Source organism: Xanthomonas sp. LF07-6, assembly GCF_034105445.1.
Classification (GTDB): Bacteria; Pseudomonadota; Gammaproteobacteria; order Xanthomonadales; family Xanthomonadaceae; genus Xanthomonas_A; species Xanthomonas_A sontii.
The window spans coordinates 1-230,686 of record NZ_JAXGGI010000006.1; the positions used below are offsets into that span (position 1 = coordinate 1).

Consider the following 230,686-nt stretch of genomic DNA (forward strand, 5'->3'; position numbering starts at 1 on the left):
GTGTTCGAGGCCCCGGTGTCACGGGCCCCGGCGCCTCAGCGCCCGGTCATGCTCGGCAGGCCCTCGGCCGCCAAGCGGTCGATCAGCCGGTTCAGCAGCCGCTGCTCGTCCTCGCTGAAGGGCGCCAGCAGGCGCCGTTCGCATTCCAGCACCATCGGCGCCACCACCTGGTACACCTCCACCCCGGCCGCGGTCAGGTGCAGCACCGAGCGGCGGCGGTCGTCGCCGTGGGTCTCGCGCTGGATGAAGCCACGCTCCAGCTGCCGCGCCACCGCCCGGCTCACCGCCACCTTGTCCATCGCGGTGCGCTCGGAGACCTCGCCGGCCGACAGCCCCGGATACAGCGCCAGCACCGCCATCACCCGCCACTCGGTCACCGCCATGCCGTAGCGCTCGCCGTAGACGCGGGCGATGTTGCTGCTGATGCGGTTGGACAGCACGCTGATCCGGTACGGCAGGAACCGTTCCAGATCCAGGGAGGGCGAGTCGGGCGTCGGGGCGGGCGTGGCGATCGTCATGCTGCATTGCACCTTGCTGGTGGTTTCACTTGTAACTATAACGGAGGATACTACGGTCCATTCTCGCGAGTCTGGCGCCCGTCCGCATCCGAAATTTCGGCCCGGCCGCCGCGACTCCCCCCTCCAGGAGACGCGTCATGAATGCACAAGCGCAGCATCCGTCGCAGCCGACCAACCTCGGCATGCAGGTCACCACCTTCGAGAACCCGATGGGCATCGACGGTTTCGAGTTCGTGGAATTCGCCGCGCCGGCCGGGCAGGGCGAGCAGTTGCACGCGTACTTCCGCAGCATGGGCTTCACCGCGGTGCTGCGCCATCGCCAGCGCGCGATCACCGTGTACCGCCAGGGCGGGGTCAACTTCCTGGTCAACGAGGAACCGGATTCCTTCGCCGCCGACTTCGCGGCCGCACATGGTCCCTGCGCCTGCGGCTTCGCGATCCGCTTCCGGCACCCGGCCGACGACGTGTTCGCCAAGGTGCTGGAGAACGGCGGCGAAGCGATCGCCGACAAGGCCGACACCCGCGCGGTGCCGGCACCGGTGGTCAAGGGCATCGGCGACTGCATGCTGTATCTGGTCGACCAGTACGGCGAGAAGGGCTCGGTGTACACCGAGTTCGAGCCGGTGCCCGGTGCCGAGCAGCATCCGGCCGGTTTCGGCCTGACCTTCATCGACCACCTGACCCACAACCTGTACTTCGGCAATATGCAGCGCTGGTCGGACTACTACGAGCGCCTGTTCAACTTCCGCGAGATCCGCTACTTCGACATCAAGGGCGCCAAGACCGGGCTGGTGTCCAAGGCGATGACCGCGCCGGACGGCGTGGTGCGCATCCCGCTCAACGAATCGTCCGATCCGAAGAGCCAGATCAACGAGTACCTGGACGCCTACCGCGGCGAAGGCATCCAGCACATCGCCTGCTTCACCGACGACATCTACGAGACCGTCGAGCGCATGCGCGCGGCCGGTGTCGAGTTCCTGGACACGCCGGACACCTACTTCGAGGTGATCGACCAGCGCATCCCCAATCACGGCGAGGACGTGGCGCGGCTGGCGCGCAACAAGATCCTGATCGACGCCGACCTGGAGACCAAGCAGCGCAAGCTGCTGCAGATCTTCACCCAGAACTGCATCGGCCCGATCTTCTTCGAGATCATCCAGCGCAAGGGCAACGAGGGCTTCGGCGAAGGCAACTTCCAGGCGCTGTTCGAGAGCATCGAGCGCGACCAGATGAAGCGCGGCGTGCTCTGAGGGCAGATGCTGACAGCGCAGCGCGGAGAGTTCGGACAGCGGCATTAGCCCCTCTCCCATCGGGAGAGGGGTTGGGGTGAGGGTACGGTGGGGTCATGACGATCAAACCGCCACTACCCACATCGACACTGGCACACGCACGCCACCTACGTCGCACCATGACCGACGCCGAGCGCGCACTATGGCGTTGTCTGAGAAGCGGACAGTTGCAAGGTGCCAAGTTCCGGCGTCAGTACCCGATCCCACCGTATGTCGCAGATTTCTGTTGTGTGGCGGCAAAGCTGATTGTCGAAATCGACGGCGCGCAACATACCGAACCATGCGATGCCACAAGAACGCGTTGGCTGGCATCGCAAGGCTGGCGGGTCATGCGCTTCTGGAACAATGACGTACTGCTTTCGATCGATGCCGTGATCCAGGTGATTTGCGACGCCACTGGGTCGCCGTACCCTCACCCCAACCCCTCTCCCGGTGGGAGAGGGGCTTGATATCCAAGGCTCAAGCATATGCATGACCATCATCGCTACATGTCCGGCTTCGGCAACGAATTCGCCACCGAGGCGGTGCCCGGCGCGTTGCCGGTCGGGCAGAACTCGCCGCAGCGCGTGGCCCACGGCCTGTACGCCGAGCAGTTGTCGGGCACCGCGTTCACCGCGCCGCGCGGCGCCAACCGGCGCAGCTGGCTGTATCGCATTCGGCCGGCGGTGATGCACGGCGGCTTCGTCGCTTACGACCGTGCCGGCGCGTTCCACAACGACTTCCAGCGCGGTCAGGTGCCGCCGGACCAGTTGCGCTGGAGCCCGTTGCCGCTGCCGGAGACGCCGGTGGACTTCGTCGACGGCCTGTACACCATGGCCGGCAACGGCTCGGCCGAGGCGCAGCATGGCGTGGCGGTGCACCTGTATGCGGCCAACGCGTCGATGCAGGGCCGGTTCTTCTACAACGCCGATGCGGAACTGCTGTTGGTCCCGCAGCTCGGCCGACTGCGCCTGTGCACCGAACTGGGCACGCTGGAAGTGGCGCCGCAGGAAATCGCGGTGATCCCGCGCGGCGTGCGCTTCCGCGTGGAACTGCCCGACGGCCCCGCGCGCGGCTACGTGTGCGAGAACTTCGGCGGCCTGCTGCGGCTGCCCGACCTGGGGCCGATCGGCGCCAACGGCCTGGCCAACCCACGCGATTTCCTCACGCCGGTCGCCGCCTACCAGGAAGACGAGGGCGACTTCGCACTGATCGCCAAGTTCCAGGGCCATCTGTGGCGCGCGCCGATCGGGCATTCGCCGCTGGACGTGGTTGCCTGGCACGGCAACTACGCGCCGTACAAGTACGACCTGCGCCGCTTCAACACCATCGGCTCGATCAGTTTCGACCATCCCGATCCCAGCATCTTCACCGTGCTGACCGCGCCCAGTGACACGCCCGGCACCGCCAACATGGATTTCGCGATCTTCCCGCCGCGCTGGTTGGTGGCGCAGCACACCTTCCGGCCGCCGTGGTTCCACCGCAACGTGGCCAGCGAGTTCATGGGCCTGGTGCACGGCGTCTACGATGCCAAGGCCGACGGCTTCGCCCCGGGCGGCGCGTCGCTGCACAACTGCATGAGCGGGCACGGCCCGGATGCGGCCACCTTCGACAAGGCCTCGCAGGCCGACCTGTCGCGGCCGGACGTCATCGCCGACACCATGGCCTTCATGTTCGAGACCCGTGCGGTGCTGCGCCCGACCGCACAGGCGCTGGACGCCGCGCATCGCCAGCGCGACTACCAGCAGTGCTGGCAGGGCCTGCGCCGGCACTTCCGCGCGCCCTGAGCGGGCGCCGGCGCGGCCGCGTCGCTCAGGCTGCTGCCGGGACTGCCGCTGCGACGCACGGCGGCGCTGCCCGTCAGGCGGCCTCCGCCGCGGCCGTCAGCGCGCCGTGCAGCGATGCCGGCAGGATCTCCAGCACGCGCTCGCGGATGCGCTGCGCGTAGCGCTCGGAGGTCATCTCCGGCATGGTGCGCAGCGCCAGCGCGATCGCGCGCAGGGTGTCCTGCTCCTCGCGCGCGGCGCGCAACTGCAGCTGCAGGGCAGGCGAGGCCGGATGCCGCTGCAGTTGCAGCAGGTCCAGCAGATACATGCGTGCATTGAGCAGGGCGCGACGCGGGTCGGCCGGTGGTGGTGGCGCGCTCGCGACCACCGTTGCGGCGGCGACGCTGCGCCCATCGTCCAGGTAGCCCTGCTCCAGCAGCCCCTGCACGATCGCATCGGCGCCGCGGCCGCCCAGCGTGGCCAGTTCCTCGACGCTGCGCTGGCCGTCGGCCAGGATCAGCACGCGTCGCTGGCGCATGTCCAGCGGCGCATCGTGCGATTGCAGTGCCGCAAGGGCGAGGGCGGTCTTGCGCGGGTGCATGGCGGCGGGGTCGGTAGGCGCGCAGCGTGGCGCAGCGCGGTGAAATGCCGATGACAGGGGCGATGCGTCGGCGTGTCAGTGCCGGCAAGCGGCACGCCGTCGACGTGGTCGAACGCCTGGTCCGGGACGCGGCATGCCTGGCAGTGGGTCGCCGCTGCCGTGCAGGGCGAGGGCATGCACGCTAGCCTATGCGCTGGTCCAGCGAGGAAGTGCGATGAAGCCGATTCAACCAGGCGTGGCGGTGTTGCTGCTCGCGCTCGCCGCCTGCGACCGGCAGCCGCCCGCGCCGCCAGCCGCGCCTCCCGCACCGTCTGCGCCGGCGCAGGCGCCGACCGCGGCACCCGCCACGGCCGACGACGGCGCCTTGCCGCCGCCGGACATCGACCAGCCCGATAGCGACGTGCCGCCGGCACAGGCGCCGGCCTCGGCGCTGCCGCCGGAACTGGCCGCGGACGACCGGCAACTGGCCCGCATCGATGGCTATGGCGACCTGCGCCTGGGCATGTCGGCGGCGCAGGCACGCGCCGCCTGGGGCGGCGAGCTCGACGGCCAGCCCAGCGCCGGCAGCAGCTGCTACGTGCTGCGTCCGCGCTGGGCCAAGGGCAACAACCGGTTCGGCCTGATGGTCGAAGACGACAAGTTGGTGCGCTACGACGTGCGCACCCCCAAGGAGACCGCGCCCGGCGGCGGCAAGGTCGGCATGGACCTGGCGCAACTGCGCGCGCTGTACGCCGGTCGCGTGGAAGAGCAGCCGCACAAGTACGTCGAAGGCGCCAAGATGCTGCGCGTGCGCGGCGAGTCCGGCCAGCCTGGCGTGCTGGTGTTCGAGACCGACGCAGCCGGCAAGGCCGTCGCCTGGCGCGTGGGCCTGCCGCCGCAGGTGGATTATGTGGAAGGGTGTGGCTGAGAAGCCGGGAATAGGGAATCGGGAGTGGGGAATGGGAAGAGCATGAGGGTCGAGTGACTGAGGCAGCTGGTGCCGCTTTCGCCTCAGTGGCGCATGACCGCTCTTTGCTCCTCGCTTTTCCGATTCCCCATTCTCTATTCCCGATTCCCGGCCTTCAGGCCACCCGCAGCTGCCGCCGCTCGCGCCGCCGCGCGCGCCAGGCGTACCAACGTTCGCGCAGGCAGGAGAAGATCACGTACAGCGCCGGGGTGCTGAGCAGGGTCAGGCTCTGCGAGATCAACAGGCCGCCGATCATCGCGATGCCGAGCGGGCGGCGCAGCTCCGAGCCTTCGCCCAGGCCCACCGCCAGCGGCACCGCGGCCAGGATCGCCACCATCGTGGTCATCATGATCGGGCGGAAGCGCACGATGCAGGCTTCGCGCGCGGCCTCCAGCGGGGTCTTGCCGTGTTCGCGCTCGGCGACCAGGGCGAAGTCGATCATCATGATCGCGTTCTTCTTGACGATGCCGATCAGCAGCACCAGCGCGATCATCGAGATCACCGACAGCTCGGTGCCGGTGACCCACAGCGCCAGCAGCGCGCCCATGCCGGCGGCCGGCAGCGTGGAGAGAATGGTCACCGGGTGCACCAGGCTCTCGTAGAGCATGCCCAGCACGATGTAGACCACCACGATCGCGGCCAGCACCAGTACCAGCATCGAGTTCGGCTGCAGCTGCACGCCGAAGCCGCCGCCGTCGGCGATACGGATGTCGCCGGGCATGCGCAGCCCGGCCACGGTGGCGGCGATGATCGCATCGCCCTCGCCGGTGCTCACGCCTGGCGCCAGGTTGTAGCTCAGGTCCATCGTCGTGTACTGGTTCATGTGCGTGATCTGCGACGGCGCCAGCCCCGGCACCTGATGCGCCACCGCGGTCAGCGGGATCATCGTGCCGTTGCGGGTGGGCACGTAGATGCGGTTCAGCGCCGCCGGCGTGGCGGTCTGGTCCGGCAGCGCGTTGACCACCACGCTGTACTGGTTGAGGTCGGAGTAGATGGTGGAGATCTGGCGCTGGCCGAACGCGCCGTACAGCGCGCCGTCGATGGCGCCGATCGACACGCCCAGGCGCGCGGCCAGGGCGCGGTCGATCACGATGTTCTGGCGCAGGCCGGCGTTGTCCACGTCGGTGCCGACGTCGCGCAGCTTGGGGTTCTGCTTCAGGGCGGCCTGCAGCTTGGGCAGCCACTCCTGCAACTGCGCGTTGTCGTTGCCCTGCAGCGAGACGCGGTACTGCGCGCCCTGGCTGGTGCCGCCGCCACCGTCGCTGGGCAGGTCCTGGATCGCGCGCAGGCGCAACTGCAGGTCGGGGTAGCGGTCGGCCTTGGCGCTGAGCCGCGCCAGCACCTGCGCGGTGGTATCGGTGCGGCCTTCGTCGCGGCGCTTGAGCTCGATGTTGAAGCTGGCGCTGGAGCCCTGGCGGCTGCTGCCCAGGCGCGCACCGACGATCTTCACCGCAGGGTCGGACATCAGCATGTCGGTGATGCGGCGCTGGCGGTTGACCATGTCGGCGAAGGACACGGTGGCGCTGGAGGTGGCGCGGCCCCAGATCAGGCCGGTGTCCTGCGCCGGGAACGAGCCCTTCTTGACCGCGCCGGCCAGGAACACCGTGGCCGCGATCAGCAGCAGCGGGGTCAGCGCCAGCAACAGCGCGTGGCGCAGCGAGAAGTCCAGGGCCACGGTGTACACGCGCAGCATGCGATCGTGCATGCGCTCCAGCCAGGCGCCGAAGCGGCCGGGTTGCTCCGGCTCGGCGTGCGCGGACAGAAAGCGGCTGCACAGCGCCGGGGTCAGCGTCAGCGAGACCACCGCCGAGACGCAGATCGCCGCGACCAGGGTGACGGTGAACTCGCGGAAGAACACCCCGATCATGCCGCTGGCGAACAGGATCGGAATGAACACCGCCACCAGCGAGGCGGTGATCGAGACGATGGTGAAGCCGATCTCGCGCGCGCCGGCCAGCGCCGCGTCCAGCCGCGACATGCCCTCGTCGAGGTGGCGCATGATGTTCTCGATGACCACGATCGCATCGTCGACGACGAAGCCGATCGCGATCACCAGCGCCAGCAGGCTCAGGTTGTTGAGGGTGAAGCCCATGACGTACATCGCCAGCGCCGCGCCGGCCAGCGACAGCGGCACGGTGGCCGCGGCGATCAGCGTGGGCGCCAGCCGGCGCAGGAACAGCGCCATGGTCAGCACCACCATCGCCAGGCTGATCATCAGCGTGGCCTGCACCTCGTTGAGCGAGGCGCGGATGGTCGGCGTGCGGTCGAAGTACGCCGTCATCCTGGTGCCCGGCTGCAGGTAGGTGCGCAGCATCGGGATCTCGGCCTTGACCCGGTCCACCGTCTCCACGATGTTGGCGCCGGCGCGGGTGAACACATACATCACCACCGCCGGCTTGCCGCCGAACCAGGCCGCCTGGTAAGCGTCCTGCTGGCCGTCGTAGACGTTGGCGATGTCGCGCAGGCGCACCGCGCGGCCCTGTTGCTGGCTGATCACCACCTGGCCGAAGTCGGCGGCCTTGGCCACCGCGTCGTTGGCGACGATGGCCGTGGTGGTGGCGCCGTCGCTGAGGAAGCCGGTGGGCGAGGTGACGTTGGCCGCGCGCACCGCGTTGCGCAGGTCGTCCGGGGTCAGGCCCATGGCATTGAGCGCGCGCAGGTTCACGTCCACCCGCACCGCCGGCGTGGAGGCGCCGCCGATGTCCACCGAGGCCACGCCGGTGATCTGGCGCAGGCGCTGCGCCAGCAGCGAATCGGCGACGTTGTACAGCTCGTCGGCCGACTGCGTGTCCGAGGTCAGGGCGATGGCGATGACCGGGTCGTCGTTGGGATTGGCCTTCTGGTAGCGCGGCGTGGCCAGGCCGGAGGGCAGGTCGGCCTGCGCGGCGTTGATCGCGGTCTGCACGTCCTGCGCGGCCGAATCGATGTTGCGGCTGCTCTGGAACACCATGAACACCTGGCTGTTCCCCTCCGAGCTGGAGGAGCGCATGGTGTCGATGCCGGGCACCTGGCCCAGGTGCCGCTCCAGCGGCGCGGTGACCGTGGCGGCCATGGTCGAGGCATCGGCGCCGGCCTGGCTGGCCTGCACGAAGATCACCGGGATCGAGATGTTCGGCAGCGCCGCCACGCCCAGGCGCAGGTAGCACATCATGCCGATCACGAACAGGCCGATGGCCAGCAGCGCGGTGCCGATGGGGCGGCGGATGAAGGGCGCGGAGATGTTCATGGGGCAGGGAATGGGGAATGGGGAATCGGGAATCGCAGTACGCGCCCGGTGTCAGTCTTTCGAGGATCCGGCATGGAGTGAACGAGTCGGCAGCGCGCGGACTCGGCGCTTTCCGATTCCCGATTCCCGATTCCCGATTCCCGGCCTCTCACGCCCTTCCCTCCGCCGCCGTCGCCTGCCGCGCCGCACGCCGCTCGCGCCAGCGACGCACGCGCTCGGAGGCGCGTTCCATGTACAGGTAGATCACCGGGGTGGTGTACAGGGTGACCAGCTGCGACAGCAGCAGGCCGCCGACGATGGAGATGCCCAGCGGGCGGCGCAGTTCCGAGCCGATGCCGTCGCCCAGCGCCAGCGGCAGTGCGCCCAGCATCGCCGCGGCGGTGGTCATCATGATCGGGCGGAAGCGCAGCAGGCAGGCGCGGCGGATCGCGTCGTGTGCGTTGGCGCCCTCGCGGCGTGCGTCGATCGCGAAGTCGATCATCATGATCGCGTTCTTCTTGACGATGCCGATGAGCAGCACGATGCCGACGATGCCGTCCACCGACAGGCTCAGCCCGCACAGCATCAGCGCCAGCAGCGCGCCGACGCCGGCCGGCGGCAGCGTGGAGATGATCGTCAGCGGGTGGATGTAGCTCTCGTACAGCACGCCCAGCACGATGTAGATCAGCACCACCGAGGCCAGCAGCAGCCACACCACGTCGGTCTGGCTGCCGGTGAACTCGGCGGCCTTGCCGATGAACTCGGCATGCAGCTGCGGCGGCAGCTGCAGCTGCGCGCGGGTTTCCTCGATCGCCGCCACCGCCTGCGACAGCGAGTAGCCCTGCGCCAGGTTGAACGACACGGTGACCGCCGGCAGCTGCTGCTGGTGGCTGACCACCAGCGGCGTGGTCGACTGCTTGGCCTCGGCCACCGCCGCCAGCGGCACGGTGCCGCCGCTGCCGACGGTGATGCCGGTGTTCTGCGCGCCGATGCCGGTGGCGGTGGAGGAGTTGCTGGAGGTGGTCTGGCCGAAGCTGGTGGCATTGCTGGCGGTCAGCGCGCCGCTGCCGTTGCTGGCCACCGCCAGCTGGTTGAGCAGCGCGGTGCTGGTGCGGAACTCCGGCGCCACTTCCAGCACCACGCGGTACTGGTTGAGCTGGGTGAAGATGGTGGAGATCTGGCGCTGGCCGAAGGCGTCGTACAGCGTGTCGTCGATGGTCTGCATCGGCACGCCGAGGGTGCTGGCCTTCTCGCGGTCCACGTGCAGTTCCAGCGCACGGCCCTGGTTGGCCAGGTTGTTGTCCACGTCGGTCAGTTCCGGGCGCTTGCGCAGCGCCTCGGTCAGGCGCGTGGCCTGGGTCGCCAGCTCGGCGCTGTCCACGTCCGAGAGCGAGTACTGGTATTCGGTGGCGGCCACGCGGGTGTCCAGGGTCACGTCCTGCACCGGCTTCAGATACAGGGCGACGCCGGGCAGCCCGGCCACCGCCTTCTGCAGCCGCGGCAGCAGGTCTTCCAGGCTGTCGCGGTCGCTGCGCGGCTTCAGCACGATGCTGAGCTGGCCCTGGTTGAGGGTGGGGTTCATCGAGCCGGCGCCGATGAAGGCGGCCACGCCGGTCACCGCCGGGTCGCGCCGCAGCGCCTCGGCCACCGCCTGGGTGCGCTGCTCCATCTGCGGGAACGCCACGTTCTGGTCGGCCTGGACCACACCGGTGATCAGCCCGGTGTCCTGCTCGGGAAGCAGACCCTTGGGGATCACCACGTACAGCAGCACGGTCAGCACCATGGTCGCCAGCGCCACCAGCAGGGTGAGCTTCTGGTGGCCCAGCACCCAGTCCAGGCTGCGCTCGTACACGCCCACGGTGCGCGACCACAGCGTGGTCTTGCCGGCCGCCGCGGTGCGCTCGTGCGCGTCCTCGCCCTCGGGCAGGGCGTCGGGCTTGAGCAGGTAGGCGCACATCATCGGCGTCAGCGTCAGCGACACCAGCATCGAGATCACCACCGCGATGCTCAGCACCCAGGCGAACTCGTGGAACAGGCGGCCGGTGACGCCGGGCATCAGGATCAGCGGCAGGAACACCGCCACCAGCGACACGGTCAGCGACAGCACGGTGAAGCCGATCTGGCGCGCGCCGACCTCCGCGGCCTCGCGGCCGCTCTTGCCCTGTTCGATGTAGCGCACGATGTTCTCGATCATCACGATCGCATCGTCGACCACGAAGCCGGTGGCCACCACCAGCGCCATCAGCGACAGGTTGTCCAGCGACATGCCGGCGAAGGCCATCACCGCGAAGGTGCCGGCCAGCGACAGCGGCACCGCCACCGACGGGATCACGGTGGCCCACAGCCTGCGCAGGAACACGAAGATCACCGCCACCACCAGGCCGATGGTCAGGATCAGGGTGAACTTGACCTCGTGCACCGAGGCGCGGATGGTCTCGGTGCGGTCGGAGAATACGTCCAGGTGCACGCCGGCCGGCAGCACGCCCTGCAGCTGCGGCAGGATCGCGCGGATCTGCTCCACCGTCTGCACGATGTTGGCGCCGGGCTGGCGGCGCACTTCCAGCAGCACCGCCGGCTTGCCGTCGGCCCAGGCGGCGAGCTGGTCGTTCTCCACCCCGTCCACCACCTTGGCCACGTCCGACAGCCGCACCGGCGCGCCGTTGCGGTAGCTGATCACGGTGTCGCGGTACTCGGCGGCGCTGGACAGCTGGTCGTTGGTGCCGATGCTGTAGGACTGGGTCTTGCCGTTGAGCGAGCCCTTCGGCGCGTTGACGTTGGTCTGGGTCAGCGCGCTGCGCAGCGCCTCCAGGGTCAGGCCCATGTTCGACAGCTGCGCCGGATTGACCTGGATGCGCACCGCCGGGCGCACGTTGCCGGCGATCGACACCAGGCCCACGCCCGGCACCTGCGACAGGCGCTGGGCCAGGATCGAGTCGGCGTAGTTGTTGACCTCGCGCAGCGGCAGCGTGTCGGAGCTGAGCTTGAGGGTGAGGATCGCCGCGTCGGCCGGGTTCACCCGGTTGTAGACCGGCTGGTAGGGCAGCGAGGAGGGCAGGGTGGACTGGCGGATCGCCGCCTGCACGTCCTGCGCGGCGATGTCGATGTCGCGGTCCATCGCGAACTGCAACACGATCGTGGACAGGCCGGCCGACGAGTCGGAGGTCATCATCTGCAGCCCGGAGATCTGCCCGAGCTGGCGCTCCAGCGGCGTGGTCACCAGCGAGGCCATGGTGCTGGCGTTGGCGCCGGGATACTGCGTGGTCACCACCAGGCTGGGCGCGTCGATTTCCGGCAGCGCCGACACCGGCAACTGCCGGTAGCCGAGGATGCCGAGCAGCAGCACGCCTGCCATCAGCAAGGTGGTGGCGATCGGGCGGCGGATGAAGATCGTCGAAAAGCCCACGGGGAAGATCCTTGCTGGTGAGAGTCCGGCGCGGCCAGGCCGGCGCCGGGAAAGACGGCGGAATCAGCGGGGGCCGTGGCCCCGTGCCGCGATCGCGACGCAGGGCGGGAACGCCGCCGCCTGCGCGCGATCCGGCCGACGCCCGCCACGCAGGCGCGGCAGGGCCGTTGCCGCAGCGCGCCGCGTGCGCGGCACGCTCAGCGCGGCCCGCCGCCGCGGCGTCCGCCGCCGCGCTGCTGCTGCTTGCCCTCGGCCGCCTTCAGTTCGGCCTCGGTCGGCTCCGGCGGCGCTTCGCCCGGCTTCAGCGCGTTCACCTTGGTGCCGGGCTTGAGCCGGAACTGGCCCTCGGTGACCACCCGCTCACCGGCCTTCAGGCCTTCGGTCAGCTGCACGTGGCTGTCGCCCACTTCCGCGCCCTGCTTCACCGTCTGCATCTTGACCGTGTTGTCGGCCTGCACCACGTACACGTAGTCGCCGTTGGGCCCGCGCTGCACCGCCTGGGTCGGTACCACCACGCCGTCGGCCACGGTGCGCAGGGTCAGGCGCACGTTGACGAACTGGCCCGGCCACAGCGCGCGGTCGTCGTTCGGGAACACCGCGCGGACCTTGAAGGTGCCGGTGTCGGCGCTGATCTGGTTGTCGATCACGTCGACCTGGCCGTCGCTGGCGATCGGATGCGCATCGGTGCGGTCCAGCGCGGTCACCGGCAGCGGCGCGGCGGCCTGCGCCTGGCGCACGTCCTGCAGCTGGATCTCCGGCAGGTTGAAGGTCACGTAGATCGGGTGCACCTGGGTGATGGTGACGATGGTGCTGCTGGTGCTGACGATGTTGCCCACGTCCACGCCGCGGATGCCGGCGATGCCGTCGCTGGGGGCGAGGATGCGGGTGTACTGCAACTGCACCTGCGCCGCACGCATCTGCGCGTCGTTGGCGGCGACCGCCGCTTCGTACTGCGCCACCTGGTTGCGCTGGGTGTCCAGGTCGGTCTTGGCCACGTACTGGCGGTAGGCCGGCGAGTCGGAGCGCTGGAGGGTGGAACGCGCAGTGGCCAGCAGCGCCTGGTTCTGGCGCTTGCTCGCCGCGGCCTGGTCGTAGCTGGCCTGCAGCGAGCGCGGGTCGATCTGCGCCAGCAGCTCGCCCTTCTTCACTTCCTGGCCTTCGCGGAAATTCAGGCTCATCAGCTGGCCGCCGACCTGCGGGCTGACGGTGACGGTGCTCAGCGCGGTCACCGTGCCGGTGGCGGTGGCGTAGATCGGCACCGCCTGGTGGGTGGCGGCGACGACCGTCACCGGGACCGGCGTGTTGTCGCTGTCGTCGCCCATGCCGTCACCGGGGCCGCCGCCCTTGTGATGTCCGCCGCGCATGACGCGCATGCCCACCACCACCACGGCCACCGCTGCGAGGATCAGCAGCGCAATCTTCCAGAAACGCGACATCCGGGGAAACTCCTGTGGCGAGGCGGGGTGGAGGGCCCTCCCGCAGTGGCTGGTGACGAGCGAGAAAGCATATCGCCGGCGCGTTGCGATTGGACCATGACTGAAGGGACAGACCCTGCGGGCGGGCAAGGCCGGTCGTCCGCTCTCGCAACGCGCAGGCGGCGCATCGGTTGACACGGATTCGCAAGGGTTTTTTGTCCGCAGCGGGATCCGTGGCCGCCCCTCGCCGGCGGCCGATGCACTACAGTGACTGAACGCCCGTTGCGTCCCGATCTGGAGCCCTGCCATGCCGCGCCTGTCCCGCCTGCTGTCCGCGATGCTGTTCGCCGTCCCCGCCCTGGCCTGGGCGCAGAGCGCCGAGCGCCCGGAGGTGACGGCCGCCGCGGCCAGGCTGCAGGCCAAGGTGGTGGAGTGGCGGCGCGACTTCCACCAGCACCCGGAGCTGTCCAACCGCGAGGAGCGCACCGCCGCCAAGGTCGCCGAGCGGTTGCGCGCGCTGGGCCTGAAGCCGCAGACCGGCATCGCCCACCACGGCGTGGTGGCGATCGTCAAAGGCGCGCTGCCGGGGCCGAAGATCGCCCTGCGCGCGGACATGGACGCGCTGCCGGTGACCGAGCAGACCGGCCTGCCGTTCGCCTCCAAGGCCACCAGCGAGTACCGCGGCGAGACCGTGGGGGTGATGCACGCCTGTGGCCACGACGCGCACACCGCGATCCTGCTCGGCGTCGCCGAGGCGCTGGTGGCGATGCGCGCGCAGCTGCCGGGCGAGGTCATGCTGGTGTTCCAGCCCTCGGAGGAGGGCGCGCCGGGCAACGAGGAGGGCGGCGCCTCGCTGATGCTCAAGGAAGGCCTGTTCCGCGACTTCAAGCCGCAGGCGATGTTCGGCCTGCACGTGTTCTCCAGCGTCCAGGCCGGCAAGATCGCGGTGCGCGGCGGCCCGCTGATGGCCGCCTCGGACCGTTTCAGCATCAAGGTGATCGGCCGCCAGACCCACGGCTCGGCGCCGTGGAACGGCATCGACCCGATCGTGACCAGCGCCGACCTGATCGGCGCGGCGCAGACGGTGATCAGCCGCCGCGCCAACCTGTCCAGGCAGCCGGCGGTGCTCAGCTTCGGCGCGATCAAGGGCGGCATCCGCTACAACATCATCCCCGACGACGTGGAGATGGTCGGCACCATCCGCACCTTCGACGAGGACATGCGCCAGCAGATCTTCGCCGACCTCAGGACCGTGGCCGAGCACACCGCCGCCGCGCACGGCGCCAAGGCCGAAGCGCACGTGCCCGACCAGGACGGCAACCCGGCCACGGTCAACGACCCGGCGCTGACTGCGCGCATGCTGCCCAGCCTGCAGGCGGTGGTCGGCGCCGGCAACGTCTACGAACCGCCGCTGCAGATGGGCGCGGAGGATTTCTCGTTCTACGCGCAGCAGGTGCCGTCGATGTTCTTCTTCGTCGGCGCCACCGGCCCCGGCATCGACCCGGCGACTGCGCCCAGCAACCACTCGCCGCAGTTCCTGCTCGACGAGACCGCCCTGGACGTCGGCCTGCGCGCGATGCTGCAGGTGGCGTTGGATTACTTGAAGCAGTGATTGGGGAGTCGGGATTGGGGATTCGTAAGCGCATGGGTGCGGCGGCTTAGGGAATCGTCATCGGTGCTGCCCCATCGCATATCCGTTGGAGCGGCGCTCGATCGTCCCGGGGAGTCAACCGTCATGCAGGCGCGAGGCGCGAGTGGCGCGCTTGCCGATGGCGCAATGCGTCGGGACTGAAGTCCCTCCCACAGTGCATCCGGCGGGCTCGCGGTGAGCCTTTGTGGAAGCGACCTCGGTCGCGACGTGCAACGCCTCGCATCGACGCAAGCACGTCGATCCAGGTGAGCCAGATTTTGCTTTTGCCAATCCCGAATCCCAAATCCCGAATCCCCGCCCCATACACCTCCCAGCCAGAACGCGCCCGCTACACTGCACGGCATGAACACCCCCAAGGATTCCAGTCTCGGCCGCGAGGTCGCCTACCCGTCGCAGTACGATCCCGCGCTGCTGTTTCCCATCCCGCGCGCTGCGGCGCGCACCGAGATCGGTCTCGACCCCGCGGCGCTGCCGTTCTTCGGCGTGGACCGCTGGCACGCCTACGAACTGAGCTGGCTCGATGCGCAGGGCAAGCCCTGTGTCGCCACCGCGACCCTGCACGTGCCGTGCGCCTCGCCCAACCTGATCGAATCCAAATCGCTCAAGCTCTATCTCAACTCGCTCAACGCGATGCGCTTCAACAGCGCTGAAGCGCTGCGCAGTTGCATCGTCACCGACCTGTCGGCGCGCGCCGGTGCCGACGTGGCGATGGAGTTCGGCCTGCCGCCGATGGACACGCTGGGCGAGGGCGAGTCGCTCGATGCGTTGGACATCGCCATCGACTGCTACGGTCCGCCGCGTCCGGACTTCCTGTCCGCTGCCGACGGCGACGTGGTCGAGGAAATCCTCACCAGCGAATTGCTCAAGTCCAACTGCCCGGTCACCGGCCAGCCGGACTGGGCCTCGCTGCATGTGCGCTATCGCGGCGGCCGCATCGACCGCGAAGGCCTGCTGCGCTACCTGATCAGTTTCCGCGAGCACGCCGGCTTCCACGAGCAGTGCGTGGAGCGCATCTTCCACGACCTGATGACCCGCTGCCGGCCGCAGTCGCTGCAGGTGGAGGCGCGCTACACCCGCCGCGGCGGGCTGGACATCAATCCCTGGCGCGCCACCGCGGACGTGGCCGAGCCGCTGAGCTTCCTGCGCGATCTGCGTCAGTAGAGCGGCGCTGACACCGCGATTGCGCCATCGGCCGCGACGCGCGACTTCATCGACGCGGCCGAGCGTGCTGCAGTCGGGACTGAAGTCCCTCCCACAAGAAGCGCCCTGCGGGGAGCGCTGTCGTCAGCTTCTCTGCGGCAGACCGTGGTTCGCGCAGTCGTCGCCTGGACGATGCGCCCACATGGCGATGGTGGCGTGTGTTCGCGGTTCTGCCGGCATGCACGGTCCCGAGCATGCGAGCGACACATTTCGCCGCGTTGGCATACGCGCGGCGCGCCTGAACCGCAGCCGCGCGGTTCACGGTCGCGCGATCCTTTTTTAACAAATCCTGTGACACCGTGGCAGCGTCCCATCACGCAGGAAGCCACGCGATGAACAGCGACAAGCGCGCCGATTTCTCGGCGGTCACCGCCAAGGTGGACACCACCGCCGACGTCGTACAGAAAGCGGATTTTTCCGCCGTGCAGAGCAAGGTCGACAGCACCGCCGAGCAGGTGCAGCAGGTGTACGTGGTCAAGCCTGGCGATTCGTTATCCAAGATCGCCAAGCTGCATTACGGCGATGGCAACGCCTGGACGCGCATCTTCGAGGCCAACCGCGACGTGCTGGCCGACCCCGACAAGATCTATCCCGGCCAGACCCTCAAGCTGCCCGCCGGCGCCTGAGGCGTCGCCACCACCACCTTTCGTTATTCCGACAGGAGTCCCCACCGATGAAGACCCGCTCGATCTCCGCATTTTCGCCCCTGATGATCGCCCTGGTCGGCGCGTTGGCGCTGGCCGGCTGCAAGAAGCAGGAGCAGCAACAGACCGTGTCGCCCGATCCCACCTCGTCCGCGCCGACTGAGCAGATGCCGGGTCCGGCCGCAGCCCCGGCGGAGCAGCCGGCGCCGGCCGCCGCAGGCGCCAATGCGGTGAACGTGGCCGCCGTCGCTGTCGGCAACACGGCCGCGGCGGACAAGTCCGTCGCGCCGATGACCACGCTCGCCAGCAAGGACAAGATCATCGTTTCGGTGAAGACCGAGGGCTCGGCGACCAACGCCAACGTCGGCGCCAAGCTGGTGTTCCAGGACGGCCAGACCGCCGGCGAGCGCACCGAGACGCTCAATACCAGCGGTGCCGACACCACCAACTTCGAGTTCACCAATCCCAAGGGCTGGCCGGCCGGCCAGTACAAGGCCGAGGTCACCGTGAACGGTCAGGCGGCGGGCACGCCGCAGACGTTCGAGGTGAAGTGATCCAGGGCTGAGGCCCGGTCACGGGTCGCACGCGCCGCCTCTCTCCCGGCACGTGCGACACGCTGGCGCAGCCGCGAGGCTGCGCCTTTTTTATGCGTGGCCCGATGCGCCGACAGCACTGCCGATGCGCTGGAGGAAGAAGGTGTGTGGGGACTTCAGGACACTCCCATAGCCCGGAAACCCGTCATAGGAGCGGCTTCGGCCGCGACCGGCCTTAGCGGGTGCACCCGTCGCGGCTGACGCCGCTCCTGCCACGGAGGCGCAAGTTGCATCCGGGGGATCAGCGGCGCTCTTCCATCCCGACGCACGTCCTGGACGATGCCTTGCCGTCCACTCGGCGGCGTCTGCGCGCACCACCGCTGGCCAGCACCGCGCAGCCGCGCACGGCGATCAGTGATGCGCGTGCAGATCCAGCATGCGCCCACCCACCACCACCTGGCGCAGGCGCAGGTCGCTGTCCAGCACCGCCAGGTCGGCGCAGGCGTCGGGGGCGATGCGGCCGCGGTCGCCCAGGCCCAGGTAGTCGGCCGGGAAGGTGGACACGCGCTGTGCGGCATCGGCCAGTTCCAGGCCCGCCTGCACCAGGTTGCGCAACGCCTGATCCATGGTCAGTGCGCTGCCGGCCAGCGAGCCGCTGGCCAGGCGCACGCAGCCGCCGCACTTGTGCACGCGCTGCTCGCCCAGTGCGTATTCGCCGTCGGGCATGCCGGTGGCGGCGGTGGCGTCGGTCACCGCGTACAGGCGCGGGATCGCGCGCGCGGCGAGGCGAATCACGCCGGGATGCACATGCTGCAGGTCGGGAATGAGTTCGGCGTACTGCGCATGCGCCAGCGCCGCGGCGGCGATGCCGGGGCGGTAGTGGTCCACGCCGGTCATGCCGTTGAACAGGTGGGTGAAGCCGGCCGCGCCGGCCTGCAGCGCCGCCACGCCGTCCTCGTAGCTGCCGGCGCTGTGGCCGAGCTGCACGCGGATGCCCAGCGCGGTCAGCGCCGGAATCAGCGCGGTGTGCGCACCGATTTCCGGCGCCAGGGTCAGCACCCGGATTGGCGCCAGCGCGTGCCATTGCTGGACCTGGGCGAGGCTGGCCTCGATCGTGCGGTCGGGCTGCGCGCCCAGCCGCTGCGGGCTGATGAAGGGGCCTTCCAGGTGCACGCCGGCGATGCAGGCGGCGTCGGCATCGGGCGCGGCCATGGCCGCGGCGACGCCGCGCAGTGCGTGCGCGATCTCCTCGACGCCGGCGGTCATGGTGGTCGCCAGCAGGGTGGTGGTACCGAAGCGCAGGTGGGTGCGGGCGATGCGCCGCGCCGCGTCGCCGCCCTGCATCAGGTCCACGCCGGCGGCGCCATGCACATGCAGGTCGACGAAGCCCGGCAGGATCAGCGGCAGCTGCGGATCGTCGCCGCCACTGTGGTCGTCCACCTGCAGCCGGCGCACGTGGGTGTCGAAGTGGACGTGGCCGCGGCGCCAGCCCAGCGGGGTGAGCAGGCGGCCATGCAGGGAACGCGTGTCGGTCATGGCGCGGGCTCGGCGACGATCACCTCGATGCCCAGCCGCTGCAGCCCCTCGCGGGTGGCCTCGTCGATGCCGGCGTCGGTGATGATGGCGTGGATCTGGTCCAGGCGGGCGATGCGGTGCAGGCTGACCCGGCCGAACTTGGAGGCGTCGGTCAGCACCACGATGCGCCGCGCGCGCTCGACCATGCGGTGGTTGAGCCGCGCTTCGGCCTCGTCGTGGGTGGTCAGGCCGAACTGCAGGTCCAGGCCGTCCACGCCCAGGAACAGCGTGTCGAAACCGTAGGCGTTGAGGCTGGCCTCGGCCTGGCTGCCCTGCAGCGACAGCGACTGTTGGCGCAACTGGCCGCCGGTGAGCAGCACGTTGATGCCCGGCGCGTTGGCCAGTTCCCAGGCGATGTTGAGGCCGTTGGTCATCACCGTGACGTCGCGGTGCGCGCGAAGGTGCCGGGCCAGGGTCATCGTGGTCGAACCGGAGTCGATGATGATGTTGGCGCCGGGCTGCACCATGCGCGCGGCGCAGGCGCCGATCGATTCCTTCAGCGGCAGGTTCAGCGCGTCCTTTTCATGGATGTCCTGCTCCTGCGGCGGCGTGCGCACCAGCGTGGCGCCGCCGTGGGTGCGGGTGGCCAGGCCCTGCGCCTCGAAATGGTTGAGATCGGCGCGAATGGTCACCGCCGACACGTCGAAGCGTTCCACCAGGTCGGCAACCTGCACCGTGCCGTGTTCGAGCAGCGACTGCAGGATCTGCTGGCGGCGGGAGCGGGTGTTGCGCATGGCCATTCTCGGATTCGCGGGCGACCGGGAAGATTAGCCGTTCGCCGCGACGCCGGCAGCCGCTTCGGCGCGTGGCTGGCGCGCGCCGGCGCGGTTGGCGCTGCAGGCGCGGGCGTATTCGCCCAGGCACAGGCCGATGCGGTGCTGGACTAGGGCCGCCGGGGTATTGGCGAGCTGGCCGGCGCGCACCGCGCGGTACTGCTCGGGCAGGAACTGGCTGAGCAGCACCAGCGGCGGCGCATGCGCTTCCAGGTTGGCGAACAAGGTGTCCACCGCCGCGCGCACCGCCGGCGCGCCCCAGTAGTAGCGGCAGCGGTCGCTGAAGGAATGGCGGCGCAGCAGGCGTTGCGCGGCGGCGTCGCCCGGATAGTAGGACTGCCAATATCCGGGTTGCGCAAGCATCGCCGCGTCCAGCACCTGCGGCAGTTGCGAGCACTGCGCCGCGGGGAGCAGTTCGGCTTCGATCGCGGCCAGCGCGCACAGCGCTTCGCGGTAGGCGAAGGTGGCGGCCGGGCCGACCTTGAGGATGGCGAAGTGGTCGCGCACCAGCGCGTGCAGCGCGTCCTCGCGCTGGTAGTCGGTGGAGTGCGCCTCGAACACGATGCGCGGTTGCTGCTCGAGGAAATCGGCCAGCGCGGCGGCGGCGGCCGGGTCGTAGTCGTGCACGCTACTGTGGTCGAAATCCACGCCCGGCTGCACCACCAGCGCGATCACCCGCTGCCACGCGGCGCGCAGCGACGGCGTGTCGAAGGCCCGCCGGTGGATGGCCAGGGTCTGCGCGGCCGCGGCCGGCGTGGTCACCTGCAGGCCGCCGGCCAGCGAGGCTTCGCCACCGGGAATCGGCACCTCGGTGCCGATCACGTACACCGGCGGCGGCAGCCCATGTGCGGCGGCGGTGCGCTCGGCGATCTCGGCCAGTTCGGCCGACCGCGCGGCGACGATGGCATCGGGCAGCGGCACCGGGTCGTCGGCGCAGGCCATGCTGCAGTCCAGGTGGATCTTGTGGAAGCCCGCGGCGACGTACTGTTCGATCAGCACGCGCGCATGCGCCATGGCCTCGGCGGCCGGCCCCTTCTGCCAGGCGTTCGGGCCCAGGTGATCGCCGCCCAGGATCAGCCGCGCGCGCGGGAAGCCTTCCGTGTCGGCCAGTGCGCCGACGTAGTCGCGGTATTGCGCCGGGGTCATGCCGGTGTAGCCGCCGAACTGGTCGACCTGGTTGGAGGTGGCCTCCACCAGCAGCAGCGTGTCGTGGGCCAGCGCGACCTGCATCGCCGCGCGCAGCACCTGTTCGTTGCTGCAGCAGACGCTGTACAGGCCGACGTTGGCGCCGGCGCGGTGGGAGGCGAGCAGGGTCTGCAAGGGCGACATGGACACTCCGGCGGATCAGGAATAAGCGGGATGGCAGGCCAGCAGCGCGGCACCGCGGGCGCCGCCGGCATCGCCGAAGCGCGGCGGCACGATCGGCGGCACCTGCACGCCGGCGAACAGGTGCGCGGCGATGGCGTCGGGCAGTTGCCGGTACAGCGGCGGGTATTGCGACAGCCCGCCGCCGAGCACGATCACGTGCGGGTCCAGTGCCAGCACCACGGCGGCCAGGCTGTGGCCGAGCAGGTCGCGGTGGATGTCCAGCGCCTGATGCGCGCGCGCATCGCCGGCCTCGGCCAGGGCGATCACCGCGCTGGCGTCGGCGGCGTCGCTGCCGAGATGGCGCGCGATCGCCGCCACGCCGCTGCCGGACACGTAGCGCTCCACGCAGCCCTGCAGGCCGCAGCCGCAGTCCAGCAGCGGCAGGCGATGGCGCTGCAGCAGGTGCCCGGGCACGCTCCAGTGGCCCCATTCGCCGGCGATACCGTTGCAGCCCGCGAGCAGGCGGCCTTGCACGCAGAAGCCGCCGCCGGCGCCGGTGCCGAGGATGGCGCCGAACATGCTGGGGTAGCCGTCGGCGGCACCGCCGTGCGCCTCGGACAGTGCGAAACATTGCAGGTCGTTGCCGATGCGCAGCGGACGCGGCAGCCGCGCCTGCAGGTCATGCGCCACGCACTGGCCGGTCAGCGCCGGCACGTTCGCGCTCAACTGGCGGCCGTTGCGGCGGTCGCGTACACCGGGCAGGGCGATGCCGAGCGGGCTGTCGTGGTGGCCGAGCGCGGCATCGGCCGCGGCCACCAGCGCCACCACCGCCTGCAGGAAGCCGGCGTAATCGCCCTGCGGCGTGGCCACGCGGCGCCGCCACAGCACCTGCAGCGCGGCGTCGCAGGCCACCAGCTCGATCTTGGTGCCGCCGACGTCGAGGCCGTAGCAGGTGGGCGCGCCGGTCTCAGCCATGGTGGATGGTGACGCCCTGGACCACGCGGTTGACGGTGCCGTCGGGGAACGGATTGTCCGGGGTCAGGCCGAGCGCGGCCGAGCGCTGCAGCGCGAACAGTTGCGCGAAGCCCAGCCACAGCGGCGCCAGCCACGGATCGTCCAGGCCGGCGACGGCGAGCGTGTGGTCGTCGCCGGCCCCGATGTCCGCATGCGGGCCGATCGCCAGCACCTGGCCGGCCACGCCATCGCGACGCAGTTCGTCGAGCAGGTCCTGCTCGTAGCGGCGCGCCAGCGGCTGCACGCTGCGCAGCATCACCACCAGGGTGCTGCGGTCGAGCGTGGACTTGGGGCCGTGGCGGAAGCCCAGCGGCGTGTTGGCCAGCGCCAGCACGCGGCCGGCGGTGAGTTCCAGCACCTTCAGTGCGGCCTCGCGCGCCAGCGCTTCCAGCGGGCCGCTGCCGAGATAGATCACCCGCGCGAACGGGCGCTGCGCCAGCGCCGCCACCGCGCCATCCCATTGCGCCAGGCCGCGGTCGGCCAGTTCGGCCAGCCGCTGCAGGCGCGCGCTGCGCGTTTCCCACGGCGCACGCTCGAACACGCTCAGCGCCGCCAGCAGCATGCAGGTCAGGCTGCTGGTCATGGCGAAGGCGCGATCGCAACTGGCCGGCGGCATCAGCAGCGTGCAGGTGTCGGCGCGGCCGGCGCCGCGGCGGGCCAGTTCGCCGTCGGCATTGCAGGTGATGTCGAGGAAGCGCGCCTCGTCCACGTCGCTGCGCACGCGCTCCACCGCGGCCACGCTTTCCGGGCTGGAGCCGCTGCGCCCGAACGACACCAGCAGGGTTGGCCGCGCGCGCTGCAGGTACAGCGCCGGATGGGTCAGCAGGCTGGTGGTGTGCACCGCGCGCACCTCGGCCGGCCACTGCGCATTGATCGCGTCGGCCACCATCTCGGCGATGAAGCCGGAACTGCCGGCGCCGGTGAACAGCACGCGCTGGTTCGGATCGGCGAGGCGGTCGCCGAGGAAGGCCTGCAGGCGGTCGCCGGCCTGCGCCAGATCCTGCGCCAGGGTCCGCCACAGCGCCGGCTGCTGGGCGATCTCGCGGGCGGTATCGGCCCCACCCAGGCGCTGCCAGGCGGATGCATCGGAAAGCGGAAGGAGGTCCATGCGGTGGTTCCTGTTGGGCCAGCGCACCATCCGGCTTTTCTTTCGAAATGTCAAACATCGAAAGAAAAAAGAAAGTATTTTTTGTGCCAAGCGTGCCTGCGGATCGCCCGCCCTAAAACGAAAGGCGCAAGTGGATGCCGCTATCGCAAGCAGAATCAGCCGATTCTGCCGAGATGAAAGCAAAGTCATGCGGGACAATATCTTTCGTTTTGCCAAAATAAATCTTGTTTTTTGCTTTCAATTTATTGACATCTTTCAAATCCCTGGCCTAGAGTCGGTGCAACGCTTTCGAAACGCCCGGGGAAACGGGTTTGGGGGTCGTGTGGAGAACCGCGTTCGTCGTTCGCCGCTGTTGCCGGCGATCGCGCTGCCGGCCCTGCTGCTGGTGGCGGCCACCGTCGTCGCCGAGCCGGTCGGCAACCTGCGCACGGTCGCCGCCGGCACCAGCCGCGACGGCCTGCAGGGCTGGGACCTGCAGACCGACCGCGGCGTGCGCCTGCGCATCGAACTGCCGGCGGCCGACATCGTGCGCGTGCAGGCCGGGCGCCACGGCACGCTCACCGGCGCCGGCGACAAGGCCACGCCGATCGTGCTGCCGCAACCCAAGGCCGCGGTGCAGGCGCAACTGGAAGACGATGCGCAGGAGCTGCGCGTGCGTACCGACGCGCTGGTGCTGCACGTGCAGCGGCAACCGCTGCGGCTGCGCCTGGAGCGCCTGGAACAGGGCCGCGCGGTCGCGCTGTGGCAGGAACTGCAGCCGCTGGACCTGGATGCCGCGCAGAGCGTGCAGGTGCTGTCCTCGCAGGCCGACGAAGCCTATTACGGCGGCGGCCAGCAGAACGGGCGCTATCAGTTCAAGGGCCGCGAACTGGAGGTGTCGTATTCCGGCGGCTGGGAGGAGGGCGATCGCCCGAGCCCGGCGCCGATGCTGCTCAGCAGCCGCGGCTGGGGCATGCTGCGCAATACCTGGAGCGACGGCAGCTACGACCTGCGCCAGCCCGACCAGGCCACGCTGCTGCACCGCGAAGACCGCTTCGACGCCTACTACTTCGTCGGCGCCGACCTGCCGGCCCTGATCGAGCGCTATACCCGGCTGACCGGCCGCCCGAGCATGCTGGCGCGCTGGTCGCTGTCCTACGGCGATGCCGATTGCTACAACGACGGCGACAACGCCAAGAAGCCCGGCACCGTGCCCGGCGGCTGGCACGACGGCCCCACCGGCACCACCCCGGACGTGGTCGACAGCGTGGCGCGGCAATACCGCGAGCACGACATGCCCGGCGGCTGGATCCTGCCCAACGACGGCTACGGCTGCGGCTACACCAGGCTGCCGGAGACCGTGCAGGGCCTGGCCCGCTATGGCTTCCGCACCGGCCTGTGGACCGAGAACGGCGTGGACAAGATCGCCTGGGAAGTTGGCAAGGCCGGCAGCCGCGTGCAGAAGCTCGACGTGGCCTGGACCGGCAAGGGCTACCAGTTCGCGATGGACGCCAACCACCAGGCCTACGACGGCATCCTCGCCAACTCCGACGCGCGCCCGTTCCTGTGGACGGTCATGGGCTGGGCAGGCATCCAGCGCTACGCGGTGGCCTGGACCGGCGACCAGAGCAGCAGTTGGGACTACATCCGCTGGCATGTGCCGACCCTGATCGGCTCCGGCCTGTCGGGCATGGCCTACGCCGCCGGCGACGTCGATGCGATCTTCGGCGGCAGCGCCGAGACCTTCACCCGCGACCTGCAGTGGAAGGCCTTCACCCCGGTGCTGATGGGCATGAGCGGCTGGTCGTCGAACGCGCGCAAGCATCCGTGGTGGTACGACGAGCCGTACCGCAGCATCAACCGCGATTACCTGAAGCTGAAAATGCGCCTGACCCCGTACATGTACGGCCTGGTGCACGACGCCGCGCAGACCGGCGCGCCGCCGGTGCGCGGATTGATGTGGGAGGACCCACGCGATCCGCACGCACAGGACGAGACCTACAAGACCCAGTTCCTGCTCGGCCGCGACCTGCTGGTGGCGCCGGTATACCGCAGCCAGGCGGCCAGCCACGGCTGGCGGCGCGACATCCATCTGCCGGCCGGCGGCTGGATCGACTACTGGGACGGCCGCCGCGTGCAGGCCGGCGCCGATGGCCGTCAGCTCGATCGCCAGGTCGACCTGGCCACGCTGCCGCTGTTCGTGCGTGCCGGCGCGATCCTGCCGATGTACCCGGCGATGCTGTACGACGGCGAGAAGCCGCTGGACGAGGTGACCTTCGACCTGTATCCGCAGGGGACCTCGCAGTACACGCTGTACGAGGACGACGGCAACACCCGCCGCTACCAGCAGGGCGAGTCCAGCACGCAGGTGGTGCGCATGCAGGCGCCGGCGCAGGGCAGCGGCCCGGTGCAGGTGTGGATCGATCCGGTGCAAGGCCGTTACGCCGGACAGCTGTCGCAGCGCCGCTATGCCTTGCGCGTGCTCGCGCGGCAGGCGCCGCGGTCGGTGCAGGTCGGCGAACGCGCGCTGCCCGCGCTCGCCGACGCCGCGGCCCTCGCCCAGGCCAGCGAAGGCTGGTACTTCGACGCCAAGGAGCGCCGCGGCACCGTGCACGTGCGCACCGCCGTGCAGGACATCCGTCAGCCGTTGCAACTGCGGCTGGACTTCCCGGTCGCCGCCGCTGCGGCCGACGACGCCTATCCGCCGGCGCCGGAGCTGGGCCGCGCGCTGCCCGCCGACAGCCTGCTGGTGGTCAACCGCCCGGCCGAGGAGCCCGGGCACCCGCTGGAGAACGCCTTCGACGACGACCCGGGCACCTGGTTCCGCAGCGTGCGCAACCAGGCCGTGCGTACCGGTGCGCACGAATGGGTGATCGGTTTCGGCGAGCGCAAGATGATCGACGGCATCGAGTTGGCGCCGCGCAACGACAAGAACTGGAAGCACGGCCAGGTGCGCGACTACGAGGTCTACCTGGGCGACAGCAACGGCGAGTGGGGCGAGCCGGTGGCGCGCGGTCACCTGCGCCTGCAGGAAGGCGTGCAGCGCATCGACTTCCCCGCGCATGCCGGCCGCCTGCTGCGCTTCCGCGTGCTGAGCGTGCAGAACCCCGAGGGCGACGGCGCCGACAGCAACGATCCGATGGTCGTCGCCGCGCAGCGCCGCCCGCGCGCCTTCGACGCGCTGCAGCCGCGCGACGTCGGCCCGATCGCGCTGTCCACCTTCCACATCCTCGAGCACCCGGCGCCGGAACGGCCGGCGCAGCAGCGTTACTTGTCCGAACTGGCGTTGCCGGCGGCGCTGGCCGGTCGCGTGCGTGCCGACCAGGCCTTGCGCGGCGATGCCGGCATGCGCATGAACGGCCTGCAGTTCCGCCGCGGCCTGGGCGTGGGCGCCGACAGCCGCCTCGACCTGCGCCTGCACGGCGACTGGCGCCTGCTGCGCGCCGACCTGGGCATCGACGACGCCTGCCGCAGCGCCGGCGGCCTGCAGTTCCAGGTCTGGGGCGATGGCCGCCTGCTCTACGACAGCGGTCTGGTCAGCGCGCCGGGCGTGGTCAAGCCGGAACTGGACATCCGCGGCCTGTCCACGCTGAGCCTGCGCACGCTCGGCGCGCAGGGTCCGCAGCCTGCCCAGGTCTGCGCCAATTGGGCCAACGCCGTACTGATCGGCCAGGAGGGCGACACCGCCAGCTTCGTCGCCCCATGACCGCCCCGTAACACCGCTCCTCCCCCGCCTTTCCCGACTGCGGCCGCCTGGCCGTGGCCCGGGAGCGCTTTGCCCGCCGATTCCGCGTTCGCGCCGCACCCTGCCAGGAGAGAACCCCGATGTTGCCCGCCCGTCACCGCCATCCCCGCTGTCGCCCGCTCGCTCCGTTGACCCTGGCCATCGCCGGTGTCCTGCTCGCCGCCCTGCAACCCGCCGCCGCACAGGACAGTCAGGCCGCCACCGACCTGGCCCGGGTCGAAGTCACCGGCTCCAACATCCGCCGCACCGACGTGGAGACCGCCTCGCCGGTGCAGGTGATCAGCAAGCAGGACATCCAGGCGATGGGCGCGCGCACCCTGCTGCAGGTGCTCGACAACCTGCCCGCGGCGCGGCCGGCGCAACAGGACGCGCGCTCGCTGTTCACCGGTTCCGATGGCGCCTCGCAGGCCAATCTGCGCGGCCTCGGCGCGCAGGGCACGCTGGTGCTGTTGAACGGCCGCCGCCTGTCGTACTACGGCGCGCCGGCCGGCTTCCAGACCCAGTTCGTCAACATCGATGCGATCCCGGCCGCGGCGATCGAGCGCATGGAAGTGCTGACCGACGGCGCCTCGGCGGTGTACGGCACTGACGCGGTGGCCGGCGTCATCAACGTGATCACCAAGCGCAACTTCCAGGGTGCGGAGATCAATTTCAGCAACGACACCTCCAGCCGCATCGACTCCTACGGCGAGCACCAGGCCAGCATCACCGCCGGCTTCGGCGACCTCACCGAGAACCGCTTCAATGTCTATGGCGCGGTCAACGTTTACAGGCGCGATGCGATCCCGCTGCGCGACTTCTACGACAAGCGCCCGGCGCAGTACTACGTCAACAATCCCAACTACCTGACCAACCTGCGCCTGGGCGTGGGCAGCAAGCCGGGCCAGTTCAATCCGGGCAGCTACTTCGCCTTCGACCCGGTCACCGGGCGCCGCGTGCAGGAAGCCGCACCGGGCTGCCAGAACGTGCTGGCCAGCGAGGCCGCCGGCCCGCGCTGCGTGTGGGAAACCTGGTTGAACAACGAGATCGACGCCGGCGCCAAGTCCGAACGCAACACCGCCTACCTCAACGGCACCTTCCTGGTCGGCGCCAGCACCGAACTGTTCGCCGAGGCCACCTACACCGACATCGACCTGCGCGCCAACGGCGGCACCCCGCGCGCGTTCAACACCACCACCGGCAACCCCACCAGCTGGTTCTCGCGCAACACCGGCAACACCGTCAACCAGTTCCTGTATCCGTTCCTCGGGCCCAATAACGAGTACAACCATGCCAGCCCGCAGTTGAAGGCGATGATGGGCGGGGTGGTCGGCCTGCAGTACCTGCTGCAGGACGCCGGCCCCGACTACTTCGGCCAGCGCAACACCGACAAGAGCTACCGCGTGCTCGGTGGCGCGCGCGGCAGCTTCGGCGACTGGAACTGGGAAACCGCCTTCGCCACCGCCGGCACCCACTCGGTCACCTACCAGACCGTCAACGTCAACGTGAAAGGCTTCGAGAAGGCGTTCGGCCCGTTCACCATCGACCCGGGCACCGGCCGGGTGATCATCTCCGACCACCCGGCGTACAGGTTCGGCGAGATCAGCGCCGCCAACGCCGCGCTGATCCGCGAAGCATTCCCCACCTTCGACATCGAATCGTGGACGCGCCTGCACACCCTCGACGGCAAGATCGAAGGCCCGCTGTTCCAGTTGCCGGCCGGCGAGATGCGCGCCGCGTTCGGCTTCAACGCCAGCCGCGAGACGTTTTACACCCCCGGCAACCCGGACGCGGCCAACGGCCTGATCACCCAGCAGGGCGGCTCCTGGTTCGATGGCAAGCGCAACACCTATGCGTTGTTCGCCGAGACCGTCGCGCCGATCACCGACAAGCTGGAACTCGACGCCGCGTTGCGCGCCGACAAGTACCCGAACTTCAGCACCAACCTCGCGCCCAAGGTCGGCTTCAAGTACCAGGCCTTCGAGCAACTGCTGCTGCGCGGCACCTATTCCACCGGCTTCCGCGCGCCGAGCCTGGCCGAGTCCGGCAGCGGCGGCGTCTATGCGCAGCTGGGCGGCTATCGCGACGAGGTGCGCTGCGGCGAGACCAACGCCATCGCCAACCTGCTGCTGCAGTCGCGCCGCAGCGGCGACGTGGATCTGGGCAAGAGCCTGCTCAATGCCGACTGCAGCCGCACCGTGGCGCGCATGACCCAGCCGAACCCGGACCTGAAGCCGGAGAAGGCCAAGATCGCCACGCTCGGCTTCGTCTACGAGCCGGCCAACTGGCTGTCGGTCTCGGCCGACTACTGGTTCATCTATCGCGACAACGAGATCGTCGCCCCGGACTACCGCCGCGCCGGCGACATCACCGCGATGACCCGCTCGCCGATCACCGACAGCGACCGCGCCAACCTCGCCCAGCTGGCGGCGATGTGCGCCGATCCGGCCAGCGGCGTGGCCTGCCCGGGCACGCTCCCAGGCTACAGCGTGGGCAATGTCGCCAGTGTGGTCGGGCAGTACCGCAACCGCGGCAAGACCCTGGTCGACGGCTTCGACATCGACGCGCGCAGCCGCTTCTCGCTCGGCCAGTGGGGCGGGCTGAACATCGGCCTGGCCGCCACCATCGCCAACCGCAACCGCTTCTACATGGACCAGGACAGCGGCTGGTACTACGGCGACGTGGTCGGCTACTACAACAACCCGCGCCTGCGCGCCACGCTCAACGCCGACTGGACCTACCGCCAGGTCACCACCAGCATGTTCGTCAACTACGTCGGCGGCACCAAGTGGGCCACCGACCGGATCGACGCCGAGGACAACAACCCGCAGACCTGCACCGCCGGCTACCTCAAGCTGCAGCCGAGCAAGTGCGATGGCGCGCCGTCGTGGTGGACCGCCAACCTCAGCGTCACCTGGCGCCCGGACGACGCCTGGAACCTGAGCTTCACCGTCAAGAACCTGTTCGACCGCCTGCCGTTCTACGATCCGAACAGCTTCCTGGGCGATTCCAGCGACTACGCCACCATCTTCGGCCGCGGCTACAGCGTGACCATCGGCTACCGCTTCAAGTGAGCGCACCTGCAGCAGCATGCGTGCCGGCCGACGCCGGCGCGCATCCAAGAGGAGACCGCACCACATGAAACGACGCGACTTCATCGCCGCCGGCGCTGCCATCGCCGCCAGCAGCCTGCTGCCGCAGACACCGGCCTGGGCGCGCAAGCGCACCCTGCGCCTGGCCATGATCGGCACCGGCATGCGCGGCCAGGTGCTGCTGACCGAACTGCTGCGCCGCGACGACGTGGAACTGGTCGCCCTGTGCGACAGCGAGCCGATCATGCTCGGCCGCGCCATGGCCATGGTCGCCAAGGCCGGCAAGCCCGCACCCACCGCCTACGGCCAGGACCGCGATGCCAGCGCCTGGAAGCGCGTGCTGGCGCACAAAGGCCTGGATGGCGTAATCGTGGCCACGCCCTGGGAGTGGCACGCGCCGATGGCGATCGCGGCGATGCAGGCCGGTGTGGCGGTCGGCTGCGAAGTGGTGGCCGGCATCACCCTGCAGGACCACTGGGACGTGCTCAACGCCCAACTCGCCACCGGCACCCCGTACATGCTGCTGGAGAACGTCTGCTACCGCCGCGACGTGATGGCCGCGCTGCAGATGGTGCGGCAGGGCCTGTTCGGCGAACTGGTGCATCTGCAGGCCGGCTACCAGCACGATCTGCGCGGGGTGAAGTTCAACTCCGGCGACCCGGACCAGCCCTACGACAGCGGCGTGGAGTTCGGCGCCAAGGGCTGGAGCGAAGCGCGCTGGCGCACCGCGCATTCGGTGCAGCGCAACGGCGAGCTGTACCCCAGCCACGGCATCGGCCCGTGCGCGATGTACGCCGGCATCAACCGCGGCAACCGCATCACCCACCTCAACGCGTTCGCCAGCAAGGCCCGCGGCCTGCACGACTACACCGTGGCCAAGAGCGGCGGCAACACCCATCCCAGCACCAAAGTGGCGTTCAAGCTGGGCGACGTCGTCACCACCACCCTGGCCTGCGCCAATGGCCAGACCATCCTGCTGCAGCACGACACCTCGCTGCCGCGTCCCTACTCGATGGGCTTCCGCGTGCAGGGCACCAAGGGCCTGTGGATGGATCTCAACCAGTCGATCCACCTCGAAGGCCGCAGCCCGCCGCACCAATGGGAAGCCTTCAAGCCCTACCAGGACCAATACGAGCATCCGCTGTGGACGCGCTACGCCGCCACCGCGGCCGGCGCCGGCCACGGCGGCATGGACTGGTTCGTCATCCACTCCTTCGTCGAAGCACTGAAGGCGAGGGCACCGATGCCGATCGACATCTACGACGCCGTGACCTGGAGCGCGATCACCCCGCTCTCCGAACAGTCGATCGCCAGCGGCTTCCAGACCGTCGCATTCCCGGATTTCACCGCGGGCGCGTGGCGCCAGCGCACGCCGATCTTTGCGTTCGACGGCACGTACTGAGCGCGGTCGCCCCGGTACTCCACGCCTTGCATCCGTGCCGGGTGGCGGCCGGGTGTTTCGCTCCACGGACACTTGCATGTCAAACACCAGCGGCTATAGTGCCGCGCGTGGTGCGCTCCGGCGCGCTTTTTTCTGCGTGTCCAGTGTTGCGGTCGGGCCGATTCGCCTTGGGTGGATGGCCGGCCTGGGCTGGGCGTCGATCATCCTTTAGCCGTCAGTGAGCGCAATGAACGCACCCCTCTTGGAACTCGTCGAGCTTCTTTCTTCCGGCAGCACCGAACCCGACGAACGAAGCGAGATCGTTCGGGACATCGAAGCCTTCCTGCCGGAGCTGGAGTGGACAGAGTGCGAGGAACAGGCGTATGCAATCGCGATCACCGCGGCGATGGAGCGTTACTCCGCCAACGGCGACAAGATGATCGATGTCCACCACGAGCTCTGCCAGATGATGGGCGACGCATTCCCTGCCTTTCCCAAGAACGTGGGGACGCAGACCGAGTACTTCACCTGGCTGGATCGCCACCTTGCCGAGTGGACGGACGAAGGCGACGGCTACGACGTGGTGGACATCGACGATATGACCACCGAAGACCAGCACCTGTTTGTGGTCTACCGGCGCGACGTGCCGCGCATTCTCGAGATTGCGGCGTCGTTGGGCGTGCCCGCCAGGCGTCCGCTGGACTACTGGCGCGGGCTCGGGTACGTCTGAGGTCTGGCACCTTGTCAGGGGGATGCCGCAAAGCGGAGAGTCGAGCTTCCGGCTTGAAGTGCGGATTCAAAGATGGCAGGTAGAGGATTCAATCCGCGCACCCGTGAGGGTGCGATCGGCGAACTCCGCCATGCCGAACAGCATGGACTCGTTTCAACCCACGCACTGGTTAGGGTGCGACGGGGCCACGGTCTATCGCCGGGCAGCCGTATTCGGTGTTTCAACCCACACACCCGTGAGGGTGCGACTCGGCGCTGTATTCTTCGCGCAGTTCGTCGATGTCGTTTCAATCCATGCACCCGTGAGAGTGCGACAGGTGCTGCACCAGCATGCCCAATGGGAACGACTTTTTTCAATCCACACACCCGTGAAGGTGCGACACCGCGGCGCGGCGCATCAAGGTCGCCTGGGGCGAGTTTCAATCCACGCACCCGTGAGGGTGCGACAAGAGCGTAAGGCGCGCAGCAGTCGCAACGCCTGGTTTTAACCCACTCACCCGAGAGGGTGCGACTTATCCCAACGAAGTGGGCAAGATCCAGTGCGTGTTTCAACCCGCACACCCATGAGGGTGCGACGTTGATCTCATCATCGGCAGAACCTACGCGGACATTTTTCAATCCACGCACCCGTGAAGGTGCGACGTGTTCACTGACCGGAAAGGGCCGCGCTTGAACGCGTTTCAACCCACGCACCCGTGAGGGTGCGACGTGCTGCCTTCAGCACTTCGTCCAGGGCACCATGGTTTCAATCCACGCACCCGTGAGGGTGCGACGACAACCCGGTAGCGGTTGCTTACTACCTCGCAAAGTTTCAATCCACGCACCCGTGGGGGTGCGACGGTCGAACCGCGGTGGGCGACGCGCCAGCAGTTCGGTTTCAATCCACGCACCCGTGAGGGTGCGACCATCGAAATGGAGGCGTACAGCTTGCAGGGCATGTTTCAATCCACGCACCCGTGAGGGTGCGACAGTTGCGAGATTTGCCATCGGTCAGTCCCAGAGCGTTTCAATCCACGCACCCGTGAGGGTGCGACTGAAGGCGACGAACTGGCCCGCCACAACTACGATGGTTTCAATCCACGCACCCGTGAGGGTGCGACCTCCATTCGGCGGGCCATCCTGTTCGTCTCGGCTTGTTTCAATCCACGCACCCGTGAGGGTGCGACGCGATTCCCGGCCGCCGGCGAGCTGCTGAAGCGGTTTCAATCCACGCACCCGTGAGGGTGCGACTTCGGCGAGCATTCGGCGACTTGTTCGCTAGTGAAGTTTCAATCCACGCACCCGTGAGGGTGCGACCTTACGGCGCCAGTAAAGCCGCCGACGTTGTTACCGTTTCAATCCACGCACCCGTGAGGGTGCGACAAGTAGCCGCGAAGATGTCGGGCTTGCAGGGGTAGTTTCAATCCACGCACCCGTGAGGGTGCGACCTGCATCACGGCTAGGCCTGCATCAGCGACGAAGGGTTTCAATCCACGCACCCGTGAGGGTGCGACAGTGCCGATTTCGCCACCGATCATTGCCTTGACCGTTTCAATCCACGCACCCGTGAGGGTGCGACGAGCAACCGGCTCAGGCCGTCCAGAATCTCGTTGTGTTTCAATCCACGCACCCGTGAGGGTGCGACCAGATCCAAGCTCTGCAGGGGCGCTGTTAAGCACGTTTCAATCCACGCACCCGTGAGGGTGCGACGCCCTGGCGCAGCGCCCTGCGCGCGACCCGCGCAAGTTTCAATCCACGCACCCGTGAGGGTGCGACGCGCACGTTGCCTTCCGCGTCGATGCTGTCTAGCGAGTTTCAATCCACGCACCCGTGAGGGTGCGACCGGATAGCGACTTCCGGCTTTCCCCCCTCGCTGAAGTTTCAATCCACGCACCCGTGAGGGTGCGACAACGGACCACCGCACGTTTGGCTTTGCAGTCGCGAGTTTCAATCCACGCACCCGTGAGGGTGCGACGCCCCGACTGTCGTGATGACGAGTCAGCCCAAATGTTTCAATCCACGCACCCGTGCGCCACCGAATCCAGGCCGGCTTCCGCGCGCAGAACGGTCGGAAAGTCGACGTCCACGCCTGCTTCGATCAGGCTGGTCGCGACCAGCCGGCACGGCCTGCCCGCTTTCAGGTCATCGCGTATCTGCGCCAATGCCACACTGCGATGCCGCGCGTGCATCAGCGTGGTCAGGTGGCGTGCGCCGTGTTGTTCGGCGATGGCGTCGAACAGAGCGCGGGCATGGCGACGATTGTTGACGATGCACAGGACCTGCGCGCGTTGCCGCAACTGTTCGCCCAGCGCGTCGTCTTCCAGCGTGCCGACATGTCGCACTCGCACGCGGCGCAACTGCGCATACAGCGTCTCCGGGTCCGCCACCAGTTCCTCGACGTGTTCCAGCCCGTCGGGGAAGCCCTGGTCCTGGCGCAGCGCGGGCTGGGTGGCGGTGCACAGCACCGGGCTGACCCGGTAGTTGCGGGCCAACTCGTCCAGCAGCGCTACACACGGACGCAGCAGTTTCTGCGGAAGCGTCTGCGCTTCGTCCAGGATCACCACGCTGCCGGCGATGTTGTGCAGTTTGCGGCAGCGCGCGGGGCGGTCGGCGACCAGGCTCTCGAAGAACTGCACGGAGGTGGTGACCACGATCGGCGCATCCCAGTTCTCCATCGCCAGCTTGCGCTTGTCGATCGATTGCAGTTCCTTGGACGGATCGTCGAAGAACGCGCTGTGATGTTCCAGCACCACGTCGTCGCGGTCGCGGACGTCGAGTGCGTTGCGAAACACCGCGGCGGTCTGATCGACGATGCTGGTGAACGGAATCACGTAGATCACCCGGCGCAAGCCGTGCGCGATGGCGTGATCCAGTGCGAACGCCAGCGAAGCCAGGGTCTTGCCGCCGCCGGTCGGCACGGTGAGCGAGAACAGGCCGGGACGCGCGTGCGCCCTGGCCCGCGCCTCGCGCAGGATCCTGGTGCGGATCGGGTTGATGCCGCCTTCGGTGGGAAAGCCGGCCAGATGACGGTCCAGCCGTTCCCTCAACTGCAGCAGCGTCGGTCGCGTGCCGGTCTCCTCGGCGCGTGTCTTGCGTCCTTCCACACGCCGGTAGAAGTCGTCGGTATCGACGAAATCGGCATCTACCAGGCAGGAGAACAGCATGCGCGCGAGGACCGTCATCTGGAACGCCCGGCGCTCTGTGCGAGGGTGGCCGCTGAATCCTGTCGGGAATTCCAGCTTGGCGGGTAGCACGATCTCGCGCTTCCAGTCTTGCAGTAACGGCGGCAAGGCGTGCGCTTGGTACTCGTCCGAAAGCCGTTCGCGCAGCGAGGAGCGGGATGTCAGATCGTCGCGCTGTCCATCTGCCAGCCCCGCATGATGCCCGGCGATGCCGTAGGCCAGCAGCGTGCCGCCATTGCCGTACAGCTCGCAGGCCTTCCGCGCGCCCCAGGTCGCATGGTCCACTCTGGACGGGTCGCCATTCAGGCGCGCCTGGAATTTTTCGGTGTACTTGCCAAGATCGTGCAGTTGCCCGGCGACGCGCGCCATCGTCTGCCCGCCGAATGCGGCGGCGTAGCCTGCGGCGCGCTCGCCGACACCATTCAAATGCTCGGCCAGCCTTTGCCAATCGTGACGATCCCGGCGCTCGGTCGAGTGCGCGTAGAAATCCATGTTGTCCCCCTGTTCCATGTCCTATGGAAACGCATCGGCGTGGCCGGTGCCGTGCCGAGCATACGCCGCTCGCGCCGAGGCGGTGGAGACAAAATCGCCGGATAGCCGGTGCTGCCTCGGGAAGGCGCAATGAATCGCACTGGTGGGCCGCAAGACCCCGCGCTTTGCCCGCAGCCGGCAGACACGCGACAATGGACGGCCGATGTCCGGCGGTTGGCGGCATCGCGAAACTACAAGAAAACATACGCCGCCGTACTGTCGGTGCTGCCTATTTCCCCCTGCCAGAGGTCATCCGTCGCGTCATGTCGAATACGCCCAAGATCCTGTACACGCTCACCGATGAAGCCCCGTACCTGGCGACGCAGTCGCTGCTGCCGATCGTCGCCGCGTTCGCCGGCACTGCCGGCATCGCCGTGGAGACCCGCGACATTTCGCTGGCCGGCCGCCTGATCTCGCAGTTCCCCGAATACCTGCGCGAGGACCAGCGCATCGCCGACGACCTGGCCGAGCTGGGCCAGCTGGCGACCACGCCGGAAGCCAACATCATCAAGCTGCCCAACATCAGCGCCTCGGTGCCGCAGCTCAAGGCCGCGATCAAGGAACTGCAGCAGCAGGGCTATGCGCTGCCGGACTACGTGGACGAGCCGAAGGACGAGAAGGAGAAGGAGGCCAAGGCGCGCTACGACAAGGTCAAGGGCAGCGCGGTCAATCCGGTGCTGCGCGAGGGCAATTCCGATCGCCGCGCGCCGGCCTCGGTGAAGAACTACGCGCGCAAGCACCCGCACCGCATGGGCGCGTGGAGTGCCGAGTCCAAGTCGCACGTGGCGCACATGGACGCCGGCGATTTCTACGGCAGCGAGCGTTCGGCGCTGATCGAACAGGCCGGCAGCGTCAGGATCGAGCTGGTCGGCAAGGACGGCGCGGTGACCGTGCTGAAGGAAAAGACCGCGGTGCAGGCCGGCGAGCTGATCGACGCGGCGGTGATGAGCAAGCGTGCGCTGGCCGCCTTCGTGCAGGCGCAGATCGCCGATGCCAAGCAGCAGGGCGTGCTGTTCTCGCTGCACCTGAAGGCGACGATGATGAAGGTCTCCGACCCGATCATGTTCGGCGTGGTCGTCGAAGCGTTCTACCGCGACGTGCTGGACAAGCATGCCGCCACGCTCAAGCAGGTGGGCTTCGATGCCAACAACGGCATCGGCGACCTGTACGCGCGCATCGCCAGCCTGCCCGAAGCGCAGCGTACTGCGATCGAGGCCGACCTGCAGGCGCTGTACGCGCAGCGTCCGGCGCTGGCGATGGTCAACTCCGACAAGGGCATCACCAACCTGCACGTGCCCAGCGATGTGATCGTCGATGCGTCGATGCCGGCGATGATCCGCGACTCCGGCAAGATGTGGAACGCCGAAGGCAAGCTGCAGGACACCAAGGCGGTGATCCCGGACCGCTGCTACGCCGGCGTGTACCAGGCGGTGATCGAGGACTGCAAGCTGCATGGTGCGTTCGACCCGGCGACGATGGGCAGCGTGCCCAACGTCGGCCTGATGGCGCAGAAGGCCGAGGAATACGGCTCGCACGACAAGACCTTCCAGATTCCGGTCGACGGCACCGTGCGCGTCACCGACGCCGACGGCACGGTGCTGCTGGAGCATGCGGTGGAAGCCGGCGACATCTGGCGCATGTGCCAGACCAAGGACGCGCCGATCCAGGACTGGGTCAAGCTGGCGGTCGAGCGCGCGCGCCTGAGCGCCACCCCGGCGGTGTTCTGGCTGGATCCGCAGCGCGCCCACGATGCGCTGATGATCCAGAAGGTGGAGCGCTACCTGCAGGACCACGACCTCAACGGCCTGGACATCCGCATCCTGCCGCCGGTGGAAGCCACCGCGTTCTCGCTGCAGCGCATCCGCAAGGGCGAGGACACCATCTCGGTCACCGGCAACGTGCTGCGCGACTACCTCACCGACCTGTTCCCGATCATGGAGCTGGGCACCAGCGCCAAGATGCTGTCGATCGTGCCGCTGATGGCCGGCGGCGGTCTGTTCGAGACCGGTGCCGGCGGTTCGGCGCCCAAGCACGTGCAGCAGTTCGTCGAAGAGAACTACCTGCGCTGGGATTCGCTGGGCGAGTTCCTGGCGCTGGCGGCGTCGCTGGAGCACCTGGGCCAGCGTCACCACAACGCCGCCATCGGCGTGCTGGCGCGCACCCTGGACCAGGCCAACGGCCAGTTCCTGGACAACGACAAGTCGCCCTCGCGCAAGGTCGGCGGCCTGGACAACCGCGGTAGCCACTTCTACCTCGCCATGTACTGGGCGCAGGCGCTGGCCGCACAGGACGAGGACGCCGCGCTGAAGGCCCGCTTCGCCCCGCTGGCCAAGCAGCTGACCGAGCAGGAAGCGACCATCGTCGCCGAGCTCAACGGCGTGCAGGGCCAGCCGGTCGACATCCAGGGCTATTACCGTCCGAACCTGGAGCTGATCGGCAAGGCGATGCGGCCGAGCAAGACCCTCAACGACGCCCTGGCGACGTTGAACGCCTGATCGCCCGAACTGGCTGTGACGCAAGGGCCGCCCCTCGGGGCGGCCCTTTGCGTTTCCGGCGCAGGAAGCGTCCGGTAGGAGCAGCTTCAGCCGCGACAGGGCGTTCCCGGTACGGCCGGTCGCGGCTGAAGCCGCTTCTACGGCCGACCTGCGTCCGGCTCGATCCTGGCGAAGCGGGCTGCTGGATGTGCGCACGAGGCGGCGCGTGGCAGGGTGCCCGACACCCGCGCGACGCCACCATCTGGGTACACTGCGGGCATGCCCTCCACGCCGCTGCCGCTGCCGTCCGAACGCCGTGCCCTGGTCATCGGCCGCATCGTCTTCGAGGCGTTCGAGGACTACCACGCGCGCTTCGCGCAGATCTCCTCGCGTGCGCGCCAGCGCTTCGAGGCGCGCGACTGGAGCGCCGCGCGCGAGGATGCGATCGAACGCATCGCCCTGTACGACCAGTGCATCGCCGAGTGCATGCTGCGCCTGCGCGCGGTGCTGCTCGGCCAGGCGCACGATCGTGCGCTGTGGATCCGCGCGCGCGACCACTACGCCGAGCTGATCGCCGCGCTGATCGACCAGGAACTGTACAAGACCTTCTACAACACCCTGACCCGGCGCTTCTTCCGCACCCAGGGCGTGGATGCGCAGATCGAGTTCGTGGCGCTGGACATCGAGCCCACCGACGCCATCACCCACCCGGTGGCGCGGCACAACTACGTGGTGTCCGAGGCGCGGCCGGTGGACGCGTTCGTGCGTGTGCTCGGCGACTACCGCTTCGACGTGCCGTACGCGCACCGCACCCGCTGCGCGGCGGCCATCGCGGTGCGGCTGCAGGACGACCTCGCCCACTGGGGCGAGAACCCGGTGCGCGGCATCGAACTGCTGGAGACGGTGTTCTATCGCGAGCGCCGCGCCTACCTGATCGGCCGCGTGTTCGGCGAACACCGCTTCTCGCCGTGCGTGATCGCCCTGGTCAACGACGAACAAGGCCTGCGCGCCGAGGCGGTACTGACCAAGCGCAACGACGTGGCGCAACTGTTCGGCATCTCGCGCAGCTATTTCCAGGCCGACCTGGCCACCGTCGGCGATGCGGTGGTGTTCCTGCGCAGCCTGCTGCCGCACAAGCCGATCGACGAGCTGTACACCATGCTCGGCCGCGCCAAGCAGGGCAAGACCGAGCGCTTCCGCACCTTCTTCCGCCACTTCCAGGCGCATCCCAACGAACAGCTGGTGCATGCCGAGGGCACGCCGGGCATGGTCATGGCGGTGTTCACCCTGCCCAGCTACCCGCTGGTGTTCAAGCTGATCCGCGACCGTTTCGCCTATCCGAAGACGATGAGCCGCGAGGAAGTGGAGGAGAAGTACGCGCTGGTGTTCAACCTCGATCGCGTCGGCCGCCTGCTCGACGCGCAGCCGTACCGCTCGCTGCGCTTCCCGCGCACGCGTTTCGCGCCGGCGCTGCTGAAAGAGTTGATGGAGGGCTGCGCGCGCAGCCTGCGCGAGGACGGCGACGACCTGATCGTCGAGCTGTGCTACGTGCAGCGGCGCCTGCGCCCGTTGAACCTGTACCTGCGCGAGCAGGGCGCCGAGGCCGCGCGCGAGGCGGCGCTGGACTACGCGCAGGCGATCAAGGACATGGCCCGCAACAACATCTTCCCCGGCGACATGCTGCTGAAGAACTTCGGCGTATCGCGGCAGGGCCGGGCAGTGTTCTACGACTACGACGAATTGTGCCTGGTCACCGACTGCAACTTCCGCGATTGGCCGCAGCCGCGCAACGAGGAAGAGGCGATGTCCGCCGAACCCTGGTTCCACGTCGCCCCGCGCGACGTGTTCCCGGAGCGCTTCGCGATGTTCATGGGTCTGCCCGCGGCCTCGCTGGAAGCGGTGCGGCATGCGCACGGCGAACTGTTCGATCCGCAGTGGTGGCGCGACCTGCAGGCGCGGCTGCGCGAGGACGACTATCCGGACGCGCCGCCTTACCCGGACGCGCTGCGCCTGGCCTGAGTTGCCGGCGGGCCGCCAGTGCGTTGTAATCGGCGCCTCATCTCAGGCAAAGGAATGCGCGATGCACCGTCGATCCCTCCGTTCGTGGTGGCGCTGGAGCGCCGTGCTGTCGCTGCTGCTGGCATCGACTGCCGTTGCCGCCGACGGAGTCGGCCCGGGCGCGGTGCGCAAGCAGATCGAAAGCAGCATGCTGGTGACCGGCACCATCGACATCGAACCCAACGGCACGGTGTCGGCGCTGGCGCTGGACCAGCAGGAGCGTCTGCCCGAGGGCGTGGTTGGCTTCGTCCGCAACAGCGTGATGCAGTGGAAGTTCGAGCCGGGCATGCGCGATGGCAAGCCGGTGCCGGCGCGCGCGCCGATGACCCTGCGCGTGGTCGCCAAGCGCCTGCAGGGCGACGACTACCAGGTCGAGATCCGCGGCGCCGATTTCAGCCACTACGATCCCAACGACCGCAGCGTGGTGACCTCGATCCAGATGAAGCCGCCGGCCTATCCGGAAGCCGCCTACAGCGTCGGTGCCGCGGGCTCGGCGTACCTGGTGCTCAAGGTGGGCCGCGATGGTCGCGTCGCCGACGCCGCAGTAGAGCAGGTCAACCTGCGCGTGGTGGCGTCCGAGCGACAGATGCAGCAACTGCGCGACGTGCTGGGCAAGAGCGCGCTGGGCGCGGCGCGCAAGTGGACCTTCCGCCCGCCGAGCGAAGGCAAGGACGTGGAGGCGCCTTACTGGACCGTGCGTGTGCCGGTCGACTACGCGCTGCTCGACCAGCCTCGCCAGAGTGCGCCGTCGGCTTACGGCCGCTGGATGAGCTACATCCCCGGCCCGCGCCAGCGCGCGCCCTGGATTACCGGCGAGGACGCGACCGGCTTCTCGCCGGACCTGTTGCCGGCCGGCGGCGTGTACATGGCCGACGGCGCCGGCCCGCGCCTGCTGACGCCGCTGCAGGGCGGTTGATCGGCGACGGTGTTCGCCCGGTCTTACAGGCCGGGCTGCCCCGCATAGACCACCCGCCAACGTTAGCGCGCCGCGCGGCGGTCGTCGTCGCGGCGCCGGGTCGAGACGACCAGCACCGCCAGCAATAACGCGGCCAGCAGCAGCGACGCGCCGACCGTACCCAGGTCCAGCCCGCCTTTGCCGGCCGGCTTGCTGAGCAGGTCGCCGAGGGTGGCGCCGAACGGACGGGTCAGCACGAACGCCGCCCAGAACAGCGCCGTGTGCGAGACCCGGGTGAACGCATAGGCCAGCGCGATCGCCGCCAGCAGCGCCGCGATCAGCAGCGCGCCGCCAGCGAAGCCCAGCCCCGAACTGTCGGCCAGGTAATCGCCCAGCGCGGTCCCCAGCGTGTTGGAGACCAGGATCGCCAGCCAGTAGAAGACCTCGGCGCGGCCGCTGCCGATCCGCTCGACCGACAGGCTGCGTTCGCACAGCCACCAGGTCGCCAGCACTGCGACCAGCAGGCTCACCAGCAGCAGCGCGCCCTGCGCGTAGCCCAGGCCCAGGCTGCGGTCCATGTAGTCCGACAGCGTGGTGCCGGCGGTGCTGGTGGTCAGGATCACCCACCAGTAGCGCCATGGCTGGAAGTTGCGAGCGTGCAGTTGCGCCCACAGCGAGACCAGGAAGACCCCGAGCAGCAGCACGCTGCTCAGCGCATAGCCGACATCCAGGGTCATCGACAACAGATCGCCGCCGGTCTCGCCGAGGGTGGTGGCGCAAATCTTCATCACCCAGAAACCGAGGGTGACCGGGGCGACCTTGCTGACGGCGGTGTTGGCGGTGACGGGCATGGCGGCGGACGCGGCGGGGCGAATGCCGCCCATCTCACCCGCGCCCACGTCGAAAGACCGTCGGACCCGACGCCAGCAAGACACTGGCAACACAGTGCCGCCGCCACAAACGCGAACGCCCCGCCGAAGCGGGGCGTTGCGGTCGAGCCGGCGCCGGAACTCAGCGCTTCATCGAACCGAAGAACTCGTCGTTGGACTTGGTGTTCTTCATCTTGTCCAGCAGGAATTCCATCGCCGCGATCTCGTCCATCGGATGCAGCAGCTTGCGCAGGATCCAGATCTTCTGCAGCAGTTCCGGCTCGATCAGCAGGTCCTCGCGGCGGGTGCCGGAGCGGTTGATGTCGATGGCCGGGTACACGCGCTTCTCGGCGATACGGCGGTTCAGGTGCACTTCGCTGTTGCCGGTGCCCTTGAACTCTTCGTAGATCACCTCGTCCATCTTGCTGCCGGTCTCGACCAGCGCGGTGGCGATGATGGTCAGCGAGCCGCCTTCCTCGACGTTGCGCGCCGCGCCGAAGAAGCGCTTCGGGCGGTGCAGGGCGTTGGCGTCGACGCCGCCGCTGAGCACCTTGCCGGAGGACGGCACCACGTTGTTGTAGGCGCGGGCCAGGCGGGTGATCGAGTCGAGCAGGATCACCACGTCCTTCTTGTGCTCGACCAGGCGCTTGGCGCGCTCGATCACCATCTCGGCGACCTGCACGTGGCGCGCGGCCGGCTCGTCGAAGGTCGAGGAGATGACCTCGCCGCGCACGGTGCGCTGCATTTCGGTCACTTCTTCCGGGCGCTCGTCGATCAGCAGCACGATCAGGTGCACGTCCGGGTGGTTGGTGGTGATCGCCGTGGCCACCTGCTGCATCAGCATGGTCTTGCCGGCCTTCGGCGGGGACACGATCAGCGCGCGCTGACCCTTGCCCTGCGGCGCCATCAGGTCGAGGATGCGGCCGGAGATGTCTTCCGAGGAGCCGTTGCCGCGCTCCAGGGTGAAGCGCTTGCGCGGGAACAGCGCGGTCAGGTTCTCGAACAGGACCTTGTTCTTGCTCGCTTCCAGCGGCTCGCCGTTGATGGTGTCGACGATCGACAGCGCGAAGTAGCGCTCGCCGTCCTTCGGGAAGCGGATGCGGCCGGACAGGTGGTCGCCGGTGCGCAGGTTGAAGCGGCGGATCTGGCTGGGCGAGATGTAGGTGTCGTCCGGGCCGGCCAGGTAGCTGGCCTCGGCCGCGCGCAGGAAGCCGAAGCCGTCCGGCAGGATTTCCAGCACGCCGTCGGCGGCGACGCCTTCGCCGTGGCGGGTCAGCACCTTCAGCAGCGCGAAGATCACGTCCTGCTTGCGCGCGCGGGCCACGCCGTCCTGGATGTTGAGCTGCTCGGCGATGTCCAGCAGCTTCTGCGCCGGCATCTTCTTCAGATCGCTCAGCGAGTAGATCGGGAAGCCTTCCGGCACGCTGGCGTGCGGGCGCGGCACGAACGGCTCGTTGCCGCCGTTGTCGCTGGGCAGGCCGTTGTCCTGGAAGCGGTCGCCGCCGCGCTGGTTGCGGTCGCGGTCGCGGTCGCGGCGATTGCGGAAGCGGTCGCGGCGGTTGCCCTGCTGGTTGTTCTGGTTGTTCTGGTTCTGGTTGTTGAAGCGGTTGTTGTTGCCGCCGTCGCGCGGCTCACGGCCTTCGCGCGGTTCTCCGCCGTCGGACGCCTGGCCGCCGCCCTGCTGGGCCGGCGCGTCGCCGCCGCCGTGGCTCTGGCCGCCGCTTGAGGCCGGGGCCGGAGCCGACTCCGTGGCCGCGGCGCGCGGCGCCTCGGTCTGGACGGGCGCAGGCGCGGGCGCGGGATTCAGCGGCAGGGTCGGCTGTGCCGGCGCGCCGTGCTCGGCGGCACCTTCCGCGCCGCTCGCGGCCTTGCTGACGCGCGGCTTGCGCACGCGCTTCTCGGCGGGGGCGTCGGCGCTCCCGGGTTCGGACATGGTGTGATCGGACAAGTGGTGTTCCTCGCTAAGAGTGCGAGCGCCCAGCGTGGGGGCATACGGGGTTGGGAGGAGGTCTGGGAGAGAATCTTCCAGAGGGGGTGCGGTGTGCGAATGCCACCGGATGTATCGACACTATCACCGCCACGCAGGCACGGCAAGCAGGCGTTCGTGGGCGATTCAGCCGCCGGCGATGCTGCGCCGGCCGGGCTGCCGCGGCGCCGCTCCGGTTGCGGAGCGGTGCCGGCAGCGGGCGTCAGGCGGCGCTGCCGCCCAGGGTCTTGTCGATCATCTGGGTCAGCTGGCCCTTGCCGACCGCGCCGATCTGGGTGGCCTGGATCTGGCCGTTCTTGAACAGCAGCAGCATCGGGATCGAGCGGACGTGGTACTTGATCGCGGTGGCGCGGTTCTCGTCCACGTTGACCTTGGCGACCTTGAGGCGGCCGTCGTAGGCATCGGCGAGGTCGTCCAGCACCGGCGCGATCATCTTGCACGGGCCGCACCACTCGGCCCAGAAGTCCACCAGGACCGGCTCGTCGGACTGCAGCACCGTGGCATCGAAATCGGCGTCGCCGACGTAAAGGACCTTGTCGCTCACTTTGGGGGTTCTCCTGGGCCAATGCGACTGGCCGGACCGGGTGGCCGCCGCATTGCGGTAAACTGGGGCATTGCGCGGCGATCTCAAGGGATTCCCCCTGTCGCGCGACCCGGCATGGAAGACGCCAGTGTGCGACGCTGCCGGGACCGATGCAAGCCGCGACCTTACGCTTCGGGCGGGGTGGCCTCACGAAGATGGAATGATGAGCGACAAACCGCTGACCGATGTGACTTTTTCCGCGTTCGAACTGCAGCCCGCGCTGCTCGCAGGCCTCGAAAGCGCCGGCTTCACCCGCTGCACCCCGATCCAGGCGCTGACCCTGCCGGTGGCCCTTCCGGGCCGCGACGTGGCCGGCCAGGCCCAGACCGGCACCGGCAAGACCCTGGCGTTCCTGGTGGCGGTGATGAACCGCCTGCTCAGCCGCCCGGCGCTGGCCGACCGCAAGCCGGAGGATCCGCGCGCGCTGATCCTGGCCCCGACCCGCGAACTGGCGATCCAGATTCACAAGGACGCGGTCAAGTTCGGCTCCGAACTGGGCCTGCGCTTCGCCCTGGTCTACGGTGGCGTGGACTACGACAAGCAGCGCGAACTGCTGCAGCAGGGCGTGGACGTGATCATCGCCACCCCCGGCCGCCTGATCGACTACGTCAAGCAGCACAAGGTGGTGTCGCTGCACGCCTGCGAGATCTGCGTGCTCGACGAAGCCGACCGCATGTTCGACCTGGGCTTCATCAAGGACATCCGCTTCCTGCTGCGGCGCATGCCCGAGCGCGGTACCCGCCAGACCCTGCTGTTCTCGGCCACCCTCAGCCATCGCGTGCTGGAGCTGGCCTACGAGCACATGAACGAGCCGGAAAAGCTCGTCGTCGAGACCGAGAGCATCACCGCCGCGCGCGTGCGCCAGCGCATCTACTTCCCCTCCGACGAGGAGAAGCTGACCCTGCTGCTGGGTCTGCTGTCGCGCAGCGAGGGCGCGCGCACCATGGTGTTCGTCAACACCAAGGCGTTCGTCGAGCGCGTGGCGCGCGCGCTGGAGCGCAACGGCTACCGGGTCGGCGTGCTGTCCGGCGACGTGCCGCAGAAGAAGCGCGAGACCCTGCTCAACCGCTTCCAGAAGGGTCAGCTGGAGATCCTGGTGGCCACCGACGTGGCCGCGCGCGGCCTGCACATCGACGGGGTCAAGTACGTCTACAACTACGACCTGCCGTTCGACGCCGAGGACTACGTGCACCGCATCGGCCGCACCGCGCGGCTGGGCGAGGAGGGCGACGCGATCAGCTTCGCCTGCGAGCGCTATGCGATGAGCCTGCCGGACATCGAGGCCTACATCGAGCAGAAGATCCCGGTCGAGCCGGTCACCGCCGAGCTGCTGGTGGCGCTGCCGCGCACCCCGCGCGCGCCGGTGGAGGGCGAGGCCGCCGAGGCCGATGGCGAGGAGAGCATCGGTGAGATCTTCCGCGAGGCCCGCGCCCAGCGCGAGGCCGACGAGCAGCGTCGTGGCGGCGGTCGCGGCAAGCCCGGCGGCGGCCGCAGCGGCCCGGGCGGCCGTGGCGAGTCGCGCAGTGCCGACGGCAAGCCGCGGCGTCCGCGCACGCCGCGTCCGGCCGATGCCACGGCCGCTGCGGCCGACGGCACTGCGCCGGTTGCCGCCGCGCCGGCACCCGCGCCCAAGCCGCCGCGTGCTGCGCCGGCCGAGGGCGCTGTGCCGGCGGTCGAAGGCGAGCGTCCGCCGCGCAAGCGCCGTCGCCGTCGCGGCGGGCGTCCGCTGGAAGGTGCCGAGGGCGCACCGGCCGGCAACGGCAGCGCCGCCCCGGCGACCGCGGCCCCGGCCAAGCCGGTGCAGGTCGTGGCCACCCCGGTCAAGGCCGCGCGCCAGGCCGAGCGTGGTGCGGCGGCGAAGAACGATTCGTTCCTGACCCGCCTGGGCCGCAAGCTGCGCTCGCTGGTGTCCAGCTCCTGAGCCGGACCGGCCGTCCGCCGCGTGCGACGCGCGCGGTGGACGAACACCCGGGCCGCTCCGGCATAATCGCCGGATGAGCGTTCTGCGGTTCGACAATGTCAGCAAACAGTACGCCGGCGGCCACGCGGCGCTGGTGGACGTCAGCTTCGAGGTCGAGGAGGGCGAGATGCTGTTCGTCACCGGCCATTCCGGTGCCGGCAAGAGCACCTTGCTCAAGCTGATCCACCTGAGCGAGCGGCCCTCGCGCGGCGCGGTGCTGTTCGGTGAGCGCAACCTGCTGAAGGTGCGCGGCCGCCGCGTGCCCCTGCATCGGCGCGAGGTCGGTGCGGTCTATCAGGAGCACCGCTTGCTCACCGACCGCAGCATCGCCGAGAACGTCGCGCTGCCACTGATCCTGCGCGGCACCCGTCGCGCCGAGATCGGCAAGCGCGTGCGCTCGGTGCTCGAGCGCATGGGCCTGGGCCACCGCGAGAAGGCGCTGCCTTCGCAGCTGTCGGCCGGCGAGCAGCAGCGCGTCGGCATCGCCCGGGCGATGGTCGGCGAACCGCGGCTGCTGGTCGCCGACGAACCCACCGGCAATCTCGACCCGACCCTGGCCGCCGAGATCATGCAGCTGTTCGCCGAACTGCCAGCGCGCGGCACCAGCGTGCTGGTGGTCAGCCACGACCTGGCCCTGCTCAAGCAGATGCGCAAGCGCGTGCTGATCCTGGACCACGGCCGCCTGATCGACGACATCTCGCCGCAGGACCTGGCCGAATGAGCGCGCGCAACGCCGGCGCCGCGGCGCCCTCGCGGCTGGGCGTGTGGTGGGACCACCACCTGCACAGCATCGTCTACAGCCTCGGCCGCGCCATGCGCAAGCCGTGGGCGACGCTGCTGACCATGGCGGTGATGGCGCTGGCGCTGACCCTGCCGCTGGGCCTGTCGATCGCCCTGGACAACCTCAAGCAGTTCGCCGGCAGCGTGCAGCAGTCGCGCGACATCAACGTATTCCTGAAGACCGACGTCGACGCCGCCGCGGCGCAGGCGCTGGCGCAGACCCTGCGCGGCCGTGGCGACGTGGCCGCGGTAACGCTGCGCACGCCCGCCGAAGGCATGGCCGAGCTGCGCGACAGCGCTGGCCTCGGCGAGGCGCTGGACGCGCTGCAGGACAACCCGCTGCCGACGCTGCTGATCGTCACCCCGGCCGCGGCCGACGACACCCCGCTGGCGACGGCGCTGACCGCGCTGCCGCAGGCCGACCTGGTCCAGCACGACGCGCTGTGGCGCAAGCGCCTGGACGGCTGGCTGCATTTCGGCGAACGCCTGGTGCAGGTGCTGTCGCTGCTGCTCGGCGCCGGTGCGGTGCTGGTGGTCGGCAACACCGTGCGCCTGGACATCCAGTCGCGGCGCGAGGAGATCGGCGTGCTGCAGCTGCTCGGCGCCAGCGACGGCTTCATCCGCCGCCCGTTCCTGTACCTGGGCGCCTGGTACGGTTTCGGCGCCGGAGTGCTGGCGCTGGGCCTGCTCGCGGCCTCCGGCATGGCCCTGGGCCAGCCGCTGGCGGCGCTGGCCGACAGCTACGGTAGCCACTTCGTGCTGCACGGGCTGGACGCGCTGCACGCCGGCTTCGTCCTGCTCGGCACTCTGCTGCTGGGCTGGCTCGGCGCCTGGCTGGTGACCGGCCACTTCCTGCGCCAGACGCGGCCCACCGACACCTGAGGCGCACATGGCCGGGCACGAGCTCAAGCATCTGATCAGCGCCGCCCCCCGGGTGATGGTGGTCGATGGCTCGAAGCTGGTGCGCAAGCTGATCGCCGACGTGCTGCATCGCGAACTGCCCGACGTGACCGTGGTCGGCTGCGCCAGCATCGCCGAGGCGCGCGCCGCGCTGGAGGCCGGTCCGGTTGATCTGGTCACCACCTCGCTGGGGCTGCCCGACGGCGACGGCCTGACCCTGGCCCGCAGCGTGCGCGAGGCCGCCGGCCAGGCCTACGTGCCGGTGATCGTGGTCTCCGGCGACGCCCAGCAGCACCTGGTCGAGCGCCGCTTCACCGAGTACGTCACCGACTACTTCGACAAGGCGCTCGGCCACGAGGCGCTGGCCACCTTCATTCGCGGCTACGTGCAGCCGCAGCCGGTGGCCGGCGCCACCGTGCTCTACGTCGAGGACAGCCGGGTGGTGGCCGAAGCCACCAAGCGCATGCTCGAGCGCCAGCAACTGCACGTGGTGCACGTGCTCAGCGCCGAGGACGCGTTCGCCCTGCTGACCGCCGAGTCGCTGGGCCGCACCACCCGCCGCATCGACCTGGTGCTGACCGACGTCACCCTCAAGGGCGAACTCAACGGCCGCGACGTGGTCCAGCGCATCCGCGTCGACTTCGCCTACGGCAAGCGGCGCATGCCGGTGCTGGTGATGACCGGCGACAGCAACCCGCACACCCAGTCCGAGCTGCTGCGCGCCGGCGCCAACGACCTGGTGCAGAAACCGATCGAGGAGCGCCTGCTGGTCACCAAGGTGCTGTTCCAGTTGCGCCTGGCGCGGCTCGACGAGATCGCGGTGACCTTCTGACCGATGTGATGTCCCGAGCCTGCAAGCGATGAGCAACAACGAAGACGAAAGCCGGATCCAGCTGGAGCCGTCGTGGAAGGCGCAGGTCGGCGACTGGCTGCTGCGCCCGGAGATGCGCGAGTTGGCCACGTTCCTGCGCCAGCGCAAGGCCGCCGGTGCGCGGGTGTTCCCGCCGGGGCGGCAGATCTTCGCCGCCTTCGACGCCACCCCGTTCGAAAAGGTGGAGGTGGTGATCCTCGGCCAGGACCCGTACCACGGCTACGGCCAGGCGCACGGGCTGTGCTTCTCGGTGCTGCCGGGGGTGCCGGTGCCGCCGTCGCTGCTGAACATCTACAAGGAGATCGAGGACGACCTGGGCATCCGCCGGCCGGACCACGGCTGCCTGCTGCCGTGGGCGCAGCGCGGCGTGCTGCTGCTCAACGCGGTGCTGACGGTGGAAGAAGGCCGCGCCGGCGCGCACCAGGGCAAGGGCTGGGAGGGCTTCACCGACCACGTCGTGGAGACCCTCAACCGCGAGCGCGAGGGCCTGGTGTTCCTGCTCTGGGGCAGCTATGCCCAGGCCAAGGGCAAGGTCATCGACACCCGCCGCCACCGCGTGCTGAAGGCGCCGCACCCCTCGCCGCTGTCGGCGCACCGCGGCTTCCTCGGTTGCAAGCATTTCTCCGCGGCCAACGAGTACTTGAAGCGCCGCGGCGCCGCCCCCATCGACTGGAGTCTGCCGCCGCGCGCAGAGCTGGAAGCGGCGCTGGGCGGCGCCTGAACCGCGGTTGGACAGGGCGACGCTGTCGCCTGACGTGGACGCCATTTTCGCGAACCGGCTGCTACTTTTGCGGTCAGAGAACGGGATGACGATGCGTCCCGATTGTTTCAGTGGCTTGTGATGCAGTGTCATTCCTGATTCATATGTTGCATAAACAGAACACAGGAACTTTTTACTGTACCCAGCAGTCCAATTAGTAGACTGCTAAGATGAGCCCTATGAGCCAGACGCTTACTTCCAACGCATTGGTTGCCAACAACCTCCCGATCCCCAGTCCGCTCGGTTCGCTGGATGCCTATATCGGCGCCGTGCATCAGATCCCGGTGCTGACGTCCGACGAGGAACGTGCACTGGCGGTGCGATATCGCGACCAGGAAGACCTGGACGCGGCCCGCGAACTGGTCCATTCCCACCTGCGCTTCGTGGTGCACGTGGCCCGCGGCTACAACGGCTACGGCCTGCCGCTGGGCGACCTGGTCCAGGAAGGCAACATCGGCCTGATGAAGGCGGTCAAGCGTTTCGACCCGGACATGGGCGTGCGCCTGGTCAGCTTCGCGGTGCACTGGATCCGTGCCGAAATGCACGAGTACATCCTGAAGAACTGGCGCATCGTCAAGGTCGCCACGACCAAGGCGCAGCGCAAGCTGTTCTTCAACCTGCGCAAGTCCAAGACCCGCCTGGGCTGGATGAACGCGGCCGAGGTCACCGCCGTGGCCAAGGACCTCAACGTGTCCGAGCGCGAGGTGCTGGAGATGGAGTCGCGCCTGTCCGGTCGCGACATCGGTTTCGACGCGCCGTCCGACGAGGACGACGACCACGCGCCGCCGTCGCCGGCCGCGTATCTGATGGCCAACGAGGAAGATCCCTCGCAGGCCTACGAACGCGCCGACAGCGAGGACAACCAGCTGCAGCTGCTGCGCGAAGGCCTGGCGGAACTGGATGCGCGTTCGCGCGACATCATCAAGCGCCGCTGGCTGGATGCCGACAGCAAGATCACCCTGCAGGAACTGGCCGACGAGTACGGCGTGTCGGCCGAGCGCATCCGCCAGATCGAGGCGAACGCGCTGAAGAAGATGAAGGCGCTGTTCGTCGCCTGAGTCGCCTGCGGCGAGCGATTGCAACGCGCGAGAAGGCCCGGCATTGCCGGGCCTTTTTTCTTGTCCTGGGCGGCTGTGACTGCCGGCTGCGGAAGTCCGTCCGCACGCCGCTGGATCACGACTCCGGCGGACGCGCCACCGGCAGGTGCCAGCCGTAGCGGATCGCCATGAAGCGCAGGCCGAAACACAGCACCGCACCCACCCCCAGGCCCCAGGGCTGCGGCAGGTGCAGCACCTGCGCCACGGCCACCACGCCGCCGCCGAGCAGGGCCGCCACCGCGTACAGCTCGGCCTGCAGCACCACCGGCGTGCGCGCCACCAGCAGGTCGCGGACGATGCCGCCGCCGATGCCGCTGAGCATGCCCAACAGCGGCGCGCTGAGCGGACCCAGGCCGAACGCCAGCGCCTTGCTGGTGCCGTAGACCGCGAACAGCGCCAGGCCCATCGCATCGAAGATCTGCACCGGATTGCGCAGGCGCTCGACCGTGTGGTGGCTGTAGAAAGCCAGCAGCCCGGCCAGGCAGGCGACGCCGAGATAGCGCACGTCGGCCAGCGCCGCCGGCGGGGTGGCGCCGATCAGCACGTCGCGGGCGATGCCGCCGGAGACCGCGGCCGCGCACGACAGCACCAGCACCCCGAACAGGTCCAGGCGATGGCGCACGCCGACGGTGGCGCCGCTGATCGCGAACACGAAGGCGCCCAGCAGGTCGAGCAGGAACAGGAAGGTGGCCAAAACGGCACTGCGCTGCAGCAAAAAGGCCGGCTAGGATCGCAGCCCGGCCTTGCAGTGTCACCTGTCGACGGGCGGTGCGGGCTGCGCCTGCGTGTCCTCCGCCGCGGGCGGGTCGCCGAGGATGATGCGCGCGGCGCGCTGGTAGCTCCAGTACGCCCAGGCCCAGTTGAGCAGCACCACCACGCGGTTGCGGAAGCCGATCAGGAAGAACACGTGCGCGGCCAGCCAGAACCACCAGGCCAGCACCCCGGAGAGCTGCAGCCGGCCCAGGTGCACGATCGCGGCCATGCGCCCGATGGTGGCCAGGTTGCCGTAGTCGGCATAGCGAAACGGCACGCCGGCGGTGTCGCCGCGCAGCCGCCGGCGCAGGGTGTCTGCGACGTGCCGGCCCATCTGCTTGGCGGCCGGCGCCACCCCGGGAACCGGGCGCCCGTCGGCCTGCTGCAGCGCGGCCAGGTCGCCGGCCACGAACAGTTCCGGATGGCCGGGTACGCTCAGGTCCGGCTGCACCTGCACGCGGCCGCTGCGGTCCAGTGGCGTCTGCAGGGTCTTCGCCAGCGGCGAGGCGGCCACGCCGGCGGCCCAGACCACGGTGCGCGCCGGTACGAAGGTGCTGCCGAGGCGATAGCCGCTGGCGTCGATGTCGGCGACCGGCACGCCGGTCAGCACGTCCACGCCGAGCTTCTCCAACTGCTTCTGCGCCTTGGCAGAGAGGTGTTCGGGGAACGAGGACAGCACCCGCGGGCCGGCCTCGATCAGCCGCACCCGCGCCTCGGCCGGGTCGATGCGGCGGAACTCGTGCTTCAGCGTGTGCCGGGCGATCTCCGCCAGGGTGCCGGCCAGCTCGACCCCGGTGGGGCCGCCGCCGACGATGGCGAAGCTGAGCCAGGCCGCGCGCGCGGCGGGGTCGGTTTCCGCTTCGGCACGTTCGAACGCCAGCAGCAGGTGCCGGCGCAGTTGCAGCGCGTCGTCCAGGGTCTTCAGGCCGGGTGCGTGCGCGGCCCAGTCGTCGTGACCGAAATAGGCATGGGTGGCGCCGGTGGCGACCTGCAGGTAGTCGTAGGCCAGCGTCTGCCCATCGGCCAGGCGCACTTGCCGCGCCTGCTTGTCGATGTCGACGACTTCCCCAAGGCGCACTTCGACGTTGTCCTGGTGGCGCAGGATCTGCCGCAGCGGCGCGGCGATGTCCGGGGCCGACAAGCCGGCGGTGGCGACCTGGTACAGCAGCGGCTGGAACAGGTGATGGTTGCGGCGGTCGATCAGGGTGATGCGCAGCGGCGTCCTGGCCAGGGCGCGGGTGGCCCACAAGCCGGCGAAGCCACCGCCGACCACGATCAGGTGCGGCACGCGTGTGTCGTCCATGCAGGACTCCAGGAGGGGAAGGGGAGAGGAGGCGTCCGTTGTCGGCGCGGCGGTCGCGTCGCAGCCGCGCGGCGCGCCGATCCTCTGGAACGCGCGCTGCCGGTGAGGCGCTGCGCGAACGTCGAGGGCCGGACCTGCATGTCCGTATAGTAGCGCGATGCCAAGCGCGGTCAGCGACATGGAGGACGCACGCTCATGCCAGCGACAGTGAAGCCGCGCGCGTCGGCGCCGCCGCCGGCGCTGCTGCCGTCGCGCTGGCGCAGCCTGCTGTTCTGGGCCAAGACCCGTGCGCTGCAACTGCGCCGCGCGCTGCACGATCTGCGCGACGGTCCGCGCCGGCATCGCCGCGATGCCGGCCTGGCGATCGCCGACGGCAGCTGTGCCGAATCCGTCACCGCGCTGTGGCCCGACAGCGAGGAGACCGCGCCGCAGCTGGTGGCCGGCAAGATCCACAACCTGCGCCTGGCCGCGCGTGCGCTGCACGGCGTGGAGGTGCCGGCCGGGGCGACCTTCGGTTTCTGGCGCCAGCTCGGCCGCGCCACCGGCCGTCGCGGCTTCGTCGCCGGCCGCGAACTGCGCGAGGGCTGCCTGGTGCCGTCGATCGGCGGTGGCCTGTGCCAGGTGTCCAATGCGATCTACGACGCGGCGCTGCGGCAAGGTCTGGAGATCGTCGAGCGGCACCGCCACACCCAGGTGATTGCCGGCTCCCTGGCCGAGCGCGACCGCGACGCGGTGGTGTTCTGGAACTACGTGGACCTGCGCCTGCGCGCCGCCGCGCCGTGGCGGCTGGAGGTGTGGCTGGACGGCGAAGCGCTGCACGTGCGCATCCGTGGCGGTGCCGTGGCGCCGGCGGCGTTGCCGTTGCCGCCGCTGCAGCGACCCACCGCGCCGGCCGGTGTCGACGCCGCCAACGACTGCACCCGCTGCGGCCGCAGTGCCTGCCATCGCCATGTGCCAGCGGTGCCCGATGGGCTGCACCGCACCTGGCTGGTCGACGAGGAATGGCCGGAGTTCGCCACGGACCGCCGACGCCGGCAGCAACCCGGCGACCGCGTGCTGGCGCTGCCGCGGACCAGCGTCGCGGCCTTGCGCGCGGCGCTGCTGCGGCGCTGGTGGTTGTGGCGCGGCATGCCGTTGCCGCAGGCGCGCCAGCGCGCGCAGCGCATCCGCCTGCAGGCGCTGCGGCGGCGCCTGGGCGCGCGCGATGTCGACCTGGTGGTGCCGCAGAGCCTGTTGCCGGAGCTGTGGCTGGCCGGCGAGTTGCAGGGCCGGCGCTGGGACGTGTGCATGACCGCCTTGCCGATGCATCTGCTGCAGGCGCGCCTGGACGTGGCCGCGCAGCGGCATCCGCACAGTCCCACCCTGCGCGATTTCCGCGCCGATCCTTCGCTGGTCGCCGCCGAGCGTGCGGCACTGGCGCAGGCGCGGCACTGGATCACGCCGCATCGCGAACTGCTGGCGCTGGCCGGCAGCCGCGGCCTCGCGCTGGCATGGCAACGGCCGGCGCTCCCTGCAGCCGCGCCGGAGCATGCGGCCATCACGGCGGACGCCGTACCGCGGGTACTGCTGGCGGCCTCGGCGCTGGCGCGCAAGGGCGCCTACGAACTGCGTGAGGCGGTGCGTGGCCTGCCGGTGTTGTTGCTGCTGCCGCCCGGTGCGCAGGAGACGCCGGACTTCTGGAACGGCATCGCGGTACAGCGGGTCGCGTCGATGGCCGAAGGCGTGCACGCTGCTTGCCTGGTGCTGCTGCCGGCGTGGATCGAACAACAGCCGCGCGGCCTGTTGCTGGCCATGGCGCTGGGCAAACCGGTGATCGCCACCGCCGCCTGCGGCCTGTCCGCGGACGCTGGCGCGTGGCGCTGCGTGGAGGCCGGCGACAGCGCCGCGCTGCGCGCGCAGGTGATCGACGCCTTGGGTCTGGCGGGCTGAGCAACGCACGAGGTGTCACGGCCGCTGGCGCGTTGCCCGCCTGCCTCGCTACGCGTCAAGCGGATGCGCTGTTCCTCTAGAGCGGCTCCGGGGGGAATACGGGTGGTGTCGCGATACGCGCCATTGCCTCATGCCTCGTAACAGCGGCTTCAACCGCGACGAAGCACTCCCGGTAACGCCTCATCGCGGCTGAAGCCGCTTCTACGGCATTGGACAGCGCGTCGGTTCTGCCGAGCTGCCACCACTCGCCGTGTCAGTACAGATCCTGCGGATCCACATCCAGCGACCAGCGCACCCGCCGTGCCTGCGGCAGCGCGTGGATCGCCGGCACCGCCGCGTCCAGCAACGCGTGCAGCGCGCGCCGCGTGTTGGCCGACAGCAGCAACTGGGTGCGCTGGAAACCGGCGCGGCGCGGCATCGGCGCCGGCATCGGGCCGAAGCGCTGCACCTCGTCCTGCACCGGCAGCAGCGCGCGCACTGCGGCGAGGAAGGCGTTGGCGTGCTCGACCTGCTTGGCCTCGGCGCGCAGCAGCGCCAGGTGCGCGAACGGCGGGAAGCCGGCGGCCTCGCGTTGCTCCAGTTCCGCGGCGGCGAAGGCGTGGTAGCCGCCGTGCACCAGGGTCTGCAGCAGCGGATGCGCGGGGTGGTGGGTCTGCAGCCAGACCTCGCCCGGGCGCGCGGCGCGGCCGGCGCGCCCGGCGACCTGGATCAGCTGCTGCGCAAGCTTCTCGCTGGCGCGGAAATCGGCCGAGAACAGGCCTTCGTCGATGCCCACCACCACCACCCGGCTCAATTGCGGCAGGTCGTGGCCCTTGGCCAGGATCTGGGTGCCGACCAGGATGCCGGGCGCAGTGCCGAGCGTGGCCAACTGCGTCTCCAGCGCATCGCGGCGCTGGGTGGTGCTGCGGTCGATGCGCAGCACCGGCACGTCCGGGAATGCCTGCACCAGGCGCTCCTCCAGGCGTTCGGTGCCGATGCCCTGCGGCTGCAGGGCCAGGCTGCCGCAGTCCGGGCAGGCCAGCGGCGCCGGCTGGCGCGCGCCGCAGTGGTGGCATTGCAGGCGCCGGCCGCCGGCGTGCACGGTCATCGGCGTGGCGTGCAGCGGGGTGCTGCAGCGCTGGCACGGCGCGGTCCAGCCGCAGTCGTGGCACAGCAGCACCGGCGCATAGCCGCGGCGGTTCTTGAACACCAGCACCTGGCCGCCTTCGGCCAGTGCCGTGCCGATCCCGGCCAGCACCTCCGGCGACAGCCCGTCCTGCAGCGGGCGCTTGCGCACGTCGAGCACGCGCACCGTCGGCGGCTTGGCGTCGCCGGCGCGGCGGGTCAGGCGCAGATGTGTGTAGCGGCCGCCGGTGGCGTTGTACAGGCTCTCCAGCGACGGCGTCGCGCTGCCCAGCAGCACCGGCACGTCCAGCGCCTTGCCGCGGACCAGGGCGAAATCGCGGGCGTGGTAGCGGATGCCGTCCTGCTGCTTGTAGCTGCCGTCGTGTTCCTCGTCGACCACGATCAATCCTGCCTGCGGCAGCGGCACGAACACCGCCGAGCGGGTGCCGACCACCACCTGCGCCTCGCCACGCCAGGCGGCGGCCCAGACCCGGGCGCGTTCGTTGTCGTTGAGCCCCGAATGCAGCGCGTGCACCGGCACCCCCAGGCGGGCGCGGAAGCGGGCCAGGGTCTGCGGGGTCAGGCCGATCTCCGGCACCAGCACCAGCGCTTGGCGCCCGCGCGCCAGACAGGCGGCGATCGCCTGCAGGTAGACCTCGGTCTTGCCGCTGCCGGTCACACCGTCGAGCAGGAACGGGGCGAAGCCGGCGGCGGCGACCACCGCGTCGATGGCGGCCTGCTGTTCGGCATTGGGGATCGGACCGGGTTGTGGCTGCGGTGCCGCGGCGCTGGCCGGCACCGCGATGCGCTCGGCGTGGCCGCGCTTGGCCAGGGCGCGCGCGGCGCTGCGCCAGTCGTCCATCGCCTGGTCCAGCCGGTCCTCGTCCATGGCGCCGTCCGCCAGCAGCGCGGCGAAGCGGTGCGGGCGGGTGCCGGCGCGGGCGCGGTGGCTGGCGCCAGCCTCGGTCAGGCGCCAGGCCCAGGCGTGGGTGTCGGGCAGCGGTTCGCCGCGACGCAACGGCACCGGCAGGGCGGTCGCCAGCACCTCGCCCAGCGGCGCGTGGCTGTAGCGCGCCAGCCAGCGCAGCGACTCGGCCAGTTCGCCGTGGAGCAGGGGCACCGGGTCCAGCCAGGCCAACGCCGCGCGCAGGCCGTCGGCGTCCTCGACCTGGCCGATCGCCGCGACCACTCCGCTCAGTTCGCGGTTGCCGAACGGCACCTGCACCCGGCGGCCGACGTCGCCGTCGGCGACCGTGCCCCCGGGCGGCGGCAGGTAGTCGAACACCTGCGGCAGCGGCACGGGCAGGGCGACGCGGAGCGTGGCGGCGGGGGAGGGCATCCGCCTAGTCTAGGGCGTGTCACCGATCCCCGAGTACGCCGCGTTGGGTCTGGCAGGCGCGCTGCCGGCGTTGCGGGCGCAGCGCCTGACTGGCCGTCAGGTCAAGCCGCGCGGCGTCGGCAGCGCGCCTGCCAGACCCAACCCGAAGGGCCGTGGTTGCGCGTGCCCGTGGCCGCGTCATCGCTCGGGCGTGGACGCACGTCCACTTCCTCGCTCTTCCTTGCCACAAGCACGCGCAACCGCGGCGCGGCATGCTCGGGGATCGGTGACACGCCCTAGCGGCCGTGGCAAGTGGGTTCCGGGGGGCGGGAGTTGCGCGCGATTGCTGCCCGCAAAGTGATAAACCGGTCGTAAATGGCCGCCGCGCTTGGGGAATCGAATTTATCCACATCTGCTGTGGATAAAGCTGTGCATGACGGGCATGCTCCACGCCGTGAAGACGGACTCACAAGCCTCTGCCACGAGTTGGACAAAAAAGCGCCAATCGCATTTATTCTTTTCGAAACAACAACTTGGCCGTGAAACACAGATGCAACATGGTTTCGCGGGGGCTTGACAAGACCTGTCGCAGGCCAATTTCCGGCGCTGTGCACAACCGGCCGTCGCGACGGCCGCGGGTGAGCCGATCGGGACGCCGCTGTCAAGCGCGCGGTGTGGCGGCTGCCTCGCTATCATCGCGCCGATGATGGAGTCCCGATGACCGCCACGTCCCCTTCCGACGGCGTGGCCGCACCGCCCGCCCTGGCCGCGTTCCTGCGCGGCATCGAACGCCGCGCCGCGGTCCTGGCCGACCTGCAGAGCGGCCGGCCCGAACGCGGCATGCCGGCCCTGGCGGCGGCGATGCGGGCCTTCCGCAGCCACGCCGCGGCGCTGCCGATGGCCGACTGGCCGCTGCGGTTCTGGAAGCTGCTCGCTGCGGTGCCCACCCTGCGCCAGGCCGATGCCGCCGACGGTGCCTGGCCGGCGCCGCTGGCGCATCTGCGCAGCCTGCAGCCGGCCGACCGCCTGGCGCTGTTGTTGCGCATCGTCGCCGGACTGGACGAGCCGCTGGCTGCGCAGGTGCTGCAGCTGACCACCGAGGACTACCAGCAGGCGCTGGCGCGGGCCTGTCCGCGCGACGCCGGCGGGCGTCCGGATGCGGCCGGCTGGCGCGCGCTGGCCGACGCGGCGCAACAGTGTCTGCGCGACCTGCCGCCGGCGCGGCTGCAGGCCCTGGCGCAACTGCGCGATGCGGCGATCGCCGGCAGCACGGCCTCGCCTGCGCCGGCCAAGGCGCCGGCCTCTGCCGCGGCCGCGGCGCGTCCACGCCGCCGCGCCGCGCGCTCGGCCCTGCGCACGCGCCTGGCCGGGGCGGTGATCGCGGTGGTGGTCCTGGCCCTGGTCGGGACGCTGTTCTGGGACCGCCTGCCCTGGCATCGGTCCCGTGCCGCGACCGCGGCCGGTGGCAGCGACGCGAGCCTGGCGCTGGGCGATACCGGCCCGGTGCAGGTGGAAGTGCTGCCGCCGGAGTCGGACACCGCCAGCGCGCCGCCGCTGCCGGCCGACCCGCCGGCGCCGCTGCCGGAGCCGGCGATCTACGACCTGGATTTCTATGCGTGGTACGCGGCCGGCGCGCCGCCGCCGCGGATCGAGCGCAGTGCTCCCAGCGCGGCCGACTTGGCGGAGGCCGCCGAAGCCCCGCCGGCTGCCACCGTTGCCCCGGCCGTCGCGCCCGCGGCGACCACGCCACCGGCGCTGACCCCGGCGCAACTGCGCGCGCGCCAGGCCGCCTGGGATGCGCTGCCGGCGGCGGCGCAGGCGCGGCTGCGTCAGGTCGCCACGGCCTTCGCCGGCCTGCCGATCGAGCAGCAGCACAGCCTGCATGCGCAGTTCGCCGAGATGGACGCCCTGGAGCGCCACGGCTGGTTGCTCGGCCCGGAACTGGGTGCCGAGTTCTGGGCGCTGCAGCCGCTGCTGGGCTACGTGCCGGAGGCGCAGCGGCAGGCACTGCTGGGCCTGTTGCGCGGCCTGCCGGCGGACCAGCGCGAGCATCTGGCGCTGCTGTCGCAACGTACCCCGCCGCAGGACCGTGCCGCCTTGCGCCGCGACCTGCTGGCGCAGGGCGCCGACAGCCGTGGTGCCTGGCTGAAGCAGCGCGCCGCGCGCTGAACTGCCCGCGGCGCCTGGCGTTCCGGGCACCCGGTCCCGAGCCCCGGGTCCGGGCTCCTCCTGCAGTCATCCGCCGCAGCGGGTAGAATGCCCGGCCTCCGCCACCCGGTGCCGGCGCTGTCTGCGCGGCCGCAGTCGGCGGGATCGCCAGAGTCTTGCAATGTTTTCGTCTTCCACCCCGGCCTCGGTCCGGGGCCGCGAACTGCGCACCACCGCGCAGCTCGCCCTGCCGCTGGTCCTGGGGCACGTCTCCACCGGCCTGATCAGCTTCGTCGACAACGTGATCGCCGGCCACCACGGCACCCGCACGCTGGCCTCGGTGACGGTCGGCACCGCGCTGCTGTGGCTGCCGATGATGATCCCGATCGGCACCCTGATCGCCCTGACCGCCTCGGTGTCGCAGCTCGACGGCGCCAAGCGCCATGCGCAGATCGGGCCGCTGTTCCGCCAGGCGCTGTGGCTGTCGCTGGGCCTGGGCCTGCTGATGTTCGCGTTCCTCAGCGTGATGCCGATGGCGCTGCCGCAACTGGGCATCGCCCCGGAGATCGTGCCCGGCGCGCGCGACTTCCTGCTTGCGATCCGTTGGGGCGTGCCGGCGCTGGTGCTGTACTTCTGCATGCGCTACCTCAGCGAAGGCATGCACTGGACCCTGCCGACCATGCTGCTCGGCTTCGGCGGCCTGCTGCTGCTGGCGCCGCTCGGCTATGCGCTGACCTTCGGCCTGTGGGGTCTGCGCGAGCACGGCGCCGGCGGCCTGGGCATGGCCTCGGCGATCATGATGTGGGCGCAGGCGCTGTGCTTCGCCATCTACCTGGCGCGGTCCAGGCGCTTTGCGCCGTTGCGCCTGTTCGCGCGGTTCGAGGCGCCGGATCTGCGCGCGATCGTCGGGCTGCTCAAGACCGGATTGCCGATCGGCGTGACCATCCTGATGGAAGGCGGCCTGTTCATCGTCACCGCGCTGCTGATCGCGCGGCTCGGCGAGGTGCCGGCGGCGGCGCACCAGATCGCGATCAACGTGGCGCAGCTGTGCTTCATGGTGCCGATGGGCGTGGCCGAAGCGACCACGGTGCGGGTCGGCCGCGCTGCCGGCGCGGGCGATGCGGTAGGCGTGCGCGGCGCGGCCTGGGCCGGCTATGCGATCGTGCTCGGCACCCAGGCGCTGTCGGCGCTGGTGCTGCTGGTCGGCCACGACGCCATCGTCGGCGTCTACACCAGCGACCTGGCGGTGGCGGCGCTGGCCTCCACGCTGCTGCTGTACGCGGCCACCTTCCAGTTCCCCGACGGCGTGCAGGTGCTGTCGGCCGGCGCGCTGCGCGGCCTCAAGGACACCCGCGTACCGATGTTGCTGGCCCTGTGCTCCTACTGGGGCCTGGGCATGCCGCTGGGCGCCGGCCTCGGCCTGTGGCTGGGCTGGGGACCGCAGGGCATGTGGATCGGCCTGATCCTGGGTCTGACCGCGGCCGCGGTGATGATGGGTGCGCGTTTCCGCTGGAGCAGCGCGCGGCTGCTGGCCGCGCCGGCGGCCCCCTGACTTCAGACGCATGTGCGGCGCCTGATGCAGCCGGTATGCTGCGCAGGCGCAAGACGCCTTCCTTTCGGAGCTTTCCATGAACCAACCCGTGCGTCGCAGCCCCGTCGCCAACTTCTTCGTCGGCCTGTGGGATGTGATGAACTTCACCCGCCGGTTGATCTTCAACCTGGTGTTCTTCGGTTTCCTGTTGCTGATCCTGCTGGCGATGGTGTTCGCCATGGCGCGCGGCGACGGCGGCAAGGCGCTGCGCGACCGCACCACGCTGCTGATCGCGCCGGAAGGCAAGCTGGTCGAGCAGTTCAGCGCCGACCCGGTCAGCCGCGCGCTGGCCAAGGCGATGAACGACAAGGGCGCGCAGGAGATCCAGTTGCGCGACCTGGTGCGCGCCATCGAGGCGGCCAAGACCGACCCGAAGATCGAGCGCGTGGCGCTGCGCCTGGACAAGCTGCAGCCCAGCGGCTTCGCCTCGATGCGCGAGGTGGAGAAGGCGCTGCAGGACCTGCGCAGCTCCGGCAAGCAGATCGTCGCCTACAGCGACAACCTGAATCAGTGGCAGTACCTGCTGGCCGCGCAGGCCAACGAGGTCTACCTGGACCCGATGGGCTCGATGACCCTGGAAGGCCTGGGCCGCTACCGCCAGTACTTCCGCGAGGGCCTGCAGGACAAGCTCGGCGTGGACGTGCACCTGTTCAAGGTCGGCGAATACAAGTCCGCCGCCGAGCCGTACGTGCTCGACGCGGCCTCGGCGGCGTCCAAGGAAGCCGACCTGTTCTGGATGAACGACGTATGGCAGCGCTACGTGGCCGACATCGCCAAGGCGCGCAAGCTGGCGCCTGAGCAGATCAACGCCGGCATCGACACCATGCCCGAGGGCGTGGCCGCCGCCGGTGGCGACCTGGCCAAGTTCGCCCTGCAGCAGAAGCTGGTGGACGGCCTGAAGACCCGCGAGGACGTCGATCAGTTGCTGGCCAAGCGTGGCGTCGCCGACGACGATGCCGACACCGGCTACCGCAACGTCGACCTGGACGGCTACCTGCAGCAGCTGGACCTGCGCCGTTCGCCGGTGGACTCGCGTCCGCAGGTGGCGGTGGTGGTCGCCGCGGGCGAGATCAGCGGCGGCGAACAGCCGGCCGGCCGCATCGGCGGCGAGTCGACCGCGGCGCTGCTGCGCCAGGCGCGCGACGACGACGCGGTCAAGGCGGTGGTGCTGCGCGTGGATTCGCCCGGCGGCGAAGTGTTCGCCTCCGAGCAGATCCGCCGCGAGGTGGTGGCGCTGAAGGCCGCCGGCAAGCCTGTGGTGGTGTCGATGGGCGACCTGGCCGCGTCCGGCGGCTACTGGATCAGCATGAACGCCGATCGCATCTACGCCGATCCGTCGACGATCACCGGCTCGATCGGCATCTTCGGCATGATCCCCAACATCACCCGCACCCTGGACAAGATCGGCGTGCACACCGACGGCGTCGGCACCACCCGTTTCGCCGGCGCCTTCGACATGACCCGGCCGATGGATCCGGCGGTGGGCCAACTGATCCAGTCGGTGATCAACAAGGGCTATGCCGACTTCACCGGCAAGGTCGCGCAGGCGCGCGGCAAGTCGGTCGAGGCCATCGACCAGGTCGCGCGCGGCCGCGTGTGGAGCGGTGCGCAGGCCAAGGAGCGCGGGCTGGTGGACGCGTTCGGCGGCTTCAAGGACGCGGTGGCCGATGCCGCCGCGCGCGCCAAGCTGGGCGGCCCGGACAAGTACCGGGTGCGCTACGTCGAGAAGCCGGCCACGCCGTTCGCGCAGTTCGTCAGCGGGTTCGCCGGCAGCCGCCTGGGCGTGTGGATGCTGAGCGACTCGGCGCTGGGCCACGCCCTGCTGGCGCGCAGCCTGCCGGAACTGGACACCCAGCTGCGCTTCGTCAAGGACGCGGCCGACACCCGTCCGGGCGCGCCGGTGAAGGCGCTGGCCTACTGCTTCTGCGGTCTGTAAGCCGGCCCTACGCCGGCAGCGGCGCGCTCTTGCGGGCACGTCGCCTGCTTCCTGCAACGCCGGCCCCCGTGGCCGGCGTTGTTCATTGCGCGGTCGCGGCGTCGAGCGCGGCGTTCTGCGCGGCCGCGGCGTGGTCGAGCGTGGCCTGGGTCTGCCTGGCGCGATCCAGCGGCTGGGCGATGGCGCTGCGCAATGCGCTGGCCTTCGGCGGTGGCGGCGCATCGGGCGGTTGCGGCGGCTCCGGCTTGCATGCGGCCAGCAGTGCGAGCAGCGGCAATGCCAACGTCATCCTGCGCAGTGGTGCGGACATGGCGGCGACCTCCTCGAGGGTGGAGGTATCATCCTACGCCTCCCATGTGAGCAGACAGGCACGCGCATGCAGCACCGTTGGCGGCTGGACGGACAGACCGCGCTGATCACCGGCGCCAGCGCCGGCATCGGCCTGGCGATCGCGCGCGAACTGCTCGGGTTCGGCGCCGACCTGCTGCTGGTGGCGCGCGACCTCGACGCGCTGGAAGCGGCGCGCGACGAGTTGCGCGAGACCTTTCCCGAGCGCGAGATCCTGGCGCTGGCCGCCGACGTCGCCGACGACGAGGACCGCCGCGAGATCCTGGACTGGGTCGAGGACCATGCCGATGGCCTGCACCTGCTGATCAACAACGCCGGCGGCAACGTCAGCAAGGCTGCGGTGGACTACACCGAGGACGAGTGGCGCGGCATCTTCGAGACCAACCTGTTCTCCGCGTTCGAGCTGTCGCGCTACGCGCATCCGCTGCTGGCGCAGCACGCGGCCTCGGCGATCGTCAACGTCGGCAGCGTGTCGGGACTGACCCACGTGCGCAGCGGCGCGCCTTACGGCATGACCAAGGCAGCGCTGCACCAGCTCACCCGCAACCTCGCCGCCGAATGGGCCGAGGACGGCATCCGGGTCAATGCGGTGGCGCCCTGGTACATCCGCACCCGCCGCACCTCCGGCCCATTGTCGGATCCGGACTACTACGAGCAAGTGATCGAGCGCACGCCGATGCGCCGTATCGGCGAACCGGAGGAAGTGGCGGCGGCGGTCGGCTTCCTGTGCCTGCCGGCGGCCAGCTACATCACCGGCGAATGCATCGCGGTGGATGGGGGCTTTTTGCGTTATGGGTTCTAGCGGGTCAGCCCTTTGCGTGGCGGCTGCGCGCGCGCAGGGCAGCAGATGAAAGGCGCAGTGCGGTACGCCCCGGGTGATACGGCGTCGGGACTGAAGTCCCTCCCACAAGAAGCTGTGCGCGCGCACCGCGGTGACCGGTTCCTTTGTCTGCCGGCGGCCAGCGACATGACCGGCGAATGCATCGTGGTGGATGGTGGTTTTTGGCTGAGCGCTTTGTTTAGCGCTGCCGGCTGTGGTGCATGCGATCAACTGCGCGCAGCGGAATGCCTAGGAGCGGCTGGAGCCGCTCCTACGAAAACAGGCGCACAGCCACGCGCGCGCGCGATGGGTCACGGTGCACGGCGATCCGGCGCGCCGCACTCGCTGGCCTCGAGCAGGTGCTGGCGGCGTTCGAACTCCGTGCGCAGTGCCTCGGCATGGTCGGGCACGGCGAAACGCCAGTGTGTCTCGGCCTCGGCCACATAGTTCTTCCAGGCATCGCATAGCTGCTCGGCGGGCAGCGGCTGGCACTGGTCGCGCAGCACTTCGCAGGCGCTGCCGCCGGCCTGGTTGGGGCCGCCATCCAGATCCGTCGTGGGCAGCGGCACGCACCGCGGCGGCGGTTCGGCGACCTCTCCGATGTAGGACGCCTGCTCGCGGGTGCTGCAGGTGTACAGCGGCGGGGGCGGCAGCATTGGTGGCGGTGGCGCGGCGGCTGCGTCTGCCGCGGTTGGCGTGTCAGCAGGCGCGGTGGTGGACGCGGCGGTCGTGGCGCGTGCGGGCGGCGGCGATGGCGCGGGCTGGGCGGCGATCGCGGCCGGCAGTGCGGCGCTGCTGACGCCCTGCATGATTTTCTTCTGCTGGCGCATGCCCTTGGGACAGGGCTGGTTCTGGATGGTCAGGTTGTCCTGCGCGTCGGTGCAGCGATAGAACACCACCGGTTCGGCGTGCGCGGCGCCGGCACAGGTCAGCACCACGGCGAGGCAGAGTGCGCGCCGCATCAGCTGCCGCCGCAGTCGCGCGCCAGACGCGCATCGATGCCGCGCTGCTCGGTTTCCATTGCGCGGCGCTCGCTCTGCAGCGCACTGTTGTAGCGACGGATCAGTTCCCAGCGGCGATCGCTCAGGCGTGCGCAGACTTCCTGCTCGGGCAGCGCGGTGCAGGTGTCGCGGATCATCGTGCTGCCGGCCGGCACGATCACGCCGGCGCCGGCGGACACCCCAGGCGGCGGTGGACCGGGAGGGCGCGGGCCGCCGGGCGGAGGCGGTCCCGGCGGGCCGGGCGAGCGACCATCGGGGCCGCGCCCGGATGGCCGTGCGTACGGGCCCTCGGCATAGCCATAGGCCCACAGCGGCACCCAGCGCGGATTGCCGGCGTTGTCGTCGCTGGTGTAACGCGCGCCTTCCGGGGTGACGCACTCGTACATCGGCTGCGCAGGCTGCACGGTGACGATGCGGAGTTCGCGCTGCGGCAGCGGCGCCGGCGAGGCCTGCGCGCGTGCCGGATCGGTGCTGATGGTGGTGGTCGGCCGCGGCGGCGGATCGCGCGGACGCTGCATGTCCAGGACCTGCTGCTGGCGCGCGTTCTCGCAGGGGGCGTTCTGCAGGCTGACCGCGCCGGAAGCGGCGATGCAGCGATAGATGCGCACCGACGCATTGCTGCCGTCGCTGCTGACCGTCTGCGTCTGTTGCGCCCAGCCGGCACCGATCCAGGACGACAGGCTCAGCAGCAGCAATGGGCGGAGAAGGAGGCGCATGCGCGCATCTTGCGCGCCTTGGGCAGCCAGGGAAAGGGCGGGGGAGCGGGGATTCAGGACGCGATGGCGCGGGTGGGGCCGCAGCGGGGTCTTGTCGCGCATCGGGCAGGCCGCGGGTCGGTCAGCGCGCTTCCTGCCGCATTTCGCAGCTGCTGTACGGTGCCGCCGGCCTCGGCCAGGGCGCGCTCGTGCAGTACTGGCGCGTTGATCTGTCGCTGCGAGGCTTCGCCCGACCCTCATCCGGCCCTTCCGGCTACCTTCTCCCAATGGGAGAAGGGAACAGCTAGCCCTCTCCCGTCGGGAGAGGGGTTGGGGTGAGGGTCCGGCGCGAAGCGACTCGTGTAGTTTGAGTGCACCAGGCTGCGCCCGCACCCTCATCCGGCCCTTCGGGCCACCTTCTCCCAATGGGAGAAGGGAACAGCTACCCCTCTCCCGCTGGGAGAGGGGTTGGGGTGAGGGTACGGTGCGCGAAGCGCCCGCGTGGCCCCATCGCGCCATTGCCGCCAGACGCCGACACGGCGGAAGACAGGCGTGCCGCGCTGAAGAGCAGCGCCTCAGGCGCGCAGGATCTCGCCGCTGGCGGCGTCGCGGATCGGGGTGGGCTGGGCCAGGCCGCCGGTCTCGCCGTCGAGCAGGCCGTCGAGGTCGCCCAGCACCAGCGGATCCAGTTCGCTGCGCTGCCGTGCCGGCGGCTCGCCGCCGCGGTTGGCACTGGTCGAGACCAGGGCGCCGCCCCAGGCCCGGCACAGGGCGGCCACCAGCGGATGGGCACTGATCCGCACGGCGATGCCCTGGTGCGCGCCGGTGATCCAGGGCGGCGCATGCGCGGCGGCGGGCAGGATCCAGGTATGCGGTCCGGGCCAACTGGCCAGCACCGCGGCCAGCCGGTCCGGCGGCAGGGCCGACAGGTCGAGCAACGGGCGCAACGGGTCCAGTTCGGCGGCGACCACGATCAGGCCCTTGTCCACGGGTCGCTGCTTGATCCGCAGCAGGCGGGTCACGGCGGTCTCGTCGTGCGGATCGCAGCCCAGGCCCCACACCGCTTCGGTGGGATAGGCGATCACGCCGCCCTTGCGCAGGACGGCGACGGCATGGCTCAGGGACAGGTCGTTCATGCGCGCATCATGCGGCACGTCGTCGTCTAAGGACAATGAGGGTCGGTTGGGCAGGACTCGGGATTTTCGCAAGTCTCCGGCCCGCCGCTTTTCTGTGGGAGGTGCTTCAGCCCCGACGCCTTACCGATAAAGCGTCGGGGGCTGAAGCCCCTCCCACAGGAAAATCGGGTTGTCGCGGATCTTCAGGCGCTGAGAGACGCCGTCGGCACCGCGAGAAGGCGGCTCGGCGCCCGCGCTCATACTATTCGAGGGGGTGCATCGGGCCGCCCTGGGCCATCCGCAGAGCGGCTCAGCCGCCCTTGGCCACGGTCTTCTTCGCCGCCTTCTTCACCGTTTTCTTGGCGGTTTTCTTCGCGGCCTTCTTGACCGCTTTCTTCGCCGCCGGCTTGGCCGGGGCGTCGGCCGCGGCCTTCTTCGCCGCGCTCTTCTTCGGCGCGGCTTCCTTCTTGGCGGCGGCCTTCTTGGCGCCGAAGCCCTTGCGCACCGGCTTGCCGGTTTCCTCCAGCAGCTTCTGCACTTCGTCCAGGCTCAGCGAGGCGGGCTCGCGATCCTTGGGGATCTTGCCGTTGAGCTTGCCGTCGCTGATGTACGGGCCGAAGCGGCCGTTGAGTACCTGGATGTCGCTGCCGGGAAATTCCTTGATGATGCGGTTGCGCGCGATCTCTTCCTTCTCCTCGATCAGGAACACCGCACGGGCCAGATCGATGGTGTAGGGATCGTCTTCCTTCTTCAGCGAGGCGTAGACGCTACCGCGCTTGGCGAACGGGCCGAAGCGGCCGATGCCGACGCTGACCTCCTCGCCCTGGTCCTGGCCGAGGCTGCGCGGCATCAGGAACAGCTCCAGCGCCTCCTCCAGGGTGATGGTGTGCATGCTCTGGCCGGGCCGCAGCGACGCGAATTTGGGCTTGTCCTCGGCGTCCTCGGCGGTGCTGCCGATCGCCGCGTACGGCCCGAAGCGGCCCAGGCGCACGCTCACCGGCTTGCCGGTCTTGGGGTCGGTGCCGAGCTCGCGCGCACCGCTGGCTTCGGCGCGGTCGACCGATTCCTTCTTGTCCTCGACCAGTTCCTTGAACGGCTCCCAGAAGCGCGACATCAGCGGGACCCACTCCTCCTCGCCGCGCGAGACCGCGTCCAGCTCGTCTTCGAGCTTGGCGGTGAAGTCGTAGTCCACGTACTGGGTGAAGTGGCTGGACAGGAACTTGGACACCGCGCGGCCGACGTCGGACGGGCGGAAGCTGCGGCCTTCCATCTCCACGTACTTGCGGAACAGCAGGGTCTGGATGATCGAGGCGTAGGTCGAGGGACGGCCGATGCCATACTCTTCCAGCGCCTTCACCAGCGCCGCTTCGGTGAAGCGCGGCGGCGGCTGGGTGAAGTGCTGCTCGGCCAGGATGCGTTCCAGCGGCACGCGGTCGCCAGGCTTCATCGCCGGCAGCTTGCGGCCTTCGTCCTCGTCCTCGGCGCTCTTGTTGTCCTTGCCTTCCTCGTACACGGCCAGGAAGCCGGGGACCACCACGGTGGTACCGCTGGCGCGGAACACGTGTTCGCTGCCGGCCGACAGGTCGACGCTGACGGTGTTGAGCGTGGCCGGAATCATCTGGCAGGCCACCGCACGCTTCCAGATCAGCTCGTACAGCTTGCGCTCGTCGTCGGTCAGGAAGCGGGCCACCTGCGACGGGGTACGCAGCGCCGAGGTCGGACGCACCGCTTCGTGCGCTTCCTGGGCGTTCTTGGACTTGGTCTGGTAGGTGTTGGGCTGGTCCGGCAGCGAGGCGATGCCGTAGTCGCGGGCGATCACGTCGCGGATCTCGGCCAGCGCGTCCTGCGACAGGTTGACCGAGTCGGTACGCATGTACGAGATCAGGCCGACCGTGCCTTCGTCGCCGATCGCCACGCCTTCGTACAGCTTCTGCGCCACCTGCATGGTCTTGCGGGTGGTGAAGCCGAGCTTGCGCGAGGCTTCCTGCTGCAGCGTGGAGGTGGTGAACGGCGGCGCCGGGCGGCGCTTGCGCTCCTTGCTGGCGACGTCGGTGACGTGCAGCGCGCCCTGCGCGGCCTGCTGGATGCGCAGGCGCGCAGATTCGGCGGTGTCGCCGTCGGTGATGGTGAACTGCTCGAACTTCTGCCCGTCGAGCTTGATCAGCTTGGCGTTGAAGTGCTGCGAGGGGTGCGCGCAATCGGCGGCGATGGACCAGTACTCGCGGGCGATGAAGGCTTCGATTTCCTCCTCGCGCTCGACGATCATGCGCAGCGCCGGCGACTGCACGCGGCCGGCGGACAGACCGCGCTGCACCTTGCGCCACAGCACCGGCGACAGGTTGAAGCCGACCAGGTAGTCCAGCGCGCGGCGGGCCTGCTGCGCATCGACCAGGTCGCCGGCGATCTGCCGAGGTTGCGCCATCGCTTCCTTGATCGCGCGCGGGGTGATCTCGGTGAACACCACCCGGTGCAGCGGCTTGCCCTTGAGCAGCCCGCGCTCCTGCAGGATCTCGGCGATGTGCCAGCTGATCGCCTCGCCCTCGCGGTCCGGGTCGGTCGCCAGGTAGATGTCCTCGGCCGCCTTGGCCGCCTTGGCGATGGCCTCCACGTGCTTCTCGTTCTTGTCGATCAGCGCGTAGCGCATCGCGAAGCCGTCGTCCGGATCCACTGCGCCTTCCTTCGGGATCAGGTCGCGCACGTGCCCATACGAGGCCAGGACGTGGAAATCCTTGCCGAGGTATTTGTTGATCGTCTTGGCCTTGGCGGGCGATTCGACGATGAGCAGGTGCTTGGACATGGCGGGTCGGGCTTCGATGGGCGTGGGCGGACGCCCTGGGGGCGGTAGGGTGGCGCAATTGCTCCGGTTAGTGAAGCGTTGCGGTCTCGCAGAGAAGCCGACGCCCGGGATGGAACCCCCGGGCGTTCAGCTACGGCGCTTATTTATTAGTGGGCATGTCCGGCGCCCGCTGTCAAGCCGGCGCCTGCCGGCCGGGCAGGCGCGCGGGCGGCGGCGGGGGTTCCCGGAGCCCGCCGGACTCAGTGCCAGCCGCCCTTGGCGGCCACGCCGATCGCCAGCGCCACCACCAGCAGCGCCGCTGCCGACAGCAGGCCGAACAGGGCCAGGATCACCACCGTGACCGTGCCCAGCTTGCGCTGCTGCCATTCCGGGTGGTCGGTGTAGGCCCACTTGTCCACCACCAGGGTGTCGCAGAGCATGTCGTGCAGGGCCTGCTTGCGCTCGGTGAAGGCCGCCATCAGCAGGCCGATGCCCAGGGTCAGGCTGCTCAGCATGAAGCCGAAGTAGCGGCCCACGCCGCGGGACAAGGTGATGCGGCTGCCGTCGGTGCGCACCACCTTGATGCCGACCGCCATTTTGCCCAGCGTGGCCTGCTTGGTGGAGGCGTGGAACAGGCCGTAGTACAGCGCCGCGATCGCCATCGGCAGCAGGTACAGCAGGAGCAGCATGACGATGCCGGCGGCAGTGCTGAAGTCCGGCTGCTTGCCGAAGCCGGTGATCCCGAAGAAGCCCAGCATCACCACGAACTGGATCACGTTGGCGACGATGCCGACCAGGAACGCGTCGATCAGGTAGGCGGCCACGCGTTTCCAGAAACCGGCCTGCACCACCTCGCCGCCGCCGACCACCCGCGCGCCACCGTCGAGCACGGCGCTGGGCGCCGCATAGGGCGACGCCGCCACGGCCGGCGCGGGCGCGGTCCAGGCGTCGGGGACGGTCGCGGCCGGGGGCGGAGGAGGAGTCTCTCGGTCAACCTCGATCGGGGCAATCGCAGGCGCCGGTGCCTGGGTCAGGCCGAGTTCGTCGACGAACTCGGCCAGGGTGCGCCATTCGCTCAGGCCCTCGCGCCAGACCAGGGTGGACAATCCGATCTCGCCGCGCTGGAAGCGCTGCTGCAGGTCGGCGGCCGCTAGCGGCCCATGGCGCTGCTGCGCTGCGTCGGCGTAGTACCACTCAGTCATTCTGTTCCCCGGGAGTTGCAGTCGAAAACGGTGCGCCGGTCAGCCGCCGCGGCAGTGGACCGGCAGGACGCGATCGTCCAGGTCGGAACTGCAGTTCCAGGCGGACGTGCGCTCATCGTAGTCCAGCCACAGCGCTTTGCCATCCAGGCGCTTGTGGTCGGGCAGGTGCAGGGTGGCTTCCAGGCCGCAGTGGCCGTTGTCGAAGCGGCCGACCCGCACCTGCGCGATGGTGTCGCCGGCATAGCTCTGCGGTGCGCCGAAGCCGGTGTCGCCGTTGACCGCGCAGCGGTGCTCCTGTGCATTGAAGGCGGCGATCTGGTCCTTCAGCGGCGCCAGGTGGTCGAGCGCCTGCGCGACCTTCGCGCGTGCCAGGTAGTCCTGGTAGGCGGGCAGGGCGATCGCCGCGGCGATGCCCAGGAACGCCACCAGCAGCACGCCGACGATGGTGCCGACGATGGCCATGATCGCGCAGCCGGACAGGCCGCTGCGCGGCGCGGCGGTGGCAGCGGGGGGCACGGGCGCGGCCGTCTGGAGCGGTGGCGGCAAGGGCGGCGGGGTGGGGGCGTCGGGCAGGCCCAGTTCGGCGGCGACCGCGTGCAGCGGCCGCCACTCCGGCAGGCCTTCGCGCCAGACCAGGGTCTCGCGCTGCAGGCGGCCGTCGTGCAGGCGTTCCAGCAGGGCGGACGCCGGCAACGGGCCGTGCCGCTCGCGCGCGGCATCGACGTAGTACCAGATCGCCAATGGGGAAGTGTCTTCGTGCATCCGTGCGCGACCGTCAGCGACTCAGTGAACCGGCTCCGGCTCGTCGACGAACATCTGCGTTTCCATCCACGCGTACGCCGCCTCGGCACCAGGCTGGTTGAACAGCACCATCAGCACCACCCACTTCAGGTCGTCCAGATCCAGTTCGTCCTGATCCAGCGCCATGGCCCGGTCCAGCACCAACTCGCGCTGGTCGCTGTCGAGGATGCCGTGCTGCTCCAGGAACAGCAGGAAGCCGCGGCATTCCACGTCGAGCTTGTCCAGTTCCGGACCGTGGTAGATGCGGATCGGGCCATCGATGCGCGGCTGCGCCACGGCCGGGCGCTGGTCGGCCAGGGCGTCGAGCCAGTCGAACGCCTTGCTGATCTCGGTGGGGCTGAAACCGGCCTGGATCAGGCCATTCTGGAGGGAGTCGCGATCGCGGACCGGATCCGCGTCTTCGCTGAAATAGTGTTCGAACAGGTACAGCAGGACATCCAGAATGCTCTCTTTCATTGCCCCTCGGCCTGCGTCGCGAGACGCTGTGGAGGTGAAGAAACTAGGGTTTGCGGGTGTAACGACCGCGTTCGACCGCCACGTAGCCATCCAGTTCCATGGCCAGCAGCATGGAGGACGCCGCTGCGGCCGTCAATCCGCTGCGTGCGATCACTGAATCCATACAGATGGGGTCGTGGCCCAGCGCCTGCCACAAGCGCTGGTAGTCGGGGTGGGGGAAGGCCGGTGTGGCCGCGCGCGCGGTGCTGGCTCCCTGTGTGGGGGCGTTCAGGCGCCCGCGCAAGGCGTCGGCCAGTTCGGCGGCCAGGGGCGCGACCCCGGCCAGCACCTCCTCGGCGCTTTCCACCAGCCCGGCGCCGTCGCGGATCAGCCGATGGCAGCCGCGCGCCAGCGGATTGTGGATCGAGCCGGGCAGGGCGAATACCTCGCGCCCGGCCTCGGCGGCCAGCCGCGCGGTGATCAGCGCGCCGGAGCGGGTGGCCGCCTCGATCACCAGGGTCGCCAGGCTCAGTCCGGCGATGATCCGGTTGCGCGCCGGGAAGTGCCCCGCCCGCGCCGGCGTGCCGGGCGGGTGCTCGCTGACCACCGCGCCGCGTTCGGCGATCTGGCGGCGCAGGGCGGCGTGCTGGCGCGGGTAGGCCAGGTCGGGGCCGGTGCCGACCACCGCCACGGTCAGCCCGTCCGCGCGCGACAGTGCGGCCCGGTGCGCGGCGGCATCCACGCCGCTGGCCATGCCGCTGGTCACCGCAAAGCCGGCCGTGGCCAGGGCCAGGGCGAAGCCGTAGGCGTTGTCGCGGCCGCCGGCGCTGGGGGCGCGGCTGCCGACCACGGCCACGGCCGGATGCCACAGCACCGTGGGATCGCCGTCCACGTACAGCGCCAGTGGCGGATTGGGCGTGCGCCGCAACAGGGCCGGGTAGTCGGCATCGTGGCAGCCCAGCAGGTGCCGACCTGGTTGCGCCAGCCAGTGCTCGGCGGTGTCCAGCGCGGCGCGGTCGGGCCGCTGCAACGCGGCGATCTGCGCCGCATCCAGGCCGGCGGCCTGCCAGCCGGCGGGACCGGCGGCCAGCGCCGCGGCCGGGCTGCCGTGTTGCTCCAGCAGCAGCCGGCGTGGGGCGCTGGCGCCGCCGGCCAGCGACAGGCGCAGCAGGGCCGGGTCGGCGGGTGTGTGGGCAGGGGCGATGACCGGACTGGACATGCGCCCAGCCTAGGCCGCAGACGCGGACGGCGCCCTCGGGCGCCGTCTGCAATCGCTGTAGGGGGAGTCCCCAGCCGCGGGTCAGCGCGCGTCCGGGTGCTTGACGTCGTAGCCGATCCGGGTCGGCTTGATGCCGTCCATCACCAGCGCGTAGCTGACCTTGTCGAAGGTGCGGAACACCATCGCGTGCGCGGCGTACTCGTCCGGCAGCGCCACGGTACCGCTGCCGCCGGTGAAGCCGTCGTCGGCGCGGGAAGTGTTGGGGTGGCGCACGCGGTCGTTGACCCGGGTGCCGTGGCGCCACAGCGACACCACGGTGCCGTTGTCGATGCCTTCGCGGCGGCCGCCGGAAATGGCGATCACGTCGCGCGGGCCGGCCGCGCTGAACGCGTCGGCCACCGCCAGCACGCGCAGGCCGGCGGCCATCGCCTGCTCGGACGGCGGATGCGGCACGAACTGCAGGTCGTAGGGCTGCGCCTCGACCGGAATCAGGCGGTCGCCGGCGCGCACTTCGCGGGCGTTGTCCTGCAGCAGCAGGCCGGTGGCCTGGCGGCCGTCGGCGGACACGCGGGCGACGGTGCCGATGTTGACCTGGGCCAGTTCGTAGCCGAGGGTCTCGCGGCGCTTGTCCGGCGGCACGAAGGTCTGCCACAGGTTGCCGCTGCCGGGGATGCTGCGGCCTTCGGCGTCGAGGTCGTCGCTGAGCTTGGGCAGCAGGTAGCGCACGGTCGGGCGGACCACGGCGTAGCGCTGGCCGGCCTGGGCCTGGCCGAGGCCGACCGCGTAGACCAGTTGCCCGTCGGTGGCGCGCAGCCGGTTGTCTTCGGTGCCGACCACGTAGGGCAGGTTGTCGATGCGATCGACCACGCGCAGGTTCTTGAGGAACGGCTCCACCTGCGCCAGCGGGATCGCGTCGATCGGCGCGTCCTGGCGCGGGCCCGGCTTGACCTCGGCATGCGCCACCCGGTCCAGGTAGGCCAGGCTGAGCACGTCGCCGGGGTAGATCAGGTGCGGGTTGTGCACCTGCGGATTGGCCTGCCAGATTTCCGGCCACAGCCAGGGCTTGCCGAGGAAGCGCCCGGCGATATCCCACAGCGTATCGCCCTTGCGCACCACGTAGGTGTCGGGGTGTTCGGCGGCCATGCTGGCGGAAGCAGCGTAGGTCGCCACGGTGAGCATCGCCACGGCGACGACCGTACGGAGTCGATTGAACATGAGCGCGAAGCCTGATTCCCCAACAGGTTCGCGCACTATAGTGCAGAACCCTGGTGCGGGCGCAAGCGGCGGGCGCAGAAACGGGTAGAATCCGCAGGTCTTGCCGAATCGTCCGGCGCCCCCATCTTGGGTACCGCTATGGCCCTGCTCCCCATTCTCGAATTCCCCGATCCGCGCCTGCGTACCAAGGCGGTGCCGGTCGACGCCGCCGAGGTCACCTCCGCAGCCTTCCAACGCCTGCTCGACGACATGTTCGAGACCATGTACGACGCGCCCGGCATCGGCCTGGCCGCCAGCCAGGTCGACGTGCACAAGCGCTTCATGGTCATCGACGTCAGCGAGGAGAAGAACGCCCCGCAGGTGTTCATCAACCCGCAGATCGTGCAGCGCGACGGCGAACAGGTGTACCAGGAAGGCTGCCTGTCGGTCCCCGGCATCTACGCCGACGTGACCCGCGCCGACGCCATCACCGTGCGCTACCTGGACCGCCAGGGCCAGCCGCAGGAACTGAGCACCGACGGCCTGCTGGCGGTGTGCGTGCAGCACGAGATGGACCACCTCGACGGCAAGCTGTTCGTCGACTACCTGTCCCCGCTCAAGCGCGAAATGGTGCGCAAGAAGCTGGCCAAGGCGCGCAAGCACGTGGCTTGAAGCGGGGAACCGGGAATGGAGAAACGGGAATCGTAAGTGCGGTACCCGTGGCCTTTCCGGGTTCGCGCTTTTCCCATTCTCCATTCCCCATTCCCCATTCCCGGTTCCCAGCCTCCATGAAACTCGTCTTCGCCGGTACGCCGGACTTCGCCGTGCCGTCGTTGCGCGCGGCTGCGCAGCGCCATGAAGTGGTCGCGGTCTACACCCAGCCGGACCGGCCCGCCGGGCGCGGCCGCGGGCTGACCCCGTCGCCGGTCAAGCTGGAAGCGGTGGCGCGCGGCATCCCGGTGTTGCAGCCGCAGACGCTGCGCGCGCCGGAAACCCTGCAGGCGCTGCGCGCGCTGCAGCCGGACCTGATCGTGGTGGTGGCCTACGGGCTGATCCTGCCCAAGGCGGTGCTGGCGATCCCGACCCATGGCTGCTGGAACGTGCATGCCTCGCTGCTGCCGCGTTGGCGCGGCGCCGCGCCGATCCAGCGCGCGATCGAGGCCGGCGACAGCGAGACCGGGGTGTGCCTGATGCAGATGGAAGCGGGTCTGGATACCGGCCCGGTGCTGTTGTCGCAGCGGACCCCGATCGGTGCCGACGAGACCGGCGGGCAGTTGCACGACCGCCTAGCCGCGCTCGGCGCGCAGGTGCTGGCCGACGGCCTGGGCCTGCTGCGCGCCGGCCTGCGTCCGGTGGCCCAGCCGCAGCCGGAGGCCGGCGTCACCTACGCGCACAAGCTGGACAAGGCGCAGGCGCGGCTGGACTGGCAGCAGCCGGCGGCGCAACTGGCGCGGCAGGTGCGCGCCTTCGATCCGTGGCCGGTCGCCGAGGCGGTACTGGCCGGCGAGCGGGTGCGGGTGCACGGTGCGATCGCGCTGGACCTGGCCCACGGGCAGCAGCCGGGCACGGTGCTGACCGCGTCCAGGCAGGGCATCGACATCGCCTGCGGCCAGGGCGCGCTGCGCCTGCGCGTGCTGCAGCGCGACGGCGGCAAGGCGATCACCGCCGCCGACTACCTCAACGCACGGCGCGACCTGCCGGTCCTGGCCTGAGGCGTCGACCATGCCTGCGTACGCCGCGTTGGGCCTGGCAGGCGCGGCTGTGGCCGCCTCCGCGCTGCGGCGCGGGCGGGCGTCCACTGCGTCGCGCACCCCCATCATCCGCACGCGCAACCACGACACGGCATGCGCGCTAAAGCCTGACACCTCCCGGAGCGCCCGCCGATGACCGCGACGCCCGCCGCTGCGTGGCCGCCGGGCGTGGCCCCGCGGGTGCTTGCCGCCCGCGTGCTGACCGCGGTGATCGACCGCGGCCGCTCGCTCAAGGCCGAACTGGCCGCCGCGTTGCCGACGCTGCCGGATTCGCGCGACCGCGCGCTGGTGGAGGCGATCTGCTTTGCCGTGCTGCGCCGCCGACCGGCCTACGAGGCCGCGCTGCGGATGTGGCTGCAGAAGCAGTTGCCGCAGCGCGACGCCGAACTGCGCGGCCTGCTGCTGGCCGGATTCGCCCAGCTCGATGCGCTGGGCCTGGCGCCGCACGCGGCGCTGTCGGCGACGGTGGAGGCGACGCGCGCGCTGGATCGGCCGCGCCAGGCCGGGCTGGTCAACGCGCTGCTGCGGCGCGCGCTGCGCGACGGGCTGCCGGCGGTGGCCGCCGACGCGGGCTGGCCGCTGTGGCTGCGCGACGCGCTGCGCGCCGACTGGCCGCAGCAGGCCGAGGCGATCTTCGCCGCCAGCCAGCAGCCGGCGCCGCTGTGGCTGCGGGTCAACCGCCAGCGCGGTACCCGCGACGCCTATCTGCAGGAGCTGGCCGCGGCCGGCATCGCCGCGCAGGCCTCGCCGCTGCTGGCCGATGCGATCCGCCTGGAGACGCCGCTGGCGGTGGGCGCCCTGCCGGGCTTCGCCGACGGGCGCGTGTCGGTGCAGGACGGCGCGGCGCAGCAGGTCGCCGACGTGCTGGCGCCGGCGCCGGGCGCGCGCGTGCTCGACGCCTGCGCGGCGCCCGGCGGCAAATCCGCGCACCTGCTCGAACGCGATCCCAGTCTGCGCCTGACCGCGCTGGACGTGGATGCGCGGCGCCTGGCGCGGGTCGGCGAGACCTTCGCGCGCACCGGCGCCGGTGCGCAGGCGCAGCTGCAGGTCGCCGACGCGGCGCAGCCGCAGGACTGGTGGGACGGCGTGCCGTTCGACGCGGTGCTGCTCGACGCGCCGTGTTCGGCCACCGGCATCGTGCGCCGCCAGCCGGACGTGCTGCTGCATCGCCGCCGCGAGGACGTGACCGCCCTGCAGGCGCTGCAGGCGCGCCTGCTCGACGCCGCCTGGCAGGTGCTGCGGCCGGGCGGGGTGCTGGTCTACGCGACCTGCTCGCTGCTGCAGGACGAGAACGCGCGGCAGGTACAGGCGTTGCTGGCGCGGCAACCGGGCGCGGCACTGGAGGATCCGGGCGCGGCCTGCGGGCATGCTTCCGGCGGCGGCCGCCAGCGCTTCCCCGGCGAGCAGGACTGCGACGGTTTCTACTACGCAAGGTTCCGCAAGACGGCATGAACCGGCCCCGGTATCATCGCGTCCCATGCTGAAGACCCGCGCCTCCCGAGAGTTCTGGTTGTTGGCCATCCTGGCCGTGCTGGTGCTCGGCGCCGGCCTGGGCCTGCGCGATCCGCACCCGGCCGACGAGCCGCGTTTCGCACTGGTCGCCAAGCAGATGGTGGAGAGCGGCAACTGGCTGTTCCCGCACCGCGGCAACGAGCTGTACTCGGACAAGCCGCCGATGCTGATGTGGCTGCAGGCGAGTTTCTACACGCTGTTCGGCAACTGGCGGGTGGCCTTCCTGCTGCCGTCGCTGCTGGCCGGGCTGGGCACGCTGGCCTGCGTCTACGACCTCGGCCGGCGCCTGTGGACGCGCCGTGTCGGCATGTACGCGGCCTACGCGCTGCTGTTCGCCTTCCACTTCACCTACCAGGCGAAGAAGGCGCAGATCGACCCGTTGGTGGTGTTCTTCATCACCCTGGCCAACTACGCGCTGCTGCGCCACCTGTTGCGTGGGCCGGACTGGCGGTTGTGGGCGCTGGGCTGGTTCGCCGCCGGCCTTGGCACGATCACCAAGGGCGTGGGCGTGCTGGCGCTGCTGATGCTGCTGCCGGCCGCGGCGGCGTCGCTGGCGCACTGGCGCGGGGTCCGGGTCGGCCTGCGCGATCCGCGGTTCTGGCTGGGGCCGCTGGCGTTCCTGGCGGCGGTGTCGATCTGGCTGGTGCCGATGGTCGCCACCGCGCTGTCGAGCAACGCGCCCGAGTACCGCGCCTACCTCAACGACATCCTGTTCCGACAGACCGCCGGGCGCTACGCCAAATCCTGGGACCACGCGCACGGGCCGCTGTACTTCTTCGGGGTGATGCCGAGCATGTGGCTGCCGGTGCTGCTGGCGCTGCCGTGGGCGATCCCCGCCTGGGCGCGGCGCCTGCGCCGGCGCGACGCGCGCTACCTGCTGCCGCTGGCGTGGTGGGCGCTGGTGGTGCTGTTCTTCTCGATCCCGACCGGCAAGCGCGACGTCTACGTGCTGCCGGCGCTGCCGATGCTGTGCCTGGCGATGGGGCCGCTCATTCCAGGGCTGTTGCGCAAGCCCGGGGTCAAGCGCCTGCTGCTGGCGTTCACCGCGTTGCTGACGCTGGCGCTCGGCGGCGTGGGCGCGGCGATCCTGCTGTGGCACGGCTTCCGCGCGAAGATGATGGAAGACCGCGGCATCGACCTGGCGACCGTGCAGGTGCTGGCCTGGATCCTGCTGGCGATCGGCTTGTGGGGCGTGGCCAGCCTGGCTGCGTTCGCGCGGCGCCGCCCGGAGCTGGCGACGGTCTCGACCCTGACCATGGTCTGGGTGATGGCCGGCTTGCTGGTGTACCCGCTGATCAACATGTCCAGCTCGGCGCGTGGGGTGATGGAGTCGGTGGGGCGCCGCATCGGCCCGCAGGCCGAACTCGGCCTGGTCGCCTGGAAGGAGCAGAACCTGCTGATGGCCGACCGCCCGGCCACGACCTTCGGCTTCGTGGTGCCCTGGGACGAACAACTGCGCCGCGGCATCGCCTGGCAGGCGCAGGCGCCGCAGCGGCGCTGGCTGCTGGTGCAGGAGGCGGCGATGCTGGGCTGTGTGGACCGCAACGCGAGCACCCTGGCCGGCGTGTCCAACCGGCGCGACTGGTGGCTGGTCCCGGCCAGTGCGATACACGGCCACTGCGTGGTCACCCAGGACGACCGCGACCGCCTGCGCGAGCAGGACAAGGACCGCTTCGAATGAGCCGCAGCCGCGCGTTGCGGCTGCGTGGCGCGGGTGCCGCTGGCGCCCGGCGCGCTGCGCGGGCAGGGAGACGCGCGTGCCGCCACGCCTGATCCGGGTCATCAGCCGCGACAACGGCGGCGGCCTCAGCCGCGACCTGCAGGTGGTCGCCGACCTGCTGCGCGAGACCGGCCGCTACCGCGTGGAGGTGCTGGGCTTCGGCACCGTGCGCATGGCCAACCGCCTGCGTGAACTGCGCCTGTTCCTGCGCAGCCTGCTGTTCGGGCGCGCCGACCTGCAGATCTTCCTGGAGCGGGTGTATCCGCGCTGCCTGGGCAGCGGCTTGCGCAATGCCCTGATCCCTAACCCGGAGTGGTTCCGGCACAAGTGGCTGCGCTGCCTGCCGCGCTTCGCCCAGGTGCTGTGCAAGACCCGCCAGGCCGAGCAGCGGTTCTCCACGATGGCGCCGACCGCCTTCATCGGCTTTTGCAGCGACGATTGCTACCGTCCTGAGGTCCCGCGCGAACGCGCCTGCCTGCATGTGGCCGGGCGCAGTTCGGCCAAGGGCACGGCGCTGCTGCTGCAGACCTGGGCGCGGCACCCCGAGTGGCCGCGGCTGACGGTGGTGCAGAGCGCGAAGAAGTCCCACCCGATCGAGGCCGAGAACATCGACTACCTGACCGGCTACCTCGACCAGCAGGAACTGCGGCGGCTGCAGAACGCGCACCGCTTCCACCTGTGTCCGTCCGAGGTGGAGGGCTTCGGCCACTACATCATGGAAGCGCTGAGCGTCGGCGCGGTGGTGATCACCACCAACGGGGCGCCGATGAACGAGCTGGTGAGCGCCGAGCGGGGCGTGCTGATCGACCCGGTCGGCGAGGGTCCGGACAATTTCGGCGTGCGCTACCGGATCGAGGCCGCAGGCCTCGAGCAGGCGATGAGGCTGGCGCTGGCGCTGTCGCCGATGCAGTGCGACGCCCTGGGCACGGCCGCGCGCGGCTTCTTCGAGACGCGCCGGCGCGAGTTCGGCGAGCGCCTGCGCGCGGCGGTGGCCGATCTGCTCGGGGAAACGCCGCCGCCCGCCGTGCCGGCCAGCCATGGCGCCGATCGCGAGCAGGTCAGGCCGGGTTAGGGAAGCGCCCCGGATCATCGCCGACCACCCCCTCCCCACGGCCTTCCCTCCTTGATGTCCCAGCCGATCGCGCCACGCCATGCCGTTTCCGCGTTCTCGCGCCAGTCACTGGCCGAGCGCGGCGCGGCGCTCGCGCTGCTGTGCCTGCCGGCGCTGGTGATCAGCATCCCCAGCGGCCTGCTGCCGTTCGGCCTGCTGCTGCTGGCGACCAGCCTGCTGGCCCTGCCGCGGCTGCGCCAGGCGGTGGCGCCGATGCAGCCGTCGCTGCGCTGGCTGTGGATCCTGGCGCTGCTGGTGATCGGGCTGTCGCTGTGCTCGGTGCTGTACTTCGGCCAGCCGCTGAAGGACATCGACAACCGCACCCGCTTCCTGGTGCTGCCGTGGGCGGCGCTGTGGACCTACGCCCTGCGGCCGCCGCAGCGCCTGCTGTGGTGGGGCGCGCTGCTCGGCATCCTCGCCGCCCTGGTGCTGGCCAGCGTGCAGGTACTGCAGGGCCAGCCGCGTGCCGAGGGCTGGACCAACGCCATCGTGCTGGCCGACGTGGTGCTGATGCTGATGGTGCTGGCGGTGTTCTGCCGGCCGCGCGGGCAATGGCCGTGGGCCGTCGCCGCGGTGGTGGCCGGCGGCATCGTCATCCTGCTCAGCGGCAGCCGCGGCGTGTGGCTGGGCGTGCTGTTGCTGCTGGTGGTCAGCGCGCTGTGTCTGCGCTGGCGCGACAGCGCGACGCGGCTGATGATCCTGGGCGCGTGCACCGCGCTGGCGGCGGTGCTGGTGCTGAGCGTGCCGGCGCTGACCAAGCAGACCCGCCTGGCCGAACTGCATCACGATGTGCAGCGCTACGAGCGCGGCGACAGCGATTCCTCGGCCGGCGCGCGCATCGAGCGCCTGCAGGTGGCGGCGGCGACCTTCGTCGAACACCCGGTGGTCGGGGTCGGCGTGGGCCGCTTCGACAATGCCATGCTGCGCCTGCCGGACTGCCGCAAGGGCTTCGTCGAGCGCTGCCACCTGGGCCATGCGCACAACGACCTGGCCGAGTGGAGCGCGACCCAGGGCCTGCCCGGCACCGTGCTGATCCTGATGGTGTACGGCGTGCCGCTGTGGCTGCTGCTGCGCCTGTACCGGCGCCGGCCACAGCCGCATTTCCACGGCGCGGCGGCAGCCGGGATCATGGTGGTGGCGGCCTACATCCTGTGCGGCATGACCCAGTCGATGTTCGCGCACCAGGTGAGCACCGGCTTCTACGTGGCGCTGGTGGGCGTGCTGATCGGGCTGGCCGCGCGCGAGGCGGTGTCGGCACAGGGCGCTGAAGGCGCCGCGCGAAGCCGGTAGACTGCCGATCCCGCATCGCCGGGCGGCGCGGCGCCTGGCGCCGACCGCCGGCACCGCGCCTGACTTCCGGATACCGCGCGCCATGGCCAACGCTGCCGCCACCCTGCCGCTGAGCCTGGTGGTGATGACCTACAACGAGGCCGCCAACATCGCGCGCTGCCTGGACAGCGTGCCGTTCGCCGCCGACAAGCTGGTGGTGGACTGCGGCAGTACCGACGACACCGTGGCGATCGCCCGCGCGCACGGCGCGCGCGTGGTCGAGCAGGCCTGGCTGGGCTTCGGCCCACAACGCAACTTCGCCTCCACCCAGGCCGCGCACGACTGGATCCTGGTGCTGGACGCGGACGAGTTCCTGTCCGACGCGTTGCGCGCCGAGTGCCTGGCGCGGTTGCCGCAACTGCTCGCCGAGGACCGCGTGGACGCGGTGTGGCTGCGCCGCAGCACCTGGTACATGGGCGCGCCGATGCGCTGGTACAAACCGATGGTCGGCGAGCGCCTGGCGCGGCTGTACCACCGCGGCCGCGCGCGCTGGAGCGATGCGCGGGTGCACGAATCGCTGCGCTTCGACGGCGCCAGCGCCGCGTTCGCGCCGCCGTTCAACCATCTGCACAACCCGACGCTGGTACACAAGCAGCTCAAGGTGCTGCGCTACGCCGAACTCAAGGCGCTCGGCTGGCGCGACAAGCGCAAGCCGGTGAGAATGTGGCAGAGCCCGTTCGTGTTCGCCGGCGCCTTCCTCAAGGACTACCTGCTGCGGCTGGCCTTCCTCGACGGCTGGCGCGGCTTCGTGGTGGCGCAGACCGCGGCCAGCTACGCGCTGTACAAGCGCATGCGCTACTACGAGATGCAGATCAACCCGGCTTCGGTGGAGCAGGCGCGGGCGCAACTGCAACGGCACGATCTGGAGCACTGATGAGCAAGCACTATCTGCTGTACGGGTCCGAGCGCTATGCGCTGGCGATCCTGCGTCCGCTGCAGGCGGCGATCCGCGCGCGCGGCGACGAGGCGGCATGGTTCTTCGACGGCCCCGGCGCCGAGGATCTGAGCGCCGACGAGCGCCATCTGGCGACGGTGGAAGAGGTGCTGGCGTGGAATCCCTACGCGGTGATCACCTCCAGCAACGCGGTGCCGCATTTCTTCCCTGGTGTGAAGGTCGAGACCTTCCACGGCTTCGATGCCGGCAAGCCGCGGCACATCTACGTGCGCGGCTTCTTCGATCTGTATTGCACCACCGGCCCGCGCGATACCGCGGCGTTCGGTGCGCTGGCGCGCAAGCTCGGCCACTTCGCGGTCAAGGAGACCGGCTTCCCCAAGATCGACCCGTTCATGCGCGAGATCGGCGCGGAACTGGCGCCGGTGCGGCAGCCGCCGGTGATCCTGTACCACTCCACGTTCTCGCCGTCGTGGAGCGCGGCCGGCATTCTCTACGACGAGGTCGCGCGGCTCTCGCGCAGCGGCGAGTGGCGCTGGATCGTCACTTTCCATCCAAAGATGGACCCGGCGATGGTCGCGCGCTACCGCGCGCTGGAAAGCGAGTACCTGCGTTTCGCCGACAACGACAACATCCTGGAGCTGTTCCCGCAGGTGGACATGATGTGCTCGGACACCTCGTCCGCGCTCAACGAGTTCCTGCTCACCTACAAGCCGGTGGTGACCTTCAAGAACCGGCGTCCGGGGCCGCAGTTGATCGACATCGACGATCCGGCGCAGTTCGAACCGGCGATCCGCCGCGCGCTGCAGCGGCCGCCGGAACTGATGGCGGCGATCCGCGAATTCGCCGATGGCCTGCATCCCTACCGCGACGGCCAGTCCAGCGAGCGCGTGCTGCAAGCGATCGACGAGTTCGTCGCCGAGGGCGCGCGCAACCCGCGGCGCAAGCCGCTGAACCTGTGGCGCAAGCTGAAGATCCGCCGCCGCATCGGCTACTGGGGACGCGGCGCGCGTCGCTGACGCGCAGCGCCGCCGCGCGCGCTCACCAGCGCAGCCGTCGTTGCGCCAGCGCTGCGCCCAGTTGCTCGTACAGCGCCCGCGCCTGCGCGTCCGGCAGTAGCCGCATGCGCAGCGGCGGTTCGCCGTGGCGGGCGCCGGCGGTGTCCAGCCACAGCGTCGCGGTGCCGCACCAGCGGTCCAGCGGCGAACGGCTCAGGTGCAGCGTCTGCAGCTTGTCCAGTTCGGCCAGCCGCCACCAGCGCCGCCACCAGCCGCCGCGCACCGCCACGTAGCGCGCGTCCAGCGCATAGCCCATGCGCTGCGCCTGGCGCCAGGACTTGAACGCCGACCACGGCAGCCACAACAGCAGCAGCGCGGCCCAGGCGCCGAGGGTGGGCCACAGCCCCGCGCACAGCAGCGGCACCAGCAGCAGCGCCGGCAGCGACAGGCGCCACCAGTAGCGCGTGGCGATGCCGTGCCAGTGCGCCGGCGGCCAGGCGATCTGCGGCAGCAGCCGCTGCAGCAGCGCATCGCAGGCGGCCGGGGTGGCCAATGGCGCCAGTTCCGTCAGCGCGTGGTCGTGCCCATGCCCGTGGTGCGACTGGATCACCGCCGTGTCGATGTGCAGGCTGCGCCGCCGCAGCAACCGCTGCAGCACGCTTTCGTGCAGGGTCCAGGCCTGGATCCGGCGCCGCGCCACGCTGCTGCGCAACCGCGTCAGCAGGCCGCGCTCCACGGTCAGCCGGCGCTCGCTCTCGCTCAGCCGGAAGCCGTGGTACTGCACCAGCGCAAGCCCCATCGACAAGGCGCGCATCAGCAGCAACAGCGTCGCCAGCATCATGGCGAAGGTCACCGCGCCCGCCATCCAGCCCAGTTGCAGGTGCGTGGCGTAGCCGAACAGTTGCCGCCCGTAGTGCTCGATCGCGTTGGAGATCATGCGCTCGGGGAACAGGTGGTAGGTGGCGCCGAATGCGGTGAGCAGCACCACCATGCCGCGGTTGGAGATCAGGCCCTGGCGCAGCACCTCGGTGGTGGGCAGGGCCAGCAGCAGTTCGCTGTCCGGCGCGGCAGCGGGTGCAGCGTCGGCATCGGTCGCGGCGATCGTGTCGGCGGCAGGCGCGCGGTGGCGGATCTGCTGTTCCAGCGCCAGCGCCTGGTCCAGCCGCAGCACCCGCATCTGCGCCTCGGGCTTGGTGCCGCCGGCCGACTCCAGCCGCACCTCGGCCACGCCGAACAGCCGGTGCAGCAGCGACTGGTGCACCACCACGTTGTGGATGCGCGCGAACGGGATCTCGCGCAGGCTGCGTTCCAGCCAGCCGCTGCGGATGCTCAGGCTGTCGTGGCCGATGCGGTACTGGTAGGTGAGATAGCGCAGCAGCGACACCGCCACCAGCCCGCTGCACACCGCCAGCATCACCAGGTGATCGGCGTGATCGCGGTGGCCGTCGCGGCTGCCGAACACCAGCAGCGCCAGCAACGGCAGCAGGAAATGCCTGAGGTGCTGCAGCAGCACGAACAGCCACGACCACGGATGCAGGCGCCGCACCGGCGTGGTGTGTTCGGCGTCGGCCAGGCCGCTCACAGCGCGTCGTCGTCGTGGTCGAGCTGGTGCGCCAGGCGCTCGCGCAGGCGTTCGGCGTCGGCCTGATCCAGACCGGGCACGGCGACCGCGGTATGGCGGGTGCCGGCGGTGTGCACGACCAGGGTGGCCAGGCGCAGGGCGCGTTCCAGCGGGCCGCGGCGCAGGTCCAGGTGCTGCACGCGCGAGATCGGGACGTGCGTCTCGCTCTGCCATAGGCGCCCGCGGAACACGTCCAGGCCCTGGGCATTCAGCCGCCAGCGGATGCGCCGGTGGCGGACGAAGCCGACCCAGGCGCCGCACAGGCTGCCCACCGCCGCCGCCACCGCGCCCAGGGCCAGCGCATGCAGGTTGTGCAGGCTGAGGCCGACGATGCCGGCGGCGACCACCAGGCTCAGCCCGAGCATGCAGCCGCCGCCGAGCGCGGCCAGCCAGGCGCCGCGCAACGGCACCGGTTGCCAGTCGGCCGGCGGCCAGTCCGCGGGCGCCGAGGTGGCGGCGAAAGCGCTGGGCGCGGGCGCGGCGGGGGAGTCGTCCATGGGCGGCGGTGCGATCACGTCGGGGTCTCGGGGCGCGGGCGCGCGGCGTGGCCTGCGATCCTAACGCGGCGACGGCGGGCGTGCGCTGCCCGCCGCGCGGTTTCCGTTCCGATCCGGGCAGGCGGTGTGGGGGCCGACCTGCCCGGTGGTTCAGCGCGCCGCGCGCAGCAGCGCGTCCACGTCCAGCGCGTGGCCGGCGCGGGCGGCCTTGGTGCGCAGGTAGCCTTCGTTCTCGGCGGTGATGGTGCCGGTGACCGGAATGCGCTCGGTCACCTCGATGCCGGCCGCGCGCAGGCGTTCGGCCTTGTTCGGGTTGTTGGTGAGCAGGCGCACGCGGCCGATGCCGAGCCCGCGCAGCATCGCCACGGCGCTGCCGTAGCGGCGTTCGTCGGCGCCGAAGCCCAGTTGCGCGTCGGCGTCGATGGTGTCCAGGCCGTCGTGCTGGTAGCCGTAGGCGCGCATCTTGGTGGCGATGCCGGTGCCGCGGCCTTCCTGGTCCAGGTACAGCAGCACGCCGCCACCCAGCGCCTTGAGCTTTGCAAGGCCGTGCCGCAGCTGGTCGCCGCAGTCGCACTTGAGCGAGCCGAACAGGTCGCCGGTGAGGCAGGAGGAATGCACGCGCACCGGGACCGGCGCGCTCAGGTCGGGCTGGCCGATCACGATCGCGACCTGGTCGCGCTGCGCCACGCCGCCGCGGAACACCACGAATTCGCCAGGGCCCAGGTCGCGCAGCGGCACCTGGGTGCGGGTGACCAGGGTGTAGCTGTCGGAGGCGGCGAGGGCACAGCCGTGTTCCAGGTCGTCCAGGCGCAGCGACTGGCAGCCCTGGAAGGCGCTGCTGTCGGCGCCCAGGTCCGCCGCGACCATCGCCGGCAGCAGCAGGCCCAGGCGCGCGATCTCGGCGGCGCCGGCATCCAGCGCGTCGCCGGGCAGCCAGTGCGCGGGCACCGGGCCGTCGCGCAGGTAGGCCAGCGCCGCCAGCGCGTCGTAGGAGTGCCCGGCCAAGGCGATGCGCGCACCCTGTGGCGCATCCAGGCCCAGCACCTGCGCACGCGGCGGAGTCACGAACAGGTAGTGCCGCTGCCCGGTGGCCTCGGCGAAACCCAGGTAGGACGGTTCGGTACTGCTGTCCAGCGCCATCACCGCGCGGGTGCGGCCGTTGCCGTCTTCGAGCAGGACCGGGCGCCCGGCGCGCAGCTCCGATGCCGCGCGTTCGCTGCGGATCGCGGCAGGATCGCCGAAGGCGTGCGCGGAAGGGGCGGTGGGGCTGGTCATGCACGACTCCAGATGGGGGATCGGCGGCGCCGCTTCAAGGCTGCCGCATCCGGTCGCGGTGGCCCCGGCACGGTGCCGGTCGGCGCCGATGGCGCTCGGGCGCCATTGTCGCGCGCTTTGCCGGACGCGCCAGCCTGCAGGCGATGGAACGCACTGTGCCCGCTCGCGCGCGCCGCCGATGCAACCAAATCGGCGGCTGCGGCAACGCGCCGGCGTGAGGGGAGGTGTGCACGTGCCGCCGGTTGCTTGCTACTGTGCGGCACCGCGTCCGCTCCGGCCCCCGCATGCAGCTCGTCGATTGCACCGAACCGCGCCACGCCATGGCGATCCTGGAGATCTTCAACGACGCCATCGTCCATTCCACCGCGCTGTACGACTACCGGCCGCGCCCGCCGGAAAGCATGGCGGCGTGGTTTGCGACCAAGCGCGCCGGCAACTTCCCGGTGCTGGGCCTGGAGGACGCCGACGGCACCCTGCTCGGTTTCGCCAGCTACGGCACCTTCCGCGCCTGGCCGGCGTTCAAGTACAGCGTCGAGCATTCGGTCTACGTGCACCGCGACCATCGCGGCCGTGGCGCGGGCCGACGCCTGCTGCAGGCGCTGATCGACACCGCGCAGGCGCGCGGCGTGCACGTGCTGGTCGGCGGTATCGACGCCAGCAATGCCGGCAGCATCGCCCTGCACGAGCAACTGGGCTTCGTGCACGCCGGCACCGTGCGCGAGGCCGGCTTCAAGTTCGGGCGCTGGCTGGACCTGGCGTTCTACCAGCGCATCCTCGCCGGCCCGGCGCAGCCGCACGATGATTAGCGCGGGCTCTGTCAGAGGCGAGCGCCTCAGTCGCTCTTAGTGCGGATGACGCTCGGTGGCGTAGGGATTGGGCTCGGCCGGGTCCGGGCGCAGGGTGTAGCGCTTGTAGGTCCACTGGTACTGCGCCGGGTCGCGCCGCGCCACCCGTTCCACGCCTGCGTTGAGCGCGGTGGCCGCGCGCAGCGGGTCGGCATCGGCGATGTCCGGTGGCGCCGGCTGCACGTGCAGGGCGAACTCCAGGTCGTTGCCGACGCGCTCGCACCAGGCGAACAGCACGGTCGCGCCGGTGCGCTCGGCCAGGCGGTTGACCAGGGTCATGGTCAGCGCCGGCACGCCGAAGAACGGTGCGAACACGCCGTCGCCGGCCTTGGGCTGCTGGTCGGGCAGGATGCCGACCGCGCCGCCGTCCTTGAGCGTCTTGAACAGCTGCCGCACCGCCGGGCCCTCGGCGCGCACCTGGCGCACCCGCTCGCCGCTGCGCACCAACTGCAAGAAGGCGTCGCCCACGGCCGACTCCGGTGCGCGGTAGACGATGGCGATGTCGCCGCGCGAGGCTAGCCACTGGTTGAGCAGCTCCCAGTTGCCGAAATGCGGCGCGGCCACGATCACCCCGCGGCCGGCGGCCAGCGCCGCGTCGTACAGGTCCTGGCCGTGGCGCAGGCGCAGTCGCGCCAGGTTCTGTTCCGGCGGCCGGGTCCACAGCGCCAGGGTCTCGAACGCCTGCCGCGCGGTCGAGCGCAGCACGTCGCGCTGCAGGGCGACGCGCTCGCTGGGCAGCAGTTCCGGATAGGCCAGCTCCAGGTTGCGCCGGACCACCCGGCTCTCGCGCGCGTCCAGGCGCAGCCACAGCCCGGCCAGGCCGTCGGCCAGGCGGCGCAGCCACGGCCACGGCAGGCGCGCCACGGCGGCGGCGCAGCGATACAGCAGGGAAGCGAGCGTGGCGGGTTTCATCGGCCCAGTTTATCCGCTTGGCGCATCTGGCCCGCCCGACCGGCATCGCGGGTCGCGTCGGCCGCGTGCGCTGTCGCTTTATCAATCGAGCCCATTCGGCGATGATGCCGCACGATCGCAACCGTTCGTCGCGGCGCAACCAATCCCCAATCCCCCAATCCCCAATCCCCGCCCTATGCTCTCGCTGATCCAACGCGTCACCCAGGCCTCGGTCAGCGTCGATGGCGAGGTCGTGGGCCAGATCGGGCCCGGTCTGCTGGCGCTGGTGGCGGTGGAGCCGGGCGACGACGAGGCCAAGTTGCAACGCATGGCCGAGCGCCTGCTCGGCTACCGGGTGTTTTCGGACGCCAGCGGTCGCATGAACCGCTCGTTGCGCGACACCGGCGGCGGCCTGCTGCTGGTCAGTCAGTTCACCCTGGCCGCCGACACGCGCTCGGGGATGCGGCCCAGTTTCACCACCGCGGCGCCGCCGGCCGAGGCTGAACGCGGCTTCAATCGACTGGTGGAGGTGTGCCGCGCGCAGCACCCGCCAGGGGTGGAAACCGGCCGCTTCGGTGCCCATATGGTCGTCAGCCTGGTCAACGACGGCCCGGTCACTTTCCTGCTCCGGCCGTAGACGCCGGCGCGTTCCTGGCGGAGCCGTTCAGGCTCCTCGTCCGGCAAGCGGCGGTCCGGGCTGTTATAATGCTAGGTTCACTCATTCACCTACCTGCCGGTGGCGCGAGCACTCATGGCCAACGAACGTCCTGCCCAGCAATCCGACATCAAGCAACTGATCAGCAAGGGCCTGGAACAGGGCTATCTGACCTACGCGGAAGTCAACGACCATCTTCCCGACGATCTGGTCGACCCCGAACAGATCGAAGACATCATCGGCATGATCAACGGCATGGGCATCGATGTCCATGAAGTTGCGCCCGATGCCGAAACCCTGTTGCTCAACGACGGCAACACCGGCAACCGCGAAGTCGACGACACCGCGGCCGAAGAAGCCGCCGCGGCGCTGACCGCGCTCGACACCGAGGGTGGTCGCACCACCGACCCGGTGCGCATGTACATGCGCGAGATGGGCACAGTAGAACTGCTGACCCGTGAAGGCGAGATCGCCATCGCCAAGCGCATCGAGGAAGGTCTCGGCCAGGTGCAGGCCGCGCTGGGGGCGTTCCCGCTGGCGGTGGAGACCCTGCTCGAGGACTACGAACAGCACAAGGAAGGCAAGAAGCGCCTGGCCGAGATCGTGGTCGGCTTCAACGACCTGATCGAGGAAGAGCCGGCGCCGCCGGTCGCGGTGTCCGACGACGACAGCGCCACCGATGCCGATGCCGACGAGGATGACGACGACGACGTCGACACCGCCGAAGAGGACGCCGGCCCGACCGGTCCGGATCCGGCCGAGGTCGCGCGGCGCATGGAAGTGCTGGCCACCGAGTACGCCAAGTTCAAGAAGGCCCACGCCAAGAACGGCGCCGAGCACAAGCTGGTCAGCAAGCTGCGCAACGACATCGCCGAGGTGTTCGTCACCCTGAAGCTGCCGCTGCCGCTGACCGACGTGCTGGTGCGCAAGCTGCGCGACACCATGGCCCAGGTCAAGGACCATGAGCGCCGCGTGCTGCACCTGGCCACCCACGTGGCACGCATGCCGCGCAAGGACTTCATCCGTTCCTGGGAAGGCAACCAGACCAACGTGGCCTGGGTCGACGACGCGCTCAAGCGCAAGCAGAAGTGGTCGTCGGCGCTGCGCGACGTCAAGGACCAGATCATCGCCGAGCAGGAAGCCACCGTGGCGGTGGAGCAGGCCACCTACCTGAGCCTGGCCGAGCTGAAGGAAATCAGCCGCGCCATGGCCTACGGCGAAGCCAAGGCGCGCAAGGCCAAGAAGGAAATGGTCGAGGCCAACCTGCGCCTGGTGATCTCGATCGCCAAGAAGTACACCAACCGCGGTCTGCAGTTCCTCGACCTGATCCAGGAAGGCAACATCGGCCTGATGAAGGCGGTGGACAAGTTCGAGTACCGCCGCGGCTACAAGTTCTCGACCTACGCTACCTGGTGGATCCGCCAGGCGATCACCCGCTCGATCGCCGACCAGGCGCGCACCATCCGTATCCCGGTGCACATGATCGAGACGATCAACAAGTTGAACCGCATTTCCCGGCAGATGCTCCAGCAGTACGGCCGCGAGGCCACCCCGGAGGAGCTGGCCAAGGAAATGGACATGCCCGAGGACAAGATCCGCAAGGTGATGAAGATCGCCAAGGAGCCGATCTCGATGGAAACCCCGATCGGCGACGACGAGGATTCGCATCTGGGCGACTTCATCGAGGACACCAACGTGGAGTCCCCGATCGAGAACACCACCAACATCAACCTGTCCGAGACCGTGCGCGACGTGCTCGCCGGGCTGACCCCGCGCGAAGCCAAGGTGCTGCGCATGCGCTTCGGCATCGACATGAACACCGACCACACCCTCGAGGAAGTCGGCAAGCAGTTCGACGTGACCCGCGAGCGCATCCGCCAGATAGAGGCCAAGGCGCTGCGCAAGCTGCGTCACCCGAGCCGTTCGGAACAGCTGCGCAGCTTCCTCGATATCGACTGATCGAGCGCGGTTCGTGTTAACAAAAAAGCCCCGCCATGTGCGGGGCTTTTTTGTGGGTGAGGAGTCGGTGGCGTTGCGCAGGGTTGCAGTCCATGCCGCAGCCATGCGCTGTCATGTCAGCAGCCAGCCAAGCCTTGTGGGAGCGACTTCACTCGCGACGGGCATTCCTAGTGAAGCCTCGTCGCGACTGAAGTCGCTCCCACAGTGCATCTCCCCGCTATTCGCCTACGCGAACGCCTTGCTGCCGCGCATCACCGCCAGCACGTCGTGGCAGGCGCCCATGGTGTGGTAGTCGGTCTTGCCGGCCGGGCTCTTCTCGTCGCTGTAGCTGCGGTTGTCGCGGCTGAGGATGCGGAACCAGGCGCCGTAGCGATGGTCGACCAGGTGCTCCCAGGAGTACGCCCAGATAGTGTCGTAGGCGGCGCGATACGTGGCATCGCCGGTGGCGGCCAGCAGCCGCGCCGCGGCGGCGATGGCTTCGGCCTGCACCCAGAAGTACTTGTCGTCGTCGCAGAAGTAGGTCGGCGCCGCGGCCACGTCGGGCACGCCGACCACCGGCGCCTGTTCGGTGCCGGAGGCGAAGCCGTAGACGATGCCGCCATGCTGCGCGTCCCAGCCGTGCGCCAGGGCGGTGTCGAACAGGTGCCGCGCGATCGGCAGCAGCCACGCCGGCGCGGTGCCGGTGGATGCCTGCAGGTGCCCGTGCAGCAGCACCAGCAGCTTGGACCACTCGACCTGGTGGCCGGGCTGGAAGCCCCACGGCCGGAACAGGTGCTTGGGGTTGTCGCGGTTGTAGTCCCAGTCCACCTGCCAGTCGGCGTCGTAGTGCTCCCACACCAGGCCGCCGGCCAGCGCCGCCTGGCGGCGGGTGATGTGGTCGGCCAGCAGCAGCGCGCGCTGCAGGTAGCGCGGCTCGGCGCTGGCCTCGTAGGCGGCGATCAGCGCTTCGCACAGGTGCATGTTGGCGTTCTGGCCGCGGTAGCTGGAGAACGTCCACTCCGGGGTGGCCTCGTCGCGGTACAGGCCGGCGGCGGCGTCCCAGTAGCGGGTTTCCAGCAGCTGCCAGGTCTCGTCCATCCACGCATCGGTGTCCAGGCCGGCCTTCTTCGCGGTGGCGTAGGCCAGCAGCACGAAGGCGGCGCCGTAGGCGTGCTGGGTGCGGTCTTCGGCCACGCCGTCGCGCAGGGTCCACACGTAGCCGCCGCTGGCGGTATCGCGGTGCACCTCGCGCAGGTAGCGCAGGCCGTGGCGCGCGGCGTCCAGGTACTCGGCGGCCAGCGCCGAGTCGGCGAACTCGATCGCCGCCATCGCGTAGTTGAAGACGAAGCGGGTGCTGCTGACCAGGTGGCGATGGCCGGCGTCGTACACGCTGCCGTCGTCGCGGAAGTAGTGGAAGAAGCCGCCCGCCGGGTCGATCGCGCGCGGGTGGTAGAAGGCCATGGTGTCGGCGATGTGTGCGCGCAGGACGGCGGCGTCGGCGAAGTCGGGCAGGGGCGTGGCGGGCAGGTTCATGCGGTTGGCTGGCGAGCTGAGTGAGGGAGGGGAAGGCAGTGGTGCGCGGCGGCGGCGTGTGCGCCGCCGCCGCAACGGGAACGGATCAGCGGATCAGTGCATCACGCGCGCGGTCGGCGCGGTGGTCGGCGCGGCCGCCGCCAGTTCCGGCGACAGGCGCGAACCGCGCAGGCCGTACCAGACGATGTAGGCGTAGCACAGCAGCGGAATCACGAAGGCGTGCTGGATGCCGATGGCGTCGGCCAGCGCACCCTGCGCCAGCGGCACCAGGGCGCCACCGACGATGCCCATGATCAGCAGACTGGAGGCCTTGCTGGTGAGCACGCCCAGGCGCTCGATGGCCACGGTGAAGATGGTCGGGAACATGATCGAGTTGAACAGGCCGATGGCGATCACGCTCCACATCGCCACATGGCCGGTGCTGAGCATGGTGGCGATCAGCAGCAGCGAGGCGATGCCGGCGAAGGTCGCCAGCAGCTTGCGGGCCGGGACGAACTGCAGCAGCGCGGCGCCGGCGAAGCGGCCGACCATCGCGCCGCCCCAGTAGAACGGCAGATAGTGGCTGGCAGCGGCTTCGGTCAGGCCGCCGGTGGTGGGGCCGGAGATGTAGTTGATCAGGAAGCTGCCGATCGAGACCTCCGCGCCCACGTACATGAAGATCGCCACCACGCCCCACAGCAGGTGCGGGTGGCGCAGCGCGTCGGCGAAGCTGTGATGCGATTCGGTGCTGGCATCGTTGTCCTCGCGCAGCGACGGTACCCGCATCACCAGCACGAACACCGCCAGCAGCAGCAGGCCGCCGGCCAGCATCAGGTAGGGGATCTCCACCGAGCGCGCCTGCTCGATGCGATAGGCGGACAACTGCTCGGGGTTCATCGCCGCCAGCTGGTCGGCACCGAGCACCGCGCCGGCCAGGATCAGCGGGCCGATCAGCCACGGGAATACGGTGGTGCCCAGCGAGTTCAGCGCCTGGGCAAAGTTGAGCCGGCTCGGCGCCTTCTCCGGGGCGCCGATCAGGCTGATGTACGGATTGGCCGCCACCTGCAGCAGGGTGATGCCGCTGGCCAGCACGAACAGCGCGGTCAGGAACAGCGGATAGGAGGGCAGGCGCGCGGCCGGGTAGAACATCGCCGCGCCGATCGCCGCCACCACCAGGCCGATGACGATGCTGGCCTTGTAGCCAACCCGCGACACCACCGCGCCGGCCGGCACCGACATCAGGAAGTAGGCGCCGAAGAAGGTGAACTGGATCAGCATCGACTGCGCGTAGTTCATCTGGAACACGGCTTTCAGATGCGGGATCAACACGTCGTTGAGGCTGGTCAGGCCGCCCCAGGTGAAGAAGATCATGCTGACCACCGCGATGGCGGCGGTGTTGGACAGCGGGCGACGGCTCATGCAGCGACTCCGGGAACGGGCGAGAGGGCGACCCGGCTGCTGGCGCGCAGGCACAGCCGGGCGGGGGCGATGGTAAGCGCAGGCAGGGCCTGGCGGTGGCGCAGCGCGTCCAGCACCAGGCGCGCGGCCTGCATGCCGCGCTCGCGCGGGGCGACGGCGACGGTGGACAGCGGCGGGGTGGCGACGGCGGCCTCGGGAATGTCGTCGAAGCCGATCAGCGCGTAGTCGCGGCCGGCGATGCGGCCACGTTCGGCCAGGCCGCTGGCCAGGCCCAGCGCGACCACGTCGTTGTAGCAGACCAGTGCGGTCGGCAGCGGGTCGCGCGCGCACAGCGCGCCGGCCTGGCGCGCGGCTTCCAGCCGGGTCGGCGCGCATTCGATCAGCCACGCCGGGTCGACCGCGATGCCGGCGGCGGCCAGCGCCTCGCGATAGCCGGCGCGGCGCTCGGCGCAGGAACTGGACTGGCGGTGGCCGCCGAAGAAGGCGATGGCACGGTGGCCCTGCGCCAGCAGGTGTTCGGTGGCCAGGCGCGCGCCACGACGGTTGTCCAGCGCCAGCAGCGGCCAATCGCCGTCCAGCGCACGATTGAACAGCAGTACCGGCAGGCGCGGCCCCAGCAGTTGGCGCAGGCGCGCCGCGTCGGTGTTCTCGGTGGGCGAGAGGATCATCGCCGCCGGGTGGTGTTCGATCAGCGAGGCCAGCACGGTCTGCTGGCGCTCCGGCGATTCGCCGGTGCTGCCCATCAGCATCACGTAGCCGGCCTCGGCCAGCGCCGCGTCCACGCCGCCGGCGAACTCGGCGAAGAACGGATTGGCCAGGTCGTTGACCACCAGCGCCACCGCATTGGACGCGCGGCCGCGCAGGCTGGCCGCGCCGCGGTGGTAGACGTAGCCCTGGCGGGCGATCTCCGCCGCCACCCGCGCGCGCGTGTCCGCATGCACCAGCGGGCTGTTGCGCAGCACCAGCGACACGGTCGCCCGCGACACGCCGCAGGCGGCGGCGATGTCGGACACGGTGACGCGTTTGTCGGCGGAAGACGGCGCCACGGCGCATTAGACCGGTTCAAAAGGTCGCTCATCCTGCGCCGTCGTGATCCGATCCGCATTTTGCAGTGCAGCAAGGCATTGCGGTGGCTTTGTGCTATCCGTTTGGATCGATTCGATACGGGGAGCCTGCCATGCGCAGCTCGAGGACGCTGGGCGGCGCTGCCGCACTGCTGCTGGCCGCGCTATGGCCGATCGCGCCCGCCGTCGCGGCGGCGGGCGGTAACGCCGGCGAACGTGCGGTGGCCGCGGTGGACCCCTTCATCGGCACCGGCGGCGAGGGCCACACCTATCCCGGCGCCACGGTGCCGTTCGGCATGGTCCAACTGAGCCCGGACACGCGCATCCAGCCGCGCAAGGACGCCTACGGCTGGGCGGCCGGCTACCGCTACGACGACCGCAGCCTGGTCGGCTTCTCGCATACGCACTTCTCCGGCACCGGCCACTCCGACCTGGGCGACGTGCTGTTGATGCCGATCAGTGGCGCGGTGCGGCTGGAGCGTGGCGACCCGGACAAGCCCGGCAGCGGCTACAGCGCGCGCTTCCGCCACGACGACGAGCGCGCCGAGCCGGGCTACTACGCGGTGACCCTGGACGACTACAAGGTGCGCGCCGAACTCACCGCCAGCGCCCGCGTCGGCGTGCACCGCTACACCTACCCGGCCGGACAGCCGGCGCACGTGCTGCTGGACCTGCGCACCAGCCTGTACGACTACCCGGGCAAGATCAGCTGGTCGCGGCTGCGCCTGCGCGCCGACGGCACCGTCACCGGCTTCCGCGAGACCCGCGGCTGGGCGCCGGGGCGGCAGCTGTACTTCGCCCTGCGCTTCTCGCAGCCGCTGCGCGGCCATGCCTTCCACAACACCGAGCAGGACATCCCCTACAAGGGCTTCCCGCCGCCGGGCGACAACGACCCCACCCAGCGCGCGCAGATCGAAGGCCGGCAACTGGTGGGCTCGTTCGACTTCGGCGACGCGCTGCGCGGGCCGCTGCTGGTCAAGGTGGCGATCTCGCCGGTCAGCGAGGACAGCGCCATCGCCAATCTCGACGCCGAAGTGCCGGGCTGGGATTTCGACGGCGTGCGCCGCGCGGCACGCGCGCAATGGGCGCAGGCGTTGGGCGCGGTGGAGGTGGACGCGCCGCCCGCGCAGCGCACCCAGTTCTACACCGCGCTGTACCACAGCCTGCTCGGCCCGACTCTGTTCATGGACAGCGACGGCCGCTACCGCGGCCCGGACAACGCCGTGCACCAGGCGCAGGGCTACACCCACTATTCGACTTTCTCGCTGTGGGATACCTACCGCGCGCTGCATCCGCTGCTGACCATCGTGCAGCCGCCGCAACGGACCAACGACATCGTCAACTCGCTGCTCGCGCACCAGCGCGAAAGCCCCTACGGCGTGCTGCCGGTGTGGGCGTTCCATGGTCTGGAGACCTGGTGCATGATCGGCTACCACGCGGTGCCGGTGATCGCCGACGCGTACATGAAGGGCATCCGCGGCTACGACACCGACGCCGCGCTCAAGGCCATGGTGGCCAGCGCCAACTACGGCCCCTACGACGGCATCGCCCAGTATCGCGAGCTGGGCTACGTGCCGATCGACGAGGAAGGCGAGGCCGCCTCCAAGACCCTGGAATACGCCTTCGACGACTGGACCATCGCGCGCATGGCCAAGGAGATGGGCCGCAGCGAGATCGCCGCCGCCTTCGCCAAGCGTGCCGGCAACTGGCGCAACGCCTTCGACCCGGACACCGGCTTCATGCGCGCGCGCAAGCGCGACGGCAGCTTCCGCACTCCGTTCGATCCGGACGCCAGCGGCTACGGCACCGACTACACCGAAGGCAACGCCTGGCAGTACTCCTGGTACGTGCCGCAGGATGTGGCCGGCCTGGCGCGTGCGCACGGTGGCGACGACAAGCTGCTGGCGCGGCTGGACCAGGTGTTCGACGCCAAGGTCGATCCCAAGGTGTTCGCGCATATGGAGGACATCACCGGGTTGATCGGCTGGTATGCGCATGGCAACGAACCCAGCCATCATGTCGCCTATCTGTATGCCTACGCGGGGCAGCCGTGGCGCACCCAGGCGCGGCTGCAGCAGATCATGCGCAGCCAGTACGCCGCGCGCCCGGACGGCCTGGCCGGCAACGACGACATGGGGCAGATGTCGGCCTGGTACGTGTTCACCGCGCTCGGCTTCTACCCGGTGGCGCCGGCCAGCAACCAGTACATCCTCGGCCGCCCGTTCCTGCCGCGCGCCACCCTGGCGCTGCCCAACGGCAAGCGCTTCACGGTGATCGCCGACGGCCTGGACGACGCGTATCCCTATGTTGGTAGCGTCACCCTCAACGGGCGGCCGCTGAACCGCGCGTTCCTGCGCCACGAGGAACTCATGGCCGGCGGCGAACTGCGCTTCACCCTGCAGGCCACGCCCAACACCGCCTGGGCCGCGGCCGGCGCCGAGCGCGCCTATTCGATGAGCGAGTGAAGGGCGCTCCACCTATTCCGGGAGATGTCCCGTAAGAGCGGCTTCAGCCGCGACGGGGCATTCCCGGTCGAGCCCTGTCGGCTGAAGCCGCCCCACAGGGGCTTGCGGCGAGCCCGCCCGGTGCACTGTGGTAGGGACTTCAGTCCCGACTGCTGTAGCAATCGGTCATTGGATGGCTTCACTCGTCGCGACTGAAGTCGCTCCCACAGGGGCTTGCGGTGCGCCTGCCGGGTGCACAGTGGGAGGGACTTCAGTCCCGACGCATTGCGCCATCGGAAAGTACATCACTTCGCGCATTGCGGCGGCATCACAGTTGGCTCCCAGGGGCCAGCGGCATCCGGATGGAGTGTGGTGGCAGTAAGTTCGTAGATGCGTTGAAGCCGCGCCGACGTGAGTCTGCACCTGGAAGACGGCCGAGGCCTCTGCGCCGTACTACGGCCTCGTGCGCGACGCAAGCGCGAGCGTCAGCATCGCGTGAATTCGGCGTGACCTGCATTGCGCATGGCGTCGCGCAGCGTGCGCCGCCACACCCTGTCACAGCGCGTCGCATCACATGCACGCGCATTTAATGTCATCCACACATTCCATTTGCGGCGTTCGTGGTCTTGTAGCGCGGCTGCATCGCATCGCGCGGACCGGGTGCGCCGGCGCCGTCGCCATCCCTGGAAGCGCGACCGCGTGCAGGCGCATCCCGTTCCGACGCCCTTGCCATGCGACGGCGCAGTCCGCGCTGCCGGCAACGGCGCGCAGAGGCGACGTGTCCTTCTCATTCGTCGAACGGGATCTTCCGAATGCATGTCTGCCTGCTGTCTCTCTCTCCTCCTCACGATGCGGCCGCGCTGGACGCGGCCATGGCGGCGGCACAGGCACAGGGCTGCGATCACATCGTCTTGCCCAATCCGTTCGCACAGGATGCGCAGGGCCGTCTGCACGACCCCGCAGCCGACGACGCGGCGGGCCAGACACAGTTGCGCCACTGGCTGCAGCGGGCCGAGCAGCATGGGCTGCGCGTGCTGCTGGACCTGCGCATCGACGAGATCGGCGGCGGCAGCCGCCTGCTGCAGGAGCATCCGCACTGGTTCCGCGCGCGCAGCTCGGCGCTGCCGGATCCGCGCGCCGAGCGCGCCGCGCCGGACATCGCGGTGGGCCGCTTCGCCTCCGCCGAAGAAGGGGCGGGCCTGGCGCAGTGGTGGAGTGCGCGCCTGCTCGACTGGCTGCGCAGCGGCGTGGCCGGCTTCCGCGTACTGCAGCCACAGCGCATCCCGGCGCCATTGTGGCGCACGCTGATCGACGGGGTCCACGCACAGGCGCCGCAGGCGCGGCTGCTGGCGTGGACGCCCGGCTTGGGCCTGGACGCCTTGCGCAGCTTGGCCGGCGCCGGCTTCGATGCCGCGTTCTCCTCGCTGGCCTGGTGGGACGGTCGTGGCGACTGGTTCTTCGACGAGGACAGCGCCCTGCGTGCGCTGGCGCGCTGCGTGGTCGCCACCGTCGATGCCGAGACGGCCTCGGATACGCCACTGCCCTTGCCGCGCGCACAGCGGCAGCGCCTGGCGGCCGCCTTCGGTGGCGCCTGGGCGATCGGTGCGCAGGACACCTCGACAGAACACGGGCAGCCCGCGCCTGCGCAGCACGGTTCCTCCGAGAGCGACGCGTCCACGCCGGCTGCGTCGCTGCCCAACGCCACCACGTCGCTGCGCCTGCGCCCGCTGCTGCGCGATGGCGCGCTCACCGCGGTGGCGGTGGAACCGCTGGACGCCGCGCCATGGCTGGTACTGCTCAACAGCGATCGCGACCACTTGCTGCCGGTACCGGGGCCGGCGCTGCTGCGCCTGCTCGGCGACAGCGAGGGCCTGCTCAGCGACCATGGCGAGCCGATCCAGGGCGAGCAGGGCGGCACCCTGGAAGCGGGCGAGGTGCGCATCTATCGCAGCCTGCCGGCGCGCCCGGTGCTGACCGCGGCACGGGCGCGCACGCCCGCCGAGGTCGCCGCCGGCGAGGCGCGGGTGTGCATCGAGGCGGTGACGCCGTCGGTGGACGACGGACGCTTCCCGGTCAAACGCACGGTCGGCGACCGCGTCTGCGTGGAAGCCGACGCGTTCTGCGATGGCCACGACCGCATCGCCGTGGCGCTGCTGTGGCGTGCCGCCGATGGGCGTACCTGGTCCAGCACACCGATGCGCGCGCTCGGCAACGACCGCTGGCGCGGCGAATTCCCACTGCAGCGGCTGGGCCGCTATGAGTTCCGCATTGAGGCCTGGCGCGATGTGTACGCCACCACCCACGCCGACCTGGAAAAGAAGCGCGCCGCCGGCACGCTGCTGCCGGTGGACGTGCAGGAGGCGCTGGCCCAGGTCGAAGCGGCGCGCGGGCGCAGCCGCGGCGCGCTGGCGACGCGGCTGAAGGCCATCGCCACCCGTATCGCCCGCAACGACGACCTGGCCGAGAAGGCGCAACTGCTGCTCGAACCCGACACCGCCGAAGCGATGGCGCGCGCCGATGCCAAGCCGTTCCGCACCGAATACCCGATGACCTTCCGGGTCGAGGCCGAACGCCGCGCCGCGCACTTCGCCAGTTGGTACGAACTGTTCCCGCGCTCGCAGAGCGGCGATCCGCAGCGCCACGGCACCTTCGACGACGTGATCGCGCGGCTGCCGCACATTCAGGCGATGGGCTTCGACGTGCTGTACATGCCGCCGATCCATCCCATCGGCGAGAAGAACCGCAAGGGCCGCAACAACGCCGTGACCGCCGAGCCGGGCGAACCCGGCAGCCCGTATGCGATCGGCTCGGCCGAAGGTGGGCATACCGAGGTGCATCCCGAGCTGGGCGGGCTCGACGGTTTTCGCCGCCTGCGTGCCGCAGCGGCCGAGCACGGCCTGGAACTGGCCCTGGATTTCGCCATCCAGTGCGCGCCGGACCATCCGTGGCTGCGCGACCACCCGGACTGGTTCACCTGGCGCGCCGACGGTTCCATCCCGTACGCGGAAAACCCGCCGAAGAAGTACCAGGACATCGTCAACGTCGACTTCTACGCCAGCGGCGCAGTGCCGGCGCTGTGGAACGCGTTGCGCGATGCGCTGCTCTTCTGGGTCAACGAAGGCGTCACCCTGTTCCGCGTCGACAACCCGCACACCAAGCCGTTCCCGTTCTGGGAATGGCTGATCGCCGAGGTGCGCGGGCGCCATCCGCAGGTGGTGTTCCTGTCCGAGGCCTTCACCCGGCCCAAGCCGATGTACCGGCTGGCCAAGGTCGGCTTCTCGCAGTCCTATACCTATTTCACCTGGCGCCAGCACAAGGCCGAGCTGCAGGCCTATATCGAGGAACTCAACAGCGGCGCGCCCAGCGAGTGCTTCCGCCCGCACTTCTTCGTCAACACGCCGGACATCAATCCGCTGTTCCTGCAGCACAGCGGGCGCAGCGGGCACCTGATCCGCGCCGCGCTGGCGACCACGCTGTCCGGGTTGTGGGGCATGTACCAGGGCTTCGAACTGTGCGAGGCCACGCCGCTGCCGGGCAAGGAGGAATACCTCGACTCGGAGAAATACCAGTTGCGCGTGTGGCCCGAGCGCGCGCCGGGCGACATCGTCGAGGAAATCACCCGCCTCAACCTGCTGCGCCGCCAGCATCCGGAGCTGCAGTCGCACCTGGGCACGCGCTTCTACGTGGCGCACAACGAGCAAGTGCTGTACTTCGGCAAGTTCCTCGACGCCGCGCACCTGGCGCGCGGGCGCAGCCTGGTGCTGGTGGCGGTGAGCCTGGATCCGCATGCGGCGCAGAACGCGCAGATCGAAGTGCCGCTGTGGGAACTGGGCCTGCCCGACCATGCCAGCGTCGCCGTGCGCGACCTGTGGGACGGCCACGACTTCACCTGGTACGGCAAGACCCAACACATCCGCCTCGATCCGTCGCGGCCGTTCTCCCTGTGGCGCATCCGCGCCGGAGTTCCTGCATGAATGTCGCCGCGCCGTCGTCCCCCCAACTCGAGCCGCGCGCACCGGCCGGCGATGCGCGCTGGTACAAGGACGCGATCATCTACCAGGTGCACGTCAAGTCGTTCTTCGATTCCAACGACGACGGCATCGGCGACTTCCCCGGGCTGATCTCCAAGCTCGACTACATCGCCGACCTGGGCGTGGACACCATCTGGCTGCTGCCGTTCTACCCCAGCCCGCGCCGCGACGACGGCTACGACATCGCCGAGTACATGGCGGTGCATCCGGACTACGGCAGCATCGCCGACTTCCAGCGCTTCGTGGAGCAGGCGCACGCGCGCGGCATCCGCATCGTCACCGAGCTGGTGATCAACCACACCTCCGACCAGCATCCCTGGTTCCAGCGTGCGCGCATGGCCCCGGCCAGCTCTCCGGAGCGTGCGTTCTACGTGTGGTCCGACAGCGACCAGGACTACGCCGGCACCCGCATCATCTTCTGCGACACCGAGAAGTCCAACTGGACCTGGGATCCGGAGGCCGGTCAGTACTTCTGGCACCGCTTCTACTCGCACCAGCCGGACCTGAACTTCGACAACCCTGCCGTGCTGGAAGCGGTGCTGGAAGTGATGCGCTTCTGGCTGGACCTGGGCGTGGACGGGCTGCGCCTGGACGCGGTGCCGTACCTGATCGAACGCGACGGTACTTCCAACGAGAACCTGCCCGAGACCCACGCCATCCTGCGCCGCATCCGCGCCACACTCGATGCCGAATACCCCGACCGCATGCTGCTGGCCGAGGCCAACATGTGGCCGGAAGACACCCAGCAGTACTTCGGCGAGAACGCCGACGAATGCCACATGGCGTTCCACTTCCCGCTGATGCCGCGCATGTACATGGCGATCGCGCGCGAGGACCGCTTCCCCATTACCGACATCATGCGCCAGACCCCGGAGATCCCGGAGAGTTGTCAGTGGGCGATCTTCCTGCGCAACCACGACGAGCTGACTCTGGAGATGGTCACCGACTCCGAGCGCGACTACCTGTGGCAGACCTATGCCGCCGACCGCCGCGCGCGCATCAACCTGGGCATCCGCCGGCGCCTGGCGCCGCTGCTGGAGCGCGACCGCCGCCGCATCGAACTGATGACCTCGCTGCTGCTGACCATGCCCGGCACGCCGGTGCTGTACTACGGCGACGAGATCGGCATGGGCGACAACATCCATCTCGGCGACCGCGACGGCGTACGCACGCCGATGCAATGGTCGATCGACCGCAACGGTGGCTTCTCGCGCGCCGATCCCGCCGCGCTGGTGCTGCCGCCGATCATGGACCCGCTGTACGGCTTCCAGGCGGTCAACGTGGAAGCGCAGCAGCGCGACCAGTACTCGCTGCTGACCTGGACCCGCCGCGTGCTGTCGGTGCGCAAGCGCTACCGCGCCTTCGGCCGCGGTGCGCTGCGCTTCCTGTATCCCGGCAATCGCCGCCTGCTCGCCTACCTGCGCTGCCACGAGGACGAGACCGTGCTTTGCGTGGCCAACCTCTCGCACACGCTGCAGGCGGTGGAACTGGACCTGTCCGAGTTCGAGGGCCGGGTGCCGGTGGACATCCTCGGCGGCGGCAGCTTCCCGCCGATCGGGCGCCTGACCTACCTGCTCACCGTGCCGGCGTTCGGCTTCTACGCCTTCCAACTGGTCGGCAACGCCACGCTGCCGGACTGGCATGTGCCGGCGCCGGTGCCGCTCCCCGACTACCAGACCCTGGTGCTGCGCAGTGGAACCGACAGCGCCGGCCTGCAGCCGCACCTGCCGACGCTGGAGCGCGACATCCTGCCGACGTGGCTGTCCACGCGGCGCTGGTTCGCAGCCAAGGACCGCGCGCTGCGCAGCGTGTGCATCGCCCGGCGCACGCCGCTGGCCGGCGGCGACGGCCTGACCCTGCTGGAGATCGAGGCGGAACTGGACGATGGCGCCCACGAGCGCTACATCCTGCCGCTGGGCATCGTCTGGGAGCGCGATCAGCCGAGCGTGCTGGCCGAGCAACTGGCGCTGGCGCGCGTGCGCCACGGTCGCGAGGTCGGCTACCTCACCGACGCCTTCGCGCTGAAGCCCTTCACCCTGAGCATGCTCGCCGCGCTGCGCGACAAGGCGGAGCTGCGCGTGGATGGCGACGCCGGCAACGAGACAGCCGCCGAGCGCATTCGTTTTTGTCCCACCGCGGCGCTGCAGCGCGTGGACATCCCCGCCGATCCGGAAATCCGCTGGCTGTCGGCGGAGCAGAGCAACAGCTCGCTGATCGTCGGCGATGCGGCGGTGTTCAAGCTGCTGCGGCGCGTGTCGGCCGGCATCAACCCGGAGATCGAGATCGGCGAGCGCCTCACCGCGCTGGGCTATGCCAACGCCGCGCCGCTGCTGGGCCATGTCGCCCGCGTCGAGGCCGACGGCAGCGAGACCACGCTGGCCCTGCTGCAGGGCTTCGTGCGCAACCAGGGCGACGCCTGGCGCTGGACCCTGGATCATCTCGCACGCGGCGCCGAGGAATACGATGCCGCCCAGGACGATGCGGCGCGGCTGGAGAGCGTGGCCGGCTACGACGCCTTCGCCGCCCTGGTCGGCCGGCGCCTGGCCGAGCTGCACGCGGTGCTGGCGCAACCCAGCGACGCGCCCGCCTTCGCGCCGCAGCCGGTGGACGCGGCCGCGGCGCAGCAGGTGGTGGACGGCGTGGTGCACGAGGTGCAGGCGATGTGGGACACCTTGCTGGCGCATCGCGACGCCAACGACGACCCGGCCGAACACGCCGCGGTGGACAGCCTGCTAGCCGAGCGCGCGCGCCTGGATGCCTGGCTGCAGCAGGCGCCGTCGCTGTTGTCCGGCGCATTGCTGACGCGCGTACATGGCGACTTCCACCTCGGCCAGATCCTGGTCGCGTTCGACGACGTGGTGTTGATCGACTTCGAAGGCGAGCCGGCCAAGTCGCTGGACGAACGCCGCGCCAAGGCCAGCCCGCTGCACGACGTGGCCGGCTTCCTGCGCTCGCTGGACTACGCCAGCGAAGTCTCCGCGCGCGGCGAGGAGGGGACTGCCGCACGCGTCGGCGCCGGCCTGGACACCGCGCAGGAGCAATACCTGGCCGCGTTCCGCAGCCGCGCCAGCGCCGCGTTCCTGGCCGCCTACCGCACCGTGCTCGATGCCAGCTCGCATCCGTGGGTGGCGCCGGCCGCGTTCGAGGCCACCACCTTGCTGTTCCTGATCGAGAAGGCCTGCTACGAAATTCGCTACGAGGCCGCCAACCGCCCGGCATGGATCATGGTGCCCATACAGGGACTGTTGCGCATACTCGACCGCTTTCCCGCGCCCCAGGAGTCGATTCGATGAGTGATGCCGTCCACGTCTGGGACGACGCGACGCAACGCGCCTTCGCCACCGCCCGCCACGGCGACCCGTTCGCCGTGCTGGGTGTGCATCGCCTCGGCGAGGCGCGGGTGCTGCGCAGCTACCAGCCGGGCGCCGATGCGGTGCTGGCGGTGCTGGAGGACGGCAGCGAAGTGCCGCTGCAGCAGGGGCCGGAAGGCTTCTTCCACGCCGAATTGCCGGGCGAGGGGCGCTACCGCCTGCGCATCCGCTGGCCCGGCGGCGAGCAGGACACCGCCGACGCCTACGCCTTCGGCCCGCAGCTCAGCGACTTCGACCTGCACCTGATCGGCGAAGGCCATCACCTGCACCTGGCCGATGCGCTGGGCGCCAACGTGGTCGAGGTCGACGGCGAGCGCGGCACCCGCTTTGCGGTGTGGGCGCCCAACGCCTCGCGCGTGGCGGTGATCGGCGACTTCAACAGCTGGGACGCGCGCCGCCACCCGATGCGCCTGCGCCACCAGGCCGGCGTGTGGGAGCTGTTCGTGCCTGGCGTCGACCCCGGCGCCCGCTACAAGTTCGCCCTGCGCGGCCCGCGCGGCGAAGAACTGCCGGCCAAGGCCGACCCGGTCGCGCGCCAGGCGGAACTGGCGCCCGGCACCGCCTCCATCGTCGCCGACCCCACGCCGTTCCAGTGGCGCGACGACGCCTGGATGGCCACGCGCGCGCGCCGCCACGCCCCGCAGGCGCCGATCAGCGTGTACGAGGTGCACGCCGGCTCGTGGATGCACGCCGCCGACGGCAGCCTGCTCGACTGGGACGCGCTGGCCGAGCGGCTGATTCCGTACGTGGCCGACATGGGCTTCACCCACATCGAACTGCTGCCGGTCACCGAGCATCCGTTCGGCGGCTCCTGGGGCTACCAGCCGCTGGGCCTGTTCGCGCCCACCGCGCGCTTCGGCAGCCCGGAAGGCTTCGCCCGCTTCGTCGACCGCTGCCACCGCGAGGACATCGGCGTCATCGTCGACTGGGTGCCGGCGCATTTCCCCACCGACGCGCACGGCCTGGCCCACTTCGACGGCACCGCCCTGTACGAACACGCCGATCCGCGCGAAGGTTTCCACCGCGACTGGAACACGCTCATCTACAACCACGGCCGCCGCGAAGTCTCCGGCTTTTTGATCGCCAGCGCGCTGGAGTTCCTGCAGCGCTACCACGTCGACGGCCTGCGCGTGGACGCGGTCGCCTCCATGCTCTACCGCGACTACAGCCGCAACGCCGGCGAGTGGGTGCCCAACATCCATGGCGGCCGCGAGAACTACGAGAGCATCGCCTTCCTGCGCCGGCTCAACCAGGTGGTGGCCGAGCAGGCACCCGGCGCCATGACCATCGCCGAAGAATCCACCGCCTGGCCCGGCGTCACCGCCGACCTCGCCCATGGCGGCCTGGGTTTCGACTACAAATGGAACATGGGCTGGATGCACGACAGCCTGCACTACATCGAATTGGACCCGATCTACCGCCGCTACCACCACGGCGAGATGACCTTCAGCATGGTCTACGCGTATTCCGAGCGTTTCATGCTGCCCATCTCCCACGACGAAGTGGTGCACGGCAAGCGCTCCCTGCTCGGACGCATGCCCGGCGACGACTGGCAGCGCTTCGCCAACCTGCGCGCCTACCTCGGCTACATGTACACCCACCCCGGGCGCAAACTGCTGTTCATGGGCTGCGAAATCGCCCAGCCCACCGAGTGGAACCACGACGCCGCGCTGCCCTGGCACCTGCTCGACCAGCCGAACCACCGCGGCATCCAGCGCCTGGTCCGCGACCTCAACCGCCTCTACGCCGAACACCCCGCACTGCACGCCCGCGACGACGAACCCGAAGGCTTCGCCTGGGTCATCGGCGACGACGCCGGCAACAGCCTGTTCGCCTACCTGCGCAAGGCCCGCAGCGGCGACACCCCGCTGCTGGTGGTGGCCAACCTCACCCCGCAGGTGCACCACGGCTACCGCATCGGCGTGCCCCGCGCCGGCCGCTGGCGCGAACTGCTGAACTCCGACAGCGAGATCTACGGCGGCAGCAACACCGGCAACGGCGGCAGCGTGCGCGCCGAGAACGTCGGCGGGCATGGGCATCCGGCGTCGCTGGTGCTGACCATCCCGCCGTTGGCGGTGCTGGTGCTGGGACTGGAGGATTAGGAGTCGCAGTTGATCCTATGCGGTACGGCGTGGACGTGCGCGGCCATGGTGTCGCGGGCACACGCTATCCTGGTGCCGGCTCGCACCACTTGGCGGGGCAGGGGACGCATGGGAGGGCGCGTGGATGACATCCTGAAGTCGCTGCGAGTGGACGTCGACAACCAGGAAAGCGACGACGGCTACTTTTCGCTGGGCTTCCTGATCGACCAAGAGCGTGCCGGCCAGCCGTACAACATCGGGCTCTGCCGGGACGAGATCGAGGATCCCGGGTGCCTCTACATCGAGGCGGACGACCAGATCCATGGATTCGCGACCAGGCGGGCGAGATACGCGTTCAACGGGAACGTACTCGCCATCGAACTGCTGGATGACCACGTGTTCCACTGGACCGGCAGTAAAGTCGTGAAGATCATTGTGCCGGAGGGGCAGGCGCGGCAGGTCGCTGCTTGCGTCGCGAGCATGTTCTCTGGCATTGGGGGCCAGTAGCGGCGCTCGCTGTTTGTGGCTGGCGGAAGGTTGCGGCCCCTGCTGATGGGTGTCAGCACGGCCCGCTACCGTTTTCACGCGTAGGGGTAAGCTGCGTGGGAGCCCCGACGCTCCCGTCCCGGGAAGACAGCGCGCCACGTCGAACTGTAAACTCACGCTGCTTCGGCGCCTCCCCAGCGAGTACGCCAGAGGCGCCAAGCCGGCGGCCGGCGCATCGCCCGCCCGCTCCGGACGCATCCGGGCCTATAGCTCAACGGTTAGAGCAGAGGACTCATAATCCTTTGGTTCCAGGTTCGAATCCTGGTGGGCCCACCATCAGCATGCAAAGGCAATTGCATGCTGTCTGCTTTTCAAGATGAGCGGACGTTGGAAGTGAGCCCGACCCCATTCTTGTAGTGTTAGTGAGGCCGTCGTCTTAGAAGCGCGCGATGTACATGGTTGACTCGAGAAGGCAATGCGAAGCGATGGCGCCGGGCAGATCGAATAGGCGTGGCTTTGCGCGGAAGTCGAAGAGACGATAGAGGCGGTATTTGTCAGCATCGACTTCCGAGCGCGCCAGTTCGTTGCGGCTGACATGGAATGGAGTCAGGATGCCGAACGCGGTGGTCTTTACCTCGATGAGTCGTTCTCGGCCATCGGTCTCGTAGGAGAGTACGTCGTAGCCTAGGCCATAGCCTTGAGAAGCGGCTATGTGCTCGACCCGATTGGCCAGGCGTTTTTGGCCGGCTGCATGAAGGCGGCGGGTTTCCAACTCTATTACGAACAACTCGCCGGCCCGGCCCAACGATTGATTCCGCGCTTCTTGTGCCAGGTAGTCGCGTTGGATAGGCGAGAATCTGGGCAGGTAGATAGGTGGTGTCTCTCGTACCCGTGCCGCTGTCGGTGCCGGAACCCATACGGCATCCGTATCCTCTGGGGCGACCATGACGGCAGGCCGCAGCACCGCGGATTGAGCAGCAGCCTGTAGTGCATCGTTCGACTGCGCCTGACCTCCCACCACGTCGAACAACAGGGTCTGGTAGTTGCCGCGCGGCTTGTAGCCATCGATGTACGGGTAGCCGAGTGCGAGAAGGACTGCGCTGATGTTGCAGTGCTTGAACTCGATGGCGGCTCGATTGCGCCCGTCAATCCGCTCGGCCAGCGCACGTGCATGGACGGTCTTGCTATACCGCTGGCCGTTCAGTTCGAGCGTGAGCATGTGCAAGTAGTCGGCGACGCAGGCCTCCACTTCTTCATGCGACCAGTCTGTGCCTCGTGCCATATAGCTCCTCTCGCGTGTCACCAGGTTAACTAGCAGAAGTGTGGGGAGCTAGTCCTGGCAGCGATAGCTGCGTGGGGCGATGTGATGCAGGCAGTAGCGATTGCTAGTGGTCTACCAGCAGCATGCAACGGCGACTGCATGTTGTCCGCTCTTGAAAATAGCGGATGTTAGGAGAGAACCCGGCCCGTTCTCGACAGGAAGGGCTGCCTGGCTGAGACACTCGTGGCCGTGTTGATCCGTCATTTGCCCCCTCAAGCAGTGTTGTAGTAACGTAACTACATTGAGCGGATCTAGGAGGTGCCTTATGACCATCACAACCCTATCAAGTCGGGAACTGAATCAGGACGTGACGCGGGCAAAGAAGGCCACCAAGAGCGGCCCGGTGTTCATCACGGACCGCGGCAAGCCTGCGCACGTGCTGTTGAGCTTCGAAGACTACCAACGGCTGACCAGGCAGCGACGCAACATTGCCGATGCGCTGGCGATGCCGGGCGTTGCAGACATCGAGTTCGAGCCGCCGCGCGTGACGATTGGAGCCCGGCCGGCTGATCTTTCGTGATGTACGTGCTGGACACCAACGTGCTGTCCGAGTTGCGCAAGGTGCGGCTCGGCAGGGCGGATGCAAATGTGGCGGCGTGGGCAGAAAGCGTCGATGCCGCCGATCTCTTCATCTCGGCCATCACCGTCATGGAGCTGGAGCTTGGCGTTCTGTCGATCGAACGCAAGGACGCTACCCAGGGCGGCATGCTGCGCTCGTGGCTAGAGCAGCACGTACTGCCCGAGTTTTCCGGACGCACATTGCCGATCGATACCGCTGTGGCGCAACGCTGCGCCCGGTTGCATGTACCCGACAAGCGCGGCGAGCGCGATGCGCTCATCGCGGCGACGGCGTTGGTGCATGGTATGGCGGTGGTTACGCGCAACGTCTCTGATTTCGAGCCTACGGGAGTTTCCATCGTCAATGCGTGGGAGCCGTTTTCATGATCGCCTACGAGCTTATGCGCAAAGGCAATTGGAAGTTGTCTGCTAGGTAGGAAGCAAGGGTTAAAAAGTCAACCTGCCCCCGTTCATTTGCAAGCCAACTCCGATTCGCGGCGTGGCTTAATTAAAAGCGTTAGACGTCGTGGAGCACGCACCAAGCTATGGCAACCGTCTTCCTTTCCTTCGTTAACCAGGATCGCGCTTTCGCAGGGCCTCTACGACGCGCGCTTACTGAACTTGGGCACCAGGTATTGTCGTTTGATGAGCAGATCGCACCTGGAGACCGTTGGCAAGACACCATCATTGCCCGGCTGAAGGATGTAGATGCAGTCGTCGTTGTAGTTTCGGAAGCCTCTGCCAAAAGTACTTGGATAAGCCACGAACTTGGCGCAGCAGTGGCTTATGCACGGGAGCGCGGTCGCCCGGTAATCATCCCCGTAGTAATCGGAAATGTGGAGCTCCCGGCGCAGCTCGCTCAATTTCAAGGCGTCTTCGCCACAAGCGGTGATGCTGAAGATGCGGCGATCAAGCTAGCGGAAGGCCTAGAGCGCCTATCGGGAATTCAACTGGCCAAAGCCGAAAAACGTGAGCAGGTCAGTCGTCTCGTCCAGTCAAGTGCGGCAGATTTCATCCAGAAGTCACTCCAGCAACTTGAGAGTCGCGAAAAAACTTATCAAAGATGGGCCTATACTTGGTACGGCCTGGCGTACATAACTCTCCTGGCTACTGTGGCGTTTGGTGTGTGGCGAGTACTCGTCACCGGACCCTCCACAAGCTCATGGCCTGCTTTGGTTGAGCTCGCTGTCACTGGCGTTGTTGTCGTGAGTCTGTTGATCACGCTTGCCAAATACGCCTTTTCCCTTGGGAAGTCATTCATGGTAGAGGCGCTTCGCAACGCCGATCGTCGTCACGCAATCTCCTTCGGAGAGTTCTACTTGCGAGCACACGGGTCTGCGATCGAGTGGGCGGAAGTGAAGGATGCGCTACAGCATTGGAACATCGACAAGGGGTCACAGTTCATAGGTCAGCAGACCACTGACCTTGATCCCCAGGTCTTCAGCATCGCACTCGAACTTGCCAAGGCGGTCATCCAGCGCGAAAAGTCCAGTAGGTAATGCAGCGAGCAAGGTATAACCCTTCGCTGGAGCCGACTCGCATCGGCATGGCATTTTGCCGATTCCGGGAGTTCTCCATTGTCCGCCCAGCGAGCCAAGTGCCATACTGATGCTCGCGCCTCAGCTCAAGTATTAGGCGGCATGGAGAACATGACAACGGAAATGACCGCCCGATGAACTCGTTGATTTCGCTTCAGCGTGCGTTGCGAGTCAGAGTAAAGATATTGGGGCTGGCTCAGATTGACTTAATCCTCAACGGCGCTTTCCTGCAGATGTCTACAGACGTTCTGTTTATAGCGTTGCCAGCTTCTTTGGGTTGAGCAACTATCTAGTCGCTACGGCAAATTCCGCAGCCCGGTTTGGTCTCCCGAAATCACTTGGCGACTCCCACTCAAATGGAAGACGTCATGCCCGGTAGTGCTTCCGCTTGTTCAAAGACCAATTGCCCTCGCCGCGTCACCAAGGCGCCGCTCTGCTGGCTCAAGCTCGAATCGCCCGACCCCTTGGGTGTGATTGCCGCCGAGCTGCTCACTGGTGCGGCGTCGGTAACGCCTGTTTGCCCCGATGCCGACAACGTCGCCGCGCCCAGGCGCTTGATCGCGCGCCGGGTGCACGCAATGCACCGTCGGCTATCGCTACTACAGATGTGGAGCGCAACGGCATACGCGTCGGGCGGTAGGTCCCAAGCCTGCGCTTGTATGGCCTATGGCTAGAAGGCACAGACTTCGCGGTGGTGGCAAGGTGCGTATCACGATAGCCAATGGGTACCTGCTGATCAAGGATGCGTCGGTGGGGACGCCGTCTCCCGCCAAGAAGCGACGCAGGTGAAAGGTGGCGCCGTAGCCGCTAGGTTTTGAAGGTGGCTTTGCCGGAGCGGGACCGTGAGCCGAAGCGCTCGATGGTGGAGATGACCCGTACCGGTCGCGTCGTCGCTACACGTCGGCCCTTGAACGGAGGTTGCCTCCCAGACATGTGGCATCGGTCGTCCCGGTGGGCGTGCGGACTTGTGCAGCGATTGGCCGCCACAATCACCGCAGAAAGTGCGGTGATTGTGCCAAGGAGGCCGAGAACATCGCCTATAGGTTTCCAGCAAATTCCACCATTGCCAGGCGCGTCGGACACCGCGCCTGGCGCGTTCGCCAACTCAGCCCGCCTTTGCCGCCCACTGCACGGCATCTCTGTGGTGATGCATGTGCCCGACTATTCGGCATCCGGCATCCGGCGTCAGCGCAGGAGGATCGCGCACACATCGAGTAATTTACCCAAATATCAGCTATTTGAACTTTATTCGTTTTGCAGGTATTTTGCGTTTAGCTGAATGACGGGTACCACCCCAATGTCGACACGCCACGTTCTGGTCACCGCAACGCAACTAGGCGCGACACTGCAGGCCGCACGCAAGGCCCAGGGACTGACCCAGTCTGCACTGGCCGGCCGTCTCGGCCTGAGCCAGTCGCGGGTTTCCCATCTGGAACTGAACGCCCACGCGTTGAGCGTCGAACAACTCTTGGCCTGGTGCGCGGCGCTGGGGTTGGAGCTGACCATCGGTACCCGCGGGGACCCCGCCGCCGCCAGCGCGCAAACGGAGTGGTGAGATGGGGCGTCGATCGCATGGCCGCAGCCTCTCCATCTGGACCAATGGCGTTCGCGTGGCGCGCTGGACGCTGCCTGCGCGCGGGGAGATGGAACTGCACTACGACGCGGATTGGGAGCGCTGCTCACAGGCAGCAGGGGTAGGCTGCCAGTTGAACCGAGCGACATCTGTGGATGTTGACGGCCGTGAGAAAGCGCACTCAGTCGCACTCAAAGCGCTGCAATTCTTCCAGTTGCGCCAGCGCCTTGCGCAGGCTGCCGCCGCTCAAGGAGTCGTCCATCTTCCGGCCGAACTCGGCGCGTTGCGGGCGGCGTGCCCAGCGGTGGAGCCACCAGGTGCCTAGCAGGCCGGCGACGCCGATGCCGTAGCCGCTCCACACCAGCGCGGGGGCCTTGGCCAGCAGATCGACATCGCCCAGGCCAGCCAAGGTCTGCAAGACCGCGATCCACAGGAACCACCACGGCAGACCGGCGACCATGCCGCTGCGGATGTACAGCGTGCGTGCGCGCAGCAACTGCTTCTGGATGCCGACGACCGGCTGCGCATAGTCGATGTTGCCGAGTCGCCCCAGCACCACGCCGGCCGCGACGATCGTCAGCACGCCATACGCTTGCACCAACACACCGGCGACGATGGACGCGGCATGTGCTGGCTTGCTCATCCACAGTAGCGACGCGAGCAGGACGAACGCAATGCCGAACAGGATCTGCAGCACCTGGCCCCAGTACAGCGGGCGCAGGCTGCCGCGTGTCCGGTCCAGTTTGCGCTCGCGCAATTCGTGCAGCTTCAACGTGTTGTCCAGTTGCAGCCGGCGGTCCAGCGTTTGCCAGGCCGATTTGAAGTCGTCGAGTTCCATCGTGGTCTCCATGGCGTGGTTTAGCGAAATTCGTCGCGGATGCGCTGTTTCAGGCGTCCGATCTTGGTGGAGACGTTGCTTTCGGTGATGCCGAGGATCTGGGCGATCTCGCGTTGCGGGCGGTCTTCGAGGTAGAGCAGCAAGAGTGCGCGGTCCAGCGGCGGCTGGCGCGCGATGACGTCCTGCAGCAGGCGAAGCCGCTGTTCGTTCTCCGGGTCCGCGGCGTTGCCGTCGGCCACGTCGTGCAGGGTTTCGTCCAGCGGCATCGCGTCGTGCCGCTGCCGCAGTTCGCGGTTGCGCAGGTGGCTGATCGCCACGTTCAGCGCGATCCGGTACATCCAGGTGCTGACGCTGCGCGCTGGGTCGTACGTCGGCCAGGCGTGCCAGAGCTGTGCCGCGATTTCCTGGGCCAGATCGGCGCGGTCCTCGGCACCGCGCGCATAGCTGCCAGCGACCTTGAACACGATGCCGGAATGGCGCTGTAGCAGCGCGCTGAAGGCATCTCTGGCGTCGTTCGCGGTCATGGCGGTTGCGATGGTATCCATTGGTTCACCGGCGCGGCCTTCGCGCCCCTCGACACCATGATTCGCGCCAGCGCACGGAATCTCACACCGCGCCAGCAAGAATCTTCAACTGGTCATAGCGCGGAAGGACGTTGCTGGATCAAGCCGCGCGGCAGCGCGGCGTCGGCTTGAATGCAGCGTCAGGCTGTTTGTCGGCAAGTGGCAATGCCAAAGCTGACGGTGCTGCAGCGCGTTGCGCTGCCCTTGTCGTCGCGACGCGTCGTGTTGCCGAAGGAGTCCGTCGCGCTGCGAACCACGTTGCCCTAATCGCTACGGGTCGTGGTATTGCCGTAGGAGTCTGTGCTGCTGCGCGTCACGCTTCCGTCGTCGCCGCGGCAGATCTTGTTGCCGTACGAGTCCGAGGAGCAGCGAATCGTGTTGCCCCGGTCGTCACGGGTCGTGGTATTGCCGTAGGAGTCCGTGCTGCTGCGCGTCACGCTTCCGTCGTCGCCGCGGCAGGTTTTGTTGCCGTACGAGTCCGAGGAGCAGCGAATCACGTTGCCCTGGTCGTCACGGGTCGTGGTATTGCCGTAGGAGTCTTTGCTGGTGCGCGTCACGCTTCCGTCGTCGCCGCGGCACGTGGTGTTGCCGTACGAGTCCGTCGAGCAGCGTGTTGTGTCGGCAAGTGCGCTCGACGTTGCCAGAAGTCCAGTCAAAAGTGCGAGTGTGGCCATTTTCATTTGAAACCCCTGTGTTTGGAGCGATCCAGCGCTTGCCAGTGTAGCCGTTGATCGTCAGTCAGGCAGGGCGCTCTATCGCCTTCGATCGCTCCTCGTCGCGGGACGGTGCAGCGTCCTCCTTCTTCGTATTCAACGCAACGCGATCGATGCTGGATCGCGTGTCGACCCGCAGAGGAACTGTTGCGCAGCAGCATGCAACTCATCAAAAGGCGTGTTACTTGTAGGCGAGTTGGATCGATCCAAAGCCGTTGATGCAGCGCATCCTTGGGGGATACGGCGGGTATGGATCGCGTGCTACGAGTTTGCTGACGCCCGTTCTGGTCGCATGCATCTGCGGTCGTGAAGCGGTGCTGGATGCCGACTTGAGCGCCGATCCCTCGGGTCGATCCGGTCCACGTTGCGTGCCTTCGCTGCGCGCCGTAGCCACCGGAGGTGCGTGACGCGACGCGTCGCGGCACAACCGATCGAGAGAGTTTGGGGAGCCCGCCATGCCAATCCGCCCGTGCTTCGCGCACACGCCTGAGTCTTCACGCCGGTGGTGGGCGTCCGTCGCGGTGTCGGCGCTGTTGTGCGCGGGCAGCGGCGCGGCATGTGCGGCCGATCCCGGCTTCGCGTCTTCGTTCGAGCGCGGCGAACCTGTGCCTGCGTCGTCCACGCAGTCCGACAAAGCGGCTCTCCAGGTCGCTATCGGCAATGGCCCCGAGCAGCCCTACGCGGCCAAGGCCGGCATGGGCTACACCGGGCTGCATGCGCTGCACTATCGCGCTACTGCGGCCGGGCACGCACAGCTGTTTGTGGTCGATCTGCCGGTGGAGCCGGACACGGTGCTGTCGTGGATGGTGCTGCCGGAGATCGTCGATGGCGATACGGTGGCGTCGACCGGTGTGGCGGTGGATCTGCTATTCGACGATGGGCGCCGCTTGTCCGAGTTGGGCGCGGAAGATCAGCATGGTGCGCTGGTCGGTGCGGCGGGGCAGGCGGCGTCGAAGACGCTGTACCCGCAGCAGTGGGCACTCAAGCAGGTGCGGTTGGGCGATGTGGCGGCGCTGCGCGGCAGGCGCATCCGCGCGATCGAGCTGCAGGTACAGCCTGGGACCGGCAAGGTGGGCTCCGGCTGGATCGACGATGTCGCGGTGCGACGCGAACCAGCGCCGCAGGCGGCGCGCCGGCCCAGCGACGAGGTGGTGACCACGCGCGGCACGCAGTCCAACGGCACGTTCTCGCGCGGCAACAACATCCCGGCCACGGCGATGCCGCACGGCTTCAATTTCTGGGTGCCGGCGACCGATGCGGGGACGCTGAGCTGGCTGTACCGCTGGAACGAACAGAACGGCGACGACAACCGGCCGCGCTTGCAGGCGCTGTCGATCAGCCATGAACCCAGCCCGTGGATGGGCGATCGCCAGACCTTCCAGGTGATGCCGTCGTCCACGCGCGGGGTGCCGGAGGCGGACCGCGCGAAGCGCGCGTTGTCCTTCAGCCACGACCACGAGGAGGCGCGCCCGCATCTGTACCGGGTGGACTTCGACAACGGTATCCGCGCGGAGCTGACGCCGAGCGAGCGGGCCGCGGTCTTCCGCTTCCGCTTTCCCGAGGGCGGCGATGCTAACCTGCTGTTCGACAACGTCGACGCGCGTGGCGGGCTGACCCTGGACGCGGCGACGCAGACCCTGCGTGGCTACTCCGACACGCGCAGCGGGCTGTCCAACGGTGCCACGCGCCTGTTCGTGTATGCGCGCTTCGACCGTCCTTGGGCTTCAAGCGGCAAGATCGCCACGGGCCGCCCGACCGGCTACGTCAAGTTCGCACCGGGCGCGGACCGCACGGTGGTGATGCGCATCGCCACCTCGCTGATCTCGGTGGAGCAGGCGCAGCGCAATCTGCAGCAGGAGATCGGCGACGCCGGGTTCGAGCTGGTGCAGTCGCGTGCGCAGGACGCCTGGGACGCGGTGCTGGGCCGGGTACAGGTGAAAGGCGCCAGCCACGACCAGCGGGTCACGGTGTACTCCAATCTGTACCGGTTGTTCCTGTATCCCAACGTCGCCCACGAGAACCTCGGCCGCGCGGTGCATCCGGATTGGCGGCATGCCGACCAGAACAGTTGGTCCAAGGACAACGCCGGCGGCGATGCCGAGCGTACGTCGGCGCCGATCCTGCCGGGCAAGGTCTACGTCAACAACGGCTTCTGGGACACCTTCCGCACCAGTTGGCCGGCGTATGCGCTGTTCGCGCCGGAGCAGGCCGGGGCGATGATCGATGGTTTCCTGCAGCAGTACCGCGACGGCGGCTGGGTGGCGCGCTGGTCCTCGCCGGGCTATGCGGATCTGATGGTCGGCACCAGTTCCGATGTGGCCTTCGCCGATGCCTGGCTGAAGGGCGTGCGCGGGTTCGACGCGCACGAGGTCTATGCGGCGGCGCTGCGCAATGCCACGGTGGTGCCGCCGGTGTCGAATGTGGGTCGCAAGGGCCTGGCCCGCTCGATGTACCGCGGCTACGCCGCCAACGACGTGCACGAAGGGCTGTCGTGGACGCTGGAGGGTGCACTCAACGATTTCGGCCTGGCGCAGATGGCGCAGGCGTTGGCGGAACAAGAACAGGAGCCGCAGCAGGCACAGCGTTACCGCGAAGAAGCCGAGTACTTCCGGGCGCGTGCCACCGATTATGTGTATCTGTTCGACCCGGCCACGCGTTTCTTCCGTGGGCGTACGCCGGCTGGCCAGTGGAGTACGCCTGCGTCGAAGTTCGATCCGCGCGTGTGGGGCGGCGACTACACCGAGGCCAATGCCTGGACCTTCGCCTTCACCACACCGCACGACGCGGCCGGCCTGGCCGGGTTGCTGGGCGGCGAGGACGCCATGGCGGTCCGCCTGGACGAACTTTTCGCCACGCCGGAGACCGCAGACAAGCGTTTTGCCGGCAGCTACCGCGGCGTCATCCACGAGATGACCGAGGCGCGCGACGTGCGCATGGGCATGTACGCGCACAGCAACCAGCCCTCGCATCATCTGCCGTGGATGTACGTGGCGGCGGGGCAGCCGTGGAAGACCCAGCGCCTCACCCGCGAGGTGCTGCGCCGGCTGTACCTGGGCAGCGAGATCGGCCAGGGCTATCCGGGCGACGAGGACAACGGCGAGATGTCGGCGTGGTACCTGTTCGCCATGCTCGGGCTGTATCCGCTGCGGATGGGCGCGCCGGAGTACGTGATCGGCTCGCCGGCGTTTCCGCGCGCCGAGGTCGATCTCGGCAACGGTCGCAAGCTGGTGGTGATCGCGCGCAACAACGGTGCGCGCAACGTGTACGTGCAGTCGCTCACGCTCAACGGCAAGCCGTGGAAGAAGGCCTGGCTGCGCCACCAGGACATCGCCGACGGCGCCACGCTGGAGTTCGTGATGGGGGCGACGCCGTCGCGCTGGGGCAGCGGCGCGGACGCGTTGTCGCCGTCGCTGACGCCGCGGGGCAGCGCGCCGCGCGGGCTGGAGGATGTGGCATCGCAGGCCGTGGCGGTGTCGTTGGAAGGGCACCCCAAGGCCACGGCACTGATCGACGACGATGCGACCACGGCGCTGCCGCTGCCGGCCGGTGCCAGCGTCGACTTGCGTTTCGCAGCGCCGCAACGCGCCACGCACTACACGCTGACAAGCGGTGATGCCGCCTTGTCCGGCATGGCGTGGACGCTGGAAGGCCGCAACGGAGACGGCGCGTGGACCACGCTGGACCAGCGACGCGCGCAGACATTCGCTTGGGCGCGGCAATTGCGGCCGTTCCGCATCGCCAAGCCCGGCACGTACAGCGCCTACCGCCTGCGCCTGGAGACGGGCGAAGGCGTGACGCTGGGCGAGATCGAGCTGCTACGGCCGGTGACGCGGCAGGCCATGCCATGAAAACACAACAGCGCCGCGACTGCGCACTACGCATCGCCCACTGCAGCACTCGTCGAATGCATTAGCGCTGTTGCGCGGCAGCATGCGCTGCGCGAGGCGCTGTGATACTTAGTTTTCCAACGAATTAGAACGATCCAATTAAACGGGATCGTTGCGAGGGGAGGGACTGCACGACCGGCATGCCGCGATGGCGCCGGATGTTTTCACTACAACGATGCACGCATGTTCGTTCGGTCTGGATCGAGCGACACCCATGCGTGCCGCAAGCCGATCAATCTTTGGGAGAGGATGATTGAAATGAACTTCATGCCATCCGCACGCAACCGCAGCACGCTGTCCGCCGGCATCGCCATCGCCTTGTTCGCGACGGCCGCCTCCACCACCGCCTTCGCCCAGCAGGCCGACGGCACGCCGGCCCCCACGGGGCAGGCCGAGGTCAAGGCCACCGACCTGGACGCGGTGACGGTCACCGGCTACCGCTACGCGATCGAGAAGAGCCTGGAGCAGAAGCGCAACGCCAACGCCGTGGTCGATGTGATCACCGCCGAGGACGTGGGCAAGTTCCCCGACAAGAACGTGGCCGATGCGCTGCAGCGCGTGCCCGGCGTGGTCATCACCCGCGACGGCGGCGAGGGCAAGAACGTCAGCGTGCGCGGCCTGTCCTCGGAGCTGGTGCTGACCGAATTGAACGGCAACTACATCGCCACCGCCGAATCCAACGGCGACCCGACGCGCTCGTTCAACTACACGCTGCTGCCATCGAACCTGCTCGGCAGCGCCGAGCTGTACAAGACGCCGGAAGCGCGCATCGACGAAGGCGGTATCGGCGGCACCGTGATCCTGCAGACGCGGCGCCCACTGGAGCTGGAGCCCAACTCCGGCTTCCTGTCTGCCGAGGGCGTGTGGTCGGACAGCAGCAAGAAGACCGACGGCCAGTTCTCCGGCTCGTACTCGTGGCACGACCAGGACAACCGTTTCGGCGTGTTCGTCGGCTACACGCAGCAAAAGCGCACCGCGCGCACGCTCAACGCCAGTACCGAGAGCTGGCAGTGGTACGGCCGCGACGAAGGCGGCCCGGCGGTCGACGTCAACGGCAATCCGTCGGACTTCAACGCCAACTGGTGGGGCGGCACCGGCTTCTGGGACCAGAACGGCAAGTACTACACCCGCTTCATGATGCCCACGGCGGTCAGCCTGGACGTCAAGCAGGAGGAACGCGAGCGCAAGGGCGGCCAGCTGACCTTCCAGTTCAAGCCGACCGACGACCTGACCCTGACCGCGAACTACTTCCGCTTCGATCTATCGCAGAACTCGCAGACCAACACGGTCAAGATCCCCGAGTGGAACATCGCTCGCTACTACGGCGACGGCAACTGGCGCGGCGGCCGCCTGCTCGACGGGCTGCAGTTCGATCCCAGCGGCACCATCGTCACCGGCGCCAATTACAGCCTGCATCCGGGCAAGGCCTACTACTGCAGCGAAGCGCAGGCCGCCGCCGCCGGCCTGCCGCCTGGCGGTTGGGGCTCGGACGACTGCACGGTGCCGACGCCGCAGATCACCGGCAGCTACAACATCGAGAAGTCGCTGTCGCAGACGGTGGACCTGGGCGGCGAATGGCGCGGCGAGAAGGTGGACGTGTCGTTCAAGGCCGGCCGCACCTGGGCCAAGGGCGGGCCGGAGCTGCAGTTCTCCCTGCCGATCAAGCCGCGTCGCCAGAACGCCGATGGCAGTTGGAGCAACGGCAACTTCGCCAGCGCCTGGGACTTCACTGGCACGCCGACCATGACCTTCTCGCCGGAACTGATGCAGAACCTGCGCGACGGCATCCTGCAGGTCGACCTGGGTTCGACCGGTTCGTCCTGGACCCGCAACACCAACCAGCAGCAGTACGCGCAGATCGATACCACCTGGCACATGGACGGCGAGTTCTTCGACTCGCTGCAGTTCGGCCTCAAGCGCCGCGACGGCGGCATCCACCGCAACACCGGCAACAACTACTGGGTGTGCCCGGGCACCGACCCGAGCGACTACAACAACCGCTACTGGAACGGGCGCTGCAATGCGCTGGCCACGCAGTTCTCGCCGGACCTGCTGTTCTCGCTGGACAACCTGGCCGGCGGGGTAAAGTCCAGCGCGTTCCCGGCGATCAACTTCCCCGGCTACATCGGCTACTTGAACCAGACCTACGGCGCGATGCAGACCCGTAACGAAGACAACTTCGTCTACAACGTCGACGAGAAGATCTATTCGACCTACCTGCAGCTCAACTTCCACACCGAGCGCCTGCGCGGCAACGTCGGCGTGCGGGTGGCGCGCACCGGTCAGCATGCCGATTCCACCGACAAGGTGACCGCCTATAACGATTATTTCTTCGATGGTGCCGACGGCAATCCGCTGGCCTGTCAGCAGGGCGCGGCCATGCCCGCGGGCGCGCCAGCCGATACCTACTGCGGCACCGAAGGCTATTGGCGGCTTTCCGACACCGAGCAGCGCACCGAGTCGTTCGTGGTCAGTGCGCTGGACCGCAAGTACACCGACGTGCTGCCCAGCTTCAACCTGGCCTACGACCTGACCGAGAACCTGCTGCTGCGCGCGGCGGCGTCGAAGGTGATCGCGCGGCCCAGCTACAACGCCATCGCCGCGCCCGGCAGCCTGGAGTACTACAGCCCGGAATACGTGGCCGACCGGCGCCTGACCGGCGGTGCCAGCGAGCAGGGCTGGTACGGCTCGGGCAGCAACAAGAAGCTGGAGCCGTACAAGGCCAACCAGTTCGACCTGGGGCTGGAGTGGTACTTCCAGCCGGGCTCGGTGGCGGGCGTGGGGCTGTTCCGCAAGAACGTGGAGAACTTCTCGGTCGATGTGATCAGCGACGTCAACATGCTGATCAACGGCCAGACGGTTACGGTGCAGAACTACAGCACCAAGGCCGGCGGCCAGGACGCGGTGTCGCAGGGCGTGGAGCTGTACGCGCAGCACACGCTGCCCTCCGGCCTCGGCGTGCAGTTCAACTACACCTACAACGATGCCAGCAAGGCCGCGGTGCGGCTGGAGGACGGCACCGAGGTCGGCAAGACCTCGATGCCGGGCAGTGCCAAGAACCAGACCAACCTCACCGTGTTCTACGAGACCGACCGGCTGCTGCTGCGCGCCTCGTACAACCGTCGCGGCGAGCTGGTGCAGGGCCTGGTCAACGGCTTGAACGTCTACGAGGAACCGTACTACCAGATCGATCTGAATGCGGCGTACAACATCACCCCGGCGCTCAGCCTCACCGCGTCGGTGCTGAATTTGACCAAGCAGGAGTCGCGCCAGCATCTGGGCGACGACACCCGGGCGCGCTTCTACACCGGCGGTTACGCCGGGCGGCTGGCGTACCTGGGGCTGACCTACAAGTTCTAGGCTGCAGCCTGTCGTGCCCATGTCCGCCGCGCGGCGGTCGGCATGGGCGCGACGGTCCGGCGACGGCCGGGCCGCCGTTTTCGCCGTCCACGACCGCGCCGTCGCGCTTGCCGCGGTCGTCCACTACAGGATCCATCGCATGACGTCTTCCCCGCTGCCCTCCCTGCTGCGCACGTTCGCCCTGTCCTTGCTGCTGGTGACGCCGGCACTGGCCGCCGCGCCCCGGCTCAGTGCCGAGGTCAACACCTTCATCGGCAGCAAGGACGACGGCAACACCTTCCCCGGTGCGTCCGCTCCGTTCGGCATGATCCAGGTCAGCCCGATCGGCGCGCACTACGCCGGCTGGCGCTACGACGATCCGCAGATCCGCGGCTTCGGCCATTCCTTCCTGTCCGGCGCCGGCTGCTGGGAGCAGGGCGGGCAGGTCTCGGTGCTGCCGGTCACCGGGCGCATCGGTCCCGGCGGCGCGTTCGATACGGGCGACCCGAAGGCGTTCGACCACACCCGCTATGGCGCGCGCTACCAGCACGACGGCGAGCGCGGCCAGGCCGGCTACTACAAGGTGCGGCTGACCGATTACGGCGGCATCGACGCCGAAGCGACCGCACTGACCCGCGCTGCGGCCGAGCGCTACACCTTTTCCACCTCGGGCGAGGGCCACGTGCTGGTCAATATCGGCCAGGCCAACGCCCGCCATACGGTCACCGGCAGCACCCTGAACGTGGTCGGCGACCGCGTCGTGGAAGGCAAGCTGGTGACGCAGAGCTTCTGCGGCGGCCACCAGTACACCACCTGGTTCCGCCTGGAGTTCGATCGCCCGTTCAAGGCCTTCGGCACCTGGGGCGAGGCCGGCGGCGTGCCGGGCTCGCGGCATGGCATGGAGGGCGAGGGCAAGCCCAGCGGCGCGTGGCTCACCTTCGATCTGAGCAAGGGCCGCGCGGTCACCGCCATCTCGGCGATCTCGCACGTGGACGCCGAGGGCGCGCGCAACAACCTGCGCAGTGAGGGCATGGCCAATGGCCGCCTGCTCGGCTTCGATGCGATGCGCGCCCGCGCGCAGCAGGCCTGGGACAAGGAACTGGCCAGCGTGCGCGTGCAGGGCGCCAGCGGCGACGACCGCGTGGTGTTCTACACCGCGCTCTACCACGCGCTGCTGCAGCCGCTGACCGGCAGCGACGCCGATGGCCGTTACCGCGGCTACGACGACGGCATCCACCACGCCGACGGCTGGACCTACCACGAGTTCTTCTCGTTGTGGGACACCTATCGTGCGCAGAACCAGTTGCTGGCGTTGTTGCGTCCGCAGCGCGCCGCCGACATCGGCCGCTCGATCCTGGCGATCAATGCACAAGGCGGTTGGCTGCCGCGCTGGGGCTATGCCAACTTCGAGACCAACGTGATGACCGGCGATCCGGTCACGCCGTTCCTGGTCGACCTGTGGCGCTTCGGCGCGCTGCAGGGGCGCGAGGCGGAAGCCTATGCCGCGCTGCGCCGCAATGCGTTCGAGATGCCGCCGATGAACTCGCGGCACGCGGGGCGTTCCGGCAATGCCAGCTACCTGGCGCAGGGCTTCGTGCAGTACGACCGCGCGTTTCCGTCCAAGGGCATGGACGTCGACCCGCACCACGGCGGCTCGGCGACGCTGGAGTACGCACTGGCCGACTGCGCGCTGTCGACCATGGCCGGTGCGCTGGGGCATGCCGAGGACGCGGCGGTGCTGAATCGGCGTGGGCGCAACTGGCGTTCGATCTGGGATCCCTCGGTGCGCGATACGCAGACCGGCTTCACCGGTTTCCCGCGGCCGCGCACCGAGGATGGGGCGTGGTACACGCCGGCGGATGGCCATTACGATCCGCGTTCGCAGCACGGTTTCCACGAAGGCACGGCCTGGCAATACCAGTGGCTGGCGCAGCAGGACGTGCCGGGCCTGGTGGAGGCGATGCACGGGCCGGAGCAGACCGCGCGGCGACTGGATACCTTCTTCGCCTACGACGCGCTGCTGGCCGACCCGGCCGGCGCGGCGCGCAAGGAATGGGTGATGGGGCCGTACAGCTACTACAGCCAGTTCCGCTACAACCCCAACAACGAACCGGACCTGCATGCGCCGTGGATGTACACGCTGATCGGCCAGCCGTGGAAGACCAGCACCGTGCTGCATGCGGCGCAGACGCTGTTCACCAATGCGCCCAACGGCGTGACCGGCAACGACGACCTGGGCACGATGTCGGCGTGGTATCTGTTCAGCGTGATGGGTCTGTACCCGGCGGTGCCCGGCACCGGGCAGTTCCTGCTGCACGCGCCGCGCTTTTCGCGCATCGAACTGGACGTGGGGCCGGGCCGTACGCTGCGTGTCGATGCGCCGCAGGCCGGCAACGGCAAGCTGCGCTACATCGGTGGCGTGTCGCTGGACGGCCGCGCGCACGCGCCGGTGTGGCTGGACTGGGCGCAGTTGCGCCAGGGCGGCCGCCTGCGTTTCGACCTGCGCGATGCGCCGCAGCCGCAGGGCTGGGGCACGCAGCCGCAGGACCTGCCGGTGTCGCCGTGCGCGGCGCCGCCGTCCGCCGCCAGCCTGGGCTGGCGCTGAGTCCGTGCCGTCGCGCGGCAGGCGCGCGCAGCCGATGGTTTACGCTGCGCATCTCGTCCGAAGGGAAGCGATCCGATGAGCCAGAAGCGTCCACCCGGAACCGGATCCGCAGGCTCCAAGGTTGCCAAGGCCGCCGCGCGCAAGGCGGCGCCGGTTGCGGCGGAGCAGGCGGACAAGGCGAAAAAGGCCACAAAGACCGCACCGGCCGCCGCCGCGCGCGACCGCCAGCGTGTGGTGACCGTCACCGACATCGCCGATGCGGTCGGCGTCTCCCGCGCCACGGTCTCGCTGGTGTTGCGTGGCAGCCCGTTGGTGCATGCCGACACGCGTGCGCGCGTGGAAGCGGAACTGAAGCGGCAGCGCTACGTCTACAACCGCGGCGCCGCCAATCTGCGCCGGCGTACCTCGACCTGCGTGGCCCTGGTCATCAACGACCTGGCCAATCCGTTCTTCGCCGAGTTCGCCGCCGGCGTGGACGAGGCGTTGGGTGAGCAAGGCTATGTGACCCTGCTCGGCAGCACCGGCGAATCGCCCGCGCGGCAGCAGGCCGTACTGGCCTCGCTGATGGAACACACGCCGGCCGGCGTGATCCTGTCGCCAGCCGAGGGCAGCGACGCCGCCGAACTGCACACGGTGCTGGACGCACGCGCGAACGTGCTGCTGTTCAACCGCGAACTTGCCGGCGCCGACGACTGGGGTTTCCTCGGCCTGGACAACCAGCGCGGCGCGCAACTGGCCACCGAGCACCTGATCGCGCTCGGCCACCGCCGCATCGCCTTCTATGGCGGCCATGCCGATTCCAGCTCCTGCCGGCAGCGTCGCGCCGGCCACGCGCAGGCGATGCGGCAGGCCAGGCTGCCGGTCGACCCGGCCTGGCTGATCGAGTCCGCGCCCAATCGCCTGGAAGCGGCGGCGCGCCACGGTGAACTGTTCGCCCACGACGCACCGCCCACCGCAGCGGTCTGCTACAACGATACGGTCGCGCTCGGCCTGATGCTGGGCCTGCTCGCGCGCGGCGTCCGTCCGGGCCAGGACTTCGCGATCACCGGCTTCGACGACATCCCCGAGGCCGCGGTGAGCACGCCCGCGCTGACCACGCTCGCCGCGCAACCGCGCGCCCGCGGCCGCCAGGCGGCGCAACTGGTGCTGGAGCGGCTGGATGCGGCCGCGCCGCCGCGCAGGACGATCGTGCCGGTGCGCCTGACGGTGCGCGAGAGCAGCGGCGCGCCGATCGCGCCCACGCGCGCCTAGCGCCGCGATCCGCGGCGGCGGCCGCGGCGACGAACTGGGATGGCACGCCGGCACGCGCGGTGCCATCGCGACGCCCTCTCGACAGGGGCGGGCAGATAGTGGGTCGCACCACCACAGCGGCGCGTTCCGCGGGCTCGTGGTGCGCGGGCCATTCGCCCCCTTCTTCCTTTCGAGAGCCGTCTCATGCCTTTGCAGACTGCACCGCGCCGTTCCGTGGTGGCCAACGCCTTCTACGGCCTGCTCAATCCCATCCCGTTCGGTTGCTTCGTCGCCGCGCTGATCTTCGACATCGTCTATGCCCGCAGCGCGGTGATGCTGTGGACCAAGGCGGCGGCCTGGCTGATCGCGATCGGCCTGGTCATCGCCATCGTGCCGCGCCTGATCAACCTGGTGCAGGTGTGGATCACCTCGCGGCGCTCGGTGCTGCCGGTGGAACGGCTCGACTTCTGGCTGAACCTGCTTGCCATCGTCGCCGCCATCTTCAATGCCTTCGTGCACAGCCGCGATGCGTATGCGGTGGTCCCCACCGGGCTCTGGCTGTCGACCGTCACGGTCGCGCTGCTGGCGATCGGGCATGTGCTCATCGCCATCCGCCTCACGTCGCGCGAGGGCTACGCGCATGGCTAAGCGCCTCTGCCTGTCCGCCTTCGCGCTGAGCTGCGCGGTGGCCCTGGCCGCCTGCAGCGGCAAGGCCTCGCTCGAGCCGAGCCAGCAGGCGGGCAACGCGCCGCCGCTGCCGCAGGCGCGCAACTTCCTGCTGCCGCCGATGCAGGTTCCCGAGGGGGTGGGCTGGAAGGAGGGGCAGGCGCCCACGGTGGCGGCTGGCCTGAAGATCGAGAAGATCGCCGGCGGCCTGAAACATCCGCGCCAGCTGTACGTGCTGCCCAACGACGACGTGCTGGTGGTGGAGGCCAATTCGCCGGGGATGGAACCCGTCACCACGCCCAAGCAACTGATCGCGGGGCTGGTCCAGAGCCGCTCCGGCAAGAGCGCCAAGGGCGGCAACCGCATCACCCTGCTGCGCAGGACTGCGGACGGCCGGTGGGAACAGCATGCGTTCCTGAAGGGGCTGCACTCGCCGTTCGGGGTGCAGCTGATCGGCGATGCGCTGTACGTCGCCAACACCGACAACATCATGAAGTTCCCCTACGTCCCCGGCCAGACCGAGATCACCGCGCCCGGCACGCTGTTCGCCGATCTCCCCGGCACCATCGAGCACCATTGGACCAAGGCACTGCTGGCCAGTCCCGACGGACGCAAGCTGTACGTCGGCGTCGGCTCCAACAGCAACATCGGCGAGAACGGGCTGGACGTGGAATACCGCCGCGCGGCCGTCCTGGAAGTGGACGTGGCCTCGGCCAGCAGCCGCATCTTCGCCTCGGGCATCCGCAATCCGACCGGACTGCAGTGGGAGCCGCGCACCGGCAAGCTGTGGGCGATCGCCAACGAGCGCGACGAGATCGGCGCCGACCTGGTGCCCGACTACCTGACCTCGGTGCAGGACGGCGGCTTCTACGGCTGGCCGTACAGCTACTACGGGCAGAACGTGGATGTGCGGGTCAAGGACCAGCGCCCGGACCTGGTGGCCAAGGCGATCAAGCCGGACTACGCGTTGGGCTCGCATGTGGCCGCGCTAGGCCTGTGGTTCTCCCGCGGCGATGCGCTGCCCGCCAAGTACCGCGAGGGTGCGTTCGTGGCCGAGCACGGCAGCTGGAACCGTTCGCCGCTTAGCGGCTATCAAGTGGTCTACGTGCCGTTCCAGCAGGGCCGGCCGGTCGGCCCACCGCAGACCGTGGTCAGCGGCTTCCACTCGCAGGACGAGTCGCAGCTATACGGCGCCCCGGTCGGCCTGGCGCAGGACAAGGACGGCGCGTTGCTGATAGCCGACGATGTCGGCAACAGCGTCTGGCGTGTGCGCTTCTGACCGGCCGCACGACGCCGCCCACGGGTATGTGGGTGGCGTCGTCTGTACGCGATGCCGCCTGGGCGCGGTGCGGTATGTGGATCGCCCGGGCGCGTGGCTGGATGGCGGAACAGCACGGACATGGGAGGTTACAGCCGTACGTCCACCGGCTCGCTTTCCAGCGCCAGCACGCCGAACACGCATTCGTGCACGCGATAGAGCGGTTCCTGCGCGACGAAACGCTGCAATGCTTCCAGGCCCAGCGCGAACTCGCGGATGGCGAGCGACTGCTTGGTGCGCAGGCCACGCTGGCGTAGCCGATCGAGGTTCTGTGGTTCGGTGTATTCGGGTCCGTAGATGATGCGCAGATACTCGCGGCCGCGGCACTTGATGGCCGGTTGCACCAGCCCGCGCTTGCTGCGCGCCAGGCCTTCGACCGGCTTGATGACCATGCCTTCGCCGCCCTGTGCAGTCAGCGCTTCCCACCAGGCGACGGCATCGGCCACGCTGGCCTCGTCGGCCAGGTCGACGAATATGTGCCGGGTCAGCCGTACCAGCGGTTCTACGTCGGCCAGGCGGCGGGCGATGTCCAGGTGCCAACGGTGGTCGCGCTCCAGGCCGACCACGCCTTCGCAGGCCAGCACGTGGAACGGCGCGATCTTCAGGTCCTCCAGGCCGTTTACTGCCCAGCAGTAGCGGCGATAGGCGTCGACGAAGCGGCTGGCGTCGCTGTGGCGTGCCTGCGCCTGCTGCTGCCAGGACTGCACGTCGAGGCCACGCGCGGCGGCCGCGTCCAGCCAGGTGCGGGCGGTGGCAAGCGCCGCGGTGGCGGCGGCGCCGGTCGGTGCGTACTGCTCGCGCAGCAGTTCCTGGGCCTTGGCCGACCACGGCAGCAATTCCGCATCGAGCACGATCCAGTCGGTATGCAGTTCCTCCCATAGGCCTGCACGCTGCAATGCCGCGTCGAGGCGATCGAGCAGGGCGTTTTCCAGTTCGCGCTCGCCGAAAAAGCGGCGACCGGTGCGGGTGTAGACGACGCCACGGCCATCGTCGCCGATGCCGAAACGTCGCTGCGCGACACCGGCATCGCGGCACAGCACGACGACCGCACGCGAGCCCATGTGCTTCTCTTCGCACACCAGCGTGGCGATGCCTTCCTGGCGATAGAAGTCGAGCGCTTCCTGCGGGCGTTCGAGCAGGTCGCCGGACTTGGCGGTCTCCGGCGGCGCCATGGTCGGCGGCAGGTACACCAGCCATCGCGGATCGATGGCGAAGCGGCTCATCACCTCAAGCGCGGCGATGCTGTTCTCCTCGCGGATGGTGACGCTGCGGAAGGCGCGGGTGTCGATCACGCGCTTGCCGGCGACATCGTCCAGGTCGAGCAGCAAGGCCTCGCGCGGCGTGGTGGCCGCGGCGCTCGCGTCCTCGGCCGAAAGCAGCGGCTTGACCGGCGCGTAGTACTCGCGCGCGGCCGCGACCGACACCAGTTCCTTCTCCGGATAGCGCAGCGCGGTGAGCTTGCCGCCGAACACGCAGCCGGTATCGAGACAGATGGTGCGGTTGACCCATTCCGGCTCCGGCGTCGGCGTATGGCCGTACACCACCATCGCCGGGCCGCGATAGTCGCGGGCCCAGTCGGAACGGATCGGCAGGCCGAACGCATCGATCTCGCCGGTGGTCTCGCCGTACAGCGCGAACTCGCGCACGCGTTGCGAGGTGCGGCCCTGCAGCTCCTGCTTGAGACCGGCGTGGGCGACCACCAGCTTGCCGTCGTCGAGCACATAGTGGCTGACCAGCTTGTCGATGAAGGCGGCGACCTCGCGGCTGAACTCCTCAGGCTCGGCCTGCAGTTGCTCCAGCGTCTCGGCCAGGCCGTGGCTGATGCGCACGTCGCGTCCGGCGAGCTTGCGCTGCAGCTTCACGTCGTGATTGCCCGGCACGCACAACGCGGTGCCGTTGCCGACCATGTGCATGACCAGGCGCAGCACGCCGGGCGAATCCGGGCCGCGGTCGACCAGGTCTCCGACGAAGACCGCCTTGCGTCCTTCCGGCGCGGCGACCTCGGGTGCCTCGCGGGTGCCGCCGACGGTGTAGCCCAGGCGGCCGAGCAGGGCGACAAGTTCGTCGCGGCAGCCGTGCACGTCGCCGATCAGATCGAACGGCCCGTGCTCCTCGCGGCGGTCATTCCAGACCTTAATACGTTCGATCGTGGCGGCCGCCACGTCCTCCACCGAGCGCAGCACGCTGACGTGGCGGAAGCCCTCGCGTTCCAGGCCGCGCAGGCCCTTGCGCAGCGCCTGTTGCTGGTTGCGGATGACGTGCGGGCCGAAGTTGCGGTCCGCACGCGCACTTTTGCGGTCCTGGCATACGCGCTCGGGCAGGTCGAACACGATGGCGCAGGGCAGGACATGGAACTCGCGCGCCAGTTCGACCAGGCGCTTGCGGTCTTCCGGGCGCACGTTGGTCGCGTCGACGACGGTCAGGCGGCCGGCGGCCAGGCGCTTGCGCGCGATGAAGTAGAGCACCTCGAAGGCGTCGCCGGTGGCGGTCTGGTCGTTCTCGTCGTCGGCGACCAGGCCGCGGCAGGCATCGGAGGAGATCACCTCGGTCGGCAGGAAGTGGGTGCGGGCGAAGGTGGACTTGCCGCTGCCTGACGGGCCGATCAGGGCGACCAGGCTGAGCTTGGGAATGCGTATCGTCATGAGGATGCCGAAAAGGTCAGGCCATGTCGCGGGTAAACACCGCCATCTGGGTCGGCGGGCCGACCTCCGGATCGTCCGGGCCGATGGGGGCATGGCGCACGCTGTAGCCGTTGCGCTGCGCCACGCCATCGGCCCAGGCGCGGAATTCCGCGCGCGTCCACTCGAAGCGGTGGTCGGGGTGGCGGAAACGCCCGGCCGGCAGGGTCGGGAAGCGCACGTTGTACTCGCTGTTCGGCGTGGTGATCACCACTGCAGGCGGCCTGCCGAAACCGAACAGGGCGCGCTCGAACGCCGGCAGGCGCGGCGCGTCCATGTGTTCGATCACCTCGATCGCGCAGGCCGCATCGAAGCCTTCGATACGGCGATCGCGGTAGGTCAGCGCGCCGTGGGCCAGGGTGATGCGTTGACGCTGCAGCGGCGGCAGCCGTTCGAGGTGTAGCCGATCGGCAGCATGATCCAGCGAGCGCAGCGACACGTCGATGCCGAGCAGGTGCTCGATCTGTGGCTCCTTGAGCAGCAGGCCAAGCAGGCGCCCTTCGCCGCAGCCCAGGTCGACCACGCGCCGCGCGCCCAGGGTGCGCAGCGTCTCGACCACGGTCTGCATGCGTTGGTCGTTGAGGCTGAGCGGACGTTCGATCGCGTCCTCGGCCGCTTCCTTGCGCTCTTCCTGGGCGTCGATCGCCTCCTCTTCATCGTCCAGCAGGCGCGCCAGCGCCGCCCGGACCAATGGCTTGTGGCGGCGCAGGTAGCGGCCGACGATCGCCTCACGTTGCGGGTGCGCGGACAGCCAGGTGCCGCCCTTGTCGAGCAGCTTCTCGATTTCGTCGTGGCCGACGTAGTAGTGCTTGTCGCCATCGATGGCCGGTAGCAGCACATACAGGTGGGTCAGCAGATCCTGCAGGCGCACGGTTCCGGCGAGCTGCAGGCGCACATACGGACTGTCGCCCCACTCGGGAAAGCGCGGATCCAGCGGCAGGCGCTCGACCGTTACGGTGTAGCCAAGCGGTTCGAACCAGGCCTGCAGCAGTTGCTCGCCGCCGCGACACCGCAGCACCGGAATTTCCGCTTCCAGCGCAATGGGCGTGTCCGCCAGCGCCTGGCGACTCTTGCTGGTGCCGGCCATGGCGGTGCCGAACACGCGTTTGAGCGCGACCGAGAGGAACGAACTGGCGACGTACGGGCGGTCGTTGACGTACTGCGACAGGCTGCCTTCGGCCTCGCCGCGCCCGCGCACCAGCCCCACCGGATCGATGTCCAGCATCAGCACTGCGGTGCAACGGGTGTGGTCGGCCTGTGGGTAGAACACCCGGGCGGTACCGAACGGCAGGTCGACCTCGTGGGCACGCTCGGGGTGCTTGACCAGCAGGTAGCCGAGATCGGTGGCGGGCTGGGTGGTGGTGGAGAGGGACAGCAGCACGGTGTGATGGCTTCGCGAGAAAGGCCGTGAGTCTACCGCGCTGCCATTGCCACCGTGCGGGGGCTGGGAAGGTGCGCTGGTCACCGCTGGCTTGAATGGCGAGTGCGCATGGCGGTGAATGTGGCACGCCACCAAGGACTCGGCCGTGTCTTTCAGGACGATCGAGGGTGCCGGTTGTCGACCCATAGTCGCCGCGATGCGGTGCCACCTTACCGCGATTCGCGCTGGATTGAATGCGTGTCGGTGCGCCTGGCAGCGCCGCGCTCAGTGCAAGCGAATCCAATCCAGCGCCAGTAGCGTCTCGATTGTCGTTGTCGCAGTACGCCGCTGTTCTTCCGGTGCCGCAACCGTGTTTGCATCCCGCAGATGGGCAAGGAGCTGCTGTGTATCGTGCCGTTGCCCGGGATGCGCCACCTGCAGCCGGCGCGCGGCCTGGAACACCGTCATGATGTCCTCGGCCTGGTCGATGCTCCTGATCTGTGCGAACAGGTCCACGGCTTTCGCGATCTCGGTGTCGTAGGGCGCATACGCCGCGGCGAACCGCGCATGCTCCTTGTCGTACTGCGGCGAGGCGCGCAGCGCCATGGTCCGTCCCTGCGGCTGCTCCTGCAGCCAGTTGCGGTTGGCCAGGTCGGTCAGGATCGGCCGGACGTCGCCCTGGCGCGGGCCGCGGCCGGCAGTGCGGAAGGTCAGCCCGGTCGGTACGCCCAGTTCGGTCATGGCCCAGCAGAGCGTCTGGAACAGCGTGCGCCCGATCGGCCGCGCCTCCGGCCGGGCCTGCAGCCGCCGCAGCACTTCCATGATCGCGATCCAGCCCGGCTGGGGCGCCGTACGTTTACCGGCGCCCTCGGTCGAGGCGTTTGCCGGCTGCGTCAGGAAGGCGGTTTCGAGTTGCGCCAGCGGCGTGCCGTACGGCGCATAGACCTCGATGTCGACCGGCAGGTGCGCCAGCGTGCGGTAGATCAGCGGACCGACCTCCTCCCAGGCCAGGCCGCCGTTGCCGCAGCCGAGCGGCGGCAGGGCAAGACTGCGCACGTCCCATTCGCGCAGACGCGCGGCGAGATAGTCCAGCCCTGCCGCGATGTCCTCCAGCCGCGACGGCGAGCGCCAATGGCGCTTGGTCGGAAAGTTGAGAATGCGGATGCCGCTGGCGTCGTCGTACAGATAGGGCTCGCCGATGCGCACGCGGCCTTCCCGGCAGCGCACGGCATAGTCCTCGAACATCGCCGGATAGCGCCGCTTGAACGCCTGCGCGATGCCCTTGCCCATGATGCCGGCGCAATTGACCGCATTCGCGTGGACGTGGGCGTGGCTGGCGAACAGGTCGCCGATTCGTGCCTTGAACATGGTGCGATCCATCGATGGAGAGATCCCCGTGGTGGCGCCTGTCGCTTGCCCGCACTGACAGGCACCGCGTGTGCGGTAGCGCTGTCCGCGGCCTGGCCCAGACAGGCCGGCGAGGTGCTGCCGACGTCAGCGCATGTGCGCATCTGACTGTCCTGCAGCAAGGGGCGCCAGGGCAGCAGCGGGGAGCGCGCAAGCATGCGGCAGCGGCGTCTCACCTCCTGAGATCGGGCGAGACCAGGAGAAGAGGTGCGGCTCAGCGCCGATCGACGGCAGCGATTCTTTTTCGTGGGAGCGGCTTCAGCCGCGACAGGCATTCCCAGCGATGCCTCGTCGCGGCTGAAGCCGCTCCCACAGGCGCTTGCGGCGAGCCAGTCGTGTGCACTGTGGGAGGGACTTCAGTCCCGACGCATTGCGCCATCGGAAAAGCACACCACGTCGCACGGCGCGGCTGCACGACAGTCGACGGCCACAATGGCAGCGGCAGCGCCGATCTAGTTCTCGGCAGACGCACCACCGCCGCGTCGCGCACGCCAGCGCGCCACCCGCTCCTGCAGCCCCACCACGCAGACGAAGAATGCCGGCACGAAGAAGATCGCCAGCACGGTGCCGCTGACCATGCCGCCGAACACGCCGGTGCCGATGGCGTGCTGGGTCTCGGCGCTGGCGCCGCTGGCCAGCATCAGCGGCACCACGCCCAGGGCGAAGGCCAGCGAGGTCATCAGGATCGGGCGCAGGCGCAGGCGCGCGGCGTTGGTCGCCGCCTCGAGCAGGCCCTGGCCGTCGCGGTGCAGTTGCCGGGCGAACTCGACGATGAGGATGGCGTTCTTCGCCGACAGGCCGATGATGGTGATCAGGCCGACCTTGAAGAACACGTCGTTGGGCAGGCCGCGCAGCATCACCGCGGCCACCGCACCGAGCAGGCCCAGCGGCACCACCAGCATCACCGACAGCGGGATCGTCCAGCTCTCGTACAGCGCCGCCAGCACCAGGAACACCACCAGCGCCGACAGCAGCATCAGCAGCGGCGCCTGCGCGGCCGACTGCCGTTCCTGCAGCGATTGCCCGGTCCAGGCCACGGCGAAGCCCGGCGGCAGTTGCGCGGCCAGCCGTTCCATCTCGGCCATGGCCGCGCCGCTGGACACGCCAGGCGCGGCGCCGCCGGTGATGCGCACGGCCGGGAAGCCCTGGAAGCGCGCCAGCTGCTGCGGCGCGTCGGTCCAGGTGGCGGTCACCACTTCGCGCAGCGGCACCATGCCGCCCTCGGTGCTGCGCACGCGCAGGCCCAGCACGTCGTCCAGTTGCATGCGCGACGCGGCGTCGGCCTGCAGGATCACCTGCTGCATGCGCCCGGCGTTGGGGAAGTCGTTGACGTACAGCGAGCCCATCGCCGCCGACAGGGTGTTGCTGATCGCGGAGAACGGCAGGCCCATCGCTTCGGCATGCTGGCGGTCGATCTCCAGGCGGATGCTCTTGCCCGGCGGCAGGCCGTCCTGATACACGCCGCTGACCACCTTGCTGTCCGCGGCCAGTTGCAGCAGCTTCGCCTGCGCCGCCATCAGCGCGGCCTCGCCGCGGTTGCCGCGGTCCTGCAGGTACAGGGTGAAGCCGGAAGAGGTGCCGAGCTCGTCGATGGCCGGCGGCAGCAGGCTCATCACCGTGCCCTCGGGCAGGTCGGCCATGGCCTGCTGCACGCGGTCGGCTTCGTCGCTGGAGGTGGCGCCGTCGCGCTGGTCCCAGTCCTTTAGCATGGTGAAGGCCATGGCCGCGTTGGTGCCCGAGCCGGAGAAGCTGAAACCCAGGATCACCAGGTTGGAGGCCAGCGCCGGGCGCGTGGCGACGTGCCGCTCGAACGCCTTGACCACCGCCAGCGTGCGCTCGCTGGTGGCATCGGTGGGCAACTGGATCGAGGTCATGAAGTAGCCCTGGTCCTCTTCCGGCAGGAACGCCGAGGGCAGCACGCGCATGGCGAAGACCAACGCCACGCACAGGACCGCGAACACCGCCAGCACCCGCGCGCTGCGCCGCAGCAGCCGCGCCACGCGTGCGGCATAGCTGCCGGTCAGGCGCTCGAAGCCGCGGTTGAACGCGCCGAAGAATCCGCGCTTGGCATGATGGCCGGGCGCGATCGGGCGCAGCAGGGTGGCGCACAGCGCCGGGGTCAGGGTCAGCGCCAGGAACGCCGAGAACAGGATCGACACCGCCATCGCCAGGGTGAACTGCTGGTAGATCACGCCCACCGAGCCGCTGGCGAAGGCCATGGGGATGAACACCGCGGTCAGCACCAGGGTGATGCCGACCACCGCGCCGGTGATCTCGCGCATCGCCTTGGTCGTGGCCTGCCGCGGCGGCAGGCCTTCGCTGGCCATGATCCGCTCGACGTTCTCCACCACCACGATGGCGTCGTCGACGATGATGCCGATCGCCAGCACCATGCCGAACATCGTCAGCACGTTGATCGAGAAACCGGCCAGCAGCATCACCGCGAAGGTGCCCAGCAGTGCGATCGGCGCGACGATGGCCGGGATCAGCGTGTAGCGCACGTTCTGCAGGAACAGGTACATCACCAGGAACACCAGCACCATCGCTTCGAGCAGGGTCTTGACCACCTGCTTGATCGAGAGCTTCACGAACGGCGCGGTGTCGAACGGGATCGAATAGCGCATGCCGGTCGGCATGCTCGCGGCCAGTTCCGCCAGCCGTGCCTTCACCGCCTGCGCGGTGCGCACCGCATTGGCGCCGGGCGAGAGCTGGATCGCCGCGCTGGTGGCGGGAGCGCCGTCCTCGCGGTTGGAGAAGCCATAGGACTGTGCGCCCAGCTCCACCCGCGCCACGTCGCCCAGGGTCACCCGCGCGCCGCCGCTGTCGGCACGCAGCACGATGGCGGCGAACTGCGCGGGCGTGGTCAGTTGCCCGGCCACGGTCAGCGGCACGGTCAGGCGTTGTCCGCGCACGGTCGGCTCGTCGCCGAGGCGGCCGGGCGCGATCTGCGCGTTCTGCTGTTCGATCGCCTGTGCCAGTTCGGTCATGGTCATGCCGTAGGCGACGAGCTTGTCCGGGTCCACCCACACGCGCATGGCCTGCTCGGCGCCGAACAGCTGCACGCGGCCGACGCCGTCGATGCGCCGCAGTTCCTGCACGATGTTGCGGGCCAGGTAGTCGTTGAGCGCCACCTCGTCGTAGCGGCCGTCCGGCGAGGTCAGGCCGACCAGCATCAGGAAGCCGGACGCGGCCGATTCCACCTGCAGGCCGTTCTGCCGCACCGCCTGCGGCAGGCGCGGCTCCACCGCCTTGATGCGGTTCTGCACGTCCACCTGCGCCAGCTCCGCATTGGTGCCGGGCTTGAAGGTGGCGGTGATCTGCGCGCTGCCCGAGGTGTCCACCGTGGACTCGAAATACAGCAGGTTCTTGACCCCCGACAGCTCGCGTTCGACCAGGCTCACCACCGAGTCGTTGAGGGTCTGCGGCGTGGCGCCGGGGTAGGACGCGATCAGCGACACCGAGGGCGGCGCCACCGAGGGATAGCGCGCCACCGGCAGCTGGCCGATGGCCAGGGTGCCGAACAGCACGATGAACAGCGCGATCACCCAGGCGAAGACCGGGCGTTCGATGAAGAACTGTGGCATGGCGGCGTTCCCGGTTCAGTCCGCGGCGGCGGTGGCGACCACCGGCGGCTGCCACGCACGCGCCTTCACCAGGGCGCCGGTGCTGAGCCGGTCGATGCCTTCGACCACCACCTGCTGCCCGGGTTGCAGGCCGGCGACGACACGGTAGTGCCCCTGCACGAGTTCGCCCAGCTGCACCGTCGCGCTGCGCACCTGCGCATTGGCGCCCAGCACCCACACCTGCGCGCGCTTGCCGACATGGGTGACCGCCTGCTGCGGCACGCGCAGCGCCTGCGCGTAGTGGGCGCGCGGCACCCGCGCCCGCACGTACATGCCGGGCAACAGGCGCCGCTGCGGGTTGTCGACGAGGATGCGCAGCAGCACATCGCCGGTGCCGGCATCGACGGTGATGCCGGAGAACAGCACGCGCCCGCTCAGTCCCGAGGGCGTGCCGCTGCGGTCGAGGATCTGCGCCGGCAGGCCGTCGTCGCCGGTGGCCTGCGCGCGCGCGGCCGGATCCAGCGGGTCCAGGTCGCTGGCGGACTGGCGCACGTCGACGTAGACCTGGTCGATCTGCTGGATCACCGCCATCGGCGCGCTGTCGCTGGGCGAGACCAGCGCACCCTCGGTGAGCAGTGCCTGGTCGATGCGGCCGTCGATCGGTGCGTCGACGGTGGCGAAGGCCAGGTCCAGGCGCCGCCGCGACAGCGTCGCCTTGGCCTCGGCGACCGCCGCGGCGGCCTGGCTGCGCTGCGAGGCGGCGTCGTCGTACATCTGCCGGCTGACCATGCCGGATTCGACCAGCCGCTGTAGCCGGGCATGCTGCACGTCGGCCAGCACCTGCGCGGCCTCGGCACGGTGCAGTGCGGCTGCGGCGGTGTCCATGTCGGCCTTGAACGGTGCCGGGTTGATCTGGAACAGCGCATCGCCGCGCCGCACATCGGCGCCCTGCTCGAAGAAGCGACGCTGCACGATGCCGCCGACCTGTGGGCGGATCTGTGCGCTGCGCAGCGCGGCCACGCGGCCGGGCAGGTCCACGCTCACCGTCATCGGCGCAGGGTGCAGGGTCACCGCGGTGACCTGTACCGGCGCGGCCACCGCTTGCGGCTGCGCGCCGCCGCCGCAGCCCGCCAGGGCCAACGCCAGCGCGCCGCCGAGTCCCAGAGTCCGTACCTGTTGCCGCATGCCCATGCCTCGTGCCTCGTCGCTGCCGCCGCGGATGCGGCGGACGCCAAAGCCGCGCATGGTCGCGGCCGCGGGTTGCGCGGCGTTCGATGCGATGTGGAGATATGATGGAGATCCGCCCGTCCGGGCCGATGCGCCTTCGCTGCCTCCATGTCCGTTTCCTCTCCGGGCGCCGCCGTGCCCGCGTCCGCGCCGCTGGTCCTGATCGCCGAAGACGAGAGCGAGATCGCCGAGATCCTCAGCGCCTACCTGGCGCGCAGCGGGCTGCGCAGCGCCCACGCCGCCGATGGCCGCGCCGCGCTGGACCTGCACCTGGCGCTGGATCCGGATCTGATCCTGCTGGACGTGCAGCTGCCGGCGGCGGATGGCTGGAAGGTGCTGGCCGAACTGCGCCACCGCGGCGAGACTCCGGTGATCATGCTCACCGCGCTGGACCAGGACATCGACAAGCTGATGGGCCTGCGCCTGGGCGCCGACGACTACGTGGTCAAGCCGTTCAACCCGGCCGAGGTGGTGGCGCGGGTGCAGGCGGTGCTGCGGCGCATCCGCGGCAACGGCGCCGAGGAGGCGCGCAGCCTGCGCGTGGGCGCCTTCCATGTCGATCTCGACCAGCACGAGGCCAGCGTGCGCGTGGGCGAGCAGCGGCACACGCTGGACCTCACGCTCACCGAGTTCAAGCTGCTGGTGCGGCTGATGCGCGCGCCGAAGCGGGTGTTCAGCCGCGCCGAACTGCTCGACGCCTGCCTGCCGGAAGGCGACACCCAGGAGCGCACCATCGACAGCCACATCAGCAAGCTGCGCAAGAAGCTGGAGGCGCTGGGCGTGCAGGGCACGCCGGCCAGCGTGCGCGGCGTCGGCTACCGGTTCGGATCCGGCGCATGAATCGCGCCCCCGGGCTGCGCCGCCAGGTCATCCTGTCGCTGGGCGCGCTGGCGCTGTGGATCATCCTGCTGTCGGTGGTCGGCTCCTACGTGTTCTACGCGCTGGCGGCGGCCTACCAGCCCAACAGCATCTCCGACACCTGGGTGCCGTCGCGGGTGGAGATGATGTGGATCGGCGCCACCGCCGCACTGGCCGTGGCGATCGCGGTGGCGGTGGCGGTGCGGCTGTCGCGGCGCATCCTCACCCCGTTGAACTCGGTGGCGCACAGCCTGCGCGAAGTCGCCCAGGGCAACTTGCACGCACGCGCGAGCATGGATGCGCATGCGCTGGGCGAGACCGCGCAGCTGGTGCGCGACTTCAACGCCATGGCCGACCGCCTGCAGGCGATGACCCGCGAGCGCGCATTCTGGAATGCCGCCGTCGCCCACGAACTGCGCACGCCGGTGACGATCCTGCGCGGGCGCCTGCAGGGCCTGGCCGAGGGCGTGTTCGTGCCGGACGTGGCGGCGTTCGAGAGCCTGTTGCGGCAGGTGGAAGGCCTGAACCGGCTGATCGAGGACCTGCGCGTGCTCAGCCTCACCGACAGCGGGCACCTGGAGTTGCAGTCGGCGCCGGCCGACCTGGCGCGGGAAGTGGAGGCCGTGCTGCATGCCTTCGGCGCCAGCCTGGACGCGCGCGGGCTGGTGCTGGAACCCGTGCTGGCGCTGCGCACGCCGGTGCTGTGCGATGCGGTGCGCATCCGCCAGGCGCTGATGGCCTTGCTCGAAAACGCGCAGCACTATGCCGAGCCGGGCCCGCTGCGGGTGGGCGTGCAGGCGGACGCCGGCCAATGCGTGCTGTTCGTGGAAGACACCGGCCCCGGCATCGCGCCCGAGATCGCCGCGCGGGTGTTCGATGCGTTCCGCCGCGGCGATCCGTCGCGTTCGCGCAAGAGCGGCGGCAGCGGCCTGGGCCTGGCGGTGGTCAAGGCCATCGCCGTGGCGCATGGCGGCGATGCGCTGTGCCTGCCGGCCGGCAGCGGGACACGATTCGAAGTGCGCTGGCCGCTGGCGCCAGTGGAGGCCGCGACGCGCACAGCGCAGGTGCCGGCGTCGCGCTAGAGGCGCGTTGGCTCAGGCGGAGGTCGCGTCGCTGCGCACGCGCGGTGTACGCCCCGGCAGCATGCGGGTCAGCACCTCGTCGCGCCGGACCCAGTGATGGAACAGCGCGGCGGCCACGTGCAGCAGTACGACGACCCATGCGATCCATTTGCCGATGAAGTGGTGCACCACGTCGATCGGCGCTTCAAACGCCTCCCAGCTCAGGTGCCAGGTGCGGCTGATCCAGGCGAACAGCGCGGTCTCGTTGAAGCCGGGAATGCGGAACAGGCCGAGGTCGGTCGGCGCGCCGGTGCCGATGTAGCCGGTCAGCGGCATCACGATTAGCAGCGCGTACAGGCCCCAATGCGCCAGATGCGCGAGCCGGTGTTCCAGCGCCGAGCCCGGCGGATCGTCCGGTTGCACGTCCAGCCAGCGCCACAACAGCCGCGGCAGCACCAGGAACCCGACCAGCAGGCCCAGCACCCAGTGCAGGTTGAGCACCGGCAGCGAGGCGTCCGACGTGTCGTCCATGAACCAGATGACGTAGTACACCACCGCATAGGCGCCGATGAAGGCGGCGGCGGTGGTCCAGTGGAACAGCTTGGCGAGGGCGCCGAAGCGCTGTGCGGTATTGCGCCAGTGCATGTGCGTGATCCTGGTCGAGTGGCGAGGCGGGGAGTGCTGCGGAATCAGGGCGTGCGCAGGCTGTCGAGCAGCCGGTCCAGGGCGTCCAGCGCGTCGGCCAGCCGTGCGTGCAGGTCGGCGTCCGGCTCGGCGATCCAGAACGCCGCCTCGGTGATCGCGCCGTAGAGCATGCGTGCCATCACCCCGGCATGCAGCGGCGCCACCGTGCCGGCGGCGATCAGGGCTTCCAGCGCCGCCTGCAGCGCGGCGATGCCCACCGACTGCGCCGCCGGCGGCACGTCGCCGAACACGGCGCGCGCGTCCTGCAGGATGATCCGGCGGATCTCCGGTTCCAGCGCCAGTTCCAGGTAGGTGCGGCAGCGGCGGCGGAAACCGTCCCACGGCGTGGGCGCGGCGTCGGACACCGCCTGCAGGCGCAGGCCCACCTCGGCCTCGATCTGCTCGATGACCGCGATCAGCAGGCCGTCCTTGCTGCCGAAGTGGTGATACAGCGCGCCACGGGTAAGACCGGCCTCGGCGGTCAACACGTCCATCGAGGTGTGCGCGAAGCCGTGCGTGGCGAACGCCTGCCGCGCCGCAACCAGCAGGCTGGCGCGGGTGGTCTCGATCATCTCGCGGCGGCTGCGGCGCTGGTGCATGGGCGGGCCTCCATTCACATACGTGGCGTACGTTATTTGCGTACAGGGCGTATGTCAATGTGTCGCGGTCGATTCGGCGTGCGCTGGGCAGCTTGGCCGGCACGGTAGCCGGTGCGCTCCGAAGGCCTGAGATTCGAGTGGCTTGCCCGTCCTGCGAACGTCTCGGCCAGGGCCTCTCAGGCATCGACAGCGCGATCGCGGCGGCGTGCGGAATGCGCCTGGTCGCAAACCCAAGTGATGCTGTGCTTGTCGCGAAGGCCGTCGTAAAGGACGCCGTCGCGGCGGCTCAGGACTGCGCGACGGAACCGCTCATCGTGCGCATGCGATGCGCCGGCACGACGCCGACCTCACCGTCGCACTAGCCAAGGCCTTCACTGCGGGTGTGGTCTGGTGACCGCTGTGCAACCGAATTGGAGTGTCGAATGGACACCACGCTGATGCCCTGGGTCGCCGGACTGTTCGTCCTGCTGATCGCCGCGATGCTGTATCTGGTCACGCGCGCCAAGAAGAACCGCAACCGCCCGGCACAGGATCACGCCGCGACCAAGAGCGACGTGGACAGCGCGGCCAAGCGCTAGCGCGTCGGGCGCGGCGCGCTCGCCTGCGCCGTGCTCAGGCGTCCGCGTCGATCGGCGCGAAGCGCGGGCGGCGTACGCCATCGATCTCCACCTGCTCGACGAACATCGGATACGGCCGCACCCACAGCGTGCCTTCGCCGTACAGCGGCCGGTACAGCACCAGCGGTTCCAGCGTTTCGCTGCTGCGGACCATGCCCAGCACCTCGTATTCGCCGCCCTTGAAGTGGCGGTAGCGGCCGAGGGCGATGGAAGGCAGCGGGCTGAGGTCGCGCATGACGGTGTCCTGGTTGGCGGGAGCGCGAGTGTAGCCGTCTGCACCTGCGCTCTTTGCGTTGCGAGGGCGAATTGCGCGACCGCGGCGGTTCGCCGCGTCGTGACGACGGAACGCTCCTGCGGGGGAAACTCAGGCAACCGGCCTTAAGAAGCAGCGTCCATTGTCGCCCGCAGGCTTCACTTCTGCGCACGTCAAGGCGCCAAATCGGCGAAGTCGAACGCCTGCCCCGGCTCGGCGGCGACGAAGTCCGCTGCGGCGATGCCGGCCAGATGCAGTGCGGCGGCCAGCGCTTCGCGCGGCTCATCACGCCCTTCGTCGGTGAGCTGGAAGGTGCCCCAGTGGATGCCGAGCGCGCGCCGCGCGCCGGTGTCGCGGAAGATCCGCACCGCTTCGGTGGGGTCGATGTGCTGTGGCGCCATGAACCAGCGCGGCGCGTAAGCGCCGATCGGGATCAACGCCACGTCGGGCGCGCCGTGCCGGTCGCGGATCTCGCGGAAGATGGCGCCATCGCCGTAGCCGGTGTCTCCCGCGAACCACACCGATCCCCGCGCGGTCTCGACGAAGAAGCCGGACCACAGCGCCATCCTGCGGTCGGCGATGCCGCGGCTGGACCAATGGTTGGCGCGGGTCAGCGTCGCCTTCGCGGTGTCGCCGATCGGCAGCCGGTCGTGCCAGTCGCCGGTGGCGATGCGCGCATCGGGCACGCGCTTGCGCAGCAGGACGTCGTTGCCCAGCGGCATCACGAACAGCGGCTGGTGCGCGTCGTGCAGCGTGCGCAAGGTCGCCAGGTCGAAGTGGTCGTAGTGGTTGTGGCTCAGCAACACCGCATCGATGGGCGGCAGGTCCGCGAAGCGGATGCCCGGTGCCGTTACCCGCTTGGGCCCTGCGATCTGCGAAGGGCTGGCGCGCTGCGACCACACCGGGTCGGTGAGCAGGTTGAGGCCGGCGGCCTGGATCAACAGCGTGGCGTGGCCGACCATGGTGATGCGCAGGCCGTCGTGCCGCGGTGCAGGCATGGCCGGCGTCACCGGGACCTGCGCAGGCCAGCGCACCGCGCCCATGGCGGCCTTCCAGCGCAGGACCTTGCTCAGCGCATTGTCGATCGTGGGCTGGCCGGGGTTGAAGAAGCGCACGCCATCGAAATGGTCGCTGACGGGGCCACGGTAGTAGGGGTTGGCCATTGAGGCGCGATCCGGATGACGCAAGGGGAGGGAAGGTTAACCGCCAGCGGCGCAAGCGTGCGTGCGCGCCTGCCTCGGCTGCCGCGATATTGGTCCCCGGCCGGTGCCAAGTGCGGCCTCACTTCGGCGTGCCCAGCCCACCCATGTTGAGCATCACCCGCAACCCGATCACCAACGCATCGTCGGGCGCACGGCGCGCCGCGGGATTGCCCAGGATGTCGGGATGGACGATGTACTGCACGTTCGGCACCAGAAACAGCGGCGTCTGCGCGATGCGGTAGCTGTAGTTGAGTTCGAACATGAGTTCGTTGCGCGCGATGTCCGCGGCCGCGCCGCGCTTGCGCAGCAGGTCGTTCATGTAGCCCTGCTGGTCCGCACTGAAGCGATAGTAGTGCGCGATCGCGCCCATGCCGTCGCCGGGCCGCGCCGCGAACGGGCCGCTGTAGTACAGGCCGGCGGTGACCTGCAGGTCGTAGACCTGGTGCTTGTCGAACGGTGCGGCGATGTTGCCGAAGGCGACCAGCATGCGCTTGCTTGCCATGCCCTGCGGCCGGTACAGCGCGCGTTCGCCGAGCGCGTAGGCGCCCCAGCGCCCGCCGTCGTACAGGCGCGCAGGGCCGCCGACCAGCCCGCGCAAGCCGCCGGCCTGGTTGTAGCGCAGGTCGCTGTAGTCGGCCGAGTTGTACCAGAGGCCGGCGAGGTAGCGCGGTGCGCCCTTGCCCCGTGCGGGATCGGGTTCGTAGCCGACCTCGAGCACGCCCAGCACGCCGGTACTGTCGGCGGTGCTCCAGTCCAGGCCGTGGTTGTTCTTGCGCTGCGGGTTCAGTTCGAACGCGCCCACCGAGACATAGGTGGCCTCGGGCTTGTAGCGCAGCTTCGCGCCCCAGTTCACGTAGGGAAAGCCGACGAAGCCGCCATCGGCCTGGCTCAGCTGGAACGGGCAGTCCGAGGCGCTGACGAAGCGGCAGCCGTAGCGGCTGCGCGCGAATTGCCAGGTGGTGTTCATGCGCCCGGCGACCAGTTGCCAGCGCCCGTCGGCGAAGGTCTGTTCCCAGGTCAGTTGCGCCAGTTGCGCCTGCTGCTGCGGGTACCAATAGCCCTGCACCTTGACGCCGTTGCCGATCTGCCGCTGCGACAGGCTGTCGCCGTAGTACCGGGCGCCGGTGGCGTGCAGCGTGGCACCGGAAATGCCGAACAGGCGTTGCAGATCCAGGTCGGCGCCGGCGATCACGCCGCCGGCATTGCGGTCGCCGCGCGACAGGCCGCCGTCGACGTTGCGCGCATAGTCGTTGGACCAGACCAGGCGCGGCGCGATGCCGTGGTCGTCGAGCCATTGCGTGGTGTCGGCGGCAATGGCGCAGGCCGGCAGGGCGGCGGCCGCCGCCAGCAACGAGACGCAGGAAAGAGAACGGGACATGGGACGCTCCACGGACGAGACGAAGCACTCGCCGGACGTGCGCGGTGGGTGCGCGGCGACGCGGCAGTGCGCGAAGGGAAGACACCTTCCGGTCGTGGAGCCGCAGCACGGCGTCGCGTCCGTCGGCGACGGGCACGCCTGTGTGCAGGCCTGTGGGGGGACCGGCAAAGAAACGCGAGGGCAGACCGGAACGCGTTGCGCGGCGCCGAGGCGCACGCCATCGCCGCAGCGGATGGGCCGCGCAACTGCGCGGCCCATCGAGCTGGAGGCAACCCGTGCGGGTCAGCCCACCTTGCCGAGGCCGGCGGCGGCCATCGCCGCAGCGATCTCCTTGTCGGCGCCCTCGGCCAGCGGCAGCAGCGGCGAACGCACCGTGGCGTGATCGAGCAGGCCGCGCGCGACCAGTGCCCACTTCAGCGCCACCGAGCCTTCCATGTGCGAGCCGCGGTGATAGACGCTCTTGGTCACCGGCAGCAGACGGTCGTGCAGTGCGCGCGCCTTGGCGTAGTCCTTGGCCTTGCCCGCGGCGATCATCTCCAGCAGCGGCTCCGGGGCGATGCAGCCGTAGCCCACCAGCGCGCCATCCACGTCGAACATGGTGTGCAGCAGATACTCGTCGTGGCAGGTCAGCACCGGCACGTGCGGGCGCTCCTTGCGGAACACCGGGATCTCGGTGTCCCAGCGCTTCATGTTGCGCACGCCGTTCTTCATCGCGACCACGCCCGGCAGCGCGGCGATCTCCAGCAACGTCTCCAGGTCGTAGGTGGCCTTGGTCGCGTCCGGGTACTGGAACAGAATCATCGGCAGCCCGCTGGCCTCGTGGATGGCCTTGTAGCGGTCCTGCGGCGCGCCCTTCTGGTAGCCGAAGCGCAGCCAGCCGTGCGACGGATAGATCAGGCCGGCGGAGGCGCCGGCGGCGACCGCGCGCTTGGCTTCGTCGGCGGCGACGCGGGTGCCTTCCAGGGTGATGCCGGCGATGATCGGGATGCGGCCGTCGACGGCGTCGCGGAAGGCGGTGATCACCTTGGCCTGTTCGTCGCGCTCCAGGAACGTGCCTTCGCCGGCGTGGCCGAGCACGGTCAGGCCCTTGACCCCGTCGATGCCGCCGAGCCAGGCGCCGATGCGCTTGATCGCGGGATAGTCGACGGCGCCGTCGCGGGTGAACGGGGTGACCGGGGCGGGGACCAGGCCTTTCAGGTCGATGGTGCTCATGCTCATTTCCTCTTCTTTGGATCAACGGGGGATGGAATCGAACGCGGGGTCCGACGGGGGTGGTGCGGAGGTGTTGTGCGATGCGCCGGCGGCAGTGCCGGCGATACGCTCAGGGCGACAGCTGCTCCAGCGATTTGCCCTTGGTTTCCAGGGCGAAGCGCCAGGTCACGACGGCGCCGACCAGCAGCAAGGCAGCGAAGGCCGCGAACACGTAGCGGATGCCGAGTCCGGCGATGACCGCGCCGACCAGCAGCGGCCCGCAGGCCGAGCCCAGGCGCAGCCAGGCGCTGCCCAATCCGGTGCCGATGGCGCGGATGCGGGTGGGGTAGAGCTCGGCCGAGTACAGGTACAGCGAGAAGGTGATGGTCTGCACCGCGGCGTAGCCCAGCGCCGCGAACACCAGCACCTGCGGCGCCGAGGTGCCGCCGAGCGCCGCCAGCGCCAGCAGCGGCAGCCCGCCGGCGGCGAACGCCAGCCCGTACCAGCGCTTGCGCCCGACCTTGTCGATCGACAGCGCGCAGGCCACCGCGGCGGCGACGCCGGCCAGCGAGGTGAAGAAGCCATAGGCGATGCTCTGCTGCAGCGACAGCCCGAAGTGCGTGCGGTACAGCGTCGGCAGCCAGGTGATGATGCCGTTGGCCACCAGGTAGGAGCAGAACCACAGGCTCCAGATCACCAGGGTGCGCTTGCGATAGACGCTACCGAACAGCTCGCGCCAGTCCGAGCGCTGCACCTTGGGCAGCGCGCTGCGGTCGAACACCGGCGCCGGCAACGGGCCATGGCGGCGCTCGGCGCTGCGCTCGAGTTCGGCCACGATCGCGTTGGCCTTGGCGTAGCGGCCCTTGGCGGCCAGCCAGCGCGGCGATTCGAACATGAAGAAGCGCAGCGGAATCATGATCGCCGCCGGGATCAGCCCGACCATGAACATCGCTTTCCAGCCGTAGGCCGGCACCAGGAAGTAGCCGATGCCGCCAGCGGCGACCAGGCCGAGCAGAAACATCACCTCGTATAGCAGGAAGAAGCGGCCGCGCTTCTTCGAACCGATGAGTTCGTTGATGTAGGCGCTGGCCACCGGCACCTCGCCGCCGGTGCCGATGCCCTGGACGAAGCGGAACGCGATCATCGCCGCGGCGCTGCCGGCGAACAGGCAGGCCACGTCCATCGACACGAACAGCAGGATGGTGAACAGCAGCACGTGCAGGCGGCCGATGCGCTCGGCCAGCCAGCCGAAGAACACCGAGCCCAGCAGTTGGCCCAGGTAGCCGGCCGACAGGATCGTGCCGATCTGCGCCGGCGACAGCTGCCATTCCTTGGTCAGCACCGGCATCGCGTAGGCGATGGCGATCACCGTGTAGCCGTCGAAGAACGTGGCGGCGCCGACGATGTTGCGCGCCCACCACACCTTGCGGGTGATCGGCAGGCGTTCGAGGCGTGCGCCGATCTCCGCCTGCGCCTCGGCGATGGACGGGGTGCGGGCGGTGGCGTTGGCGGTGGGGGCAGGGGCTGTGGTGGGCATGAGCATCGTGGCTGCCTTTCGCAGGACAAGGGGACCCCGACGCGGGCGCCGAAGCGTCCACGCAGCGAGACCGACAGAGAGGGCCGGGCGGTGGCCCGGGCGGATCAGGTGCTGGGGGCGGTCACGGCAACACTCCCGCTGGCCTGGATCGCGAAGGCGATGTCCTTGGCGGCCAGCAGCGTCGGCTGGAGGGCGGTCTCCAGCAGTTCGGCGTGGCTGGTGCGCACCGACGGCGCGGCGACACTGATCGCGCCGAGCGGATAGTCGTCCGCATCCAGCACCGGGACCGCCAGCACGCGCAGGCCCTCCGTCAGCATCGACTCCAGGATCACGTAGCGGTCGCGGCGGATGCTGTCGAAGGTGCGCCGGATCGTGGCGATCTCCGGCGTCTGCGCACCCTGCACGTCGACCCCGGTCACCCGCGTCACTTCCGCCGGCGCCAGGTGCGCCAGCATCGCCAGGCCGATCGCCGTACGGGTGCTGGGCACGGTGGTGCCGATGCGGATGTCCACGCCCAGGCGGGTGATGCCGGCGCGCACGCGCTCGATGTAGAGCACGTCGGGGCCTTGCAGCACCGCGAAGCTGGCCGCTTCGTTGACGTCGCTGACCAGCGTGCGCAGCAGCGGCCGCACCACGCTGCGCAGATCGCGGCGGGCGATGGCGTGGAAGCCGAGGTCGAGCACCTTCAGGGTCAGGCGGAAGCGGCGGCTCTCCGGCACGCGGTGCACGTAGCCCAGCTCGACCAGGGTGTTGAGCATGCGGAAGGTGGTGCCGGGATCGAGCCGGGCCAGGGCCGCGATCTGGCTCAGCGACAGTTCCTCGTGCTCGGACGAGAACGCCTCGAGCACGCGAAAGCCCTTGGCCAGTGACTGCACGGTGCTGCGCAGCTTCTTGTCCCCGGCCTCGTCGCCGTCGTCGGGCGCGGCGCCGGCCGCGCGCTGGGAAGTCGTCTTGATCATCTGCAGTTCCTGGAGGACCCGGGGGAATCGCCAGCTTGCTCGACCCGCCCGGTGATGTCGCTTGACAAGTGAATTTCGGATTGCGAAAATAATTTCGAAATTTCATGCCAAGACTCCGCCCGGGCGCTCGATGCGTCAAGTTGCGGCGCAACATGCGTGGGCGGTTCTCCCTGCGCGTCGACGATCCGTGGTTTCGAAACCTCCGAAAGACGAGTCATCGCCTGCTGGGAGTTGCGTAGGCGCGAGGCCATGCCGCGCCATCGCGCGATGTCCGTGCTTGGGGCGGCGCCTATCGCGAGGCGGGTGGCGTCGCGTCTGTATCGCCAGGTAGACGAACGCGGCCGTGCGCGGCGATGTCAGCCGTGCTGGCAGACAGCGGCATGGCGGCATCGATACCGTGATGCATGGCTCGAACGACCCGACAGACGCCGCCCCCGCCGGCGCAGACATGGTGGCAAGCACTCTCGTTCAAGCGCACCGCCGCCGAGGTCTCGGCAGTGCTGGTGGTGATCGGCGCGACCTACGGCTTCGTGCAGTACGTGGAGGTCAAGCCGCTGCAGCGGCAGCTGGCCGAGGCGCAGGCCGGTGCCTGCGACGCCAAGGCCGCGGCGATGTCGCTGATGCTGAGTCTGTTGCCGGGCGAGAGCCGCACCCTCTTCGATGGCGCGCTGACCATCGCCAATCTCACGCCAGCGCAGGACGATGCCAAGGTGCGGCTGCGGATCGCGCCGCTGGGTGCGGCCGCGGTCGACAAGCTCCAGCCGGTGCCGGGAGACCGCTTTCTGGTGCAAGTGCCGGGCCGTGGCCGCTATGCGGTCTACCTGCGTTCCAGCAGCGCGCAGTTCGTGGAGCTGTCGATCCTGCGGCAACCGTGAGCCGGTCGCTGGCGCCGGCACGCCGTTCAAGAAATCCAGCGCATGGCCGCCATTGCGGATAGCGGAGCCGTTTCGCCGAAGCGGCCGTCCCTCGGGGGAACGCGCATGCTGTCCTTGCCACGTTTGCTGGGCCGCCACCTGGCCAAGTTCCTGTCCAAGCCGCGCCGCCATGGCTCGCAACTGCCGACCAGCCCGCCGCAGCTGTTGCGTGCCACCCTGCGCAAGGGCGACGTGCTGCTGGTCGAGGGCAACAGCCGCTTCTCCACCGCCATCAAGTACCTGAGCCAGTCCACCTGGTCGCATGCGGCGCTGTACATCGGCGACCACGTGGCCGCGCTTCCCGGCGAGGAAGCGCCGCTGTTCTGCGATGTCGACATCAACGTCGGCGTCCGCCTGGTGGGATTGAGCGAGTTCGCAGGCCTGCACACCCGCATCTGCCGTCCGGTCGGGTTGAGCGCGCAGGAGATCGAGACCGTGGTGGAGTACATGGTCTCGCGGGTCGGCAACAGCTACGACCTGAAGAACATCTTCGACCTGGCGCGCTACCTGATCCGCACGCCGCCGCTGCCGTCGTCGGTGAAGCGGCGCTTCCTGGAGCTGGGCAGCGGCGAGCCGACCCGGGCGATCTGCTCGACGTTGCTGGCGCAGGCGTTCGGCGCGATCCGCTATCCCATCCTGCCGGAAATCGACCAGGCGCCGCCGACGGGAAGCGATGCCGGAGAAGACGCGGAGATCCTGCATCCGCGCCATCACAGCCTGACGCTGCCGCGCGATTTCGACGTCTCGCCGTACTTCAACGTGGTCAAGCCGCGCTTGCAGCAGGGCTTCGATTTCCATCGCCTGGTGTGGGAGCCGCACGCCGCCGGCGTGCCGTCTGCGAGCGCGCCGATGGATGCCGCACTGGCCTGACGGAAGACGGCTGCAGCGTGAAACTGTGGTGCGCGTTGCTCTGGCGAAGCACTTCGCAGTTCAAGTTCGAGCGCGCGCTGGCCGATACAAAATTCCGTTCTCTGCTTTCTACGCCATGAATCCCATCCAATTTCTGCGCCGCCATATCGCCAATCTGCCGATGGCGCGCAAGTTCGTCGTGCTGTGCACGCTGATCGCGCTCGGCGTGATCCTGCTCGCCGTTGCCGCAGCGCGCCTGCAATATCTCAACCTGATCGATGCGCGCAAGCAAAGCGTCAAGACCCAGGTCGACATGGGCCTGAGCGTGATGCAGCACTACGCCGATCTGGCCAAGCGCGGCGAGATGACGCAGGCGCAGGCGCAGGCAGCGGTCAAGGGCGCGCTGGCCGACATGAAGACCAACGGCGGCGTGGACTACTTCTTCATCGTCGACCCGCAGATGCGCATCGTCATGCATCCCAAGCGTGCGGTCGGCACCGACATGAGCGGCTACAGGAGCGATGCCGGCGAGTACGTGTACCGCGACATCCAGACGGCGGTGCGCAGCGGCGACGGTTTCAGCTACTACACCGCGCCCAAGCCCGGCAAGTCGGTGCAGCTGCCGAAGATCAGCTACGCCGCGCTGTACCCGCAGTGGAACTGGGTGCTGGCGATGGGCGTGTATGCCGAGGACATCCAGGCCCAGGCGATGGGCTTCACCAGGATCCTCACCGTGATCGGTGGTGGCCTGGTGGCGCTGGTGGTGGGCCTGTGCTGGCTGATCGCCGGCGCCATCGTCACGCCGTTGCGCGGCGCCACGCGGACCGCCGAGGCGATCGCCTCCGGCCGCTTCGACAATCCGATCAAGGTCGAGTCGCGCGACGAGACCGGGCAGTTGATGACCAGCATGCAACAGATGCAGACCCAGCTGCAGCGCTTCAACGGCGAGATGCAGACCCTGGTGCGGCTGCAGCAGGGCGAGGACATCAGCCACCGCATGCCGGAGGATTTCCCAGGCGACTACGGCACGCTCGCACACGGCATGAACACGGCGCTGTTCGAGCACCTGGACGCGATCGTCGAGGCGATGGCGATCATGGACGAGTACGGCCGCGGCGACCTGCGCCGCGACATGCGTCGGCTGCCGGGACAGCGCGCCGCGCTGCACGAGGCGCTGGACGTGGTCAAGGCCAACCTGTCGGCGGTCAACGGCGACATCGCGCGGCTGGCCGACGCGGCCGCCCGCGGCGACTTCACTGCACGTGGCGACGAGGCGCGCTACGCGTTCGCGTTCAAGGAAATGCTGGAAGCGCTGAACCGGCTGATGCGTCAGGCCGACAGCGGCCTGGCCGACGTCGGCCGGATCATGGGGGCGATCGCCGATGGCGACCTGTCGCAGCGCGTGGACGTGCGCTACGAAGGCGCGTTCGGCACCCTCGCCGACGCCGCCAACCGCACCGCCGAGCAACTGACCGGCATCGTGCAGGGCATCCAGCGCGCGGTCGGCTCGATCAACACCGCCGCCAGCGAGATCGCCAGCGGCAACAGCGACCTGTCGGTGCGCACCGAGCAGCAGGCGGCCAGCCTGGAAGAAACCGCCGCCTCGATGGAGGAGCTGACGTCCACCGTGAAGCAGAACGCCGACAGCGCGCGCCAGGCCAACCAGCTGGTGCTGAGCACCGGCGAGGTGGCCGAGCACGGCGGCCGCGCCGTGGAGGAAGTGGTGGCGACCATGGCCTCGATCAGCGCCGCGTCCGCGCGCATCGCCGACATCATCGGCGTGATCGACGGCATCGCCTTCCAGACCAACATCCTCGCGCTCAATGCGGCGGTGGAAGCGGCGCGCGCCGGCGAACAGGGCCGCGGCTTCGCCGTGGTGGCCTCGGAAGTGCGCACGCTGGCGCAGCGTTCGGCGTCGGCGGCCAAGGAGATCAAGGCCCTGATCTCCGACTCGGTGCAGGAAGTGGCGCAGGGCTCGACCCTGGTCAACCGCGCCGGCACCACCATGACCGAGGTGGTCGCCTCGGTGAAGCGGGTCACCGACATCATGGCCGAGATCTCCGCGGCCAGCGCCGAGCAGAGCGCGGGCATCGACCAGGTCAGCAAGACGGTGATGCAGCTGGACGAGGGCACCCAGCAGAACGCGGCATTGGTGGAAGAAGCCAGCGCGGCGGCCAAGAGCATGGAAGACCAGGCGGCGGAACTGGCACGCGCGGTGGCGGTGTTCCGCCTCGCCGGCGGTGCCGCCATCAGCGTGGCACCGGCCCCCGCGGCCAGGCCGCAGCCGGCCAGGTCGGCAGTGCGGGCTGTCGCCGTCGCCACCAAGCCCAAGCCGACGGTCCCGGTGCGGCAAGTGGCGGCCAAGCCACGCCCGATCCAGGGCGTGCCGGCGGACAGCGCGGAGTGGGAAGAGTTCTGAGCCAGTGCGGCGTGGTGGCGCCTGCTGCCACGCCGTGGCCGCTCCTGCAGGTGATGGCATCGCCTGGCATCCGAGGCGTATCGCCCCAGCTTCTTCATCCACTTTTTGCCTGTGGCTGCCTATGGTCGCAGCGACGGCGTGCCGGCAGTGCGGCGGTGGAGGAGGAGCCGAGTCGATGTTCTGGAAACGCAACAGCCTGTCGATCGTGTTGCTGGCGCTGAGCCTGCTGTTCATGGCCGCTCAGGCGCTGAGTGGCCACCAAGCCTACAACGAGGAACTGCGCCAGCAGGGGCTGGCGGCGCTGCCGATGTTGCAGTACCTGCACAGCGGGCACTTCATCGGCGCGCTGTTCGAGAACTGGGAGAGCGAGTTCCTGCAGATGGGCATGTACGTGGTGCTGACGGTGAAGCTGCGCCAGTGGGGCTCGGCCGAGTCGCGGCCGCTGTCGCCAGGGCAGGAGGACGACGCCGTCGCGCCGGGCCCGGCGCCTTGGCCGGTGCGCGCCGGCGGCATCTGGCTGGCGCTGTACGAGCGCTCGCTGGCACTGGCCTTCGGTGCGCTGTTCCTGCTCAGCTTCGTCCTGCATGCACTGGGCAGTTGGCGCCACGAGGTGGCCGAGCAGGCCATGCAGCATCGGCCGCTGCCGTCCTTCTGGGAACACGCCAGCGGCGCGCAGTTCTGGTTCGAATCGATGCAGAACTGGCAGAGCGAGTTCCTGGCGGTGTTCGCGCTGGTGGTGTTGAGCATCTGGCTGCGGCAGAAGGATTCCCCGCAATCCAAGCCGGTGCACGCGCCGCATCGGCAGACCGGCGATTGATCGCGGCGCCGAGGGCGGTGTCGACCACGGGCAATGGCCCAGACATGCGAACGCCGCGGTGCTTGTGCATCGCGGCGTCGGCGTCGTTGCGGTGGACCTGCAGTGAAGCGCTAGCGCGCCACGCTGCCCTTGGTCGAACCGGCACCCGGGCCGGCACCCAGGTCGGCACCGGTGGTCGGGTCGCTGTCCGGCTGCGACAGCGTACGCGCCGCCAGCGCCTGCACTGCGCTCTGTTCCAGTTCGCTCAGGCCCACGCTGGGCATCCCGCTGCCGCCATCCACCGCCACCTGGCGATTGCGGTTGGCAATGGACTCCCACTGGCTGCCGCTGTTCCAGGGCCCCTGCATGTCGCCGTCGCCCTGCGACATGTCGTAGTAGCGGTCGGTGAAGGCCGGATCGCCCGGCAGTTTGCCTGGCGGGAAGTTCGGCTCGATCGCGTATAGCGCCTTCTCGAAGGATTTCTGGTGCGCCACCTCGCGGGTCATCAGGAAGGTCAGCGCATCGACGATGCCCGGATCGTCGGTGACGTTGATCAGGCGCTCATACACGATCTTGGCACGCGCTTCGGCGGCGATGTTGGAGCGCAGGTCGGCCGTCGGCTCGCCGATGCTGTCCACGTAGGCCGCGCTCCACGGCACGCCACTTGAATTGACCAGCGCCGGGCCGCCGCCGTAGAGAATCTGCTGGGTCTGGCTGGTGTTGTTGTTGCGGGTGAGGTTGCGCATGTCCTCGGCTTCGGCCATGCCTTCGGACAGCACCGCCTTCGGCCCCTGGTTGAGCATGGCGATGATCGAGCCGATGATTTCCAGGTGGCTCAGCTCCTCGGTGGCGATGTCGTAGAGCAGATCCTTGCGGCCGGGATCGACCTCGCCGATGGCCTGGGTGAAGTAGCGCATCGCCGCGGCGAGCTCGCCTTGCGGGCCGCCGAACTGTTCCAGCATCAGCGAGGCTAGCGCCGGATCGGGTTGTGCCACGCGGACCGTGTACATCAGCCGCTTGTTGTGCATGAACATGGGGTTCTCTTGGAGTGCCGCCCGAACGTCGAGACGACGCAATGGCGCGACCGACGGCCGCGCGTGGGGGATAGGCGTCTTGGACGCTGCGACCCGCGCCGGCGGGCCGCAGCTGCGGCGGTCAGGCCGCCTTGCGCTTGCGTGCCGCTTCTTCGTTGCCCCCCTGCTCGGCCAGCAGGGTCAGCTTCTCGTCGGTGGACTTCTCTTCATTGAGGGTTTCCAGCAGCAGGCTCAACGCATCGTCCATGCCCAACTGCTTGGCCATGGCGGCAAGTGTGCCGTAGGAGGCGATCTCGTAATGCTCGACCTTCTGCGCGCCGCCGATCAACGCGGCATCGCGCACCGGGCCGGCTTCGATCGACTCGATCACTTCCTTGCCTTCTTCCACCAGGCCTTCCATGGCGGCGCACTTGATCCGCTTCAGGCGCAGGTTGCCTTTCTCGACGATCTGGTCGATGCGTTCGATCTGGCCCTGGGTTTCCTCCAGGTGTGCTTCGAACGCCGCGCGCAGCGCCGGGTTGGTGGAGGCGCGTGCCAGCCGCGGCAGGGCCTTGGTCAGCTGCTTCTCGGCGCTGTAGATGTCCGACAGCTCGTGGATGAACAGTTCGTCGATGGTCTTGACGGCCATGGGGAGTCTCCAGTCGATGATGGTGGGTGCTGCGGGGGAATGCGCACGCGTCGTGCGGTGCATGACGACGCTCAGTGCTTGGCGGTTTCGCCTTCGGTGCGTTCGCGCTTCAGGAACGCCAGGATCGTGGCTTCCTGGTGCTCGATCAGCCACTCGGCCATGGCGATTTCCTGGTCGAGGATGGCGGCGCAGATGTCGGCGATCTCGGTCTGCCCGGCTTCCTTGGCGGCGATCACCAGGGAACGGTAGCTGGCGATCTCCATATGCTCGAAGGCGTAGCTCACGCCCAGGCTCTTGGCCACCTCGTCGCTCATCATCGAGTTGCCGGCGGCGTGCACCGAGGCCATCACGCTCGCCACCGTACCCTTGATCGTCGGGACCGAGCCGTCGAGGATCTGGATGCAGCGCTTGACCTGCTCGGACTGATCGCGGGTTTCGTCGACGTGCTGCTCGATGCGCGCCTTCAGCTGCGGGTAGTGCTCCAGGCGGCCGGCGGTGGCAGTGAGCATGGTGTTGGCCTCCTGCTCCATGGCGTAGGCGTCCTGCAGCCACTTCAACAAGCGTTCGGTGTTGCTTCGGGTCATGGATATCGCTCCAGATGGTGTGCGCGACGCACCTGCATCGCATCGCGCGTCCGTGTGTTTTTCCCCTGTGCGATCAACCTAGACTCGCCACCGTTAGAGCAGTTGCAGCGCAGAGTGAATGCCGTGCGAGATGCCGTGTGAGGAGATATACACGGTGGCGATACGCGTGATGCGCGGGTGCTGCATGTCTTTTGCGCTCGCGCTCTTAGGAGCGGCTTCAGCCGCGACAGGTATTCCCATGAAGGCCTGTCGCGGCTGAAGCCGCTCCTAAAGAGGGGAGTGCGCTGGATCTGTGGCCTGCTAACGAAACAGCAGCAGGCGCGATGCGTGTGCTTGCGTGAGGATCACGGCGACAACATCAGGGGAAAGCCTCTCGCGGCCAGAGCCGCACCTACAGCGCCGCCAGCCCGCAGCGCTTTTCCCATTCCCGATTGCCCACTTACGATTCCCGGCCTTACAGCGTCACTGCGCCACCCGAGATGGTCAGCAACGTGCCCGAGGTATAGCTTGAGGTGTCTGCAGCCAACAGCACATAGGCCGAGGCCAGTTCCGCTGGCTGGCCAGGACGGCCGAACGGCGTCTGCTCGCCGAAGGTGCGCACCGATTCCTCATCCATGCCGGTGGGAATAAACGGAGTCCAGATCGGGCCCGGCAGCACCGCGTTGACGCGGATCTTCTTCTCGGCGAGCAGGCCGGCCAGGCCGATGGTCAGGTTGGCCAGCGCGCCCTTGGTCGCAGAGTACGGAAGGATGTTGGGCGTGGGCTTCTTCGAGTTCACCGAGGCGGTGTTGATGATCGAGCCGCCCTCGGGCATGTGCGGCAGCGCCAGCCGCACCAGGTGGAACGGCGCATGCACGTTGGTGGCGAAGGTCTTCTCCCACTCGTCGAGGGTGATCTCGTCGAAGCTGTGGAAATAGCGCTGGTAGGCCGCGTTGTTGACCAGTACGTCGAGGCCGCCGAAGGCGTCGGTCACGGTCTTGATCAACGTCTCGGTCTGCGCGCGGTCGCTGATGTCGCAGGGATGCAGCAGCACGCGCACACCGGCATCCTCAACCAGCTTGCCGATGCGCTCGGCGTCGTCCTGCTCGTCGGGCAGATAGGCGATGGCAACGTCGGCGCCTTCGCGCGCATAGGCGATCGCCACCGCCGCGCCGATGCCGCTGTCGCCGCCGGTGATCAGCGTGCGCTTGCCCTGCAGCAGGCCGTGGCCGACATAGCTGTCTTCGCCATGATCCGGTTTCGGATCCATGGCCTGGGTCTTGCCGGGAAAGGATTGCTGCTGCGCCTTGAACGGCGGCGAGGGATAGTTCGGAACGGCCATGTGCATGCCTCGTTGGGGGAGTGTCCGACGAGGGTGGGCAGGCGCAGGTAAAGCCGGGGCCAAGGCCATGTCGGCGGCATGTCACGATGCGGGCAAGCGCCCGTGCCAATGGCTGTCTGCGGTGGCGACGCCGCTGCGCCGCGAACTCAGCCGGCGGCGAGCGTGCGCGCGCCGACGATGATCATGCGCAGCATCGCGGTGATCTGCCGGATCAGTTCAGGATCCTTCTCCGGCGGCAGGTCCATCGCGGTGGCGCCCATCGCGAACACCAGCCGGGTGATCGCCTTGGACACCAGCGCCGGCTCGTGCAGCGGCGCGCCCTCCAGCGCGGCCAGGCGGATCAGGTCCACCCGCAGTTCGTCCTCGAAATAGTTCAGCTCGCGGTCCACCGCATGCTTGAACGCGTCCGAGCCGACCGTGCCCTCGCGTAACAGGACGTGCAGCAGCTTGTCGTCGGCGCGCAACTGTTCCATGAAAGTCTCAACGGAACTGAGGATGATGCTGCGGCGGTTTCCGGCGGCACGCTGCCGCGCCTGGCCGATGATGGTGCGCAGCGAGCTGCCGGCCAGGTCGATCAGCGCCACCGCCAGCTCGTCCATGTCGCGGAACTGGCGGTAGAAGCTGTTGGGGGCGATGCCGGCTTCGCGGGTCACCTCGCGCAGGCTCAACGTGGACACGCTGCGGTGCGGCCCGATCAGCTTCAGCGCCGCGGCCAGCAGGTCCTCGCGCGAGATCGCGCCCTTGCGGGCGTTCGGCGTGTCCGCGGACGGGGGAGGGGAGAGCGTCGTCATGGGCAGACCGGGCCAGGCAATGGGGGATGATAACGCCATTGCTGAATGCACAACTGTATAGACATTTGTATCTTCATCTGTATAGTGGACCCCATGAACGCTGCCCGCCGTCCCGCCAAGCTCCGCCCCGCCGCCCGCGCCCTGCGCGCCTGGGTCAAGCCGGACGTGTTCGATTTCTGGTCGACCCGCCTGCATCCGCTGTGGACCTGGCAGCGCCCGCGCGCCCGTCTGGTGCAGCGCGAGGCCGCCAGCAGCGACGCGGTGACCCTGTTGCTGCAGCCCAACCGCCATTGGCGCGGCCTGCGTGCCGGCCAGCACGTGGAACTGGGCGTGGAAATCGACGGCCGCCGGCTGCTGCGCAGCTACAGCCCCACGCCGTTGCCGGGCGGGCGCCTGGCGATCACGGTCAAGACCGTCGACGGCGGCCGGGTCAGCCAGTACCTGGCCGGCGCGGCGCGCATCGGCGAGGTGTTCGAACTTGGCCAGGCCTACGGCGAGATGGTGCTGCCGACCGCGCCGCACGGCCGCTGGCTGCTGCTGGCCGCCGGCAGCGGCATCACCCCGATGCGCGCGCTGCTGCGGCAACTGGCCGATGCCGGCATGCCGGCCGATGTCGACCTGCTGTACTGGGCGCGGCGCCACGACCAGGTCTGCTTCCGCGACGAACTGCAGGCGCTGGCCGCGGCGCATCCGCGCTTCCGCCTGCACCTGGCCATCACCGGCGAAGGCGAAACGCCGGCGCCGCGCGTGGACACGCTGCCGCTCGACGCCCTGGGCGGCCTGGAGCAGGCGCAGGTGCTGGCCTGTGGCCCGGGCGGCTTCGTGCAGGCTGCGCGCGCGCGCCTGCAGCATCAGGTGGCGCGCTTCCAGGCCGAGGCGTTCAGCCCGCCGCCGGCCCCGGCCGATGTCGAACAGGGCACCGTGGCGGTGACCCTGGCGCGCAGCGGCCGCGTGCTGCAGCTGCCGCGCGGCCAGTCGCTGCTCACCGCGCTGGAAGCCGAAGGCCTGCGGCCCAAGCACGGCTGCCGCATGGGCATCTGCAACAGCTGCGCCTGCGGCAAGCAGGCCGGCATCACCCGTGATCTGCTCAGCGGCGCCCACGCCGCCGAACCCGGTTCGCTGAAGCTGTGCGTCAACAGCGCCAGTAGCGACCTGACCCTGGACCTCTGAGGACTTCCCCATGGCGGCTCCCCGCAACCGCGCACTGACTCCGGCCGAACTGCAGGCCTTCGGCGACGAACTGGATGCGCTGCGCATGCGCACCCTGGCCGACCTGGGCGCGCGCGATGCGCGCTACATCCGCCGCATCGTCGCCGCGGTGCGCTACACCGGTGTGGCCGGCCGTGCGCTGCTGTTCTTGGGCGCCTTTGTGCATAGCGTGCTGGTGCCGGCGTGGATCGCCGGCGTGCTGCTGCTGACCCTGTCCAAGATCCTGGAGAACATGGAGCTCGGCCACAACGTGATGCATGGCCAGTACGACTGGATGGGCGATGCGCACCTGAACGGCAACACCTACGAGTGGGACATCGTCGCCACCGGCGACAACTGGCGCAAGACGCACAACTTCAAGCACCACACCTACACCAACGTGCGCGGCATGGACGACGACATCGGCTATGGCCTGCTGCGCATCTTTCCCGAGCAGCGCTGGCGCCCGTTCTACCTGGCGCAACCGTTCATCGCGGTGGTGTTCGCGCTGCTGTTCGAATGGGGCGTGGCGATTCAGGACCTGCGCCTGGGCCGCTGGCTGGCCGGCAAGATGAAGCGCGGCGAATTGAAGCGGACCTTCCTGCCGGTCGGGCGCAAGATGGGCCGGCAGATCTTCAAGGACTACATCCTGTTCCCGGCGCTGGCCGGACCGTTCTTCCTGCCGGTGCTGCTGGGCAACCTGGCCGCCAACGTGCTGCGCAGCATCTGGACCTTCGTGATCATCTTCTGCGGCCACTTCACCGCCGACGCCGAGACCTTCCCCAAGGAGTCGATCAAGAACGAGTCGCGCGGCCATTGGTACCTGCGGCAACTGCGCGGTTCCTCCAACCTGGCCGGCGGCAAGCTGCTGAACGTGCTGTCGGGCAACCTCAGCCACCAGATCGAGCACCATTTCTTCCCGGACGTGCCGGCCAACCGCTATGCGGCGCTGGCGGTGCAGGTGCGCGAGATCTGCGCGCGCTACGGCCAGCACTACAACACCGGCTCGCTGCCCAAGCAGTTCGGCCAAGTGGTGTGGCGGATCCTGCGCCACGCCTTCCCGAGCCGGCCGCGCCCGGTGCGGGCGCTGCAGCCGGCGACGCAACAGGCCGGCTGAGCCTCGCGCACAGGTCAAGCGAAAAGGCGGGGGCGACCCCGCCTTTTTCGTTGGCCAGGCGCTGGCGCGATATGCACGTCTCGCTCACGGGAGGCTGTCGATCATCCTTAGCCGCCTGCAGACGCTGGCGGCGGTGCAGGCGTCTCCCGTCGAGCGAGGGCCTGCGATGAAACCTGCCAAGCTGTTCAACGTCGTCGCCAAGAAGGCGTCGTATGCCGCCGGCACGCCCTGGACCTTCTGCATCGCGCTATGCATCGTGCTGGTGTGGGGCCTCAGCGGCCCGGTGTTCGGCTTCAACGACACCTGGCAGCTGGTCATCAACACCGGCACCACCATCATCACTTTCCTGATGGTGTTCCTGATCCAGCACACCCAGAACGCCGACACCGCGGCGATGCAGATCAAGCTCGACGAGCTGATCCGGGTCAGCGCCAAGGCCAACAACGAGCTGCTGGACCTGGAAGAACTGGACGAGAAGCGGCTGGAAGAGATTCGCCGCCAGTACGAGGAACTTGCGCGCAAGGCCAGCGAGGAACTGCGTGCGCGCAATGCGCGTCACGGCGATGGCCGCGAGACCCACGATCGCCCCAAAGGCTGAGCTGACGCCCACGCACCTGCGACGGTGGCAGCAGCGTTTCGGCGGTGAGCGCGCGACACGCCGCTGCGCGTTGCAGGGATCAGGCCGGCACGGCGCCGTCGGGATCGTCTGTGACCGCAGTCGTCGAGGCGCGCTCGGCGCCCTGCAGGGTGTCGCCATGCGGCGGCGTGGCCCGGCCGTCATCCAGTTCGGCTGGTGGCATGGACGAGGCCGCGTCGGCCATGGTGGTGTGGGTGTTGCGGCGATAGGCGCGGATGGCGGCGTAAGCCGTGCCGGCCAGCGCAAGTTTCCAGAGTAGACCGGACATCGCAGGGCTCCAATGCGGAAGGAACGGCCAGCGTCGGCCAGCGCGGGTGGCGCAGGCGTGCAGGTCACGTGCGTGCGGCGTGGTGGTGCGGATTCGCAGCGCAGTGCTTGCTCGCGTACTCTTCATGGCGCCTTGCGGGTTGGCTAACACCTTCCGGCCTAGCGTGATGCGGTCCCAGGCTTCTGCAGGAGATCGTCATGGCGCAGCGCACTTCACCTCCCACCGGCACGCACGATGTCCGCCAGGCCGCCTACCGCGGCACGCAAGGTGATGTGTCGACCGACAGCGGCGTGCCGCGCGGTCGCGACCGCGACGTGCCGTCGCAGTCCATGCCGTCGCCGCACGCACAGACACCGCAGGACCACGGCGAGGACCGCAGCGGGCGCAGCCAGCCCAACCTCGGCCAGGCCGGCACCTACGGCGCCACCGGCGAGCATGCCGGCGGCGCACACGGCAAGGCCGCCACGCCCGGCGGCTATCACGAGGACGATGGCGATGCGGCACACGACGCTGCCGCTGCAAGCGGCGAAGACTAGCCGCACCGTGCGCTGAACATGGGGGCGGCAGGCACGGGCGTGCATCTGCTGCGCCACGCGTCGGTAACGCGCACGATGCGACCATGCCGCTCCCCACCCGGAGATCAGCACGTATGTCCAAGCAGACCATGGCTCGCCTGCTCGCCGAAACCCTGCACAGCGCGGGCGTGGAGCGGATCTGGGGCGTGACCGGCGACAGCCTCAACGGCTTGACCGACGCGCTGCGGCAGATGGACAGCATCGAGTGGATGCATGTGCGCCACGAGGAAGTGGCCGCCTTCGCCGCCGGCGCCGAAGCCGCGGTCAGCGGCAAGCTGGCGGTGTGCGCCGGCAGTTGCGGCCCGGGCAACCTGCATCTGATCAACGGCCTGTTCGATTGTCACCGCAGCCACCAGCCGGTGTTGGCGATCGCCGCGCACATTCCGTCCTCGGAGATCGGCCTGAGCTATTTCCAGGAGACGCATCCGCAGGAACTGTTCCGCGAGTGCAGCCACTACGTCGAACTGGTGACCAACCCGGCGCAGATGCCGGAAGTGCTGCAGCGGGCGATGCGCACGGCGATCCTGCGCCGCGGCGTGGCGGTAGTGGTCATTCCAGGCGACGTGGCGCTGCAGGAAATGCCCAAGGGCACGCCGACGACGTGGCCGGCGCTGGCCGCGCCGCGCATCCTGCCGGCCGACGCCGACGTGGCGAAGCTGGCCGATCTGCTGCAGGCGAGCAAGGCCACCACCTTGCTGTGCGGCAGCGGCTGCGCCGGCGCGCACGACGAGGTGGTGGCGCTGGCCGACGCGCTCGGCGCACCGATCGTGCACGCGCTGCGTGGCAAGGAACATGTGGAGTGGGACAACCCGTTCGACGTCGGCATGACCGGCCTGATCGGCTTCAGTTCCGGCTACCAGGCCATACTCAACTGCGACACGCTGCTGATGCTCGGCACCGATTTCCCGTACCGGCAGTTCTATCCCAAGGACGCCACCATCGTGCAGGTCGATAACGACCCGGCCGCGCTGGGGCGGCGCACGCCGCTGCAACTGGGCATCGCCGCCGACGTGCGCGAGACCATCGCCGCGCTGCTGCCGCGCCTGCAGCGTCGCGAGGACCGCGGCTTCCTGGAGAAGTCGCTGGCTCACTACCGCAAGGCGCGCGAGGGCCTGGACGACCTGGCCGTGGCCTCGGCCCCTGGCGAGCCGTTGCATCCGCAGTTCGTCACGCGCATGGTCGATGCGCTGGCCGATGCCGATGCGATCTTCACCTGCGACGTCGGCACGCCGACGGTGTGGGCGGCGCGCTACTTGACCATGAACGGCCAGCGCCGCCTGCTCGGCTCGTTCAACCACGGCTCGATGGCCAATGCGATGCCGCAGGCGTTGGGCGCGCAGGCGCAGTTCCCGCGCCGGCAGGTGATCTCGCTGTCCGGCGATGGCGGTTTCACCATGTTGATGGGCGATTTCATCACCCTGGCCCAACTCGGCCTGCCGGTGAAGGTGGTGGTCTACAACAACGGCTCGCTCGGCTTCGTGGCGATGGAAATGAAGTCGGCCGGCTACCTGGATACCGGCACCGACCTGAGCAATCCGGACTTCGCGGCGATGAGCAACGCGATGGGCATCCTGGGTCTGCGCGTGGACGAGTCGGCGCAACTGGAGCCGTCCCTGCGCGAGGCGTTCGCGCATCCCGGCCCGGCGCTGGTGGACGTGCGCGTGGCCAGCCAGGAACTGGCGATCCCGCCGGCGGTCAAGCTGGAACAGGCCAAGGGCATGGGCCTGTACCTGCTGCGCGCGGTGATGAGCGGACGCGGCGACGAGGTGCTGGAACTGGTCAAGACCAACCTGCGCTGAGTCGCCGCAGGCACCGCGGCGCGGTTACGATCGCCGCGGTTCGCCCCGCCTCTTCCGTTGCGCCCAAGGACGTCCATGCCCCGTTCGCTGTTGCGGCAACTGCTGCTGATCTGGATCGTCATCGTCGCCGCCTGCGTGGGCATGGCGGTGGTGCTGGTCGGGCTGTACCGGCACAGCGAGGGCGTGCGCAGCGAACGCGCGCAGACCGGGTTGCGCGAGGTGTGCACGCGCATGGTGCAGCGCTACAACGGCGCCAGCACCGCTGCCCACGGCAGCGACGGCACCGGCCTGGCGGCGGTGGTGTCGCAGCTGGTGCTGGCCGATGCCGCCGGCGTGGAAGGCGGCTTCTGGGACCGCCAGCGCGGCTTCGTCGCCTATGCCTATCCGACCTACGACGGGACCGAGCACAAGACCGACGTGCCCTCGGCCGAGCGCAACGTCATCGTGTCCACCGTGCAGCGCGGGGTGGAGGCGCAGCACCCGGTCGACTACCGCCGCGACGGGCAGCGCGAGAGCCTGCTGATCGCGGCCTGCCCGCTGGACCGCAATGCCGCGGCCTGGGCCATGACCCGCGTGGCCTCCAGCGACGCCGCCGCCAGCCTGCCGCTGGCGTTGGGCATGGCGCTGATCCTGGCGCTGGTGGTGGTGTCGGCGCTGGCGCTGGGCTGGGTGGTGCGGCGCTGGAGTCAGCGCCTGCAGGGCATCCAGCAGGCCCTGGCGACGCCGGCCGAGGTGCCGCAGATCCCCAAGACCGGCGCGCCGGAGCTGGATCGGCTCGGCGCCGCGGTCACCGACTACGCGCAGCGCAACGCGCAGGCGCTGGCCGAGACCCGCCGGCTCGGCGAGGAACTGTCGCGGCACGAACGCCTGGCCGCGCTGGGGCGCATGACCGCGACCGTGGCGCACGAGATCCGCAACCCGATCGCAACCTTGCGCCTGGCGCTGGAAAACCAGATCGCCGAGCACGCGGACGGCGCCGACGACGCCCAGGCGCAACTGATGCTGGCGCAGATCCAGCGCCTGGACGGGGTGGTGGAAAGCCTGCTCGGCATGGTCCAGCCGATCCGCCTGCACCGGCAGACGGTAGCGCTGCAACCGTGGCTGCAGGCGCTGCTGGACCCTGCCGACTGGGACGGGCAGACGCCGCCGATCGCGCTGCGCCTGCAAGCGGCACCGGAGCAGTGGATGCTGGATCCGCAGCAGGCCGCGCGCGCCCTGCACAACCTGCTGCGCAATGCGCTGCAGCACGCCGCGCCCGACACCGAGGTCACGTTGGCGGCGCAGGCCGAGAACGACCTGCTGCACCTGCGCGTGCGCAACCAGGGCGCGCCGGTGCCGGCGCCGGTGGCCGCGCATCTGTTCGAACCGTTCGCCAGCGGCCGCAGCGACGGCAATGGCCTGGGTCTGGCGCTGGTGCGCGAGATCGCCCGCGCCCATGGTGGCGAGGCGCACTACGCGCATCGCGACGGCATCACCGAGTTCAGCCTGGAGCTGCCATGGCGCGCATCCTGATCATCGACGACGACCTGGCCTTCCTCAGCACCCTGCAGGCGACGCTGCGCTCGTTCGGCCACGAGGTGGTGGCCGTGGCCGACCCGCGCGAGGGCCTGGCGCGCCTGGGCGAGGGTGGGCTCGACCTGGCCTTCGTCGACTTCCGCATGCCCGGCATGGACGGCATCGCACTGATGCGCGCGCGCCAGGACGACGCGCAGGCCATGCGCGTGCCGCTGGTGATGCTCACCGCGCATGCCTCCAGCGGCAACACCATCGAGGCGATGAAGCTCGGCGCCTTCGATCACCTGGTCAAGCCGGTGGGCCGCGCCGACATCGCCGAGGTGGTCGAGCGCGCCCTGCGCAGCCGCGGCGACGCCGCGCCGGAGGCCGCAGCGGCGATGCCGGCCGAGGAGGACGACGCGCTGCTCGGTCACAGCGCGGCGATGCGCACCGTGCACAAGCGCATCGGCCTGGCCGCCGCGTCCGACCTGCCGGTGCTGATCACCGGCGAAACCGGCACCGGCAAGGAACTGGCGGCGCGCGCGCTGCACCGTGCCAGCGCGCGTGCCGCGCAGCCGTTCGTGGCGATCAATTGCGCGGCGATTCCCGCCGAGCTGATGGAGAGCGAGCTGTTCGGCTACCGCAAGGGCGCGTTCTCCGGCGCGGTGAGCGACCGCAACGGCCTGATCCGCGACGCCGATGGCGGCACCCTGTTCCTCGACGAGATCGGCGACATGCCCTTGCCGATGCAGGCCAAGCTGCTGCGTTTCCTGCAGGAAGGCGAGGTCTCGCCGCTGGGCGGGCGCGGCGCGCAGAAGGTGGACGTGCGGGTGATCGCCGCCACCCATCGCGACCTGCTGCAGGCGGTGGACGCCGGGCGCTTCCGCAGCGACCTGCGCTACCGGCTCAACGTGGTGCCGATCGAACTGCCGCCGCTGCGCGAGCGCGGCGACGACATTCTCCTGCTCTCCCAGCACTTCCTCGCCGCCGGTGCCAGCGCCCCGCAGACCCTGTCGATGGCAGCGCAGGCGCGCCTGCGCGCCTATCCCTGGCCGGGCAATGTGCGCGAATTGCGCAACGCCATGCAGCGCTGCCAGGTGCTGGTGCGCGCGCCGGTGGTCGAGGCGCACGACCTGGACGAACTGCTGGCCCAGCCCGCCGAGACGCCCACGGCGCTCGACACCGACGCGCTGACCCTGCCGCAGGCGATCGCGCAACTGGAACGGCAGATGATCCAGGCGGCGCTGACCCAGGCCCACGGCAACCGCGCCGAGGCCGCGCGCCGGCTCGGCATCCATCGCCAGCTCCTGTACCGCAAGCTCGACGAGTATGGGTTGTAGGCGGCGCGCTTGTGCGCGCCGCCGGGATTGGGGATTGGGGATTAGGGATTGGGGATTCGTCACAGCACCCGACATCAGGCGACGCGTCCGCTTTTGCGAATCCCCAATTCCTAATCCCCAATCCCCTTCCATCCAAACCTGTCCGCAAAGCGGACAGATGTGGATGGAATGGAGACGCTGCCAAAGCCAGATTGGCACTCGATTCATTTAAAAATCAATGGCTTAAAAGTTGGCACGGCCTCTGCATTATCTCTCCTGCGAGCGGCGCCCCCTTGCCGCTCAGGAGGAACTCCCATGATCCGTCGTAGCGCACTCGCTCTGTCCCTGGTGCTGGCCACCGCCGCCGCTGCCGCCACCGCACAGGTGCCGGCGCCGCCCGCACCTCCCGCCCCGCCGGCGCCCGGCAACGTCCCGGCACCGCCGCCGCCGCCCGCGGCCCCCGTCGCTGCCACGCCGGTCCGCGTGGACGGCACTGTCGAGCGTTTCATGCTCAACCCCAACGGCGACGTCGATGGCCTGTGGCTGATGGACGGCACCCAGGTGAGCTTCCCGCCGCACCTGTCGGCCGATCTTCAGGCCGCCGTACGTCGTGGCGATGCGATCTCGGTGCAGGGCTATCGCCTGGGCAGCCTGCCGCTGCTGCAGGCCAACACCATCACCGCGCGCCGCAGTGGCAAGCAGGTGGTCGACCGCCCGCCGAACCCGATGACGCCGCCGCCGGCGCCCCCGGCACCGCCGGCCCTGACCCCGCTGCAGGCCGATGGCCGCATCGAGCGGCTGGTCTATGGCCCGCGCGGAGACACCGCCGGCGTGCTGCTCAGCGACGGCACCGTGGTGCGCATGCCACCGCACGCCGCCGTGCAGTACAGCGAGTTGCTGCGGCCCGGCGCGCGCCTGAGCGTCAACGGCTTCGGCGTGTTGACCCAGGTGGGTCGCTCGGTGGAAGCCACTCAGGTCGGCCGCGACCGCAACTCGCTGCAGGCGGTGTTCGCGCCCCCGGCCCCGCCTGCGCCGCCGGCTGCTCCGCCGCCGCCGGGCGCGCCGGGTGCGCCGGCCGCCCCGCCGCCGCCGCCGGCCCCGCGTTGATCCGGGCGCGGTTCCATCGCGCCTGACCCCTGCGCCCGCCGTTCGCGGCGGGCGCTGCCGGCCCCCGCCGGCATCCCTTGTTCGTCTGGAGAATGCAATGCATTGGGTCGATCCCGATTCCCTGCCGGAAACCCGTGGCACGCTCGCGCGCTTCCTGCTCAACCCCAAGGCCGACGTCGACGGCCTGCTGTTCGACGACGGCACCGAAGTGCACACCCCGCCGCACCTGTCGGCGCAACTGCTGCAGGCGCTGCGTCCGGGCGCCTGCCTCGGCGTGCGCGGACTCAAGCCGCGCGGCGCCGATGTGCTGGTGGCGTTGGCGGTGGACCCGGACGGCGCCGCGCGCATCGTCGATGAAGGTCCGCATGCCGGTCCGCACACACCCAAGCCCAAGCCGCCGGCCAAGCACAAACCCGCGCAGGACGCGGCGCGTCACGCCGGCACCATCGCACGGCTGCTGCACGGCCCGCACGGGCAGGTGCATGGCGCGCTGCTGGAGGACGGGCTGATCGTGCGCTTCCCGCCGCACGCGGTGCCGGAATCGGCGCGCTGGCTCGCCGCCGGCAAGCCGCTGACGGCGCAGGGCGAATTGCTGGAGTCCGCGCATGGCCAGGTGCTGCATGCGCAAGCGTTGGGCGCCAGCGACGCGACGCTGCAGCCGTTGAAGCCGAAGCCGCCCAAGCCTCATCACAAGCCGTTGCACGCGCATGCGGATGATGCTGCGCCGAAGGACGGGCCGAAGCCGAAACCGAAGCCCAAGCCCCACTGAGTTCCGAGTCGTCGCGGCGGTGTGCCCCTGGCCACCGCCGCGCCTGTGTTTCCCGCGCTCATCCAGGACACCGTCATGCCGCCCGTCGCGCCTGCGCAGCACCACGCACTCCTGTCCTTGTCGCCGCGCTCGTCGGCGGTGCGCGCATGAGCGGCGCCGAGAAGCGCCAGCGCCCGCGCGGCACGCGCGCGCTGGAAGCGCTCAATTTCACCATGGCCGACGTGCAGGACGGGCTCGGCCCGTTCCTGAGCGTGTTCCTGCAATCCAAGGGCTGGTCGCTCGGCGCGATCGGCTCGGTAATGACCGCCGGCGGCATCGTCGGCATGCTCGCCACCACGCCAGGCGGTGCGCTGGTCGATGCGACCAAGCGCAAGCGCAGCATCGTGGTGGTCGGCTGCAGCATGATCCTGCTGGCCTCGGCGCTGCTGTGGTGGTCGCCGACCCTGCCGGGCGTCATCGCCGCGCAGGTGATGACCGCGCTCGCCGCCGCCGCGCTGGGGCCGGCGCTGTCCGGCATCACCCTGGGCCTGGTGCGGCAGGCCGGCTTCGATCACCAGATCGCGCGCAACCAGGTCGGCAGCCATGCCGGCAACGTGGTGGCCGCGGCGCTGGCGGGCTTGCTCGGTTGGAAATTCGGTTTCGGCGCGGTGTTCGTGCTGACCGGCTGCTTCGGCGTGCTGGCGATCATCTCGGTGTTGATGATTCCGCGCGACGCCATCGATCACCGTGCGGCGCGCGGCATGGCCGAGGCCGAGGACGAGGACGACAACGGCGCCCACGTCAGCGGCTGGTCGGTACTGCTGACCTGCAAGCCCTTGCTGGTCCTGGCCGCGGCGCTGGCGCTGTTCCACCTCGGCAATGCGGCGATGCTGCCGCTGTACGGCATGGCCGTGGTGGCCGCGCATCAGAGCGACCCGAACGCGCTGACCGCCACCACCATCATCGTCGCCCAGTCCACGATGGTGCTCGCCTCGCTGCTGGCGATGCGCCTGATCCGCGTGCGCGGGCACTGGTGGGTACTGCTGCTGACCTTCCTGGCGCTGCCGCTGCGTGGACTGATCGCCGCCAGCGTCATCCACACCTGGGGCGTGTTCCCGGTGCAGATCCTCGACGGCGTCGGCGCCGGCCTGCAGAGCGTGGCGGTGCCGGCGCTGGTGGCGCACCTGCTGCAGGGCACCGGCCGGGTCAACGTGGGGCAGGGCGCGGTGATGACGATGCAGGGCGTCGGCGCGGCGCTGAGCCCGGCGCTGGGCGGCTGGATCGCACAGGGGTTCGGCTATCGCGCGGCGTTCCTGCTGCTGGGCGGCATCTCGCTGCTTTCGCTGGCGTTGTGGGTGGGGATGCGCAAGCATCTGGTGACGGCGAAGCGCGACCGCGCAGCCGACGAACCGGTGCCGCCGCTGCCGGCTTAGGTCTCAGCCCGGCGCGACGCCAGGCACCACCTCGCAGGCGATGCCGGCGTCGGCCAATTGCGCCGCCAGCGCCGCATGCGGTGCCTGCCGGAACGCATCGCCCTGCAACAGGCTGACCACGCGCTGTCCGGCGTGCGCCCGTTCGATCAGCAGCGCCAGATGCGCGGCCGGATCGTCCGGCAGCGGCTGGCGGCTGGCATCGCGGCGTGCCAGGCTCAGCACTGCCGCGCTCACTTGCGCACCGACCAGCAGCAGGTCGGCCTGGTTGAGCGCGCGCAGCGCCTTCAGCGTCAGTGCGCCGGGGTCGCCATTGCCGGTGCCGACCAGCCACACGCTGCCCTGCCGCGGCACCGCGTCGCTGCGCTGCAGGCTTTCGGCGAAGGCCTGTTCGGCGGCATCGCGCTGGCCGCTCTGCAGCAGGGTCTGCACCGGTCCCTCCAGTACCTGTTCGAACCAGCGGCGGCGCTGCGGCAGGTCCGGCAGGCGCGCGCGGATGGCGGCGCGGTGGCGCGCGAACAGTTGCGCCAGTTCGGCGTAGGAATGGTCCAGTTCGGTTTCCCAGCGCTCGCGCAGGCGCCGCGCCAGCATCGGCGCCGCACCGCTGGAGGAGATCGCGATCAACAGCGGGTCGCGATCGATGATCGCCGGCACCTGGAACGTCGACAGCGCGGCGTCGTCGACCACGTTGACCCACTTGCGTCGCGCTCCGGCCTGTTCGGCCAGTTGCCGGTTGAACGCGTCGTCGTCGGTGGCGGCCACCACCAGCCAGGCGTCGTCCAGCCACTGCGGGTCGAAGGCGCCGTCGGCGCGTTGCAGGCGGCCCTGCGCCAGCCACTGCGCCACGGTGGGGTTGAGCGCGTGCGCGTACACCAGCACGTCGGCACCGGCGTGCAGCAACGCCTCGATCTTGCGCATCGCCACCTCGCCGCCGCCGACGACCAGCACGCGGCGTCCGGCCAGGTCGGCGAACAGGGGATACAGCGGCATGCGGACTCCTGGCTGGGGCGAGGTGCGTCAGGTCGCGGGCAGGCATGTGGCGGGACCGCACGCGGCTGCGCAGCGTTCTGTCGGTCAACGATACAGAAAGGAGGGCCTGGTGGAGCTGTCCGCCGCGGATGTCATTCTCCCCCGTCATCCCAACGGCCTGCGGCGGCGGCAAACGCCGGACCATGCCCGGCAACGCCTGGCCGCGCAGCCAACGCGCAGGCGCTGGCGTATGATCCGCGCTCGTCGCCCTTCCGAACCGGCATCATGGATCGAGCCCGTCCGTCCCTTTCGTGGCCACGCGTGTCGGCGTGGTGTGTCCTTTTCGCGCTGCTGTGGCAGGTGGCACCCACGCTGGCGCAGACCGCGCGCAAGCCGTCGGCCTACGAGCAACGCCCTGGCAGCAATGCCACCGTGCAGCCGGCGACTGGGCCCGATTCCCTGCCGCGCCTGGACAGCCGTGCGCAGTTCCTGCAGCTCGCGCGGGTCTACAACGCCGGCACTGCGCTGGAACTGCCGCATCTGCTGTTCGTGATCGACCGGCAGCAGGGTGGACGCGTCTACTACCTCAACACCCCGCGCTTCGCGCTGCACGAGCAATTCGTGCGCCAGCGCCTGGCGCCGGGCATGGGCAAGGCGGCGCTGAAGGCGCAGTACCGCGATCCGCAGCGTCGCTTCCTGTTCGGCACCCTGAGCTGGCAGCAGGATTTGCCGGGCTACACCTACGAGTTCTGGGAGGGCGACGTCCTTACCGCGCCCTTGTTGCAGCAGACCGATGCCGCCCTGCGCGCGTCGTTCTTCGACACGCTGCGGTTCAAGACCAACTCCACGCTGCACGAACAGGTGGCCAAGTCCGCCGGGCTGGCCTTCGTCACCCAGGAGGCGCTGCTGCGCGAGCAGCGCTTCCTGCCGTTGAACACCGGCCATGCCCAGGGACGGCTGCGCATCGTGCGTTCGGAGGCGCAGTTCCGTGCCCTGTCGCCGCGCGATATCCCGGTGCTGGACGAGGTGCCGATCGCATTGGCACCGGTCGCCGGCCTGATCACGCAGCGCCCGTCCACGCTGTTGTCGCACGTCAACCTGCTGGCCAAGGGCTGGGGCATTCCCAACGTGTACGTGCGCGATGCGCAGGCGGCGTTGCGCCAGTACGACGGCCGCTGGGTGCAACTGGATGTCACCCACAACGATTACCGGGTGACGCCGCTTGCAGGCCCGCCAGCAGCCATGTCGTCCACTACCCCGCGCGCGGCGTCACGCGCGCTGCCGCGTCCGGACCTGAGCGTGGCCGCGCTCAAACCGCTGGCGGCGCTGCGCGCCCGCGACAGCCGCGCCTGCGGGACCAAGGCCGCCAATCTCGGCACGCTGAAAGCGGTGCTGCCGCCGGCCGCGCGCGTGCCGGACGGCTTCTGCATTCCGTTCGCGTTCTACCAGGCGACGCTGCAGCGTCTGCAGGTCGATCAGCGCCTGCGCGACCTGCAGCGCCGTCCGGGCTTCGCCACCGACGCCGACGTGCGCCGCGCCGCGCTGGCGGCGCTGCGTGCCGAGATCGCCGACGCCGCGCCCGATCCCGCCTTCGTGCGCGCGCTGGAGACGCAGTGGCAGGGGCAACTGCGCGGCGCCGGTGTGTTCGTGCGCAGCTCGTCCAACTCCGAGGATCTGCCCGGCTTCAGTGGCGCCGGCCTGTACACCACCGTGCCCAACGTCACCCGCGCCGACGCATTGGCCAAGGCGGTGCAGACGGTGTGGGCGTCGGTGTACAACTTCGAGGCCTACGAAGCGCGCGCCGCCGCCGGCTTGCCGCAGGACGCGGTGGCCATGGCGGTGCTGGTGCAGCTGGCCGCGCCGTCCGACAGTTCCGGGGTGATGATCACCCGCGATCCCTTCGATGCCGCGCGCCGCCATGTCACCTACATTTCGGCCAAGCGCGGCCTGGGCATCCGCGTGGTCGAGGGCAAGCGCCAGGCCGAACAGGTGATGTATTCGAGCTGGTCCAAGGCGGTGCAGGTGCTGAGCCGCTCGGCCGAGGACACCCAGCTCGTGGCCAACGCCGCCGGCGGCGTCCGCGAGATCCCGATCGTCGGCACCCGCCAGGTACTGACCGATGCGCTCATCGCGCGACTGGCCAAGGTCGGCGCGATGACCAAGCAGGCGCTGGGCGGCGCCGACCAGGACATCGAGTGGGCGGTGGTCGGCGACGAGGTGGTGATCCTGCAGGCGCGGCCGTATGTGGAGCGGGGTGGGCGCCAGTGAACCACCCTCACGTTGCTGCCGGGGCGCTATCGGTGCAGCCGCTTGCGGTGGGCAGCCAGCGCGGCACGGCGGTATCTGAGTTCCATTGATGTCCGGTCGCGGCTGAAGCCGCTCCTATGGACGACAGTTCGCCACGTCCGCCTTCTGTAGGAGCGGCCTCAGCCGCGACCCGCAGCGCCCGACAACGCGTCGGACGCTCCCATCAGCTCACGCCGTCGGCGCATCCGCATTCTGGTGACGCGCCGCGGCGGTCTTGCTGTCGCGTTCGGCCGCCAGCAGGGTCAGCGAGCGGCCGATGCCGTGCCACTGCGAACCACCGGGCAGGCCGTGTTCGCCGTTGCGTTCGGCGGTGTCGATCAGCACGCGCCAGTGTTCGCCTTCGACCAGCGGCAGGGTGAACGGCACGTCCTCGACCGCGCCGTTGACGATCATCAGCAGGGTCACGTTGGACGCGGCCTGGCGCAGGCCGCTGGACGGGGCGCGGCCGTCCAGGCGCATCATCAGCGCGCGGGCGTGCGGGTCGTGCCAGGAGGCTTCGGTCATTTCCTCGCCGTCCGGGGCCAGCCAGGTCACGTCCTTGATGCCCAGTTCCTCGTCGTAGACGCCGTCGAAGAAGCGCGCGCGGTGCAGCAGCGGGTAGTGCGCGCGCAGGTGGGTCAGGCGCGAGACGAAGGCGCTGAGCTGGTGCGCGCGCGGGCCGGCTTCCCAGTTCAGCCAGGTCAGTTCGTTGTCCTGGCAGTAGGTGTTGTTGTTGCCGCCCTTGCTGCGGCCGAACTCGTCGCCGGCCAGCAGCATCGGCGTGCCTTGCGACAGCAGCAGGGTGGCCAGCATGTTGCGCATCTGCCGCAGGCGCAGCGCGTTGATCTGCTCGTCGTCGGTCTCGCCTTCCACGCCATAGTTGGCGGAGATGTTGTTGTCCGAGCCGTCGCGGTTGTGCTCGCCGTTGGCCTCGTTGTGCTTGTGCGCGTAGCTGACCAGGTCGTGCAGGGTGAAGCCGTCGTGGGCGGTGACGAAGTTGACCGAGGCGGTCGGGCGACGGCCGCGGTGGTGGAACAGGTCGGCCGAGCCGGTCAGGCGCGTGGCCAGTTCCGCCAGTTGGCCTTCGTCGCCGCGCCAGAACGCGCGCACGTTGTCGCGGAACTTGTCGTTCCACTCCGACCAGCCCGGCGGGAAGGCGCCGACCTGGTAGCCGCCCGGGCCGACGTCCCACGGCTCGGCGATCAGCTTGACCTGGCTCAGCAGCGGATCCTGGCGGCAGGCGTCGAGGAAGCCGCCCTTGGGGTCGAAGCCGTGATGCTCGCGGCCGAGGATGGTGGCCAGGTCGAAGCGGAACCCGTCCACGTGCATCTCCGCCACCCAGTAGCGCAGCGAGTCGTTGACCATGCGCAGCGCGCCGGCATTGGTCAGGTCGAAGGTGTTCCCGGTGCCGGTGTCGTTGATGTAGAAGCGGCGATCCTCGGCCAGGCGGTAGTAGCTGGCGTTGTCGATGCCCTTGAACGACAGCGTCGGCCCCAGTTCGTTGCCTTCGGCGGTGTGGTTGTAGACCACGTCCAGGATCACTTCCAGCCCGGCGCTGTGCAGCCGCGCCACCATCTGCTTGAACTCGGACACCGTGCGCGTGGCCATGTAGCGCGGGTGCGGGGCGAAGAAGCCGATGGTGTTGTAGCCCCAGTAATTGCGCAGGCCCTGCTTGAGCAGGTATTCGTCGTCGACGAAGGCGTGCACCGGCAGCAGTTCCACCGCGGTCATGCCCAGGCGCTTGATGTGCTCGACCACCTCGTCCACCTTCAGCCCGGAGAAGGTGCCGCGCCAGGCCTCGGGGACCGAGGGGTGGCGCATGGTGGTGCCGCGCAGGTGGGTCTCGTAGATCACCGTGCTGTCCCACGGCGTCTGCGGGCGCTGGTCCTTGCCCCAGGTGAAGGCCGGATCGATCACCGCGCACTTGGGCATGTAGGCGGCGCTGTCGCGGCGGTCGAAGCTGAGGTCGGCATCCTTGTGGCCGATGGTGTAGCCGAACAGGGCCGGCGCCCATTTCAGTTCGCCGACCAGTTGCTTGGCGTAAGGATCGAGCAGCAGCTTGTTGGGATTGAAGCGGTGCCCGGCGTCGGGCGCATACGGACCGTACACGCGGTAGCCATAGAGCTGGCCGGGGCGCGCGTCGGGCAGGTAGCCGTGCCAGATCTCGTCGGTGTACTCGGGCAGGGCGATGCGTTCGATCTCGCGGCCGCGATCGTCGAACAGGCACAGCTCCACCTTGGTGGCGTGCGCCGAGTACAGGGCGAAGTTCACCCCCAGGCCGTCCCAGGTGGCGCCCAGCGGATACGGCAGGCCCTCGCGGATACGCGAACGGCGGGTGAGCTTGCGCACGGGCATGAAGGATCCTTAGGAAGAGATGCTGCCGGTGCCGGCGCTGCGTCGCGGTTGCGACGGCGGCAGCGCCTCGGCATCGGCTTCGGCGGCCGCTTCCGCGGCCACCAGGCGTTCGGCCATGGCCCAATGGCGGGCGGCGTGGCCATCGGGTCGCCCTTCGGCTTCCCAGATTTCGTGCGCGAGTTGGCGGATGCGGCGTTGGCGTGTTTCTGCGTCCATGGCTTCTTGCGAGATCAGGGGGAGGCGACCAGCACGGCCACCGGGAACTCGGCGAACAGCGCCGACACCGCAATGGCCGACATCGCGTCGACGGTAGCACTGGCCAGCACCGGGCGATACTGTGCCTGCGGCAGTGTCAGAACCGTGTTACGCCAATCGAACTGCGCCCGCAGCGGCGCGTCCGGCCGCAGCGCCTGCGCGGCCGCGCCCAGCCGCGGCACCGCCACCACCAGCGAGGCGCCCTCGTGTTCGCGCACGAAGCCGAGCACGTGTTGGGCCTGCGGGCCCTGCGCCTGCAGCGGCGTGTAGCGGCCGTGCGCGAACAGGTCCGGATGCGCGCGCCGCAGCTGCAGCAGCTGTGCGGTCAACCAGGCCTTGATGTGGCCGCTGTGCCAGTCCTGCAGCAGCGCGTCCGCTGCGGTGGCATCGCGCAGCCAGGCCTGGCGCAGCGCGTAGTCCACCGGGCGGCGGTTGTCCGGATCCACCAGCGACAGATCCCAGCCCTCGCTGCCCTGGTACAGGTCGGGCACGCCGGGCAGGGTCAGGCGCAGGGTGGTCTGCACCAGGCTGTTGAGCGCGCCGGCCGGGGCCAGTGCCGCGGCCGCCTGCGCCAGCGCCTCGCGCAGTGCGGCGCCGGCCGGCTGCACCAGCGCCGCGTCGAGCAGCGCGCGCGCATTGCGCTCGTAGTCCTCGTCCGGCCAGGTCCAGTGGGTGCGCAGCTTGGCTTCGCGCGCGGCCTTGAGCTGCCAGGCGCCGATGCGCTCGGCGTAGTCGCGCAGGCCGTCGGCGTCGTCCACCGCCAGTTCCAGCGGCCACGCCGCCACCAGCATCTGCCACAGCATCAGCAGGTCGCCGGGCAGCGGCGCGGCGCTGCCGGCCGGCAGCAGGTCCGCCGACAGCGCCTGGAACCGCGCCACCTGCGCCTCCCACCACGGCGCCTGCGCGCTGAGCGCGGCCAGGCGCATGCGCACGTCTTCGCCGCGCTTGTGGTCGTGGGTGGCGGTGGCCAGCAGCGCGCGCGGATAGCGTTGCGCGCGCAGGGCGTTGGCCGCGTGGAACGCCTCCGGCGTGAGCGCGAACACGTCCGGCTCGCTGCCGACCTCGTTGCGCGAGAGCAGCACGCCGTGGCGGTAGAAGGACGTGTCCTCCACCGATTTGGCGTTGAGCGGTGCCGACAGTTGTTCCAGGCGCCGGCGCACGATCCGCCGCAGCGCCACCTGCGCCTTGCCGGTGCCGCGGCCATCGCGGCTCCAGCGCTCGATTGCGTCGATCGCCGCGCACACCCGCGGCTCGGCGCCGGCACGCGCGCGCTGCGCGGCCTGCGCCAGGCGCGCCGCGTCGTCGTCGTCCAGGCCATCGGGCCCGGCATAGGTGCGGTACACCTCGAAGTGCCGCAGCAAGGCCATCAGCCCGCGCGCCAGCATCTGCGGGCTGAACTCGCGGGTCAGCGGATCCAGGTGCGCGGCGGCGCCCAGCGCCTGCACGGTGCGCACGAATTCGGCCTGCAGCGAACCCTGCAGGATCTCGTCGCGCGCGGCGCGCTGCTCCTGGCCGAAGTCGCCACTGCGCCCGCTCCAGCGCCGCCACAGCGCGGTCAGCGGTTCGGCGCCGGCCGGGTCGTGCAGCACCGCGGCGACCTGGTCCATGAAGTCGTAGCCGGTGGTGCCGTCGCAGGGCCAGTCGCTGCGCAACTGCTCGTGCGGCGCCAGGATCTTTTCCAGATACAGGGCGATGCCGCCCGGGGCGATGCCGCGGCGGCGGCCGGCGCGGTCCAGTTGCGTGCGCAGCCGCTGCACGTAGCCGGTGGGATCGGCCAGGCCATCGACGTGGTCGACCCGAACGCCATCGAGATGGCCCTCGGCGACCAGCCGCAGCGGCAACTCGTGGACCGCGGCGAACACGTCGTTCTGCTCCACCCGCAACGCCGCCAGCGAGGTGATGTCGAAAAAGCGGCGGTAGTTGAGCATGTCGTTGCCGACCCGCCACCAGGCCAGGCGATAGCACTGGCGTTCGATCAGCCGGTGCAGGGCGTCGTCGCCCAGCCGCGCGGCGTCGTTGAGCCGGGCGGCCCAGGCCGGGCGCGCGCTGGCCGGTTCCTGGGCGATGGCGCCATCCAGGCGGATCGGGAAGCGCTGGTCGTGGTGCAGCAGGACCACGCTGCCGTCCTCGGCCACCTGCAACTGCAGCGCGCCTTCGCTCAGCGCCTGCGCATAGGGGCGGTCCAGCACCGGCAACCACAGCTTGCCCTCGCGCCCGGGCGCGCGCCAGTCGATGTCGAACCAGCCGGCATGGCGGCTGCGCCGGCCATGGGTGAGCACGTCCCACCACCACGGATTGCTCGGGTGGGTGGCCATGTGGTTGGGCACGATGTCCAGGATCAGGCCCATGCCGTGGCTGCGCGCGCGCTCGGACAGGTGCAGCAGCGCCGGCTCGCCGCCGAGTTCGGGATTGACCTGGCGCGGGTCGGTGACGTCGTAGCCGTGGGTGGAACCGGGCACCGCGGTGCCGATCGGCGACAGATACAGGTGGCTGATGCCCAGCCCGGCGTAATACGGCACCTGTGCGGCGGCATCGAGCAGGGTGAAACCGGCATGCAGCTGCAGGCGGGCGGTGGCCCGCAGGGGAATCATGCGCATGCGTCGGCTCCTTGCGCGGCGGTGGCGGTGGATTGGCGGGTCTGGGCGAAGGCGTTCAGGCGCGTGGCGAGGGTAGCCGCGGTCGCGGCGGCGTCGGGCGCGGGCAGGCGCCGGCGCCAGTTCGGGTGGCCGTCGACGGTGCCGGGCAGGTTGGGTTGCTGGTCCAGGCCCAGCGCGTCCTCGGCCGGCAGCAGGGCCAGCGGCGAGGGCGTGGCGGCGACGAAGCGCAGCGCGCCAAGTTCCGGGTCGGCGGCCTCGGCGGGCGGCAGCGCCGCGGCGACCGCCTGGTCCATGCGCGCGACATCGTCGGTGCGTGCCTGGTGGTCGGCATGTTGCTGCGCGGCGTCGCTCAACTGCAGGCGCCGGCGCCAGTCGATGTCCTCGCCGCGGCGCCAGCCGCGCAGGGTCGGCAGGTCGTGAGTGGTGGTGGTGGCGAGTGCGTCGGGGCGCCACTGCGCCGGCGGCAGGAACGCGCCGGCGCGGTCGCGGGTGAACAGCAGCACGTCGATGCCCATCACCCCGCGGCGCGACAGTTCCGCGCGGATGCCGTCCGGCACCACGCCCAGATCCTCGCCGATCACGATCGCGCGGTGCCGCCAGGATTCCAGTGCCAGCAGGCGCAGCAGGTCGTGCAGCGGATAGCGCAGGTACACGCCGGTGGAGGAGGGCGCGCCGCGCGGAATCACCCACAGCCGCAGCAGGCCGAGGATGTGGTCGATGCGCACGCCGCCGCGATCGCGCATCACCGCGCGCAGCAGTTCGATGAACGGCGCGAAGCCCGTGGCGCGCAGCGCGGTCGGCGCATAGCCGCAGATGCCCCAGGCCTGGCCGTCGCCGTTGAACGCGTCCGGCGGCGCGCCCAGTTCCAGCCCCTGCAGCACCGCCTGCGGCCACGCCGCGGCCTCGGCACCATGCGCGTCGAAGCCCACCGCCAGGTCGGCGATCAGGCCGATGCCCATGCCGTCGGCGCGTGCCTGCCGCTGCACGTCGGCCCAACTGCGCGCGGCCAGCCACTGCGCGAAGCGGTGCAGACCCGGATCGGCATCGCCGAAGTCCTGCGCGGCGAACGCGGCATGCGCGTGCAGGGCGCTGCCGCCGCCGCATTCGAATGCGGCCAGGTCGGCGTGCAGCGCAGCATCGGCCTGACCGAAGTCGGTATGCAGTTGCCGCAGCCACTGCCACTTCAAGGCAGCGGAGGCCGGCCAGTCGATCAGCGGGCGGGCCTGCGCCTCGGCGAAGGCCTGCACCAGCCCGGCCGCGTCCAGCGCGCGCTGCGCGGCGGCGGCACCGAGCACGCGCGCCGGCGCTGCCTGCAACGGATCGAGGAAGCGGCGGTCGCTGGGCGAGTAGGGGCTGTAGTGCGCACCGATCGGTCGTGCCGCATGCACCGGGCTCAGCGCGATGGCATCGCCGCCGGCCGCGGCGATACGCGCGGCCCAGGCGGCGGTGCCGTCGGCGTCGCCGATGCCGGCGTCGTAGCCGCCCGGCGCCGAGTACACCTGCAACGACAGGCCCCAGCGCCGCGGCTGCGCCGCGCCCACCGCGTCGGCGACGCCGTAGCAGCGTGGCGGCGCCACCGCCAGGGTGGTGCTGCGGTCGCCGTGCTGCAGGGTCCAGTAACCGGCGGTATCGGGTGCGACCAGGCGGCCCTGCGCGTCGCAGTGGCCGTGCAGTGCGCGCCCGTCCTCGCTGTCGAGCCGGTACGCCGTGCCGGGGGCGGCGCCGATTTCGACCGGCGCGTCGACGTCGGCAGTCAGCAGCGGCGGCAGCGCGGCATCGGCCTGCAGCCGGCGCAGGCTGTCGCGGCAGGCGGCCGCGTCGCGCGCGTCCAGGTCGAGCGCACCGAGCACATGGCGCAGGGTGTCGTCGGCGACCGTGCGCGGCGTGTCGCCGGCATCGATCCAGTCGACCAGCAGGCCGGCGGCGTCGGCCAGGGTGTGCAGGGAAGTGTCGGTCATGGGCAGGGCGAACCGGGCAGCAGGGCGGAGGAAGAGATATCCGCCGCGGTCCCGCCCACACGCGCCGGCGGCGCGTGCGCGGCGGTGGGCAGCGAACGAGGCGGCCAGCGTGCCGGGGACGCTGTCGCGATGGCGTCGCGACAGCGGGCGCTCATGCGGCGTTGCCGGGCCGGTAGCGCGCGACGAAGGCGTTGGGCGGCAACTGCGCGGCGTCGTCGCCGGCGTTCTCCGCGTGCACGGTGCTGCCGGGCAGGTCCAGCGCCACCGGCGCGTCGCCGAAGTTGGCCGCCACGTGCCATTCGCCGTCGCCCAGGCGCCAGCCCGCCGCGATCGCCTTCGGGCCGATCACCCGCGCCCCCAGCGCGCTGGCCTGGCTGAGCGCCGGCACCAGGTGCTGGCGGCGCAGCGCCATCAGCGCCGCGAACCAGTCGCGCCAGCGCGCACCGTCGCCGTGGGTGGCGTCGCTGATGTCGGCGATGGACGCGTGGAAGGTGCCAGGTGCGTTGGGATCGGGAATGGTGGCGCGCTGTTCCGGGTCGGCGAAGGCGGCGAAGTGCGCGAACTCGCGGCGGCGGCCCTCGCGCACCGCCTCGTCCAGCGGCGGCGCGAAATCGGTGAAGAACTGGAACGGGGTCCGGCTGCCCCACGGCTCGCCCATGAAGAACAGCGGGATCATCGGGGTCAGCGCGGTCAGCGCCAGCGCCGCGCGCAGCGCCGGTTCGCTCACCTGGGTGATCAGCCGGTCGCCACGCGAGCGGTTGCCGATCTGGTCGTGGTTCTGCGCGAAGATCACGAACTTGTGCGGCGGCAGGTGGCCGCTGGGCTCGCCGCGCGCATGCCCGCGGTGGTCGGCCTGACCCTGGAAGGCGAAGCCCTCGCCGAGCACCCGCGCCAGGTGCTGCGCCGGCGCGTCGGCGAAGCCGGCGTAGTAGCCCTCGTGCTCGTCGGTCAGCAGCACGTGCAGGCTGTTGTGGAAGTCGTCGTCCCACTGCGCGCTGTAGCCGCGCTCCAGCACATCGGCCTGGTTGGCCTCGTTCTCCAGCACCAGGTGCACGTGGCGCCCGTCGGCCACGCTGGCCGTGATCGCCTCGCGCAGGGTATCGAGGAAGGCGTTGGGCACGATCGCGTGCACCGCGTCCAGGCGCAGGCCGTCGAAGCGGTACTCGTGCAGCCACATCAGCGCGTTGTCGATGAAGTAGCGCTGCACCGGCGGCAGGCGGAAGTCGATCGCCGCGCCCCAGGGCGTCGGCGCTTCCTCGCGGAAGAAGGTCGAGGCGTACTGGCCCAGGTAATTGCCGTCCGGGCCGAAGTGGTTGTAGACCACATCCAGGAACACGCTCAGGCCCAGGCCGTGGGCCTCGTCGATCAGTGCCTTGAGTTCGTCGGGATGGCCGTAGGCCGAGGCCGGCGCGTACGGCAGCACGCCGTCGTAGCCCCAGTTGTGGCGGCCGGGGAATTCGGCCAGCGGCATCAGTTCGATCGCGGTGACGCCGAGCGCGGCCAGGGTCGGCAACTGCGCACGCAACCCGGCGTAGCCGCCGCAGGTGCCCACGTGCAGTTCGTAGAACACCGTCTCGGCCCAGGGCCGGCCGCGCCAGTCGCCGTGGCGCCAGGCGTAACCGTCGGTGGCCAGCACCGCGCTGGGGCCATGGACGCCGTCGGGCTGCCAGCGCGAGGCCGGATCCGGCACCGGGGTGCCGCCGTCGATGGCGTAGCGGTAGCGGGTGCCGGGCGCGCAGGCCAGGGTAGCGGCGAAGTAGCCATCGCCGATCGCCTGCAGCGGCTGCCGCCGATCGTCGCCGAACACCAGCTCCACGCGCTCGGCATCCGGCGCCCACAGCGCGAAGGCGACCTCGCCGTTGGCGCCCGGCCAGGCGCCGGGGCGCAGCGCCGCGCGCGGGGCGGCAGGGGAGTCGGTCGAGACAGCGGTCGTGGCCATGGTCAAAGGTCCGGTTGCAGCCAAAGGGTGGACAGCGGCGGCAGGGTCAGCGCCAGCGATTGCGCATGCCCGTGCATCGGCTGCGGCAGGGTCGACAGCACACCGCCGTTGCCCTGGTTGGAACCGCCGTAATAGCCGCTGTCGCTGTTGAGAATCTCGCGCCAGCGTCCGCCACGCGGCACCCCCACGCGGTAATCGTGGTGGACGGTCGGCGTGAAGTTGCTCACCGCCAGCAGCGGCGGCGTATCGTCATCGCGGTCGTGGCGGACGAAGGCGAACACGCTGTTGTGGTGATCGTCGGCGATGCTCCATTCGAAGCCGTCGCTGCTGCGGTCGCTGCGGTACAGCGCCGGCAACGCACGCAACTGCCGGTTGAGGTCGGCGACCAGCCGGGCAATGCCGCGGTGCTGGGGCTGCTGCGCCTGCACCCAGTCCAGCGGCCGGTCGTGGTCCCAGTCCTGCCACTGCCCGAACTCGCAGCCCATGAACAGCAGTTTGCGTCCGGGATGCGCCCACATGAAGGCCAGGTAGGCGCGCAGGTTGGCGAAGCGCTGCCAGGCGTCGCCGGGCATGCGCGCCAGCAGCGAGCCCTTGCCGCGCGCCACCTCGTCGTGCGACAGCGGCAGCACGAAATGCTCGGAGAACGCGTACACCAGGCCGAAGCTCATCTCGCTGTGGTGGTGCTGCCGGTGCAGCGGCTCGCGCTGCAGGTAGCGCAGGGTGTCGTGCGCCCAGCCCATGTTCCACTTGTGGCTGAAGCCCAGGCCGCCCTGCGCCGTGGGCGCGGTCGCACCCGGCCACGCGGTGGATTCCTCGGCGATGGTGCGCACGCCCGGGAAGCGCTGCGCGATCTCGTCGTTGAGCCGGCGCAGGAAGGCGATCGCCTCCAGGTTCTCGCGGCCGCCATGGGCGTTGGGAATCCACTCGCCGGCGTTGCGGCCGTAGTCGCGGTACAGCATCGCCGCCACCGCATCCACGCGCAGGCCGTCGACGTGGAAGCGCTCGATCCACTCCAGCGCGCTGCCGATCAGGTAAGCCACCACTTCCGGGCGGCCGTAGTTGTAGACCAGCGTATTCCACTCGCGGTGCACGCCTTCGCGCGGGTCGGCGTGTTCGTACAGGGCGCTGCCGTCGAAGCGCTGCAGGCCGTGCGCATCGTCGGGGAAGTGCGCGCCGACCCAATCCAGCAACACGCCGATGCCGGCCTGGTGACAGGCATCGACGAAGCGCGCGAAGCCGTCGGCGTCGCCATGGCGCGCGGTGGGGGCGTACAGGCCCAGCGGTTGGTAGCCCCAGGAGCCGCCGAACGGGTACTCGGCGATCGGCAGCAGCTCGATGTGAGTGAAGCCGAGCCCGCGCACGTAGGGGATCAGTTCGGCGGCCAGCGCATCCCAGTGCAGCGGCTGGCCGTTGCCGTCGTGGCGCCAGGAGCCGGCATGCAGCTCGTAGACGCTCAGCGGCTGTGCGCTGCCGGCCTGGGCCTCGCGCTGTGCAAGCCAGGCCGCATCTCCCCAGGCATGGCTGTCGGCGTACGGCACCACCGAGGCGGTGGACGGCGCCAGGGCGCTGCAGCGCGCCACCGGATCGGCCTTGCGCGGCAGCACGCTGCCGTCGGCGGCCTGCAATTCGTATTGATAGTGTTCGCCGCCGTGCAGCCCGGGCACGAACAGTTCCCAGACCCCGGCCTCCGGATGCAGGCGCAGCGGATGCCGGCGCGCGTCCCAGCCATTGAAGTCGCCGACCAGCGCCACCCGCCTGGCCTGCGGCGCCCACACCGCGAAGCGCACGCCCTCCACCTCGCCGACGCGGGCGTGATGCGCGCCGAGCGCGGTACGCAGGGCGGCGCCGTCGCCGGCGGCCAGATCCTGCAGCCAGGCCGGATCGAGCATCGGCTCGAAGGCATAGGGATCGTCGCATTCCTGCACCGCGTCCGGCCACACGATGCGCAGCCGGTAGGGCGTGGGCTGCTTCAGCTCGCCCTCGAACAGGCCATCGGCCTGCGGGTGGGTACGCATCCGCGCGATCAGCTTGCCCTGCGCATCGAGCAGGCCCAGCGCCTCGGCGCCGGGCGCCAGCACACGCACCCGCACCGTGCCGTCGGCCTGTGGATGCGGGCCAAGCCAGGCGAACGCATCGATCGCCTCGCCGCGTGCCAGTGCCTGCAGGGCAAGGCCGTCGCCGTCGTCCTCCGTGTCCGCCGCCGGGTCCCCGCCGGCGGCCGGGTCCACGGCGTGTTCCCGATCGCTCATGCGGCGGCCATGGCACTCGCGGTGGCCGACACCGTGGCGCTGGCCGCGGCCGGGATGTTGCCGGCGGTCGTGGCGGCGGTGCGCTCGTACAGCGCCATGTACTTGCGCCCGGCCAGCTCCCAGCCGCTGGGCCGCAGCATCGCCGCGCGACGCATCGCCTGCAGCAGACCCGGCAGGCGGAAGGTGCGGAACACCCGTTGCAGGCAGCGGCGCAGGCCGTCGGCCGAGGCTTCCTCGAACAGGAAGCCGGTGACGCCGTCGTCCACCGTGTCGATCAGGCCGCCGGTGGCGTGGGCGATCGGCAGGCTGCCGAAGCGCTGCGCGTACATCTGGCTCAGCCCGCAGGGCTCGAAGCGCGAGGGCATCAGCAGGAAGTCGGAGCCGGCGAACATGCGCCGCGCCAGCGGCTCTTCGAAGCCGATGTGCGCGCCGACATGGCCGGGGTAACGCCGCGCCAGCGCCGCCACCGCCTGCTCGATCTGCGGCTCGCCGCCGCCGATGATCACGATCTGTCCGCCGGCGGCGACGATCTGCGGCGCCACCTCGCAGATCAGGTCCAGGCCCTTCTGGTGCACCAGCCGCGAGACCACCGCGAACAGCGGACCGTCGCTGTCGAGCAGGCCGAACGCCTGGCGCACCTGCGCCGCGTTCTCGCGCTTGCCCTGGATCTGGCCGACACCGAAGTGCGCCGGCAGGTGCGTGTCGGTGCGCGGGTCCCAACTGGCGTCGATGCCGTTGACGATCCCGCTGAGGCGGCCGCTGGCGGCGCGCCGCGCCAGCAGCGCGTCCAGGCCGCAGCCCTGCGCCGGGCCGGTGATCTGCGCCGCGTAGCTGACGCTGACCGTGTTCACATGGTCGGCGTGGACGATGCCGGCACGCAGGAACGACATCTGCCCGTAGAACTCCAGGTCCTGCAGGCCCTCGGCGGGGATGCCCAGGGCGCCGGCCATCGCATACGGAAACAGCCCCTGGTAGGCGAGGTTGTGGATGGTCAGCAGGCATGGCGTGCGGCCGCCGGACCAGCGCACGTAGGCAGCGGCCAGCGCACACGGCCAGTCGTTGAGGTGCAGCAGCTCCGGCGTCCAGTCCAGCCCGGCCTGACCGCCGGCGATCTGCGCGGCGGCGTGGGACAGGGTGGCGAAGCGCAGCGCGTTGTCTTCCCAGTCGCGGCCTTCGCTGCACACGTAGGGCGAACCCTGTCGCTCGAACAACTGCGGGCACAGCAGCACGTAGACGCACAGACCATCCGGACGCTCGGCCCGGCCCAGCGCGCAATCCGGCAGCCCGGCATGTGCGGCGATGCGGCCGACGATCTCCAGCGGCCCGGTCGTGCGCAGCACCGCCGGGTAGCCCGGGATCAGCACGCGGATGTCGCAGCTGCCGCGCAGCGCGCGCGGCAAGGCCGCGGCCACGTCGCCCAGGCCGCCGGCCTTGATGAAGTCGGCCATCTCGGAGGTCACGAACAGGCTGGTCCGGCGCGGCGCCGGGTGCAGCTTGACGGTCACCTCGGCATTGCGGACGAAGCGGCCGCGCGCATCGCGGTAGCGGCGGCGCGGCGCATGCAGCACCGGATGGGTATCGCGTTGTCTGTCGGTCAGGTCGGCGGGAGTGGGGGGCGACATGGCGGTTCCGTCTGGGAAGGGGGAGGACGGGGCACACGAAAATCGGAAAGCGACTGCCGGCGCGCGTCCTGGCGGGCGCGCGACGTGAAGCGAAGGAAGAGGCACGGCAGCGTCGAAACGGAACGGCGATGTTGCAGTGCGATAATGCACGAGCAAAGTACAAATGGCGCGATAAAAGAGGCGTGAAGCGCGCGCTTGTCTATGGCGAAATGGAGAGTGCGGCGCATAGTGGATTTGCCGAACGTCAGACGCCGCAAGCATGGATCGCGTTGCACGTGCGAATGAATCGTTTAGCTTCCGTTGCCGACACGTGCCGCGCTCCCGTGCGACCGTGGTCGCCACCTCCGTTGTGCGAGCTTCATGCGGTCTATGGTGCAGTGTGCTCATGACAGTCTTGAAACCGCAGATGCGCCGCGAGCTGGACGGCTTCGTCCTCGACGGGCTACTGCGTACGTGCCCGGATGGCGTGCTCGAGCCGCAGATCTGCATCAGTGGCCACGACGGTGCGGTGCTCGGCCGGCACGCGTTCGACGGCGTGTATTTCCGCGATGCCAACGCCGGCGCCTATTTCGTCGCCGAGCGCCTGGCGGCGATCCGTTCGGCACGGTACGGAAAGCTGGTCTTCGCCTGAATTCGCTGGCCGGTCGTCTGTCGGATGCGATTGCCGTGGGGAAGCGGTGTGGGGTGGCGCCCCGCTCAGGCTCCGGTCTGCAGACGATCCAGGGCCGCCAGCAGATCGGTGCGGCGGTAAGGTTTCGGCAGAAAGCCGGTGTGCTCCGGCAGCATCCATGGTTCCGGTGCGTGCATGCCGGAGGTCAGCAGGGCCGGGGTGACGATGCCGCGGCGGCGCAACTGGCGCACCATGCTCAAGCCGTCGCAGCGCGGCATCTGCACATCGCTGAAGATCAACGCCACGTCCGGATGCCGTTCCAGCACCGCCAGTGCTTCCTGCGCGGTCGCCGCCGACAGGACCCGGTATCCATCGGCGGCCAGCATGGCGGCGGCCAACTCCCGGATCGTCTGGTCGTCCTCCACCAGAAGAATGGTGGTGGAGGCGGAGGTGACGCGCATAATGCAGGGATCGCTTTAATAAATAATCCACTGCAGCTTCACGATTCGTCGGTGAAGCGCTGGTGACGTCCCGCAAATCCCGATATTCTCGACCTTACTTACTGCGAGACGCAGCTTGACCACGCACGCCCACTATCGGCAGATCGTCGAGCTCTCCCACGACTGCATCAAGGAAGTCGGCCGCGACGGCGTCGTGCGCTCGATCAATCCCCACGGGTTGGCCCTGCTCGGCGTGTCCGACCCCGCCGACGTCGTCGGCCACAACTGGGTCGAGCTGTGGCCCGAGGACATGCGCTCGCTGACCCAGGGCGCCTTTGCTGCGGCGTTGGGCAACGAGCAGCGTGAATTCTGGGCGGAGCGCCCCTCGCTGGATGGACGGCGGCGCTGGTGGCACGTGATGGTCAGTCCGCTGGCCAACGCCTCGGCGCGGGTGGAAAGCGTGCTGGTGATCAGCCGCGACGTCACCCAGCAACACCAGGTCGAACAGGCCCTGCGCGCGCTGGGTCACCTCGCCCCGATCGAGGGCCGGGGCGACACGATGGACGCCGACGATGCCGCTGCGCTGGGCCGTCGCTGGCAGACCGAGCAGTCGCAGCTGCGCGGGCAACTGGACATCGCCCTGGCCGCGCAGCGCGTGGCCGAGCGCGCGATGACCCAGGCGCAGAAGGGCGAGGCGGTGGGGCAGATGCTTGCCGGCGTGGTCCACGACTTCAACAACATGCTGCATACCGCGATCACCTCGGTGAGCATGGTCGCCGACCATCCGCAGCGCCTGCAGCCGGACCAGCAACGGCTGCTCGCCATCGCCAACGAGGCCTTGCAGCACGGCGCGGGCATGACCCGGCGCCTGCTCGGCTTCGCCCGCGCGCACCCGGTCAAGCCGATCTGGCTGGACCTGAACGCGCTGGTGACGCAGATGCAGCCGTTGTTGGCGCAGGCGCTGGGCGGCGAGATGCGCCTGCAATTGCTTGCATGCGCCGAGGTGGCGACGACCTATGCCGACCGCAACGCGGTCGAGCAGGCGGTACTGAATCTGGCGTTGAACGCGCGCGACGCCAGCCGCCCCGGCGATGCGGTGACGATCCGCTGCGGCGCGCTGGAGGTGCCGCCGTCGCGCGCGGCGGCGATGCGCCAGCCCGGCCGCTACGTGACCCTGGCGGTCAGCGACCAGGGCGAGGGCATGTCCGATGCGGTCAAGTCGCGCCTGTTCGAGGCGTACTTCACCACCAAACCCGAGGGCAAGGGCACCGGCCTGGGGCTGGCCCAGGTCTACGGTCTGGTGCGCCAGGCCGGCGGCTTCGTCGACGTGGAATCGGAACTGGGACGCGGCACCACCATCACCCTGGCGTTCCCGTTCGTGGCGCGGCCGCTCGGCGACGAGGGCGAGGGCGCCGACCCGATGCCGGTGCCGACGGCGGAGTAACCACGCTCATCCGCCTGCGCGCACCGGCAGCCGGTCGCTGATGCGCACCGCGAAGGCCTCGCGCAGCACCTGCAGCGCCCGTTGCTGGCGCCCGGCATCCAGCGCCGCGCAGCACGAGGGCGGCACCTGCACCTGGAAATCGCGCATGCGCGCATCGATCGCGGTCGCCAGCACGCAGGCGTCGGTGGCGATGCCGGTGACCAGCAGGCGGGTGGTCTGCAGTCGCGCCAGCAGCAGGGCCAGGGCCGAACCGAGGAAGGCGGAGTGCTTGGGCTTGAGCACGTAATAGTCCTGCGGGCGCGGCGCCAGGCAGGCGGCAATGCGTTCGCCGCGCTGCTTCGGGTCGGCGCACAGGGTCCACAGACCTTCGAAATCGGTCCGCCAGTCGGCGAAGTTGTCGTTGGCGAACAGCACCGGCCAGCCGCGGCGATGGAAGCGCGCGCGGAGCTGGGCGATGCGCTCGGCCACCGGGAGTGCGGCCTCCGCCAGCCGTGCGCCGTCCGGGAAGTCGAAACGGCTGATCATGTCCACGATCAGCAGCGCCGGCGCCCCGTGCGGCGTCGCGGGTTGCCGCTGGGTGCCTGTGCGTCGCCGGGCGGGCTGGCGCATGCGTCGATCCTCCATTGCCGGACTGGCTTCATGGTCGGCGCGACGGGTGAAACGCGGGTGAGCGCAGGTGACGGCGGCATGGCTGAACGGATCGGCCGGCGCCACCTCGGCGGCGCCGCTGGCCACCTTCGCGAAAGCTTACTATTTAGGGTTTACATTGACCGGCGTCCTTGCCCGTCGACAGGAGAGCACGTGGTACCAACTGGCGAACACAACCAGGCGCGCGTGGCCGCGGCGGCATCCGCCATGCCGTCCGCCCGCGGCACTTCCCGATGGCGCTGCGGCGCCGGACGCGGTCGGCGGATCGCATGAGCACGGTCGCCCCCACACCGGTCGTGCACGTCGATGCTCCCCTGGATGCCGGCCACGCGGTCCTGCCGCCCGAGGCGCCGCTGGCCATGCCGCTGCAGTCGCTGCAGGAAGGCAAACTGCGCAACACGCGCCTGCCCAGCACCCCGGTCGGGATCGGCTGGCGGCGCTTCTACGTGTTCGGCACCACCGCGGCGATGACCGCCTACGCCAGTTGGCTGATCGGCAAGGTCTTGGTGATCGGCGGCGTGAGCGTGCTCGAAGCCTGTCTGATGGTGCTGTTCATCCCGTTGTTCGCCTGGATCGCGCTGTCGTTCGTGAGCGCGCTGGCCGGCTTCTTCACTCTGGTGTTCGGCAAGGGCCGCAAGCTCGGCATCGATCCGGACGCGCCGCTGCCGCAGGTGCGCAACCGCACCGCGCTGCTGATGCCCACCTACAACGAGGATCCGCACCGGCTGATGGCCGGCCTGCAGGCGATCTACGAATCGGTGGCGGCCACCGGCCAGATCGAGCGCTTCGATTTCTTCATCCTCAGCGACACCACGCGCCCGGCCATCGGCGCGGAAGAAGAGAAGGTGTACGCCGAGCTGGTGGAGCGCGTCGGCGGCCAAGGCCGCTTGTTCTACCGGCGCCGCGCCAGCAATGCCGGGCGCAAGGCCGGCAACATCGCCGACTGGGTACGCCGCTTCGGCGGCGCCTATCCGCAGATGCTGATCCTGGACGCCGACAGCCTGATGACCGGCGACAGCATCGTGCGCCTGGCTGCCGGCATGGAGGCCAACCCCGACGTCGGCCTGATCCAGACCCTGCCGGAAGTGGTCAACGGCAACACCCTGTTCGCGCGCATGCAGCAGTTCGGCGGCCGCGTCTACGGCCCGGTGATCGCCTTCGGCGTGGCCTGGTGGCATGGGGCGGAAAGCAACTACTGGGGTCACAACGCGATGATCCGCACCGAGGCCTTCGCCGCGCAGGCGGGCCTGCCGTCGCTGCCCGGGCGCAAGCCGTTCTGCGGCCACGTGCTCAGCCACGACTTCGTCGAGGCGGCGCTGATGCGCCGCGGGGGCTGGGCGATGCACATGGTGCCGTACCTGCAGGGCAGCTACGAGGAAGGCCCGCCGACGCTGACCGACCTGCTGGTGCGCGACCGCCGCTGGTGCCAGGGCAACCTGCAGCACTCCAAGGTGGTGCGCGCGCGCGGCCTGCACTGGGTCAGCCGCATGCACATGCTGATCGGCATCGGCCATTACTTCACCGCACCGATGTGGGGCATGCTGATGCTGATCGGCATCGCCATTCCGCTGCAGAACGGCGGTTTCGACCTGGTCGCCTCGGTGATCTCGCCGTTCTCGCCAGCGCGCTACTGGCACCAGCAGGACTCCACGCGGGTGGCCTGGGTGTTCGCGGTGACCATGTTCGTGCTGCTGGCGCCCAAGGTGATGGGCTACTTCGCGATGCTGCTCAAGCCCGGCGAACGCCGCGGCTGCGGCGGCGGGCTGCGCGCCTTCGCCAGCATGCTGCTGGAAACCCTGCTGGCCGCGCTGATGGCGCCGGTGGTGATGTACGTGCAGTCGCGCGGCGTGGCCGAGGTGCTGGCCGGCAAGGACTCGGGCTGGGACGCGCAGCAGCGCGACGATGGCCGCATTTCGTGGTCGGCGCTGTTGCGCAGCTACGGCGGACTGAGTGCGTTCGGCCTGCTGATGGGCGGCATGGCCTATGCCGTGTCGCCGTCGCTGGCGGCATGGATGGCGCCGGTGGTGATCGGCATGGCGCTGGCGGTGCCGGTGGTGGCGATCAGCTCCTCGCGCGCCGCCGGCCTGTGGCTGCGCAAGCTGCGCATCCTCGCCATTCCCGAGGAGTCGCAACCGCCGGCAGTGCTGCTGCGCGCCGCCGAACTGCGCCGCGAGGCCGCCGCACGCCGGGCCGAGGCCGAGGCGCAGGCCCAGGGCTGAGGCCGGCATACTATCCGGCCTCATTCATCGGGAACCGACATGCTGGAGACAGTGGAACACGAAACCGGCGCCGCGCCGCGCTGGACCGTCCTGTGGCTGCACGGCCTGGGCGCCGACGGCAACGACTTCGCGCCGCTGGTGCCGGAACTGGTGCGGCCGCACTGGCCGGCGCTGCGCTTCGTGTTCCCGCACGCGCCGGTGCGGCCGGTGACGGTCAACAACGGCGTGCGCATGCGCGCCTGGTACGACATCGTCAGCATGGACTTCTCCAACCGCGCCGACAGTGCCGGCGTCGCCGAATCGGTGGCCCAGGTCGAGGAGTTGATCGCGCGCGAGGACGCGCGCGGCGTGCCGGCCGAGCGCCTGCTGCTGGCCGGCTTTTCCCAGGGCGGCGCGATCACCCTGGCCGCCGGCCTGCGCCGCGAACGGCCGCTGGCCGGCCTGATCGGGCTGTCCACCTACCTGCCGGAACTGGAGAGCGTCGCCAACTGGCACGTCCCGGCGGCCCTGCGGCAACCGCTGTTCATGGCCCACGGCCAGGGCGACCCGGTGATCCCGCAGACCTACGCCGAGCGTACCGCGCAGACCCTGCAGGCGCTGGGCATGCCGGTGCAGTGGCGACGCTATCCGATGGCGCACCAGGTCTGCGCCGAGGAAATCGCCGACCTGGGCGACTGGATGGACGCCTGCCTCGCCGGCAGCTGATTGCAGCGGCCGCATGGCGGCATGGTGCGATGCCGATGGCGGGCGCCCGGAACCAGGGCTAGTATCGGCCGCAGCGCACGCCAGTCGAGTGAGGGAGACCTGGGTGAAGGTGCTGATCGCCGACGACGAACCCCTGGCGCGCGAACGCCTGCGCACGCTGCTGGCCGCGCATGCCGGCGTGGAAGTGGTGGCCGAAGCCGACAACGGCATGGACGCGCTGCACGCCTGCGCCGCGGCGCAGCCGGACCTGGTGCTGCTGGACATCGCCATGCCCGGCCTCGACGGCCTGGAGGCCGCGCGCCATCTGGCCACCTTCGAACCGCGCCCGGCCGTGGTGTTCTGTACCGCCTACGACGCGCATGCGCTGTCCGCGTTCGAGGCGGCCGCGATCGACTACCTGATGAAGCCGGTGCGCGCCGAGCGTCTGGCCGCGGCCCTGCAGCGCGCCCGTACCTTCATGGCCGGACGCGGCAACGGCGACGCTGCGGCGCCGGCCCCGCAGCGCCGCACCCACCTGTGCGCGCGCCTGCGCGGCAGCCTGCGGCTGATCCCGGTCGACGACATCCACTACCTGCAGGCCGAGGAAAAGTACGTGGTGGTGCACCACGCCCGCGGCGAGGACCTGATCGAGGAATCGCTGCGCGCGCTGGAGGAGGAGTTCGCCGAGCGCTTCGTGCGCATCCACCGCAACTGCCTGGTCGCGCGCCACGAACTGGTGGAGCTGCGCCGGCTCGGCGAGGGCCAGGTGCAGGCGGTGCTGCGCCATGGCAAGCAGCCGCTGGAGGTCAGCCGGCGCTGCGTGGCGCAGCTGCGCAAGGAGATCCACCAGCGCTGACGCCGCCCGGGCCGCCCGCGTGCAGCGGCGGACGACGGCTTTCCGCGATAATGCGCGCATGAAGATCCTGCGCATCGCTACCCGCAAGAGTCCGCTCGCCCTGTGGCAGAGCGAACATGTCGCCGCCTGCCTGCGCCGCGCGCACCCGCACCTGGACGTGGTGCTGGTGCCGATGAGCACCCGCGGCGACGAAGTCCTGGACCGCTCGCTGGCCGCGATCGGCGGCAAGGGCCTGTTCCTGAAGGAACTGGAGCTGGCGATGCTGCGCGGCGAGGCCGATTGCGCGGTGCATTCGCTCAAGGACGTGCCGATGGAGCTGGATCCGCCGTTCGTGCTGCCGGCGATCCTGCCGCGCGCCGATCCGGCCGATGCGCTGATCTCCAACCTCTACGCCTCGCTGGACGCGCTGCCGCTGGGCGCGCGCGTCGGCACCTCCTCGCTGCGGCGGCAGGCGCAGCTGCGCGCGCGGCGCCCGGACCTGGAACTGCTGGACCTGCGCGGCAACGTCAACACGCGCCTGGCCAAGCTCGACAACGGCGGCTACGACGGCATCGTGCTGGCCTGCGCCGGCATGCAGCGGCTGGGCCTGGAGGGGCGCATCACCCAGCGCCTGCAGGCGCCGGACTGGCTGCCGGCCCCGGCGCAGGGCGCCATTGCGGTGGAATGCCGCGAGGACGCCAGTGCCGCGCTGGCATTGTTCGCCGCGCTGGACGATGCCCCGACCCGCACCTGCGTGGAGGCCGAGCGGGCGATGAACCGCGCCCTGCACGGCAGCTGCCACGTGCCGGTGGCGGCCTTCGCGCAATGGCGTGGCGAGGACCTGCTATTGCAGGGCCTGGTCGGCGGCGTCGCCGACGGGCGCCTGGTGCGCGCCGACCTGCAGCGCAACGCCAAGGACCCGGAAGCCCTGGGGCAGGCAGTGGCCGAGGCCCTGATCGGCGCCGGCGCGCGCGAACTGCTGGATGTCGACCTGCCGGCCTGAGGGCGTGCGCAGTGCCGCGCCAGCGACGGTGGGGGTCACCTGTCATGCAGCCGCGACAAGCGAAGCCGAAAGCGGACTGACACTCTCCGTCGTCGGGACTGAAGTCCCTCCCACAGTGCAGATCCCGGCAGTGCCGGTTGCGCGCGTGGGGGAGCGGCTGCAGCCGCGATAGGCGTTACCGGGAAAGCCTGTCGCGGCTGACGCCGCTCAGGTGCATTGGTCCCTGCGCGCCAACGCCATTGCGTGCCGTGCTGGCGGGGCGCGGCTGCAGCGGTTCCTGCGAGAAGCGAATCAACGGGTCAGCCCTGCGGCGTCGCGAGGCGACGCGCTGCCGTGCGCCAATCCCGAATCCCCACTCCCCAATCCCGACTCACTTGAACTTGTAGACCAGGTTCATCGTGGTCAAGGTATCGGTCTTCTTCTTGTCGTCGCTGACGTCGCTGTTGTAGCGCGCCTGCCAGCCGGCCTTCAGCGCCAGGCGCTCGTTCATGCTCACCGAGATGCCCAGGTCGTTCTGCGCGAAGGTGTTGTACGCGCCGGACTCGACCAGCAGGGTGTTGCCCAGTTCGGTGTTGCTGGTCAGGCCGTACTTGAAGTCGACCAGGCCGCGGCCGATCAGGCCGGTTTCGGTGCGGTCCTCGACCACGTCGTGGGCGCGGCGCACGCCGGGACCGATCTGCACGTCGATGCTGCGGCGGTCGCCGTCCATGATCCGGGTGCCGTAGCCGATGCCGATCGTCGCCAGGCGGTCGTAGGTGGCGAAGTCGTCGCGCTCGTAGCGCAACGAGGCGGTCAGCTGGCGGTGCTCGCCGAGCTGCAGCGCGCTACCGGCGCTGCCGGTGTAGCGGTTGGAGGTGGTCTGGCGCTTGCGCGAGGTGGTGCCGTCCGGATTGGTGTCGGTGTACTCGGCGCTGGCGTGCAGGGCGAGCAGGTCCAGGCTGTGGATCCAGTCGCCGTCCACGTACTGGCCCTTGAGCCGGCCGTTGAGGCTTTCGTTGGTGCTGTTGCCGTGCGAGGAGGCGAAGCCCAGTTCGCCCGATCCGCTCCACGGCGAACTGGCCGGGTCCGTGGCTGTCGGTGAGGTGGCGACGTCGGCGGCCCAGGCCGGGGACGTGCTCAGCAGCAACAAAGCGATGGCGGATACGAGGGTGGCACGGCGGGACATGGCTTCTCCGGGGATGAGGACGCAGCCTTCGGCTAACGAAATGGAAACGATTTCATCATACCGGATCCACATGACACCCTGGCCGGCCCCGGACGCCGGCTTCATCGACGGTTCGGGCGCGCAGCCGGCTGCCGCGCCAGGCAGGCGTTTTCCGCCGTCGACTCAGACATAATCGGGGCCATGGACCGCTACGAACGCATCAACGCACTGCACCGCCTGCTCAAGTCCGCACGCTACCCGGTGACGGTGGCGCGGCTGCAGGACGAACTGGGTTGCTCCCGCGCCACCGTCTACCGCGATCTGGCCTTCCTGCGCGATGCGCTGATGGCGCCGGTGGAGGGCGACGGTGAGGCCGGCTTCCGCTACGAGTCCGGGGAGAGCGACCGTTTCGAGCTGCCCGGGCTGTGGCTGAGTTCGGAGGAACTGCACGCGCTGCTGGCCTCGCAGCAATTGCTGGCGCGCACCGGCGGCGGGGTGCTGTCCTCGGTGCTGGCGCCGCTGCAGCAGCGCATCGAAAGCCTGCTCGCCGCCCAGGCCGGGGCGACCCATTGGCCGGTGGAGCGGGTGCGGGTGATCCCGCACCGCGGCCGCAAGCTCGACGAAGCCAGTTTCCGCACCGTCGCCTCGGCGGTGCTGGAGCGCAAGCGCCTGTCCTTCGACTACCGCGCCCGCTCCACCGACGAATCGACCAAGCGCACGGTGTCGCCGCAGCGCATCACCCACTACCGCGACAATTGGTACCTGGACGCCTGGGACCATGGCCGCGACGCGGTGCGCAGCTTCGCGGTGGACCGCATCAACCACGCGCGCCTGCTCGACCAGCCGGCGCAGGACGTGGCCGACGCCGAACTGGATTCGCAGCTGGCGGCCAGCTACGGCATCTTTTCCGGCGCGCCCAAGGGCTGGGCCACCATCGTGTTCAGCCCCAAGGCCGCGCGCTGGGTCGCCGACGAGCACTGGCATTCCAAGCAGCAGGGCCGGTTCCTGGCCGATGGCCGCTACGAACTGAAGGTGCCCTACAGCGTCTCGCGCGAACTGCTGATGGACGTGCTGCACTACGGCTCGGATGCGGAGATCGTGGAGCCGCGCTCGCTGCGCGAGCAGGCCAAGGCGCTGCTGTCGCTGGCGCTGAGCAATTACAGCGACGACTGAGGCGTCGCCGCGCGCTGCGATAGCCCGCGTGGGAGCGGCTCCAGCCGCGACCGCGGCTTTACCGCCAATGCGTGTCGCAGCCTGGAGGTCGACGCCTACGCCGCATCCAGCGGCGCGCCGCCGCCGAGGATCACGCCGATGTTGCGCTCGATCCAGTCCACCAGCGCGTGCACATGCGCCGCGGCTTCCTCGCCGAGCGGGGTCAGGTCGTACTCCACGTGCGGCGGCACTACGGGATAGGCGGTACGCTGCACCAGGCCGTCCGCTTCCAGCGCCTGCAGGGTCTGCGACAGCATCTTCTCGCTGACCCCTTCCAGGCTGCGGCGCAGGTCGCCGAAGCGATGGGTGCCCTTGCGCAGCGCCACCAGCACCAGCACGCCCCAGCGGCTGGTGACGTGGCTGAGCACGGCCCGGGACGGGCAGTTCTGCGCGAACACCTGGCCGCGCAGCTGGGTCGTGTCCGCGCAGCCGCGCGGTGCTTCGTCGAGAGGTTCGGAGAGGACGCTGGCCAAGCGGTGCACCTGTCTGTGGGGGAGGGCGCCCCGATCATACGGGTCGCGCCGGGTGCTTCGCTGAGCGAAGGATGATCGTGGTGCCGGTGCAGACCACGCGCGGTGCGGCGGCGTGGCGGCATTGGATGGTCGCAGTAAGGGGCCTGATGTGGCCCGAACGGCACACGGGCGCGCGGCGCGCGCCGGCCCAGCGCAATGCGGATCGGGTCGTCCGCGTCGCAGCCGGCTGCGACGGGAACCGCTTCAGGGCTTGTTCGGCACTTCGAAGCCGAGCTTGCCGATTTGGTCGCGGCGCTGCGCCACGCGCTTGAGCTTGTCGATGTTGACCCCGTACTGGTGGTCCAGCTTGTCGACCAGTTCGCGGTACTGCTTGTGGCTCATGTTCGGCGAGCGCGCAAATACCCAGGCCAGGTCGCGGCCGGGATAGTCGATCAGCGCCCAGGAATAGTCCGGCGCCACTTCCAGGATGCGGTACTTGGTGGGCACCATTCTGAAGAACCAGGTGGTCCAGCGGCGGTTGCCGGTGCCTTCCTTGACCGTGGCGCGCGAGTTGAGCTCCTTGACCGGCTCGTCGAAGCCGTTGCGGTACTCGTAGCGCACCGCGATCTTGCCGTCTTCCTGGAGGGTGTATTCGTCGCTGCTGGCGACGTGGCCGCGCTCGGCGAAGTACGGGATGTGGGCGATCACGTACCAGCGGCCCATGAAGCGCTGCAGGTCGATCGGCGGCTGCGCAGGCTCCTGCTCCGGGTCCGGCGCCTTGGCCCGGGCCGTCGGCAACGGGACGGCCATGCCCAGCAGCAGCACGGAAGCGAACAGGGAGAGCAGGCGCATAGGAGATTCCGGGGCGAAGGGCGAACGCCGGTGAAGTATGCGCGTGCGCCATGTCAATGGTGCGTCGCAGCCCCTGAGATGTCGCGGCGGCAACCTGCGCGCCTCGACTTCCAGGAGCTGCCGTCATGCCGATCGTTCCGTCCTCCCCGCGCACCCACGTCCCGCACCCGGGCCTGCGCCGCCTGCTGCGCCAGGCGATCCTGGCCGGGCTGGCCCTGGTCCTGGTATGGCCGGCCGCGCGCGGCCACAGCGAGTGGCTGGGCTGGCGGCCGCTGTGGTTGCTGGGCATGCCGCTGAGCGCCTGGTGGGCCTTGCACCGCTTCCCGCTGCCGCCATTGCGGCGCCTGTGGGGACAGTGGCGGGCGCGCCCGCGGGCGCAGGCGCGGCGGCGCCGGCCGGCGCTGCGGACCGCACGCCCGGCCTGACCTTCGGCAGGGGAGGCCGGCGATGCTGCGTGCTACGGTGCGGCGCTGTCCTTCCACGGATCCGAACATGTCCTCACTCGCACACGCCTGCCTGATCGCCGGCCTGCTCGCCGCCGGCACCGCCGCGGCCAAGGAAACCGCGATGCCCCAAGACCCTTACGCCTGGCTCGAAGACGTCACCGGCACCAAGGCGCTGGACTGGGTCAAGGCGCAGAACGCCAAGACCGAGGCGCGGCTGGCCGAGACCCCCGCCTTCAAGGCCCGCGAGGCCGGCATCCGCGAGGTGCTGGATTCCGACGCCAAGATCCCGGCCGTGCAGAAGATCGGCCCGTACTACTACAACCTGTGGAAGGACCGCGCCCACGAGCGCGGCCTGTGGCGCCGCACCACGCTCGATGAGTACCGCAAGCCCGAGCCGAAGTGGGAGACGGTGCTGGACCTGGACGCGCTGAACAAGGCCGAGGGCGAGAACTGGGTGTGGCATGGCGCCAACTGCCTGCGCCCGGAGTACCGCCGCTGCCTGATCGCGCTGTCGCGCGGCGGCGCCGACGCCGACGTCACCCGCGAGTTCGACCTGAGCACCAAGCAATGGATCAAGGACGGCTTCTTCCGGCCCGAGGCCAAGGGCGGGCTGAGCTGGATCGATGCCGACACCGTCTACCTGTACACCGACTTCGGCCCCGGCTCGCTGACCAGCTCCGGCTACCCGCGCGTCGTCAAGCAGTGGAAGCGCGGCACCCCGATGAGCAGCGCTACCCTAGTCTACGAGGGCAAGCCGGACGACATGTACATCGCCGCGATGCATGACGACACGCCCGGCTACGAGCGCGATTTCGTCAGCCGCACGCTGGCCTTCTACAACGACGAGATGTACCTGCGCGGCGCCGACGGTCGCCTGACCAAGATCGACGTGCCCAACTCGGCCAACAAGGGCGTGCACCGCCAGTGGCTGACCCTGGAGCTGCGCGATCCGTGGACGGTGGGCGGCACGACCTACCCGGCCGGTGCGCTGCTGGTGACCAGGTTCGACGACTTCATGGCCGGCAAGCGCGACTTCCAGGTGCTGTTCACGCCCACCGAGACCGCGTCGCTGGCGTCCTTCGCCTGGACCAAGTCGCGGTTGGTGCTGAACGTGCTCGACGACGTCAAGAGCCGGCTGTGGGTGCTGACCCCGGGCGAGGGCGAATGGGCGCGCACGGCGTTCCCGGTCGGCAACCTGGCCTTCGGCAGCACCAGCGTCGATGCGGTCGATGCCGACGAGAACGACCAGGTGTGGCTGACTTCCACCGACTTCCTGACCCCGACCACGCTGATGCTGGCCGACGTGCAGCGCGGGCCGAAGAGCATCGAGACGCTGAAGGCGATGCCGAGCTTCTTCGACGCGTCCAAGGACGAGATCGAGCAGCACTTCGCGGTGTCCAAGGACGGCACCAAGGTGCCGTACTTCCTGGTCCGGCCCAAGCAGCTCAAGGCCGACGGCAGTGCGCCGACCCTGCTGTACGCCTACGGCGGCTTCGAGATCTCGATGACCCCGTTCTACTCCGGCAGCCTGGGCCGCGCCTGGCTCGACCAGGGTGGCGTGTACGCGCTGGCCAACATCCGCGGCGGCGGCGAGTACGGCCCGCGCTGGCACCAGGCGGCGCTGAAGCAGAACCGGCACAAGGCCTACGAGGACATGGCGGCGGTGGCGCAGGACCTGGTCGCGCGCAAGATCACCTCGGCCAAGCACCTGGGCGTGCAGGGCGGCAGCAACGGCGGGCTGATGGCCGGCAACATGCTGATGCAGTACCCGCAGCTGTTCGGCGCGGTGGTGGTGCAGGTGCCGCTGCTGGACATGAAGCGCTACAGCCACCTGCTGGCCGGCGCCTCGTGGATGGCCGAGTACGGCAACCCGGACACCGACGACTGGAAGTTCATCCAGACCTTCTCGCCGTACCACCTGTTCGACCAGAAGAAGACCTATCCGCCGGTGATCTTCCTGACCTCGACCCGCGACGACCGCGTGCACCCGGGCCATGCGCGGAAGATGGCGGCGAAGATGATCGATGCCGGCAAGGACGTGACCTACTACGAGAACATCGAAGGCGGTCATGGCGGCGCGGCCAACAACGCGCAGGCGGCGCACATGCAGGCGCTGGCGTACAGCTTCCTGTGGGAGCGGCTGTCCAAGTGAGTGGTGTGGTCCGCGTCCCGGCTGGGGCGCGGACCATCTCCTGGCCTGGCGCGCCATCCAATGAGCGGTCGAGCCTGCGCGCAATGCGTCGCGTTGCGTCACGATCGCGCCGGCATTGTCCGCGTTCTCAAGGTGATCTCAGGTCGTCGCCGCAGCGGGTGCTCAGGCCCCGTCGGCCAACGACTTGACCAGGGTCAGCGAACGGACTTCATAACCCAGTTCTTCGTAAACGTGCAGTGCGTGGGTGTTGAAGGCCCAGACATTCAGGCGCATTTCGACACCGCCGCGCAGCGCTACCCACTCGTGCGCACGCTGCATCAGCGCCGGGCCGATCCCCTGGCCGCGATGGCGTTGGGTGATGCCCACGCTGCCCACCCGGCCGAAGCGCATGGGCTGCAGCAGTGAGTGCGATTCCGACACCATGCCGACCGTGACGAAACCGACGAGGACGCCCTGCGCTTCGGCGACGAGGGTGGTGGCATTGTCCTGGCCGATGCTGCGCTTCCAGTGCGCCACGTCGCGGTCCGCCTCGCCCGGGCCGGCGAAGATGTGGGGAAACGCGTCATGGTGGACAGCGTTCACTTCCTCGCCGAGCGCGCAGATGGCAGCCAGATCGGATTCGATGGCTTCGCGATAGATGAGCAAGGCTGGCTTCACTCGCGTCTCCCCCGCCGCTGGTCGCCTCAGCGCGCCCAGCGCCCCAGCCCACGCGCGATCCGCGCCACCGCCTCCTGCAGCCGCGGCAGGCTCTGGGTGTAGGCGATGCGCACGTGCTGGCGGGCGCGATGGCGGCCGAAATCCACGCCCGGAGTGAACGCGACGTGCTCGGTTTCCAGGAAGTGCGCGCAGAACGCCTGCGCGTCGTCGGTGAAATCCGACACGTCGGCGTACAGGTAGAACGCGCCTTCCGGTTCGACGTCGATGCGGAAGCCGAGCGCGCGTAGCGCCGGCAGCAGGTAGTCGCGGCGCTGCGCGAATTCGGCGCGGCGCGCTTCCAGGATCTGCAGCGTTTCCGGCAGGAAGCAGGCCAGCGCCGCGTGCTGGGCGATGCTGGGCGCGCTGATGTACAGGTTCTGCGCCAGCTTCTCCAGCGACGGCACCGCCGCGCGCGGCGCCACCAGCCAGCCCAGGCGCCAGCCGGTCATGCCGAAGTACTTGGAGAAACTGTTGAGCACGTAGGCGTCGTCGTCGACTTCCAGCACGCTGGGCGCGTCGATGCCGTAGCTGAGGCCGTGGTAGATCTCGTCCACCACCAGGTGCCCGCCGCGGGCGTGCAGCGTCTGCGACAGCGCGGCCAGTTCGGCGCGCGACAGCACGGTGCCGGTGGGATTGGCCGGCGACGCCACCAGCGCGCCGACGCTGTCCGCGTTCCAGTGCCGCTGCAGCAGCTCCGGGGTCAGCTGGTAGCGGCTGTCAGGGCCGACCGGCACCAGCTGCGCGGCACCTTCGACCAGGCGCAGAAAGTGGCGGTTGCACGGGTAGCCGGGGTCGGCCATCAGCCAGTGGCGGCCCGGATCGACCAGCAGCGCGCTGGTCAGCAGCAGCGCGCCGGAGCCGCCGGGGGTGATCAGGATGCGCGCCGGGTCCAGGTCGACGTCGTGGCGCTGCCGGTAAAAGTCCGCCAGCGCCTGGCGCAGGGCCGGCAGGCCGCGCGCAGCGGTGTAGCGGGTATGGCCGGCAGCCAGCGCGGCCTGGCCGGCGGCGACGATCGGCGCGGCGGTGGTGAAGTCCGGCTCGCCGATTTCCAGGTGGATCACGTCGTGGCCGGCCTGTTCCAGTTCGTTGGCGCGGGCCAGCAACGCCATCACATGGAAGGGTTCGATCTCGCGGCTGCGCTGGCTGTAGCCGGACGCGGCGGGCGAGGCGCTGAGGGTGTCGCCGGGAAGGGAAGCCATGCGGCCGATGATAGAGGAGCGTGTTCCCGAGCGTGTTAGCCGCGTCCAGTCGGCGAGGTCCGGCAGATTGCGCGGTGGCTGTGGCGGCGTGACCCGGGATGGGCGCTGGACCTGGGCGAATCGGGCGTGGGTCGGGGGCGCCCATCCCGTTGCATCTGGCGTTGCTTCCCTGGCGGTCGATCGCATGCGGTGCGATGCGGCGCCATTCGGCTTCGCTGGCCACGGCTGCCCGCCGCGATGCCATCGCGGCACCACGGCTCGCCGATTGCCCTGCGTCGCAGGCTGCACTGCCTCGGCACGCTTGCCACGGCGCAGCGTTGCAGGGAGACTCGGCCGGCACTGCGCGGCGCCCGCCCGCTGCCGCCGCCCGGCCAAGGCGGCGCGTCCCGTTGCGTTACTGCCGCCGGAGCCCCATTAGATGCCTCACCGCCCCTTGCTAGCGAGCCTTGTCCTGCTCATGACCGCCTCCTTCGCTTCCTCCGCCTCCGCCGCCGCGGCCACCCCGCCGCATCCGGCCAAGCAGCCGCACGCGGTCAAGGCGCCGTTCGGCGCCGTTCGCCAGGACGCCTACTACTGGCTGCGCGACGACGCGCGCAAGAACCCGCAGATGCTGGCCTATCTCAACGCCGAGAACGCCTACGCGGATCAGGTGCTGAAGCCGCTGCAGCCGCTGGAAGACCGGCTGTACGAGGAGATCGTCGGGCGCATCAAGCAGGACGACAGCAGCGTGCCGTACCGCGAGCGCGGCTACTGGTATTACACCCGCTACGAGAGCGGCAAGGACTACCCGATCCAGGCGCGCCGCAAGGGCAGCATGGAGGCACCGGAGGAGATCCTGCTCGATGTCAACGCCATGGCCGCCGGCAAGGGCTATTTCAGCGTCGGCGACGCGGCGGTCAGTCAGGACAACCGCATTCTCGCCTGGACCGAGGACGACGTCGGCCGCCGCCAGTACGTGGTGCGCTTCAAGAACCTGGACACCGGCGAGGTCTATGCCGACCGTATCCCCGGCGTGTCGCCGGACGTGGTGTGGGCCGACGACAACAAGACCCTGTTCTACGTCGAGAACGACCCGGAGACGCTGCTGACGGTGCGGGTCAAGAAGCACGTGCTCGGCACGCCCGCCGCGCAGGACGCGCTGGTGTACGAGGAGAAGGACGACAGCTTCTACATGGGCGTGGGCCGCACCCGCGACGACAAGTACATCGTCATCGGCGTCGAAAGCACCGTGTCCTCCGAGCAGCGCTATGCGCCGGCCGCCGATCCGCAGCGCTTCACCGTGCTGGCGCCGCGCGAGCGCGATGTCGAGTACCACGCCGATCATTTCGACGGCCGCTGGGTGATCCGCACCAACTGGAAGGCCAAGAACTACGCGCTGATGACCGCGCCCGATGGTGCTACCTCGCGCGACCAGTGGCAGAGCTGGCTGCCCTACGACGAAAAGGTGTTCATCGACGGCTTCGAACTGTTCGACGGCTTCACCGCCATCGCCGAGCGCTCCGACGGCCTGGAGCGGATCCGCCTGCACTTCGCCGACGGCAAGGAGGAATACGTCAAGGCCGACGAGCCGGCGTACTCGATGGGCCTGTCGATCAATGCCGAACCGGACACGCCGTGGCTGCGCTACAGCTACACCTCGCTGACCACCCCGGCCACCACCTACGAACTCAACACCCGCACCGGCGAGCGCAAGCTGCTCAAGCAGCAGCCGGTGATCGGCTACGACGCCAGCAAGTACCAGACCGAACGCGTCTGGGTGACCGCGCGCGACGGGGTCAAGGTGCCGGTGTCGCTGGTCTACAAGAAGGGCTTCAAGAAGGACGGCAGCGCCGCGCTGTACCAGTACGCCTACGGCAGCTACGGCATGTCTACCGATCCGGCGTTCAACCTGCCGGTGGTGAGCCTGCTCGACCGCGGCGTGGTCTACGCCATCGCGCACATCCGCGGCGGCCAGGAAATGGGCCGCGACTGGTACGACCAGGGCAAGCTGCTGCACAAGAAGAACACCTTCAACGACTTCATCGACGTCACCCGCGGGCTGGTGCAGCAGGGCTATGCGGCACCGGATCGCGTCGCCGCGGCTGGCGGCAGCGCCGGCGGTCTGCTGATGGGCGCGGTGGCGAACATGGCGCCCAAGGACTACCGCGTGCTGGTGGCGCAGGTGCCGTTCGTGGACGTGGTCACCACCATGCTCGACCCGAGCATCCCGCTGACCACCAACGAGTACGACGAGTGGGGCAATCCGGAGCAAAAGGCGTACTACGACTACATGCTCAGCTACTCGCCCTACGACAACGTCAGCCGCCAGGCCTACCCGGCGATGTACGTCGGCACCGGCCTGTGGGACTCGCAGGTGCAGTACTGGGAACCGGCCAAGTGGGTGGCCAAGCTGCGCGAGAACGACACCGGCAGCCAGCCGATCGTGTTCCGCGTCAACATGGAAGCCGGCCACGGCGGCAAGTCCGGCCGCTTCCGTCGCTACCGCGAAATGGCCGAGTCCTATGCCTTCATGCTGGACCAGCTGGGCGTGGAGCAGCCGACCAAGTGAGGGCCATGCGCATCGGCCGGCCTGCGGGCTGGCCGATGCGCAGGTGGGGCGGCTGGCGTGAGGCCGGCCCGTCCCGATGTTTGGTTGGATGGCGGATGGCCTGTGGCTTCACCCGTCGCGGCTGAAGCCGCTCCCACAGTGAGCATGGCGGCCGAGTCGGACCTGAAGGGTCGATCGCTGATGCGCCATGCCATGCAGCAGCGCTGACGGCTTGGCAATGCCTTGTGGGAGGGCTTCGGTCCCGACTGCGCCAAGGTCGGACAAGCCGAAGGCTTCGCTCGTCGCGGCTGAAGCCGCTCCTGCGGTGGGCGGGTCGCTGGTGTCCTATGCGAGGGTCGTCAGCGGTGCTGATGGTCTGGTCACTCCTTGTGGGAGGGACTTCAGTCCCGACTGCTGTGAGATCAGACGCACCAGTGGCTTCGCGCGTCGCGGCTGAAGCCGCTCCCACAGTGAGCATAACGGCCGAGTCGGACCTGAAGGGTCGATGGGCTGATGCGCCATGCCATGCAGCAGCGCTGACGGCTTGGCAATGCCTTGTGGGAGGGACTTCAGTCCCGACTGCAAAGAGTCGGACGCGCCGGTGGCTTCTTCCATCGCGGCCGAAGCGGCTCGCACAGTCGCTGCCGCACGGCTACCTCGGTTGCGTCGACAGACGGTCGCCACCTGCCCGTGCCAGCGCAGGCTTATCATGCCGCCATGCGCACGCACTCACGTTTCCGCTGGGCCTGGTGGCTGCTGGCCTATGCCAGCCTGGCGACCGGCATCGTCGGCATCTTCGTGCCGGGCTTGCCGACCACGGTGTTCGTGCTGATTGCCGCTTACGCCGCCGCGCGCGGTTCGCCGCGGCTGCGCCGGCGTCTGCTGCGCGATCCGCGTTTCGGCCGCAGCATCCGCGACTGGGAACGGCATGGCGCGGTCAGCCGCCGCGGCAAGTGGATGGCGACGCTGACCATGGTCGCGTGCGCGCTGGTGCTGCTGCTGTTCGTGCACCGGCTGTGGGTGCAGGTGCTGGCGATCGGCTGCATGAGCGCGGTGGCGCTGTGGCTGTGGTGGCGGCCGGAACCGCCGCGCGCGTGAGCGCGTCGCGTCACGCGACCGCGGCACAGCCGGTTCATGCCGGTGTGGCTATACTCGGCGCATGAGCACATCGTCCTCTTCTCCGATCCGTCTCGTTCTCTCCGCCGCTGCGTTGCTGGCCCTGGCCGGCTGCGGCAACAAGGGTCCGCTGGTGATGCCGCAGAAGCCGGTGCCGGTGGAAGCCGCGCCCGCGCCGGATGCGACGCCGCCGGCGACCACCGATCCCGCCGGGCAGGCGCAGCCGGTGGATGGGCAGCGCCCGCCGGCCAACGACACCACCATGCTCACCAATGGGAATGAGTGAGGCCCGCCACGCCGCGCGCCTGCGTTTCAGCAAGATGCAGGGCGCGGGCAACGATTTCGTGGTGCTCGACCTGCGTGACGGCACCCCGCCGCCGGACGCCGCACTGGCGGTGCGCCTGGCTGACCGCCACTTCGGCGTCGGCTGCGATCAGATCCTGACCATCGAACCGCCGCGCGACGCCGCGGCGGTCGCCAGCTACCGCATCTGGAACACCGACGGCAGCGCCGCCGGGCAATGCGGCAACGGCGCGCGCTGTGTCGCGGCCTGGCTGGTGCGCGACGGCAGTGCGCCGGCCGCGGGCGATTTCGTCATCGAAAGCCCCGCCGGCAGTCACCACATCACCCGCAGCGCCAGCGGCGAATTCGCCGTGGCGATGGGCGTGCCGCGCTTCGCGCCGGAGGACGTGCCGCTGGTCGGCTTCCCGCGTGCGCGCGACGAATACGTGCTGCCGCTGCAGGGCGGCAGCGTGCGCTTCGGCGCGGTGTCGATGGGCAACCCGCACGCGGTGCTGGAAGTGGGCCTGGTCGATGCGGCACCGGTGGAACGCCTGGGTCCGTTGCTGCAGCAGCACGCCTCGTTCCCGGATTCGGTCAACGTCGGCTTCGTGCAGGTGATCGACCGCGGCCACCTGCGCCTGCGCGTGTACGAGCGCGGCGTCGGCGAGACCCTGGCCTGCGGCAGCGGCGCCTGCGCGGCGGCCGCGGTGATGATGCAGCGCGGCCGGGTGGAGCGCGACGTGCGCGTCAGCCTGCCGGGCGGCGAACTGCGCGTGCAATGGCCGGACGACACCGCACCGGTGGTGATGTCCGGGCCGGCGACGTTCGTCTTCGATGGAGAATGGATCCGATGAGCGACAGCCAGGACAAGCTCGGTGCGCACGAGGTGGCGGCGTGGCTGCGGCGCCATCCCGGCTTCCTCAAACAGTTTCCCGACCTGGCGCTGACCCTGGTGGTACCGCGCGACGACGGTCCCACCGCGTCGCTGGCCAGCTACCAGCTGGAAGTGCTGCGCGACAAGAACCGCGAACTGTCGCGGCGGCTGGCCGACCTGGCCGCCAATGCGCAGGTCAATGAACGGCTGGCGGTGCGTACCCACCAGTTGACCCTGGCGTTGATGCGCCAGCGCAGCGCCGCCGACAGCGTGCGCGCGATGGCCGCGTCGCTGCAGGAGGATTTCCAGGGCGACCTGGTCAGCATCGTGCTGCTGCAGCCCTTGCCCGGCCTGGAACAGGCGCCGTGGCTGCAGGTGCTGGCGGCCGACGATCCGCGGCTGGCGCCGTTCCGCGATTGCCTGAAGGACGGCGAGCCGATCTGCGGCCGCCTGCAACCGGAAAAGCAGGCGCTGCTGTACGGCGAGCGCGTGGACGAAGTGCAATCCACCGCGCTGCTGCCGCTGCCCGGCCTGGGCCTGATCGCGGTGGGCAGCCGCGACCCGAACCGGTTCTATCCCGGCATGGGTACCTTGTTCCTGCGCATGATGGGCGAGGCGCTGGCGGTGGCGTTGCAGCGATGAGTGGGGCCGGGACTCGGGATCCGGGCCCCGGGACCCGGGACAGCGCCGGAACCGGCGCTGCCGATCACCAAGCCGGGCAGGGCACTGCTGTCACCGCGAGCGAGGCCGCGTCTCCCGGGTCCCGGGTCCCGGGTCCCGCGTCCCGGTTCCTCGCCTACCTGCAGGTCGAGCGGCGCATGTCCGCGCATACCCTGGACGCGTACCGCCGCGACCTGGCGGCGCTGGAGGCGTGGGCGGCCGCCAACCTGCTTGGCGAACCGGCCGCGCTGGATGCCGCGCAACTGCGCAACTTCATCGCCGCCGAGCACCGCCGCGGGCTGTCGCCCAAGAGCCTGCAGCGGCGGTTGTCGGCGTGCCGCAGCTTCTATGCGTGGCTGCTCAAGCACGGCCACATCGCCACCAGCCCGGCCGCGGCACTGCGCGCGCCGAAGGCACCGCGCAAGCTGCCGCAGGTGCTCGACGCCGACGAGGCGGTGCGCCTGGTCGAAGTGCCGACCGATGCGCCGCTGGGCCTGCGCGATCGCGCGCTGCTGGAGCTGTTCTATTCCTCCGGCCTGCGCCTGAGCGAACTGTGCGCGCTGCGCTGGCGCGATCTGGATTTCGTTGCCGGCATGGTCAGCGTGCTGGGCAAGGGCAACAAGCAGCGGCTGGTGCCGGTCGGCGCGCACGCGCGCGCCGCGTTGCTGGCGTGGCGCGAGGAAAGCCGGGGCGAGGCTGCCGCGCCGGTGTTCCCGGGCCGTGGCGGGGCGCCGATCGGCGCGCGCGCGGTGCAGATCCGCATCAAGCAACTGGCCGGGCGCCAGGGCCTGTTCAAGCACGTGCATCCGCACATGCTGCGGCACAGTTTCGCCAGCCACATCCTGGAATCCTCCGGCGACCTGCGCGGCGTGCAGGAACTGCTCGGCCATGCCGACATCGCCACCACGCAGATCTACACGCATCTGGACTTCCAGCACCTGGCCAAGGTCTACGACGCATCGCACCCGCGGGCCAAGCGCAAGTCCTGAGCGCCGCATCGCGACCGCACGGTTGCCATCGCGCCCGCGCTTGTTCTGGATCAAGGCGAGTCGGCAAAGGCGGGAGGACACTGTCCTCCCACGTTGCGAGGGCTTACCGATGGCCAACCCCTTTCCGCTGGCGCCGCGCCGCCCCGAACGGCTGTGTCGGGGCTGCGACCGCGATTGCGCGGCACACGACCTGGCCTGCGGCAACGGCGCCGGGCGCACCCTGCATCCGATCGAAACCCAGGGCGAGGACTGGTACGTCGCGTGGGGTATCGCTGCCGATCCGGCATGGCCGGCGCATGCCCGGCTTGGCGACGCTTGAACCGCGCGCCGCCAGCCCCCACACCTGAGTCATCGCTCCGGAGGCCGCATGGATCCCAGTCAGAACCCCAATGTTTTCCACGCCACCACGATCCTGTCGGTGCGCCGCGATGGTCGCGTCGCCGTGGCCGGCGACGGCCAGGTGACCCTGGGCCACACCGTGATGAAGGGCAATGCGCGCAAGGTGCGCCGGCTCGGCCGCGAGGGCCAGGTGCTGGCCGGCTTCGCCGGCGCCGCCGCCGATGCATTCACCCTGTTCGAACTGTTCGAGGCCAAGCTGGAGAAGCACGGCCAGCTGACCCGCGCCGCGGTGGAACTGGCCAAGGATTGGCGCACCGAGCGCCGCCTCGGCAAGCTCGAGGCGCTGCTGGCGGTCGCCGACAAGGAAACCTCGCTGATCATCAGCGGCACCGGCGATGTGATCGAACCGGAGGACGGCATCATCGCCATCGGCTCCGGTGGTTCCTACGCCTTGTCTGCGGCGCGCGCGCTGCTCGGCCACACCACGCTGGACGCGCGCACCATCGCCGTCGAAGCGCTGAACATCGCCGGCGACATCTGCATCTACACCAATCGCAACGTGGTGGTGGAAGAGCTGTGAATCGGGAATGGGGACTGGGGAATCGCAACAGCGGTTCCCGTCTCCGTCACCGATGACGCCTGCTTTCCCATTCCCGATTCTCCATTCCCGATTCCCTCTTCGATTTCCCGACCATGACCGATACCCATAGCACCATGACCCCGCGCGAGATCGTGCAGGAGCTGGACCGCCACATCGTCGGCCAGCACGAGGCCAAGCGCGCGGTGGCGATCGCGCTGCGCAACCGCTGGCGGCGCATGCAGTTGCCCGATGCGCTGCGCAACGAAGTGATGCCGAAGAACATCCTGATGATCGGTCCCACCGGCGTCGGCAAGACCGAGATCGCGCGGCGCCTGGCGACGCTGGCCAATGCGCCGTTCGTCAAGGTCGAGGCGACCCGCTTCACCGAGGTCGGCTACGTCGGCAAGGATGTGGAGCAGATCGTGCGCGATCTGGCCGATACCGCGGTCAAGCTGTACCGCGAGCAGGCCAAGACCCGCGTGCGCACGCAGGCCGAGGAGCGCGCCGAAGACCGCATCCTCGATGCGCTGCTGCCGCGGCGCAGCGCCGGCATCGGCTTCGATCCGGAAGCCGCACGCAACGAGCCCTCGGCGCAGGACAGCGACACCCGCAGCAAGTTCCGGCGCATGCTGCGTGCCGGCGAACTGGACGAGCGCGAGATCGAACTGGATGTCGCGGTCAACGTCAGCATGGACATCATGACCCCGCCGGGCATGGAGGAAATGGGCCAGCAGTTGCGGCAGATGTTCTCCAACCTCGGTGGCGGCAAGTCGCAGTCGCGCAAGCTGACCATCAAGGCGGCGCGGCCGCTGCTGATCGAGGAAGAGGCGGGCAAGCTGGTCAATGAGGACGACGTGCGCGCCGCGGCGATCGAGGCCTGCGAACAGCACGGCATCGTGTTCATCGACGAGATCGACAAGGTGGCCAAGCGCAGCGAGGCCGGCGCCACCGGCGGCGACGTCTCGCGCGAAGGCGTGCAGCGCGATCTGCTGCCGCTGGTGGAAGGTTCCAACGTCAGCACCAAGTACGGCACGGTCAAGACCGACCACATCCTGTTCATCGCCTCCGGTGCGTTCCACCTCGCCAAGCCCAGCGACCTGATCCCGGAGCTGCAGGGCCGCTTCCCGATCCGCGTGGAACTGTCGGCGCTGTCGAAGGACGACTTCATCCGCATCCTCACCGAGCCGAAAGCGGCGCTGACCAAGCAGTACGAAGCGCTGTTGCTGACCGAGGGCGTGAGCCTGCGTTTCACCGACGACGCCATCGCGCGCCTGGCGGAGATCGCGTTCCTGGTCAACGAGCGTCAGGAGAACATCGGCGCGCGGCGCCTGCACACCGTGCTCGAGCGCCTGCTTGACACGCTGAGCTACGAAGCCCCGGACCGCGACGGTCAGAGCGTCACCGTGGACGCGGCCTATGTCGATGCGCACCTGGGCGAGCTGGTGCAGGACCCGGATCTGAGTCGGTACATCCTGTAATTCCGGGTCGACGCACGCCCGCGATGCGTTCCCCTTTGTGGGAGTCAACTGTCATGCAACCACGACGAACTGCGTAGGCGGACGATCTGGCTTTGGAAGCCGTCGTGCCTGATCCCACAAAAGGGGACGAAGGTCCCTCCCACATCGCGCCCGGACAGCGATCACCACGAGTCCGTGTGGGAGTCGCGGTCGCTTGGCTTTGGCTCTTGCCCTTGCCCTTGCTTTTGACTTACTGGGTTCCCTTCCGAAGCGGCGGCCATCGCGGGGAAAAACCCGAAGGGCGGCGCACAGGGATGTGCGCCGTCCGCGGCAGGGGCAGGATGCCCCTTCCGCGGATCCCCGTGATGGGCGCGGACCCGGAGCGCGTTAGCGCGGAGGGCGCGAGGCAGGGCGCGCTTTCTTTTGGTTACCTTTTCTTTGCGCGAGCAAAGAAAAGTAACTCGCCCGTAAGGGCGAAAGCCTTTGCTTTCGCTTGAGATTTGCGTGTCGGACGAAAAGAAGAACCGTAGACATAACGCCATCAGGGCTCCATGTCCAGATACAAGGAGCGACTTCCGTCGTGACGGGACTTGCCGGTAAGGCCTCGTCGCGACTGGGATCCCACAAAAGGGGACGAGAATCGCTCCGACAGGAGAGCGTGCCGCAGGCCGGGGTATGTTTCCCGCAGCGCCAAGACGGCGTGGGCGATCCCGGCCACCCCCGCCGCGTTCAATACAGCGGCGTGCCCGCCTTGTACGCGGCCACGAACGACTGCCAGTCCAGTTGCACCTGCGCGGCGTAGTCGAACGCGAACTGGCGCAGTTCCGATTTCAGGCCGCTCTTGCTGCTGGCCGCCTGGTCGATCTGCTTGTCGATGCTGTAGGGCACCACGTTCGGGTCGTAGTCCTGGTCGGCCAGCGCATGCGCCGAGGCCAGGGCCTGACCCAGGTAGGTGGCGGCGGTGGCGAGCTTGCCGGCGCTGTCCAGCGCGGTCGGATCCAGATCCTGCTGGAACGGGGATTTCTCGTGCACGTAGAACGGGGTGCCGTTGACGCTGGCGTAGCCGACCAGCACGTCGGCGTCGATGGTCTGCGCCTTGGCGGTGCGCGCCACCCGTGCGCCCTCGTTGTTGTCGTAGGTGGAGGCCGGCATCTGCGACGGCGCGGCCACGGCGACCACGCTGGCCGCTTCCTGCTTCCACTCCAGGATCACGTCGTCGCTGGTCGACGCGCTCGGGCCTTCGATCAGCACGTACAGGCGCAGGCGGCCGAGGCTGCCGGTGCCCGAGCCCAGCTTCTGGCGCACGTCCTTGATGCCGTAGTAGCTGGACGCATAGCGCTTGGACGCGGCGATCGAGCCGATGTAGCCGTTCATCGCCGCGGCCACCGCCGAGGCGGTGCCGGCGTCCACCGCGACCAGGTTGTCCAGGTTCTGGAACTGGCGCTTGCCGCCGTTGACCACCGTGTACTTGGACAGCAGGCTGCTGCGGCTCTTGCCGTCGGCGCTGTCGATGATCTTGGCCACCGCGCCGCTGGTGTTGCGCTTGCTCAGTTGGAAGCTTTCTTCGGCATCGCTGCCGCGGAAATCGGCGATCTTGTCCAGGTAGGCGCCGACCATGGTGTCGATGGCGTCGCCGATGTCGCTGTCGGACAGGCCGTTGTCGCGCCCGGCCAGGACCATGCTCGCGGCCAGCCGGCGCAGGTCCCACACGTACTGGCCGAGGTGGCCTTCGTCGAAGTCGGCGACCTTGAACACCGCCTTGCCGCTGCTGTCGCGCGCCGCATCGAAGTTGCCGAGGTGGGTGTCGCCGCCGAGCCAGGTGTAGCCGGTCTGCGGCGAGGTCCACAGCGAGCCCGGCAGGGTTTTCATGTCCTGGTAGAAAATGTGGTCGGTGCCGCGGTAGAAGGCGTAGGCGCCGGTGGCCATGGTCGCCATCTTGGTATCCAGCTCGGCGCGCTGCGCGGCGTAGGGATGGTTGTAGTCGTGGATCTGCTGCACCACCCAGGCGTCGCGCTTGCTCGCCGCGGTCGCGCATCCGGCGCAGGCGGCGAGGGTCAGGCCGATCAGCAGCAACTGCGGCAGGCGGGTGGACATCGCAGGTCTCCAGGCGCGAACGAGGGAACCGGCAGTCGACCACGCCTGCATTGCACGCGGATGAACCTAGAAGTAGCGCAGCCAGCCCAGGTCGCGGCGCCGCGCCTTCAGCCGCGCGAACGCGGCGGTGGGCCAGTACAGGGCCAGGCCCAGCAAGGCGGCGATCGCCCACAGCGCGGCCACGCTGTCCACGCCGAACAGGTCGCCCTGGTTGGCGCCCCACAGCGCCAGCGCGGCCAGGTAGGCGAGCTTCAGCACGTACAGGTGCAGCAGGTAGAAGAACATCGGCGCCGCGCCGATCGTCGCCAGCGGCGCCAGGGTACGGGCCACGGCGGGGTGCTCGTACAGGCGCAGCAACAGCAGGCCCACGCCCAGGGTCAGCAGCAGGAACTGCAGCGACGGCGGGTACTTGGTGACGTTGAAGAAGCTCATCGCGGTATGCGCGAGGTCGTCCTGCGCCTGCCAGGGCGCATCGCCGTAGCCGTTGTGCCAGCGCAGCAGGTGGAAGCCGGCCAGCGCGCCCAGCCCCCAGGCCAGCAGGCGCTGCTGGCGTTGCGCCGGGTCGGTGGCGGCGCCGTACCAGGGGCCGGCGGCGTAGCCGAGCGCGATCACCCCGATCCACGGCAGCACCGGGTAGGAGGTGCGCAGACGCAGCTCGCCCAACTCCAGCCAGCGCCGGTCGTGCAGCACCGCCCAGGCGGCCGCGAGCGGGCCGTCGCCCTGCACCTGCACGTCGTCCAGCAGGTGGTGGCCGGCGACCAGCGCCGCGCCGAGCAGGGCCAGCGCCGGCCGCGGCAGCCACAGCAGTGCGGCCAGGGCGATCATGCTCAGGCCGATCGCCCAGATCACCTGCAGGTACAGCGCCTGCGGCGGGAAGGCGCCGCTCCAGGCCAGGTTGACCAGGGTCAGCTCCAGCACGATCAGGAACAGGCCGCGCTTGAGCAGGAAGCGGGCGGCCGCCGCGCGCCCGTCGGCCTGCCCGGACGCATACAGCCAGGCCGACAGGCCGGTGAGGAACACGAACACCGGCGCACACAGGTGGGCGAGGGTGCGCGCGACGAACAGTGCCGGCGCCGTGCCCTCCACCTCCATCGGGTCGCCGACCGGGTGGTGCAGGTAGAAGGTCTCGCGCACGTGGTCGAGCAGCATCAGCAGCATCACCGTGCCGCGCAGCAGGTCGATCGAGGCCAGTCGCGCGGCGGGCGTCGCGGGAACGGCGAGGGAGGCGGGCGAAGCGAGGGCAACAGACGGCATGCGGTGCGATCGGTGTTAATTTTGAAACAATATAACACTCGGGCGGTAGAGCCCTTCCCGCCGCTGCTGGCGCTGGGGTACTCAGGCTTGGCCGCGCCGGGGTGTTGGCGCGGCGGCGGCGAGGCTCGGGCGGGGCAAGCCGGCGCGCCAGGTCGGCGTCGCTCGGCATGGCCTGGTGTCGGCCCGTGGGCGCGTCGGCGGGACGCTCAGTCCTCGCCGATGTCCTCGTTCCACACGTCCGGGTGCGCGGCGATGAAGCCGCCGAGCAGGTCGATGCACTCCTGGCTGTGCAGGTCGATGACCTCCACGCCGCTCTCGCGCAGCCAGTCGATGCCGCCCTGGAAGGTCACCGATTCGCCGACCACCACGGTGCCGATGTTGAACTGCCGCACCAGGCCGCTGCAGTACCAGCACGGCGCCAGGGTGGTGACCATGATGGTGTCCTTGTAACGGCGCTGGCGCCCGGCCTTGCGGAAGGCGTCGGTCTCGCCATGCACGGACGGGTCGCCTTCCTGCACGCGGCGGTTGTGGCCGCAGCCGAGCAGGCGGCCGTCGCGGTGGTACAGGGCGGCGCCGATCGGGATGCCGCCCTCGGCCAGGCCCTGGCGGGCTTCGGCGATGGCGGTGTCGAGCAGGGCGCGGTAGTCGGGGGTGGTCAGCATGGGATGGCCCGGGGGAAAGGGAGTCGGCCGGCAGTCTGGCGCAGGCAGCCGGCGGCTGTCATCCCGGGCGGCGCTTCACCGGCACGGAGCGGCCGGCAGTGCGATAATCCCGGCATGAGCGAATCCCCCTACAAATCCGGCACCACCCATTTCGGCTTCCGCGACGTCGCCGCCAAGGACAAGCAGAAGCTGGTCGGCGAGGTCTTCACCTCGGTCGCCGGCAACTACGACCTGATGAACGACCTGATGAGCATGGGCATCCATCGGGTCTGGAAGCGCTATTTCGTCGCCACCGCGCAGGTCAAGCCGGGCGACCGCGTGCTCGACCTGGCTGGCGGCACCGGCGACATCGCCGCGCTGCTGAAGGACCGGGTCGGTGCCGACGGCGAGATCGTGCTGGGCGACATCAACGCCGGCATGCTCTCGGTGGGCCGCGACCGCCTCACCAACCGCGGCCTGGTCGCGGGCCTGGACTACGTGCAGTGCAACGCCGAGGCGCTGCCGTTCCCGGACCAGAGCTTCGACTTGGTGACCATCGCCTTCGGCCTGCGCAACGTCACCGACAAGGACGCCGCACTGCGCGAGATGTACCGCGTGCTCAAGGTCGGCGGCCAGGCGCGGGTGCTGGAGTTCTCCGAAGTCACCGCCGATTGGTTCAAGCCGCTGTACGACTTCCATTCGTTCAAGGTGCTGCCGCGCCTGGGCCAACTGTTCGCCAAGGACGCCGACAGCTACCAGTACCTGGCCGAAAGCATCCGCAAGCATCCGCCGCAGGACGCGCTGAGGGCGATGATGGAAGAGGCCGGCTTCGCCCGCAGCCACTACAAGAACCTGACCGGCGGCATCGTGGCGATCCACTCGGGCTATAGGATTTAGAGCCGGGATTGGGGATTCGCAAAGGCGGGCGATCGGTGGCTGACCGATCGCGGCGCTGGGCTGTTCTTGTGGGAGGGACTTCAGTCCCGACGCGCGGTCCGACGATGCCGGCGCAGCATCTGCCACAGAAAGCCGGGATTCGGGATTCGGGATTGGGGAATCGCAAGAGCGGGCGATCGGTGGCTGACCGATCGCGGCGCTGGGCTGTTCTTGTGGGAGGGACTTCAGTCCCGACGCGCGGTCCGGCGGTGCCGGTGTAAGCATCTGCCACAGAAAGCCGGGATTCGGGAATCGGGATTCGGGAATCGTAAGAGCAGGCGATCGGTGCTGACTGATCGCGGGCCCTGTGCCGTCTTTGTGGGAGGGACTTCAGTCCCGACGCGCGGTCCGACGGTGCCGGCGCAGCATCTGCCACAGGACGCGAAGGCAAGGGTGGAAGCAGCCGGCTTCGCCCGCAACCACTACAAGAACCTAGCCGGTGGCATCGTGGCGATCCACTCGGCTACAAGATCAGAGTGGAGCCGGGATTGGGGATTGAAGATTCGGGATGCGTCAGCGCGCGGCGCCGCACTGCCGTTGCGAATCCCCAATCCCGAATCCCCAATCCCTGCCTTCCGGTAGACTTCGGGTTTTCCCGAACCGGTGCTGTCCGCCATGCGTTCCCCGTTCCTGTTGTTGTCCCTGGCCGCGATGGTCGCGTCCGGGTGTTCACGTGAAGCACCTGCGCCCGATGCGGCCGCACCTGCCGCCAAGCCGGCGCCCGCCGCGGCCAAGCCGGCCGACCGCAGCCACGACGAGACTTCCTACGCCGAGCCGTCCAAGGTCGTGATCAAGGACCTGGCGCTGGATCTGAAGCTGGATTTCGACAGCAAGCAGATCGGCGGCACCGCCACCTACACGCTGGACTGGAAGGACAAGAGCGCCAAGCAACTGGTGCTGGATACGCGCGACCTGACCATCGAGAAGGTGCAGGCCGACGACGGCAAGGGCCAGCAGGCGCCGCTGCAGTACGCGCTGGCGCCGGCCGACAAGATCTACGGCAGCAAGCTGACCATCGAGGCGCCGACGCAGCCGCAGACGATCAGCATCACCTACCACACCGCGCCGACCGCCTCGGGCCTGCAGTGGCTGGAGCCGTCGATGACCGAGGGCAAGAAGCTGCCCTTCATGTTCAGCCAGTCGCAGGCGATTCACGCACGTTCGTGGGTGCCGCTGCAGGACACGCCGAGCGTGCGTTTCACCTACAGCGCGCACGTGGTCTCGCGTCCGGACGTGATGGTGCTGATGAGCGCCGACAACGATCCCAAGGCGGTGCGCAACGGCGACTACCGCTTCAAGATGCCGCAGCCGATCCCGTCCTACCTGCTGGCGATCGCCGCCGGCGACCTGGTGTTCAAGCCGATCTCCGCGCGCTCGGGCGTGTGGGCCGAGCCGGCGATGGTCGACAAGGCGGCCAAGGAGTTCGAGGACACCGAGAAGATGATCGTGGCCGCCGAGACGCTGTACGGTCCGTATCGCTGGGGCCGCTACGACATGCTGGTGCTGCCGCCGTCGTTCCCGTTCGGCGGCATGGAGAATCCGCGCCTGACCTTCGCCACCCCGACGGTGATCGTCGGCGACAAGTCGCTGGTGTCGCTGATCGCGCACGAACTGGCACATAGCTGGTCCGGCAACCTGGTGACCAACGCCAGCTGGAAGGACATCTGGCTCAACGAAGGCTTCACCACCTACGTGCAGGCGCGCATCACCGAGGCGCTGTACGGCCCCGAAGCGGCGGAGATGGAGCGCGAGATCGACCAGACCGACCTGCTCGCCGAACTGAAGGGCATGAGCCCGGCCGACCAGGCGCTGGCGCTGCCGGCGCTGACCGAGCGCGATCCGGACGAGGCGCTGAGCCAGGTCGCCTACGTCAAGGGCGCATGGTTCCTGCAGTTCCTGGAACAGCGCTTCGGCCGCGACACCTTCGATCCGTTCCTGCGCGGCTGGTTCGACGACCACGCGTTCCAGAGCGCCAACACCGATCAGTTCGTCGAGTACCTGAAGACCCACCTGCTGCCCAAGAAGCCGAACGCGGTGACCGCGCAGGAACTGCATGCGTGGCTGGACGAGCCGGGCATTCCGGCGTTCGCGCAGAAGGCGCGTTCGCGCAACTTCGCCATGGTCGACACCGCGCGCATCGCCTGGACCGGCAGCGGCACGTTGCCGGGCAAGCAGGTGACCGATGCCTGGAGCACCCAGGAGTGGACGCGCTTCCTCAGCGGCCTGGGCGAGAAGCTGACCCCGGCGCAGCTCAAGCAACTTGACGACGCCTACCACTTCACCGGCACCGCCAACGGCGAGATCGCCATGCGCTGGTATCCGCTGGCGATCCGCAGCGGCTACGTGGACGCGCGCCCGGCCGCCGGCGAGTTCATCGCCCGCGTCGGCCGCCGCAAGCTGATCCTGCCGATCTACGCCGAACTGGTGAAGACCCCGGACGGGCTCGCCTTCGCCGAAGAGGTGTTCGCCAAGGCCAAGCCCGGCTACCACCCGATCACCACGGTGTCGGTGCAGGAGATGCTGGACAAGGCCAAGGCCGGCAGCACCGCGCACTGACGCAAGTCGCCCGCGAAAGACCGCGCACACGGCGCCGGGAGCACTCCCGGCGCCGTGTGCGTGTGTGCGGCCGGCGTGTGGCGACGATCGCGTCGCGCGGGGAGGGTGCGATGGTGGCGGCATGGCCGCGCCCGCGTTGCAGGACGTCGTCATCTGCGGCGTCGCATGCGCCGCCGGCATGAGGCGCGTGCCTGTGCAGTGCCGCCTTAACGGATTCCACACGCACCGCCGTCGATCAGCACGACCTGCTGCCACGCATTCGCGATATCCTCGGCAGTCCCGATGGTCCTCGGTCCATGCGCGCATGACATCGTTCGCCACCGCTGCCCCGGTCTCCGCTGCAAGCGCCAGTGCCATGGCAGATCGTTGCCGGCGCCGATGCGCGCGGGCCTGCGTGCGCCTCCCGAGGGGTTGCTGAGATGACCGACGCGCCCGTGCTGTCCGGTTCCTTGCTGGACGCATTGCCCGATGCCCGCGGTGGCGAAATCTTCACCGAACTGCTGCGGCGCTCCGGTTGCCGCGTCGAGCGCATCGTCTCGCACGGGCAGACCACGCCGCAGGAGTCGCCGTACCTGCAGGCGCACGACGAATGGGTGCTGGTGCTGCGCGGTCGCGCGCGGGTGGCGCTGTGCGATCGCGAGGTCGCGCTGGCGCCGGGCGACCATCTGTTCATCCCGGCCGATACGCCGCATTGGGTGACTTTCACCGATCCCGGGCAGCCGACCGTGTGGCTGGCCCTCCATCTCGGCGAAGCCGACGTGGTGGCTTGAGCGCATGAGCGACCTGCGCGCTCCGGTGTCCCCATGGTGATGGCGACCCTGGTCTTGATGATGCTGCTGCTGCTGGCTGGCGCCCTGGCGTTGCTGGTGTCGCTGCTGTGCGTGGCGCTCGTGGCGATGCCGATCGGGGCGCTGCTGGTGGCGTGCGATCCGTTCCTGCTGGTGCGCCTGGAGAGCCTGCGCCAGCGTCGCGGCAGCGGGCTGCGGCGGCGCCAGTCGCAGGTCGCCGGGCACACCTGGACCTATCTGGTGCGCGCCGCGGCCGATCCCGCCGCGCCGACCCTGCTGCTGGTGCATGGCTTCACCGGCAGCAAGGAGAACTGGCTGCCGCTGGCGCGCGCGCTGGGCACGCGCTATCACCTGGTCATCCCGGATCTGCCCGGCTGGGCCGAGAGCCAGCGCATCGCCGGGCAGGACTACGGCTTTGTGGCGCAGGCCGAGCGCGTGGCCGCGTTCGCCATGCAGTGCGCGCGCCGTGCGGGCAGCGAATGCGTGCTGCTCGGGCATTCGATGGGAGGCGGCATCGCGGCGCTGGCCGCGGCGCGCCATCCGGCGGTGTTCGACCGGGTCGGCCTGTTCAACGCCGCCGGCGTGCGCTTCGCCGACAACGTCTTCGGGCAGGCGGTGCTGGACGGGCACAATCCGTTCGCGGTGCACGATGCCGCATCGCTGCAGCGCTACATCGACACCGTGTTCCTGCTCGAGCGCGCCAAGCCGCGCATCCCGCGCTGGGCGGTGCCGGCGGTGGTGGCCTGGCGTCGCCGCGAGGCCGATTTCGAGCAGCAGGTGCTGGCGCGCATCGGCCGCGGCGAGGAGGCGTTCCTGCCGTTCGAGGAGGCCGCGCGCATTCGCCAGCCGGCGCTGCTGCTGAATTGCGTGCAGGACGCGGTGATCGACGCCAGCGCGCTGGCGCTGTACGCGCAACGCCTGCCGCAGGCGATCCAGGTACTGCTGGACGGCAGCGGCCACATGTCCATCGTCGAGAAGCCCGCCGAGGTCGCGCAGGCCATCGACACCCTGATCCAACGAGGAACCCCACGATGAAACGCATTCTGCTCGGCGCGCTGTGCGCCGTCGCCCTGGCCGCTTGCGGCGATCACGAGGCCGAGCGCAAGGCGCAGGCTGCGGCCGAAGCGCAGGCCAAGGCGCAGGCGGCCGACGACCTGGCCAAGCAGTACGACGCCGCGGTGAAGTCCGGCAACTGGGACCTGGCCCGGATCCACGGCGCGGCGCTGCTGCAGCAGTACCCCGGCTCGGACGCGGCCGAACGCATCCAGCCCGGCTACGCAGAGGTCAAGGCCAAGGGCGAAGCGGCGCGCGAGCTGCGGCGCATGCAGGCTGCCTGGCAGTACTCGCAGGTGCCGGCCGGCAAGGGCGTGCAGCGCTCGGCGATGCTGTACAGCCGCGACAAGGTTGATGTGGACGGCAGCGGACCCAAGCCGGTGCAACTGGTGTTCCGCGACCATCCGGAATGGAAGCGCAGCGCCTACCTCGTGCTGCAGTCCGGCGATTTCCGCTGCGCCGGCGGCTGCAAGGTGGAACTGAAGGCCGACGACGCGCCGCCGCACGCGGCCGCGGCCTGGCGGCCCAAGACCGACGAGGCCATCGCCATGTTCATCAGCGACGACAAGGCGCTGTGGAAGCTGGCGCGCAAGACCACGGTGCTGCAGATCACCTTCCCGGTGAAGGCCGGCGGCACCCGCACCGCGGTGTTCGAGACCGGCGGCCTGGACGGCGCGCAGATGCCGGGCTGGGATTGAGCGCGATGCATGCCGCCATGCCACCGCCGGCCGAGGCGCTGTGCCAGGTGCGCCACTGGGTGTTCGACATGGACGGCACCCTGACCCGTGCCGTGCACGATTTCGCGCTGATCCGCCGCGAACTGCAGATCCCGCCGCAGGCCGACATCCTGCAGCACCTGGCGGCGCTGCCGGATGCGCAGCGCGCCAGCAAGCACGCCTGGCTGCTGGAGCACGAGCGCGTGCTTGCCCAGGAGGCCACCGCGGCCAACGGCGCGCCGGCGCTGCTGCGCACACTGCACGCGGCCGATTGCCGGCTGGCGGTGCTCACCCGCAACGCGCGCGAGCTGGCGCAGCTGACCCTGGAAGAGATCGAGGTCGACGACCTGTTCGAGGACGTCACCATCCTCGGCCGCGACGAGGCGCCGCCCAAGCCGCATCCCGGCGGCCTGCTGCAGTTGGCCGAGCACTGGGGCGTGGCGCCGCAGGCACTGGCGATGGTCGGCGACCACGCCTACGACCTGCAGTGCGGGCGCCATGCCGGCGCCACCACCGTGCTGCTGCATCCGGACAATCCCTGGCCGGCGCTGGCCGACCTGCATTTCGCCGATTGCGCCGCGCTGCTGGCGTGGTGGCAGGACCGCGTCGGGCCGCAGTCGCACTGACTGCTGCGCGGCGGCTGACCGCCGCCGCGCGCCGCACCCTCCTTGGCGAGATCGGTGCAGGCGTGCCGGATGCGCACTCCCCGTCGCGCGCCCCGCCGTGCGCACCCGTGTGCGCCAGTGTGGCAAGCGCAGCGATGGCGCAGGGTGTGCCACCGGCACATGTGCTCACACTGCGCCACGTCCGACGCAACCGTGTGGCGCAAAGTGTCACGTTTCCGAGACACCCTCGACCGCGCTGGTGGGCGTCTCCGCGACGACAACCGGCGTCGTGATCCGCACGTCAAGGGATGTTGCATCGCAGCGCCGCGATGGCATGGACGTTGCTCGTATACATCCACGCTTCAGGTTCCGTGGCACACGCCGATAGGTGAAGTGACGCGGCTCTTCAACGAGGGGAGTAGAACGATGCACAGTCATTCACGTCGTACCCAGGCTTGTACGCTGCTCGCGCTGGCCACTGCGCTGGCATTGGCGGGTTGCAAGAAGCAGGAAGAGGCTCCGGCGCCGGCCGCACCGGCCGCCGCACAGCAGCCGCCGGCCGCCGCGCCGGCCGCGGTTGCCGATACCGACAGCGAGTTCGCCACCAATGCCGCCAACCCCGACAACTGGGGTGGCATCGGTCGCGACTTCGGCCTGAACCGGCACAGCCCGCTGGCCGAGATCAATCGCGACAACGTCAAGAACCTGAAGATGTCGTGGGAGATGAAGACCGACGCCACCCGCGGCCACGAAGGCCAGCCGCTGGTGGTGGGCGGCACCATGTACATGGTCAGCGCCTATCCGAACAACGTGTTCGCGATCGACCTGTCGCAGGAAGACAACGGCAAGGTGCTGTGGAAGTACACCCCGCAGCAGGACGAGCGCGCGGTGGCGGTGGCCTGCTGCGATACGGTCAACCGCGGTGCGTCCTACGCCGACGGCAAGGTGGTGTTCGGCAGCCTCAGCGGCGACGTGATCGCGCTCGATGCCAAGACCGGCAAGGAAGTGTGGAAGCAGAAGCTCGCCTATCCCGAGAAGGGCGAGACCATCACCATGGCCCCGATCATCGCCGACGGCAAGGTCGTGGCCGGCATCAGCGGCAACGAGTTCGGCGTGCGCGGGCGCGTCGCCGCGTACGCGCTGGCCGACGGCAAGCAGGCCTGGTCCTGCGAGGCCACCGGCACCGACAAGGACATCTGCCTCGGCCCGGACTTCAACAAGGCCAATCCGCAGCACGGCCAGCTCGGCGACCTCGGCCAGAAGACCTACCCCGACGAAGGCTGGAAGCGCGGCGGCGGCGCGGCCTGGGGCTGGTACAGCTACGACCCGAAACTCAAGCTGGTCTACTACGGCACCGGCAATCCCGGCCTGTGGAGCCCGTCGTACCGCTGCGGCAAGACCACGCAGAAGGAATGCGACACCGGCGAGTACGACAACAAGTGGTCCATGACCCTGTTTGCGCGCAAGATCGACACCGGCGAGGCGGTGTGGGGCTACCAGAAGACCCCGTTCGACCAGTGGGACTACGACGGCATCAACGAGCCGATCCTGGTCGACCTGACCATCGACGGCAAGCAGGTGCCGTCGGTGGTGCAGTTCGACCGCAATGGGTTTGCCTACGTGCTCGACCGCCGCGACGGCACGCTGCTGCGCGCCAACAAGTTCGTGCCGGCCAACTGGGCCGAGCGCATCGACATGAAGACCGGGCGCCCGGTCAAGGTCGCGGCGCATTCGCCGCTGGAACGCGGCCGCAAGGTCGAGGCGTTCCCGTCGGCGATGGGCGGCAAGGACCAGCAGCCGTGCTCGGTGGACCCGTCCAATTCGGCGGTGTTCTTCTGCGGCACCAACAATTGGCACATGGAGCTGGACCCGCAGGAGCGCGGCAACACCATGATGGGCCTGCCGTACGTGTTCGCCAACGTGCTGATGAAGCCGAACGAGCCGGGCGCGTTGGGCATCGTCAAGGCGTTCGACGTGGTCGAAGGCAAGTCCAAGTGGGAGATCAAGGAGAAGTTCCCGGTGTGGAGCGGCACCCTGGTCACCGATGGCGGGCTGGTGTTCTACGGCACGCTGGACGGCTGGTTCCGCGCGGTGGACAAGGACACCGGCAAGAAGCTGTGGGAGACCAAGCTGCCCTCGGGCATCATCGGCAACCCGATCGCCTACAAGGCCAACGGCCACCAGTACGTGGCGGTGTTCTCGGGTATCGGCGGCTGGATCGGCCTGCCGGTCGCCGCCGGCCTGGATCCGGGCGATCCGTACGGCGCGTTGGGTGCCGCGGGCCTGGCCTTCAGCAACGGCTTTGACAAGATCCCGTTGGGCGGCATGGTGCACACCTTCCGCATCGACGGCGCCGGCAAGACCGTCACGCCCACCACGACCGCCACCGCGGCCGCCGGTGGCGGCAGCGCGGCGGTCGCCGCCAAGACGGTGCGATGAGCCGGCGGCGCCGCGTCCAGGGTGCGAGCGGGTGCCGGATGGCACCTGCCTCGCGGCGCCTGCCTGCGGGCGCGCGCGCCGTGTTGCTGTTGTGCAGCCTCGGACTCGTCGCCGCAGGCTGTACGCGCGAGCCGTCGTCCGCGACGGCTCGCGCTCCTGCTGCCCCGCCCGCCGCTGCGGCGCCGGCCTCCGCCGCGCCCGCCACGACGCTGCCGGCCGATGCGCCGGTGCTGCGGGTCTGTGCCGATCCCGGCAACATGCCGTTGTCCGATCGTGCAGGCGAGGGCTTCCAGAACAAGATCGCCCAGGTGGTGGCCGCGGAGATGGGCCGGCGCCTGGAGTACGAGTGGCGCAGCTACTACCAGCGCGGCCTGGCGCGCAGCACGATCAACGCCGGGCGCTGCGACGTGCTGATGGACATGAACAGCGATTTCGAAATGGGCCTGCCCACGCGCCCGCTGTATCGCTCCACCTATGTGCTGGTCACCCGCAAGGGCCTGGACCTGCGTCCTGCCTCGCTGGACGATCCGGCGCTGAAACAGCTCAAGGTCGGCGTGTTCCAGAGCTCGCCGGCGCGGCAGGCGCTGTTCGACCATGGCGTGCAGGGTGAAGTGCAGTACCTGTTCTATGATTCGGCGAGTGCGCCGCAGGAACATCCCGGCAAGCTCGCCGAGCAGGTCGCCGCCGGCAAGCTCGATGCCGCCGAATCCTGGGGACCGGTGGCCGGCTACTACGCCGCGCGCGGCGGCCTCGGCGTGGTGCCGCTGAACGTCATCGATAACGAGGTGCTGGAATATTCGATGGCGTGGGCGGTGTCGCGCAAGAACGCGGCATTGCGCGATGCGCTGAACGCGGCGATGCAGCGCAGCGCCGGCAAGATCGACGCGATCCTGCGCGACTATCACGTGCCGCTGGTGGCCTGCGCCGATTGCATCGTCGCCGGCAACCTGCGCTCGCACGGACCTTATGCGGCGCCCGACGACCAGGACGACACGCCGAGCGCGCAGGCCTCGTCGGACATGCTGGCGCAATTGCAGTTGCGCATCGCCGGCGGTGCCGATCCGAACGAGGAACTGGCGCATGCGCTGGACGCCGGCGATGGCGTGCGCGTGGCCTGGCTGCTGCGGCATGGAGCCAGCGCCGACAAGCCCAACCTGCTCGGCGAGCCGCCGCTGCAGCAGGCGATCCGCAACCAGGCGCCGCTGCTGGTCGGCGAGCTGCTGGCCGCCGGCGCCAAGGTCGAAAACCGCGACAGCAATGGCTGGACGCCGTTGATGAAGGCGGTCTGGTCCAACGACGGCAAGAGCGCCGCGCAATTGCTGGCGCATGGCGCCAAGGTCGAGGCGGTGTCCGCCGACGGCTGGACGCCGCTGGACCTGGCGATCTCCTACGCCGACGCCGACCTGGTACAGGCATTGCTCACCGCGGGTGCCAGCGTGCGCCGTGCCAACCCGGCCGGCTTCACCCCGGTGATGTTCGCGGTGGCGCGCAACGACCCGAAGATCCTCGATCTGCTGCTCAAGCGCGGTGCCGAAGCCGACCGTGCCAACCGCGCCGGCGTCACGCCGTTGATGCTGGCTGCCGCTGCCGGTCGCGAGGACAGCGCCCGGCGCCTGCTCGCCGCCGGCGCCAGCGCCGATGCGCGCGACGCCGACGGTAAGACCCCGGCGGCGCTGGCCCAGCAACGCGGCAATGCCGAACTCGCCCACCTGCTGACGGAGGCCCAGCACCGACGCACGCAATGACCGTTTTCCGCCGTTCCGTACACGCCGCTCGCGCGGCCTGCTCCTCCCATCGTGCACTCCGCAAAGGTTCTGCTCCCATGCGCTCTGCTTCCGTCCGTCGTCGTGCCGTCTCCGTGCTGTTGCCCGTGTCCCTGTTCGCCTCGCTCCTGTTGCTGGCCGCCTGCGGCAAGCAGGAGACGCCCGCCGCGCCAGCGGCCACACCCGAGCCGGCTGCGGCGCCGGCGCCTGCACCGGCCTCTGCGCCGGCGGCGACCGCGCCCGCCGCCGCTCCTGCCGCCGCACCGGCCCCTGCTGCGGCGGTGACGCCGATTCCGAAGGGACCGCCGGTCAAGGTCACCCCGGAGCTGGTCGCCGAAGGCAAGGCGCTGTTCAACTCCGCCGGCTGCACCGCCTGTCACGGCGGCACCGGTGGCGGCGGCATGTGTCCGCCGCTGACCAACGACATCTGGGTGTACGGCAGCGACGACGACACCTTGCGTACGCTGATCACCGAAGGCACCGCCGGCATGACCGCGCATGGCAAGACCCGGATCGGCCACGAGAAGGTGGTCGGGCAGATGCCGCCGTTCGGTCCCGTGCTCAAGCCGGGCGATACCGAGAAGCTGCTGGCCTTCATCCATTCCATCAACAAGACCGCAGGCGCCACGCAATGAGGAAAGCGTTGCGCCTGTCCGCCGTCGTCGCGCTGTCGCTGTTCGCTGCTGCGTGCCAGCGCACCACCGCGCCGACGGCGGGGGCCGATGCGGCGGCGCCTGCGGCCGCGACCGCGACCGCGGCGCTGGCCTACGTCCCGAACCAGCGCAGCGGCACCATCTCGGTGATCGACACCGGCAGCGACCAGGTGGTGCGCACGCTGTCGGCGCAGGGCCAGCTCGGCAAGCGCCTGCAGCAGGTGGTGCCGGGGCCGCCCGGGCATCTGTACGTCATCGACGCGCAGGGCCATCGCCTGCTGGACCTGGATACCGTTCAGGACCGGGTGCTGCGCAGCGTCGACATCGGCGAGAACGCCGAAGGCGTCGCCGCATCGCCGGACGGCCGCCAGCTGGCGGTGTGCGTGGAGGGGCAGAACCAGGTGATGCTGATCGACCCGGCCAGCTTCACCATCGGCGCGCACATCGCCACTCGCGGGCAGGCGCCGGAACACTGCGTCTACACGCCGGATGGCGCGCTGCTGCTGACCAGCAACGAAGGCTCCAACGACCTGGACGTGATCGACCTGAAGGCCGGCGCGTCCACCGGCGTCATCGCCACCAGCGGGCATCCGCGCGGCATGGCGTTCGCGCCGGACGGCAAGACGGCGTACGTGGCGCAGGAAGCGGCCAATGTGGTCGACGTGATCGACCTGGCGGCGCGCACGCGCGTGGCCAGCATTCCGGCCGGGCAGCGTACCGCCGGCATCGCCATCGCCCGCGACGGCAGCCGCGTGTACGCGTCCAATGGCGCCGGCACGGTCAGCGTGATCGATCCGGCCGCGCGCCGTGCGTTGGCGGAGATCCCGGTGGGGCAGCGGCCCTGGAACCCGGCGCTGAGCCCGGACGGCAAAAAGTTGTACGTGGCCAATGGCCGTTCCAACAGCGTCAGTGTCATCGACACGGCGGCGATGAAGGAGATCAAGCAGATCGCGGTGGGCGAGATGCCATGGGGTGTGATCGTGGCGCAGTGAGGTGAGGCGAACGGCGCTCTCGGGCGCCGCGACGGGAGGCGGGGAGAGCCGGAATGAAGACGCGAGCCGCGGTCGCCTGGGCGGCGAACCAGCCGCTGGCCATCGAGGAAGTGGATCTGCAGCCGCCCAAGGCCGGCGAAGTGCTGGTGCGCATGGTCGCCAGCGGCATCTGCCACGGCGACGACATCGCCCTGTCCGGTGCCGATGCCGATACGGCATTCCCGGTGATCCTGGGCCAGGAAGGCGCCGGCGTGGTCGAAGAGGTCGGCGTCGGCGTCACCAGCGTGCGCCCGGGCGATCACGTGATCCCGCTGTACATGCCCGAATGCGGCGTGTGCAAGTACTGCCGTTCCAACCGCACCAACCTGTGCCAGGCGATCCGAAGCACCCAGGACCGCGGGCTGATGCCCGACGGCAGCAGCCGCTTCTCGCTGCATGGACGCCCGCTGCTGCACTACATGGGCACCAGCACCTTCGCCGAGTACACCGTGCTGCCGGAAATCGCGGTGGCCAGGATCCATCCGGACGCGCCGCTGGACAAGGCCTGCCTGCTCGGCTGCACGGTCACCACCGGCATCGGCGCCGTGCTCAACACCGCGCGGGTGCGTCCGGGCGAGAGCGTGGCGGTGTTCGGACTCGGCGGCATCGGCCTGTCGGTGGTGCAGGGCGCGGTGATGGCGCGCGCCGAGCGCATCATCGTGGTCGACATCAACCGCGACAAGTTCCCGCTGGCGCGCGCGCTGGGCGCCACCGACTGCCTGGATCCGAAGGATTTCGGCGCGCCGGTGCAGCAGGTCATCGTCGACCTCACCGACGGCGGCGCCGACCACAGTTTCGCCTGCGTCGGCGACGTGCGCGCGATGCGCGCGGCGCTGGAGTGCTGCCACAAGGGCTGGGGCGAAAGCATCATCCTCGGCGTGGCGCCGAGCGCGCAGGAGATCAGCACGCGGCCGCTGCAACTGGTCACCGGCCGCGCCTGGCGCGGCAGCGCGTTCGGCGGGGTCAAGGGCCGCAGCGAGCTGCCGGCCTATGCCGAGCGCTACCTGGCCGGGGAGATCCGCATCGACGAACTGATCAGCGAAACCCTGCCGCTGGACCACATCAACCGCGGCTTCGAGGCGATGCGCGCCGGCCGCGGCATCAAATCGATCGTTCTCTACTGAGCCCTCAAGGAACCGGCATGACCCACACCCCAGGACCGCATACTCCGCCGCCGAGCCTGCTCGCGCTGGCCGTCGCCACCGCCATCGGCCTGCTCGCCGCACCGGCGCACGCGCAGACCACGGTCAACGCCGACGACGCGCAGATCACCGCGCTGGACCGGGTCGAGGTCACCGCCACGCCGATCCCCGGCACGCTGATCGATGCCGATCTGTTGCCGTACACGGTGCAGACCGCCAATGTCGACGACATCGCACGCAGCCAGGCCGGCAACCTCACCGACTTCCTGCTGCGCGAAATGAACGGTGTGGACACCAACGAGGTGCAGGGCAGCCCGTTCCAGACCGACCTGACCTTCCGCGGTTTCCGTGCCTCGGCCTTGCCGGGCGCCTCGCAGGGCGTGTCGGTGTACCTGGACGGTGTGCGCATGAACGAGCCGTTCGCCGACATCGTCAGCTGGGACATGATGCCGGAGGCGGCGATCCGCAGCGTCGCGCTGATGCCGGGCTCCAACCCGCTGTTCGGTCCCAACACGCTGGGTGGCGCGCTGGCCTTCACCACCCAGTCCGGCCTGACCGCGCCTGGCCTGCGCGCCGACCTGTCGGTGGGCAGCGGCGCGCGCAAGCGCCTGGATGCGTCCTACGGCTACGCCGGTGCCGACGGCCTGCATGCCTTCGTCGCGGCCACCGGTTTCGACGAGAACGGCTGGCGCGACGCCTCCGCCGGCCGCCTGGGCACCGTATTCGGCAAGTTTGGGCGGCAGGGCGAGCGCACCGACTGGGACGTGTCGCTGCTGCACGGGCGCAGCCGCCTGGTCGGCAATGGCCTGCTGCCGAGCTATCGCTACACCGACGAGGGCACCGAGCCGGGGCTGTACGAGGCCGATCGCGCCGCGGTCTACACCTCGCCGGACCTGACCCGCAACCGCAACACGCTGCTCACCGGACAGTTCGACCATCGCTTCGACGAGCGCACCGCACTGCATCTGCTCGCCTACTACCGCCAGGGGCAGCGCGACACCGTCAACGGCGACATCAACGACGACTACGAAGAGTTCGTCGACGATTGCGCCGACGGCTACGCCGCCGACGGCACGCCGCTGGACGCCGGCTGCACGGTGTCGCGCGCCGATGCCGACGCGCTGCACAGCGGCGTGCTCAACACCACGCAGATGCGCCAGCACGCCGAGGGCGTGGCACTGAACCTCAGCCACCAGGCCGGCGCTCACGCGCTGAGCATCGGCGCCACCTACGACCGCAACCGCGTGCGCTACCGGCAGTACGAGCAGGAGGCGTTCGTGCAGGACGATCGCTCGGTGGTCGCCGATCCGGACGAGGATCGGGAGTTCTTCTCCGGCGTCGACGGGCGCAGCAGCACCCTGGGCCTGTTCGCCGCCGATACCTGGGAGCTGAGCGAGGCCACCCACCTCAATGCCGCGCTGCGCTGGAACCGCGTCGCCGTCGCCAACACCCTGTCCACCGCCGACGACGGCGTGCTGCCGCGCGAGCGCTTCGTGTTCGCCAAGGCCAATCCCTCGCTGGGCATCACCCAGCGCCTGGGCGACGGCTTCACCGCGTTCGCCTCGGCCTCGCAGAACAGCCGCGCGCCGACCGCGATCGAACTCGGCTGCGCCGACCCGGAACAGCCGTGCCGGTTGCCGACCGGGCTGCAGGCCGACCCGCGCCTGGAGCAGATCGTCTCGCGCACCTACGAGCTCGGCCTGCGCTGGAACCCGACGCCGGCGCAGACGCTGAACGCCTCGCTGTACCGCGCCGACAACCGCGACGACATCCTGTTCCTGCGCGCACCCAATTCCCAGCAGGGCTATTTCGACAACGTCGACCGCACCCGCTATCAGGGCGCCGACCTCAGCTACCGCGGCAGCCACGGCGCGCTGCGCTGGTTCGCCGGCTACAGCTACCTGGACGCCACCTACCGCAGCGCCGGCGAACTGCTCTCCGGCGAGCGCACGGTGACCTTGCGGCCGGGCACGCGCATCGCCGGCCTGCCGCGCAACACGCTGAAGCTGGGCGTGGACTGGCAGGCGCTGGCGCAGCTGACGCTGGGGGCCGACTTGCGCGCGGTGTCGCGGCGCGTGGCCAGCGGCAACGAGGACGGCCTGGTCGAAGACCCCGAGGAAGGCGAGGCGCCGGCACGCCACGACCTGTCCACCGGCGGTTATGCCTTGCTCGACCTGCACGGCACCTGGGAACTCGCCGAAGGCCTGTCGTTGTACCTGCGGGTCAACAACGTGTTCGACCGCCGCTACGAGACGTATGCGGCGATCGCCGAGGACCTGTTCCCGGGCGGCGCC

At 69.6% G+C, this 230,686-nt stretch carries 172 protein-coding genes, 1 tRNA gene, 4 pseudogenes and 1 CRISPR repeat array (1 of these 178 cut by a window edge); of the genes and pseudogenes, 102 read left to right on the forward strand and 75 right to left on the reverse strand.

The window, feature by feature from the left end:
* Positions 1-35 precede the first annotated feature (35 nt).
* Positions 36-518, reverse strand: a complete 483-nt coding sequence (locus SLW56_RS11315; protein ID WP_010341302.1) for a MarR family winged helix-turn-helix transcriptional regulator — start codon at positions 516-518, stop codon at positions 36-38.
* A gap of 182 nt (positions 519-700) precedes the next feature.
* Between SLW56_RS11315 and hppD the strand changes: the two genes are divergently transcribed.
* The 3 genes from hppD to hmgA all read left to right on the forward strand — a co-directional run bounded on the left by hppD (position 701) and on the right by hmgA (position 3,573).
* Positions 701-1,768: a 4-hydroxyphenylpyruvate dioxygenase gene (gene hppD / locus SLW56_RS11320; RefSeq protein ID WP_087963682.1), complete on the forward strand. Its 1,068-nt coding sequence runs from the start codon at positions 701-703 to the stop codon at positions 1,766-1,768.
* A 158-nt stretch (positions 1,769-1,926) separates the two neighbouring features.
* The gene (locus tag SLW56_RS11325; protein WP_242004418.1) at positions 1,927-2,256 is read left to right on the forward strand and encodes an endonuclease domain-containing protein; all 330 of its coding nucleotides are present in this window, start codon (positions 1,927-1,929) and stop codon (positions 2,254-2,256) included.
* An 18-nt stretch (positions 2,257-2,274) separates the two neighbouring features.
* A complete protein-coding gene (gene hmgA, locus SLW56_RS11330; RefSeq protein WP_152236752.1) occupies positions 2,275-3,573 on the forward strand; it encodes a homogentisate 1,2-dioxygenase in 1,299 nt (432 codons plus the stop codon).
* 73 nt (positions 3,574-3,646) lie between these two features.
* On the opposite strand, the gene SLW56_RS11335 is transcribed toward hmgA, so the two are convergent.
* Positions 3,647-4,153 carry a hypothetical protein gene (locus SLW56_RS11335; RefSeq protein WP_152236751.1) on the reverse strand — a complete coding sequence of 169 codons (507 nt, stop codon included), beginning with the start codon at positions 4,151-4,153 and terminating at the stop codon, positions 3,647-3,649.
* Positions 4,154-4,367: 214 nt separating this feature from the next.
* On the opposite strand from SLW56_RS11335, the gene SLW56_RS11340 reads away from it, so the two are divergent.
* Entirely contained in the window at positions 4,368-5,060 is a 693-nt protein-coding gene (locus SLW56_RS11340) for a lectin (protein ID WP_267121894.1), read from the forward strand.
* Positions 5,061-5,214: 154 nt separating this feature from the next.
* Here the strand turns inward: SLW56_RS11340 and SLW56_RS11345 are convergent, their stop codons facing one another.
* The 3 genes from SLW56_RS11345 to SLW56_RS11355 form a co-directional block, all read right to left on the reverse strand.
* Complete coding sequence (locus SLW56_RS11345; protein ID WP_320694851.1) at positions 5,215-8,325, reverse strand: efflux RND transporter permease subunit; 3,111 nt, start codon at positions 8,323-8,325, stop codon at positions 5,215-5,217.
* A gap of 148 nt (positions 8,326-8,473) precedes the next feature.
* Complete coding sequence (locus tag SLW56_RS11350) at positions 8,474-11,707, reverse strand: efflux RND transporter permease subunit (protein WP_320694852.1); 3,234 nt, start codon at positions 11,705-11,707, stop codon at positions 8,474-8,476.
* Positions 11,708-11,904: 197 nt separating this feature from the next.
* Entirely contained in the window at positions 11,905-13,143 is a 1,239-nt protein-coding gene (locus SLW56_RS11355) for an efflux RND transporter periplasmic adaptor subunit (protein WP_320694853.1), read from the reverse strand.
* Between the two features lie 286 nt (positions 13,144-13,429).
* Here SLW56_RS11355 and SLW56_RS11360 point away from each other — a divergent pair, with 286 nt between their 5' ends.
* The 4 genes from SLW56_RS11360 (at position 13,430) to SLW56_RS11375 (ending at position 17,171) form a co-directional block, all read left to right on the forward strand.
* Positions 13,430-14,734 carry a M20 family metallopeptidase gene (locus SLW56_RS11360; RefSeq protein ID WP_320694854.1) on the forward strand — a complete coding sequence of 435 codons (1,305 nt, stop codon included), beginning with the start codon at positions 13,430-13,432 and terminating at the stop codon, positions 14,732-14,734.
* Between the two features lie 381 nt (positions 14,735-15,115).
* Positions 15,116-15,934 carry an NADPH-dependent 7-cyano-7-deazaguanine reductase QueF gene (gene queF, locus SLW56_RS11365; protein ID WP_320694855.1) on the forward strand — a complete coding sequence of 273 codons (819 nt, stop codon included), beginning with the start codon at positions 15,116-15,118 and terminating at the stop codon, positions 15,932-15,934.
* Positions 15,935-16,305: 371 nt separating this feature from the next.
* Complete coding sequence (locus tag SLW56_RS11370) at positions 16,306-16,599, forward strand: LysM peptidoglycan-binding domain-containing protein (RefSeq protein ID WP_017911040.1); 294 nt, start codon at positions 16,306-16,308, stop codon at positions 16,597-16,599.
* 47 nt (positions 16,600-16,646) lie between these two features.
* Positions 16,647-17,171: a hypothetical protein gene (locus SLW56_RS11375; protein WP_017912389.1), complete on the forward strand. Its 525-nt coding sequence runs from the start codon at positions 16,647-16,649 to the stop codon at positions 17,169-17,171.
* 390 nt (positions 17,172-17,561) lie between these two features.
* Here the strand turns inward: SLW56_RS11375 and SLW56_RS11380 are convergent, their stop codons facing one another.
* The 5 genes from SLW56_RS11380 to SLW56_RS11400 are packed head-to-tail and all read right to left on the reverse strand — an operon-like array spanning position 17,562 to position 22,928.
* Positions 17,562-18,686 carry an amidohydrolase family protein gene (locus SLW56_RS11380; RefSeq protein ID WP_320694856.1) on the reverse strand — a complete coding sequence of 375 codons (1,125 nt, stop codon included), beginning with the start codon at positions 18,684-18,686 and terminating at the stop codon, positions 17,562-17,564.
* A complete protein-coding gene (locus SLW56_RS11385; protein ID WP_026143390.1) occupies positions 18,683-19,459 on the reverse strand; it encodes a DeoR family transcriptional regulator in 777 nt (258 codons plus the stop codon). The genes SLW56_RS11380 and SLW56_RS11385 overlap by 4 nt, the downstream gene beginning before the upstream one ends.
* A 33-nt stretch (positions 19,460-19,492) precedes the next feature.
* A complete protein-coding gene (locus SLW56_RS11390) occupies positions 19,493-20,827 on the reverse strand; it encodes a D-tagatose-bisphosphate aldolase, class II, non-catalytic subunit (RefSeq protein ID WP_152247118.1) in 1,335 nt (444 codons plus the stop codon).
* 15 nt (positions 20,828-20,842) lie between these two features.
* Entirely contained in the window at positions 20,843-21,781 is a 939-nt protein-coding gene (locus tag SLW56_RS11395; protein ID WP_152236744.1) for an ROK family protein, read from the reverse strand.
* Positions 21,774-22,928: an SIS domain-containing protein gene (locus SLW56_RS11400; RefSeq protein ID WP_295964144.1), complete on the reverse strand. Its 1,155-nt coding sequence runs from the start codon at positions 22,926-22,928 to the stop codon at positions 21,774-21,776. The genes SLW56_RS11395 and SLW56_RS11400 overlap by 8 nt, the downstream gene beginning before the upstream one ends.
* A gap of 322 nt (positions 22,929-23,250) precedes the next feature.
* Here SLW56_RS11400 and SLW56_RS11405 point away from each other — a divergent pair, with 322 nt between their 5' ends.
* The 4 genes from SLW56_RS11405 to SLW56_RS11420 all read left to right on the forward strand — a co-directional run bounded on the left by SLW56_RS11405 (position 23,251) and on the right by SLW56_RS11420 (position 31,834).
* Complete coding sequence (locus SLW56_RS11405) at positions 23,251-26,613, forward strand: TIM-barrel domain-containing protein (protein ID WP_320694857.1); 3,363 nt, start codon at positions 23,251-23,253, stop codon at positions 26,611-26,613.
* A gap of 119 nt (positions 26,614-26,732) precedes the next feature.
* Positions 26,733-29,705 carry a TonB-dependent receptor gene (locus SLW56_RS11410; RefSeq protein WP_320694858.1) on the forward strand — a complete coding sequence of 991 codons (2,973 nt, stop codon included), beginning with the start codon at positions 26,733-26,735 and terminating at the stop codon, positions 29,703-29,705.
* A 64-nt stretch (positions 29,706-29,769) separates the two neighbouring features.
* Positions 29,770-31,125: a Gfo/Idh/MocA family oxidoreductase gene (locus SLW56_RS11415; protein WP_320694859.1), complete on the forward strand. Its 1,356-nt coding sequence runs from the start codon at positions 29,770-29,772 to the stop codon at positions 31,123-31,125.
* 226 nt (positions 31,126-31,351) lie between these two features.
* The gene (locus SLW56_RS11420; RefSeq protein WP_320694860.1) at positions 31,352-31,834 is read left to right on the forward strand and encodes a hypothetical protein; all 483 of its coding nucleotides are present in this window, start codon (positions 31,352-31,354) and stop codon (positions 31,832-31,834) included.
* Positions 31,835-31,932: 98 nt separating this feature from the next.
* Positions 31,933-33,788: a CRISPR direct-repeat array (repeat unit 31 nt; unit sequence GTTTCAATCCACGCACCCGTGAGGGTGCGAC).
* A gap of 54 nt (positions 33,789-33,842) precedes the next feature.
* Here the strand turns inward: SLW56_RS11420 and SLW56_RS11425 are convergent.
* A pseudogene (locus SLW56_RS11425) lies at positions 33,843-35,486 on the reverse strand (CRISPR-associated endonuclease Cas3''); the annotation flags it as partial.
* A gap of 302 nt (positions 35,487-35,788) precedes the next feature.
* Between SLW56_RS11425 and SLW56_RS11430 the strand changes: the two are divergent.
* The 3 genes from SLW56_RS11430 to SLW56_RS11440 all read left to right on the forward strand — a co-directional run bounded on the left by SLW56_RS11430 (position 35,789) and on the right by SLW56_RS11440 (position 40,973).
* Positions 35,789-38,020, forward strand: coding sequence for an NADP-dependent isocitrate dehydrogenase (locus SLW56_RS11430; protein ID WP_320694861.1), 2,232 nt, complete (start codon positions 35,789-35,791; stop codon positions 38,018-38,020).
* 258 nt (positions 38,021-38,278) lie between these two features.
* A complete protein-coding gene (aceK, locus tag SLW56_RS11435; protein WP_148828665.1) occupies positions 38,279-40,018 on the forward strand; it encodes a bifunctional isocitrate dehydrogenase kinase/phosphatase in 1,740 nt (579 codons plus the stop codon).
* Positions 40,019-40,079: 61 nt separating this feature from the next.
* On the forward strand, positions 40,080-40,973 hold the full coding sequence (locus SLW56_RS11440; protein ID WP_267084961.1) for an energy transducer TonB: 894 nt from the start codon (positions 40,080-40,082) through the stop codon (positions 40,971-40,973).
* 62 nt (positions 40,974-41,035) lie between these two features.
* Here SLW56_RS11440 and SLW56_RS11445 read toward each other — a convergent pair whose 3' ends face one another.
* The 3 genes from SLW56_RS11445 to trxA form a co-directional block, all read right to left on the reverse strand.
* On the reverse strand, positions 41,036-41,836 hold the full coding sequence (locus tag SLW56_RS11445; RefSeq protein ID WP_267084960.1) for a hypothetical protein: 801 nt from the start codon (positions 41,834-41,836) through the stop codon (positions 41,036-41,038).
* 127 nt (positions 41,837-41,963) lie between these two features.
* The gene (gene rho, locus SLW56_RS11450) at positions 41,964-43,769 is read right to left on the reverse strand and encodes a transcription termination factor Rho (RefSeq protein WP_320694862.1); all 1,806 of its coding nucleotides are present in this window, start codon (positions 43,767-43,769) and stop codon (positions 41,964-41,966) included.
* Between the two features lie 241 nt (positions 43,770-44,010).
* The gene (gene trxA / locus SLW56_RS11455; protein ID WP_017908556.1) at positions 44,011-44,352 is read right to left on the reverse strand and encodes a thioredoxin TrxA; all 342 of its coding nucleotides are present in this window, start codon (positions 44,350-44,352) and stop codon (positions 44,011-44,013) included.
* 202 nt (positions 44,353-44,554) lie between these two features.
* On the opposite strand from trxA, the gene rhlB reads away from it, so the two are divergent.
* The 6 genes from rhlB (at position 44,555) to rpoH (ending at position 50,720) form a co-directional block, all read left to right on the forward strand.
* On the forward strand, positions 44,555-46,312 hold the full coding sequence (gene rhlB / locus SLW56_RS11460; RefSeq protein WP_295910869.1) for an ATP-dependent RNA helicase RhlB: 1,758 nt from the start codon (positions 44,555-44,557) through the stop codon (positions 46,310-46,312).
* 73 nt (positions 46,313-46,385) lie between these two features.
* Complete coding sequence (gene ftsE, locus SLW56_RS11465) at positions 46,386-47,072, forward strand: cell division ATP-binding protein FtsE (protein WP_320694863.1); 687 nt, start codon at positions 46,386-46,388, stop codon at positions 47,070-47,072.
* Positions 47,069-48,013 carry a permease-like cell division protein FtsX gene (gene ftsX, locus SLW56_RS11470; protein WP_017909424.1) on the forward strand — a complete coding sequence of 315 codons (945 nt, stop codon included), beginning with the start codon at positions 47,069-47,071 and terminating at the stop codon, positions 48,011-48,013. The genes ftsE and ftsX overlap by 4 nt, the downstream gene beginning before the upstream one ends.
* A 7-nt stretch (positions 48,014-48,020) precedes the next feature.
* Positions 48,021-48,863, forward strand: a complete 843-nt coding sequence (locus SLW56_RS11475; RefSeq protein ID WP_017909425.1) for a response regulator — start codon at positions 48,021-48,023, stop codon at positions 48,861-48,863.
* A gap of 28 nt (positions 48,864-48,891) precedes the next feature.
* Positions 48,892-49,623, forward strand: a complete 732-nt coding sequence (gene ung, locus SLW56_RS11480; protein ID WP_152238761.1) for a uracil-DNA glycosylase — start codon at positions 48,892-48,894, stop codon at positions 49,621-49,623.
* 218 nt (positions 49,624-49,841) lie between these two features.
* Complete coding sequence (gene rpoH / locus SLW56_RS11485) at positions 49,842-50,720, forward strand: RNA polymerase sigma factor RpoH (RefSeq protein WP_026143641.1); 879 nt, start codon at positions 49,842-49,844, stop codon at positions 50,718-50,720.
* Between the two features lie 115 nt (positions 50,721-50,835).
* Here rpoH and SLW56_RS11490 read toward each other — a convergent pair whose 3' ends face one another.
* On the reverse strand, positions 50,836-51,453 hold the full coding sequence (locus tag SLW56_RS11490) for a trimeric intracellular cation channel family protein (RefSeq protein WP_320694864.1): 618 nt from the start codon (positions 51,451-51,453) through the stop codon (positions 50,836-50,838).
* Between the two features lie 57 nt (positions 51,454-51,510).
* Positions 51,511-52,815 carry an NAD(P)/FAD-dependent oxidoreductase gene (locus tag SLW56_RS11495; protein WP_320694865.1) on the reverse strand — a complete coding sequence of 435 codons (1,305 nt, stop codon included), beginning with the start codon at positions 52,813-52,815 and terminating at the stop codon, positions 51,511-51,513.
* Between the two features lie 195 nt (positions 52,816-53,010).
* Here SLW56_RS11495 and SLW56_RS11500 point away from each other — a divergent pair, with 195 nt between their 5' ends.
* The gene (locus tag SLW56_RS11500; RefSeq protein ID WP_320694866.1) at positions 53,011-54,744 is read left to right on the forward strand and encodes a VanW family protein; all 1,734 of its coding nucleotides are present in this window, start codon (positions 53,011-53,013) and stop codon (positions 54,742-54,744) included.
* Positions 54,745-54,997: 253 nt separating this feature from the next.
* On the opposite strand, the gene SLW56_RS11505 is transcribed toward SLW56_RS11500, so the two are convergent.
* Positions 54,998-57,187: a primosomal protein N' gene (locus SLW56_RS11505; RefSeq protein ID WP_320694867.1), complete on the reverse strand. Its 2,190-nt coding sequence runs from the start codon at positions 57,185-57,187 to the stop codon at positions 54,998-55,000.
* 696 nt (positions 57,188-57,883) lie between these two features.
* Between SLW56_RS11505 and SLW56_RS11510 the strand changes: the two genes are divergently transcribed.
* The 3 genes from SLW56_RS11510 (at position 57,884) to sppA (ending at position 62,841) form a co-directional block, all read left to right on the forward strand.
* On the forward strand, positions 57,884-59,335 hold the full coding sequence (locus tag SLW56_RS11510) for a hypothetical protein (protein ID WP_267100260.1): 1,452 nt from the start codon (positions 57,884-57,886) through the stop codon (positions 59,333-59,335).
* Positions 59,336-59,495: 160 nt separating this feature from the next.
* Positions 59,496-60,866, forward strand: coding sequence for an MATE family efflux transporter (locus tag SLW56_RS11515; protein WP_017911990.1), 1,371 nt, complete (start codon positions 59,496-59,498; stop codon positions 60,864-60,866).
* A gap of 76 nt (positions 60,867-60,942) precedes the next feature.
* Complete coding sequence (sppA, locus tag SLW56_RS11520) at positions 60,943-62,841, forward strand: signal peptide peptidase SppA (protein WP_320694868.1); 1,899 nt, start codon at positions 60,943-60,945, stop codon at positions 62,839-62,841.
* 82 nt (positions 62,842-62,923) lie between these two features.
* On the opposite strand, the gene SLW56_RS11525 is transcribed toward sppA, so the two are convergent.
* Complete coding sequence (locus tag SLW56_RS11525) at positions 62,924-63,130, reverse strand: hypothetical protein (RefSeq protein ID WP_017914852.1); 207 nt, start codon at positions 63,128-63,130, stop codon at positions 62,924-62,926.
* A gap of 87 nt (positions 63,131-63,217) precedes the next feature.
* On the opposite strand from SLW56_RS11525, the gene SLW56_RS11530 reads away from it, so the two are divergent.
* Complete coding sequence (locus SLW56_RS11530; protein WP_017909765.1) at positions 63,218-63,991, forward strand: SDR family oxidoreductase; 774 nt, start codon at positions 63,218-63,220, stop codon at positions 63,989-63,991.
* Positions 63,992-64,320: 329 nt separating this feature from the next.
* Here SLW56_RS11530 and SLW56_RS11535 read toward each other — a convergent pair whose 3' ends face one another.
* The 9 genes from SLW56_RS11535 to SLW56_RS11575 form a co-directional block, all read right to left on the reverse strand.
* Positions 64,321-64,971, reverse strand: coding sequence for a DUF4124 domain-containing protein (locus tag SLW56_RS11535; RefSeq protein WP_320694869.1), 651 nt, complete (start codon positions 64,969-64,971; stop codon positions 64,321-64,323).
* Positions 64,971-65,726, reverse strand: a complete 756-nt coding sequence (locus SLW56_RS11540; RefSeq protein ID WP_267085809.1) for a DUF4124 domain-containing protein — start codon at positions 65,724-65,726, stop codon at positions 64,971-64,973. The genes SLW56_RS11535 and SLW56_RS11540 overlap by 1 nt, the downstream gene beginning before the upstream one ends.
* A gap of 554 nt (positions 65,727-66,280) precedes the next feature.
* On the reverse strand, positions 66,281-66,841 hold the full coding sequence (locus tag SLW56_RS11545) for a Sua5/YciO/YrdC/YwlC family protein (protein WP_295913069.1): 561 nt from the start codon (positions 66,839-66,841) through the stop codon (positions 66,281-66,283).
* Between the two features lie 289 nt (positions 66,842-67,130).
* Positions 67,131-69,617, reverse strand: a complete 2,487-nt coding sequence (locus SLW56_RS11550) for a DNA topoisomerase I (protein ID WP_017913294.1) — start codon at positions 69,615-69,617, stop codon at positions 67,131-67,133.
* 239 nt (positions 69,618-69,856) lie between these two features.
* Positions 69,857-70,798: an RDD family protein gene (locus tag SLW56_RS11555; protein ID WP_320694870.1), complete on the reverse strand. Its 942-nt coding sequence runs from the start codon at positions 70,796-70,798 to the stop codon at positions 69,857-69,859.
* 39 nt (positions 70,799-70,837) lie between these two features.
* Positions 70,838-71,539, reverse strand: a complete 702-nt coding sequence (locus SLW56_RS11560; protein ID WP_173003432.1) for a pilin — start codon at positions 71,537-71,539, stop codon at positions 70,838-70,840.
* 42 nt (positions 71,540-71,581) lie between these two features.
* Complete coding sequence (locus SLW56_RS11565) at positions 71,582-72,055, reverse strand: DUF494 family protein (RefSeq protein WP_010340686.1); 474 nt, start codon at positions 72,053-72,055, stop codon at positions 71,582-71,584.
* 43 nt (positions 72,056-72,098) lie between these two features.
* Positions 72,099-73,253 (reverse strand): DNA-processing protein DprA, encoded by a 1,155-nt coding sequence (dprA, locus tag SLW56_RS11570; RefSeq protein ID WP_295920423.1) that lies wholly within the window; start codon positions 73,251-73,253, stop codon positions 72,099-72,101.
* Between the two features lie 81 nt (positions 73,254-73,334).
* The gene (locus tag SLW56_RS11575; protein WP_017912905.1) at positions 73,335-74,468 is read right to left on the reverse strand and encodes a LysM peptidoglycan-binding domain-containing protein; all 1,134 of its coding nucleotides are present in this window, start codon (positions 74,466-74,468) and stop codon (positions 73,335-73,337) included.
* 138 nt (positions 74,469-74,606) lie between these two features.
* Here SLW56_RS11575 and def point away from each other — a divergent pair, with 138 nt between their 5' ends.
* The 8 genes from def (at position 74,607) to SLW56_RS11615 (ending at position 83,781) form a co-directional block, all read left to right on the forward strand.
* Positions 74,607-75,119 carry a peptide deformylase gene (gene def / locus SLW56_RS11580; RefSeq protein WP_010340689.1) on the forward strand — a complete coding sequence of 171 codons (513 nt, stop codon included), beginning with the start codon at positions 74,607-74,609 and terminating at the stop codon, positions 75,117-75,119.
* 116 nt (positions 75,120-75,235) lie between these two features.
* Positions 75,236-76,159 carry a methionyl-tRNA formyltransferase gene (gene fmt, locus SLW56_RS11585; RefSeq protein WP_267092858.1) on the forward strand — a complete coding sequence of 308 codons (924 nt, stop codon included), beginning with the start codon at positions 75,236-75,238 and terminating at the stop codon, positions 76,157-76,159.
* 171 nt (positions 76,160-76,330) lie between these two features.
* Entirely contained in the window at positions 76,331-77,650 is a 1,320-nt protein-coding gene (gene rsmB / locus SLW56_RS11590) for a 16S rRNA (cytosine(967)-C(5))-methyltransferase RsmB (RefSeq protein WP_320694871.1), read from the forward strand.
* Between the two features lie 25 nt (positions 77,651-77,675).
* The gene (locus SLW56_RS11595) at positions 77,676-79,391 is read left to right on the forward strand and encodes a glycosyltransferase family 39 protein (protein WP_320694872.1); all 1,716 of its coding nucleotides are present in this window, start codon (positions 77,676-77,678) and stop codon (positions 79,389-79,391) included.
* Between the two features lie 76 nt (positions 79,392-79,467).
* Positions 79,468-80,502, forward strand: coding sequence for a glycosyltransferase (locus tag SLW56_RS11600; protein ID WP_267097882.1), 1,035 nt, complete (start codon positions 79,468-79,470; stop codon positions 80,500-80,502).
* A 54-nt stretch (positions 80,503-80,556) separates the two neighbouring features.
* Positions 80,557-81,831, forward strand: coding sequence for an O-antigen ligase (locus SLW56_RS11605; protein ID WP_152235669.1), 1,275 nt, complete (start codon positions 80,557-80,559; stop codon positions 81,829-81,831).
* Between the two features lie 82 nt (positions 81,832-81,913).
* Entirely contained in the window at positions 81,914-82,744 is an 831-nt protein-coding gene (locus tag SLW56_RS11610) for a glycosyltransferase family 2 protein (protein WP_152235668.1), read from the forward strand.
* On the forward strand, positions 82,744-83,781 hold the full coding sequence (locus SLW56_RS11615) for a CDP-glycerol glycerophosphotransferase family protein (RefSeq protein WP_295971136.1): 1,038 nt from the start codon (positions 82,744-82,746) through the stop codon (positions 83,779-83,781). The genes SLW56_RS11610 and SLW56_RS11615 overlap by 1 nt, the downstream gene beginning before the upstream one ends.
* Positions 83,782-83,803: 22 nt before the next feature.
* Here SLW56_RS11615 and SLW56_RS11620 read toward each other — a convergent pair whose 3' ends face one another.
* From SLW56_RS11620 to ribA, 3 genes are all read right to left on the reverse strand, one after another.
* Positions 83,804-85,342, reverse strand: coding sequence for a PH domain-containing protein (locus SLW56_RS11620; protein WP_320694873.1), 1,539 nt, complete (start codon positions 85,340-85,342; stop codon positions 83,804-83,806).
* On the reverse strand, positions 85,339-85,878 hold the full coding sequence (locus SLW56_RS11625) for a PH domain-containing protein (protein ID WP_226978451.1): 540 nt from the start codon (positions 85,876-85,878) through the stop codon (positions 85,339-85,341). Before SLW56_RS11625 ends, SLW56_RS11620 begins: the two co-directional genes overlap by 4 nt.
* A 150-nt stretch (positions 85,879-86,028) precedes the next feature.
* Complete coding sequence (ribA, locus tag SLW56_RS11630; RefSeq protein ID WP_267082780.1) at positions 86,029-87,153, reverse strand: GTP cyclohydrolase II RibA; 1,125 nt, start codon at positions 87,151-87,153, stop codon at positions 86,029-86,031.
* A gap of 284 nt (positions 87,154-87,437) precedes the next feature.
* Between ribA and SLW56_RS11635 the strand changes: the two genes are divergently transcribed.
* Positions 87,438-87,959, forward strand: a complete 522-nt coding sequence (locus SLW56_RS11635) for a GNAT family N-acetyltransferase (RefSeq protein ID WP_017911888.1) — start codon at positions 87,438-87,440, stop codon at positions 87,957-87,959.
* Positions 87,960-87,995: 36 nt separating this feature from the next.
* Here the strand turns inward: SLW56_RS11635 and SLW56_RS11640 are convergent, their stop codons facing one another.
* Entirely contained in the window at positions 87,996-88,910 is a 915-nt protein-coding gene (locus SLW56_RS11640) for a lauroyl acyltransferase (RefSeq protein WP_017911889.1), read from the reverse strand.
* A 175-nt stretch (positions 88,911-89,085) separates the two neighbouring features.
* On the opposite strand from SLW56_RS11640, the gene dtd reads away from it, so the two are divergent.
* Positions 89,086-89,526 carry a D-aminoacyl-tRNA deacylase gene (dtd, locus tag SLW56_RS11645; protein WP_152247066.1) on the forward strand — a complete coding sequence of 147 codons (441 nt, stop codon included), beginning with the start codon at positions 89,086-89,088 and terminating at the stop codon, positions 89,524-89,526.
* Between the two features lie 114 nt (positions 89,527-89,640).
* Positions 89,641-91,503: an RNA polymerase sigma factor RpoD gene (rpoD, locus tag SLW56_RS11650; RefSeq protein WP_267117407.1), complete on the forward strand. Its 1,863-nt coding sequence runs from the start codon at positions 89,641-89,643 to the stop codon at positions 91,501-91,503.
* A gap of 225 nt (positions 91,504-91,728) precedes the next feature.
* On the opposite strand, the gene SLW56_RS11655 is transcribed toward rpoD, so the two are convergent.
* From SLW56_RS11655 to SLW56_RS11665, 3 genes are all read right to left on the reverse strand, one after another.
* Positions 91,729-93,015 carry an AGE family epimerase/isomerase gene (locus SLW56_RS11655; protein ID WP_267096103.1) on the reverse strand — a complete coding sequence of 429 codons (1,287 nt, stop codon included), beginning with the start codon at positions 93,013-93,015 and terminating at the stop codon, positions 91,729-91,731.
* Between the two features lie 93 nt (positions 93,016-93,108).
* Positions 93,109-94,413, reverse strand: a complete 1,305-nt coding sequence (locus SLW56_RS11660; RefSeq protein WP_267117406.1) for a sugar MFS transporter — start codon at positions 94,411-94,413, stop codon at positions 93,109-93,111.
* A complete protein-coding gene (locus tag SLW56_RS11665; protein ID WP_043094570.1) occupies positions 94,410-95,459 on the reverse strand; it encodes a LacI family DNA-binding transcriptional regulator in 1,050 nt (349 codons plus the stop codon). The genes SLW56_RS11660 and SLW56_RS11665 overlap by 4 nt, the downstream gene beginning before the upstream one ends.
* A gap of 131 nt (positions 95,460-95,590) precedes the next feature.
* On the opposite strand from SLW56_RS11665, the gene SLW56_RS11670 reads away from it, so the two are divergent.
* The 6 genes from SLW56_RS11670 to SLW56_RS11695 all read left to right on the forward strand — a co-directional run bounded on the left by SLW56_RS11670 (position 95,591) and on the right by SLW56_RS11695 (position 108,226).
* The gene (locus SLW56_RS11670; RefSeq protein ID WP_320694874.1) at positions 95,591-97,942 is read left to right on the forward strand and encodes a GH92 family glycosyl hydrolase; all 2,352 of its coding nucleotides are present in this window, start codon (positions 95,591-95,593) and stop codon (positions 97,940-97,942) included.
* A gap of 851 nt (positions 97,943-98,793) precedes the next feature.
* Positions 98,794-101,895, forward strand: a complete 3,102-nt coding sequence (locus tag SLW56_RS11675) for a maltotransferase domain-containing protein (RefSeq protein ID WP_320694914.1) — start codon at positions 98,794-98,796, stop codon at positions 101,893-101,895.
* On the forward strand, positions 101,892-105,245 hold the full coding sequence (treS, locus tag SLW56_RS11680; RefSeq protein WP_320694875.1) for a maltose alpha-D-glucosyltransferase: 3,354 nt from the start codon (positions 101,892-101,894) through the stop codon (positions 105,243-105,245). The genes SLW56_RS11675 and treS overlap by 4 nt, the downstream gene beginning before the upstream one ends.
* The gene (gene glgB / locus SLW56_RS11685; protein WP_320694876.1) at positions 105,242-107,425 is read left to right on the forward strand and encodes a 1,4-alpha-glucan branching protein GlgB; all 2,184 of its coding nucleotides are present in this window, start codon (positions 105,242-105,244) and stop codon (positions 107,423-107,425) included. Before treS ends, glgB begins: the two co-directional genes overlap by 4 nt.
* Positions 107,426-107,545: 120 nt before the next feature.
* A complete protein-coding gene (locus tag SLW56_RS11690) occupies positions 107,546-107,911 on the forward strand; it encodes a hypothetical protein (RefSeq protein ID WP_157836393.1) in 366 nt (121 codons plus the stop codon).
* 239 nt (positions 107,912-108,150) lie between these two features.
* Positions 108,151-108,226: transfer RNA gene (locus tag SLW56_RS11695), tRNA-Ile, on the forward strand.
* A gap of 100 nt (positions 108,227-108,326) precedes the next feature.
* Here the strand turns inward: SLW56_RS11695 and SLW56_RS11700 are convergent.
* Positions 108,327-109,109, reverse strand: coding sequence for a DUF3883 domain-containing protein (locus SLW56_RS11700; RefSeq protein ID WP_320694877.1), 783 nt, complete (start codon positions 109,107-109,109; stop codon positions 108,327-108,329).
* 367 nt (positions 109,110-109,476) lie between these two features.
* Between SLW56_RS11700 and SLW56_RS11705 the strand changes: the two genes are divergently transcribed.
* From SLW56_RS11705 to SLW56_RS11720, 4 genes are all read left to right on the forward strand, one after another.
* Positions 109,477-109,731 carry a type II toxin-antitoxin system Phd/YefM family antitoxin gene (locus tag SLW56_RS11705; protein ID WP_291211770.1) on the forward strand — a complete coding sequence of 85 codons (255 nt, stop codon included), beginning with the start codon at positions 109,477-109,479 and terminating at the stop codon, positions 109,729-109,731.
* Positions 109,731-110,156, forward strand: coding sequence for a type II toxin-antitoxin system VapC family toxin (locus tag SLW56_RS11710; protein WP_320694878.1), 426 nt, complete (start codon positions 109,731-109,733; stop codon positions 110,154-110,156). Before SLW56_RS11705 ends, SLW56_RS11710 begins: the two co-directional genes overlap by 1 nt.
* A 158-nt stretch (positions 110,157-110,314) precedes the next feature.
* Complete coding sequence (locus SLW56_RS11715; RefSeq protein WP_267084202.1) at positions 110,315-111,268, forward strand: toll/interleukin-1 receptor domain-containing protein; 954 nt, start codon at positions 110,315-110,317, stop codon at positions 111,266-111,268.
* A gap of 1,336 nt (positions 111,269-112,604) precedes the next feature.
* Positions 112,605-112,862 (forward strand): helix-turn-helix transcriptional regulator, encoded by a 258-nt coding sequence (locus SLW56_RS11720; protein WP_267084201.1) that lies wholly within the window; start codon positions 112,605-112,607, stop codon positions 112,860-112,862.
* A 199-nt stretch (positions 112,863-113,061) separates the two neighbouring features.
* Here the strand turns inward: SLW56_RS11720 and SLW56_RS11725 are convergent, their stop codons facing one another.
* The 3 genes from SLW56_RS11725 to SLW56_RS11735 form a co-directional block, all read right to left on the reverse strand.
* Positions 113,062-113,718 carry a serine/threonine protein kinase gene (locus SLW56_RS11725; protein ID WP_267113228.1) on the reverse strand — a complete coding sequence of 219 codons (657 nt, stop codon included), beginning with the start codon at positions 113,716-113,718 and terminating at the stop codon, positions 113,062-113,064.
* A 20-nt stretch (positions 113,719-113,738) separates the two neighbouring features.
* Positions 113,739-114,242, reverse strand: a complete 504-nt coding sequence (locus tag SLW56_RS11730; RefSeq protein WP_026143219.1) for a sigma-70 family RNA polymerase sigma factor — start codon at positions 114,240-114,242, stop codon at positions 113,739-113,741.
* Between the two features lie 302 nt (positions 114,243-114,544).
* Positions 114,545-114,961 (reverse strand): hypothetical protein, encoded by a 417-nt coding sequence (locus tag SLW56_RS11735; RefSeq protein WP_320694879.1) that lies wholly within the window; start codon positions 114,959-114,961, stop codon positions 114,545-114,547.
* A 488-nt stretch (positions 114,962-115,449) separates the two neighbouring features.
* Between SLW56_RS11735 and SLW56_RS11740 the strand changes: the two genes are divergently transcribed.
* The 6 genes from SLW56_RS11740 (at position 115,450) to SLW56_RS11765 (ending at position 128,000) form a co-directional block, all read left to right on the forward strand.
* Positions 115,450-118,842 carry a GH92 family glycosyl hydrolase gene (locus SLW56_RS11740; RefSeq protein WP_320694880.1) on the forward strand — a complete coding sequence of 1,131 codons (3,393 nt, stop codon included), beginning with the start codon at positions 115,450-115,452 and terminating at the stop codon, positions 118,840-118,842.
* 297 nt (positions 118,843-119,139) lie between these two features.
* The gene (locus SLW56_RS11745) at positions 119,140-122,241 is read left to right on the forward strand and encodes a TonB-dependent receptor (RefSeq protein ID WP_320694881.1); all 3,102 of its coding nucleotides are present in this window, start codon (positions 119,140-119,142) and stop codon (positions 122,239-122,241) included.
* A 139-nt stretch (positions 122,242-122,380) separates the two neighbouring features.
* Positions 122,381-124,825, forward strand: a complete 2,445-nt coding sequence (locus tag SLW56_RS11750; RefSeq protein ID WP_320694882.1) for a GH92 family glycosyl hydrolase — start codon at positions 122,381-122,383, stop codon at positions 124,823-124,825.
* 75 nt (positions 124,826-124,900) lie between these two features.
* Positions 124,901-126,076 carry a LacI family DNA-binding transcriptional regulator gene (locus SLW56_RS11755; protein WP_320694883.1) on the forward strand — a complete coding sequence of 392 codons (1,176 nt, stop codon included), beginning with the start codon at positions 124,901-124,903 and terminating at the stop codon, positions 126,074-126,076.
* 183 nt (positions 126,077-126,259) lie between these two features.
* Positions 126,260-126,703: a DUF2231 domain-containing protein gene (locus SLW56_RS11760; protein ID WP_320694884.1), complete on the forward strand. Its 444-nt coding sequence runs from the start codon at positions 126,260-126,262 to the stop codon at positions 126,701-126,703.
* Positions 126,696-128,000, forward strand: a complete 1,305-nt coding sequence (locus SLW56_RS11765; RefSeq protein WP_320694885.1) for a sorbosone dehydrogenase family protein — start codon at positions 126,696-126,698, stop codon at positions 127,998-128,000. Before SLW56_RS11760 ends, SLW56_RS11765 begins: the two co-directional genes overlap by 8 nt.
* A 128-nt stretch (positions 128,001-128,128) precedes the next feature.
* Here the strand turns inward: SLW56_RS11765 and SLW56_RS11770 are convergent, their stop codons facing one another.
* From SLW56_RS11770 to SLW56_RS11790, 5 genes are all read right to left on the reverse strand, one after another.
* Positions 128,129-130,681 carry a polynucleotide kinase-phosphatase gene (locus SLW56_RS11770; protein ID WP_320694886.1) on the reverse strand — a complete coding sequence of 851 codons (2,553 nt, stop codon included), beginning with the start codon at positions 130,679-130,681 and terminating at the stop codon, positions 128,129-128,131.
* A 16-nt stretch (positions 130,682-130,697) separates the two neighbouring features.
* Entirely contained in the window at positions 130,698-132,098 is a 1,401-nt protein-coding gene (locus tag SLW56_RS11775) for a 3' terminal RNA ribose 2'-O-methyltransferase Hen1 (RefSeq protein ID WP_152181653.1), read from the reverse strand.
* A 264-nt stretch (positions 132,099-132,362) separates the two neighbouring features.
* Entirely contained in the window at positions 132,363-133,457 is a 1,095-nt protein-coding gene (locus SLW56_RS11780; RefSeq protein ID WP_320694887.1) for a macro domain-containing protein, read from the reverse strand.
* A gap of 479 nt (positions 133,458-133,936) precedes the next feature.
* Positions 133,937-137,068 (reverse strand): efflux RND transporter permease subunit, encoded by a 3,132-nt coding sequence (locus SLW56_RS11785; protein WP_320694888.1) that lies wholly within the window; start codon positions 137,066-137,068, stop codon positions 133,937-133,939.
* Between the two features lie 15 nt (positions 137,069-137,083).
* Positions 137,084-138,232: an efflux RND transporter periplasmic adaptor subunit gene (locus SLW56_RS11790; protein WP_320694915.1), complete on the reverse strand. Its 1,149-nt coding sequence runs from the start codon at positions 138,230-138,232 to the stop codon at positions 137,084-137,086.
* 150 nt (positions 138,233-138,382) lie between these two features.
* Here SLW56_RS11790 and SLW56_RS11795 point away from each other — a divergent pair, with 150 nt between their 5' ends.
* Together SLW56_RS11795 and SLW56_RS11800 are read left to right on the forward strand one after the other, a co-directional pair.
* Positions 138,383-139,114, forward strand: a complete 732-nt coding sequence (locus SLW56_RS11795) for a response regulator (protein ID WP_051067644.1) — start codon at positions 138,383-138,385, stop codon at positions 139,112-139,114.
* A complete protein-coding gene (locus tag SLW56_RS11800; RefSeq protein WP_295957673.1) occupies positions 139,111-140,214 on the forward strand; it encodes an ATP-binding protein in 1,104 nt (367 codons plus the stop codon). The genes SLW56_RS11795 and SLW56_RS11800 overlap by 4 nt, the downstream gene beginning before the upstream one ends.
* Before the next feature lie 12 nt (positions 140,215-140,226).
* Here the strand turns inward: SLW56_RS11800 and SLW56_RS11805 are convergent, their stop codons facing one another.
* The gene (locus tag SLW56_RS11805) at positions 140,227-140,838 is read right to left on the reverse strand and encodes a cytochrome b (RefSeq protein WP_017912854.1); all 612 of its coding nucleotides are present in this window, start codon (positions 140,836-140,838) and stop codon (positions 140,227-140,229) included.
* Between the two features lie 44 nt (positions 140,839-140,882).
* Positions 140,883-141,476, reverse strand: a complete 594-nt coding sequence (locus tag SLW56_RS11810) for a TetR/AcrR family transcriptional regulator (RefSeq protein ID WP_295957675.1) — start codon at positions 141,474-141,476, stop codon at positions 140,883-140,885.
* Between the two features lie 422 nt (positions 141,477-141,898).
* Here SLW56_RS11810 and SLW56_RS11815 point away from each other — a divergent pair, with 422 nt between their 5' ends.
* Positions 141,899-142,054 (forward strand): hypothetical protein, encoded by a 156-nt coding sequence (locus SLW56_RS11815; RefSeq protein WP_017910105.1) that lies wholly within the window; start codon positions 141,899-141,901, stop codon positions 142,052-142,054.
* 34 nt (positions 142,055-142,088) lie between these two features.
* Here the strand turns inward: SLW56_RS11815 and SLW56_RS11820 are convergent, their stop codons facing one another.
* From SLW56_RS11820 to SLW56_RS11845, 6 genes are all read right to left on the reverse strand, one after another.
* On the reverse strand, positions 142,089-142,328 hold the full coding sequence (locus SLW56_RS11820) for a DUF1653 domain-containing protein (protein ID WP_152240110.1): 240 nt from the start codon (positions 142,326-142,328) through the stop codon (positions 142,089-142,091).
* A 191-nt stretch (positions 142,329-142,519) separates the two neighbouring features.
* Positions 142,520-143,509 carry an MBL fold metallo-hydrolase gene (locus tag SLW56_RS11825; protein ID WP_320694889.1) on the reverse strand — a complete coding sequence of 330 codons (990 nt, stop codon included), beginning with the start codon at positions 143,507-143,509 and terminating at the stop codon, positions 142,520-142,522.
* A gap of 118 nt (positions 143,510-143,627) precedes the next feature.
* Positions 143,628-144,926 (reverse strand): carbohydrate porin, encoded by a 1,299-nt coding sequence (locus SLW56_RS11830; RefSeq protein WP_320694890.1) that lies wholly within the window; start codon positions 144,924-144,926, stop codon positions 143,628-143,630.
* A 282-nt stretch (positions 144,927-145,208) separates the two neighbouring features.
* Complete coding sequence (locus SLW56_RS11835; RefSeq protein WP_026144587.1) at positions 145,209-146,138, reverse strand: dihydrodipicolinate synthase family protein; 930 nt, start codon at positions 146,136-146,138, stop codon at positions 145,209-145,211.
* 109 nt (positions 146,139-146,247) lie between these two features.
* The gene (locus SLW56_RS11840; protein WP_320694891.1) at positions 146,248-147,654 is read right to left on the reverse strand and encodes an MFS transporter; all 1,407 of its coding nucleotides are present in this window, start codon (positions 147,652-147,654) and stop codon (positions 146,248-146,250) included.
* A gap of 104 nt (positions 147,655-147,758) precedes the next feature.
* Positions 147,759-148,613, reverse strand: a complete 855-nt coding sequence (locus SLW56_RS11845) for an IclR family transcriptional regulator (RefSeq protein WP_017912848.1) — start codon at positions 148,611-148,613, stop codon at positions 147,759-147,761.
* Between the two features lie 404 nt (positions 148,614-149,017).
* Between SLW56_RS11845 and SLW56_RS11850 the strand changes: the two genes are divergently transcribed.
* From SLW56_RS11850 to SLW56_RS11865, 4 genes are all read left to right on the forward strand, one after another.
* A complete protein-coding gene (locus SLW56_RS11850) occupies positions 149,018-149,488 on the forward strand; it encodes a hypothetical protein (protein ID WP_039728364.1) in 471 nt (156 codons plus the stop codon).
* A gap of 105 nt (positions 149,489-149,593) precedes the next feature.
* Positions 149,594-150,397 (forward strand): YiiX/YebB-like N1pC/P60 family cysteine hydrolase, encoded by an 804-nt coding sequence (locus tag SLW56_RS11855; RefSeq protein ID WP_017915697.1) that lies wholly within the window; start codon positions 149,594-149,596, stop codon positions 150,395-150,397.
* Between the two features lie 133 nt (positions 150,398-150,530).
* Positions 150,531-152,795, forward strand: a complete 2,265-nt coding sequence (locus SLW56_RS11860; RefSeq protein WP_320694916.1) for a methyl-accepting chemotaxis protein — start codon at positions 150,531-150,533, stop codon at positions 152,793-152,795.
* Positions 152,796-152,970: 175 nt separating this feature from the next.
* Positions 152,971-153,612 carry a DUF6766 family protein gene (locus tag SLW56_RS11865; RefSeq protein WP_267111404.1) on the forward strand — a complete coding sequence of 214 codons (642 nt, stop codon included), beginning with the start codon at positions 152,971-152,973 and terminating at the stop codon, positions 153,610-153,612.
* A gap of 110 nt (positions 153,613-153,722) precedes the next feature.
* Here the strand turns inward: SLW56_RS11865 and SLW56_RS11870 are convergent, their stop codons facing one another.
* The 5 genes from SLW56_RS11870 to fabR form a co-directional block, all read right to left on the reverse strand.
* Positions 153,723-154,625: a manganese catalase family protein gene (locus SLW56_RS11870; protein ID WP_043094621.1), complete on the reverse strand. Its 903-nt coding sequence runs from the start codon at positions 154,623-154,625 to the stop codon at positions 153,723-153,725.
* 121 nt (positions 154,626-154,746) lie between these two features.
* Positions 154,747-155,253, reverse strand: coding sequence for a ferritin-like domain-containing protein (locus SLW56_RS11875; protein ID WP_048491450.1), 507 nt, complete (start codon positions 155,251-155,253; stop codon positions 154,747-154,749).
* Between the two features lie 71 nt (positions 155,254-155,324).
* On the reverse strand, positions 155,325-155,837 hold the full coding sequence (locus tag SLW56_RS11880) for a ferritin-like domain-containing protein (RefSeq protein WP_043094625.1): 513 nt from the start codon (positions 155,835-155,837) through the stop codon (positions 155,325-155,327).
* 454 nt (positions 155,838-156,291) lie between these two features.
* Positions 156,292-157,158, reverse strand: coding sequence for an SDR family oxidoreductase (locus SLW56_RS11885; protein ID WP_320694892.1), 867 nt, complete (start codon positions 157,156-157,158; stop codon positions 156,292-156,294).
* A gap of 146 nt (positions 157,159-157,304) precedes the next feature.
* Entirely contained in the window at positions 157,305-157,949 is a 645-nt protein-coding gene (fabR, locus tag SLW56_RS11890) for an HTH-type transcriptional repressor FabR (RefSeq protein ID WP_017912841.1), read from the reverse strand.
* A 93-nt stretch (positions 157,950-158,042) separates the two neighbouring features.
* Between fabR and SLW56_RS11895 the strand changes: the two genes are divergently transcribed.
* The 3 genes from SLW56_RS11895 (at position 158,043) to SLW56_RS11905 (ending at position 160,852) form a co-directional block, all read left to right on the forward strand.
* On the forward strand, positions 158,043-159,119 hold the full coding sequence (locus SLW56_RS11895; protein WP_320694893.1) for a ferredoxin reductase: 1,077 nt from the start codon (positions 158,043-158,045) through the stop codon (positions 159,117-159,119).
* 10 nt (positions 159,120-159,129) lie between these two features.
* Positions 159,130-160,254 (forward strand): acyl-CoA desaturase, encoded by a 1,125-nt coding sequence (locus SLW56_RS11900; protein WP_152235636.1) that lies wholly within the window; start codon positions 159,130-159,132, stop codon positions 160,252-160,254.
* A 166-nt stretch (positions 160,255-160,420) separates the two neighbouring features.
* On the forward strand, positions 160,421-160,852 hold the full coding sequence (locus SLW56_RS11905) for a low affinity iron permease family protein (RefSeq protein WP_267084183.1): 432 nt from the start codon (positions 160,421-160,423) through the stop codon (positions 160,850-160,852).
* 79 nt (positions 160,853-160,931) lie between these two features.
* On the opposite strand, the gene SLW56_RS11910 is transcribed toward SLW56_RS11905, so the two are convergent.
* Entirely contained in the window at positions 160,932-161,159 is a 228-nt protein-coding gene (locus SLW56_RS11910; protein WP_267092847.1) for a hypothetical protein, read from the reverse strand.
* Positions 161,160-161,356: 197 nt separating this feature from the next.
* On the opposite strand from SLW56_RS11910, the gene SLW56_RS11915 reads away from it, so the two are divergent.
* From SLW56_RS11915 to SLW56_RS11945, 7 genes are all read left to right on the forward strand, one after another.
* Positions 161,357-161,695, forward strand: a complete 339-nt coding sequence (locus tag SLW56_RS11915) for a hypothetical protein (RefSeq protein WP_267092846.1) — start codon at positions 161,357-161,359, stop codon at positions 161,693-161,695.
* A 128-nt stretch (positions 161,696-161,823) separates the two neighbouring features.
* A complete protein-coding gene (gene poxB, locus SLW56_RS11920) occupies positions 161,824-163,533 on the forward strand; it encodes a ubiquinone-dependent pyruvate dehydrogenase (protein ID WP_320694917.1) in 1,710 nt (569 codons plus the stop codon).
* 75 nt (positions 163,534-163,608) lie between these two features.
* Complete coding sequence (locus SLW56_RS11925; protein ID WP_295911811.1) at positions 163,609-165,045, forward strand: HAMP domain-containing sensor histidine kinase; 1,437 nt, start codon at positions 163,609-163,611, stop codon at positions 165,043-165,045.
* Positions 165,030-166,367 carry a sigma-54 dependent transcriptional regulator gene (locus SLW56_RS11930; protein WP_295911813.1) on the forward strand — a complete coding sequence of 446 codons (1,338 nt, stop codon included), beginning with the start codon at positions 165,030-165,032 and terminating at the stop codon, positions 166,365-166,367. Before SLW56_RS11925 ends, SLW56_RS11930 begins: the two co-directional genes overlap by 16 nt.
* Before the next feature lie 294 nt (positions 166,368-166,661).
* Positions 166,662-167,453: a hypothetical protein gene (locus SLW56_RS11935; RefSeq protein WP_295911816.1), complete on the forward strand. Its 792-nt coding sequence runs from the start codon at positions 166,662-166,664 to the stop codon at positions 167,451-167,453.
* Positions 167,454-167,550: 97 nt separating this feature from the next.
* Positions 167,551-168,222: a hypothetical protein gene (locus SLW56_RS11940; RefSeq protein WP_320694894.1), complete on the forward strand. Its 672-nt coding sequence runs from the start codon at positions 167,551-167,553 to the stop codon at positions 168,220-168,222.
* Positions 168,223-168,368: 146 nt separating this feature from the next.
* The gene (locus SLW56_RS11945; RefSeq protein WP_267117907.1) at positions 168,369-169,634 is read left to right on the forward strand and encodes an MFS transporter; all 1,266 of its coding nucleotides are present in this window, start codon (positions 168,369-168,371) and stop codon (positions 169,632-169,634) included.
* A 3-nt stretch (positions 169,635-169,637) separates the two neighbouring features.
* Here the strand turns inward: SLW56_RS11945 and SLW56_RS11950 are convergent, their stop codons facing one another.
* Entirely contained in the window at positions 169,638-170,621 is a 984-nt protein-coding gene (locus SLW56_RS11950) for an NAD(P)-dependent oxidoreductase (protein ID WP_320694895.1), read from the reverse strand.
* Between the two features lie 339 nt (positions 170,622-170,960).
* On the opposite strand from SLW56_RS11950, the gene SLW56_RS11955 reads away from it, so the two are divergent.
* The gene (locus SLW56_RS11955) at positions 170,961-172,868 is read left to right on the forward strand and encodes a PEP/pyruvate-binding domain-containing protein (RefSeq protein WP_320694896.1); all 1,908 of its coding nucleotides are present in this window, start codon (positions 170,961-170,963) and stop codon (positions 172,866-172,868) included.
* A gap of 207 nt (positions 172,869-173,075) precedes the next feature.
* Here the strand turns inward: SLW56_RS11955 and glgX are convergent, their stop codons facing one another.
* From glgX to glgA, 7 genes are all read right to left on the reverse strand, one after another.
* Positions 173,076-175,241: a glycogen debranching protein GlgX gene (glgX, locus tag SLW56_RS11960; protein ID WP_152235627.1), complete on the reverse strand. Its 2,166-nt coding sequence runs from the start codon at positions 175,239-175,241 to the stop codon at positions 173,076-173,078.
* A 9-nt stretch (positions 175,242-175,250) separates the two neighbouring features.
* Positions 175,251-175,457: a DUF2934 domain-containing protein gene (locus SLW56_RS11965; RefSeq protein ID WP_081613359.1), complete on the reverse strand. Its 207-nt coding sequence runs from the start codon at positions 175,455-175,457 to the stop codon at positions 175,251-175,253.
* Positions 175,458-175,471: 14 nt separating this feature from the next.
* The gene (treY, locus tag SLW56_RS11970) at positions 175,472-178,087 is read right to left on the reverse strand and encodes a malto-oligosyltrehalose synthase (RefSeq protein WP_320694918.1); all 2,616 of its coding nucleotides are present in this window, start codon (positions 178,085-178,087) and stop codon (positions 175,472-175,474) included.
* Positions 178,084-180,051: a 4-alpha-glucanotransferase gene (gene malQ, locus SLW56_RS11975; protein ID WP_295909930.1), complete on the reverse strand. Its 1,968-nt coding sequence runs from the start codon at positions 180,049-180,051 to the stop codon at positions 178,084-178,086. Before malQ ends, treY begins: the two co-directional genes overlap by 4 nt.
* A gap of 151 nt (positions 180,052-180,202) precedes the next feature.
* The gene (treZ, locus tag SLW56_RS11980; protein WP_320694897.1) at positions 180,203-181,990 is read right to left on the reverse strand and encodes a malto-oligosyltrehalose trehalohydrolase; all 1,788 of its coding nucleotides are present in this window, start codon (positions 181,988-181,990) and stop codon (positions 180,203-180,205) included.
* Positions 181,991-181,992: 2 nt separating this feature from the next.
* Entirely contained in the window at positions 181,993-184,155 is a 2,163-nt protein-coding gene (locus SLW56_RS11985; protein WP_320694919.1) for a 1,4-alpha-glucan branching enzyme, read from the reverse strand.
* Between the two features lie 80 nt (positions 184,156-184,235).
* A complete protein-coding gene (gene glgA / locus SLW56_RS11990; RefSeq protein WP_152235623.1) occupies positions 184,236-185,861 on the reverse strand; it encodes a glycogen synthase GlgA in 1,626 nt (541 codons plus the stop codon).
* Positions 185,862-186,267: 406 nt separating this feature from the next.
* Between glgA and SLW56_RS11995 the strand changes: the two genes are divergently transcribed.
* The gene (locus tag SLW56_RS11995) at positions 186,268-186,492 is read left to right on the forward strand and encodes a hypothetical protein (protein ID WP_193312534.1); all 225 of its coding nucleotides are present in this window, start codon (positions 186,268-186,270) and stop codon (positions 186,490-186,492) included.
* A 65-nt stretch (positions 186,493-186,557) separates the two neighbouring features.
* On the opposite strand, the gene SLW56_RS12000 is transcribed toward SLW56_RS11995, so the two are convergent.
* Positions 186,558-186,932: a response regulator gene (locus SLW56_RS12000; RefSeq protein WP_017907677.1), complete on the reverse strand. Its 375-nt coding sequence runs from the start codon at positions 186,930-186,932 to the stop codon at positions 186,558-186,560.
* Between the two features lie 115 nt (positions 186,933-187,047).
* Between SLW56_RS12000 and SLW56_RS12005 the strand changes: the two genes are divergently transcribed.
* Entirely contained in the window at positions 187,048-188,355 is a 1,308-nt protein-coding gene (locus SLW56_RS12005) for an ATP-binding protein (RefSeq protein WP_152235622.1), read from the forward strand.
* A gap of 6 nt (positions 188,356-188,361) precedes the next feature.
* Here the strand turns inward: SLW56_RS12005 and SLW56_RS12010 are convergent, their stop codons facing one another.
* A complete protein-coding gene (locus tag SLW56_RS12010) occupies positions 188,362-188,964 on the reverse strand; it encodes an isochorismatase family cysteine hydrolase (RefSeq protein WP_267084168.1) in 603 nt (200 codons plus the stop codon).
* A 308-nt stretch (positions 188,965-189,272) separates the two neighbouring features.
* On the opposite strand from SLW56_RS12010, the gene mdoH reads away from it, so the two are divergent.
* The 4 genes from mdoH to hemC all read left to right on the forward strand — a co-directional run bounded on the left by mdoH (position 189,273) and on the right by hemC (position 193,744).
* On the forward strand, positions 189,273-191,222 hold the full coding sequence (gene mdoH, locus SLW56_RS12015; RefSeq protein ID WP_267084167.1) for a glucans biosynthesis glucosyltransferase MdoH: 1,950 nt from the start codon (positions 189,273-189,275) through the stop codon (positions 191,220-191,222).
* Between the two features lie 39 nt (positions 191,223-191,261).
* Positions 191,262-191,927 carry an alpha/beta hydrolase gene (locus SLW56_RS12020; protein ID WP_017907673.1) on the forward strand — a complete coding sequence of 222 codons (666 nt, stop codon included), beginning with the start codon at positions 191,262-191,264 and terminating at the stop codon, positions 191,925-191,927.
* 88 nt (positions 191,928-192,015) lie between these two features.
* Positions 192,016-192,762: a LytTR family DNA-binding domain-containing protein gene (locus SLW56_RS12025; RefSeq protein WP_193312529.1), complete on the forward strand. Its 747-nt coding sequence runs from the start codon at positions 192,016-192,018 to the stop codon at positions 192,760-192,762.
* Positions 192,763-192,820: 58 nt separating this feature from the next.
* Positions 192,821-193,744 carry a hydroxymethylbilane synthase gene (hemC, locus tag SLW56_RS12030; RefSeq protein ID WP_295909925.1) on the forward strand — a complete coding sequence of 308 codons (924 nt, stop codon included), beginning with the start codon at positions 192,821-192,823 and terminating at the stop codon, positions 193,742-193,744.
* Between the two features lie 370 nt (positions 193,745-194,114).
* On the opposite strand, the gene SLW56_RS12035 is transcribed toward hemC, so the two are convergent.
* Positions 194,115-194,909: a DUF481 domain-containing protein gene (locus SLW56_RS12035; protein WP_017907670.1), complete on the reverse strand. Its 795-nt coding sequence runs from the start codon at positions 194,907-194,909 to the stop codon at positions 194,115-194,117.
* Positions 194,910-195,089: 180 nt separating this feature from the next.
* Here SLW56_RS12035 and SLW56_RS12040 point away from each other — a divergent pair, with 180 nt between their 5' ends.
* On the forward strand, positions 195,090-196,061 hold the full coding sequence (locus SLW56_RS12040) for a YafY family protein (RefSeq protein WP_010341069.1): 972 nt from the start codon (positions 195,090-195,092) through the stop codon (positions 196,059-196,061).
* Positions 196,062-196,156: 95 nt separating this feature from the next.
* On the opposite strand, the gene SLW56_RS12045 is transcribed toward SLW56_RS12040, so the two are convergent.
* Both SLW56_RS12045 and SLW56_RS12050 read right to left on the reverse strand, forming a co-directional pair.
* Complete coding sequence (locus tag SLW56_RS12045; RefSeq protein ID WP_043094676.1) at positions 196,157-196,573, reverse strand: helix-turn-helix domain-containing protein; 417 nt, start codon at positions 196,571-196,573, stop codon at positions 196,157-196,159.
* A gap of 243 nt (positions 196,574-196,816) precedes the next feature.
* On the reverse strand, positions 196,817-197,362 hold the full coding sequence (locus tag SLW56_RS12050) for a lipocalin family protein (protein ID WP_320694920.1): 546 nt from the start codon (positions 197,360-197,362) through the stop codon (positions 196,817-196,819).
* Between the two features lie 167 nt (positions 197,363-197,529).
* Between SLW56_RS12050 and SLW56_RS12055 the strand changes: the two genes are divergently transcribed.
* Positions 197,530-197,829 carry a hypothetical protein gene (locus tag SLW56_RS12055; protein WP_017912049.1) on the forward strand — a complete coding sequence of 100 codons (300 nt, stop codon included), beginning with the start codon at positions 197,530-197,532 and terminating at the stop codon, positions 197,827-197,829.
* Positions 197,830-197,896: 67 nt separating this feature from the next.
* Positions 197,897-200,002: a prolyl oligopeptidase family serine peptidase gene (locus SLW56_RS12060; RefSeq protein WP_320694898.1), complete on the forward strand. Its 2,106-nt coding sequence runs from the start codon at positions 197,897-197,899 to the stop codon at positions 200,000-200,002.
* Between the two features lie 162 nt (positions 200,003-200,164).
* Here the strand turns inward: SLW56_RS12060 and SLW56_RS12065 are convergent, their stop codons facing one another.
* Positions 200,165-200,647 (reverse strand): GNAT family N-acetyltransferase, encoded by a 483-nt coding sequence (locus SLW56_RS12065; RefSeq protein ID WP_267119274.1) that lies wholly within the window; start codon positions 200,645-200,647, stop codon positions 200,165-200,167.
* 38 nt (positions 200,648-200,685) lie between these two features.
* A complete protein-coding gene (locus SLW56_RS12070; protein ID WP_320694899.1) occupies positions 200,686-201,897 on the reverse strand; it encodes a pyridoxal phosphate-dependent aminotransferase in 1,212 nt (403 codons plus the stop codon).
* 457 nt (positions 201,898-202,354) lie between these two features.
* Between SLW56_RS12070 and SLW56_RS12075 the strand changes: the two genes are divergently transcribed.
* From SLW56_RS12075 to hslU, 9 genes and pseudogenes are all read left to right on the forward strand, one after another.
* Positions 202,355-204,445 (forward strand): oligopeptidase B, encoded by a 2,091-nt coding sequence (locus tag SLW56_RS12075; protein WP_017914635.1) that lies wholly within the window; start codon positions 202,355-202,357, stop codon positions 204,443-204,445.
* A 696-nt stretch (positions 204,446-205,141) separates the two neighbouring features.
* On the forward strand, positions 205,142-205,522 hold the full coding sequence (locus SLW56_RS12080; protein ID WP_267104849.1) for a YbaN family protein: 381 nt from the start codon (positions 205,142-205,144) through the stop codon (positions 205,520-205,522).
* 61 nt (positions 205,523-205,583) lie between these two features.
* Positions 205,584-205,826 carry a lipoprotein gene (locus SLW56_RS12085; protein WP_320694900.1) on the forward strand — a complete coding sequence of 81 codons (243 nt, stop codon included), beginning with the start codon at positions 205,584-205,586 and terminating at the stop codon, positions 205,824-205,826.
* Positions 205,819-206,676: a diaminopimelate epimerase gene (dapF, locus tag SLW56_RS12090; protein ID WP_320694901.1), complete on the forward strand. Its 858-nt coding sequence runs from the start codon at positions 205,819-205,821 to the stop codon at positions 206,674-206,676. Before SLW56_RS12085 ends, dapF begins: the two co-directional genes overlap by 8 nt.
* Positions 206,673-207,338 carry a DUF484 family protein gene (locus tag SLW56_RS12095; RefSeq protein WP_152180725.1) on the forward strand — a complete coding sequence of 222 codons (666 nt, stop codon included), beginning with the start codon at positions 206,673-206,675 and terminating at the stop codon, positions 207,336-207,338. The genes dapF and SLW56_RS12095 overlap by 4 nt, the downstream gene beginning before the upstream one ends.
* A 146-nt stretch (positions 207,339-207,484) precedes the next feature.
* Positions 207,485-208,345: pseudogene (xerC, locus tag SLW56_RS12100) on the forward strand (tyrosine recombinase XerC); the annotation flags it as partial.
* Positions 208,346-208,454: 109 nt separating this feature from the next.
* Complete coding sequence (locus tag SLW56_RS12105; RefSeq protein ID WP_267123420.1) at positions 208,455-208,664, forward strand: DUF3079 domain-containing protein; 210 nt, start codon at positions 208,455-208,457, stop codon at positions 208,662-208,664.
* Positions 208,665-208,712: 48 nt separating this feature from the next.
* Positions 208,713-209,264, forward strand: coding sequence for an ATP-dependent protease subunit HslV (gene hslV / locus SLW56_RS12110; protein WP_010341232.1), 552 nt, complete (start codon positions 208,713-208,715; stop codon positions 209,262-209,264).
* 113 nt (positions 209,265-209,377) lie between these two features.
* Positions 209,378-210,742 carry an ATP-dependent protease ATPase subunit HslU gene (gene hslU / locus SLW56_RS12115; RefSeq protein WP_017912058.1) on the forward strand — a complete coding sequence of 455 codons (1,365 nt, stop codon included), beginning with the start codon at positions 209,378-209,380 and terminating at the stop codon, positions 210,740-210,742.
* Between the two features lie 708 nt (positions 210,743-211,450).
* On the opposite strand, the gene SLW56_RS12120 is transcribed toward hslU, so the two are convergent.
* The 3 genes from SLW56_RS12120 to SLW56_RS12130 all read right to left on the reverse strand — a co-directional run bounded on the left by SLW56_RS12120 (position 211,451) and on the right by SLW56_RS12130 (position 214,731).
* On the reverse strand, positions 211,451-212,815 hold the full coding sequence (locus SLW56_RS12120; protein ID WP_320694902.1) for a DUF2252 family protein: 1,365 nt from the start codon (positions 212,813-212,815) through the stop codon (positions 211,451-211,453).
* Between the two features lie 66 nt (positions 212,816-212,881).
* Positions 212,882-214,069, reverse strand: coding sequence for a heparan-alpha-glucosaminide N-acetyltransferase domain-containing protein (locus SLW56_RS12125; protein ID WP_320694903.1), 1,188 nt, complete (start codon positions 214,067-214,069; stop codon positions 212,882-212,884).
* Positions 214,070-214,275: 206 nt separating this feature from the next.
* Complete coding sequence (locus tag SLW56_RS12130) at positions 214,276-214,731, reverse strand: nucleoside deaminase (RefSeq protein WP_010341927.1); 456 nt, start codon at positions 214,729-214,731, stop codon at positions 214,276-214,278.
* A gap of 114 nt (positions 214,732-214,845) precedes the next feature.
* Here SLW56_RS12130 and ubiE point away from each other — a divergent pair, with 114 nt between their 5' ends.
* The 13 genes and pseudogenes from ubiE to SLW56_RS12195 form a co-directional block, all read left to right on the forward strand.
* Entirely contained in the window at positions 214,846-215,607 is a 762-nt protein-coding gene (gene ubiE / locus SLW56_RS12135; protein WP_320694904.1) for a bifunctional demethylmenaquinone methyltransferase/2-methoxy-6-polyprenyl-1,4-benzoquinol methylase UbiE, read from the forward strand.
* A 402-nt stretch (positions 215,608-216,009) separates the two neighbouring features.
* Positions 216,010-216,108 (forward strand): annotated as a pseudogene (locus SLW56_RS12140) (bifunctional demethylmenaquinone methyltransferase/2-methoxy-6-polyprenyl-1,4-benzoquinol methylase); the annotation flags it as partial.
* A 153-nt stretch (positions 216,109-216,261) separates the two neighbouring features.
* Positions 216,262-218,202 (forward strand): M1 family metallopeptidase, encoded by a 1,941-nt coding sequence (locus SLW56_RS12145; protein WP_320694905.1) that lies wholly within the window; start codon positions 216,262-216,264, stop codon positions 218,200-218,202.
* 419 nt (positions 218,203-218,621) lie between these two features.
* Positions 218,622-218,972: a cupin domain-containing protein gene (locus SLW56_RS12150; RefSeq protein WP_017910018.1), complete on the forward strand. Its 351-nt coding sequence runs from the start codon at positions 218,622-218,624 to the stop codon at positions 218,970-218,972.
* A 33-nt stretch (positions 218,973-219,005) separates the two neighbouring features.
* On the forward strand, positions 219,006-220,025 hold the full coding sequence (locus SLW56_RS12155; RefSeq protein ID WP_295963975.1) for an alpha/beta fold hydrolase: 1,020 nt from the start codon (positions 219,006-219,008) through the stop codon (positions 220,023-220,025).
* Complete coding sequence (locus SLW56_RS12160) at positions 220,022-220,741, forward strand: hypothetical protein (protein ID WP_017910020.1); 720 nt, start codon at positions 220,022-220,024, stop codon at positions 220,739-220,741. The genes SLW56_RS12155 and SLW56_RS12160 overlap by 4 nt, the downstream gene beginning before the upstream one ends.
* A gap of 5 nt (positions 220,742-220,746) precedes the next feature.
* On the forward strand, positions 220,747-221,385 hold the full coding sequence (locus SLW56_RS12165; RefSeq protein ID WP_017914832.1) for an HAD family hydrolase: 639 nt from the start codon (positions 220,747-220,749) through the stop codon (positions 221,383-221,385).
* Positions 221,386-221,790: 405 nt separating this feature from the next.
* Positions 221,791-223,803 (forward strand): methanol/ethanol family PQQ-dependent dehydrogenase, encoded by a 2,013-nt coding sequence (locus SLW56_RS12170; protein ID WP_320694906.1) that lies wholly within the window; start codon positions 221,791-221,793, stop codon positions 223,801-223,803.
* An 80-nt stretch (positions 223,804-223,883) separates the two neighbouring features.
* Positions 223,884-225,548: pseudogene (locus SLW56_RS12175) on the forward strand (quinoprotein dehydrogenase-associated putative ABC transporter substrate-binding protein); the annotation flags it as partial.
* A gap of 77 nt (positions 225,549-225,625) precedes the next feature.
* Positions 225,626-226,201 (forward strand): c-type cytochrome, encoded by a 576-nt coding sequence (locus SLW56_RS12180; protein ID WP_152235602.1) that lies wholly within the window; start codon positions 225,626-225,628, stop codon positions 226,199-226,201.
* Entirely contained in the window at positions 226,198-227,211 is a 1,014-nt protein-coding gene (locus tag SLW56_RS12185; protein ID WP_267102961.1) for a beta-propeller fold lactonase family protein, read from the forward strand. Before SLW56_RS12180 ends, SLW56_RS12185 begins: the two co-directional genes overlap by 4 nt.
* Before the next feature lie 53 nt (positions 227,212-227,264).
* Complete coding sequence (locus SLW56_RS12190) at positions 227,265-228,374, forward strand: S-(hydroxymethyl)glutathione dehydrogenase/class III alcohol dehydrogenase (RefSeq protein WP_267084146.1); 1,110 nt, start codon at positions 227,265-227,267, stop codon at positions 228,372-228,374.
* Between the two features lie 17 nt (positions 228,375-228,391).
* A protein-coding gene (locus SLW56_RS12195) for a TonB-dependent receptor (protein WP_295913800.1) crosses the window boundary here: on the forward strand, positions 228,392-230,686 show its 5' portion. It continues 102 nt past the right edge of the window; the window shows 2,295 of its 2,397 coding nt (coding positions 1-2,295); its start codon is at positions 228,392-228,394; its stop codon lies off the right edge, out of view.

Bases quoted from the DNA above. Each gene is read 5' to 3' on its own strand.
- SLW56_RS12165 (WP_017914832.1), top strand. From the start codon at position 220,747: ATGCATGCCGCCATGCCACCGCCGGCCGAGGCGCTGTGCCAGGTGCGC.
- ribA (WP_267082780.1), bottom strand. From the start codon at position 87,153: ATGACCAGCCCCACCGCCCCTTCCGCGCACGCCTTCGGCGATCCTGCC.
- SLW56_RS11875 (WP_048491450.1), bottom strand. From the start codon at position 155,253: ATGGCCGTCAAGACCATCGACGAACTGTTCATCCACGAGCTGTCGGAC.
- fabR (WP_017912841.1), bottom strand. From the start codon at position 157,949: ATGACGACGCTCTCCCCTCCCCCGTCCGCGGACACGCCGAACGCCCGC.
- SLW56_RS11540 (WP_267085809.1), bottom strand. From the start codon at position 65,726: ATGCGCCTCCTTCTCCGCCCATTGCTGCTGCTGAGCCTGTCGTCCTGG.
- treS (WP_320694875.1), top strand. From the start codon at position 101,892: ATGAATGTCGCCGCGCCGTCGTCCCCCCAACTCGAGCCGCGCGCACCG.
- SLW56_RS11735 (WP_320694879.1), bottom strand. From the start codon at position 114,961: ATGAAAATGGCCACACTCGCACTTTTGACTGGACTTCTGGCAACGTCG.
- SLW56_RS11525 (WP_017914852.1), bottom strand. From the start codon at position 63,130: ATGACGTTGGCATTGCCGCTGCTCGCACTGCTGGCCGCATGCAAGCCG.
- hemC (WP_295909925.1), top strand. From the start codon at position 192,821: ATGAAGATCCTGCGCATCGCTACCCGCAAGAGTCCGCTCGCCCTGTGG.
- SLW56_RS11385 (WP_026143390.1), bottom strand. From the start codon at position 19,459: ATGCGCAACACCCGCTCCCGCCGCCAGCAGATCCTGCAGTCGCTGCTC.
- SLW56_RS11750 (WP_320694882.1), top strand. From the start codon at position 122,381: ATGACGTCTTCCCCGCTGCCCTCCCTGCTGCGCACGTTCGCCCTGTCC.
- SLW56_RS12060 (WP_320694898.1), top strand. From the start codon at position 197,897: ATGTCCTCACTCGCACACGCCTGCCTGATCGCCGGCCTGCTCGCCGCC.
- fmt (WP_267092858.1), top strand. From the start codon at position 75,236: ATGAAACTCGTCTTCGCCGGTACGCCGGACTTCGCCGTGCCGTCGTTG.
- SLW56_RS11965 (WP_081613359.1), bottom strand. From the start codon at position 175,457: ATGGACGCAGAAACACGCCAACGCCGCATCCGCCAACTCGCGCACGAA.
- SLW56_RS12190 (WP_267084146.1), top strand. From the start codon at position 227,265: ATGAAGACGCGAGCCGCGGTCGCCTGGGCGGCGAACCAGCCGCTGGCC.
- SLW56_RS11535 (WP_320694869.1), bottom strand. From the start codon at position 64,971: ATGCGGCGCGCACTCTGCCTCGCCGTGGTGCTGACCTGTGCCGGCGCC.
- SLW56_RS12105 (WP_267123420.1), top strand. From the start codon at position 208,455: ATGGCCAACCCCTTTCCGCTGGCGCCGCGCCGCCCCGAACGGCTGTGT.
- malQ (WP_295909930.1), bottom strand. From the start codon at position 180,051: ATGACCGACACTTCCCTGCACACCCTGGCCGACGCCGCCGGCCTGCTG.
- SLW56_RS11550 (WP_017913294.1), bottom strand. From the start codon at position 69,617: ATGTCCAAGCACCTGCTCATCGTCGAATCGCCCGCCAAGGCCAAGACG.
- SLW56_RS12150 (WP_017910018.1), top strand. From the start codon at position 218,622: ATGACCGACGCGCCCGTGCTGTCCGGTTCCTTGCTGGACGCATTGCCC.
- SLW56_RS12040 (WP_010341069.1), top strand. From the start codon at position 195,090: ATGGACCGCTACGAACGCATCAACGCACTGCACCGCCTGCTCAAGTCC.
- SLW56_RS11945 (WP_267117907.1), top strand. From the start codon at position 168,369: ATGAGCGGCGCCGAGAAGCGCCAGCGCCCGCGCGGCACGCGCGCGCTG.
- SLW56_RS11515 (WP_017911990.1), top strand. From the start codon at position 59,496: ATGTTTTCGTCTTCCACCCCGGCCTCGGTCCGGGGCCGCGAACTGCGC.
- SLW56_RS12145 (WP_320694905.1), top strand. From the start codon at position 216,262: ATGCGTTCCCCGTTCCTGTTGTTGTCCCTGGCCGCGATGGTCGCGTCC.
- SLW56_RS11440 (WP_267084961.1), top strand. From the start codon at position 40,080: ATGCACCGTCGATCCCTCCGTTCGTGGTGGCGCTGGAGCGCCGTGCTG.
- SLW56_RS11400 (WP_295964144.1), bottom strand. From the start codon at position 22,928: ATGGACCTCCTTCCGCTTTCCGATGCATCCGCCTGGCAGCGCCTGGGT.
- SLW56_RS11795 (WP_051067644.1), top strand. From the start codon at position 138,383: ATGTCCGTTTCCTCTCCGGGCGCCGCCGTGCCCGCGTCCGCGCCGCTG.
- SLW56_RS12080 (WP_267104849.1), top strand. From the start codon at position 205,142: ATGCGCACGCACTCACGTTTCCGCTGGGCCTGGTGGCTGCTGGCCTAT.
- treY (WP_320694918.1), bottom strand. From the start codon at position 178,087: ATGATTCCCCTGCGGGCCACCGCCCGCCTGCAGCTGCATGCCGGTTTC.
- SLW56_RS11640 (WP_017911889.1), bottom strand. From the start codon at position 88,910: ATGAAACCCGCCACGCTCGCTTCCCTGCTGTATCGCTGCGCCGCCGCC.
- dtd (WP_152247066.1), top strand. From the start codon at position 89,086: ATGCTCTCGCTGATCCAACGCGTCACCCAGGCCTCGGTCAGCGTCGAT.
- SLW56_RS11760 (WP_320694884.1), top strand. From the start codon at position 126,260: ATGCCTTTGCAGACTGCACCGCGCCGTTCCGTGGTGGCCAACGCCTTC.
- SLW56_RS11615 (WP_295971136.1), top strand. From the start codon at position 82,744: ATGAGCAAGCACTATCTGCTGTACGGGTCCGAGCGCTATGCGCTGGCG.
- SLW56_RS11995 (WP_193312534.1), top strand. From the start codon at position 186,268: ATGCGCCGCGAGCTGGACGGCTTCGTCCTCGACGGGCTACTGCGTACG.
- SLW56_RS11380 (WP_320694856.1), bottom strand. From the start codon at position 18,686: ATGACCGACACGCGTTCCCTGCATGGCCGCCTGCTCACCCCGCTGGGC.
- SLW56_RS12085 (WP_320694900.1), top strand. From the start codon at position 205,584: ATGAGCACATCGTCCTCTTCTCCGATCCGTCTCGTTCTCTCCGCCGCT.
- SLW56_RS11830 (WP_320694890.1), bottom strand. From the start codon at position 144,926: ATGTCCCGTTCTCTTTCCTGCGTCTCGTTGCTGGCGGCGGCCGCCGCC.
- glgA (WP_152235623.1), bottom strand. From the start codon at position 185,861: ATGTCGCCCCCCACTCCCGCCGACCTGACCGACAGACAACGCGATACC.
- SLW56_RS11940 (WP_320694894.1), top strand. From the start codon at position 167,551: ATGCATTGGGTCGATCCCGATTCCCTGCCGGAAACCCGTGGCACGCTC.
- SLW56_RS11915 (WP_267092846.1), top strand. From the start codon at position 161,357: ATGGCGCAGCGCACTTCACCTCCCACCGGCACGCACGATGTCCGCCAG.
- SLW56_RS11770 (WP_320694886.1), bottom strand. From the start codon at position 130,681: ATGACGATACGCATTCCCAAGCTCAGCCTGGTCGCCCTGATCGGCCCG.
- SLW56_RS11950 (WP_320694895.1), bottom strand. From the start codon at position 170,621: ATGCCGCTGTATCCCCTGTTCGCCGACCTGGCCGGACGCCGCGTGCTG.
- SLW56_RS11420 (WP_320694860.1), top strand. From the start codon at position 31,352: ATGAACGCACCCCTCTTGGAACTCGTCGAGCTTCTTTCTTCCGGCAGC.
- SLW56_RS11595 (WP_320694872.1), top strand. From the start codon at position 77,676: ATGCTGAAGACCCGCGCCTCCCGAGAGTTCTGGTTGTTGGCCATCCTG.
- rsmB (WP_320694871.1), top strand. From the start codon at position 76,331: ATGACCGCGACGCCCGCCGCTGCGTGGCCGCCGGGCGTGGCCCCGCGG.
- glgX (WP_152235627.1), bottom strand. From the start codon at position 175,241: ATGCCCGTGCGCAAGCTCACCCGCCGTTCGCGTATCCGCGAGGGCCTG.
- SLW56_RS12000 (WP_017907677.1), bottom strand. From the start codon at position 186,932: ATGCGCGTCACCTCCGCCTCCACCACCATTCTTCTGGTGGAGGACGAC.
- SLW56_RS11430 (WP_320694861.1), top strand. From the start codon at position 35,789: ATGTCGAATACGCCCAAGATCCTGTACACGCTCACCGATGAAGCCCCG.
- SLW56_RS11710 (WP_320694878.1), top strand. From the start codon at position 109,731: ATGTACGTGCTGGACACCAACGTGCTGTCCGAGTTGCGCAAGGTGCGG.
- SLW56_RS11835 (WP_026144587.1), bottom strand. From the start codon at position 146,138: ATGAGCACCATCGACCTGAAAGGCCTGGTCCCCGCCCCGGTCACCCCG.
- SLW56_RS11545 (WP_295913069.1), bottom strand. From the start codon at position 66,841: ATGAACGACCTGTCCCTGAGCCATGCCGTCGCCGTCCTGCGCAAGGGC.
- SLW56_RS11510 (WP_267100260.1), top strand. From the start codon at position 57,884: ATGACCGCCACGTCCCCTTCCGACGGCGTGGCCGCACCGCCCGCCCTG.
- dapF (WP_320694901.1), top strand. From the start codon at position 205,819: ATGAGTGAGGCCCGCCACGCCGCGCGCCTGCGTTTCAGCAAGATGCAG.
- SLW56_RS11925 (WP_295911811.1), top strand. From the start codon at position 163,609: ATGCCCCGTTCGCTGTTGCGGCAACTGCTGCTGATCTGGATCGTCATC.
- SLW56_RS11355 (WP_320694853.1), bottom strand. From the start codon at position 13,143: ATGTCGCGTTTCTGGAAGATTGCGCTGCTGATCCTCGCAGCGGTGGCC.
- rhlB (WP_295910869.1), top strand. From the start codon at position 44,555: ATGAGCGACAAACCGCTGACCGATGTGACTTTTTCCGCGTTCGAACTG.
- SLW56_RS11370 (WP_017911040.1), top strand. From the start codon at position 16,306: ATGAACAGCGACAAGCGCGCCGATTTCTCGGCGGTCACCGCCAAGGTG.
- SLW56_RS11315 (WP_010341302.1), bottom strand. From the start codon at position 518: ATGACGATCGCCACGCCCGCCCCGACGCCCGACTCGCCCTCCCTGGAT.
- SLW56_RS11395 (WP_152236744.1), bottom strand. From the start codon at position 21,781: ATGGCTGAGACCGGCGCGCCCACCTGCTACGGCCTCGACGTCGGCGGC.
- glgB (WP_320694876.1), top strand. From the start codon at position 105,242: ATGAGTGATGCCGTCCACGTCTGGGACGACGCGACGCAACGCGCCTTC.
- SLW56_RS11660 (WP_267117406.1), bottom strand. From the start codon at position 94,413: ATGAGCCGTCGCCCGCTGTCCAACACCGCCGCCATCGCGGTGGTCAGC.
- SLW56_RS11505 (WP_320694867.1), bottom strand. From the start codon at position 57,187: ATGCCCTCCCCCGCCGCCACGCTCCGCGTCGCCCTGCCCGTGCCGCTG.
- SLW56_RS11445 (WP_267084960.1), bottom strand. From the start codon at position 41,836: ATGGGCGGCATTCGCCCCGCCGCGTCCGCCGCCATGCCCGTCACCGCC.
- SLW56_RS11390 (WP_152247118.1), bottom strand. From the start codon at position 20,827: ATGTCGCCCTTGCAGACCCTGCTCGCCTCCCACCGCGCCGGCGCCAAC.
- treZ (WP_320694897.1), bottom strand. From the start codon at position 181,990: ATGGCCACGACCGCTGTCTCGACCGACTCCCCTGCCGCCCCGCGCGCG.
- SLW56_RS11905 (WP_267084183.1), top strand. From the start codon at position 160,421: ATGAAACCTGCCAAGCTGTTCAACGTCGTCGCCAAGAAGGCGTCGTAT.
- SLW56_RS11885 (WP_320694892.1), bottom strand. From the start codon at position 157,158: ATGGCCGTTCCGAACTATCCCTCGCCGCCGTTCAAGGCGCAGCAGCAA.
- SLW56_RS11325 (WP_242004418.1), top strand. From the start codon at position 1,927: ATGACCGACGCCGAGCGCGCACTATGGCGTTGTCTGAGAAGCGGACAG.
- SLW56_RS11930 (WP_295911813.1), top strand. From the start codon at position 165,030: ATGGCGCGCATCCTGATCATCGACGACGACCTGGCCTTCCTCAGCACC.
- poxB (WP_320694917.1), top strand. From the start codon at position 161,824: ATGGCTCGCCTGCTCGCCGAAACCCTGCACAGCGCGGGCGTGGAGCGG.
- SLW56_RS11345 (WP_320694851.1), bottom strand. From the start codon at position 8,325: ATGAACATCTCCGCGCCCTTCATCCGCCGCCCCATCGGCACCGCGCTG.
- SLW56_RS11530 (WP_017909765.1), top strand. From the start codon at position 63,218: ATGCAGCACCGTTGGCGGCTGGACGGACAGACCGCGCTGATCACCGGC.
- SLW56_RS12180 (WP_152235602.1), top strand. From the start codon at position 225,626: ATGCGCTCTGCTTCCGTCCGTCGTCGTGCCGTCTCCGTGCTGTTGCCC.
- SLW56_RS11935 (WP_295911816.1), top strand. From the start codon at position 166,662: ATGATCCGTCGTAGCGCACTCGCTCTGTCCCTGGTGCTGGCCACCGCC.
- ftsE (WP_320694863.1), top strand. From the start codon at position 46,386: ATGAGCGTTCTGCGGTTCGACAATGTCAGCAAACAGTACGCCGGCGGC.
- SLW56_RS12050 (WP_320694920.1), bottom strand. From the start codon at position 197,362: ATGGCCGTCCCGTTGCCGACGGCCCGGGCCAAGGCGCCGGACCCGGAG.
- SLW56_RS12075 (WP_017914635.1), top strand. From the start codon at position 202,355: ATGACCGCCTCCTTCGCTTCCTCCGCCTCCGCCGCCGCGGCCACCCCG.
- SLW56_RS12035 (WP_017907670.1), bottom strand. From the start codon at position 194,909: ATGTCCCGCCGTGCCACCCTCGTATCCGCCATCGCTTTGTTGCTGCTG.
- SLW56_RS11415 (WP_320694859.1), top strand. From the start codon at position 29,770: ATGAAACGACGCGACTTCATCGCCGCCGGCGCTGCCATCGCCGCCAGC.
- SLW56_RS11800 (WP_295957673.1), top strand. From the start codon at position 139,111: ATGAATCGCGCCCCCGGGCTGCGCCGCCAGGTCATCCTGTCGCTGGGC.
- SLW56_RS11670 (WP_320694874.1), top strand. From the start codon at position 95,591: ATGCGCAGCTCGAGGACGCTGGGCGGCGCTGCCGCACTGCTGCTGGCC.
- SLW56_RS11340 (WP_267121894.1), top strand. From the start codon at position 4,368: ATGAAGCCGATTCAACCAGGCGTGGCGGTGTTGCTGCTCGCGCTCGCC.
- SLW56_RS11725 (WP_267113228.1), bottom strand. From the start codon at position 113,718: ATGGAACTCGACGACTTCAAATCGGCCTGGCAAACGCTGGACCGCCGG.
- SLW56_RS11730 (WP_026143219.1), bottom strand. From the start codon at position 114,242: ATGACCGCGAACGACGCCAGAGATGCCTTCAGCGCGCTGCTACAGCGC.
- SLW56_RS12010 (WP_267084168.1), bottom strand. From the start codon at position 188,964: ATGCGCCAGCCCGCCCGGCGACGCACAGGCACCCAGCGGCAACCCGCG.
- SLW56_RS11605 (WP_152235669.1), top strand. From the start codon at position 80,557: ATGTCCCAGCCGATCGCGCCACGCCATGCCGTTTCCGCGTTCTCGCGC.
- SLW56_RS11845 (WP_017912848.1), bottom strand. From the start codon at position 148,613: ATGATCAAGACGACTTCCCAGCGCGCGGCCGGCGCCGCGCCCGACGAC.
- SLW56_RS11720 (WP_267084201.1), top strand. From the start codon at position 112,605: ATGTCGACACGCCACGTTCTGGTCACCGCAACGCAACTAGGCGCGACA.
- SLW56_RS11790 (WP_320694915.1), bottom strand. From the start codon at position 138,232: ATGCGGCAACAGGTACGGACTCTGGGACTCGGCGGCGCGCTGGCGTTG.
- SLW56_RS11610 (WP_152235668.1), top strand. From the start codon at position 81,914: ATGGCCAACGCTGCCGCCACCCTGCCGCTGAGCCTGGTGGTGATGACC.
- hslV (WP_010341232.1), top strand. From the start codon at position 208,713: ATGGATCCCAGTCAGAACCCCAATGTTTTCCACGCCACCACGATCCTG.
- ftsX (WP_017909424.1), top strand. From the start codon at position 47,069: ATGAGCGCGCGCAACGCCGGCGCCGCGGCGCCCTCGCGGCTGGGCGTG.
- SLW56_RS11765 (WP_320694885.1), top strand. From the start codon at position 126,696: ATGGCTAAGCGCCTCTGCCTGTCCGCCTTCGCGCTGAGCTGCGCGGTG.
- SLW56_RS12070 (WP_320694899.1), bottom strand. From the start codon at position 201,897: ATGGCTTCCCTTCCCGGCGACACCCTCAGCGCCTCGCCCGCCGCGTCC.
- ubiE (WP_320694904.1), top strand. From the start codon at position 214,846: ATGAGCGAATCCCCCTACAAATCCGGCACCACCCATTTCGGCTTCCGC.
- SLW56_RS11715 (WP_267084202.1), top strand. From the start codon at position 110,315: ATGGCAACCGTCTTCCTTTCCTTCGTTAACCAGGATCGCGCTTTCGCA.
- dprA (WP_295920423.1), bottom strand. From the start codon at position 73,253: ATGTCCAGTCCGGTCATCGCCCCTGCCCACACACCCGCCGACCCGGCC.
- SLW56_RS12170 (WP_320694906.1), top strand. From the start codon at position 221,791: ATGCACAGTCATTCACGTCGTACCCAGGCTTGTACGCTGCTCGCGCTG.
- SLW56_RS12055 (WP_017912049.1), top strand. From the start codon at position 197,530: ATGCCGATCGTTCCGTCCTCCCCGCGCACCCACGTCCCGCACCCGGGC.
- SLW56_RS11745 (WP_320694881.1), top strand. From the start codon at position 119,140: ATGAACTTCATGCCATCCGCACGCAACCGCAGCACGCTGTCCGCCGGC.
- rpoH (WP_026143641.1), top strand. From the start codon at position 49,842: ATGAGCCAGACGCTTACTTCCAACGCATTGGTTGCCAACAACCTCCCG.
- SLW56_RS11565 (WP_010340686.1), bottom strand. From the start codon at position 72,055: ATGAAAGAGAGCATTCTGGATGTCCTGCTGTACCTGTTCGAACACTAT.
- SLW56_RS11335 (WP_152236751.1), bottom strand. From the start codon at position 4,153: ATGCACCCGCGCAAGACCGCCCTCGCCCTTGCGGCACTGCAATCGCAC.
- SLW56_RS12130 (WP_010341927.1), bottom strand. From the start codon at position 214,731: ATGCTGACCACCCCCGACTACCGCGCCCTGCTCGACACCGCCATCGCC.
- SLW56_RS12120 (WP_320694902.1), bottom strand. From the start codon at position 212,815: ATGTCCACCCGCCTGCCGCAGTTGCTGCTGATCGGCCTGACCCTCGCC.
- sppA (WP_320694868.1), top strand. From the start codon at position 60,943: ATGAACCAACCCGTGCGTCGCAGCCCCGTCGCCAACTTCTTCGTCGGC.
- SLW56_RS11700 (WP_320694877.1), bottom strand. From the start codon at position 109,109: ATGCTCACGCTCGAACTGAACGGCCAGCGGTATAGCAAGACCGTCCAT.
- SLW56_RS11880 (WP_043094625.1), bottom strand. From the start codon at position 155,837: ATGACCCGAAGCAACACCGAACGCTTGTTGAAGTGGCTGCAGGACGCC.
- SLW56_RS11410 (WP_320694858.1), top strand. From the start codon at position 26,733: ATGTTGCCCGCCCGTCACCGCCATCCCCGCTGTCGCCCGCTCGCTCCG.
- ung (WP_152238761.1), top strand. From the start codon at position 48,892: ATGAGCAACAACGAAGACGAAAGCCGGATCCAGCTGGAGCCGTCGTGG.
- SLW56_RS11500 (WP_320694866.1), top strand. From the start codon at position 53,011: ATGCCAGCGACAGTGAAGCCGCGCGCGTCGGCGCCGCCGCCGGCGCTG.
- queF (WP_320694855.1), top strand. From the start codon at position 15,116: ATGAACACCCCCAAGGATTCCAGTCTCGGCCGCGAGGTCGCCTACCCG.
- SLW56_RS11865 (WP_267111404.1), top strand. From the start codon at position 152,971: ATGTTCTGGAAACGCAACAGCCTGTCGATCGTGTTGCTGGCGCTGAGC.
- SLW56_RS11895 (WP_320694893.1), top strand. From the start codon at position 158,043: ATGAACGCTGCCCGCCGTCCCGCCAAGCTCCGCCCCGCCGCCCGCGCC.
- SLW56_RS11870 (WP_043094621.1), bottom strand. From the start codon at position 154,625: ATGTTCATGCACAACAAGCGGCTGATGTACACGGTCCGCGTGGCACAA.
- SLW56_RS11495 (WP_320694865.1), bottom strand. From the start codon at position 52,815: ATGGACGACACACGCGTGCCGCACCTGATCGTGGTCGGCGGTGGCTTC.
- SLW56_RS11475 (WP_017909425.1), top strand. From the start codon at position 48,021: ATGGCCGGGCACGAGCTCAAGCATCTGATCAGCGCCGCCCCCCGGGTG.
- SLW56_RS11900 (WP_152235636.1), top strand. From the start codon at position 159,130: ATGGCGGCTCCCCGCAACCGCGCACTGACTCCGGCCGAACTGCAGGCC.
- SLW56_RS11635 (WP_017911888.1), top strand. From the start codon at position 87,438: ATGCAGCTCGTCGATTGCACCGAACCGCGCCACGCCATGGCGATCCTG.
- SLW56_RS12155 (WP_295963975.1), top strand. From the start codon at position 219,006: ATGGTGATGGCGACCCTGGTCTTGATGATGCTGCTGCTGCTGGCTGGC.
- rpoD (WP_267117407.1), top strand. From the start codon at position 89,641: ATGGCCAACGAACGTCCTGCCCAGCAATCCGACATCAAGCAACTGATC.
- SLW56_RS11840 (WP_320694891.1), bottom strand. From the start codon at position 147,654: ATGCCCACCACAGCCCCTGCCCCCACCGCCAACGCCACCGCCCGCACC.
- SLW56_RS12020 (WP_017907673.1), top strand. From the start codon at position 191,262: ATGCTGGAGACAGTGGAACACGAAACCGGCGCCGCGCCGCGCTGGACC.
- hppD (WP_087963682.1), top strand. From the start codon at position 701: ATGCAGGTCACCACCTTCGAGAACCCGATGGGCATCGACGGTTTCGAG.
- hmgA (WP_152236752.1), top strand. From the start codon at position 2,275: ATGCATGACCATCATCGCTACATGTCCGGCTTCGGCAACGAATTCGCC.
- SLW56_RS11855 (WP_017915697.1), top strand. From the start codon at position 149,594: ATGCTGTCCTTGCCACGTTTGCTGGGCCGCCACCTGGCCAAGTTCCTG.
- SLW56_RS11575 (WP_017912905.1), bottom strand. From the start codon at position 74,468: ATGTTCAATCGACTCCGTACGGTCGTCGCCGTGGCGATGCTCACCGTG.
- SLW56_RS11850 (WP_039728364.1), top strand. From the start codon at position 149,018: ATGGCTCGAACGACCCGACAGACGCCGCCCCCGCCGGCGCAGACATGG.
- SLW56_RS12125 (WP_320694903.1), bottom strand. From the start codon at position 214,069: ATGCCGTCTGTTGCCCTCGCTTCGCCCGCCTCCCTCGCCGTTCCCGCG.
- SLW56_RS11675 (WP_320694914.1), top strand. From the start codon at position 98,794: ATGGCGGCGGCACAGGCACAGGGCTGCGATCACATCGTCTTGCCCAAT.
- SLW56_RS11810 (WP_295957675.1), bottom strand. From the start codon at position 141,476: ATGCACCAGCGCCGCAGCCGCCGCGAGATGATCGAGACCACCCGCGCC.
- SLW56_RS11780 (WP_320694887.1), bottom strand. From the start codon at position 133,457: ATGGATCGCACCATGTTCAAGGCACGAATCGGCGACCTGTTCGCCAGC.
- SLW56_RS11910 (WP_267092847.1), bottom strand. From the start codon at position 161,159: ATGTCCGGTCTACTCTGGAAACTTGCGCTGGCCGGCACGGCTTACGCC.
- hslU (WP_017912058.1), top strand. From the start codon at position 209,378: ATGACCGATACCCATAGCACCATGACCCCGCGCGAGATCGTGCAGGAG.
- def (WP_010340689.1), top strand. From the start codon at position 74,607: ATGGCCCTGCTCCCCATTCTCGAATTCCCCGATCCGCGCCTGCGTACC.
- SLW56_RS11705 (WP_291211770.1), top strand. From the start codon at position 109,477: ATGACCATCACAACCCTATCAAGTCGGGAACTGAATCAGGACGTGACG.
- SLW56_RS11740 (WP_320694880.1), top strand. From the start codon at position 115,450: ATGCCAATCCGCCCGTGCTTCGCGCACACGCCTGAGTCTTCACGCCGG.
- aceK (WP_148828665.1), top strand. From the start codon at position 38,279: ATGCCCTCCACGCCGCTGCCGCTGCCGTCCGAACGCCGTGCCCTGGTC.
- SLW56_RS11820 (WP_152240110.1), bottom strand. From the start codon at position 142,328: ATGCGCGACCTCAGCCCGCTGCCTTCCATCGCCCTCGGCCGCTACCGC.
- SLW56_RS11825 (WP_320694889.1), bottom strand. From the start codon at position 143,509: ATGGCCAACCCCTACTACCGTGGCCCCGTCAGCGACCATTTCGATGGC.
- SLW56_RS11755 (WP_320694883.1), top strand. From the start codon at position 124,901: ATGAGCCAGAAGCGTCCACCCGGAACCGGATCCGCAGGCTCCAAGGTT.
- SLW56_RS11805 (WP_017912854.1), bottom strand. From the start codon at position 140,838: ATGCACTGGCGCAATACCGCACAGCGCTTCGGCGCCCTCGCCAAGCTG.
- SLW56_RS12185 (WP_267102961.1), top strand. From the start codon at position 226,198: ATGAGGAAAGCGTTGCGCCTGTCCGCCGTCGTCGCGCTGTCGCTGTTC.
- mdoH (WP_267084167.1), top strand. From the start codon at position 189,273: ATGAGCACGGTCGCCCCCACACCGGTCGTGCACGTCGATGCTCCCCTG.
- SLW56_RS11375 (WP_017912389.1), top strand. From the start codon at position 16,647: ATGAAGACCCGCTCGATCTCCGCATTTTCGCCCCTGATGATCGCCCTG.
- SLW56_RS12160 (WP_017910020.1), top strand. From the start codon at position 220,022: ATGAAACGCATTCTGCTCGGCGCGCTGTGCGCCGTCGCCCTGGCCGCT.
- SLW56_RS12095 (WP_152180725.1), top strand. From the start codon at position 206,673: ATGAGCGACAGCCAGGACAAGCTCGGTGCGCACGAGGTGGCGGCGTGG.
- SLW56_RS11785 (WP_320694888.1), bottom strand. From the start codon at position 137,068: ATGCCACAGTTCTTCATCGAACGCCCGGTCTTCGCCTGGGTGATCGCG.
- SLW56_RS11360 (WP_320694854.1), top strand. From the start codon at position 13,430: ATGCCGCGCCTGTCCCGCCTGCTGTCCGCGATGCTGTTCGCCGTCCCC.
- SLW56_RS11815 (WP_017910105.1), top strand. From the start codon at position 141,899: ATGGACACCACGCTGATGCCCTGGGTCGCCGGACTGTTCGTCCTGCTG.
- SLW56_RS11625 (WP_226978451.1), bottom strand. From the start codon at position 85,878: ATGGACGACTCCCCCGCCGCGCCCGCGCCCAGCGCTTTCGCCGCCACC.
- SLW56_RS11555 (WP_320694870.1), bottom strand. From the start codon at position 70,798: ATGACTGAGTGGTACTACGCCGACGCAGCGCAGCAGCGCCATGGGCCG.
- SLW56_RS11655 (WP_267096103.1), bottom strand. From the start codon at position 93,015: ATGAACCTGCCCGCCACGCCCCTGCCCGACTTCGCCGACGCCGCCGTC.